Origin of the sequence: Deinococcus aestuarii (assembly GCF_018863415.1) — a bacterium.
Taxonomy (GTDB): Bacteria; Deinococcota; Deinococci; order Deinococcales; family Deinococcaceae; genus Deinococcus; species Deinococcus aestuarii.
The window spans coordinates 111,374-332,046 of sequence record NZ_JAHKSN010000002.1 but is presented as its reverse complement, the minus strand read 5'-3'; the positions used below and the strand labels follow the sequence as shown (position 1 = coordinate 332,046).

General features: G+C 71.2%; 225 protein-coding genes, 3 tRNA genes and 1 other RNA gene (2 of these 229 running past the window's edge). 123 read left to right on the top strand and 106 right to left on the bottom strand.

Annotated elements, in window-relative coordinates; all coding sequences use genetic code 11:
* Positions 1-829, bottom strand: the 5' portion of a protein-coding gene (locus IC605_RS04740; RefSeq protein ID WP_216319683.1) for a LacI family DNA-binding transcriptional regulator. Its footprint begins 200 nt before the window's first position; the window shows 829 of its 1,029 coding nt (coding positions 1-829); the start codon lies at positions 827-829; its stop codon lies beyond the left edge, outside the window.
* A gap of 259 nt (positions 830-1,088) precedes the next feature.
* Between IC605_RS04740 and IC605_RS04735 the strand changes: the two genes are divergently transcribed.
* Positions 1,089-3,182, top strand: coding sequence for an ABC-F family ATP-binding cassette domain-containing protein (locus tag IC605_RS04735; protein WP_216319680.1), 2,094 nt, complete (start codon positions 1,089-1,091; stop codon positions 3,180-3,182).
* Positions 3,183-3,448: 266 nt separating this feature from the next.
* A complete protein-coding gene (locus IC605_RS04730; protein WP_216319677.1) occupies positions 3,449-3,907 on the top strand; it encodes a hypothetical protein in 459 nt (152 codons plus the stop codon).
* Between the two features lie 58 nt (positions 3,908-3,965).
* On the opposite strand, the gene IC605_RS04725 is transcribed toward IC605_RS04730, so the two are convergent.
* On the bottom strand, positions 3,966-5,018 hold the full coding sequence (locus IC605_RS04725; protein WP_216319674.1) for a YkoP family protein: 1,053 nt from the start codon (positions 5,016-5,018) through the stop codon (positions 3,966-3,968).
* 256 nt (positions 5,019-5,274) lie between these two features.
* Here IC605_RS04725 and IC605_RS04720 point away from each other — a divergent pair, with 256 nt between their 5' ends.
* The gene (locus tag IC605_RS04720; RefSeq protein ID WP_216319671.1) at positions 5,275-6,474 is read left to right on the top strand and encodes a glycosyltransferase; all 1,200 of its coding nucleotides are present in this window, start codon (positions 5,275-5,277) and stop codon (positions 6,472-6,474) included.
* On the opposite strand, the gene IC605_RS04715 is transcribed toward IC605_RS04720, so the two are convergent.
* Positions 6,440-7,123, bottom strand: a complete 684-nt coding sequence (locus tag IC605_RS04715; RefSeq protein ID WP_216319669.1) for a glycosyltransferase family 2 protein — start codon at positions 7,121-7,123, stop codon at positions 6,440-6,442. The two genes, IC605_RS04720 and IC605_RS04715, sit on opposite strands and share 35 nt — an antisense overlap.
* Before the next feature lie 59 nt (positions 7,124-7,182).
* Here IC605_RS04715 and IC605_RS04710 point away from each other — a divergent pair, with 59 nt between their 5' ends.
* Positions 7,183-8,382, top strand: coding sequence for an MFS transporter (locus IC605_RS04710; RefSeq protein ID WP_216319667.1), 1,200 nt, complete (start codon positions 7,183-7,185; stop codon positions 8,380-8,382).
* Complete coding sequence (locus IC605_RS04705; protein WP_343216505.1) at positions 8,379-9,083, top strand: polysaccharide deacetylase family protein; 705 nt, start codon at positions 8,379-8,381, stop codon at positions 9,081-9,083. Before IC605_RS04710 ends, IC605_RS04705 begins: the two co-directional genes overlap by 4 nt.
* Here the strand turns inward: IC605_RS04705 and IC605_RS04700 are convergent.
* A complete protein-coding gene (locus IC605_RS04700; protein WP_216319664.1) occupies positions 9,080-10,276 on the bottom strand; it encodes a lipid-A-disaccharide synthase-related protein in 1,197 nt (398 codons plus the stop codon). The genes IC605_RS04705 and IC605_RS04700 overlap by 4 nt on opposite strands.
* 60 nt (positions 10,277-10,336) lie before the next feature.
* On the opposite strand from IC605_RS04700, the gene IC605_RS04695 reads away from it, so the two are divergent.
* Complete coding sequence (locus IC605_RS04695) at positions 10,337-10,774, top strand: hypothetical protein (protein ID WP_216319661.1); 438 nt, start codon at positions 10,337-10,339, stop codon at positions 10,772-10,774.
* A gap of 104 nt (positions 10,775-10,878) precedes the next feature.
* On the opposite strand, the gene IC605_RS04690 is transcribed toward IC605_RS04695, so the two are convergent.
* Positions 10,879-11,076 (bottom strand): hypothetical protein, encoded by a 198-nt coding sequence (locus IC605_RS04690; protein ID WP_216319658.1) that lies wholly within the window; start codon positions 11,074-11,076, stop codon positions 10,879-10,881.
* A 32-nt stretch (positions 11,077-11,108) separates the two neighbouring features.
* Here IC605_RS04690 and IC605_RS04685 point away from each other — a divergent pair, with 32 nt between their 5' ends.
* Positions 11,109-11,252 (top strand): hypothetical protein, encoded by a 144-nt coding sequence (locus tag IC605_RS04685; protein WP_216319656.1) that lies wholly within the window; start codon positions 11,109-11,111, stop codon positions 11,250-11,252.
* Positions 11,253-11,296: 44 nt separating this feature from the next.
* On the opposite strand, the gene IC605_RS04680 is transcribed toward IC605_RS04685, so the two are convergent.
* A complete protein-coding gene (locus tag IC605_RS04680) occupies positions 11,297-11,683 on the bottom strand; it encodes an RlpA-like double-psi beta-barrel domain-containing protein (protein ID WP_216319653.1) in 387 nt (128 codons plus the stop codon).
* Positions 11,684-11,808: 125 nt separating this feature from the next.
* Positions 11,809-14,274: a leucine--tRNA ligase gene (gene leuS / locus IC605_RS04675; protein WP_216319650.1), complete on the bottom strand. Its 2,466-nt coding sequence runs from the start codon at positions 14,272-14,274 to the stop codon at positions 11,809-11,811.
* A gap of 188 nt (positions 14,275-14,462) precedes the next feature.
* Between leuS and IC605_RS04670 the strand changes: the two genes are divergently transcribed.
* On the top strand, positions 14,463-14,906 hold the full coding sequence (locus IC605_RS04670) for an EamA family transporter (protein WP_216319647.1): 444 nt from the start codon (positions 14,463-14,465) through the stop codon (positions 14,904-14,906).
* A 46-nt stretch (positions 14,907-14,952) separates the two neighbouring features.
* On the opposite strand, the gene IC605_RS04665 is transcribed toward IC605_RS04670, so the two are convergent.
* The 4 genes from IC605_RS04665 to proS form a co-directional block, all read right to left on the bottom strand.
* The gene (locus IC605_RS04665; protein WP_216319645.1) at positions 14,953-15,903 is read right to left on the bottom strand and encodes a phosphotransferase enzyme family protein; all 951 of its coding nucleotides are present in this window, start codon (positions 15,901-15,903) and stop codon (positions 14,953-14,955) included.
* 100 nt (positions 15,904-16,003) lie between these two features.
* On the bottom strand, positions 16,004-16,657 hold the full coding sequence (locus IC605_RS04660) for a DUF1345 domain-containing protein (protein WP_216319643.1): 654 nt from the start codon (positions 16,655-16,657) through the stop codon (positions 16,004-16,006).
* Positions 16,658-16,897: 240 nt separating this feature from the next.
* Positions 16,898-17,365 carry a GNAT family N-acetyltransferase gene (locus IC605_RS04655; protein WP_216319640.1) on the bottom strand — a complete coding sequence of 156 codons (468 nt, stop codon included), beginning with the start codon at positions 17,363-17,365 and terminating at the stop codon, positions 16,898-16,900.
* 100 nt (positions 17,366-17,465) lie between these two features.
* Complete coding sequence (gene proS, locus IC605_RS04650) at positions 17,466-18,953, bottom strand: proline--tRNA ligase (protein WP_216320305.1); 1,488 nt, start codon at positions 18,951-18,953, stop codon at positions 17,466-17,468.
* A gap of 82 nt (positions 18,954-19,035) precedes the next feature.
* On the opposite strand from proS, the gene IC605_RS04645 reads away from it, so the two are divergent.
* The 16 genes from IC605_RS04645 (at position 19,036) to IC605_RS04570 (ending at position 30,337) form a co-directional block, all read left to right on the top strand.
* Positions 19,036-19,380, top strand: coding sequence for a VOC family protein (locus IC605_RS04645; protein ID WP_216319636.1), 345 nt, complete (start codon positions 19,036-19,038; stop codon positions 19,378-19,380).
* Between the two features lie 15 nt (positions 19,381-19,395).
* Positions 19,396-20,223 carry a nucleotidyltransferase domain-containing protein gene (locus tag IC605_RS04640; protein WP_216319633.1) on the top strand — a complete coding sequence of 276 codons (828 nt, stop codon included), beginning with the start codon at positions 19,396-19,398 and terminating at the stop codon, positions 20,221-20,223.
* Positions 20,224-20,281: 58 nt separating this feature from the next.
* Positions 20,282-20,566 (top strand): DUF2171 domain-containing protein, encoded by a 285-nt coding sequence (locus tag IC605_RS04635; protein ID WP_216319631.1) that lies wholly within the window; start codon positions 20,282-20,284, stop codon positions 20,564-20,566.
* Between the two features lie 108 nt (positions 20,567-20,674).
* Positions 20,675-21,142 carry a riboflavin biosynthesis intermediates N-glycosidase gene (ybiA, locus tag IC605_RS04630; protein WP_216319628.1) on the top strand — a complete coding sequence of 156 codons (468 nt, stop codon included), beginning with the start codon at positions 20,675-20,677 and terminating at the stop codon, positions 21,140-21,142.
* A 49-nt stretch (positions 21,143-21,191) separates the two neighbouring features.
* Positions 21,192-23,120, top strand: a complete 1,929-nt coding sequence (locus IC605_RS04625; protein ID WP_216319624.1) for an alpha-amylase family protein — start codon at positions 21,192-21,194, stop codon at positions 23,118-23,120.
* The gene (locus IC605_RS04620) at positions 23,117-23,308 is read left to right on the top strand and encodes a hypothetical protein (protein WP_216319620.1); all 192 of its coding nucleotides are present in this window, start codon (positions 23,117-23,119) and stop codon (positions 23,306-23,308) included. Before IC605_RS04625 ends, IC605_RS04620 begins: the two co-directional genes overlap by 4 nt.
* Positions 23,309-23,463: 155 nt before the next feature.
* Complete coding sequence (rpmI, locus tag IC605_RS04615; protein WP_102128131.1) at positions 23,464-23,667, top strand: 50S ribosomal protein L35; 204 nt, start codon at positions 23,464-23,466, stop codon at positions 23,665-23,667.
* Between the two features lie 3 nt (positions 23,668-23,670).
* Entirely contained in the window at positions 23,671-24,030 is a 360-nt protein-coding gene (rplT, locus tag IC605_RS04610; RefSeq protein ID WP_216319618.1) for a 50S ribosomal protein L20, read from the top strand.
* Positions 24,031-24,133: 103 nt separating this feature from the next.
* On the top strand, positions 24,134-24,970 hold the full coding sequence (locus IC605_RS04605) for a GNAT family N-acetyltransferase (protein ID WP_216319617.1): 837 nt from the start codon (positions 24,134-24,136) through the stop codon (positions 24,968-24,970).
* 37 nt (positions 24,971-25,007) lie between these two features.
* Entirely contained in the window at positions 25,008-25,823 is an 816-nt protein-coding gene (gene ppgK, locus IC605_RS04600) for a polyphosphate--glucose phosphotransferase (RefSeq protein WP_216319615.1), read from the top strand.
* 17 nt (positions 25,824-25,840) lie between these two features.
* A complete protein-coding gene (locus IC605_RS04595) occupies positions 25,841-26,575 on the top strand; it encodes a sporulation protein (RefSeq protein ID WP_216319613.1) in 735 nt (244 codons plus the stop codon).
* Positions 26,576-26,642: 67 nt separating this feature from the next.
* Positions 26,643-27,812: an amidohydrolase family protein gene (locus IC605_RS04590; protein ID WP_246580381.1), complete on the top strand. Its 1,170-nt coding sequence runs from the start codon at positions 26,643-26,645 to the stop codon at positions 27,810-27,812.
* Between the two features lie 71 nt (positions 27,813-27,883).
* Positions 27,884-28,102, top strand: a complete 219-nt coding sequence (rpmE, locus tag IC605_RS04585) for a 50S ribosomal protein L31 (RefSeq protein ID WP_216319610.1) — start codon at positions 27,884-27,886, stop codon at positions 28,100-28,102.
* 81 nt (positions 28,103-28,183) lie between these two features.
* On the top strand, positions 28,184-28,564 hold the full coding sequence (locus IC605_RS04580; RefSeq protein ID WP_216319609.1) for a hypothetical protein: 381 nt from the start codon (positions 28,184-28,186) through the stop codon (positions 28,562-28,564).
* Positions 28,565-28,572: 8 nt separating this feature from the next.
* Positions 28,573-29,184: a thymidine kinase gene (locus tag IC605_RS04575; protein ID WP_216319608.1), complete on the top strand. Its 612-nt coding sequence runs from the start codon at positions 28,573-28,575 to the stop codon at positions 29,182-29,184.
* 79 nt (positions 29,185-29,263) lie between these two features.
* The gene (locus IC605_RS04570) at positions 29,264-30,337 is read left to right on the top strand and encodes a GGDEF domain-containing protein (protein ID WP_246580380.1); all 1,074 of its coding nucleotides are present in this window, start codon (positions 29,264-29,266) and stop codon (positions 30,335-30,337) included.
* Between the two features lie 22 nt (positions 30,338-30,359).
* Here IC605_RS04570 and IC605_RS04565 read toward each other — a convergent pair whose 3' ends face one another.
* Entirely contained in the window at positions 30,360-31,352 is a 993-nt protein-coding gene (locus IC605_RS04565; protein WP_216319606.1) for a substrate-binding domain-containing protein, read from the bottom strand.
* Between the two features lie 163 nt (positions 31,353-31,515).
* Here IC605_RS04565 and IC605_RS04560 point away from each other — a divergent pair, with 163 nt between their 5' ends.
* The 3 genes from IC605_RS04560 to IC605_RS04550 are packed head-to-tail and all read left to right on the top strand — an operon-like array spanning position 31,516 to position 33,501.
* Positions 31,516-32,010, top strand: a complete 495-nt coding sequence (locus IC605_RS04560; protein ID WP_216319604.1) for a copper chaperone PCu(A)C — start codon at positions 31,516-31,518, stop codon at positions 32,008-32,010.
* 1 nt (position 32,011) lies between these two features.
* Positions 32,012-32,680 carry an SCO family protein gene (locus tag IC605_RS04555; protein ID WP_216319602.1) on the top strand — a complete coding sequence of 223 codons (669 nt, stop codon included), beginning with the start codon at positions 32,012-32,014 and terminating at the stop codon, positions 32,678-32,680.
* On the top strand, positions 32,677-33,501 hold the full coding sequence (locus IC605_RS04550; RefSeq protein ID WP_216319600.1) for a cytochrome c oxidase assembly protein: 825 nt from the start codon (positions 32,677-32,679) through the stop codon (positions 33,499-33,501). Before IC605_RS04555 ends, IC605_RS04550 begins: the two co-directional genes overlap by 4 nt.
* A 461-nt stretch (positions 33,502-33,962) precedes the next feature.
* Here the strand turns inward: IC605_RS04550 and hisD are convergent, their stop codons facing one another.
* From hisD to IC605_RS04535, 3 genes are all read right to left on the bottom strand, one after another.
* Positions 33,963-35,375, bottom strand: coding sequence for a histidinol dehydrogenase (gene hisD, locus IC605_RS04545; protein ID WP_216319597.1), 1,413 nt, complete (start codon positions 35,373-35,375; stop codon positions 33,963-33,965).
* Between the two features lie 91 nt (positions 35,376-35,466).
* Complete coding sequence (locus IC605_RS04540; protein WP_216320299.1) at positions 35,467-36,039, bottom strand: DUF3108 domain-containing protein; 573 nt, start codon at positions 36,037-36,039, stop codon at positions 35,467-35,469.
* A gap of 92 nt (positions 36,040-36,131) precedes the next feature.
* Positions 36,132-37,310, bottom strand: coding sequence for a phosphopentomutase (locus IC605_RS04535; RefSeq protein ID WP_216319594.1), 1,179 nt, complete (start codon positions 37,308-37,310; stop codon positions 36,132-36,134).
* Between the two features lie 141 nt (positions 37,311-37,451).
* Here IC605_RS04535 and lptB point away from each other — a divergent pair, with 141 nt between their 5' ends.
* From lptB to IC605_RS04520, 3 genes are all read left to right on the top strand, one after another.
* A complete protein-coding gene (lptB, locus tag IC605_RS04530; protein WP_216320296.1) occupies positions 37,452-38,180 on the top strand; it encodes an LPS export ABC transporter ATP-binding protein in 729 nt (242 codons plus the stop codon).
* Between the two features lie 14 nt (positions 38,181-38,194).
* Positions 38,195-39,946 carry a DUF3084 domain-containing protein gene (locus IC605_RS04525; protein WP_216319589.1) on the top strand — a complete coding sequence of 584 codons (1,752 nt, stop codon included), beginning with the start codon at positions 38,195-38,197 and terminating at the stop codon, positions 39,944-39,946.
* A gap of 61 nt (positions 39,947-40,007) precedes the next feature.
* Positions 40,008-41,201 (top strand): ABC transporter substrate-binding protein, encoded by a 1,194-nt coding sequence (locus tag IC605_RS04520; protein WP_216319586.1) that lies wholly within the window; start codon positions 40,008-40,010, stop codon positions 41,199-41,201.
* A gap of 61 nt (positions 41,202-41,262) precedes the next feature.
* On the opposite strand, the gene IC605_RS04515 is transcribed toward IC605_RS04520, so the two are convergent.
* Positions 41,263-42,114 (bottom strand): carbohydrate ABC transporter permease, encoded by an 852-nt coding sequence (locus IC605_RS04515; RefSeq protein WP_216319583.1) that lies wholly within the window; start codon positions 42,112-42,114, stop codon positions 41,263-41,265.
* A 13-nt stretch (positions 42,115-42,127) separates the two neighbouring features.
* A complete protein-coding gene (locus IC605_RS04510) occupies positions 42,128-43,063 on the bottom strand; it encodes a carbohydrate ABC transporter permease (RefSeq protein WP_216319581.1) in 936 nt (311 codons plus the stop codon).
* A 4-nt stretch (positions 43,064-43,067) separates the two neighbouring features.
* On the opposite strand from IC605_RS04510, the gene IC605_RS04505 reads away from it, so the two are divergent.
* Positions 43,068-43,235, top strand: coding sequence for a hypothetical protein (locus IC605_RS04505; protein ID WP_216319578.1), 168 nt, complete (start codon positions 43,068-43,070; stop codon positions 43,233-43,235).
* Positions 43,236-43,390: 155 nt separating this feature from the next.
* Here the strand turns inward: IC605_RS04505 and IC605_RS04500 are convergent, their stop codons facing one another.
* Complete coding sequence (locus IC605_RS04500; protein WP_216319575.1) at positions 43,391-44,653, bottom strand: ABC transporter substrate-binding protein; 1,263 nt, start codon at positions 44,651-44,653, stop codon at positions 43,391-43,393.
* A 219-nt stretch (positions 44,654-44,872) separates the two neighbouring features.
* Between IC605_RS04500 and IC605_RS04495 the strand changes: the two genes are divergently transcribed.
* On the top strand, positions 44,873-46,114 hold the full coding sequence (locus IC605_RS04495; protein WP_216319572.1) for a cytochrome P450: 1,242 nt from the start codon (positions 44,873-44,875) through the stop codon (positions 46,112-46,114).
* 12 nt (positions 46,115-46,126) lie between these two features.
* Here IC605_RS04495 and IC605_RS04490 read toward each other — a convergent pair whose 3' ends face one another.
* A complete protein-coding gene (locus IC605_RS04490; RefSeq protein ID WP_216319569.1) occupies positions 46,127-46,816 on the bottom strand; it encodes a hypothetical protein in 690 nt (229 codons plus the stop codon).
* A gap of 97 nt (positions 46,817-46,913) precedes the next feature.
* Complete coding sequence (locus IC605_RS04485) at positions 46,914-47,117, bottom strand: helix-turn-helix domain-containing protein (RefSeq protein ID WP_102128235.1); 204 nt, start codon at positions 47,115-47,117, stop codon at positions 46,914-46,916.
* 533 nt (positions 47,118-47,650) lie between these two features.
* Here IC605_RS04485 and IC605_RS04480 point away from each other — a divergent pair.
* Positions 47,651-48,598 (top strand): leishmanolysin-related zinc metalloendopeptidase, encoded by a 948-nt coding sequence (locus tag IC605_RS04480; protein ID WP_216319566.1) that lies wholly within the window; start codon positions 47,651-47,653, stop codon positions 48,596-48,598.
* 141 nt (positions 48,599-48,739) lie between these two features.
* A complete protein-coding gene (locus tag IC605_RS04475; RefSeq protein ID WP_216319562.1) occupies positions 48,740-49,513 on the top strand; it encodes a DUF554 domain-containing protein in 774 nt (257 codons plus the stop codon).
* 390 nt (positions 49,514-49,903) lie between these two features.
* On the opposite strand, the gene nspC is transcribed toward IC605_RS04475, so the two are convergent.
* From nspC to rpe, 4 genes are read right to left on the bottom strand one after another with little or no spacing between them, the layout of a single operon-like run.
* Positions 49,904-51,133 carry a carboxynorspermidine decarboxylase gene (nspC, locus tag IC605_RS04470; RefSeq protein WP_216319559.1) on the bottom strand — a complete coding sequence of 410 codons (1,230 nt, stop codon included), beginning with the start codon at positions 51,131-51,133 and terminating at the stop codon, positions 49,904-49,906.
* A gap of 38 nt (positions 51,134-51,171) precedes the next feature.
* The gene (locus tag IC605_RS04465) at positions 51,172-52,881 is read right to left on the bottom strand and encodes a DUF4034 domain-containing protein (RefSeq protein WP_216319555.1); all 1,710 of its coding nucleotides are present in this window, start codon (positions 52,879-52,881) and stop codon (positions 51,172-51,174) included.
* Positions 52,882-52,922: 41 nt separating this feature from the next.
* On the bottom strand, positions 52,923-53,645 hold the full coding sequence (locus IC605_RS04460) for a 2-phosphosulfolactate phosphatase (protein ID WP_216319552.1): 723 nt from the start codon (positions 53,643-53,645) through the stop codon (positions 52,923-52,925).
* Positions 53,642-54,325, bottom strand: coding sequence for a ribulose-phosphate 3-epimerase (gene rpe / locus IC605_RS04455; protein WP_343216503.1), 684 nt, complete (start codon positions 54,323-54,325; stop codon positions 53,642-53,644). Before rpe ends, IC605_RS04460 begins: the two co-directional genes overlap by 4 nt.
* Positions 54,326-54,482: 157 nt before the next feature.
* Here rpe and scpA point away from each other — a divergent pair, with 157 nt between their 5' ends.
* On the top strand, positions 54,483-56,639 hold the full coding sequence (scpA, locus tag IC605_RS04450; RefSeq protein WP_216319550.1) for a methylmalonyl-CoA mutase: 2,157 nt from the start codon (positions 54,483-54,485) through the stop codon (positions 56,637-56,639).
* A gap of 43 nt (positions 56,640-56,682) precedes the next feature.
* On the top strand, positions 56,683-57,198 hold the full coding sequence (locus tag IC605_RS04445; protein WP_216319547.1) for a hypothetical protein: 516 nt from the start codon (positions 56,683-56,685) through the stop codon (positions 57,196-57,198).
* A gap of 10 nt (positions 57,199-57,208) precedes the next feature.
* Here the strand turns inward: IC605_RS04445 and IC605_RS04440 are convergent, their stop codons facing one another.
* Complete coding sequence (locus IC605_RS04440; protein ID WP_216319544.1) at positions 57,209-58,129, bottom strand: carbohydrate kinase family protein; 921 nt, start codon at positions 58,127-58,129, stop codon at positions 57,209-57,211.
* A 143-nt stretch (positions 58,130-58,272) separates the two neighbouring features.
* Between IC605_RS04440 and IC605_RS04435 the strand changes: the two genes are divergently transcribed.
* The 7 genes from IC605_RS04435 to IC605_RS04405 all read left to right on the top strand — a co-directional run bounded on the left by IC605_RS04435 (position 58,273) and on the right by IC605_RS04405 (position 65,334).
* The gene (locus IC605_RS04435; RefSeq protein WP_216319541.1) at positions 58,273-59,190 is read left to right on the top strand and encodes a histone deacetylase family protein; all 918 of its coding nucleotides are present in this window, start codon (positions 58,273-58,275) and stop codon (positions 59,188-59,190) included.
* A 295-nt stretch (positions 59,191-59,485) separates the two neighbouring features.
* Complete coding sequence (locus IC605_RS04430) at positions 59,486-60,109, top strand: Crp/Fnr family transcriptional regulator (RefSeq protein WP_216319538.1); 624 nt, start codon at positions 59,486-59,488, stop codon at positions 60,107-60,109.
* A 127-nt stretch (positions 60,110-60,236) separates the two neighbouring features.
* On the top strand, positions 60,237-61,271 hold the full coding sequence (locus IC605_RS04425) for a DNA double-strand break repair nuclease NurA (RefSeq protein ID WP_216320291.1): 1,035 nt from the start codon (positions 60,237-60,239) through the stop codon (positions 61,269-61,271).
* Positions 61,268-63,097 carry an ATP-binding protein gene (locus IC605_RS04420; RefSeq protein WP_343216502.1) on the top strand — a complete coding sequence of 610 codons (1,830 nt, stop codon included), beginning with the start codon at positions 61,268-61,270 and terminating at the stop codon, positions 63,095-63,097. Before IC605_RS04425 ends, IC605_RS04420 begins: the two co-directional genes overlap by 4 nt.
* 215 nt (positions 63,098-63,312) lie before the next feature.
* The gene (locus IC605_RS04415; RefSeq protein ID WP_216319535.1) at positions 63,313-63,684 is read left to right on the top strand and encodes a hypothetical protein; all 372 of its coding nucleotides are present in this window, start codon (positions 63,313-63,315) and stop codon (positions 63,682-63,684) included.
* 84 nt (positions 63,685-63,768) lie between these two features.
* The gene (locus tag IC605_RS04410) at positions 63,769-63,987 is read left to right on the top strand and encodes a hypothetical protein (protein WP_216319532.1); all 219 of its coding nucleotides are present in this window, start codon (positions 63,769-63,771) and stop codon (positions 63,985-63,987) included.
* Between the two features lie 78 nt (positions 63,988-64,065).
* Positions 64,066-65,334 (top strand): aspartate aminotransferase family protein, encoded by a 1,269-nt coding sequence (locus IC605_RS04405; protein WP_216319529.1) that lies wholly within the window; start codon positions 64,066-64,068, stop codon positions 65,332-65,334.
* An 85-nt stretch (positions 65,335-65,419) separates the two neighbouring features.
* On the opposite strand, the gene IC605_RS04400 is transcribed toward IC605_RS04405, so the two are convergent.
* From IC605_RS04400 to IC605_RS04360, 9 genes are all read right to left on the bottom strand, one after another.
* Positions 65,420-66,163 (bottom strand): ABC transporter ATP-binding protein, encoded by a 744-nt coding sequence (locus IC605_RS04400; RefSeq protein WP_216319526.1) that lies wholly within the window; start codon positions 66,161-66,163, stop codon positions 65,420-65,422.
* A complete protein-coding gene (locus IC605_RS04395) occupies positions 66,160-66,987 on the bottom strand; it encodes an ABC transporter permease (RefSeq protein WP_216319523.1) in 828 nt (275 codons plus the stop codon). The genes IC605_RS04400 and IC605_RS04395 overlap by 4 nt, the downstream gene beginning before the upstream one ends.
* A 4-nt stretch (positions 66,988-66,991) precedes the next feature.
* Positions 66,992-67,957, bottom strand: a complete 966-nt coding sequence (locus IC605_RS04390; protein WP_216319520.1) for an ABC transporter substrate-binding protein — start codon at positions 67,955-67,957, stop codon at positions 66,992-66,994.
* Positions 67,958-68,035: 78 nt separating this feature from the next.
* Positions 68,036-69,208: a sulfate adenylyltransferase gene (gene sat, locus IC605_RS04385; protein WP_216319517.1), complete on the bottom strand. Its 1,173-nt coding sequence runs from the start codon at positions 69,206-69,208 to the stop codon at positions 68,036-68,038.
* A 64-nt stretch (positions 69,209-69,272) separates the two neighbouring features.
* Positions 69,273-70,052 (bottom strand): phosphoadenylyl-sulfate reductase, encoded by a 780-nt coding sequence (locus tag IC605_RS04380; RefSeq protein WP_216319514.1) that lies wholly within the window; start codon positions 70,050-70,052, stop codon positions 69,273-69,275.
* Positions 70,049-70,594 carry an adenylyl-sulfate kinase gene (cysC, locus tag IC605_RS04375; protein WP_216319511.1) on the bottom strand — a complete coding sequence of 182 codons (546 nt, stop codon included), beginning with the start codon at positions 70,592-70,594 and terminating at the stop codon, positions 70,049-70,051. The genes IC605_RS04380 and cysC overlap by 4 nt, the downstream gene beginning before the upstream one ends.
* On the bottom strand, positions 70,591-72,150 hold the full coding sequence (locus tag IC605_RS04370) for a nitrite/sulfite reductase (protein WP_216319508.1): 1,560 nt from the start codon (positions 72,148-72,150) through the stop codon (positions 70,591-70,593). The genes cysC and IC605_RS04370 overlap by 4 nt, the downstream gene beginning before the upstream one ends.
* 161 nt (positions 72,151-72,311) lie before the next feature.
* Positions 72,312-72,779 carry an Rrf2 family transcriptional regulator gene (locus IC605_RS04365; protein WP_216319505.1) on the bottom strand — a complete coding sequence of 156 codons (468 nt, stop codon included), beginning with the start codon at positions 72,777-72,779 and terminating at the stop codon, positions 72,312-72,314.
* An 86-nt stretch (positions 72,780-72,865) separates the two neighbouring features.
* Positions 72,866-73,720: a DUF1028 domain-containing protein gene (locus IC605_RS04360; protein WP_216319503.1), complete on the bottom strand. Its 855-nt coding sequence runs from the start codon at positions 73,718-73,720 to the stop codon at positions 72,866-72,868.
* 41 nt (positions 73,721-73,761) lie between these two features.
* Between IC605_RS04360 and IC605_RS04355 the strand changes: the two genes are divergently transcribed.
* Together IC605_RS04355 and pyrF are read left to right on the top strand one after the other, a co-directional pair.
* Positions 73,762-74,487 (top strand): 3-keto-5-aminohexanoate cleavage protein, encoded by a 726-nt coding sequence (locus IC605_RS04355; RefSeq protein WP_216319499.1) that lies wholly within the window; start codon positions 73,762-73,764, stop codon positions 74,485-74,487.
* Complete coding sequence (gene pyrF / locus IC605_RS04350; RefSeq protein ID WP_216319496.1) at positions 74,484-75,287, top strand: orotidine-5'-phosphate decarboxylase; 804 nt, start codon at positions 74,484-74,486, stop codon at positions 75,285-75,287. Before IC605_RS04355 ends, pyrF begins: the two co-directional genes overlap by 4 nt.
* Position 75,288: 1 nt before the next feature.
* On the opposite strand, the gene IC605_RS04345 is transcribed toward pyrF, so the two are convergent.
* From IC605_RS04345 to IC605_RS04330, 4 genes are all read right to left on the bottom strand, one after another.
* Positions 75,289-76,524 carry a VanW family protein gene (locus IC605_RS04345; RefSeq protein ID WP_343216501.1) on the bottom strand — a complete coding sequence of 412 codons (1,236 nt, stop codon included), beginning with the start codon at positions 76,522-76,524 and terminating at the stop codon, positions 75,289-75,291.
* Between the two features lie 85 nt (positions 76,525-76,609).
* Positions 76,610-76,996: a fasciclin domain-containing protein gene (locus IC605_RS04340; RefSeq protein ID WP_343216500.1), complete on the bottom strand. Its 387-nt coding sequence runs from the start codon at positions 76,994-76,996 to the stop codon at positions 76,610-76,612.
* A 360-nt stretch (positions 76,997-77,356) separates the two neighbouring features.
* A complete protein-coding gene (locus IC605_RS04335; RefSeq protein ID WP_343216499.1) occupies positions 77,357-77,884 on the bottom strand; it encodes a hypothetical protein in 528 nt (175 codons plus the stop codon).
* Positions 77,881-79,164, bottom strand: coding sequence for a replication-associated recombination protein A (locus IC605_RS04330; protein ID WP_216319494.1), 1,284 nt, complete (start codon positions 79,162-79,164; stop codon positions 77,881-77,883). Before IC605_RS04330 ends, IC605_RS04335 begins: the two co-directional genes overlap by 4 nt.
* A 102-nt stretch (positions 79,165-79,266) precedes the next feature.
* Here IC605_RS04330 and IC605_RS04325 point away from each other — a divergent pair, with 102 nt between their 5' ends.
* On the top strand, positions 79,267-80,454 hold the full coding sequence (locus IC605_RS04325) for a DUF885 domain-containing protein (protein ID WP_216319492.1): 1,188 nt from the start codon (positions 79,267-79,269) through the stop codon (positions 80,452-80,454).
* A 4-nt stretch (positions 80,455-80,458) separates the two neighbouring features.
* On the top strand, positions 80,459-80,728 hold the full coding sequence (locus IC605_RS04320) for a hypothetical protein (protein WP_216319490.1): 270 nt from the start codon (positions 80,459-80,461) through the stop codon (positions 80,726-80,728).
* A 37-nt stretch (positions 80,729-80,765) separates the two neighbouring features.
* On the opposite strand, the gene IC605_RS04315 is transcribed toward IC605_RS04320, so the two are convergent.
* Both IC605_RS04315 and IC605_RS04310 read right to left on the bottom strand, forming a co-directional pair.
* Positions 80,766-82,235, bottom strand: coding sequence for a phytoene desaturase family protein (locus IC605_RS04315; protein ID WP_216319489.1), 1,470 nt, complete (start codon positions 82,233-82,235; stop codon positions 80,766-80,768).
* Between the two features lie 80 nt (positions 82,236-82,315).
* Entirely contained in the window at positions 82,316-83,104 is a 789-nt protein-coding gene (locus IC605_RS04310; protein ID WP_216319488.1) for a phosphatase PAP2 family protein, read from the bottom strand.
* Positions 83,105-83,168: 64 nt separating this feature from the next.
* On the opposite strand from IC605_RS04310, the gene IC605_RS04305 reads away from it, so the two are divergent.
* Entirely contained in the window at positions 83,169-84,770 is a 1,602-nt protein-coding gene (locus tag IC605_RS04305) for an ABC transporter ATP-binding protein (protein WP_216319487.1), read from the top strand.
* A 67-nt stretch (positions 84,771-84,837) separates the two neighbouring features.
* Here IC605_RS04305 and IC605_RS04300 read toward each other — a convergent pair whose 3' ends face one another.
* The 6 genes from IC605_RS04300 to IC605_RS04275 all read right to left on the bottom strand — a co-directional run bounded on the left by IC605_RS04300 (position 84,838) and on the right by IC605_RS04275 (position 90,134).
* Entirely contained in the window at positions 84,838-85,410 is a 573-nt protein-coding gene (locus tag IC605_RS04300) for a hypothetical protein (RefSeq protein WP_246580378.1), read from the bottom strand.
* 129 nt (positions 85,411-85,539) lie between these two features.
* Positions 85,540-86,919, bottom strand: coding sequence for a tRNA (N6-isopentenyl adenosine(37)-C2)-methylthiotransferase MiaB (gene miaB / locus IC605_RS04295; RefSeq protein ID WP_216319485.1), 1,380 nt, complete (start codon positions 86,917-86,919; stop codon positions 85,540-85,542).
* Between the two features lie 95 nt (positions 86,920-87,014).
* A complete protein-coding gene (locus tag IC605_RS04290; RefSeq protein WP_246580377.1) occupies positions 87,015-87,512 on the bottom strand; it encodes a hypothetical protein in 498 nt (165 codons plus the stop codon).
* Between the two features lie 52 nt (positions 87,513-87,564).
* On the bottom strand, positions 87,565-88,407 hold the full coding sequence (locus IC605_RS04285; RefSeq protein WP_216319483.1) for a hypothetical protein: 843 nt from the start codon (positions 88,405-88,407) through the stop codon (positions 87,565-87,567).
* Between the two features lie 10 nt (positions 88,408-88,417).
* Positions 88,418-89,584: an amidase gene (locus tag IC605_RS04280; RefSeq protein WP_216319482.1), complete on the bottom strand. Its 1,167-nt coding sequence runs from the start codon at positions 89,582-89,584 to the stop codon at positions 88,418-88,420.
* 58 nt (positions 89,585-89,642) lie between these two features.
* Positions 89,643-90,134 (bottom strand): LEA type 2 family protein, encoded by a 492-nt coding sequence (locus IC605_RS04275; RefSeq protein ID WP_216319480.1) that lies wholly within the window; start codon positions 90,132-90,134, stop codon positions 89,643-89,645.
* 67 nt (positions 90,135-90,201) lie between these two features.
* On the opposite strand from IC605_RS04275, the gene IC605_RS04270 reads away from it, so the two are divergent.
* Positions 90,202-91,206, top strand: coding sequence for a hypothetical protein (locus IC605_RS04270; RefSeq protein ID WP_246580376.1), 1,005 nt, complete (start codon positions 90,202-90,204; stop codon positions 91,204-91,206).
* Between the two features lie 77 nt (positions 91,207-91,283).
* Entirely contained in the window at positions 91,284-91,943 is a 660-nt protein-coding gene (locus IC605_RS04265) for an outer membrane lipoprotein carrier protein LolA (protein WP_216319477.1), read from the top strand.
* A 157-nt stretch (positions 91,944-92,100) separates the two neighbouring features.
* Here the strand turns inward: IC605_RS04265 and IC605_RS04260 are convergent, their stop codons facing one another.
* Complete coding sequence (locus IC605_RS04260; RefSeq protein ID WP_216319474.1) at positions 92,101-92,793, bottom strand: C40 family peptidase; 693 nt, start codon at positions 92,791-92,793, stop codon at positions 92,101-92,103.
* A gap of 350 nt (positions 92,794-93,143) precedes the next feature.
* On the opposite strand from IC605_RS04260, the gene IC605_RS04255 reads away from it, so the two are divergent.
* The 9 genes from IC605_RS04255 (at position 93,144) to aat (ending at position 98,344) form a co-directional block, all read left to right on the top strand.
* Positions 93,144-93,557, top strand: coding sequence for a hypothetical protein (locus IC605_RS04255; protein WP_216319472.1), 414 nt, complete (start codon positions 93,144-93,146; stop codon positions 93,555-93,557).
* Positions 93,558-93,632: 75 nt separating this feature from the next.
* Positions 93,633-94,337 (top strand): uracil-DNA glycosylase, encoded by a 705-nt coding sequence (locus IC605_RS04250; protein ID WP_216319469.1) that lies wholly within the window; start codon positions 93,633-93,635, stop codon positions 94,335-94,337.
* A gap of 33 nt (positions 94,338-94,370) precedes the next feature.
* Positions 94,371-94,631, top strand: a complete 261-nt coding sequence (locus tag IC605_RS04245; protein WP_216319465.1) for a hypothetical protein — start codon at positions 94,371-94,373, stop codon at positions 94,629-94,631.
* A 51-nt stretch (positions 94,632-94,682) separates the two neighbouring features.
* Positions 94,683-95,084 carry a DMP19 family protein gene (locus tag IC605_RS04240; RefSeq protein ID WP_216319463.1) on the top strand — a complete coding sequence of 134 codons (402 nt, stop codon included), beginning with the start codon at positions 94,683-94,685 and terminating at the stop codon, positions 95,082-95,084.
* Positions 95,085-95,133: 49 nt separating this feature from the next.
* Positions 95,134-95,391, top strand: a complete 258-nt coding sequence (locus IC605_RS04235) for a DUF1844 domain-containing protein (RefSeq protein WP_216319460.1) — start codon at positions 95,134-95,136, stop codon at positions 95,389-95,391.
* A gap of 4 nt (positions 95,392-95,395) precedes the next feature.
* Positions 95,396-95,842 (top strand): D-aminoacyl-tRNA deacylase, encoded by a 447-nt coding sequence (dtd, locus tag IC605_RS04230; protein WP_216319457.1) that lies wholly within the window; start codon positions 95,396-95,398, stop codon positions 95,840-95,842.
* A 185-nt stretch (positions 95,843-96,027) separates the two neighbouring features.
* Complete coding sequence (locus IC605_RS04225; RefSeq protein WP_216319453.1) at positions 96,028-97,122, top strand: LysM peptidoglycan-binding domain-containing M23 family metallopeptidase; 1,095 nt, start codon at positions 96,028-96,030, stop codon at positions 97,120-97,122.
* Positions 97,123-97,203: 81 nt separating this feature from the next.
* Complete coding sequence (locus IC605_RS04220; protein WP_216319452.1) at positions 97,204-97,623, top strand: PaaI family thioesterase; 420 nt, start codon at positions 97,204-97,206, stop codon at positions 97,621-97,623.
* Between the two features lie 100 nt (positions 97,624-97,723).
* Positions 97,724-98,344, top strand: a complete 621-nt coding sequence (gene aat / locus IC605_RS04215; protein WP_216319449.1) for a leucyl/phenylalanyl-tRNA--protein transferase — start codon at positions 97,724-97,726, stop codon at positions 98,342-98,344.
* A gap of 180 nt (positions 98,345-98,524) precedes the next feature.
* On the opposite strand, the gene metG is transcribed toward aat, so the two are convergent.
* Positions 98,525-100,522: a methionine--tRNA ligase gene (metG, locus tag IC605_RS04210; protein WP_216319445.1), complete on the bottom strand. Its 1,998-nt coding sequence runs from the start codon at positions 100,520-100,522 to the stop codon at positions 98,525-98,527.
* A gap of 360 nt (positions 100,523-100,882) precedes the next feature.
* Here metG and ruvA point away from each other — a divergent pair, with 360 nt between their 5' ends.
* The 4 genes from ruvA (at position 100,883) to IC605_RS04190 (ending at position 105,091) form a co-directional block, all read left to right on the top strand.
* Positions 100,883-101,482 carry a Holliday junction branch migration protein RuvA gene (ruvA, locus tag IC605_RS04205; RefSeq protein WP_216319442.1) on the top strand — a complete coding sequence of 200 codons (600 nt, stop codon included), beginning with the start codon at positions 100,883-100,885 and terminating at the stop codon, positions 101,480-101,482.
* Positions 101,482-102,750, top strand: a complete 1,269-nt coding sequence (locus tag IC605_RS04200) for a low temperature requirement protein A (protein WP_216319439.1) — start codon at positions 101,482-101,484, stop codon at positions 102,748-102,750. Before ruvA ends, IC605_RS04200 begins: the two co-directional genes overlap by 1 nt.
* A gap of 467 nt (positions 102,751-103,217) precedes the next feature.
* On the top strand, positions 103,218-103,856 hold the full coding sequence (locus IC605_RS04195) for an SDR family NAD(P)-dependent oxidoreductase (protein WP_216319436.1): 639 nt from the start codon (positions 103,218-103,220) through the stop codon (positions 103,854-103,856).
* Positions 103,857-103,909: 53 nt separating this feature from the next.
* Positions 103,910-105,091 (top strand): aminotransferase class V-fold PLP-dependent enzyme, encoded by a 1,182-nt coding sequence (locus IC605_RS04190; protein ID WP_216319433.1) that lies wholly within the window; start codon positions 103,910-103,912, stop codon positions 105,089-105,091.
* A 137-nt stretch (positions 105,092-105,228) separates the two neighbouring features.
* Here IC605_RS04190 and IC605_RS04185 read toward each other — a convergent pair whose 3' ends face one another.
* From IC605_RS04185 to IC605_RS04160, 6 genes are all read right to left on the bottom strand, one after another.
* Positions 105,229-106,152 (bottom strand): hypothetical protein, encoded by a 924-nt coding sequence (locus IC605_RS04185; protein ID WP_246580374.1) that lies wholly within the window; start codon positions 106,150-106,152, stop codon positions 105,229-105,231.
* Positions 106,153-106,198: 46 nt separating this feature from the next.
* Positions 106,199-107,548 (bottom strand): phosphotransferase, encoded by a 1,350-nt coding sequence (locus IC605_RS04180; RefSeq protein WP_216319431.1) that lies wholly within the window; start codon positions 107,546-107,548, stop codon positions 106,199-106,201.
* A 105-nt stretch (positions 107,549-107,653) separates the two neighbouring features.
* A complete protein-coding gene (locus tag IC605_RS04175; RefSeq protein WP_216319429.1) occupies positions 107,654-108,187 on the bottom strand; it encodes a VIT1/CCC1 transporter family protein in 534 nt (177 codons plus the stop codon).
* 193 nt (positions 108,188-108,380) lie between these two features.
* Positions 108,381-109,085 carry a metallophosphoesterase gene (locus IC605_RS04170; protein ID WP_216319428.1) on the bottom strand — a complete coding sequence of 235 codons (705 nt, stop codon included), beginning with the start codon at positions 109,083-109,085 and terminating at the stop codon, positions 108,381-108,383.
* A gap of 83 nt (positions 109,086-109,168) precedes the next feature.
* Positions 109,169-109,245 (bottom strand) — tRNA-Pro (locus IC605_RS04165).
* Between the two features lie 405 nt (positions 109,246-109,650).
* Positions 109,651-110,187 carry a regulatory protein RecX gene (locus tag IC605_RS04160; RefSeq protein WP_343216498.1) on the bottom strand — a complete coding sequence of 179 codons (537 nt, stop codon included), beginning with the start codon at positions 110,185-110,187 and terminating at the stop codon, positions 109,651-109,653.
* 203 nt (positions 110,188-110,390) lie between these two features.
* Between IC605_RS04160 and rpsT the strand changes: the two genes are divergently transcribed.
* Positions 110,391-110,672 carry a 30S ribosomal protein S20 gene (gene rpsT, locus IC605_RS04155; RefSeq protein WP_216319426.1) on the top strand — a complete coding sequence of 94 codons (282 nt, stop codon included), beginning with the start codon at positions 110,391-110,393 and terminating at the stop codon, positions 110,670-110,672.
* 55 nt (positions 110,673-110,727) lie between these two features.
* On the opposite strand, the gene IC605_RS04150 is transcribed toward rpsT, so the two are convergent.
* The 4 genes from IC605_RS04150 to IC605_RS04135 are packed head-to-tail and all read right to left on the bottom strand — an operon-like array spanning position 110,728 to position 113,414.
* Positions 110,728-111,201, bottom strand: a complete 474-nt coding sequence (locus tag IC605_RS04150; RefSeq protein ID WP_216319424.1) for a DinB family protein — start codon at positions 111,199-111,201, stop codon at positions 110,728-110,730.
* 10 nt (positions 111,202-111,211) lie between these two features.
* Positions 111,212-111,577, bottom strand: a complete 366-nt coding sequence (locus IC605_RS04145; RefSeq protein ID WP_216319422.1) for a hypothetical protein — start codon at positions 111,575-111,577, stop codon at positions 111,212-111,214.
* 9 nt (positions 111,578-111,586) lie between these two features.
* Positions 111,587-113,071, bottom strand: coding sequence for a MocR-like pyridoxine biosynthesis transcription factor PdxR (gene pdxR, locus IC605_RS04140; RefSeq protein WP_216319420.1), 1,485 nt, complete (start codon positions 113,069-113,071; stop codon positions 111,587-111,589).
* A gap of 19 nt (positions 113,072-113,090) precedes the next feature.
* A complete protein-coding gene (locus IC605_RS04135) occupies positions 113,091-113,414 on the bottom strand; it encodes a hypothetical protein (RefSeq protein WP_216319417.1) in 324 nt (107 codons plus the stop codon).
* A 105-nt stretch (positions 113,415-113,519) separates the two neighbouring features.
* Here IC605_RS04135 and IC605_RS04130 point away from each other — a divergent pair, with 105 nt between their 5' ends.
* Entirely contained in the window at positions 113,520-114,623 is a 1,104-nt protein-coding gene (locus tag IC605_RS04130) for a GTP pyrophosphokinase (RefSeq protein ID WP_216319414.1), read from the top strand.
* A gap of 51 nt (positions 114,624-114,674) precedes the next feature.
* Here the strand turns inward: IC605_RS04130 and pgi are convergent, their stop codons facing one another.
* Both pgi and IC605_RS04120 read right to left on the bottom strand, forming a co-directional pair.
* The gene (gene pgi, locus IC605_RS04125) at positions 114,675-116,315 is read right to left on the bottom strand and encodes a glucose-6-phosphate isomerase (protein WP_216319411.1); all 1,641 of its coding nucleotides are present in this window, start codon (positions 116,313-116,315) and stop codon (positions 114,675-114,677) included.
* 46 nt (positions 116,316-116,361) lie between these two features.
* Positions 116,362-117,009: a TetR/AcrR family transcriptional regulator gene (locus IC605_RS04120; protein ID WP_216319408.1), complete on the bottom strand. Its 648-nt coding sequence runs from the start codon at positions 117,007-117,009 to the stop codon at positions 116,362-116,364.
* A gap of 231 nt (positions 117,010-117,240) precedes the next feature.
* Here IC605_RS04120 and hpf point away from each other — a divergent pair, with 231 nt between their 5' ends.
* From hpf to IC605_RS04105, 3 genes are all read left to right on the top strand, one after another.
* Positions 117,241-117,804, top strand: coding sequence for a ribosome hibernation-promoting factor, HPF/YfiA family (gene hpf, locus IC605_RS04115; protein WP_216319406.1), 564 nt, complete (start codon positions 117,241-117,243; stop codon positions 117,802-117,804).
* Between the two features lie 115 nt (positions 117,805-117,919).
* Positions 117,920-119,005, top strand: coding sequence for a butyrate kinase (locus tag IC605_RS04110; RefSeq protein ID WP_216319403.1), 1,086 nt, complete (start codon positions 117,920-117,922; stop codon positions 119,003-119,005).
* 1 nt (position 119,006) lies between these two features.
* Positions 119,007-119,381, top strand: coding sequence for a hypothetical protein (locus IC605_RS04105; protein WP_216319400.1), 375 nt, complete (start codon positions 119,007-119,009; stop codon positions 119,379-119,381).
* 261 nt (positions 119,382-119,642) lie between these two features.
* On the opposite strand, the gene IC605_RS04100 is transcribed toward IC605_RS04105, so the two are convergent.
* Positions 119,643-119,719 (bottom strand) — tRNA-Met (locus tag IC605_RS04100).
* Positions 119,720-119,868: 149 nt separating this feature from the next.
* Here IC605_RS04100 and fni point away from each other — a divergent pair.
* Positions 119,869-120,930 (top strand): type 2 isopentenyl-diphosphate Delta-isomerase, encoded by a 1,062-nt coding sequence (gene fni / locus IC605_RS04095; RefSeq protein ID WP_343216497.1) that lies wholly within the window; start codon positions 119,869-119,871, stop codon positions 120,928-120,930.
* Between the two features lie 137 nt (positions 120,931-121,067).
* Here the strand turns inward: fni and alr are convergent, their stop codons facing one another.
* Entirely contained in the window at positions 121,068-122,153 is a 1,086-nt protein-coding gene (gene alr / locus IC605_RS04090) for an alanine racemase (RefSeq protein ID WP_216319398.1), read from the bottom strand.
* A 120-nt stretch (positions 122,154-122,273) separates the two neighbouring features.
* On the opposite strand from alr, the gene IC605_RS04085 reads away from it, so the two are divergent.
* Positions 122,274-124,220, top strand: coding sequence for a hypothetical protein (locus IC605_RS04085; RefSeq protein ID WP_216319395.1), 1,947 nt, complete (start codon positions 122,274-122,276; stop codon positions 124,218-124,220).
* Between the two features lie 64 nt (positions 124,221-124,284).
* Complete coding sequence (locus IC605_RS04080; protein ID WP_216319392.1) at positions 124,285-124,725, top strand: hypothetical protein; 441 nt, start codon at positions 124,285-124,287, stop codon at positions 124,723-124,725.
* Between the two features lie 4 nt (positions 124,726-124,729).
* Here IC605_RS04080 and IC605_RS04075 read toward each other — a convergent pair whose 3' ends face one another.
* Both IC605_RS04075 and IC605_RS04070 read right to left on the bottom strand, forming a co-directional pair.
* Positions 124,730-125,428, bottom strand: a complete 699-nt coding sequence (locus IC605_RS04075) for an ABC transporter ATP-binding protein (protein ID WP_216319389.1) — start codon at positions 125,426-125,428, stop codon at positions 124,730-124,732.
* Positions 125,428-126,588, bottom strand: coding sequence for an ABC transporter permease (locus IC605_RS04070; RefSeq protein ID WP_216319386.1), 1,161 nt, complete (start codon positions 126,586-126,588; stop codon positions 125,428-125,430). Before IC605_RS04070 ends, IC605_RS04075 begins: the two co-directional genes overlap by 1 nt.
* A gap of 103 nt (positions 126,589-126,691) precedes the next feature.
* Between IC605_RS04070 and IC605_RS04065 the strand changes: the two genes are divergently transcribed.
* Both IC605_RS04065 and IC605_RS04060 read left to right on the top strand, forming a co-directional pair.
* Positions 126,692-126,943 carry a hypothetical protein gene (locus tag IC605_RS04065; RefSeq protein WP_216319384.1) on the top strand — a complete coding sequence of 84 codons (252 nt, stop codon included), beginning with the start codon at positions 126,692-126,694 and terminating at the stop codon, positions 126,941-126,943.
* A gap of 11 nt (positions 126,944-126,954) precedes the next feature.
* Positions 126,955-127,929: a hypothetical protein gene (locus IC605_RS04060; RefSeq protein ID WP_216320269.1), complete on the top strand. Its 975-nt coding sequence runs from the start codon at positions 126,955-126,957 to the stop codon at positions 127,927-127,929.
* A gap of 7 nt (positions 127,930-127,936) precedes the next feature.
* Here the strand turns inward: IC605_RS04060 and IC605_RS04055 are convergent, their stop codons facing one another.
* The 5 genes from IC605_RS04055 to abxC all read right to left on the bottom strand — a co-directional run bounded on the left by IC605_RS04055 (position 127,937) and on the right by abxC (position 132,563).
* Positions 127,937-128,656, bottom strand: coding sequence for a YqjF family protein (locus IC605_RS04055; protein WP_246580373.1), 720 nt, complete (start codon positions 128,654-128,656; stop codon positions 127,937-127,939).
* A 92-nt stretch (positions 128,657-128,748) separates the two neighbouring features.
* Positions 128,749-130,308: a HAMP domain-containing protein gene (locus tag IC605_RS04050; RefSeq protein WP_216319381.1), complete on the bottom strand. Its 1,560-nt coding sequence runs from the start codon at positions 130,306-130,308 to the stop codon at positions 128,749-128,751.
* A gap of 172 nt (positions 130,309-130,480) precedes the next feature.
* The gene (locus tag IC605_RS04045) at positions 130,481-130,903 is read right to left on the bottom strand and encodes a hypothetical protein (protein ID WP_343216495.1); all 423 of its coding nucleotides are present in this window, start codon (positions 130,901-130,903) and stop codon (positions 130,481-130,483) included.
* The gene (locus tag IC605_RS04040; protein WP_216319378.1) at positions 130,900-131,718 is read right to left on the bottom strand and encodes a hypothetical protein; all 819 of its coding nucleotides are present in this window, start codon (positions 131,716-131,718) and stop codon (positions 130,900-130,902) included. The genes IC605_RS04045 and IC605_RS04040 overlap by 4 nt, the downstream gene beginning before the upstream one ends.
* Positions 131,719-131,912: 194 nt before the next feature.
* Entirely contained in the window at positions 131,913-132,563 is a 651-nt protein-coding gene (gene abxC, locus IC605_RS04035) for a monothiol bacilliredoxin AbxC (protein ID WP_216319375.1), read from the bottom strand.
* A 72-nt stretch (positions 132,564-132,635) separates the two neighbouring features.
* Between abxC and IC605_RS04030 the strand changes: the two genes are divergently transcribed.
* Positions 132,636-132,896 carry a hypothetical protein gene (locus tag IC605_RS04030; RefSeq protein WP_216319372.1) on the top strand — a complete coding sequence of 87 codons (261 nt, stop codon included), beginning with the start codon at positions 132,636-132,638 and terminating at the stop codon, positions 132,894-132,896.
* Here the strand turns inward: IC605_RS04030 and IC605_RS04025 are convergent.
* From IC605_RS04025 to IC605_RS04015, 3 genes are all read right to left on the bottom strand, one after another.
* Entirely contained in the window at positions 132,868-133,818 is a 951-nt protein-coding gene (locus IC605_RS04025) for a class I SAM-dependent rRNA methyltransferase (RefSeq protein WP_216319369.1), read from the bottom strand. The genes IC605_RS04030 and IC605_RS04025 overlap by 29 nt on opposite strands.
* 82 nt (positions 133,819-133,900) lie before the next feature.
* A complete protein-coding gene (locus IC605_RS04020) occupies positions 133,901-134,818 on the bottom strand; it encodes a phospho-N-acetylmuramoyl-pentapeptide-transferase (protein WP_216319366.1) in 918 nt (305 codons plus the stop codon).
* Between the two features lie 45 nt (positions 134,819-134,863).
* Entirely contained in the window at positions 134,864-135,856 is a 993-nt protein-coding gene (locus IC605_RS04015) for a helix-turn-helix transcriptional regulator (RefSeq protein ID WP_216319364.1), read from the bottom strand.
* Positions 135,857-135,956: 100 nt separating this feature from the next.
* Here IC605_RS04015 and IC605_RS04010 point away from each other — a divergent pair, with 100 nt between their 5' ends.
* Positions 135,957-136,457: a DinB family protein gene (locus IC605_RS04010; RefSeq protein ID WP_216319362.1), complete on the top strand. Its 501-nt coding sequence runs from the start codon at positions 135,957-135,959 to the stop codon at positions 136,455-136,457.
* A gap of 195 nt (positions 136,458-136,652) precedes the next feature.
* On the opposite strand, the gene IC605_RS04005 is transcribed toward IC605_RS04010, so the two are convergent.
* The 5 genes from IC605_RS04005 to IC605_RS03985 all read right to left on the bottom strand — a co-directional run bounded on the left by IC605_RS04005 (position 136,653) and on the right by IC605_RS03985 (position 140,937).
* Positions 136,653-137,654: an isocitrate/isopropylmalate dehydrogenase family protein gene (locus IC605_RS04005; RefSeq protein ID WP_216319360.1), complete on the bottom strand. Its 1,002-nt coding sequence runs from the start codon at positions 137,652-137,654 to the stop codon at positions 136,653-136,655.
* A gap of 33 nt (positions 137,655-137,687) precedes the next feature.
* Positions 137,688-138,662, bottom strand: coding sequence for an FAD-dependent oxidoreductase (locus IC605_RS04000; protein ID WP_343216494.1), 975 nt, complete (start codon positions 138,660-138,662; stop codon positions 137,688-137,690).
* Positions 138,659-139,336, bottom strand: coding sequence for a tRNA (5-methylaminomethyl-2-thiouridine)(34)-methyltransferase MnmC2 (gene mnmC2 / locus IC605_RS03995; RefSeq protein ID WP_216319356.1), 678 nt, complete (start codon positions 139,334-139,336; stop codon positions 138,659-138,661). The genes IC605_RS04000 and mnmC2 overlap by 4 nt, the downstream gene beginning before the upstream one ends.
* A gap of 103 nt (positions 139,337-139,439) precedes the next feature.
* On the bottom strand, positions 139,440-139,979 hold the full coding sequence (locus tag IC605_RS03990; protein ID WP_216319354.1) for a YsnF/AvaK domain-containing protein: 540 nt from the start codon (positions 139,977-139,979) through the stop codon (positions 139,440-139,442).
* An 85-nt stretch (positions 139,980-140,064) separates the two neighbouring features.
* Positions 140,065-140,937 (bottom strand): PRC and DUF2382 domain-containing protein, encoded by an 873-nt coding sequence (locus IC605_RS03985; RefSeq protein ID WP_216319351.1) that lies wholly within the window; start codon positions 140,935-140,937, stop codon positions 140,065-140,067.
* A gap of 320 nt (positions 140,938-141,257) precedes the next feature.
* On the opposite strand from IC605_RS03985, the gene IC605_RS03980 reads away from it, so the two are divergent.
* From IC605_RS03980 to IC605_RS03960, 5 genes are all read left to right on the top strand, one after another.
* Positions 141,258-143,243, top strand: a complete 1,986-nt coding sequence (locus tag IC605_RS03980; RefSeq protein WP_216319348.1) for an elongation factor G — start codon at positions 141,258-141,260, stop codon at positions 143,241-143,243.
* A 106-nt stretch (positions 143,244-143,349) separates the two neighbouring features.
* Entirely contained in the window at positions 143,350-144,387 is a 1,038-nt protein-coding gene (locus IC605_RS03975; RefSeq protein ID WP_216319344.1) for a threonine aldolase family protein, read from the top strand.
* A 194-nt stretch (positions 144,388-144,581) separates the two neighbouring features.
* The gene (locus tag IC605_RS03970) at positions 144,582-145,547 is read left to right on the top strand and encodes a CPBP family intramembrane glutamic endopeptidase (RefSeq protein ID WP_216319341.1); all 966 of its coding nucleotides are present in this window, start codon (positions 144,582-144,584) and stop codon (positions 145,545-145,547) included.
* A gap of 8 nt (positions 145,548-145,555) precedes the next feature.
* Positions 145,556-145,930: a YkvA family protein gene (locus IC605_RS03965; protein WP_216319338.1), complete on the top strand. Its 375-nt coding sequence runs from the start codon at positions 145,556-145,558 to the stop codon at positions 145,928-145,930.
* A 35-nt stretch (positions 145,931-145,965) separates the two neighbouring features.
* Complete coding sequence (locus tag IC605_RS03960; RefSeq protein WP_216319335.1) at positions 145,966-146,643, top strand: hypothetical protein; 678 nt, start codon at positions 145,966-145,968, stop codon at positions 146,641-146,643.
* 14 nt (positions 146,644-146,657) lie between these two features.
* Here IC605_RS03960 and IC605_RS03955 read toward each other — a convergent pair whose 3' ends face one another.
* Positions 146,658-147,158 (bottom strand): DUF456 domain-containing protein, encoded by a 501-nt coding sequence (locus tag IC605_RS03955; protein WP_216319332.1) that lies wholly within the window; start codon positions 147,156-147,158, stop codon positions 146,658-146,660.
* A gap of 493 nt (positions 147,159-147,651) precedes the next feature.
* Positions 147,652-147,999 (bottom strand): hypothetical protein, encoded by a 348-nt coding sequence (locus tag IC605_RS03950; protein WP_216319329.1) that lies wholly within the window; start codon positions 147,997-147,999, stop codon positions 147,652-147,654.
* An 82-nt stretch (positions 148,000-148,081) separates the two neighbouring features.
* On the opposite strand from IC605_RS03950, the gene IC605_RS03945 reads away from it, so the two are divergent.
* Entirely contained in the window at positions 148,082-148,672 is a 591-nt protein-coding gene (locus IC605_RS03945; protein ID WP_216319326.1) for a peroxidase-related enzyme, read from the top strand.
* Positions 148,673-148,724: 52 nt separating this feature from the next.
* Here the strand turns inward: IC605_RS03945 and IC605_RS03940 are convergent, their stop codons facing one another.
* From IC605_RS03940 to IC605_RS03920, 5 genes are all read right to left on the bottom strand, one after another.
* The gene (locus tag IC605_RS03940; RefSeq protein ID WP_216319323.1) at positions 148,725-149,561 is read right to left on the bottom strand and encodes a 3-hydroxyacyl-CoA dehydrogenase family protein; all 837 of its coding nucleotides are present in this window, start codon (positions 149,559-149,561) and stop codon (positions 148,725-148,727) included.
* Positions 149,558-150,031, bottom strand: coding sequence for a WapI family immunity protein (locus IC605_RS03935; RefSeq protein WP_216319320.1), 474 nt, complete (start codon positions 150,029-150,031; stop codon positions 149,558-149,560). The genes IC605_RS03940 and IC605_RS03935 overlap by 4 nt, the downstream gene beginning before the upstream one ends.
* Entirely contained in the window at positions 150,028-150,345 is a 318-nt protein-coding gene (locus IC605_RS03930; protein ID WP_216319317.1) for a YciI family protein, read from the bottom strand. The genes IC605_RS03935 and IC605_RS03930 overlap by 4 nt, the downstream gene beginning before the upstream one ends.
* A gap of 5 nt (positions 150,346-150,350) precedes the next feature.
* Positions 150,351-151,532, bottom strand: coding sequence for a thiolase family protein (locus IC605_RS03925; protein ID WP_216319314.1), 1,182 nt, complete (start codon positions 151,530-151,532; stop codon positions 150,351-150,353).
* Positions 151,533-151,594: 62 nt separating this feature from the next.
* Positions 151,595-152,287: a histidine phosphatase family protein gene (locus tag IC605_RS03920; protein ID WP_216319311.1), complete on the bottom strand. Its 693-nt coding sequence runs from the start codon at positions 152,285-152,287 to the stop codon at positions 151,595-151,597.
* 49 nt (positions 152,288-152,336) lie between these two features.
* On the opposite strand from IC605_RS03920, the gene ffh reads away from it, so the two are divergent.
* The 11 genes from ffh to IC605_RS03875 all read left to right on the top strand — a co-directional run bounded on the left by ffh (position 152,337) and on the right by IC605_RS03875 (position 163,184).
* Positions 152,337-153,689, top strand: a complete 1,353-nt coding sequence (ffh, locus tag IC605_RS03915) for a signal recognition particle protein (RefSeq protein WP_216319308.1) — start codon at positions 152,337-152,339, stop codon at positions 153,687-153,689.
* A 419-nt stretch (positions 153,690-154,108) separates the two neighbouring features.
* Positions 154,109-155,110: an ROK family transcriptional regulator gene (locus IC605_RS03910; protein WP_216319305.1), complete on the top strand. Its 1,002-nt coding sequence runs from the start codon at positions 154,109-154,111 to the stop codon at positions 155,108-155,110.
* Entirely contained in the window at positions 155,100-156,512 is a 1,413-nt protein-coding gene (locus tag IC605_RS03905) for a lyase family protein (RefSeq protein WP_216319302.1), read from the top strand. Before IC605_RS03910 ends, IC605_RS03905 begins: the two co-directional genes overlap by 11 nt.
* Positions 156,506-158,734 (top strand): PIG-L family deacetylase, encoded by a 2,229-nt coding sequence (locus IC605_RS03900; RefSeq protein WP_216319299.1) that lies wholly within the window; start codon positions 156,506-156,508, stop codon positions 158,732-158,734. The genes IC605_RS03905 and IC605_RS03900 overlap by 7 nt, the downstream gene beginning before the upstream one ends.
* Positions 158,735-158,760: 26 nt before the next feature.
* On the top strand, positions 158,761-160,008 hold the full coding sequence (locus IC605_RS03895; protein ID WP_216319296.1) for an extracellular solute-binding protein: 1,248 nt from the start codon (positions 158,761-158,763) through the stop codon (positions 160,006-160,008).
* Complete coding sequence (locus tag IC605_RS03890; protein WP_216319292.1) at positions 159,992-160,936, top strand: carbohydrate ABC transporter permease; 945 nt, start codon at positions 159,992-159,994, stop codon at positions 160,934-160,936. Before IC605_RS03895 ends, IC605_RS03890 begins: the two co-directional genes overlap by 17 nt.
* Positions 160,933-161,793: a carbohydrate ABC transporter permease gene (locus tag IC605_RS03885; protein ID WP_343216493.1), complete on the top strand. Its 861-nt coding sequence runs from the start codon at positions 160,933-160,935 to the stop codon at positions 161,791-161,793. The genes IC605_RS03890 and IC605_RS03885 overlap by 4 nt, the downstream gene beginning before the upstream one ends.
* A 149-nt stretch (positions 161,794-161,942) precedes the next feature.
* The gene (locus IC605_RS24420; RefSeq protein WP_246580372.1) at positions 161,943-162,155 is read left to right on the top strand and encodes a hypothetical protein; all 213 of its coding nucleotides are present in this window, start codon (positions 161,943-161,945) and stop codon (positions 162,153-162,155) included.
* Positions 162,156-162,171: 16 nt separating this feature from the next.
* Positions 162,172-162,417 (top strand): hypothetical protein, encoded by a 246-nt coding sequence (locus tag IC605_RS24415; protein WP_246580371.1) that lies wholly within the window; start codon positions 162,172-162,174, stop codon positions 162,415-162,417.
* A complete protein-coding gene (locus IC605_RS24410; RefSeq protein WP_246580370.1) occupies positions 162,414-162,773 on the top strand; it encodes a carbohydrate kinase family protein in 360 nt (119 codons plus the stop codon). Before IC605_RS24415 ends, IC605_RS24410 begins: the two co-directional genes overlap by 4 nt.
* Positions 162,774-163,108: 335 nt before the next feature.
* Positions 163,109-163,184: transfer RNA gene (locus IC605_RS03875), tRNA-Lys, on the top strand.
* Positions 163,185-163,452: 268 nt separating this feature from the next.
* Here IC605_RS03875 and IC605_RS03870 read toward each other — a convergent pair.
* On the bottom strand, positions 163,453-164,226 hold the full coding sequence (locus IC605_RS03870; RefSeq protein WP_216319289.1) for an IS982 family transposase: 774 nt from the start codon (positions 164,224-164,226) through the stop codon (positions 163,453-163,455).
* 373 nt (positions 164,227-164,599) lie between these two features.
* Between IC605_RS03870 and lexA the strand changes: the two genes are divergently transcribed.
* The 4 genes from lexA (at position 164,600) to IC605_RS03850 (ending at position 166,827) form a co-directional block, all read left to right on the top strand.
* Positions 164,600-165,295, top strand: a complete 696-nt coding sequence (gene lexA / locus IC605_RS03865; protein WP_216319285.1) for a transcriptional repressor LexA — start codon at positions 164,600-164,602, stop codon at positions 165,293-165,295.
* Between the two features lie 145 nt (positions 165,296-165,440).
* Positions 165,441-166,064, top strand: a complete 624-nt coding sequence (locus IC605_RS24405) for a DUF2726 domain-containing protein (RefSeq protein ID WP_216319282.1) — start codon at positions 165,441-165,443, stop codon at positions 166,062-166,064.
* A 58-nt stretch (positions 166,065-166,122) separates the two neighbouring features.
* A complete protein-coding gene (locus IC605_RS03855) occupies positions 166,123-166,425 on the top strand; it encodes a hypothetical protein (RefSeq protein WP_216319279.1) in 303 nt (100 codons plus the stop codon).
* Positions 166,426-166,626: 201 nt separating this feature from the next.
* Positions 166,627-166,827, top strand: a complete 201-nt coding sequence (locus IC605_RS03850; protein ID WP_216319276.1) for a hypothetical protein — start codon at positions 166,627-166,629, stop codon at positions 166,825-166,827.
* A 139-nt stretch (positions 166,828-166,966) separates the two neighbouring features.
* On the opposite strand, the gene IC605_RS24985 is transcribed toward IC605_RS03850, so the two are convergent.
* From IC605_RS24985 to IC605_RS03815, 7 genes are all read right to left on the bottom strand, one after another.
* A complete protein-coding gene (locus tag IC605_RS24985) occupies positions 166,967-168,166 on the bottom strand; it encodes a DNA methyltransferase (protein ID WP_216319274.1) in 1,200 nt (399 codons plus the stop codon).
* Positions 168,163-169,593 carry a DNA double-strand break repair nuclease NurA gene (locus IC605_RS03840; protein ID WP_216319272.1) on the bottom strand — a complete coding sequence of 477 codons (1,431 nt, stop codon included), beginning with the start codon at positions 169,591-169,593 and terminating at the stop codon, positions 168,163-168,165. The genes IC605_RS24985 and IC605_RS03840 overlap by 4 nt, the downstream gene beginning before the upstream one ends.
* Positions 169,593-171,944, bottom strand: a complete 2,352-nt coding sequence (locus tag IC605_RS03835) for a helicase HerA domain-containing protein (protein WP_216319270.1) — start codon at positions 171,942-171,944, stop codon at positions 169,593-169,595. Before IC605_RS03835 ends, IC605_RS03840 begins: the two co-directional genes overlap by 1 nt.
* A 49-nt stretch (positions 171,945-171,993) precedes the next feature.
* Positions 171,994-172,191, bottom strand: coding sequence for a hypothetical protein (locus IC605_RS03830; protein ID WP_216319268.1), 198 nt, complete (start codon positions 172,189-172,191; stop codon positions 171,994-171,996).
* A gap of 378 nt (positions 172,192-172,569) precedes the next feature.
* Positions 172,570-175,416 carry an RNaseH domain-containing protein gene (locus IC605_RS03825; protein WP_216319266.1) on the bottom strand — a complete coding sequence of 949 codons (2,847 nt, stop codon included), beginning with the start codon at positions 175,414-175,416 and terminating at the stop codon, positions 172,570-172,572.
* Positions 175,417-175,457: 41 nt separating this feature from the next.
* The gene (locus IC605_RS03820) at positions 175,458-178,760 is read right to left on the bottom strand and encodes a pPIWI_RE_Z domain-containing protein (protein ID WP_216319264.1); all 3,303 of its coding nucleotides are present in this window, start codon (positions 178,758-178,760) and stop codon (positions 175,458-175,460) included.
* On the bottom strand, positions 178,757-179,881 hold the full coding sequence (locus IC605_RS03815; protein WP_216319262.1) for a restriction endonuclease-related protein: 1,125 nt from the start codon (positions 179,879-179,881) through the stop codon (positions 178,757-178,759). Before IC605_RS03815 ends, IC605_RS03820 begins: the two co-directional genes overlap by 4 nt.
* Positions 179,882-180,053: 172 nt before the next feature.
* Between IC605_RS03815 and IC605_RS03810 the strand changes: the two genes are divergently transcribed.
* A complete protein-coding gene (locus IC605_RS03810) occupies positions 180,054-180,626 on the top strand; it encodes a hypothetical protein (protein ID WP_216319259.1) in 573 nt (190 codons plus the stop codon).
* A 93-nt stretch (positions 180,627-180,719) separates the two neighbouring features.
* Here IC605_RS03810 and IC605_RS03805 read toward each other — a convergent pair whose 3' ends face one another.
* Genes IC605_RS03805 through IC605_RS03790 form a run of 4 tightly spaced genes read right to left on the bottom strand, consistent with a single transcriptional unit; the run spans position 180,720 to position 186,642 of the window.
* Positions 180,720-182,615, bottom strand: a complete 1,896-nt coding sequence (locus IC605_RS03805; RefSeq protein WP_216319257.1) for a TniQ family protein — start codon at positions 182,613-182,615, stop codon at positions 180,720-180,722.
* Positions 182,612-183,736, bottom strand: coding sequence for an AAA family ATPase (locus IC605_RS03800; RefSeq protein WP_216319253.1), 1,125 nt, complete (start codon positions 183,734-183,736; stop codon positions 182,612-182,614). Before IC605_RS03800 ends, IC605_RS03805 begins: the two co-directional genes overlap by 4 nt.
* Before the next feature lie 2 nt (positions 183,737-183,738).
* Positions 183,739-185,919 carry a DDE-type integrase/transposase/recombinase gene (locus IC605_RS03795; RefSeq protein ID WP_216319250.1) on the bottom strand — a complete coding sequence of 727 codons (2,181 nt, stop codon included), beginning with the start codon at positions 185,917-185,919 and terminating at the stop codon, positions 183,739-183,741.
* Positions 185,920-185,922: 3 nt separating this feature from the next.
* On the bottom strand, positions 185,923-186,642 hold the full coding sequence (locus IC605_RS03790) for a TnsA-like heteromeric transposase endonuclease subunit (RefSeq protein ID WP_216319247.1): 720 nt from the start codon (positions 186,640-186,642) through the stop codon (positions 185,923-185,925).
* A gap of 798 nt (positions 186,643-187,440) precedes the next feature.
* Between IC605_RS03790 and IC605_RS03785 the strand changes: the two genes are divergently transcribed.
* The 3 genes from IC605_RS03785 to IC605_RS03775 are packed head-to-tail and all read left to right on the top strand — an operon-like array spanning position 187,441 to position 188,863.
* On the top strand, positions 187,441-188,328 hold the full coding sequence (locus IC605_RS03785; RefSeq protein WP_216319244.1) for a hypothetical protein: 888 nt from the start codon (positions 187,441-187,443) through the stop codon (positions 188,326-188,328).
* Positions 188,313-188,558, top strand: coding sequence for an AbrB/MazE/SpoVT family DNA-binding domain-containing protein (locus IC605_RS03780; RefSeq protein WP_216319241.1), 246 nt, complete (start codon positions 188,313-188,315; stop codon positions 188,556-188,558). Before IC605_RS03785 ends, IC605_RS03780 begins: the two co-directional genes overlap by 16 nt.
* Positions 188,555-188,863 carry a type II toxin-antitoxin system PemK/MazF family toxin gene (locus IC605_RS03775; RefSeq protein WP_216319238.1) on the top strand — a complete coding sequence of 103 codons (309 nt, stop codon included), beginning with the start codon at positions 188,555-188,557 and terminating at the stop codon, positions 188,861-188,863. Before IC605_RS03780 ends, IC605_RS03775 begins: the two co-directional genes overlap by 4 nt.
* Before the next feature lie 404 nt (positions 188,864-189,267).
* Here IC605_RS03775 and pilC read toward each other — a convergent pair whose 3' ends face one another.
* Entirely contained in the window at positions 189,268-190,488 is a 1,221-nt protein-coding gene (gene pilC / locus IC605_RS03770) for a type IV pilus assembly protein PilC (protein WP_216319235.1), read from the bottom strand.
* Positions 190,489-190,560: 72 nt separating this feature from the next.
* Between pilC and IC605_RS03765 the strand changes: the two genes are divergently transcribed.
* The 4 genes from IC605_RS03765 (at position 190,561) to gatA (ending at position 194,136) form a co-directional block, all read left to right on the top strand.
* The gene (locus tag IC605_RS03765) at positions 190,561-191,202 is read left to right on the top strand and encodes an L-threonylcarbamoyladenylate synthase (protein WP_343216492.1); all 642 of its coding nucleotides are present in this window, start codon (positions 190,561-190,563) and stop codon (positions 191,200-191,202) included.
* Entirely contained in the window at positions 191,199-191,741 is a 543-nt protein-coding gene (scpB, locus tag IC605_RS03760; protein WP_216319231.1) for an SMC-Scp complex subunit ScpB, read from the top strand. The genes IC605_RS03765 and scpB overlap by 4 nt, the downstream gene beginning before the upstream one ends.
* Positions 191,742-191,841: 100 nt before the next feature.
* Positions 191,842-192,603, top strand: coding sequence for a DUF4388 domain-containing protein (locus tag IC605_RS03755; protein ID WP_216319228.1), 762 nt, complete (start codon positions 191,842-191,844; stop codon positions 192,601-192,603).
* Positions 192,604-192,675: 72 nt separating this feature from the next.
* A complete protein-coding gene (gatA, locus tag IC605_RS03750) occupies positions 192,676-194,136 on the top strand; it encodes an Asp-tRNA(Asn)/Glu-tRNA(Gln) amidotransferase subunit GatA (protein ID WP_216319225.1) in 1,461 nt (486 codons plus the stop codon).
* A 22-nt stretch (positions 194,137-194,158) separates the two neighbouring features.
* Here gatA and IC605_RS03745 read toward each other — a convergent pair whose 3' ends face one another.
* Positions 194,159-195,031, bottom strand: a complete 873-nt coding sequence (locus IC605_RS03745) for an alpha/beta fold hydrolase (protein WP_216319222.1) — start codon at positions 195,029-195,031, stop codon at positions 194,159-194,161.
* A gap of 19 nt (positions 195,032-195,050) precedes the next feature.
* On the bottom strand, positions 195,051-195,992 hold the full coding sequence (gene truB, locus IC605_RS03740; RefSeq protein ID WP_216319219.1) for a tRNA pseudouridine(55) synthase TruB: 942 nt from the start codon (positions 195,990-195,992) through the stop codon (positions 195,051-195,053).
* Positions 195,993-196,076: 84 nt separating this feature from the next.
* Here truB and IC605_RS03735 point away from each other — a divergent pair, with 84 nt between their 5' ends.
* From IC605_RS03735 to rnpB, 4 genes are all read left to right on the top strand, one after another.
* A complete protein-coding gene (locus IC605_RS03735; protein ID WP_216319214.1) occupies positions 196,077-197,294 on the top strand; it encodes an MFS transporter in 1,218 nt (405 codons plus the stop codon).
* Positions 197,295-197,328: 34 nt separating this feature from the next.
* Positions 197,329-197,700, top strand: a complete 372-nt coding sequence (locus IC605_RS03730) for a hypothetical protein (protein WP_216319211.1) — start codon at positions 197,329-197,331, stop codon at positions 197,698-197,700.
* Positions 197,697-198,458, top strand: coding sequence for a pseudouridine synthase (locus IC605_RS03725; protein ID WP_216319207.1), 762 nt, complete (start codon positions 197,697-197,699; stop codon positions 198,456-198,458). The genes IC605_RS03730 and IC605_RS03725 overlap by 4 nt, the downstream gene beginning before the upstream one ends.
* 47 nt (positions 198,459-198,505) lie before the next feature.
* Positions 198,506-198,940: RNase P RNA component class A (gene rnpB / locus IC605_RS03720), an RNA gene on the top strand.
* A gap of 69 nt (positions 198,941-199,009) precedes the next feature.
* On the opposite strand, the gene IC605_RS03715 is transcribed toward rnpB, so the two are convergent.
* Positions 199,010-199,363: a DUF423 domain-containing protein gene (locus IC605_RS03715; RefSeq protein WP_216319204.1), complete on the bottom strand. Its 354-nt coding sequence runs from the start codon at positions 199,361-199,363 to the stop codon at positions 199,010-199,012.
* A 59-nt stretch (positions 199,364-199,422) separates the two neighbouring features.
* Positions 199,423-200,031, bottom strand: a complete 609-nt coding sequence (locus IC605_RS03710) for an SGNH/GDSL hydrolase family protein (RefSeq protein WP_216319201.1) — start codon at positions 200,029-200,031, stop codon at positions 199,423-199,425.
* 679 nt (positions 200,032-200,710) lie between these two features.
* Between IC605_RS03710 and mraZ the strand changes: the two genes are divergently transcribed.
* From mraZ to IC605_RS03675, 7 genes are all read left to right on the top strand, one after another.
* Positions 200,711-201,139 carry a division/cell wall cluster transcriptional repressor MraZ gene (mraZ, locus tag IC605_RS03705; protein ID WP_216319198.1) on the top strand — a complete coding sequence of 143 codons (429 nt, stop codon included), beginning with the start codon at positions 200,711-200,713 and terminating at the stop codon, positions 201,137-201,139.
* A 5-nt stretch (positions 201,140-201,144) separates the two neighbouring features.
* Complete coding sequence (gene rsmH, locus IC605_RS03700) at positions 201,145-202,044, top strand: 16S rRNA (cytosine(1402)-N(4))-methyltransferase RsmH (RefSeq protein ID WP_216320256.1); 900 nt, start codon at positions 201,145-201,147, stop codon at positions 202,042-202,044.
* Complete coding sequence (locus tag IC605_RS03695) at positions 202,041-202,397, top strand: hypothetical protein (RefSeq protein ID WP_216319195.1); 357 nt, start codon at positions 202,041-202,043, stop codon at positions 202,395-202,397. The genes rsmH and IC605_RS03695 overlap by 4 nt, the downstream gene beginning before the upstream one ends.
* Entirely contained in the window at positions 202,388-203,743 is a 1,356-nt protein-coding gene (locus IC605_RS03690) for a peptidoglycan D,D-transpeptidase FtsI family protein (RefSeq protein WP_216319193.1), read from the top strand. Before IC605_RS03695 ends, IC605_RS03690 begins: the two co-directional genes overlap by 10 nt.
* A 418-nt stretch (positions 203,744-204,161) precedes the next feature.
* The gene (locus IC605_RS03685; RefSeq protein ID WP_216319190.1) at positions 204,162-204,845 is read left to right on the top strand and encodes a 3D domain-containing protein; all 684 of its coding nucleotides are present in this window, start codon (positions 204,162-204,164) and stop codon (positions 204,843-204,845) included.
* Positions 204,846-205,102: 257 nt separating this feature from the next.
* Positions 205,103-206,275, top strand: a complete 1,173-nt coding sequence (locus IC605_RS03680) for an ABC transporter permease (RefSeq protein ID WP_216319187.1) — start codon at positions 205,103-205,105, stop codon at positions 206,273-206,275.
* 315 nt (positions 206,276-206,590) lie between these two features.
* Positions 206,591-207,613 carry a PEGA domain-containing protein gene (locus IC605_RS03675; RefSeq protein WP_216319184.1) on the top strand — a complete coding sequence of 341 codons (1,023 nt, stop codon included), beginning with the start codon at positions 206,591-206,593 and terminating at the stop codon, positions 207,611-207,613.
* A gap of 49 nt (positions 207,614-207,662) precedes the next feature.
* On the opposite strand, the gene IC605_RS03670 is transcribed toward IC605_RS03675, so the two are convergent.
* Positions 207,663-208,271, bottom strand: a complete 609-nt coding sequence (locus IC605_RS03670) for an NUDIX hydrolase (RefSeq protein WP_216319182.1) — start codon at positions 208,269-208,271, stop codon at positions 207,663-207,665.
* Complete coding sequence (locus IC605_RS03665) at positions 208,268-208,921, bottom strand: MazG nucleotide pyrophosphohydrolase domain-containing protein (protein WP_216319180.1); 654 nt, start codon at positions 208,919-208,921, stop codon at positions 208,268-208,270. Before IC605_RS03665 ends, IC605_RS03670 begins: the two co-directional genes overlap by 4 nt.
* Positions 208,922-209,028: 107 nt before the next feature.
* Between IC605_RS03665 and IC605_RS03660 the strand changes: the two genes are divergently transcribed.
* The 3 genes from IC605_RS03660 (at position 209,029) to IC605_RS03650 (ending at position 210,649) form a co-directional block, all read left to right on the top strand.
* On the top strand, positions 209,029-209,520 hold the full coding sequence (locus IC605_RS03660; RefSeq protein WP_246580493.1) for a hypothetical protein: 492 nt from the start codon (positions 209,029-209,031) through the stop codon (positions 209,518-209,520).
* Positions 209,521-209,615: 95 nt separating this feature from the next.
* Entirely contained in the window at positions 209,616-209,852 is a 237-nt protein-coding gene (locus IC605_RS03655) for a hypothetical protein (RefSeq protein ID WP_216319178.1), read from the top strand.
* Between the two features lie 77 nt (positions 209,853-209,929).
* Positions 209,930-210,649, top strand: coding sequence for an SDR family oxidoreductase (locus IC605_RS03650; protein ID WP_216319176.1), 720 nt, complete (start codon positions 209,930-209,932; stop codon positions 210,647-210,649).
* A 65-nt stretch (positions 210,650-210,714) separates the two neighbouring features.
* Here the strand turns inward: IC605_RS03650 and IC605_RS03645 are convergent, their stop codons facing one another.
* The 3 genes from IC605_RS03645 to IC605_RS03635 all read right to left on the bottom strand — a co-directional run bounded on the left by IC605_RS03645 (position 210,715) and on the right by IC605_RS03635 (position 214,314).
* Positions 210,715-212,367, bottom strand: a complete 1,653-nt coding sequence (locus IC605_RS03645) for a VOC family protein (RefSeq protein WP_216319174.1) — start codon at positions 212,365-212,367, stop codon at positions 210,715-210,717.
* Between the two features lie 53 nt (positions 212,368-212,420).
* On the bottom strand, positions 212,421-212,927 hold the full coding sequence (locus IC605_RS03640) for a MarR family winged helix-turn-helix transcriptional regulator (protein WP_216319172.1): 507 nt from the start codon (positions 212,925-212,927) through the stop codon (positions 212,421-212,423).
* A gap of 94 nt (positions 212,928-213,021) precedes the next feature.
* Positions 213,022-214,314 carry an aspartate aminotransferase type Ic gene (locus tag IC605_RS03635; RefSeq protein WP_216319169.1) on the bottom strand — a complete coding sequence of 431 codons (1,293 nt, stop codon included), beginning with the start codon at positions 214,312-214,314 and terminating at the stop codon, positions 213,022-213,024.
* A gap of 167 nt (positions 214,315-214,481) precedes the next feature.
* Between IC605_RS03635 and IC605_RS03630 the strand changes: the two genes are divergently transcribed.
* The 5 genes from IC605_RS03630 to IC605_RS03610 all read left to right on the top strand — a co-directional run.
* Positions 214,482-215,027: a LabA-like NYN domain-containing protein gene (locus IC605_RS03630; protein ID WP_216319165.1), complete on the top strand. Its 546-nt coding sequence runs from the start codon at positions 214,482-214,484 to the stop codon at positions 215,025-215,027.
* Complete coding sequence (gene queA, locus IC605_RS03625; RefSeq protein WP_216319161.1) at positions 215,024-216,094, top strand: tRNA preQ1(34) S-adenosylmethionine ribosyltransferase-isomerase QueA; 1,071 nt, start codon at positions 215,024-215,026, stop codon at positions 216,092-216,094. Before IC605_RS03630 ends, queA begins: the two co-directional genes overlap by 4 nt.
* Before the next feature lie 287 nt (positions 216,095-216,381).
* Positions 216,382-218,442 (top strand): M3 family metallopeptidase, encoded by a 2,061-nt coding sequence (locus IC605_RS03620; RefSeq protein WP_216319158.1) that lies wholly within the window; start codon positions 216,382-216,384, stop codon positions 218,440-218,442.
* Positions 218,443-218,729: 287 nt separating this feature from the next.
* Positions 218,730-219,875: a heparan-alpha-glucosaminide N-acetyltransferase domain-containing protein gene (locus tag IC605_RS03615; RefSeq protein WP_216319155.1), complete on the top strand. Its 1,146-nt coding sequence runs from the start codon at positions 218,730-218,732 to the stop codon at positions 219,873-219,875.
* Positions 219,876-219,917: 42 nt separating this feature from the next.
* Positions 219,918-220,673, top strand: the 5' portion of a protein-coding gene (locus IC605_RS03610; RefSeq protein WP_216319152.1) for a hypothetical protein. It continues 309 nt past the right edge of the window; the window shows 756 of its 1,065 coding nt (coding positions 1-756); it begins with the start codon at positions 219,918-219,920; the stop codon falls past the right edge of the window.

The window sequence follows — 220,673 nt, the reverse complement described above, 5'->3', positions numbered from 1 at the left end:
AGCGCGAGTCGTCGAAGCCCACCAGGGAAAGGTCTCCCGGCAGGCTCAGGCCCAGGTCGCGCAGGGCGAGCACGGCGCCCACCGTCATCTCGTTGTTGCCCACGAAGAGGGCGGTGGGACGTTCCCCGGGCGGCAGGCTCAGGAGCGCGTGGGCCGCCGCCCGCCCGTCTCCTTCGCGGTGGTGTCCGGGGCGCACGAGTTCGGGGCGGTAGGGGATCCCCGCACTCTGAAGCGCCCGGCGGTAGCCCTCGTGCCGCTCGACCGCCGTGGAGATGTCCTGCTGCCCCACCACCATGCCGATGCGGCGGTGCCCCAGCCCCGTCAGGTACGACACCGCCCGGTAGGCCCCCATTTCGTTGTCCACGAGGACCGTGTGCGCGTTCGCGCGCCCGCTCGCCCGGTCGAGTTCGATCACCGGGAGGCCCGGCAGCAGGTCGAGGTTGGTGTGGGTGGCGGGTGTGGGCACCACGATGAGTCCCCGGGGCAGGTGCCCGCGCAGGGTCTCGAAGGCCCGGCGCTCCTTGGCGGACTCCTCGTCCGAGTTGAACATCAGCACCGTGTAGTCCTGCGCCTCGGCCACGTCCTGCACACCCTTGGCGAGCGTCGCGTGGAAGGGGTTGAGGATGTCGGTCACCACCAGCCCCAGCGTGCGGCTCCCGCGCTGGCGCAGGCTGCGGGCCAGCACGTTCGGCCGGTAGCCCAGCGTCCGCGCCGCCGCCTGCACCCGCTCCCGCGTCGTTTCCGCCACGAGTTCGGGTCGGCTCAGCGCCCGCGACGCGGTGGCCGGGGAGACTTGCGCGAGTTTTGCCACGTCCTCTAGACCGATCATGCAAACGGTTTCACTTTCACGAGAAGGTGGAGGGGCGACGGCACGGGAGCGTCCTGGAGGTCGTCCGCCAGGCAGGGGGCCGGGGTCCGGCCCGAGGGGCACCGGGGCGGTGCAAACGATTTCAGTTCTTGATGCCCGTAGTGTGGGGCCTCTCCGGGCGAATGTCAAGTTTTCCTCAAGGCCCCGCTTGGGAAGGCGGAGCCCAACCGGGGGAAGGCTCGCCGTGACGGGCCGGCGCCTGCGCTAGCCTGCCGCGCGGATGCCGACCCTGCTCGCCGCCGCCGACCTCTCGCTGTCCTTCGGGGAGCGGCCCGTGCTGGCGGACGTGTCGGTGTCGGTGGCGACCGGCGAGCGGGTGGCGCTGCTGGGCCGCAACGGGGCGGGGAAGACCACCCTGCTGCGCGTGCTGCTGGGTGACCTGACCCCCGAGGAGGGGACGGTGTGGCGCTCGCCGGGCCTGCGGGTGGGCGTGCTGGAGCAGCACCACGCGCCCCCGCCCGGCCTGACCGTCCGCGCCCTGATCGACGCGGCGCACCCCTACCGCGAGCCCGAGGCCGAGCTGCTGGCGCTGGAGGCGAACCTCGGGGACCCCGAGACGCTGGCCGCCTGGAGCACCCTGCACGCGCGGCTGGAGGATGCGGGCGCCTACACCTGGCCCGCCCGCGCCGCGCGGACGCTCGGCGTCCTCGACCTCACCCGTTTCACCTTCCGCGAGGCGGCGACCCTCTCGGGGGGCGAGCGCACCCGCCTCGCCCTCGCGCTGGCGCTGGCCCGCGAGCCGGAGCTGCTGATCCTCGACGAGCCGACCAACCACCTCGACGTGCGGATGCGCGAGTGGCTCGAAGACCACCTGCGCGCCTTTCCGGGGGGGGTGCTCCTCACCAGCCACGACCGGGATTTCCTCGATGCCGTCGCCTCCCGCAGCCTGTGGCTGGAAGGGGGGGAGGCCAGCGAGTACCCGGGGGGCTACTCCCGCGCGCGCGCCCAGCGCGACCTGGAACGCCGCACCCGGGAACGCGCCGCCCGCCTGAGTGGGCGTGAGGCCTCCCGCCTCTCGGGCAGCGCCGAGCGGCTGGACGAGTGGGGCAGGCGGTCGCGGGCCCTGAGGTCCCGGGTGGACCGCCTGCCCGTCACGGAAGCGCCCCTCCCCGAGCGCCAGATCAGGATGCGCCTGCTCGCGGGCACGGCGCGGGCGCGGCTCGTCGCGTGGGGCGAGCACCTTTCCAGGAGCTACGGGGGCCGGGCCGTGCTGCAAGACGTGGCCTTCAAGTTGCGCCAGGGTGACCGGGTGGCCCTGATGGGGGCGAACGGCACGGGCAAGACGACCCTGATGCGGCTGCTCGCGGGCGAGACGCACCCCGACCCGCCCGCACCCGGCGGCCCCGAACCCGTGCTGCGGGTGGCAAGCGGGGTCAGCGTCGCCAGCCTCGACCAGACGTGGCACGGCCTGACGCCGGGGGAGGGGCTGCGGGCGCAGTTCGAGCGCCGCTTCGGCGAGCGGGCGGGGGCGCTGCTGGGCCGGGCGGGCTTCGTCGCCGCCGACTGGCCGAAGACCCCTTCAGAGCTCAGCGGCGGCGAGCGGGCGCGGGCCGGGCTCGCCCTGGTGAGCGCCCTGCGCGCCGACCTGCTGCTCCTCGACGAGCCGACGAACCACCTCGACGTGGAGGCCCTTCAGGCGCTCGAAGACGCCGTTCACGCCTACGGGGGCGCGGTGGTGATCGTCACCCACGACCGCCGCTTCGCCCGCGAGGTGGCGACCCGGCTGTGGGTGATCGAGGACGCGGGGCTCAGAGAGGTCGCCGGGTGGGGCAGCCGCGAGTACACCGACCCCGCCCGCACGCTGACGGGCGACCCGCCGCCGCCGCCGCCCCCCCCCACCCCCCGTCAACGTCTGGCGGTCATCGAGGCCCAACTCGCGGACGTGCGCCGTGGGCTCGACGCGCCCCCCGGCACCCTCACCGGGCGGGAGGAGGCCCGGCTGCGGGCGCAGGCACATCAGCTTCAGACCCACCTCTATGACCTCTACGGGCAGGCCTTCGCCGCGCCGCAGTTCGACGCCGAGGTGCGCGAGCCGCCGCTGACCGTCCGCGCCCAGCGCCTCGGAGAAGTCGGCGGCATGTTCTGGGCCGCCCGCGACGAGGGGTGCCCGCACCTCGCCTGGGACGGCCACACCCTGCGCTTCAGCACTCCGCCCCCCGCGTGGTACGGCGCGGCCCTCCTCGGCGGGGCGCTGCGGCTTCTCTTCGAGCGCTGGAACGTGGGCCGGGCGCGGCTGGGGGAGGGGGGGCCGGTGCTGACGCGGCGGGACTATTTCGAGCGCATCGGGGTGGCGCCGGGGCGCGGTCAGGCGTGAGCGGGAGCGGGCGGCCCCCACGCCATGTTCGAGGTCGGGAGCGTTCGCCCGAGTCGACTCCTCGGGCAACTCCCCCGGGAGGGGAGCCGAACCCGCTTCCCCGGCCTCCCTGAAGGGGTGGTGGCCCGGAGGAGCGGACTCGCAGAGCTGTTTGCAGGGGGAGTGACTGGGGTCAGGTGGGCCCCCTCCCCTCTTCTGGGCTGGGCCGTCCCTGTCTTTTTTCACGGACCCCTGCCCCCTGACCGGGCCCCGCTATACTCCCCGGCATGGAAGACCTCATCAAGGGCCGTCTGGGCGGCGAGCAGGGCGGGTACGGCGTGCGCTGCGCCATCGACGGGGACCGCATCACGGGCCGGGCGGGCGGCAGGCTCCACGGCAAGGACATCGAGCTGGAGATCACCGAGCGCGGCGTGCAGGGCACCGTCGGTGACGAGCCGGTGCGGATCGAACTCGAAGAAGGCGAGCTGCGCGGCAACGTCGGCGGCCAGCGCCTCGTGCTGCGCGGCGTGGACCGGGTGACGGGCTTTTTCGGCGAGCCCATCGTGGGCTGGAACGTGGTGGCCCAGCAGCAGGGTGAAAAGCTCCAGGGCCAGCTCGGCAGCACGGTGCTGGGCCGCCCCTTCGAGCTGGACCTCGGCACCGCGCCCGGCTGGGTGGGCACCCTCGTCGCCGTGGTCGCCTTCTACGCGCTCGAACCCCGCGCGAGCGTCAGCGTCAGCCGCTAGGTCAGGGCACCAGGCAGGGCCGTCCGCCGGAATGGGGGGGCGGCCCCGCTTCTTTGGCTCAGCCGTGCCGCGCCAGGAACGCCTCCCGCTCCATCCAGGCCAGCCGGGGCTCGGTCTCGGAGGGGGAGACTTTCGTGCCGTACACCAGCCGCATCACCCGGAAGCCCAGCCCGTACAGCCGGGCCTGCGCGGGGGGCAGGCGGACCACCGTGAAGCCGCTCCTTTCCAGCGGCCCGTGAAAGAGGGTGACGGCGAAGACGGCGCGGGCCTGCGCGAACCCGGGCCGTTCCCTGAGTGCCCGGGCCACGTCCCGCAGCGACCGCTGGTAGGCGCGGTAGGCGGTCAGCGAGCCCCGGGCATTGAGGCCCACCAGCCGCGGGCTGTGCAGGTGCAGCTCGGCGGTGAGGCTGCCGGGCGGGAAGGGCAGCGCCCCCGGCATGGGCCGCAGCGCCACCCGCATCACGGCGTCCGCCCGCTCGGTGAGGGGCAGGACGCCGTGCGCGCGGGCGAAGCGGTCGTCCACCACGCGGCGGTACACGTGGATCAGGAGGTCGCGGGGGGTGGCGGCCCGCAATCCGGGCACCTCCCGCACGGGCACGGGACGGTAGCCGAGCGCCCCCAGCCGGGCGAGCGCGTCAGGCAGGTCGGCGGGCGGCACGCGCAGGGTCAGCCCCGGTTCCGGCGTCCCGGAGGGGAGGGGCAGGGGCCGCACGCCCCGCGCGGCCAGAGCGGGAGGCCGGCCCAGGCCCAGGGGTTCGTCGGAGGCCCAGACGGTGACCGGCTGCCCCGCCGCCACGTCGAGTCGGGGGAGCCCGGCGGGGTCGCCCTGCCCGGCGACCTCGTGCCCGGCCCCCGTGGCGAGCCGCAGCGCCCCCGGGTCGAGGGTCGCCAGCCCCACCGGCGCGAGCAGCGTGGCCCGCACCCCGGCCGCCTCCAGGGCGGCGAGCGCCTCCCGCAGTTCGGCGGGTTCGGCGACGGGCACGGTCAGGCCCACGCGCGGGTCGCCGGGGTGGCCGCCGTGGAGGGCGCCGTGGGCTCCGGCGCGGGTCAGGGCCCGCCGAAGGACGGAAAGGGGCGTCCGGAGGCGGACGATTCGGCGAGGAGCGGCCATGCGCCACTCTAGGGCGGTGCCCCGTGGCCGCGTGTCCGGGGCATCCAGGCCTGTGCGCGGCGCCCCCTGTTCGCTTCTCGACGGCCTGGAACCCTGCCCGGGGGCCGCCCCCTTCTCGCGAGCTGCCCCGGGCCGGACCCCGCGCGCGTGAGGATTTCTGAAGGCCCATGAAGGCGCCCGTCAGCCTCGGCGTCGTATGCTCTCGGGCAATGACGCTTCAGCATTCCTTTAACAACCAGGCGGATGCGGGGGGCATGTGAGACCTCTGCGGATCGGCCTGTTCACCGACACCTTCTTGCCCGATCAAAACGGGATCGTCACCAGCGTCGGGCTCCTCAGTGACGAGCTGCGGGCGCGGGGGCACCACGTCGAGGTGGTCGCCCCCTCCTTTCCGGATGGGCACGGCCCGGATGCGGACGACACCCGCCCCGACGTGCGCCGGGCGCCCAGCGTCCGCTACGTCTTCTTGCCGACCTACCGCCTGGCGTGGCCCACCCGCAAGGACTTCGAGCAGAAGTACGACCTCGTTCACACCCACACGCCGCTGACCCTGGGGCTCGCCGGGGCGCGGCTCGCCCGCAAGTGGCGGGTGCCCCACGTCGCCACGTACCACACCCACGTCGAGGCGTACACCCACTACCTCCCCGGCCTGACCCCGATCCAGCGGCATACCCGGATCGTCACCCGGGTCATGGGCCTGTACTACCGCCGCGCCCAGGCCGTGATCACCCCCACCGCCGCCATGCTCGACGTGACCCAGGCGATGGGCGTGAAAAACCCCGTCGTCATCCCCACCGCCGCCCGGCCGGAGGTGCTGCGGCAGGCCCCCCCCATCCAGAACCCCTGGCCCGCCGGAAAGCGCCGCCTCCTCAGCGTGGGAAGGCTCGCCCGCGAGAAGCGCTTTGACCTCGTGCTCGACGCGCTCGCCGGGTTGCCGGACGCCCACCTCGTCGTGCTGGGCGAGGGGCCGGAGCGCGAGCACCTGAGCGCGCACGCCGAGCGGGTGGGCGTGGCGGACCGGGTGACGTTTCTCGGCGTGCGCCCCTGGACCGAGATCGGGGCGTACTACCGCCTCGCCGAACTCTTCCTCTTCGCCAGCGATACCGAGACGCAGGGCCTCGTCCTTCAGGAGGCGCAACTGATGGGCGTGCCCGTCGTGGCGGTCGGGGCGCGCGGCACGCTGAGCGGGGTGGCGCACGGGAAGAGCGGGTATCTCGTCGCTCCCGGGGACGTGGGCGCGCTGCGCGGGCACGCCGCCGAGATTCTGGGGGACCCGGCGCTGTGGGCGCGGCTTTCGGGGGGCGCGCGGACCTTCGGGACGGCCTGGACGCCGGGCGGGGTGGCCGAGCGGGTGCTCGACGTGTACGCGGGGGTGCTGGGGGTGCCGCGCGTGGTCCCGTTCCCGGTGGAGGCCGGGGCCCTCACTCCCCGAAATACCCTCGCGTATGACCGCTGAGGTTTTGCGCGTGGCGCCACAAGAAGGGCAGCCAGCCTCCCTCCAGCCGCCGCGCGCTCGTCTCGACCAGCGCGCCGGGCACGTAGGCGACCTCGCCGAGACGGCCCAGCGCCCGTCCCAGCAGCACGTCCTCGTAGGCCTCCACGTCGGGGTAGCCGCCCGCGAGGTGCGCGGCCCCGCGCGAAAAGGCCATGTTCGCCCCCGCGAGGTTGGGGCGCCCGGCCACCGCGCAGGCGTGCAGGAAGGTGCCGTAGGCGAGTTCGGAGAGGACCGACACGGGCCGCGACACGCCGCAAAAGCGCATCGGGCCGTAGAGGGCCACCCGGTTGCAGTGGCCGGGCCCGGCGGCCGCCTGGTCGAAGCGGGCGAGCCACTCGGGGCAGGGCAACGAGTCGGCGTCGGTGGTGGCGACCCAGCCGGTGCGCGCGGCGTCGAGACCCGCCTGGCGGGTAGGGGCGATGCCGCGCACGTGGCAGGAGACGACCGTGGCTCCCCAGGCCCGCGCGACCGCCGCCGTGTCGTCTTGACTGGCGTTGTCCACGACGATCACGGCCGCGGGGGGATGAAGCTGGCGTTCCAGGGCGCGCAGGGTGAGGGGCAGGTACTTCGCCTCGTTGCGCGCGGGAATCACGACCGTGAAGTCCGGCACGGGCACAGGCTAGCAGGTGGTCGCCGAATTCCGGGCGTACCTCCGGTGGGGGAGGCGCCGTGACCCGCCGCTCACCGCTGCGCCCGGGGACCCTCGGGCCCGTCGCCGCCGCCGCCGTCGCGCTCGCCTGCGCGGAGTTCGTGCGCAGTGGGGTCTACGCGGCCTACCTGCCGCAGGCGGGCCCCTCCGCGCTGGGCTTGCCGCTGACCGCCGTGGGCGCGGCGTGGACCGCCCACTTCGCCGCCGACACGCTGATGCGCGGCCCGGCGGGGGCCTTGATCGCCCGGCGCGGGCTGCGGGTGGTCATGCTGCTGGGCTCGCTCCTGAGCCTGCTGGCCCTGGCGCTGCTGCCGCTGGCGCACTGGCCGTGGCTGATTGTCCTCGTTGCCGCGCTGCACGGGGCGGGCTTCGCGGCGATGTGGCCGGGGGCGATGAACCTCACCGCCGACGCGGCGCGGGAAGGGTACCAGGGCCGCGCGATCACGGGCGTGGCGCTGGGGGTCATGCCGCTCGTAGGCGGGGGCTTTTTGCTCCTCGGCGGGCTCGCGCAGGGGAACGCCAGCCTGCCCCTCCTGATCGCGCTGGGGGTGCAGACCGTGGGGGTGCTCGCCACCCTGGCCCTGCCCACCCGGACGGTGCGGCGCCGGGAGGAGGGCGCGGCACCCGAGCCGGGGCGGGTGCGCCGCGCCGCCCGGGCGCTCGCGCCGCTGCTGCCCGCCGCCTTCGTGCAGAACATGACCATGACCCTGCTCGGGCCGCTGCTCTTTACCATCGGGCCGCAGCTCGGGCTCAACTACTGGGGCATGGTCGCCCTGCTCGCGGCGGGCGGGGTGGTCGCCTACGCCAGCCTGCCCTTCACTGGGCGGGTGGCGGACCGGGGCCGGGCCCGCCTCGCCCTGACGGTGGGCTTCGGGCTGATCGGCCTGGCCCTTGCCGTGATCGCCACCACGCCCCCGACGTGGGCGCTCTACCCCCTCGCGGCCCTTGTGGGGCTGGGCTACGCCTGCATCTCGCCCGGCTGGGCCGCCCTGGTCACCGGCACCCTCCCCGAGAACGAGCGCCCGGCGGCCTGGGGCGCCCTGATGACCGTGGAGAACGCGGGCACCGCCCTGGGGCCCCTCGTCGGCACCCTCGCCTTCGGGCAGCTCGGGCTGCCGGGCCCCTTTCTGGTCGGGGCCATCCTGGCGCTGACGACCGCCGCCGCCTACATCGTCTTCCGCCGCGCGTTCCCGGAGGGCCGGGCGGCGCAGCCCGCGTGAAGCCGGGCGCTGTCCTCGGCCTCGCCGCGCTCGCCGCCTTGCTGGCCGACCTGCTGGGGCGCGCCGCCGGGTGGGGGGCGCTGGGACCGGGAGACCGGACCTCGAACCGCGTCGCCCTCACCTTCGACGACGGGCCGGGCGAGCGGACGGGCGAGCTGCTGGGGGTCCTCGCGCGGCACGGCGCCCCTGCCACCTTCTTCGTGACCGCCCCGGCCTGCGCGCAGCGCCCGGACCTCCTGCGGGCGCTCACCGGGGCAGGTCATGGGGTCGAGGCGCACGGGCGCTGGCACACCCACGCCCTGCGGCTGCCCCCCTGGCGCGAGTGGGCCCAGGTGCGCTGGCACCCCCGCGCCGGGGAGCCGGGCCCCCACCTCTACCGCCCCCCCTACGGCGGCCACAGCCCCCTGACCCGCCTCCTCGCCCGCCTCGCCCGCCGCCGGGTCGCCCTCTGGGACGTGGAGGGGCGCGACTGGACCGCTCTCCCCGCCGCCGATCTCGCCGCGCGGACGCTGGCCCGGGTGCGCCCCGGGAGCGTGATCCTGCTGCACGACGGCCCCCCGGGGACGCCCGAACTGCTCGACCGGCTGCTGGAGGGCTTGAGGGCGCGGGGGCTCACGCCCGCCCTGCTCCGCGACCTGCCCCCGCGCCCCATCGGTTTTCGGGACGGCCTGCGGCGGCTGCGGGCGAGTTACGGTCGCTAGGACGCCGCGAGCAGGCCCCGCACCTCGGCGGCGATGACGGGCAGCGCCCCCGCCGCGCCGACCCGCCCCAGCCCCGCCACCGCCGCCCGCGACCGCCGCGCCGGGTCCCGCAGGAGGGCCAGGACCTCCGCCGCCACCGCCTCCGGGTCGGGGGTGACCACGCTCAGCGCGTCTCCCAGCAGCCGCCCCTGCCGCCGGGCGAAGCCCGCCGTGTACTGCGGCCCGCCCGTGGGAAAGGCCACGACGGGCACCCCCAGCCCCGCCAGTTGCTCGTTCGCCGTGCCCGCCGTCCCGACCGCCACGTCCGCCGCCCGCGCCACCGCCCCGAAGGCGCCCCGCAGCAGGGGAACGCGCGCCCCCTCCCCCCGCGCCCAGGCCGTCCGGTCGTCCTCCACCGTCAGCGCCCAGCCGCCGGGCAGGGTCACGGCGTCCCACCCGTGCGCCCAGGCGACGAGGGCCGTCACGCCGGAGAGACGCGCCGCCGCCCGCAGCATCACGGGCAGGCTCTCCCGGTGGTCCTCCCGCGAGCCGGGCAACAGGGCGAGAGCCGGGCGCCCCCCCGTCAGCGCCGACAGGTCCCGCTCGGGCGGGGGCAGCACGTCCAGCGCGAAGCTGCCCGCCCAGCGCGCCCGCACCCCCCGCGCCCGGTAATGCCGCGCCGTCCCCTCGTCCCGCACGAACACCGCCCGCGCCCCCCTCGCCAGCCGCAGCTCGTAGGGCATCGGGAGGTTGGCGCCCAGGGCGTTGAGTTCGGAGAGGGCCCCGCGCACCCCCAGCCCCTCCAGGTAGTGCGCGCTCAGCAGCGGCTGGACGTGGACGAGGGGCACCCCCGCCCCCCGCGCCGCCAGCGTCCCCACCATCAGCGCGTAGGCGTCCCCCACGACGACGACCGCGCCCGCCCCCCGCGCCGCCCGCCCGGCGTCCCGCCACTGCCGCAGCGACGCGCCGACGAGCCCCGCCCGCAGGTCGGCGAGCAGGTTCGCGGCGCTGCCGAAGGGAAAGCCCCCGCTGGGCAGCCGCAGTTCCTCGCCCAACCGGGTCACGTCCGGCACGCCCGTGTAGGCCCGGCCCGCGCCCACGAGGGGAAGCGCCCGCGCCCCGGTCCCCAGATGCCCCAGCAGCCGCGCCCCGATCAGGTCCTCCGCCGTGCCGTTGGAGACGAGAAAGGCGGGCCGGGAGGGGAAAGGGTTCACGCGGGGCAGGATAGCGGGAGCGGGCGGGGGGTCACTTGTCGGCCCCGGCACATGGTAGGAATGGGGCGCGTGAACGACTTCGACGCCCTGCAAGCCGTGATCCGCCGCGCCGCTGACGCCCGGCAGGCCGAGCAGCGGGCCTGCGAGGCGTTCCTGAACGCCCTCTACCACGCCCTGCGCACCGCGAGCGGCCCGGGATTGCCCCTGAACAACGTCACGCTCGACTTCACGCCCGATCCCCACAACCGCCTGCGGCCCGTGCCCCCCGGCGGCTGGCACGCCGCGTGGCTGAGGCTGGGGCTGTGCGAGGTGCTCGTCCGGGTGCGGCGCGAGGGCGGGGCCTTCGTGGTCGAGTACGCCGGGCGCGGCGCCTTCCACCTGACGGGCACCACGGAAGACGACCTGATCGCCCTCGCCCGCCGCCTCCTGCGCGACGTGGCCGCCGTCTACGCGGGTGAGGAGGTCCAGGGGCCGCCGAGCCCCGGGCGTCTGAACTGAGGGCGTCCGGGAAGATTCCCCCGGCCTCGTGGGCCGAAAGATCGCCGCATGATTCCACACCCCGTCGAGTACAGCCTGGACACCACCCGCCCGCGGTGTGCTCTTCACCCCGGCGCCTCACCCTGCCCGCCCTCGCCCGGGACGACCGGGACGACTTCGTGAGCCTTGAGTGCCGGCCGGAGTTCGCCGTGCGGACCGAGTTCGAGAAGCTGCCGGAGGTGGGTGCCGCCCTGGACGCCTTGCGGGCCGCGCCCCGCCGAGCGGTGGGGGAGGGGGAGCGAACTCACCGCAGATGCGGCCATGTCCGGGCGCCGGGTGTGGCACCCTGGGGCCCATGACCGAAGACGCCCACGCCCAGGCGAATGCCGAGCAGGTACAACTGCTCCGCGAGGCCCTGGAAGTGCCCGAGGAGCCGCAAGACGAGCCCCCCGCCGACCTCCTCCCGGAGGACTCCTCGGAGGGCGGCCTCACGTGGTGAACGCGGGAGCCGGGTGGACGGAGCCGGGAAAGGACCGGCGCGGCTCAGCCCCGGTAGCGGGTGCCCTTGCGGAGCACGGTCAGCGTCCCCTTGGACACGCCGAGCTTGCGCGCGTTGCCCACGCCCCGGACCAGGATGTCGGCCGTGCGGCGGTAGCGGCTGTTCATGGTGTCGTTGACCACGTACACCCGGCTGTGACCGTTCACGGTGACGCGCACACGCGCCCCGCAGCCCACCTGACGCAGCAGGTCGCGGCTCAGGGCGATCTGGCCGCGCCGCGTGGGCCCGCAGGCCGAGATGTGGGGCGTGCGGTCGGTCTGGGCCCGAACCGCGTTGTAATGGCTGACCCGGGCCAGCCGGTAGGTTGCCGCCTCGGCATTGACTCCATCCAGCGCGAGGGCTCCCAGCGCCGCGATCACGTAACGTCTCATAACGCGGCACCCTAGCGTCCACCCCACACCAATTCCGTGACCGTGGTATTTGACAAACAGGCGGTCTTCTGTTGGAGGAAGTGCCCCCGCCCTGCCTCGGTGGATAGGGCGGGGGCATGAGGGCCCTACTTGACGACGAGGTTGATGATCCGCCCCGGCACGTAAATCTCCTTCACCGTCGTCTTGCCCTCGATGAAGCGCGCCACGTCCGGATTCGCGCGAGCGGCGCTCAGGGCCTCCTCCTGAGAAGCGGTCTTGCTGATCTCCACCTGCCCGCGCACCTTGCCGCTCACCTGCACGCCGATGGTCACTGTGTCGCGGGTGGCGGCGGCCTCGTCCACCTCCGGCCAGGACTGGACGTGGACGCTCTCCGACCCCCCGCGCTCCATCCAGATTTCCTCGGCGATGTGGGGCACGACGGGGGCCAGCATCCGGTTGAAGATGTCCAGCGCCTCGTCCCAGGCGGGGGTGCCGAACGCGGGGGAACGCTTGGCCTTCACCAGCGTGTTCGTCAGCTCCATCAGCGAGGCGATGATGGTGTTGAAGCTCAGGCGCTCGAAGTCGCCCGAGACCTTTTTCAGGGTGGAGTGGACGGCGTAGCGCAACTCGCCCTCCGTCACCTTCTCCTCGGGTCCGGGGACCTTCTCGTCGAAGTACAGGGCCCAGACGCGGCTCAGCCACTTCGACGGGCCGTTGATGCCGCTGGGGTCCCAGGGGCCGCCCAGCTCCCACGGCGCGATGAACATCAGGTACGCGCGCACCGTGTCCGTCCCGTACTCGCGCACCAGGTCGTCGGGGTCCACCACGTTGCCGCGCGACTTGCTCATCTTCTCGCCGTCCGGCCCCAGGATGATGCCCTGGTTCCGCAGCGCCCGGAAGGGCTCGCTTTGCGTCGTCAGCCCCATGTCGCGCATCAGCTTCGTCCAGAAGCGCGAGTACAGCAAATGCAGGATGGCGTGCTCGATCCCGCCCGTGTACAGGTCCACCGGCATCAGGTCGGCCTTCGCCGGGTCGTAGGGGTGCGCGTCGTCGTGCGGCGACAGGTAGCGGTACATGTACCAGCTCGAATCCACGAAGGTGTCCATCGTGTCCGTGTCGCGCTCGGCGGGGCCGCCGCAGACGGGGCAGGTCGTGGCGATCCACTCGCGGTCCAGCTTCAGGGGGCTCTGGCCGGTGGGGGTGAACTCCACGTTCTCGGGCAGGCGGACGGGCAACTGGTCGTCGGGGACGGCCTGCGCGCCGTGTTCCGGGCAGTACACGATGGGGATGGGCGTGCCCCAGTACCTCTGGCGCGCGAACAACCAGTCGCGCAGGCGGTAGGTCGTCTTGGGTTGCGCCACGTCCAGCTCGGCCAGCCGGTCGATCACGGCGGTGATGTGCGCCTTGCCGCCCTTCATTCCATGCAGCGGCCCCTCGTTGACGATCATGCCGTCGCCCGCGTACGCCTCGGTGACGGTCGCCGCGTCCATCGGCTCGGCGCCCTCGGGCCGCACCGTCTCGATCACCTCCAGCCCGAACTTGCGGGCGAAGTCCAAGTCGCGCTGGTCGCCGCTTGGCACCGCCATGATCGAGCCCGTGCCGTAGGTCGCCAGCACGTAGTCGGCGATCCAGATAGGGATTTGATGCCCGCTGACCGGATGCGTGGCATAGCTCCCGGTGAACACGCCCGTCTTCTCCCCGCTGTCCTGCTGGCGCTCCACGTCGGTCTTGCGGCCCGCCGCCTCGACGTAGGCGCGCACCTCCTCGGCCTGAGCTTCGGTCGTCAATGCTGCCACCTTGGAGTGCTCGGGGGCCAGCACCAGGAAGGTCGCGCCCATCACGGTGTCGGGGCGGGTGGTAAAGACGGTCTCCGGCCCGGCGGGCGTGTCGAAGGTGATCTCGGCGCCCACCGACTTGCCGATCCAGTTCGTCTGCATCAGCCGCACGCGCTCGGGCATGTCGGTGTCCGAGAAGTCCAGCAGCTCGTCGGCGTAGTCGGTGATCTTCATGTACCACTGGCTCAGGTTGCGGCGCTCGACGGGGGTGCCGCAGCGTTCGCACGCCCCGTCCACGACCTGCTCGTTCGCCAGCACGGTCTGGTCCTTGGGGCACCAGTTCACCGGGCCGTCTTTCTTGTAGACCATGCCCCGCCGGAAGAACTCGGCGAAGAACCACTGGTTCCAGCGGTAATACTCGGGGTCGCAGGTGGCGAACTGGCGCGACCAGTCGATCATGGTGCCCATCCGCCTGAACTGGCCCGTCATGTGCTCGATGTTCGAGTACGTCCACACCGCCGGGTCCAGGTTGTTCCTGATCGCCGCGTTCTCGGCGGGCAGCCCGAAGGCGTCGAAGCCCATCGGGAACAGGACGTTGTACCCGCGCATTCGCATCCAGCGCGCCCGCGCGTCCGGCGCCACGTTCGCGTACCAGTGGCCGATGTGCAGGTTGCCGGAGGGGTACGGAAACATCGTCAGGGCATAGTGCTTGGTTTTGGCCGGGTCCTCGCGGAAGGTGTACAGCCCGTCTTGCTCCCACTTTTCCTGCCACCTGGGCTCGATGGCGTGCGGGTTGTAGCGCTCGGCGCGCGATTCCTGAATCTCGATCTTGGACATAAGGGTCACTCCTTGGCAACAAGAAAACGCCCCGGCCATACGCAGCCGGGGACGGACTCGCTCAGGCCCTTGGGCTAGGCGAGGCGTCCCCGGGTGGTAAGCGCAGAGCGGATCACGCCCCCCAGTGTAAAGGAGTCGGGGGCTGGGGGAAAGGGCCGAATGGCGGAGGCCGGGCGCATCATGCGCACATGAACTCCCCCGGATGGATCGCCCTCGGCCTGCTCGCCGCCCTCGGTGGGGCGGGGGTCACCGTCTTCGGCAAGCTGGGGCTGGAGGGCGTGAACCCGACCCTCGCCACGGCCCTGCGCGCGGTCATCATGGCGCTGGTGATGGTGGCGGTGGCGTTCGGAACCGGGCAACTGGGACCCCTCCTGAGCGGAAAGACGGACCTCAGCGGGCGGGCATGGCTCTTCATCGTCCTGGCGGGGATGAGCGGGGCGGGCTCGTGGCTGGCGTACTTCGCGGCGCTCAAGACCGGGCCGACTGCCGGAGTCGCCGCGCTCGACCGCCTGAGCCTCGCCTTCATCTTCCTGTTCAGCGCCCTGGCCTTCCGGGAGCCGCACGGGTGGCGCGGGTGGGTGGGCGTGCTGGTGCTGCTGGCCGGGGTGTACCTGATGGCGAGTGATCGGTGACGGGCGGTGGCCGGTCACACGTCGAGCGGCCTGGGCACCCTGTGAATCAGGTCGCGGGTCGCTCAGCCGTCAGTCGGGCGATGGCCTCCACGACGGATGGCAAGGCTTTAAGGACGAACTCGTGTTCGTGGGGTTGACGCGCGAGGAACGCCAGATTGTCGAGCGCCGACAGGTCCGTCAGCGCCCTGATGGAGGGTTCGACCCCTCCGGGCAGACCCCTGACGCTCCGGTAGCCCTCCATCAACGCGGCGCGCTCGGCGGGCCCGAAGTCCAGCACGGCGTAGGCGATGTCGTACAGGTACGCTCCCCAGCCCAGTCGCCCGAAGTCGATGATGCGCAGGGTTTTGCCGTCCCACAAGAGGTTGCCGGGGTGCGCGTCGCCGTGGATCAGGCCGAAGCCGCCCGGCACGTTGTGCAGGGGTTCGAGCAGGGCCTCGAAGGTCGGCCAGCTCGCCTCAATGGTCGCGGCCTCCCGATCCGTCACCCGGGCTGGCCCGAGCAACGTCTGCATGTTCTCCCAGTGGCGGCGGAAGGAGGCGAGGTCGTAGGTGGGGCGCTCGAACCCCTCGGGGGGCACGAAGGCTTCGGCGTGGCGGTGCAGTGCGGCAAGGAGCCCGCCCGCCTGTCGCGCCTGCACTACGTTCAATGGCCCACCGATCACGTCGCCCGGGACCCACGTCAACAGGGACGCGAAGGGGGTCCTACCCGGGCCGCCGAGTTCGACCAGCCCTTCGCCCGAGAGGCTGCGGCGGGGTCGCGGGAAGACCCCATCGCCGACCCCGCCGAGCGAGTCGAGCCACACGAGTTCGGACGTGACGGCGCGGGCACCGAGGTCGGGGGCGGTATGCAGCCGCAAGACGAGCGGGTCGCCTGTGGGCGTATCCACGCGGAGGACGGTGTTGTCGCTGACCCCCAGCAGGGTCAGGCGAGCGTCCGGGAGCCCGAAGGTGGTGATCGCCCTGGAGGCGAGCGCTGGATCGAAGGGACTGGGCGTCACAGGGCCAGGTTACGAGAGCCGTGCCGCCCCCCGGTAGGCACGGTGACGGAGGCCAGCGCCCCGCACTCCAGGCACGACGCCCAGTCACGCACGCTGAAGGTCACCCCAACAGATTCGCCACTCCGCCCACCGTCAGCGCGATCACGACCGTCCCGAACACATAGGAGAGGACGGCGTGCTGGAGGAGCAGTCGGCGCATCGGGCGGGAGTTGACGTTCGTGTCGCTGACCTGATAGGTCATGCCGATGGTCAAACCCAGATACAGGAAGTCGCGGTAGTCGGGGTCGGCGGCGGTGCCGTCGCCCTCCAGAAACAGGATGCCGCCGCCGTCTTGGTAGTAGCGCCGGGCGTAGTGCAGGGTGTACTCGGTGTGCAGCAGCAGCCACGACAGCACCGTGGTCACGACCGCCAGCGCCGTCAGGCCGAGCGCCCACCCGGGCCGCTGCCGGGCGAGGGCCAGCGCGAACCCCACGCCGAGCAGGCTGACGAGGGCCGACATGACGGTCAGCAGTAACGCGAGTGCCCGCGTGTCGTCCTCCCGGGTGGCGAGTTCCCGGGTCCGTTCCGGGGTGGAGCGCAGCAGCCTCGGCCAAATCTGGATCAGCACGGCCAGGCAGAGCGTGTTCCAACCCAGCAGAACGCGCACGATCAGGGGCCAGCGGTCGGGAAGCAGCGCGGCCACCGCCACGCCCAGCACCGCTCCGACCAGGAACCGGGTGACCGCAGGCGGAGGCAGGGGGCGGGAAGCAGTCACCGGGCCAGGATAGAGCGTGCCCGTGCTTATCCCAGGCCGTCCCTCCCGCCCGGCGCCGATCAGGGTCACCCGCTTGGGTCCCCGCCCGGAACCGGGAAACCAGCGCCCGCCGCAGGGCCTCCCGGACGCGGCCCCGCTCCCCTTCGGTCAGACGTGGCAGCGCCGGACGGCCGTGCAGGTTGTGGTCGGTGCCGTCCTGGGCGGCCACTTCTGCGGGGGACTTGGCCCTCACGCGTCCGACTACCCGCCCAGTTCCGCCACCAGGTCCACCCGGTCCAGGCCCGGGCCATAGCTGTCCGGCACGCGCCGCACCTCCCGGAAGCCGAAGCGGGCGTAAAAGGGCGCGGTGTGCTGGCTGGTGTCCAGATGAACCTCCCGCGCCCCCAGTTCCCGCAGGCGCCCCAGCCGGAAGTGCAACAGCGCCGACCCGTAGCCCCGACGGTGGGCGTCCCGCGCGACCATGCCCCAACTGAAGCCCGCCGGACGCTCCGGATGCTGCGGGTCGAGCCACACGCCGCCGCACGCCACGACCCTTCCCCCGTCCTCCAGCACGAAATATTCGCCGTACTCGCCGGAATCGAAGGGCTGACCCAGCCACTCCTCGAACTCCGCCCGCTCCTGCGGCACAAAGAACCCGGGCACGTTTGAGTCGAAGAGGACGAGGCAGGCGTCACGGTCGGCGGAGGTGAAGGGGCGGACGGTGCTCATGCGGCCAGCCTAGGTTTTCCTCCGACAACAGCAAAAGAGCCATCCGGCGGATTGGACGGCCCTCCTGCTGACTGCTGAAAGCTGATGGCTGACCGCTCCCTCAGTACTGCCGCCCGAAGATCACCCGCTTGCCGTACGCGGCGGGCCGTCCGGTATGCACGCACACCCCGCCCTCTTCCCGCTCGGCGAAGAATTCCGCATCGTCGAGAGGGATGTTGCGGATGGTCGCCTTGGTGTCCTCCTTGATCTGCCGCTCGCTCTCAGCGTCGCCGCAGTGGAAGGCCAGTACCCACTTCCCGGCCTCGATGGCGGCCCTGAATTCCTCGTAGGTGTCCACCTTGACGGTGTTTTCGAGCATGAAGTCGGTCGCCCGCTTCAGGAGCCAGGCCTGAATGCCGTCCAGGCGCGAGCGCATCCCGCTGACGGCCTCGTCGCGGCGCAGGGTCTCCTTCTCCTCGGCGTTGCGGTTCTTGACGACCACGACGCCCTGCTCCAGATCGCGGGGGCCGAGTTCGACCCGGACGGGCACGCCCTTGAGTTCCCAGTCGTTGTACTTGAAGCCGTTCGTCACGCCGTCGCGCTTATCGACTTTCACGGAGAGGCCCTGGGCGCGGAGTTCGGCCGCCAGCTTTTCCCCCTCCGCCACCATCTCGTCGAAGTTGTCCTTGCGGCCCACGGGAATCACGACGACCTGAATGGGCGCGATGCCCGGGGGCATGATCAATCCCTGGTCGTCCCCGTGCGTCATGATGATCGCGCCGATGATGCGGCTGGAGATCGCCCAGCTCGTCGTGTAGGCGTACTCCTCCCGCTGCTCGCGCGTCTGGAACTTCACGTCGAAGGCTTTGCTGAAGTTCTGCCCCAGGTAATGCGAGGTGCCGCTCTGGAGCGCCTTGCCGTCGCGCATCATCCCCTCGATGGAGTAGGTGGCGACCGCCCCGGCGAAGCGTTCGGAGGCCGTCTTCTCGCCCCGCACGACGGGCAGGGCGAGCACGTCGCGGCAGAACTCGTGGTAGAGGTCGAGCTGCTGGCGGACCTCGGCGCGGGCCTCCTCCTCGCTCGCGTGCGCCGTGTGCCCCTCGTGCCAGTAGAACTCGCTCGTCCGCAGGAACGCCTTCGTCCGCAGCTCGGCGCGGAAGACGCTGCCCCACTGGTAGTGCAGGAAGGGGAGGTCGCGGTAGGAGTTGAGCCACCCGCTCCACATGTGGCCGATGATCGTCTCGGAGGTGGGGCGCATCACGTAGGGCTCGGCGAGTTCCTCCGTGCCGATCTTCGTCACCGTGAAGAGTTCGGGCGCGAAGCCCTCGACGTGTTCGGCCTCCTTCGTCAGGAAGTTCATGGGGATCAGGGTGGGGAAGAGCAGCGACTCGTGCCCGGTCGCCTTGAAGCGCGCGTCCAGCCAGCGCTCGATGTTCTCCCACAGGGCCGAGCCGTAGGGCCGCACGACCATCGTGCCCGCCACGGGGCTGTTGTCGGCGAGGTCGGCCTTCTTGACCACCTCGTTGTACCAGTCGTTGAAATCCACGCTCTGGGGCGTCACCCCGTACTGCTGCGCCTTCTTGTCGCCCGCCTTCGTCATAACGGCCATCATAGCGGGGCGGGGGAGGCGGGCTGAATCCGCCGCCTGGCCCACACGGCAGGCCGAATGGCGGGGCTGTTAAGCTGCGCCCATGCTCAGAATCGGCTCCATCGTCTGGGGCGTGCGCGACGTGCCCAGGGCCATCCTGTTCTGGACGCGGGCGCTGGACTACCGCCTCCGCAACGAACCCGACGAGGACTGGGCCGTTCTGGTGCCCCGGGAGGGACCGGGCGTTCAACTGGCCCTCGACCTCGTGGATTCCGAGAAGGCGCGGCGCCACCACCTCGACCTCTATGCCGAGGATCAGGCGGCGGAGGTCGAGCGCTTACTGGCGCTGGGGGCAACCCGCGTGGACTGGCGCTACGAGCCGGAGGCCGACTACGTGGTGCTGGCCGACCCCGACGGCAACCGCTTTTGCGTGGTGCAGAAGGATTGAGGCGAGAATGAGGGCGTGACCGTTCCCGACCTCGCCCGCACCATCGCCGCCCAGGTCGCGCAGGTTCCCGGCGTGGTCGCCGTCTCCCTCGGCGGCTCGCACGCCCGCGGCAACGCCCGCCCCGACCTCGACCTGGGCCTCGCCTACGACGCCGCGTCCCCCTTCGACCTGACCGCGCTGGGCGCCCTGTGCCGTGATCTGGACGACTCGGGCACGGCCTCAGCCACCCCGCCCGGCGGCTGGGGCCCGTGGGTGGACGGCGGCGCGTGGCTGACGGTGGGGGGGCAGCGGGTGGACTTCATCTACCGGGAACTCGGGCGGGTCGAACAAAGTGTGAAGGGCGCGCTGGCCGGACGGGTCAGCCTGCACGCGCAACCAGGGCACCCCCACGGCATCCACGGGCACCACTACGCGGCGGAACTGGCGACGGGAGTCCTCCTCCACGACCCGGAAGGCAAGTTGGAGCGGCTGAAGGTACGGCTCGGAGGCTACCCGGCGCCCCTCGCTCAAGCCCTCGAAGGGCACTACGGCTGGCAACCCGGCTTCTGGCTGGACGGCGCGGTGGGGGGCCTGAAACGCGGCGACGTGCATGACGCGCAGGGGCGCATGTACCAGGCCGTCATGGCGCTGGTGCAGACCCTCTGCGCGCGGGAGCGGGCCTGGATTCTGAACGAGAAGGGGGCGGTCGCGCTGGCGGGGGCATTGCCGGGGGCTCCACATAACTTCGCAGCTCGGGTCAACCTGGCGCTCGCGGCGCTGGACGTGGAGGCCGTGCGGAATCTGGCCGCCGAGGTGGGCTGGGGTCGGCCGGGGGTACATGGAGATTCCCCCAACGTTGGGTGACCGTCCCCCCTACCTGACTGTCATCTGATTCGCCGCAGGGGCCCCGTAGGCTACGCGCATGACTCAGAACGACGGGCAAAACGACCAGAGCGTCGCCAACCAGATCGACGACCGGATCGACCAGAACCTCCGCGAACGGCTGGAGGCCCAGGGTGAGCACATGCAGGTCAAGGACATGAACGGCGAGCACGTCGGCACGGTGGACCATGTGGAGGGTGACCAGCTCAAGCTGACCCGCACCGACAGCCCCGACGGCCAGCACCACTACGTGCCCCTCTCGCAGGTCGAGAGCATGGACGACGTGGCGGTGTACCTCAACGTCAGCCGCGATCAGGTGCAGTAACACCAGCCATACGGGGAGGGCGGTGGGGGAGACCTCGCCGCCCTCTTCCCGTTGGCCTACCCCGCTTGGCAGATGTGTTTCCCAGCCCGGTCTGGAAGGCTTTCTCCCATGCCGGACACCGTGTACTTCTACCGCACCGCCCACCCCTTCTCGAACTTCCATCTCAGTGTCTTTACAGAGGACGGCGTGACCTACCGCTGGGCCGAGCAGTACCTGATGACCCGTAAGGCCCGGCTCTTCGGCGATGAGGAACGGGTTGCCGCCATCCTCGCCGCCCGCACCCCGGCGGAATGCAAGGCGCTGGGCCGCCGCGTCACCCCCTACGACGACGGCGTGTGGGCGCGTAAGCGGTACGGCGTGGCGCTCGACATGCTTCGGCTGAAGTTCGGGCAGAACGATGGGCTGCGCGCCGTCTTGCTCGACACGGGAGACGCCCTCCTCGTCGAAGCCTCACCCACCGACCGCATCTGGGGGATCGGCTTTTCGGAAGGGGAGGCGGAGGCGCACCGCCGCATCTGGGGCGAGAACCTGCTGGGCCGCGCGCTGATGGAGGTGCGGTCGGAGGTGCGGGGATAGAAGGGGTCCCGCTGGTGGAACCGTTCCCACTTCCGGCTATCCTGGGCAGGTGCTCAAGTCAGACCTGGGGGCGCGGCTGCGGACCGCGTTCGACGACGACCGTGACGCCGATACGTTCCTCCTGCGCCTGGAGCGGTACGGAGACGACCTGCAAGGGAGCCTGCGCGCCGTATACGGGGACCGGGCGGACGCGCTCTTCGACCGCCTGACCGAGGTCATGCTCCACGCCTACCACGCCCGCCCCGCCGACCTGCGCAGGCTCGACGAAGCGCGGCTGCTGCGCCCCGACTGGCTCCAGTCCCCCGACATGATCGGGTACGTCACCTATGCGGACCGCTTCGCTGGGACCCTGAGGGGCGTGGGCGAACACCTCGACTACCTCCAGGGCCTCGGGGTGAAGTACCTCCACCTGATGCCCCTCCTCAAGCCCCGCGCGGGCGAGAACGACGGCGGTTACGCGGTGCAGGACTACCGCGCGGTGCGGGACGACCTGGGCACGATGGACGACCTCTCGGCCCTGGCGCGGGGGTTGCGTGAGCGCGGCGTCAGCCTCGTCCTCGACCTCGTGCTCAACCACGTGGCCCGCGAGCACGAGTGGGCGGAAAAAGCCCGTGCGGGAGACTCCAAGTACCGCGACTACTTCCACATCTTCCCCGACCGCGAGAGGCCCGACGCCTACGAGCGGACCCTCCCCGAGGTCTTCCCCGACTTCGCGCCGGGCAACTTCTCTTACGACGACGCGGCGGGGGGCTGGGTCTGGACCACCTTCAACGCCTACCAGTGGGACCTGAACTGGGCCAACCCGGATGTCTTCCTGGAGTTCGCCGACCTGATCCTGTACCTCGCCAACCGGGGGGTCGAGGTCTTCCGGTTGGACGCCATCGCCTTCATCTGGAAGCGGCTGGGCACGACGAGCCAGAACCAGCCCGAGGTCCACCACCTCACCCGGGCCCTGCGCGCCGCCGCCCGGATCGTGGCGCCCGGGGTGGCCTTCAAGGCCGAGGCCATCGTCGCGCCCGCCGACCTGATCCACTACCTCGGCACGCGGTCACACCACGGCAAGGTCTCGGACATGGCCTACCACAACAGCCTGATGGTGCAGATCTGGTCCACCTTCGCCAGCCGCAACACCCGGCTTTTCGAGGAGGCGCTGCGGGCCTTTCCCCCCAAGCCCACGAACACGACCTGGGGCATGTACGTCCGCTGCCACGACGACATTGGCTGGGCGATCAGCGACGAGGACGCCGCCCGCGCGGGCCTGAATGGTGAGGCGCACCGCCGCTTCCTCAGCGACTTCTACAGCGGCGAGTTCCCGGGCTCCTTCGCGCGCGGCCTCGTCTTCCAGTTCAACCCCGCGACCGGGGACCGCCGCATCAGCGGGTCGGGGGCCAGCCTCGCCGGGCTGGAGGCGGCGCTGGAGGCCGGGGACGGGGGCCGGGTAGACGACGCCGTGCGCCGCCTGCTTCTCGCCCACGCGGTTGTCCTGGGCTTCGGCGGCGTGCCCCTGCTGTATATGGGCGACGAGCTGGCGAGGCTCAACGACTACGGCTTCACCGAGGTCCCCGAACACGCCCCCGACAACCGCTGGGTCCACCGCCCGAGGATGGACTGGGAGTTGGCCGAGAAGGTGGCGACGGAACCCGACTCGCCCGCCGGACGGGTCAACGCGGGCCTGCGTCACCTGATCCGCGTCCGGCAGGAGACCCCGCACCTCCACGCCAGCATCGAGAGCCACGCCCTGCCCAGCCCCGACGGGCGGGTGCTGCTGCTGCGGCGCGACCACCCGCTCGGCGTGATGGTGCAGGTCTACAACTTCAGCGAGGGGGAGGTGGATCTCCCCGCCTATGTGCTGCGCGACCACCTCGGTGAGCACGCGACCGACCTGCTCGGCGGGAGTGCCTTCACCTTCGGGCATTACCCGGTGCATCTGGAACCCTACCGGGCACTGTGGCTGGTGAGCCGGGAGTTCCCGGGATGACCCGTCCCCGCCGCGCCCGTATCCCGGTCGAGACCCTGCTGGGCGCCGCCCGCAACGCCGCCGAACGCCTGACCCAGCTCAGCCGCGACCCCGAGGTCCGGCGCGAGGCGGCGAACGTCGCGCAGGCCGTGACGCGGCTGCTGGCGGCGATTCGCAAGAGCGGGCAGGGGCCGAAGCCGCCGGGGTAAGGGGCCACGTCACCCTTGCCCCCTCCCGCCCCCTTCGCGTATAGTTTCCCCTTGGCCTAAGTGGGACGGGGCGGCCAACGGTCTCCGGCGAGAGACGGCCCCAGCCCCCAGACGGAACCCTCCTGACGGAGTGGGACCGGGCTAAGGAGCAAGCAATGCCGAAGATGAAGACCAAAAAGAGCATGACCCGCCGGGTGAAGGTCACGGCCACCGGCAAGGTCATGGCGTTCAAGAGTGGCAAGCGCCACCAGAACACCGGCAAGAGCGGCGACGAGATTCGCGGCAAGGGCAAAGGCTTCGTGCTCGCCAAGAGCGAGTGGGCCCGCATGAAGCTCGGGCTCGTCGTCGGGAGGAAGTGAGCCATGCCACGCGTCAAGACCGGGATCGTCCGCCGCCGCCGCCACAAGAAGGTGCTCAAGCGCGCCAAGGGCTTCTGGGGCAGCCGCTCCAAGCAGTACCGCAACGCCTTCCAGACGCTGCTCAACGCCGCGACCTACGAGTACCGCGACCGCCGCAACAAGAAGCGCGACTTCCGCCGCCTGTGGATTCAGCGCATCAACGCCGGTGCCCGCCTGCACGGCATGAACTACTCCACCTTCATGGGCGGCCTCAAGCGCGCCGGGGTGGACCTCAACCGCAAGGTCCTCGCCGACATCGCCGCCCGCGAGCCCGAGGCCTTCCGCGCGCTCGTGGACGCCGCGAAGGGTGCGCGGAGCCAGTAAGCGAGCTGTTTTCAGAGGGGCCGCCTCCCACCGTGGGGGCGGTTTTTTTGTGGCAGAAATTGATGGAAGTCGCTGAAGTCTTCGATGGTCGAAGATGAGCGGCATGATCCGAGCGCGTCCCTGGACCCGCGCTGACCTCCGCGTGCTGGAGCCGCTGCTGGCCGCGTCGTTCGGGCGGTCGGACTTCGATCTGGCCGACGAGCTGGACTACTTCCCCGATCCGGTGCCGCCGGGGTGGCTCACGGCCTGGGGCGGGAACGCCGAACCGTTGGGCTTGCTGCGCTTCTTTCCGGCGGGGAACGGCGTGCGGGTCGCGGAACTGTACGCGGTGCCCGGGCCGTTGCGGGAGGGCGTGTGGGAGGCCCTGCTGCGCGGGCTGGTGAGCGCCGTTCCCCTGGTCCCCGGAGAACGCCTGCGCTTCGACCTGGCCCGGGACAACATCGCCCTGCGGACATTGCTGGGCCGAGTCCTCGAAGTGGTCGCGGTGCACGAATACCTGCGCCTCGAACGTGAGGTGGAGGGCCAGGGTCAACCCCCGCGCCCTCCGCTGGCCCCTGAAGACGCCCAGGCCGCCGCCGAGGTCCTCTCCGCCCTCAAGCCCTCTTCGCCGGACACACTGCGGGCGCTGTTCGCGCAAGGGGACCTCACCCTGTCCCGTCGGGACGGGAGGGTCGTCGGTGCCGCCCACGTGGAGGGCCGGGGAGAGGGGGAACGGGAGGTGGTGACCTTCGCCGTGCGGCCCGGTGCACGCGGAACGGGGGAGGGCGCCCGGCTCCTGCACGCCCTCCTCGCGGGTCAACCTGCGGGGACGAGGCGCCTCACGTTGCAGGTGAGGGAGGACAATCACGCCGCGTGCCGCCTGTACGTCCGGGAAGGGTTCCGGGAACGCCCGAGGGGGCGCGAGGTCTGGCTCTTGACCCGTCTTCCACAGCCCGGCTGATGGCCCCAGGCACCCTCCGTCGCTTACGCTATTCCCCATGAGCGTGATCCTGGGCATCGACATCGGCGGCAGCGGCATCAAGGGGGCACCCGTGGACACGGACACCGGGCGGCTGCTCGCCGAGCGCCACCGCATCCCCACCCCGCCGGGGGCTCAGCCCGACGCGGTGAGGGATGTGGTGGCCGAACTCGTGCGGCACTTCGGGCATCAGGGACCCGTGGGCGTCACCTTTCCCGGCATCGTCCAGAACGGGCGCACGCTGAGTGCCGCCAATGTGGACAAGGCCTGGATCGGCCTCGACGCCGACGCCCTCTTTACCGAGGCGACCGGGCGCGACGTTCACCTCATCAACGACGCGGACGCGGCGGGGCTCGCCGAGGCGCGTTTCGGGGCGGGGGCGGGCGTGAGCGGCCTGGTGATGGTGCTGACCTTCGGCACCGGGATCGGCAGCGCCCTGATCTACAATGGCGTGCTGGTGCCCAACACCGAGCTGGGGCACCTGTGGCTCAAAGGCGACCGGGAGGCCGAGCCGTGGGCCTCCGACCGCGCCCGCGAGCGCGACGATCTCAACTGGAAGCAGTGGGCCAAGCGCGCCAGCACCTACCTCCAGCACGTCGAGGCGCTGTTCTCCCCCGACCTCTTCATCATCGGGGGCGGCATCAGCAAGAAGGTGGACAAGTGGGGCGAGCACATCCAGCTCACCCGGGGCAGGTTCGTGCCCGCCACCCTCCAGAACGAGGCCGGAATCGTCGGCGCCGCGATGGTCGCGGGGGGACGGCAGGTCAAGGAGCCCACCCTTCCGGTGGAGGGCAGGGTCAAGGGCCTCACGCCCGGAAACCCCACCGATGCCTGAACCGTAAGGGGAGAGGTATGGGCTTCCTGAAAAAGATGATGGCGGCGGTCGGTGTGGGCGGGGCGCGGGTGGACGCGCGGGTGCAGAACCCGGCGGTCCGGGTCGGCGAGGCGCTCACGGGCACGGTCCTCGTGCAGGGCGGGGCCGCGGCGCAGCGCGTCGAGCGGGTGAACCTCGGCCTCGCCACCCGCTACAAGCACGACGACGGCTACGTCACCCACGGGCTGTTCAGCCAGCCGGTGACGCCCGGTTTCGACCTGCGACCCGGCGAGACGCGCGAGTTTCCCTTCTCGCTCACCGTGCCGTCCGGTACCCCGCTCAGCCTGCCGGGCACGGCGGTCTGGCTGGCGACCGACGCCGACATCGCGGGGGCGGTGGACCCCGGCGACACCGACCCCCTCCAGATCCTCCCCAGCCGCGAGATGGAGGTGCTGATCACGGCGGCGGAGCGCCTGGGCTTCCGGCTCGCCGCGAGCGAGGTCGAGCACCACCACGGGCGCGTCGTGCAGGAACTCAGCTTCCGGCCCCCGCACGGGCAACACCACCTCACCGAACTGGAGATGATGATGTTCCCGGCCTCGGGCGGCCTCGACGTGGTTCTGGAGGTGGACCGCCGCGCCACCGGCCTGAGCAGCCTCTTCACCTCCGAGTTCGGGCAGCGGGGGCGCTGGCATGCGCCCGCCTCCCTCCTCAATCAGGGACCGGACGCGGTGGCGCGCGAGTTGCAGGGCAGAATTCAGCGGCTGAGCTGAAGGCCGTCGGGGCGGGCCGGGGAGAGGGGCACGCCGAGCTTCCCGGCCCGCCCTCAGAATGGGCCGCATGACTGCCTCCAACCCGTCCGGTCTCCACCTCCCCGAACTCCTCACCTGCGACGTGCTCTTCACGGGCGTTGGCGGCGGGCAGTCGCCGGGCGGGGTGGTCGTGGCGAACGGGGTGATCGCGGCGACCGGGGACCCGGAGACCCTGCGCGCGAGTTACCCCCACGCGCGGGAGCGGCGGGCCGGGGCCATCATCGCCCCGCCCCCCGTGAACGCCCACACCCACCTCGACATGAGCGCCTACGACTTTCGCGCCCTGCCCTACTTCCGCTGGATTCCCGAGGTCGTCGTCGCCCAGAGTGCGAAACGGGGGCTGGCGGGAACCCAGGCCGGGGCCGACACCCTCGCGCGGCTGGGCACCGGCGGGGTGGGCGACATCGTGTGGGCGCCGGACGCCATGCCCGCCCTCCTCGCCCGCGAGGACCTGCGCGGCGTGGCGTACTTCGAGGTGCTGGGGCCTTTCCCTGAGGCGGCGGACGAGACCTTCCGGCAGACCCGCGAGCGCGTCGAGGGCTGGCGCCGCCTGGAGCGTCCCGGCGGGCTGCGCGTCGGTCTCTCGCCCCACACGCCCTTCACGGTGGGCCACCGCCTGATGCGCCTCCTGACCGAGTACGCGGCGGGCGAGGGCTTGCCGGTGCAGATTCACGTCGCGGAGCACCCCTCAGAAACGGAGCTGTTCCGCACGGGCGCCGGGCCGCTGTGGGACGCCATGCGCCGCCTGCGTTACCCCGCCGCCTTCTCGGAGGTCATCGGGCGCGACCCGGCCCCCGACCTCACCCCGGTGCGCTACTTGGACGAGCTGGGGGTGCTGGCGGGGCGCCCCACCCTCGTCCACATGGTGAACGTGACCCCGGACGATATGGCCCGCGTGGGCCGCGCCGGGTGCCCGGTCGTCACCTGCCCGCGCTCGAACGCTCACCTGGAGTGCGGCACCTTTCCCTGGTCGGCCTTCGCGGCGGCGGGGGTGGAGGTCGCCCTGGGCACCGACTCCGTGGCGAGCGGCGAGAGCCTCGACGTGCGGGGGGAGGTCGCCTTCGCCCGCCGCCTCTATCCGGACCTCGACCCCAGGGTGCTGGTGCGGGCCGCCGTGAAGGGAGGCCACCGGGTGACGGGCCTGCCCACGCCGACCCTGCGCCGGGGCGAGGCGTGGGATGCCCGGTACGTCTGGTAAAGTTCCCGGCCCCCTGATATACTCCCGAGGTTGCCCGACACGCACCCCAGACGTGCCGGAGGAGGCTCAAGATGAAGAAAGACATCCACCCCAAGGCCGTGCCCACCAAGATCATGTACCAGGGCAAGGTCGTCATGGAAACCCTCTCGACCCGCCCCGAGATCCACGTGGACGTGTGGAGCGGCGTGCATCCCTTCTGGACCGGCGAGGAGCGCTTCGTGGACACCGAGGGCCGCGTCGACAAGTTCAACAAGCGCTTCGGCGACTCGTACCGCACCAAGAAGAAGTAAGGCCGTCAGGCTTCGCCGCCCCGCCCGCGTTGGTGGGGCGGTTTTCGTTTTGCGGAGCGAGGAGGCGCGATACCATCCCTCGTGGCCCTGACAAAGAAGCGTCGTAACTTTCGGTCCATCGTTGTCGCAGACCAGCCCTACCGCTGGAGGTTTACCAGCAAGAACACCGGATTCCTGACGGTCGTGCAGGAGTCGGGCGGAGGGCAGCGTCTGGTGGTCGCCCTGCCGGAATGGCAGGACCCGTGGCTCCATGTGGGAAACGAACTTCGCCCCAACGACCCGGCCCGGATCACCCCCGTCTTCGCTGAGCAGGCCATTCGGCGGGCCCTTGAACTCGGCTGGCAACCTGCTGCTGCGGGCTCGACGTTCGAGCTGGAATTCGTGAACGGGCGTTTCCGGGTCAGCGGAAGCCGAACGGAGGCGAACCCGAGCGAACGTGCTGCCGCCCCCTGGCTTCTATAATCCGGCGCGTGCTCAAGTCCCCCTATCACGGCGGTCACCTGGAGGTGATCGTCGGGCCGATGTTCAGCGGCAAGAGCGAGGAACTCATCCGCCGCCTGACCCGCGCCGTGATCGCCCGGCAGCGGGTGGCCGTGTTCAAGCCCGCCCTCGACCGCCGCTACCACGCCGCGCACGTTGCCAGCCACGCGGGCCGCTCCATCGAGGCCGTCGCCGTGCGGGACGCCTGCGCCGTCCGCGCGCACCTCGCGGGGGAGGGGGTGCTGCTCGCGGCACCCGACCACACCCTGCCCGAGGTGGTCGGCATCGACGAGGCGCAGTTTTTCGGGCCGGACCTCGGGCCGCTGGTGCTGGAACTCGCCCAGGCGGGGGTGCGGGTGATCCTGGCGGGGCTGGACCTCGACTTCCGCGCCGAACCCTTCGGGTGCATCCCCGACCTGCTCGCGCGGGCGGAGAGCGTCGAGAAGCTCACGGCGATCTGCACGGTCTGCGGGGCGCCCGCCACCCGCTCACAGCGGCTGATCGGCGGCGAGCCCGCCCGCTACGACGATCCGGTCGTGCTCGTGGGGGCGCAGGAGAGCTACGAGGCCCGCTGCCGCGTTCACCACCACGTCGTGCGCTGAGGGCCGTGCGCCCCGCCCGCTTTCCGGAGCCGGGGTAGGGTAGGATGAGAACCTAAACGCCCTCCCCGGAGTGTGTCCGATGAAGCCCACCGCCCACCGCGCACTCCACCCCCGCGACGACGAGCCCTGGCAGGACTCGCAGCGGCGGATGTTCCTGCGGCTGGCGTGGCTGGGGACCGTGGCGTGCGGGGTGGCGCTGTGGATCCAGCGCCCGGCCTTCGATCCGCTCGACCGGGTGGCGCTGCCCCTGCTGGCGCTGACCCTGCTCGTCCTCCAGGCGGCGGTGGCGGCCCGCCGGGTGAGGGTCCGCACGGCGGTGACGGTGACGTACGCGGCGACCACGGTGTATTTCCTGCTCGCGCTGGAGCAGCAGTTCCGGACCTTCGCGCCGCAGGTGCACATGCTCAGCGAGAGCACGTACTGGTTCGCGCTGCTGTACGCCGCCCCCTTCCTGATCGCCCCGCCCCGGCAGGCCCTGGGGTGGGCGGGGGGGACCTACGCGGTCGCGCTGGCGCTGTGCCTGTATCACCTCGGGCGGGGGGTGGGGGGCGGTGACCTGCGGCTCACCGGGGCGGTGCTCCAGTTCCTGCTCTCCGGGGCCGTCATCATCGTGGTGCAGGGGACCTTCGGGGTGCAGCGGATGCACCTGCTCGCCGCGCGCGAGGCCGCCTACAAAGACGCCCTGACGGGGCTCGCCAACCGCCGCGCCGCCGAGGAGAGGCTCGCGGCCCTCGCCGGGGAGGGCGAGCCCTTCACCGTGGCGATGTTCGACCTCGACCACTTCAAGCGCCTCAACGACGAGCACGGCCACGGGGCGGGCGACCGGGTGCTGCGCGGCGTGGCGGGGGCGGCGCGCACCGTCTTGCCCCCCGGCGGTCTGGCCGCGCGCTGGGGCGGCGAGGAGTTCTTGCTGATCCTGCCGCCCCTGGAGGGACCCGACGTGCGCCCGCTCCTCGACACCCTGCGCGGGCACCTGCGCGACCTGCGGCACGGCGAGGTCTCGGGTGTCACCGCCTGTTTCGGGGTCGCCACCACCCGGCCCGGCGAGCACCCTGACGATGTGGTCGCCCGCGCCGACGCCGCCATGTACGCCGCCAAACGCCAGGGCCGCAACGACGTGAGGCTGGACGAGACCCACCGGGTGCGCGGCTGAGGAGCCGGGCGGTGTTGCCGGTCTACGCCGTCTCGCGCACGATCAGCCGGGGCTCGAAGCGGCGGGCGCGGGGTGGTCCCCGGAAGCCGCCGAGGCGCCCCAGCAGGAGCTGCGCGGCCTCATAGCCCATTCCCTCGACGGGCTGGTGCAGGGTGGTCAGGCCCCGCGCCGCCGCCCACGGCTGGTCGTCGAAGCCGATGACGCGCAGGTCGCGGCCCACCCCCAGGCCGCGCACCTGCGCCTCGTCGAGCAGGGCCCCCGCGAGGAGGTCGGCGGAGGCGAAGACCGTGCAGGGAAACTCGGCCCCGTCGAGCAGGGCGCACGCCACGTTGCGCGCGGCGAGGGGATCGAAGCTGGAGGTGAACTCGCCCGCGGCCCGGCGCCCCGCCGCCGTGAGCGCCTCGTGAAACCCGGCGCGGCGTTCCTCGAAGACGCGGGTGGTGAAGAGCTGGTCGAGTTCGGTCTCGACCCAGACCGCGTACAGCTCGCCCGGCAGGGTGGCGGCGTACTCGCCCGCCATCCGCCCGCCCGTCACGTTGTCGAGGTAAGCGCAGTCCACCCCCTCGGCGTGGGCGTCCACGAGCACCGTGGGCTGCTGGGGGCGCAGCCGCCGTTCCTGAAAGAGCCCCGAGAGGTTGTAGGTCGCCATCACCAGTCCGTCGGCCTGATAGGCGAGGGTGTGCGAGCCCAGGTACCGCTCCAGCCGCGAGCGGTCGAGCAGCGGGAAGATCGCCACGTCGTAGCGGGCCTCCTGAAAGGCCGTCTCCAGCCCGTCGAGCAGCCGGACGTAGAATTCGGTCGTCACGACGGGCAGCAAGACGCTGATGGTGTAGCTCTTGCCGCCCGCGATGCGCCGGGCGTGCGGGTTGGGCGTGTAGTCGAGGTCATGAATGGCCCGCAGGACCGTCTCGCGGGTCGCGCCCTTGACGGCGGCGTGGCTGTTGAGCACCCGCGAAACGGTGCCGACCCCCACGCCCGCCCGCTTGGCGACATCCTGAATCGTGGGCTTGCGCATCACCGTGCCCCCACCATACCCCGAAGAAGGCCGCGCGTGGAACCTGTTCCACAATGGAATAGGCCACAACAGAGAGGGCGGGCGGGGGACAAAGCGGCCCCGCCCCGCGCCTAGACTGGGGGCACCGAGCCCGGACCGCTCTCAAGGAGGCTCCCCCTTTCCCATGTCCACCCCCACCCCCCTCTTCGTGGCCCTCGCGCTCGCCGCCGTCGTGATTCCCGCCGCCGGACAGCAGGCCGGGCACCACCTGACCGGGCAGACCCGGCCGGGCGCCCCGGCCCAGGCTGCTGCCCTGCCCCTGACGGCGCAGGAAGCGACCGTGGTCGCCGTGCCCCCCGGCGCCACCGAGACGAGCGTGTTCATGACCCTGCGCAACGCGGGGAATACCCCCGTCACCCTGACGGGCGCCCGCAGCCCCCTTGCTGGACACACCATGCTGATGAAGACGCAGCGGGACGCCCGGGGCCGCACGGGCATGACCGCCGTGAAGACCCTGACCGTTCCCGCACGCGGCACCCTGACGCTCTCCCCGACCGGCGACCACCTCATGCTGATGGACCTGACCCGGCCCCTCAAGGTCGGCGAGACCGTGCGCCTGACCCTCGGCGCGGGGCCGGGGCGCAGCCTGAACGTGGACGCCGTGGTCCGCAAACCCTGACATGACCGAGACCTCCCTGCCCTCCACCGGCTCCCCGCCCGCCGCGCGGCCCTGGTACGTGTCGGCCCTCCTCGCCGTGTGCGCCGTCGCGCTGGTGCTGGGGGCGGCCTGGGGGTATGCCCGGCTCAGGAGCCCCTTCCCCTTCTACGGCACCGCCGTGGGCAGCCCGACCGCCGCTCAGGATTTCTCCGGCACCGACCAGAACGGCCGGGCCTGGACCTTCCGGCCGGGCGGGAGCGGGCGCACCACCGCCCTCTTTTTCGGCTTCACCCACTGCCCGAACATCTGCCCCCTCAGCCTCGCCTACCTCGACAAGGCGCGTCAGGCCCTGCCCGCCGCCGAGCGTGAGCGCTTCGACATCGTGCTCGTCAGCGTCGATCCGGCGCGCGACACGCCCGCCCGCCTCAAGGAATACGTCGAGTTCTTCGGCAAGGCGACGGGCGTGCGGGTGCCCGAGCCCGCCCTGTCCGGGGTCGCCCGCGCCTACGGGGTCGCCTACCAGCAGGCCGACGTGAAGGGCCCGCAGGACTACCAGATCAACCACACGACGGGCACGTACCTGATCGACGCCTCGGGCAAGCTGCGTGTGCTGTGGGACTACACCCAGCTTCCGCAGGTGGACCGGGTGGTGCGTGACATCGAGTACGTCATGGAGAACCCCGCCTCGTGAGCATTCCCACCGATCTGAGCCCCGGCCTGGGCAGCCTGCTCGCCCTGCGGTTCGATCCCCTGGTGTGGCTGCCGGTCCTCGCGGCGGCGGGGTGGTACGGGTGGCGCTTCGCCCAGTCCCGGCGCACCCCCGAGGGCCGCGCCCGCTGGCCCGCCTGGAAGGCCGTGCTGTTCGGCCTCGGCGTGGCTCTCCTGATCCTCGCCACCCAGTCCGCCGCGACGAACCTCACGCTGAACAGCATGGCGCTGTACATGGGGCGGCTGATGGTCCTCGCGGAGGTCGTGCCGCCGCTGCTGATCCTGGGCCTGCCGCGCGGTGTCCAGATCGACCCCCGCCGTCCCCTTGGGCGGATGCTCGGCGTGCTGCTCGACCCGTGGGTGGCGCTCGCGGTGTGGTCCGCCGTCATCATCTTCTGGAATATTCCGGCGGGGTTCAATGCCAGCGTCGTCACGAATACCGCCGGGGCGCTGCTGCCCAGCCTCTACCTGCTGAGCAGCCTGCTCGTGTGGGGGGTCGTGCTGCGGCCGCTGCCGAGCGTGCAGCCTGCGGGGATCGGCTCTCGGGGATGGTTCGGGCTGCTCGCCGCGCTGCCGATGATGGCGGTGGCGGCGGTGTGGCTGTACTCGCGGCAGGTGCTGTACACGCCTTACGTCGGGGCGCTGTGTCTGTGGAACCTGACGCCGCTGGAAAACCAGCAGATCAGCGGGTGGATCATGATGGTGGCGGGGGTGCCCGCGCTGGGGCTGGCCTTCATCCAACTGATGGCGTGGCTGATCGAGTTGACGGACGGGGACGCTCGTCCTCCCGCGGCGAAAGGGTGAAGGGGTAGGCCCGGCCTTCAAGGGTGGAAGGCGGGGTTGGTGTTGGGGGGCGGGGCAACTTGCCATGGTTTACCCCCACCCCCCAGCCCCCTACCCCCAAAGGGGGCAGGGGGAGCGGCGCTGCGCTGAGCAAGGGCACACGGGCGGCGCGGGTGGACGGGTCTTTCCGCACGCAATGTTTGATCTTGTCGCGTCCCATCTGCGTGCCCACCGTCTCGCTGTGCGAGCCGACGTGGCCGTGGGCCAGGAGCGTTCAGTCATGAGCACTCATGGGGCGTCCGGATAGACGTTTTGGACAGAACGAAAGCTCCAGCGTCTTTTCTCCCTCTCCCCCTGCGGGTGACTCGGAGAGCTGCGGAGCAGAGGGCCGGGGTGAGGGGGCGTGTGACCACCTCCACTCCCCTTCACCGCTCACCACCTTTTTTGCCCCTCCCCGCCCAACTTCTCCCATTCCCTCCTCTCTACAGCGGCCCCAGCCGGTCCGTCTCCCTCACCCCCCGTCCCGACTCCACCTCTTCCTCCAGCACCGCCAGGGTGGCCTCCGGGTGCGCGTCGGGCACCTCCGGGGTCAGGCGGCTCTCGATGGCGCGGGCGTGGGCCTCCAGCCCCTCGGCGCGGGCGAGGACGGCGGCGGCGGGGCCGATGCGGCGCAGGGTGGATTCGTTGACGCCGACGACGCTGATGATGGTCTGGAAGTCGCGGACGTTGACGGGGCTCATGAAGCGGGCCGTGCCCCCGGTGGGCATGACGTGGCTGGGCCCGGCGACGTAATCGCCCAGCGCCTCCATGCTCGCCTCGCCGAGGAAGACGCCGCCCGCCCGCCGCACCCGCCCGAGCAGGCTCCACGGATCGCGGGTGAGCAGGCACAGATGCTCCGGCGCGTACAGGTTGGCGAGGTCGAGCGCCTCGTCGAGGTCGGCGGCGAGAACGATCTTCATGCGGCTCAGCACACTGTCGCGTGCCCAGGTGCGGTTGGGTTCGGGCAGGGCTTCGAGCTGGCCGTTCAGTTGGTTTTGCACCTCCACGAGGAGGTCTCGGCTGGTGGAGACGAGGACGGGCTCGGCCCCCAGGTGCTCGGCCTGCGCGAGGAGGTCGGCGGCCACATAGCGGGGGTCGGCGCTGTCGTCGGCGACCACCAGCGTCTCGGTCGGGCCGGGGAGGCTCTCGATGCCGGTCTGCCCGTACACCAGCCGCTTGGCGATCACCACGAAGAGGTTGCCCGGCCCGGCGATCTTGTCCACGGCGGGGACGCTGGCGGTGCCGTAGGCCAGCGCGGCGATCCCCTGCGCGCCGCCGACCCGGAAGACGCGGCTCACCCCGACCTCCCGCGCCGCGACGAGGATGGCGGGGTGGACCGTGCCGTCCCGCGCGGGGGGCGTGGTCACCACGATCTCGGGAACGCCCGCCACCCGCGCCGGGACCGCCGTGTGGATCAGGGAGCTGACCAGGGGCGCGAGGCCGCCCGGCACGTACACCCCCACCCGCCCGAGCGGGCGCACGAGCTGGCCCAGCGCCCCGTCCGGTCCATGTTCCAGGAAGCCGTGGGCGGGCTGCCCTTCGTAAAAGGACCGGACGCGTTCTACCGCGAGCCGGATGGCGTCGTGGAGGTCGGGCTCGACCGTCGCCGCCCCGATCTCCTCGCGGGTCACCTCCAGCGCGTCGGGGCGGAAGCCGTCCACCTTCTCGGTCCAGTCGCGCAGGGCGTCGTCACCGCGTTCCCGGACGTCGGCGAGGATGCGCTGGGCGACCTGGGTGGGGGAGAGGCGTTCGCCGTAGAGCTGCTCGTTGCGGTCGAGGACGCTCTCGGGCACGGGCAGGTCGGAAAAACTTCGGGTCAGGGCCGCGCGGGCGGCGTCACCTTGCAGGACTTGCATGGGGGCTCCGGGGAAGCTGTCAGCTTTCAGCGATCAGCTATCAGGGGAAAGAAGGGCGGAAGCGAGGGCAGGTCTGCTGATCGCTGACGGCTCAAGACGCCCGGCGACGGCGCCGCTCCGGTTGCCCCTTGCGGGCGGGTTGCAGCAGCGCCTCGACCGGGCCGAAGTCGGTGGGCTGGATCAGGCGCAGGAGGCGGTGGGGGGAGTCGCGTTCGACATACACGTAGGCGCCGCCGGGGCGCAGGAAGTAGGCCCGGGCGGGGACATCGTTCACCTCCGCGTCGGGCAGCCGCTGCACGAGGACCTGCCCCCCTGTGAGCCGGGTGGTCGCCCGGTCCTCCTCGCCCAGGCCGCGCAGCCACAGCAGCAGCGAGACGGGATCGTGGTACTCGGTCGTCAGGGGCACGGTCGCCTCCTCCTTGCCCTGGCGCAGGGTGATCAGGCCCGTCTTGCGGTCAAAGGTGGTCTCGAAGGTGGCCCGGCCCCCCCGCCCGTCGCCCTCCGCGTAGCTCAGGCTGGTGAGGTGTCTCGGGTGGAGGCGGCTCGTCTGCACCCGGCGCAACTCCGGCAACACCCCCGCGAAGTCGGTCTGCACCCGCGCCACGAGGGCGCTGCGCTCGGGCTGGAGGGCCCAGCTCTGCTCGCCCGCGTACCGCCCGCCCAGCGAGAGGGTGAGGGTGAACGCCTCGGGTCCGACGCGGAAGGTGGAGCCGTCGGTCTCGGCGGGGGGGTACGCCTCGGGGGCGCCCGGTGGGGTCAGCTCAGCGCCTTCCAGAAGCTCTCACCCGGCCCCTCCCACGCGGCGCCCAGCGCCCCGGCGGCGGTCGCGCCCACGTCCGCGAAGGTGGCCCGCTCGCCGAGGTCCACCGGCCCCGTCATCCCCGGCCGGTAGGCCAGCAGCAGCCCGTACTCGCGGGTGTGGTCCGTCCCGTGCCACGTCGGGTCGTTCCCGTGGTCGCTGAGGATGAGCAGGGCCCCGCCCTCCGGCACCGCCGCCAGCAGGTCGGGGAGGGCCGCGTCGAACTCCGCCAGACACGCGCTGTACCCCTGCGGGTCGCGGCGGTGCCCGAACTTGGCGTCGAAGTCCACGAGGTTGGTGAAGATCAGCCCGTCCGTGCCCTCCCGCGCCGCCCGCCGCATCCGGTCGAGCGTTTTGGCGATCCCGTCCGCGTTGTTGTCGGTGTGAATCTTCTCGGAAAAGCCCCGGTGCGCGTAGATGTCGGGAATCTTGCCGATGCCGACGACCTCCCGTCCCGCCTCCCTCAGCGCGTCGAGCACGGTGCGCGGCGGCTCCAGCGAGAAGTCCCGGCGGTGCTCGTTCGCCCGCTCGAAGGGGAACTCTCCACGGAAAGGCCGGGCGATCACCCGCGCGACCGCGACCTCGCCCTGGAGGAGGTCGCGGGCCGCCTGACACCACCCATACAGCGTCTCCAGCGGCACCACGTCCTCGTGCGCGGCGATCTGAAACACGCTGTCGGCGCTGGTGTACACGATGGGCCAGCCCGTGCGCAGATGCTCCTCCCCGTAGTCGCGGATCACGTCCGTGCCGCTGTAAGGCCGGTTACACAGGTGGCCGCGCCCGGTCGCCGCGTCGAAGGCGTCCATCACGGCGGGGGGGAAGCCGTCCGGGAAGACCCGGAAGGGGTGCTGGAGCTGCACGCCCATGAACTCCCAGTGGCCGGTGCTGGTGTCCTTGCCGGGGCTGACCTCGCGCATCCGCCCAAAGGCGCCGTGGACCTCAGCCTCCGGAATAGTCTCCGGTCCGGTCTGCACGGTGGGCACCCGGCCCAGCCCCAGCCGCGCGAGGTTGGGCAGGGGCACCGGGGCCGCCGTGAGGGTGTGATTGAGGGTGTGCGCGCCCGCGTCCCCGAACCGCTCCGCGTCGGGCAGCTCGCCGACTCCCACGGAGTCGAGCACGATGATCGTCAGCAGCATGGCCCCAGTGTAGGCCCCCGAATGGGGGGAGGAGACCCGCCCGCCCCCTTCGTCGCACCCGTCACGGGCGGCGCGGGGGGCCCATGCTACCCTCGGAAGGTGACCGCCCCCGCCGTCTTGCCCACCGTCACACCCCTGACCATGAGACCCGAACTCACCGCCCAGGGGCTCAGCAAGACGTATGGTCGGCGGGCCGTCGTGCGCGGGGTGGACTTCACGGTGCGGCCCGGCGAGATCGTGGCGCTCTTCGGGCCGAACGGGGCGGGGAAGACCACGACCTTCTACATGCTCGTGGGCTTCATCCGCCCCGGCGGCGGGCGCATCACCCTCGGCGACCGCGACGTGACCCGGCTGCCCATGCACGAGCGGGCGCGGCTGGGGCTGGGCTACCTCCCGCAGGAGCCCAGCGCCTTTCGCAAGCTCACCGCGCGGGATAACCTCCTCGCCATCCTCGAATACCAGCGCCTCTCCCGCGCCGAGCAGGAGGGCCGGGCAGACTCGCTGCTCGCCGAGTTCGGGTTGACGCATTTGAGCAACTCCTACGCCTACCAGCTCTCGGGCGGCGAGCGGCGGCGGCTCGAACTGGCGCGGGCGCTGACCACCGATCCCGACTACCTCCTCCTCGACGAGCCCTTCACGGGGGTAGACCCCAAGAGCATCCGCGAGATTCAGCGGTTGATCCGGGAACTGCGCGACCGACGGGGAATCGGGGTCTTCATCACCGACCACAACGTGCGCGAGACCATCGCCCTGACCGACCGGGTGTACCTGATGTTCGACGGCGAGGTGAAGTTCGAGGGCACCCCGGCGCAGTTCGCGGCGGACGAGGACGCCCGGCGCCACTACCTCGGCGACGACTTCGAGCTGTAAGGGGGCGCGGGCACGTGCTGTGGCTCTTCTTGCCCTTCGTGGTCATCCTCTCGGGGGTGGTCGCCTACGCCGCCGACACCATCGCCAAGAAGGTGGGCCGCAAGCACCTGCGCTGGTTCGGGCTGCGGCCCAAGAGCACGGCGCTGCTGGTGGCGGTGCTCTCGGGCATGGGCATCAGCGCGGCGAGCCTCGCGGCCTTTTTGCTCCTGAACCGCAACGCGGTGAACACCATCGCGCAGGCCGACCAGCTCCGGCCCCAGGTCACCGCGCTGCGGGAGGAGCTGGAGGACGTGCAGGGTGACCTCTCGGCGGTGCAGCGCGAGCGCGACGCCGCCGAGCGTGAGGCCGAGCGGCTGCGCTCGGAGCGGGCGCGGGCGCAGGCCAGCCTGGAGGAGGCCGCCGCCGAGCTGAAAGCGGCGCAGGCCCGGCTTCAGACCGCGCAGACCCAGCGGCGCACGGCCCAGACGCAGGCGGCGGGGTTGCAAGCGCGCGTGACCGGACTCACCGCCCTGCGGGAGACGCTGGAGCGGCGGGCCGAGGAAAGCCGCACCCGCCTCGCCGCGTCGGAGGCGGCCCTGGCGTCGAGCCGGGAGCGGGCGCTGGCGCAGGGCGCGCGGGTGGCAGCGCTGGGCAGGCAGGTCGCCGACCTCGACGCCCGCGCCGCGCAGGCCGAGACGGCGGCGACCCAGGCCCAGACCCGCGCGCAGACGGCCCAGGAACGGGTGGCGGTGCTGGACCGGCAGGTCGCCGACCTGGAGGCCTCACGCCAGAGGGTCGAGACCCAGCGCAACAGGCTTGCCGGGGAGCGGGACGCCGCCCGGCAGGCCCGCGACGCCGCCGTGGCCGCCAGCGCCCAGGCGGAGGCGCAGCGCGTGGCCGCCCAGGAGGAGCGCGACCGGCTGGCCGCCGAGCGCACCGGCCTGCTCGCCGCCCGCGAGCGGTTGAGGACCGAGCGCGACAACGCCGCCCGCGCCCGCGACGCGGCGGTGCAGGGCCGCGGGGCCGCGGCCCTGGAGCGTGACGCCGCCCTGCGCGAGCGTGACCGGGTGCGCGCCGACCTCGCCTCGCTGCGGGCCCAGCAATCGGACCTGCGCGCGGCGAACGAGACGCTGGCCCGCGACCTGGCGAGCACCCGCGCGAGCCTGGGCAAGTTGCAAGACGAATACTCCAGCGCCCGCACCGAACTCAGCGCCAGCCGCAACGCCGACCTCGCCTTTCCCAAGAACGACCTCGTGTACGCGGGTGTGGTGCCGGGTGTCCGCAACCTCGACACGTTCCTGGTGAGCGCCGCCGCCGCCGCCACCTCGCGGGGAGCACGGGGCACGCCCGCCGCCCGTCTCTCCGCCCCCACCCGCGCCGCCCTGGAGGCGAGGCTGCGCGGCCTGAACGCCAGCACCTTCGTGCAGTGCCGCGCGGCGAGCAACACGGCGGTGGGCTTCCCGGTCGACCTCGCCTGCGAGGCCCGGCCCAACAGCACCCTCTACCGGGGCGGCCAGCTCATCCGCCGGATGGACGTGGCCCTGGGGGCTGACCCCCGCCGCGTCCAGGCCCAGATTCAGGGCCTCGTGCAGGACACGGTGTCCGACCTCACCACCCGGGGCGTGCCCAGCGAGTACATCGCCAACGGGGGCCTCGACGTGAACGAGTTCGTCGACCTCCTTACCCGCCTGGGGGGCCGCAGCGGGCCCAGCGTCTCGGTGGGCATCGCCGCCCGCGAGGACGTGCGGCCCGGCAGCCAGGTGGACCTCTACCCGGTGTTGCCCTAACCCTGACGTCAGAGAGGGCCGGGTCAGGCTAAGGCAAGACGCGCCCGCTATCCTCCGTCCTATGCGCCGCCTCTCCCTGCCCCTCTCTCTTCTCCTGGCCGCGTCCGCGCAGGCCGCTCCCCTGCGCATCGAGTTCTGGCACGCGATGGACCAGGGGGCCGTCACCGCCTCCACCCAGGCCTTCAACCGCTCGCAGTCCGCTTTTGAGATCGTGCCCGTGGCGGGCGGCAACTACCGCGAACTCAACGACAAGCTCCAAGCCGCGCTGGGAGCCGGGAAGGCCCCGCCCCTCGCGCAGGTCGAGTTCACCCGCTTCGCGCGGCTGGCGGCAGACGGGCGGCTCACCGACCTCTCCCGGCTGACGGGCGCCCTGCCGGGGGACCTGACCCGCGACCTCTACGCCCCGGTCTGGCGCGCGGGCGAGGTCGGCGGCAAGCGCTTCGGCCTGCCCTGGAACGTCAGCGTGCCCGTCCTGATGTACAACGCGGGCTCGCTGCGCCGGTCGGGGGCGGCGGTCCCCGGGACGTGGGCGGAGGTCGAGGCCGTGAGCCGACAGCTCGCCACCCGGGGCCGGCGTCCTCTCGTCGCCGCCGCCGATGCCTGGACCTTCGAGGCGAACGTGACCTCGCGGGGCGGCTCGCTCGTCGTGAATGGTCGGCCCAACCTCAACGGCCCGGAGGCGGTCGAGGCCCTCACCCAGCTCGCCCGCATGAGCGCGGCCGGGCTCGCCCAGCCCCGGCGGCTCTCGGAAGCGACCCGCGGCGCCTTTGACTTCGCGCGCGGGCAAAACGTCTTCGTCCTCGCCAGCGTCGCCAACTGGACCGACGCGCGCAAGCTGCCCTTCTTCCAGCTCGGCATCGCGCCCTTTCCCTGTGGTGGGGCGGGCGGCTGCACGCTTCCCCTCGGCGGCGCCCACCTCGTCGTGCCGCAGGGGGCCTCTCCGCAGGAGCAGGCCGGGGCGCTGGCCTTCTGGCAGTTCCTGATGGAGCCCGCCCGCCTCGCCGAGTGGGTCAAGGCGACCGCCTACGCCCCCACCCGCCGCAGCGTCACCCCCCTTCTCAACGACTGGTACGCGAAGAACCCGCAGATCAGGGCCGCCCACGCCCAGCTCGACCGGGCCCAGCCGCGTCCCACCGCCCCCGCCTTCGAGCAGTGGACCTTTTCCCTCGAAGACGCCATCTCACAGGCCACGACCGGCAAGCTGAGCGCGAAGGCGGCGCTGGACGAGGCGCAGCGCAGGGCCGAAGGGAGGTAAACGCAAAGGAGAAGAGCCACCTCGCGCGGGGTGGCCCTTCTCTTTGTCGGCGTCCTGGGTCTCAGCCCTTCACCGCGCCCGCCGTCAGTCCAGAGACGATATTGCGCTGGAACACCAGTACCAGGATGATCAGCGGCACCGTCACCACGATGCTCGCGGCCATGATCGGCCCCCACGGCTGGTCGAACTGCGAGGCGCCCGAGTAGTTGGCGATCACCACAGGCACCGTGCGGTTGGAACTCGTGAAGGTCAGCGCGAAGAGGTACTCGTTCCAGCAGTTGATAAAGGCGAGCAGCCCGGTCGTCACGAGCGCGGGCATCATCACCGGGAAGAGCACCCGGAACAGGGTCTGGAGCGGCGAGGCGCCGTCCACGAGCGCGGCCTCCTCCAGTTCGCCCGGGATGTCACGCACGAAGGAGGTCAGCACCCACACCGTAAAGGGGATCGTGAAGATCAGGTAGCTGAAGATCAGCGAGACGGGGTTGTTGAAAAGCCCCGTCGCCTGCACCAGCGTGAAGAGCCCGCCGAGCACCGCGATCTGCGGAAAAACGCTCACCGCGAGGATGATGTACAGGATCAGGGCCTTGCCCCTGAACTTGAAGCGGCCCAGGGCGTAGGCGGCAAAAGAGCCCAGCAGCAGGCTGATCAGCACCGACGCGACCGCCACGATCACGCTGATCAGCAACCCGCGCTGGAAGTTGGGGTTGGCGAAGACCTGGGTGTAGTTGCTGACGGTGGCGGGCGCGGTGATGAATTGCAGCGGCGGCAGGAAGAGGTCCCCCGCCCGCCGGAAACTCGTGAGGACCGCCCAGAGGAAGGGAAAGAGCAGGTAGACGGCGATGACGAGGACGAGGACGTAAAAGAGGACGCGCTGGAGGTAGAACAGGAACGGGTTGGTGCGTTTCAGGTACATGGGTCACCCCTCCTCAGTCGAACTTCACCCGGAACGCGGTGACGTACATGACCACGATCACCATGATGATCAGGAAGATCGCCATCGCCACGGCGCTGCCCAGCCCGAGCTGCGAGTTGTCGATCATGGAGAGGCGGGCGTACCCCGTCATGGAGGTGCTGGAGGCGTTCACCGGGCCCAGCATCACGTACATGATGTCGAACACGCGCAGGGCGTCGAGGCTGCGGAACACGAGGGCCACCAGCAGCGCGGGTCTCAGGAGGGGCAGGGTCAGCCGCCAGAACTGGGTCCACCTGCTCGCGCCGTCCATGTCGGCGGCCTCGTACATGTCGCCGGGCAGGCTCTGGAGCCCGGCGAGGATCAGCAGCGCCATGAAGGAGGTCGTCTTCCACACGTCCACGGCGATCAAGGCCCAGATCGCGGAGTCGGTATTGGCGAGCAGCGCCTGACCGCCGAGCAGCCCGCGCCCGACCAGCCCGAAGGAGTCGTTGTACATGTACGCCCACATCTGCGCGCTGACGACCGTGGGAATCGCCCACGGCACCAGCATCGCGGTGCGCAGGAACGCCCGGCCCTTGAAGGCGCTGTTCACCACGAGCGCGATGATCATGCCGAGGACCGTCTCCAGGAACACGCTGACGACCGTGAAGAGCAGCGTGTTCTTGACGGCCGTCCACCACTTGGGGTCTTGCAGAAAGCCCAGGGCCACGCCCTCGTCGGTGGTGAACCAGAAATTGCCCAGGCCCAGGAAGGTGCGCTCGCCTGGGGTCGTCAGGTTGGCCTCGAACAGCGAGAAGAAAAAGGTCCGGTAGAGCGGATAGCCCGCCACGACCGCGATGGCGATCAGGGTGGGCAGCAGCAGCCAGATCGCCTGCCGGGCGCGCGCCGTCTCGATGCCGCGCCTGCGGGTGGGGGCTACGGCGGAGGGTGGAGTGGCCTTGGTGGTCATAAGGATGCCCCCTGTCTCGCCCGGTGACCCCGGCGGGGCCGGGGCGGCGGGTGTGGTGCGCCGGGGCGCGGTCGGCCACGGCCAAGAAGCGGCGAGGAAAACGGCGGCGAGAAAAGGCGGGGGCCGTCAGCCTGCGGTCGGGCGGGTGCTCAGGAGCAGCGTGAACCTCTGACCATGCGGCTGGATGAGGGGCGCGCGGGGGGAAAGGTGAATGGAAAGGTTGCTGGTCCCCGGCCCCGGGAAATGAAGGAGGGGGACGCCCAGGCTGTGAGCGTCCCCCGGGGGGCGGTCAGGTGCGGCGAAATCTCACCCGCTCGCCCGGCGGGCTTAGAAGCCGCGCCCCTTGATGCGGGCGAGTTCGGTCGAAAGCTGCGCGACCGCCGCCTGGCCCTTCGCCTTGCCGTTGAGCACGTTGCTCACGGAGGTGCTGAAGGCCTGCGAGACCTGGTTGTACTTGCCCTTGGTGGCGGCCGAGGGGCGCGGCACCGCGTTCGTGAACACGCTGAGCAGGCTGCCGAAGAAGGGGTTGGCCTTCAGGATCGCCTGATCCTTGTACAGCGCCGAGATGGTCGGGTTGTAGGCGCCCTCGATGGCGCGGATCTTCTGCTCCTCGGGGCCCGTCAGGTAGCGCACCAGCTCGATGGCGGCGGCCTGGTTCTTGGAGTAGGAGCTCACGCCGAGGTTCCAGCCGCCCAGCGTCGCGGCGGGCTTGCCGCCCGGACCGGCGGGCAGGGGCGCCACACCGATCTTGCCCTTCACCCGCGAGTCCTCGCTCTGGCCGAGCGCGTAGGCGTAGGGCCAGTTGCGCATGAAGGCCGCGTTCCCCGACTGGAAGATGCCGCGCGCCTCCTCCTCGCCGTAGGTCGTCACGCCCGCCGGGCTGATGCTGCGAATCCAGCTCGCGGCCGCGTCGAGCGCCTGCGCGGCCCGGGGGTTGTTGATCGTGATCTTGCCCGTGTTGTCCACGATGGTGCCGCCGTTAAACGAGCTGATCCACTCCAGCGCGTCACAGGTCAGGCCCTCGTAGTTCTTGCCCTGGAAGACGAAGCCCGCGAAGGTGCTGTTCGACGGGCGCTCGCCGTCCTGAATCTTTTTCGCCATCGTGGCGAGTTCGGCCCAGGTCTTCGGCGCGGCCGAGTAGCCGTACTTCTTCATCAGGTCGGTGCGGTAGTACAGCAGCCCCGCGTCCGTGAACCACGGCAGCGCCACGAGCTTGCCGTTCACCGTGTTCGCCTCGACGATGCGCGGGAAGTGGCGGCTCAGTTCGGCGGCGGGCACCTTGCCCTTCATGTCCACGAAGTGCTGCGAGAGCAGGCCCGGCCAGATGATGTCGAGCTGGTACACGTCGATGTCGCTGCTGCGCGCGGCGAGCTGCTGCTGGTACAGGCCCAGGCGGTCGTTCGTGAGATTCGGGCTCTCGAAGATGCGGACCGTGTTCCCGGTCTTCTTCGCCCAGCGGTCGGCTCCCGCCTTACACAGTTCGAGTTCCTGGCCCACGGCCCCGCACGCCAGGGTGAGCGTCACGGCCCCCGCCTGGCTGGCGGCACCGAACGCGGCGACAAGGCTGACAACGGCAAGCGCTTTTTTCATGCATCCTCCGGGGTGGACCCATCCAGGCCACAGGCCCGCCGCCCCACTTCGGAAGCGGTTCCACCCTTAACTCGACTTTGGTCAGTGAAGGCTACACCGCTCACGCTTTCCCGTCAACGTGAGGAAAGCAACACAAAGGGGGCGGGAACACGGGCCGGGGCCGCGCCCGGTCCGCCAAAGGTGCGGCCCCCCTCACCGCGCCTGCCGTAGGCTGGGCGCATGGCCCTGCCTGAGTTCGCCCTGCCCCTGGCCGACCCGGCCTTTGTGCGGGACCCCTACCCCTGGCTGGGGCGGGTGCGGGAGGAGACGCCCGCCTTTCGCGACCCCCGGCTGGGCCGCGTCTTCCTGACCCGGCACGCCGACATCGCCGCGTTGCTGCGTGACCGCCGCTTCGGGCGCAGCGCCCTGCACCGCTACTCGCGCGACGAGCTGGGCTGGCCGCCGCCCGACCCCGCCCAGGCCAGCTTCGACGCCTTCAACGGCAACCACCTCCTCGACTCCGAGCCGCCGAAGCACACCCGGCTGCGCTCGCTCGTCAGCCTCGCCTTCACCCCCCGGCGGGTGGAGGGGCTCTCGGGTCGGATCGAGGCGCTGCTGGCCCGGCAACTGGCGAACCTGGAACCGGGCGGCTTCGATCTCGTCGCGGCTTACGCCGAGCCCCTCCCGGTGACGGTGATCGCCGAACTGCTCGGGGTGCCGCAGGAGGAGCGCCGTCACCTGCGGCCCTGGTCGGCGGCCATCGTGCGGCTGTACGAGCCGACCTACACCCATGAGGATCAGGCGGCGGCGGAGCGGGCCGTGCTGGAGTTCGGCGCCCTGCTGCGTAAGCTCTCCCACCTGCGGCGGCGGGCTCCCCGGGACGACCTGATCACCGCCCTGGTGCAGGCGGAGGAGGGGGGCGACCGCCTGACCGAGCGCGAACTCGTCGACACCTGCATCCTGCTCCTGAACGCCGGGCACGAGGCGTCGGTCAACGGCCTCTCGGCGGGCGTGCTCGCCCTGCTGCGGCGTCCTGAACACTGGCGGACGCTCGCCCAGGCATCTTCCCACCCGGTCAGCCTGCCCCTCTTCCGCACGGCTATCGAGGAACTGCTGCGTTTCGACACGCCGCTGCCCCTCTTCGAGCGGTATGTGCTGGAGGAGGTCACCCTGCACGGCGAGCGGCTCCGTCCCGGCGAGAAGGTGGGGCTGCTGTACGCGAGCGGCAACCGCGACCCGCGCCGCTTCGGGCGACCCGAGGAGCTGGACCTGACGCGTGACCCCAACCCGCACCTCACCTTCGGGCTGGGCATCCACTACTGCCTGGGGGCACCGCTGGCGCGACTCGAACTCTCCCTCAGCCTGCGCGCCCTGACCCGGACGTTTCCCACCCTGCGTCTCGCCGACCCGGGCGCCGAGCCCGAGTACGTGGGCGGCTTCGTCATCCGGGGCCTGCGGCGGCTGGACGTGGTGGAGGGGTGAGGGCGGCGGGCCTCATGGCCCGGTGGGGAGGAGGCCCGGCCCCCAGACCTCGCCGAGTTCCCCCGCCTCCGCCTCCGCCCGCGCCTCCTCCCCCCGCCCGAGCGCGAGCAGGGCGACCACCCGCGCGGGGCTGCGGGGCACGCTGCGGGCGAGGGCCTTCGCGGCGGTGCGCCCCGCCTTCTCCCGGCTGCCGACGGCGGCCTGCGCGTGGGCGAGCACCGCGAGCAGGTGCGCGTCGGCCTCGGTCCCGGTGAGTTCGGCCACCCGGAGCCCCTCGGCGAGGGCGCGCAGGGCGGCGCGCGGGTCGGCCTGAAGGACGACCTCGCCGAGCAGGGTGGCGGCGGCGGTCAGGGCCCCGGCGTCCCCCTCGGCGCGGGCGAGGCGGCGGGCACGTTCGGCGAGGTCGGCGGCGTCCGGCGCCCTGAGCTGCCACGCGGCCCGGGCACGCAGGAGGGCCGGGCGGGCGGTGTCGGGCAGGTCCTCTACCGCGTGGAGTACGGCCTGCGGGTCGCCTCGCCGGAGGTGGGCGGCGGCCAGCGTCAGGGGATCGCCCGCCCAGCGGACGGCGAGAGACGGTCTGCCCAGGTGCAGCGCGAGCGGGGCGGCCTCAGCGCGGTCACCGGGGCCGACGTGATCCAGGGCCGCGAGGGCGGCGAAATCATCACCCCGGTCGAGGGCCGCCCGCAGGACGACGAGATTCACCCCTCCCTCCTGCCCGGAAGAATCACGCGGACGAGAGAAGACCGGGCCACCGACATAAGGTCAGCGGAAGGGCGGGTGGAGACCCGCACAACGGGGTTCAGGCGCTCAGGCCCAGATCCAGACCCAGGAAGCGCCACAGCGAGCGCCGGGGCACGCGCAGGCCGCTGGGGTGTTCGACCGCGCCGAGGCGGCCGTCCCTGATCCAGCGGCGGACGGTGCGTTCGTGGGTGCCCGTGAAGTCGGCGACCTCGCTGACTTTCAGGAGCTTCGGGAGCGTCTGGAACTGTTCGGTGAGCGTCAAGGGAAACCTCCGAAAAGCACGCGGGGCCACCTCAAGGGCAGCCCCGTCCACGTTCTGCATTGTCCGTGCCCCGCCCAAGGCCGTCACCCGGCCCGCCCGCGCCGTGGGGCGGTGGGCAGATCGGGGACGGAGCGAGGCAGGTCAACTTGCCCGGAGGGTAGCACGCCCCGTGGCCCCCGTGCGTCAAGCCTAAAGGGGGGTCAGCGGGGGACCGGCGTCTCATGAAGCCCGCGCCCGTGTCGCTGGCCGAGAGTGGGCCGCGGCCAGCGGGCGTCGAGCCTGACTGTTCCACCCGGAGTGTGAAACTCATCGCGCGCCCCCTTGTCACGGGGCCTTTTCACGGGGCACCTCCCAACCCTCTGTGGGCATCTTCACAGCCCGCACACCCTCCTCACACCCGCCGCTCTAGGCTCCGCCTGCTCCTTCAACGGTTCGTCCGCACGAACGTCCGGCGGGGCCTCCTCCCGGCGGCTCTCGTCCTGGCGGGGCCGTTTTGCCCGCAGCGCTCGCTCTTGTCTCCCCGGAGGTCTACCATGTCCCGACTCACCCTGAGTACCGCCGCCCTGACGCTGACCGCCCTGCTCGCCTCGTGCGGAAGCCAGCCCTCGGGGGCGGACGTCCAGGCCCCGACCGCCGCGCAGGAGGGCACGGTCCTTCCCGGTGTCGCCGCCCTGCCCCTCGATCCCTACCTCAGCGCCGGGCCGCTGGGCGAGCAGGCGACCGAGGCGTACAACATCACCCTGCGCTTCGCTGCCGGAAGCGACGCGAGCGTGGTCAGCGCGATGCAGGCCGCCGCGAGCCGCTGGCAGGGCGTGATCACCCAGGGCCTGCCGAGCGTGACGGCGAACATCCCGGCGAACGCCTGCGGCAGCAACGCGGCCTTTTCGGGCACCATCGACGACCTCCTGGTCTTCACGGGCAACAAGAGCATCGACGGCCCCGGCGGCATCCTCGCCCAGAGTGGCCCGTGCTCCATCCGGTCGTCGAGCGGCCTGACGACCTACTCGACCCTGGTCTTCGACACCGCCGACCTCGGGCAGTTCAGCTCGCAGCTCGCCGACATCGCCGTGCACGAACTCGGGCACTCGCTGGGCATCGGGACCCTGTGGCAGCAGTTCGGGCTCGTGAGCGGCATCGGGACCACGAACCCGGTGTACCGGGGCACGAACGGGGTGCGCGAGTACCGCGCCTTCGGCGGGACGCTGAGCACCGTGCCCGTCGAGAACCAGGGCGGCTCGGGCACGGCGGGCGGCCACTGGCGCGAGACGACCTTCAAGACCGAACTCATGACCGGCTACCTCAACGGCGGCGTGAAAAACCCCCTCTCGCGCCTGAGCGTCGGCACCTTGCAGGACATGGGGTACGCGGTGACCTACGCGACGGCGGACGCCTACAGCCTGACGACCGCCCAGGCCGTGTCCGAGCAGCTCGACCTCGGCTCGCGCGAGGCACTGATCACGCCGAAGTACCGCAGCCGGTAACCTCTCGCCCCCTGCGCACACCGCTCCGCCAGGTAGGCCGGGGCGGTGTTTTCCGTGGCGCGGCGCGGCGCCACTCCGCCCTGGAGGGTCGCCAGACAGCGGCGGCCTCTGGGCAAGCGGGTTGCCCTAGGCTGGGCGCCGATGAGCCTCCTCACGCAACTCTCGGGCACCCTGATCAACGTCGCCGCCGTCTTGCTGGGCACCGTGCTGGGCCTCCTGCTGGGCGGGCGGCTTCCCGAGCGCACCCAGCGCACCCTGCTGCAAACGCTCAGCCTCGTCACCCTCTTCATCGGGCTCGACATGGCGGGGAGCCTCAACCGGGTGACGGGCGGGAACATTCCCGGCGTGATCCTCGCGCTCGTCAGCCTCGCGTTGGGAGCGGTGATCGGCGAGGCGCTGGGCATCGAGGAGGGGCTGACCCGGTTGGGCGAGCGGCTGAGGCGGCGTTTTCAGGGAGGCGGGCGTTTCACGGAAGGGTTCGTCGCCGCCAGCCTCCTGTTCTGCGTGGGCCCGATGACGGTGGTGGGCGGGCTCCAGAACGGCCTGACGGGGGACAGCGGCACCTACGTCCTCAAGAGCACGCTCGACGGCATCGCCTCGCTGGCGCTGGCGGGGGCGTACGGGATCGGGGTGGGCTTCAGCGTGATCACGGTGTTCCTGCTTCAGGGGGGGCTGAGCCTCGCGGCGGGGGCCTTCGCCTCCGGGCTCCTCGGCGGGGCGGACCCGAGTGTCCTGAAGACGAACCCCTACGTCCTGATGATCACCGGGGCGGGCGGGCTGATCATCTCCGGGATCAGTTGGAATCTGATGCTCGCTGGGCTGGGCTGGGAAGACCGCCGGGTGCGGGTGGGGAGTATGCTCCCGGCCCTCGCCGTGGCGCCGCTCGCGCTGTGGGTGGCGGGACGGCTGGGGTAGGGGAGGGGCCGAGCGGCGGTCGCTCACCGTGAGGGATGAGGGCTTCCACGCCCCGCTGTCAGAGCGTCGTCAGCCAGGGTGCGTAGCCTGACCCCCATCACCAGAAAACCCCCCGCCTCCCAGAGCCTTCTCTCCCTCGATCCTCCGCGTCCGGCGTGACTGGCAGGGGACCCTCCCCGTCCCACGCCGGGCCTGAATCCTCCCGCGCCCCCACCTTTCACGTTTCGCATTCCGCTCCGGGCCGGGTCACAATTTCGGCGCGCGGGGAGGCGGTGAGCCCCGCCTCCAGCGCACAGGTCCAAGCCCTCAGGCCCGGTGAACACGACCAGCCAGAAAAGCGGCGCCCCCGCCGGGAGTGGTGGGGGCGCCTGCCTCGGTGGGTCGTGACCCTCAGCTCAGCTTGGCCTTGAACTCCTCGTAGCCGAAGGTCTTGACCCGCTCGTAGCTCCCGTCCGTGTGCAGGATGCCGATGTCGGGGTGCTTGACCCCGTTGAAAAAGGTCGTCTTCACCATCGTGTAGTGGATCATGTCGTCGAAGACCACCCGGTCGCCGACCCGCAGCTCGTGGTCGAAGACGTACTCGCCCACCACGTCGCCCGCCAGGCAGGTCGTCCCGCCGATGATGGAGGGGTGGTCGCCGCTCACGTAGTCGTTCGCCTCCCGGTGGGTGACCTCCCCGTCGCCGGGGTCGCGCGCACCCAGGATGCGCGGGCGGTAGGGCATCTCCAGCACGTCGGGCATGTGGGCGCTGACCGACACGTCGAGGATGGCGATGTCCTTGACGTTGTGCACCACGTCAAGCACGCTGCTCACCAGCCACCCCGTCTGCCACGCGAAGGCGCTGCCGGGTTCGAGGAGGACGTGGACGCCCCACTTCTGCCGGAAGGCCCGGATCACCCGGATCAGCCGGTCGATGTCGTACCCCTGGCGCGTCATCAGGTGCCCGCCGCCGAAGTTGACCCACCCCATGCGGGGCAGGAACTCGCCGAAGTTGCGCTCCACCACCTCCAGCGTGCGCTCCAGCGTGTCGGAGTCCTTCTCGCAGAGGGTGTGGAAGTGCAGCCCGTCGATGCCGTCGAGCAGCTCGGCCCGGAACTCGCGCCGGGTCACGCCCAGGCGGGAGAAGGGCCCGGCGGGGTTGTAGAGGTCCGTCTCGACCTCCGCGTACTCGGGGTTGACGCGCAGGCCGATATGCACTTCCTTCCCGGCGGCGCGGGCGGCCTCGACCTGGGGCTTGAACCGCTCCCACTGCGAAAAGGAGTTGAAGACGAGGTGATCGGCAAGTTCGAGGATTCGCCCGAAGTCCTCGTCGCTGTAGGCGGGGGCGTAGACGTGGACCTCGCCCCCCATCTCCTCGCGGGCGAGGATGGCCTCGTTCAGGCTGCTCGCGGTCGCCCCGGTGATGCCGTACTCGCGCAGGAGGGGGAAGGTGCTCCACATGGCGAAGCCCTTGAAGGCGAGGATGATCTGGGCGCCGCTCTCGCGCTGCACGTGCGAGATCAGGGCGAGGTTGCGCCGCAGCCGCGACTCGTCGAGGACGAAGGCCGGGCTGGGGATGGCCCGCCAGTCGATGGCCTCGACGGGCGTGACGGCAGGCAGGGAGAGGTCGGTCGCGGTCATGGGGGACAGGGTAACGGGTGGGGGGCGCCGAGATTGGGTCAGCGGGAGGAACCCGGGTCGGCGAGGGTGGCCTCGGCCTCGGCGCCGAGTGCAGGGGAGGTCAGGCCCTGGGGCACGGCGGGTGAGTCGTCGCTGGCAAAGGTCGCACACGCCCGCAGCACCCCGACGATCAGGCTCCCTATCAGCCACCACTGCCACCAGGGGCGACCGCCGCGCGCCGCCTCCCGCTCATGCTCAACGGACGGTGCGCGCACCCGCCGGGCGGTTTTGGCGTCCCAGTCGCCTGCCTTCGCCGCCTTCAGGGCCTTGTGTGCGCCCTTATGGTCCTCGGCGGCGGCGCGTTCGAGCAGGTGCTTGGCATAGTCCAGGCTCTCCTGAAGCGGTGGCGTGTCCACGGGTCGTAGCACGCCGTCGTCCCCCACTTCCACCAGCCCGGCGCGGAGTTGCTGGGCCAGGGCGAAGCGGGCGTCGTTGTTCCCAGCGTCGGCGGCCTTGAGGAGGTAGCGGTACTTCGCCCGGTCGTCGAGTCCGAACTGCTTCCGGAAGGCATCGAACCCCTGGTACACCCGCCAGCTCATCTCGGGGCTGCCCAGGTCGGCGGCGGCGAGCATGGCCTCCCGTTTGGCCGGGGTGTCACGCAGGGCCGCGCCCAGGTTGCCCTCCTGAAGCCGCACCAGCATCTCGGCGGCCTGGCGGTCGCCCTCGTCGCGGGCCCGCGTCAGGAGGGGGGTGGGGTCGGGCAGGGTCCACGGGTTGTTCAACAGCCGCAGGTAGCCCAGCGCCACCGCCGCCTCGTGGTCGCCCGCCTCGGCCCAGCGGGTCAGCAGGGCAGTCACCCTCGGCAACAGCGCTTCCAGCCAGTCCTTGCTCTGGAGCAGGGCCCAGAGGAGGTTGCCCGGCAGGGTGGCGGCGGGGTCCTGTTCGGCGGCAGTCAGAAACCGTTCTAAAGCGGCGCGCCGCTCCGCCGGGGGCTTCTTGGCGTGGGTCAGGGCAACGAACAACTGGGCCGCCTTGAGTTCACGCAGGTCGGCGGCGAGGCGAGCCCGCTCCACGGCCTTGTCCGCGTCGTTGAGAAAGAACTGGGCGTGGTGCGCGGCGCAGGCGTGGAACTCGGCCCAGAGCCGCTGCATGTCCCCCGGCCCCAGCAGGCCCGAGTCCTGCTGCCCGCGCACAAAGGCCAGCATGTGTTCCTCGCTTCCGCCCCACTCCGCCCGGAGGTGGTACAGCATGGCGAGGCGGACTTCCAGGCTGCGGGGGTTGTCCTCCAGCGGACGCTGGAACCAGTCGGGATACCGGCCCTCTTGCACGTCCTCCAGGCTCAGCCCGCAGCCCCGGGTGTTGTGGACGTAGGCGACCACCAGCCACGCCGTCAGCGGATTGGCGGAGAGGGTCGTGGCGTGCCGGGCACAGCCCTCGGCCTGTTCCAGGTGGTGATGGAGGCCCCGCCACCCCTGGTCGCTGACGAGGTTCGCCGTCTGCTGCCCTCGGTACGCCCAGGCGCGGGCCAGCAGCCATTCGGCCAGCGCGGCGTGGGCGACATACGAGCCGGGGTGGGCCTCCATCCACCCGTTGAACCGCTCGCTCAGGGCCGGGTCGGGCTTTTGAAAGACGCCGAAGGCCCGCTTCAGCTCCGTCTCGCCCGCCTCACCCCGCTCGAACTGACGTTGCAGGGGGCCCAGGGACGTTTCGAGGTCGGCGTACCGGGCATCGCGGAGGTGACCGAGGAGGTCTGGCGCGGAAAGGTTCATCTGAGGGCCATGCTAAGGAGAGGCCCTTACAAATCACCTTCTCACCCCACCACGAATCTCAGCGTCCCGGAGGGCGTCTGCACCCCCTGTGCCAGCGCCGGGACCAGCGTGCTCGTGCTGACCTGCGCGGCGTGGCGCACGTCGTCTCCCAGCCCCAGCGCCGCGAGAGCCTGGCCGTGCCCGCTGCTCGACAGGGCCTCGATGGGGTTGCCCGCGTTCCGGCGCACCGTCAGGGCGATGCGGGTGCCGTCGTCGATGGCAAAGCCGCTCATCGCCAGCAGGTACTCGGCCATGACCCCAGCGGCGTACACGTCCTCCAGGCCCACCCGCCCGTCCGTCCCCGCGCAGACGACGGCGATCTCCTCGGTGGCGAGTGCCCGGGCGCGGCGGGCGGCGGCGTGCGCGTTCGTCAGCGCGGCGAGCAGGACGTGTTTGCCCGTCCCGGCGGCGACGTGGGCGGCCCCGGTGCCGTTCGTCGTGTTCATCACGACCGTCTTGCCCGTGAAGTTCTGCGCCCCGGCCTCGACCGGGCTGTTGCCGAAGTCGAAGCCGGGAATGGGGAGCCCGCCCCGCTCCCCGCCGAGGAGGATGCCGGGAACACTCTCCCGCAGGGCGAAGGCGACCTCCGGCGTGGCGGTCAGGAGCAGCGCGTCTGCCCCACGTTCGAGGTACTGCACGGCGGTCGTCGTCGCCCGCAGCACGTCCACCACCAGCACGACGTCCGGGTAACTCCCGTGCGGAAGCAGATCCACCCGCAGCCTCACGCCAGCGCCTTCCGCAGCCGTTGCAGCCCCGCCGCCGCCCCGTCCGGGCCGAAGACGCTGCTGCCCGCGACGAGGACGGTCGCCCCCGCGTCGGCGAGCGGGCGGGCATTCTCGGGGGTGACCCCCCCGTCCACCTCCAGCTCGGCCTCGCTGCCGATCTCGTCCAGCCAGCGGCGCAGGGTCCGAATGCGCTCGACGCTCGCCGGGATGAACTTCTGCCCCCCGAAGCCCGGATTCACGCTCATCACCAGCACGAGGTCCACGTCCCCGAGGACGGGGCGCACCGCCTCCAGCGGGGTGCCGGGGTTCAGCGTCACGCCCGCCCGTTTCCCGAGTTCGCGGATGGTCTGCACGGCGCGGTGCAGATGCGGGGTGGCCTCGACGTGGACCGTCATGCCGTCCGCGCCCGCCTCGGCGAAGTCGCGCAGGAAGCGTTCGGGCCGCTCGATCATCAGGTGAACGTCGAGGAAGAGACTCGTCGCCCGCCGCGCCGCCGCCAGGATCGGCAGCCCGAAGGAGATGTTGGGCACGAACAGGCCGTCCATCACGTCTACATGCGCGTAGTCGGCGCTGGCGATGGTCGCCAATTCCTCGCCGAGGCGTGTGAAATCGCAGGCGAGGAGGCTGGGGGCGAGCTTGACGCCTCCCGCGCGTGCCGAAAATTGGGAGGAGGCTGTCACGCCCCACATTCTAAAGGACGCGGGCATGGATGAGAAGTTTATGTGTTGTGGCCGCGGGTGCGCCCTCTCCGGGGGCCCGGTGTCCCACATCCTCAGCCACCAAACGCCCGTTTGCCCCACGCGTGGCATCATGACCCCATACCCCTACGGAGGCCGCATGACCGCACCGCACGACCTGTCCGCCTGGAAGGCCCTCGCCCGCAAGGACCTGCGCGGCGCGGACCCCGAGACGCTGAATCGCCCCACCCCCGAGGGCCTCACCCTCAAGGCCCTCTACACCGCCGCCGACGTGGAGGGCCTCGACCCCGGCCTGCCCGGCCTGCCGCCCTTTACCCGTGGCCCGCGCGCCACCATGTACGCCGCCCGCCCCTGGACCATCCGCCAGTACGCGGGCTTCTCCACCGCCGAGGAGAGCAACGCCTTCTACCGCCGCAACCTCGCCGCCGGGCAAAAGGGTCTGTCCGTCGCCTTCGACCTCGCCACCCACCGCGGCTACGACTCCGACCACCCACGCGTCGTCGGGGACGTGGGCAAGGCGGGTGTGGCGATTGATTCCGTCGAGGACATGAAAGTGCTGTTCGACGGCATCCCCCTGTCCGAGATGTCCGTCTCCATGACGATGAACGGGGCGGTGCTGCCGATCCTGGCCGGGTACGTCGTGGCGGGGCAGGAGCAGGGGGCGACGCTCGATCAGCTCTCGGGCACCATCCAGAACGACATCCTCAAAGAGTTCATGGTGCGGAACACGTACATCTACCCGCCCGGGCCGAGTATGCGCGTCGTCGCCGACATCATCGAGTTCACGGCGCGGGAGATGCCGCGCTTCAACTCCATCTCGATCAGCGGCTATCACCTTCAGGAGGCGGGGGCGAATGCGGCGCTCGAACTCGCCTACACCCTCGCGGACGGGCTGGAGTACGTGCGGGCGGCGCTCGCCAAGGGGCTCGACATCGACGAGTTCGCCCCCCGGCTGAGCTTTTTCTTCGCCATCGGGATGAACTTCTACACCGAGGTCGCCAAGCTGCGGGCGGCCCGGTTGCTGTGGTCGGAGCTGATGGGGCAGTTCAATCCCAAAAATCCGATGAGCCGCGCCCTGCGGACCCACTGCCAGACCTCGGGCTGGTCGCTCACCGAGCAGGACCCGTACAACAACGTCGTCCGCACGGCCATCGAGGCGATGGCGGCGGTCTTCGGCGGCACCCAGAGCCTGCACACCAACGCCTTCGACGAGGCAATTGGCCTGCCCACCGACTTCTCGGCCCGCATCGCGCGCAACACGCAGCTCGTGATTCAGGAGGAGACGGGCATCCCCCACGTCATCGACCCCTGGGGCGGCAGTTACATGATGGAGCGCCTGACCGCCGACCTCGCGGAGGAGGCCCGCAAGCTGATCGCGGAGGTCGAGGGGCTGGGCGGCATGGCGAAGGCCGTCGAGTCGGGCACGCCCAAGCTGCGGATCGAGGAGTCGGCGGCGCGCAAACAGGCCCGCATCGACCGGGGCGAGGACGTGATCGTGGGGGTCAACAAGTATCGCCCCGAGGTCGAGACGCACGTGGACGTGCTGAACATCGACAACGCCTCCGTGCGCGAGGGCCAGATTCGCCGCCTGGAGGCGCTGCGGGCGAGCCGCGATCAGGGCGCCGTGGACCGGACGCTGGCCGCCCTGACCGAGTGCGCCCAAACCGGAGAGGGCAACCTCCTCGCCCTGAGCATCGAGGCGATGCGTGCCCGGGCTACCGTGGGCGAGGTCAGCGCCGCGCTGGAGAGCGTGTGGGGCCGCCACCGGGCCGAGGTGCGGACCTTGAGCGGCGTGTACGCCCAGGGCTACGCGGGGGACGAGGGCTTTTCCGCCCTGCAAACGGAAATCGAAGAGTTCGCCGCCGCCGAGGGCCGCCGTCCCCGGATGCTCGTCGTGAAGATGGGGCAAGACGGCCACGACCGGGGCGCGAAGGTGATCGCCACGGGCTTCGCGGACCTCGGCTTCGACGTGGACGTGGGCCCCCTCTTCCAGACGCCCGAGGAGGCCGCGCGGCAGGCGGTCGAGAACGACGTGCACGTCATCGGCGTGAGCAGCCAGGCGGCGGGGCACGGGACGCTGATCCCGGCCCTGATCGGGGCGCTGCGGGCGCAGGGGGCGGACGACATCCTCGTGATCGCGGGCGGGGTGATTCCTCAACAGGATTACGCGGCCTTGAGGGCGGCGGGGGTGGCGGGCATCTTCGGGCCGGGCACGCCGATCCTGACCTCGGCGCGGGAGGTCTTGCGGCTGCTGCGGGAACGGCACCATGAGATGCCGTTGCCGTTGACGCCGTGACTTGAAAGCAGGCCGCACCGCCCCACTCAGGGAAAGGAGAGCCATGACTTCCAGCCGCCTAGCCGCGATCCTCGCTCCCTTGCTGCTCGCCACCACACTCCCCCTCGCCTCGGCCCAGGCGCTTCCCCGACAGTCGACAGCCCTCCAGCAGGCCCGCGTCCAGGCCGCCCGCGAGACGGCGCAGGTGCGGCTGCTGGAGCGCACGGGCCTGCTCCATCCCCTGCGGGTCTCGCGGCGGTGCAGCGACCGCGCGGGCCGGGTGCGCCTGACGGTGCTCGCCGACGTGCGGAACACGCCGCGCCTCGTGCGGTATCGCCGTGCCTTGCCGGGCAACCACGTGCAGTTCACGGGGTATTACGACGCCGCCGGAAGGCTGCGCTACGCGACGGCCCGCGCCTCGGGACCCTCGGGCGTGCGGTACAACCTCGTCGCCGAGTACGACGCGCGGGGTCGCCTGCTGCGCGAGACGGGCATCCGCCGCCCCGGCTACGTCACCGAGTTGCGGCGGCAGCCGAACCTCCGCGTGGAGGCCCTGCACCGGGGCCTTTGCCCGGGCTGAGACGCCTTCGTCACCCCGGCAGCGGCACCGCCTCCAGGTCCCCGCGCGTGGGGGCGTAGGCGCCGGGGCGGGTACAGGCGGCGGCGGCGGCCCGTAGGCCCGTCCGCAGGTGGTCGGTCCACAGGGCTTCGGGGCGTTCGGTGGCGCTCACGAGGAGCCCCGCGCACAGGGCGTCCCCGGCCCCCACCGTGTCGGCCACCCGAACGGGCGCGGCGGGCAGGTCGGCGCGTCCGGCGGAGTGGTAGAGGGTCGCCCCCTGCGCCCCGCGCGTGATCACGATGGGGCAGCGGGCATTCATGCCGCGTAACTCGCGCAGGGCGTCGTCTTCTGCGCGGCCCGGGAAGAAGAAGGCGAGGTCCTCGTCGCTGAGCTTCATCAGGTCGGACAGCCCCGCCACGCGCCGGAAGACCGCCGGGTAGTCCGGGTGGCGGTGGGTGATCCGCGCGTTGGGGTCGAAGCTGACCCTCACCCCCGCCGCCTTCGCCCCCTGGATGACGCCGAGCAGGGTATCGGCGAGGGGCCAGCGGCTCAGGCTGATCCCGCCCACGTGCAGCCAGCGGGCCGAGTCCAGCCAACCCTGGGGCAACTGCGCCGGATCGAAGTGCAGGTCGGCGCTGTTCTCGCCCAGAAAGCGGTAGGCGGGCGGGGTGAGCTGGTACACCACCGCGAGCAGGGTGGGCGCGGGCACCCGCTGGAGAAAGCGCAGGTCGAGCCCCGCCTCCCCGCTCGCCGACGTGAGGTCGTCCCCGAAGTTGTCCTGCCCGACCGCCCCCGCGAAGGCACTGAAGATGCCCAGCCGCGCGCAGGCCCGCGCGACGTTCCACCCGGCCCCGCCGGGATGGGCCACCCAGCGGTTGTCTCCGGCGGTCACGAGGTCGGTCAGCGCCTCCCCGGCGCTCACGATCAGGGGCAGTTGGGCAGGGCTCGTCATCGGGTTCAGAGTAAACCAGCCGGTCCGGGCAGGTTGGCCTGGCCTCCGCCCAAGCGCGACCTTGGACAAAGGTAGGACAACGCAGGTCCGACAAAGTGGCGGGAGGCCCTGCTTTGCCCCCTCCCGTGTCCGAGACTGCCGGGGTGACCGCCCCCGTTCCCGCCTTCTCCCACCCCTTCCGGGCCTACACCCCCGCCTCGTACACCTTCCCGCTGCCGGAAGGCCACCGCTTCCCGGCCTACAAGTACGCGGGCGTTCGCGACCGGCTGGCGGGACTGCTCCCGGTGCTGGAGACGCCCGCCCTGCGCTGGGCCGACGCCGCCCGCGTCCACGACCCCGAGTGGCTGCGGCGCTGGCGGCGGGGGGAGGTGAGCCCGGCCGAGCAGCGCGCCTTCGGGCTGCCCTGGAGCCCCGGGGTGGTCGAGCGGGCGCGGCGGGCGGCGGGGGGCAGCCTCGCGGCCCTGCACGACGCGCTGGGGTGCGGCTGGGGCGCCAACCTCGCGGGCGGCACCCACCACGCCTTCGCCGACCGCGCCGAGGGGTTTTGCCTCGTCAATGACGCGGCGATCCTCACCCGCCTCGCGCTGGGCGAGGGGTGGGCCCAGCGGGTCGCTGTGCTCGACCTCGACGTGCATCAGGGCAACGGCACGGCGGCCCTCCTGGCCGGCGAGGAACGGGCCTTCACGCTCAGCGTTCACGGCGAGCGCAACTACCCCTTCCGCAAGGAAAAGAGCAGCCTCGACCTCGGCCTGCCCGACGGGGTGACCGACGCCGAGTATCTGCGGGTGCTGCGGGAGTCGGCCCTCCCCGCCCTGGACGCCTTTCGCCCCGACCTGCTGCTCTACCTCGCGGGGGCGGACGTGCTCGCCGGGGACCGCTTCGGACGCTTCGCCCTGACCCTGGACGGCGTGCGCGAGCGCAACCAGAGCGTCCTGACCTGGGCGCGCGGGGCGGACGTGCCCGTCGTGACCATGATGGCGGGCGGCTACAACCGCGACCACGCCCTCACCGTCGAGGCCCACGCCAGCGTCGTGCTTGACGGCCTGGAGGTGTTCGGCTGAGTGAGGAGGCCGCGCCCCTTTTCCTCGCGCCCCAATCGTTTGTGCGTGAAGAAAAGGTGAGAGCAGCGTTTCCCGGCAGGAGCTGAAGCGGGGTACCTTTAGGCGAAACGGCCGGTGGGGATCGTTTCCAACGTCCTCGTCCAGCCCACCCCCGGGCCTCCGTCTGATCGCAGCCTTATCTGGGACTTCACAATGTTCAGCCGAACGTTCAAAGGTTGGACAAACCTTGTACAGTCGGGACGTTTCGGAATCCGGTGGTTCGCCGCTCTGTCCAGCCCTGTCTCAAGGAGTCGTCATGACGTTGTACAGCACCCCCCCGGCCAGTTCAGACCTTCGCAGCAGGCCCCTGCGCCGTGGCGACACGCTGTACTACGCGGGTGACCCGGCCCCCACCCTCTACCGCCTCGACAGCGGCTTGCTCCGCGCCGTGCGTCTGACGCCCCAGGGCCGCAACCTGACCGTGCGCCACGTGCTGCCGGGCGACATCTTCGGTGAGGAGACGCTGCATGGCCTGGCCCGCAGCCACCAGATGATCGCCCTGACCGACGCCAGCCTCACGCCCATCCACATCCAGCACCTCAGCGCCGCCGAGCTGTGGGAGGTCACCCGCAGCCTCAGCGCCCAGCTCCAGCGGGTGATGAACGACGGCGTGCACATTCAGGACGGCGAACTGCGCGAGCGCATCGCCCGCTACCTGCTGAGCCTCGCCGACTCCAGCCTGGGCGGCGCCCACGAGGGCGGCCTGCGCTACGTCCGGGCCACCCACGAGCTGATCGCCGAGGGCACCGGCGCCACCCGCGAGAGCGTCTCCAAACTCATCGGCGAGATGCGCGACGACGGGTTGCTGACCCCCGCCTACCGCTGCCTGACCCTGACCGACGAGGCGCGGCTGCGCGAACTGAGCGGGTATCACGGCTGAGGAGGGGAGAGGGGCGGGCGTCCGGTGCGAAAGGCCGGGCGCTTTTTTTGGAGCGTGGGAGGTGGACTGTGGAGGGGTGGCCTTTTTCCACGATCTACGCTCCACGGTCCACGACCCCGACCGTAGAATGCCCCCCATGCGGATTCGCCTTGACCCCTGGCCGGTGGACATCGAGGGCGGGCAACTCGGCCTGCAACACTTCGAGGGGGACCTCATCGACATCGAGACGCCGCGCTGGGCGGCGGTGGCCGCCAAACCCATTCCCGGGCGGCTGCACACGGTCCACGTCGTGGACGGCAAACGCCGGATGGAGTCGCGCGTCTTCATCGAGGACGAGTCAGGAGAGGCGGGCATGGGCGGCTTCGGGGCCTACGTGGTCGGCGCGGTGCGGATGTGCCCGCACGGGTCGCGGCCCGCCGAGCTGACGGACGTGCGGGCCCGGCGCCTCCTGGCCCACGCGCCGGGGCTGCGGGTGGACCCCTACCGCCTCTCGCCGCGCGACCCGCACACGGGGACGCTGCAATACACCCCCATCGTCACCGAGAGCGCCGATCCCCTCGCGCCCCTGCACAAGTTGCAACAGGTCATGCTGGCCGAGGAGCAGAACCTCTCCCACGGCCTCGCCTCCCAGGTGCCCTTCTCCGAGGAGGATGACCGGGAGGCCCTGACCTCGCTGACGATTCAGGACGGCACCCTGCGCTCCAAGAACCTCGGCGGCGCCGTCGTCGGCTGCGTGAAGACGATGCAGACCCAGTACCTGCCCGCCGACCGGGCCTCCCTGCTCTCAGAACTGCGGCCCGGCGAGCGGACCCCCATCCTGCACATGAAGTACGCCAACAGCCCCTATACCCGTTTCATCTGGTACGTCCGGCTGTGCGAGGCGGCCTTCTACCAGCACCCCATGTCCGGCGTGATGCGGCTGGAGATGTACGCGCCCGACGAGCCCGACTTCCTGCCCCCCATCGTGCGCGAGGTGGCGAATGTCAGCGGGAATCTCCTGTGCCGCCTCGCCAGCCGGGCGCACAAGGACCCCCGCGCCCCCCAGAACCTGATCCCGACCGCCGCCCTGGAAAGTGCCATGACCCGCGCGATGGGCAGCGCCGACCTCGTGACCCGCCGCCTGCGGGCGCACATCGCCCGGGAACTCGGGGTGGTCGCGTGACATTGGATGGCGAGCGCCTGGGCCGCGTCCTGGGCACCGAGGACGTGACGCCCACCGTCTTCTGGTTCGCCGTGGCGCCGGGGGCGAGCGTGGGGCTGGACGATCTCGTGGTGGTGCGGACCCTCAAACCGGACGGGCGGGAGGTGCGCTTCTATGGCCTCGTCGATAACGTCCGCAAGCGGCACGAGGGCGTCACCTTCGAGTCGGACGTGGAGGACGTGGTGGCGGGGGTGCTGCCCGCCTCGGTGAGCTACGCGGCGCGGGTGCTCGTCACGCGGGTGGACCCCGAGCACTTCATCCCGCCCCAGCCTGGCGACGAGGTGCGGCACGCGCACGGCTCGGACCTCGACATGGCCCTCAGCGCCGACAAGATGAAGGAAGCGGCCTTCCCGGCGGGCCTCCTCGCGGATGGGCAGCCCCTGCCGCTGAACTTCCGCTTCGTGAACGGCGAGAGCGGCGGCCACATCAACATCAGCGGCATCTCGGGCGTGGCAACGAAGACGAGTTACGCCCTCTTCCTGCTGCACTCGATCTTCCGCAGCGGCGTGATGGATCGGGTGGCGCGGGCGGGCGGCGGACACACGGCGGGGACGGCGGGCGGCAAGGCGATCATCTTCAACGTGAAGGGCGAGGATCTCCTCTTCCTCGACCAGCCCAACGGCAAGGTGCAGGAACGCGAGGCCGAGGCCCAGGTCGCCAAAGGTCTGGACGCCGACCGTTACACGTTGCTGGGGCTGCCCATGTCCCCCTTCCGGGACACACAGTTCCTCGCGCCGCCACGCCCCGGTGCCTCAGGCAATGCCATCGTGCCCCACACCGACCAGCGGGCGCAGGGCGTGACCCCCTTCGTCTTCACCCTGCGCGAGTTCTGCGAGCGGCGGATGCTGCCCTACGTCTTCTCCGACGCGGGCGCGAGCCTGAACCTGAGCTTCGTGATCGGCAACATCGAGGAAAAACTCGCCCGCCTCGCCGCCGAGGGGGAGGGGGCCGCCCTGCTCGTCGCCGACTGGGACCCCGAGGGAGACGGGGAACTGCCCGACGGCATCACCTTCGACGCGCTGGGCAAGACGCGGCTGGAGACCTTCGACCAGCTCCTCTCCTACGTCGAATACAAGCTGCTGGAGGAGGGGGACGGCGAGGGCGATCCCAAGTGGGTGCTCAAGCAGTCGCCCGGCACTCTCCGCGCCTTCATCCGTCGGCTGCGTGGCGTGCAAAAACACCTCTCGCCCCTGGTGCGCGGCGACCTCAGCGAGGCGCAGGCGCGGCAGTACCGCCCCAACCTCCTCGGCGGGGCGCAACTGAGCGTGGTGGACATCCACAACCTCTCCGGCCCGGCGCAGATGTTCGTGGTGGGCGTGCTGCTGCGCGAGGTGTTTGAGCACAAGGAGAAGTACGGGCGGCAGAACACCGTCTTCGTGGTGCTGGACGAGCTGAACAAGTATGCCCCGCGCGATGAGGGTAGCCCCATCAAGGACGTGCTCTTGGAGATCGCCGAGCGGGGCCGTTCCCTGGGCATCATCCTGATCGGCGCCCAGCAGACGGCCTCGGAGGTCGAGCGGCGCATCGTGTCGAACGCGGCGATCCGGGTGGTGGGGCGCCTCGATCTCGCGGAGGCCGAGCGGCCCGAGTACCGCTTCCTGCCGCAGAGCTTCCGGGCGCGGGCGGGCATCCTCCAGCCGGGGACCATGCTCGTCTCGCAGCCCGACGTGCCCAACCCGGTCCTCGTGAGTTACCCCTTCCCCGCCTGGGCCACCCGCCGCGACGAGGTGGCCGAGGAGGTGGGGCAGAGCGTGGAGGAGGTGGGCGAGGACTGGCTGGGCCTGTAGTGGATGACGACAGGAATTTGCCGTCTATTTCCTGAGGACGCCCGGCCCGTTCACCCCCTCTGCAAGCAGCTCTACGAGTCAAGGGGAGGAGGAAAAGAAGCAACCCCCATCATGCCTTTGGTCATCTACCAGCCTTTAAAAACTGGTGGGGAGGGCACCCCCAGCAGGCCTCATGTGCGCCGGGGGGCAGCCTGCCCGCCCCCTACAGTCGCCCCATGCTTGGAAAAAGCCTCTTCCCGCTTGCCCTCTCGCTGCTGCTTACGCCCGCCCACGCCCAGGGCCTCGACCGCTCGGCGCGGCAGGGCATCGACGCCCACGCCTTCAGCTTCTCGGGCCGTCATTGCAGCGGTGGCATCGAGGCCAAACCCGGTGCGGAAGCCACGCCGGGCCAGTTCAAGATCGGGGCCCTGATCATGGACGAGGCGATGAAGGAAACCGCCGCCAAGGACAGGGCGGTGCAGTACCGCTCCAGCTTCAACGACAAGGACCTCTACCGCGCCACCGTGAGCACTCCCAAGGGCTCGATGTTCGTCATGATGTACCTGAGCGGCGGCAAGACGTTCGTGTACAGGTGCGACCTGAAGTGATCCACCCGCAGCGATGAAGCTTTTCCGGGTGAGTTCATGCCCTGCTCTTGCCCAGCCGTCCCCGCCTTGAGGTCGAATACGCCTATGACGGACAAGAGAGAGCAGGGACGGGACGAGCAGGCGCAGGACGGGGAGACGATGACCCGTCACGGCAAGTGGACCCCCGAGGTCTCCGAGGCCGCCGACCGCGAGTTGCGCGAGCTGGCGCGGAAATCGCCCGAAGCGGGGTTGGAGCCTGCGACGGAGAGCGTCGACAAGTCCGACCTCAGCCTGCCGAGGGAGCGGCATGGGGGAGACCACTGATCGACGACCCGCCCGGCTGGACACGCGCCCCTTTTTCCCGGGCCCGACCCCCTAGACTGGGCCCAACAGGAGGTCAGCGTGACCGTACAGGGTGAACTCAAGCAGGCGAACGCGAGCAAGTGGCTCCAGGCCGAGCTGCAATACGACTCCGGCGTCTACAACAAGCATCAGGTCGTGATGGTGCGCGGGCAGGGCGCGACCGTCTGGGACGAGCAGGGGCGCTCGTACATCGACTGCGTGGCCGGGTACGGGGTGGCGAACATCGGCCACAGCCACCCGGACGTGGTGCGGGCGATCAAGGAGCAGGCCGAGAGGCTCATCGTGATGCCCCAGACCCTCCCCAACGACAAACGCGCCGAGTTCCTGAGTGAACTCGTGAGCGTCCTGCCGCAGGGCCTGGAGCGCGTCTTCCTGTGCAACTCCGGCACCGAGGCGATGGAGGCCGCCAAGAAGTTCGCCATCACCGCGACCGGTCGCCAGCGCTTCGTGAGCATGCGCCGCGGCTTCTCGGGCCGCACGCTGGGCGCCCTCGCCTTCACCTGGGAGCCCAAGTACCGTGAGCCCTTCGGCGACGCGGTGGACAACCGCAACGTCGACTTCATCACCTACGGGAACGTCGAGGAACTGCGCGCGGCGGTGACGGACCAGACGGCCGCCGTCATCCTCGAACCCGTGCAGGGCGAGGGCGGCGTGCGGCCCGCGTCCCCCGAGTTCATCCAGGAGGCCCGGCGCCTCACCCGCGAGAAGGGCGCCCTCCTGATCCTCGACGAGATTCAGACCGGGTTTTGCCGCACGGGCAAGATGTTCGCCTGCGAGCACTCGGGCGTGATTCCCGACGGCATGACCCTGGCGAAGGCGATGGCGGGCGGCGTGCCGGTGGGGGCTTTCGCCATGACCGCCGAGGTGGCCGACCGGATGCCCAAGGGCGGCCACGGCACGACCTTCGGCGGCAACCCGCTGGCGATGGCCGCCGGGGTCGCCGCCCTGCGCGCGATGAAGCGCGAGGGCATGGCCGAGCAGGCCCGTGAGAAAGGCGCGTACTTCATGGAAAAACTCCGCGCCATCCGCTCCCCCAAGATCCGCGAGGTGCGCGGCCTGGGCCTGATGATCGGCGTGGAACTCAAGGAGAAGAGTGCCCCCTACATCACCGCCCTCGAACACGAGGAGGGCGTGCTGACCCTCGCCGCCACGCCCCTGGTCGTGCGCTTCCTGCCGCCCGTGACGATCAGCAAGGAGCAGATCGATGGGGTTGTCGCCGCCTTCGAGCGGGTGCTGAACGGTGTCAATCCGCGTGAGGGTCGCCAGGCCGAGCTCGCCGGGGTACGCGAGGAGAAGCAGACGGAATAGGGAGCGTGGGAGGGCGGCGCCACGACCGAAAGGAAGGAAGAGCCGGGGCGGCAAGCCTCGGCTCTTCCTCGTCATCCGGGGCCGCTTACCCCTCCAGCATCTCCCGCAGCCGCCCCACGTTCAGCTCCCGCGCCGGGGCGTCCAGCGCCACCTCGCCCCCACGCAGGGCCACCACCCGCTGCCCGAGCGCCAGCGCCTCTTCCAGGTTGTGCGTGACGAAGACGACGGTGACTTTCCTCGCCCACCAGATACTCAGCAACTCGTCGGCGAGGACCGTGCGGGTGCGGTCGTCGAGGGCGCTGAAGGGCTCGTCGAGGAGCAGCAGGCTCGGCTGCACGGCCAGCGCCCGGGCCAGGGAGACCCGCTGGCGCTGCCCGCCGGAAAGCTGGTGGACGCGGCGGGGGCCGTACCCGGCCAGCCCCACGAGGCGCAGCGTCTCCTGCACCCGGGCGTCCCGCTGGGCGCGGGGAAAGCGCCGCCGCTCCAGCCCGAAGGCGACGTTGCCCGCCACCGTGCGCCACGGAAAGAGGGCGGGTTCCTGCTGCACCAGCGTCAGGCGCGGGTCGGGCCCGGTAACGGGCGTGTCGCCCAGCAGAATCCGTCCGGCCTGGGGCCGCAGGAAACCCGCCAGCAGCGAGAGCAGGGTGCTCTTGCCGCTGCCCGAGGGACCGACCACGCACAGGAATTCGCCGGGCTGGACGTGCAGGCTCAGGGGGCCGAGTCCCGCGCGGCCCCGCCCGTAGCGGTAGGTCACCCCATCCAGAGTCAGGCTGACCCCCTGGGTGGGGGGGCTGACCGTCTCGGCGGGGGGGGGCATCGTGGCGGTCATTGTGGCACCTCCAGCCCGTAGTCGCGGCGCACACGGGTCTCCAGCACGCGCAGCAGGGCGTCGAACACCCCGCCGATCACGCCGATGGTCAGGATGGTGGCGATCACGAGCGCGATGTTCGCCGTGTTGCGCCCGATCTCCAGTTGCGCGCCCAGGCTCGCGCTCGCGCTGACGAGCAGCTCCGCTCCCACCAGCGCCCGCCACGCGAAGCTCCAGGCGGTCCTCAGCCCCGTCAGGATGCTGGGCACCGCGCTCGGCAGCAGCACGCCCGTCGTGAGGTCCAGTCCCCGTGCTCCCAGCGTCCGGCCCGCGATCCGCAGCGCCGGGGGCACGTTCATCAGCGCGCCCGAGACGGCGAGCGCGACCGGGATGAAGCCCTCCAGAATGACCACGAACAGCACCGCCCGCTCGTTCAACCCGAAAAAGAGGATGGCAAAGGGCACGAACGCGATGGAGGGCACGCTCTGGATGCCGGTCAGGTAAGCGCCGAGGGTATCGCGCAGGGGCCGCCACGCGCCCATCAACAGGCCGACCACCCCGCCGAGGAGCACGGCAATCGCGTAGCCGACGAGCACCCGCCGCAGGCTGTTGCCGATTCCCGCGAGCAGCTTGCCGTCCTGCGGCCCGGTGCCCCACAGGCCGTAGCTGATCTCGGTCCCCACGGCGCGCGGGCTGGGGAAGACGTAGGGCGGGTAGAGCCGGAGCACGTCCGTGACGAGCCACCACAGGGCGAGGAGCAGCGCGAGGCCGAGGAGCTGCCAGCCGAGCACGCGCCAGCGCGAAGGGCGGCGCACCGGAGTGGGGGTGTCGAGCGTGGTCGTCACGGCCTCACCGCTTGAACCCCGGGTTGAGGAAGGGGGCGAGGTTGACGGTGCCCCGCGCGTACCCGGCCTCCACGTTGAGGGCCGCGTATTCGTTCAGGGCGCCCGCATCGAGCGCCGTCGTGAAGCGGGTGCGGTTCATCGCCCGCTGGAGGACGCGCGGGTCGAGCTTCTGCCCGGTCAGCTTCTCCAGCTCCCTGTTGACGGCGGCGGCGGCGGCAGCGGGCTTGCCTGTCAGAAACGCCACCGCCTCCCCGTGCGCCTTGAGAAAGGCCGTGACGACGGCCGGGTTGGCCTGCGCGAACTTCGTGTTCACGATCACCACCGTGGAAGGGTACGCGCCCCCGCGCCACACCGTCTTCTCGGTGCCCACGAGGATGTTCCCCTGCGCTTCCAGCGCCGCGCCCCACGGCTCGGGCACCAGCGTGGCGTCCACCCGCCTGCCCGCGAAGGCCGCCAGCACGTCGGCGGGCGGGATGGGCGTGATGTTCACGGTGCCGCCGTCCGTCTGCGCCTTGAGCCCCTGTTCCTTGAGAATGTGCCGCAGGCTGATGTCCTGCGTGTTCCCCAGGCTGGGCACCGCCACCCGCTTCCCGGCGAGGTCCTTGTACGTCCTGATCCCGCTGTCCTTGCGCGCGATGAGCACCGCCCCCGCCTCGCTCGCCCCCGCGACGATCTGGAGGGGCATTCCCCGCACCGCCGCGTTGATCGCCGGACCTGGGCCGACGTAGGCGATGTCGATCTGTCCCGCCGCAAAGGCTTCGGTGAGGGTGGTCCCCGAGACGAATTCCTTGGGTTCCAGTTTCACATTCCCGAGCGCCTTCTGGAAGGTGCCGCGCTCTAACCCCACCAGGGCGGGCGCGTGGGTCAGGTTGGGAAAATAGCCGAGCCGCAGGGTGGTCGCGCCCTGGGCGGCGGCGCTGGGGATGAGGAGGGCGAGGCTCAGGGCCAGCAGCGTCGGTCTCGGGGTCATTTGTCCCTCCTGTGGAGTGGGTTTTCGCCGTGAACACGCTCCCGGTGAGGGGCGCGCGCCGGTCAGGGGGAGGCCGGATCAAAGTTGTTGGGTGTAGGCCTCACGCAGCACCTCGGCCACCTCGGGGCGGGTGAACTCGGGGGGCAACTTCTCGCCCGCGCGCAGCTTCTCGCGCACCTTGGTGCCGCTCAGGACGAGGTGATGCTCACTGCCGTGGGGGCAGGTGCGGGGGCTGACGAGCTGGCCGCACGTCTTGCAGTAGAAGGTGTGCTCGAACTTGAGAATCTGGATGCCCAGCTCCTCGCGGGTGAAGTTCCCGAAGATGTCCTGCGCGTCGTAGGTCCCGTAGTAGTTCCCTACCCCCGCGTGGTCGCGCCCCACGATGAAGTGGGTCACCCCGTAGTTGCGGCGCGAGAGGGCGTGCAAGATCGCCTCGCGCGGCCCGGCGTAGCGCATGGCGGCCGGATACACGCTCAGCAGCGTGCGGGCCTGCGGGTAGTAGCGGTCGAGCAGCACCTCGTACGCCTGCACGCGGGTGGAGGCGGGCACGTCGTCGCCCTTCGTCGTGCCGACGAGCGGGTGCAGCAGCAGCCCGTCCACGAGTTCCAGCGTGACCTTGTGCAGGTACTCGTGCGCGCGGTGGATCGGGTTGCGGGTCTGGAAGGCGACCGACGTGCGCCAGCCGCGCGCCTCGATCACCTCGCGCACCTCGGCGGGCGTGCGGTGATGCAGGGGGAAGGCGCCGCGCGGCACCTCGAAGAGGGTCACCGGCCCGGCCAGGTTCACGTCCCCCTGCGCGTACAGCGCCGCCACGCCGGGGTGCGCGGAGTCCTCCGTTCGGTAGACCTCCCGCGCCTCAAACGACTTGCGCGCCTCGTACCGCTCCTCCACGTCCAGCGTGCCGACCGCCTCGCCGCCGCGCGTCAGCACCACGCGGCCCGTGTACCGCCCCGCCTCCTCACGAGCGACCGGTAGCGTGATCGGGATGCTCCAGGGCGTGCCGTCCGAGAGGCGCATGTGCTCGATCACGCTCAGGTAGTCGGCCTCGCCCAGGAAGCCCGTCAGCGGCGAGTACGCGCCCGTCGCCAGCATCTCCAGGTCCGAATACGAGCGGTCGGAGAGTTCCAGCCGGGGCAGGCCCCCCAGCTCGGCGGGGTCGAAGTCGTGCCCGGCCCGCCGCACGCGGTTGACGAGGGTGCCGCCCAGGGGAGCAGGCAGAAGGATGGGGGAAGGGTTGGGGAGGGTCGTCATGCTTCGGCCTTTCAAACGATCAGTGGATGAAGTTGGTCAACTTTTGGGCGAAAAGGGTGGGGTGCTAGAGTTTGCTCTCCCCGACCCACAGCCCGCATTCGGTCTTGCCCCGGCCCGCCCAGCGTCCGGCGCGGGCGTCCTCGCCGGGGCGCACGGCCCGGGTGCAGGTCCAGCAGCCGATGCTCAGGAAGCCGTCGAAGTACAACGGGTTGACCGGGAGGCAGTGCTCGGTCGCGTACGCCTCCAGCCGCTCGCGCGTCCAGTGGGCGAGGGGGTTGACCTTCACGCGCGCCCCGCCCGTCTCGACAAAGGGGATGTCGGCGCGGGTACTCGCCTGGTCGCGGCTGCGGGCGTTCAGCAGGGCCGACGGCCCCTTCTCGCGCAGGTAAGCCTGGAGGGGCGCCACCTTGCGCACCGCGCAGCACCCGTCGGGATCCGAGGCGTACAGGTCGGGCGGCGTCTGCCCGTCCTCGGGATGCGAGCCCGCGTTCAGGGTCACGAAGGTCGTCTCGGGATAACGCGCGGCCAGGCGGTCCCGTGTTTGCAGCGTCTCGGGGAAGTGGTAGCCCGTGTCCACGAACACGACCTCGCCCCGGTAGCCCGCCCGCGCCGCGAGGTCGAGCAGCACGACGCCGTTGAGGTTGAAAGCACTCGGCATCAGCAGGTCGGGGTGGGCTTCGAGCGCCCAGCGGATCACGTCGAGCGGGTCCGTGTCGGGCGTGAAGTCGGGGGCGGTGGGGTCAGCGTGTCCGGCAGCTTCACGGGGAGCGCGCGGCTCGGTGGTGAGAGGCACGCCCCCCTGCTCGGGAGTGCGCACCTCGGGCCGGTCGTTCAGCGCGGTCACGCCCCATATCCCAGGTGTTGGAGGAGTCGGCCCAGGCCCTCCTCCACGCTGATGTGGTCGGTCCGCAGGTGGAGGTCGGGCGCCGCAGGAGCCTCGTAGGGGTCGGACACGCCCGTGAAGTGCGGGATTTCCCCGGCCAGTGCCCTGAGGTACAGGCCCTTCACGTCGCGCTCGGTCACGACTTCCAGCGGCGCGTCCACGAACACCTCGGTCGGGTTGGGCAGCGTGGACAGCACTTCGCGCCGGGTGTCCGCGTAGGGGCTGATCGCGCTCACGAGCACCGTGACTCCGTGCCTGGCGAGCAGCCCCGCCACGAAGGCAATGCGGCGGACATTGGTGTCCCGGTCCTGCTTGGAAAAACCCAGCCCCTTGCTCAGGTTCTCGCGCACCGCGTCGCCGTCGAGGAGTTCGACGGGAACACCGCGTGCCTTGAGTTCGTCGTACAGCGCCGAGGCCAACGTGCTCTTGCCCGCCCCGGACAGACCGGTGAACCACACCACCCGGCCTGTGCCGACCTCGGGACGGTTCAGCGTCGCGGTCATGCGGTCACGACCTCACGGTCCGGCTTGAGGATCGCGTCGGGGGCGAAGCGTTCGTGGCCCACCCGGTCGGCGTACTCCACGAAGCTTTCATTGGGGAGCTTACCATTCTGGAAGTCGCTGAGCACCGCCTCCGTGTACTCGTTCAGCCGCACGGCGGGCACGATGCCCTTGAGCTTGTCGCCCGTGCGCTGCGCCTGCCCGATGCTGCCCGCGAGGTGAACGTTGTACACCTCTTCCTCGCCGCGCAGAGCGCCCATGAAGCCGAGGTCGGCGACCTGATAGCGCGTGCAGGCGTTCGAGCACCCCGTCAGGTTGATCGTGAAGGGCACGTCAAGCCCCGCGAACTTCGCCTCGATATGGTCCACGAGGTTCGCGGTCCGCGCCTTCGTCTCGGTCAAGGCCAGGCGGCAGAACTGGGTGCCCGTGCAGGCGATGGTCGTGCCGCGCAGGGTGGTCTTCGGTGCGAGGTCGATGGTCTCGAGCTCGGCGGTCAGCGCCGCGATGTCCTCGCTGCGGACGTGCGGAATCATCATGTTCTGGAAGGCGGTGGTGCGCAGCACGCCCTTGCCGTAGCGGTCGGCGAGGTCGGCGAGCTTGCGCGCCTTGTACGGGTCGATCCGGCCCACGGTGGTCGCCACGACGACGTAGTTCAGGCCGTCAGCTTGCGGGTTCACGCCCAGCACGTCGTTGCCGCCGAAGCGGGCGACGGGCGCGGCGGGGCCGTCCGTGAGCTTGCGGCCCAGATATTCCGTCTCTACGATCTCGCGGAACTTCTCGACGCCGATGTCCTTGATCAGGAACTTCAGGCGGCTCTTCTTGCGGTTGACCCGGTAACCGTGGTCGCGGTAGGCCCCGGCGATGGCCCGCCCGACCTCCACCACTTCCTCGGGTTTGATGAACACGCCCAGCCGTTTGGCGAGGTGCGCCACCGCGCCCAGGCCGCCGCCCACCCACACGTCGAAGCCGACCTCGCCGTTCACCCGGTGCGCCAGGAAGCCCACGTCGTTGATCATGTGGATGCCTTCGAGCTCGGGGGTGGCGGTCAGGCTCATCTTGAACTTGCGGGGCAGGTCCTGAAAGTCGTCGCTGCCGGTCAGCGTGCCCTCCATCGCGTGGGCGATGGGCCGCACGTCGATTACTTCGCGGGCGTCGAGCCCGGCGAGCGGCGAGGCGATCACGGCGCGCACCGTGTCGCCGCACGCGCCCCGGGGATGCAGCCCCAGCGGCTCCAGGCGGTCGAAAATCTCGGGAATCTTGTCGATGGTCAGCCAGTGAAACTGGAAGGCCTGACGGTCGGTCACGTCCAGAAAGCCGCGCCCGTACTCCTCGGCGATGTTGGCGACCTCGCGCAGGGTCGAGGTGGCGAACTCGGCGCTGGGCACGCGCACGCGCATCATCAGGAAGCCGTCCTCCTGGGGCCGCTGCGGGTACACGCCCGCCCACTTCAGCAGGTCGATCCGCTCGGGGTCGATAAAGCCCTGCCGCGCGTACTGCGGGATCAGGTCAAAGATCTGGAAGGGCGGGACTTCTTTTTTGAGAGCTTCGATGTCGCTCATGGGATCTCCGGAAAGGGGAAACGAGAGGTCAGGGTCGGAGCGGGGGTGAACAATACCGGACGCCGGGCTCCAGAAAACTCATGCCCCCCAGGATACCCGAAAGATGACAACTTCGATCAACTTGTCTCGACCGAGGAGACAGACGAGGTGTTGAGCCGGGCTTAAGCGTTCGGCTTGAGCAGGTGGCCCAGGCAGTGCCCGTAGCTCACGCCCTGGCGCGCGTCGGTCACGAGGTCCTGCACGCTGAATTCTTGAAGCACGGCGAGCATCGCGTCGCGCATCCGCTTGTAGACGGTGGCGCGGGCGTGGCAGCGGTCTTCTTCGACGCAGGGCTCGTGCCAGTTGAGGCTGATGCAGGATAAGGGCGCGACCGGGCCGTCGATGGCGCGCACGACCTCGCACAGGCTGATCAGGTGGGGCTTGCGGGCCAGCGCGTAGCCGCCGCCGATGCCCTTTTTGCTCTTGACGATGCCCTTGGCCGTGAGTGCCGCCAGAATCCGCACGAGGTAGGGGCGGTGAACCCCGGTCGCGTCGCTGATCTCCTCGCTGGCGACCCAGCGCGTGGGCTCCTGCATTCCCAGGAAGCCCAGCGCCTGGAAGGCGTACACGTCGGTGGCCGAAAGCCGCATGGGGAAAAGCTATCAGCTCTCAGCGTTCAGCCGTCAGCAAAAGCCCCGCTTCCTGATGGCTGACTGCTGACGGCTGAGAGCTTCCCTCACTCCCCGAACCGCTCCCGCAGGTAGCCCAGCGCCACCGGGTCGAACCTCCCGCCCGGCACCCAGCGTTCCTCCAGGTTCTCGGTGCCGAAAAGGGCCCAGGCGGCGGCCTCGGTCTCCGGGTCCCACTCGCCGCCGGGGAGGGAACTCGCGTAGTCCTCGCGGATCAGCAGCGCCCGCAGCCAGCGCCGCCCGTCCTCGTCGAGTTCGGTAGTCGTCTCGGGCCGCCCGAACAGGAGGTCGGAGATGCCGAGCAGGCGCTCCAGCTCCGCACAGGGGTCGGGGTGGTCGTCGGCGCGCAGGTTCACCCAGTCGTCGGTGAGGCCGCCGTAGCCGCGCCCCGGCCCGACGCACAGCAGGGCTGCCGACTGTCTGCCCCTGCGGTCCCCGCCCGCCGCGTCCCCGGCCCTCAGTGCCCCCAGCAGGCGGCGGGGGAGAGGGTGCCCGTCGCCCGCCTCCCACGCCGCAGCCATCGCGTCCACGACCTCCAGCCCGGTCAGGATGTTGCCCTGGATCGCCACGTCCGGCCCGGTGAAGCCGCCCGCCCAGGCATGGCAGCCCGCGCCGCTGTAGGTGACGCTCCGCCCGTCCGCCCCCACGATCCCGAATTGCCGTTGATGGATGGTGGCGTCCTCTGCCTGGAAGCGTGCGGATACCTCCTCCGGGCTTAGACCCTCGGCGAGGAGCCGCAGCCCGTCCGGCCCGAAGTTGGGGTTGACGTAACTCTGGGTTGCCACCGCGCCCACGCCCGAGCGCGCGAAGGGGACGAGGGCGCCCACCGCCAGGAACTTGCTCGCCACCGCCACGCCGAGGTCTCCGGTGGCGGCGTCGCGGCCCACGATGGAAAAGGTCATGGGGCGAGGGTAACAGGCGCGGGCCCCGGTACGCTGAGCCCATGCTCCTGAAAGCCTGTTTGAACGGGGGCCGTCCCGTGGGAAGTCACCCGGCCCTGCCCGTCACCCCGGCCCAACTTGCAGAGGCGGCGCGGGGGGCGGTGGCGGCGGGCGCCGGGGCCCTCCATCTGCACCCGCGCGCCCAGGGGGGCCGCGAGTCGCTGGAGGCGGAGGTTGTGGCCGCCGCGCTGACCGCCGTGCGCGCCGCCTGCCCCGGCATCCCGGTCGGCATCTCCAGCGGCTTCTGGATTCTGCCGGACGTGGAGAGGCAACTCGCCGCCGCCCGCGCCTGGACCGTGCGCCCCGACTTCGTATCCGTGAATTGGCACGAGCCGCACGCCGTCCCCTTCGCGGAGACGTTGCTGGAATTAGGCGTGGGGGTGGAAGCCGGGCTCTGGACGGTGGAGGCGGCGCGGTCCTTCCTGAGCTGGCCCTCCCGCGACCGGGCGCTGCGGATTCTCGTGGAGGTGATGGACCGGGAGCCGTGGGAGGCGCTGACGGAGGCCGCCGCCATCCTCGCCCTGCTCGACGAGGCCGGGGTCACGCCGCCCCGTCTCCTGCACGGTGCGGGCGTGAGTGCCTGGTCTCTCCTCCACGAGGCCGCCCACCGGGGACTGGACACCCGCATCGGCCTGGAAGATACCCTCACCCTGCCGGACGGCCCTCCCGCCGCCGACAACGCCGACCTCGTGAGGGCCGCGCGGCGCGTGTTAGCCTCGCCCCGATGACTTTTGCCGCCGCCGTCACCGAGCGCACCCGCCACCTGAAGACCCGGCTGTGTGTGGGCCTCGACCCCCGGTTGGGCGCGTACCGGGACGTGGATCACCTGCGTGGGCATACGCTCGACGTGCTGGAGGTGACGGCCCCCCTCGCCGCCTGCGTCAAGCCGCAGCTCGCCTTTTTCGAGGCGCTGGGCCTGTCCGGCTTCGCGCTGCTGGAGGAGGTCTGCGCGGCGGCCCGGCTGCTCGGCCTGCCCGTGATCCTCGACGGCAAGCGCGGGGACATCGGCTCGACGGCGGAAGCCTACGCGCGGGGGTGGCTGAGCGGGGCCCACGCGGGGGACGCGTTGACGGTCAACCCCTTCCTGGGCTTCGGAACCCTAAGCCCATTCGTGGAGACGGCCCGCGGAAACGGCGGCGCGATCTTCGTCCTCGTCAAGACGAGCAATCCCGATCAGGCGGACCTCCAGGGGCAGGGCGTCAGCGAGCGCGTGGCGGTGGAGGTCGCCCGCCTGGGGGAGCAGGACGAAGAAGGTGAATACGCGGGCGTCGGGGCGGTGGTCGGCGCCACCCACCCACAGGACCTCGCCCTCTTCCGCGCGCTGATGCCCCGCGCCCTCTTGCTGCTGCCTGGTCTGGGGGCGCAGGGGGGGACCGCCGCCGAACTCGCCCCGGCCTTCCACCCGGGGGGAACGGGGGCGCTGGCGAGCGCGAGCCGGGCCGTGGGGTACGCGGACGGGCTGGACGTGGCGGCGAGCCGGGAGGCGGCGCGGCGGCTGCGCGACGAGCTGAACGCGGCGCTGGGGTGACCTACCGCAATCGGTCGTCCTCCGGGTGGACGGCGAAGACGCCACCCCACGGCCGGTAGCGGCTGAGCAGGCGGTCGGTCCTGACCTCGCCGCCCCTCATCTGCACGCGGCGGGTGATCTCCACCCTCATCCCGGAGGCGGGCATGTCGACCCGCCGCGTCTCGCCGGGCGCGAGGCCGGGATCGGCCAGGAAGGTCGGCGGGAGGGCCGCCCGGCGGTCGCTGACACGGGGTTCCGAAACCTGGACCTGCCGGTCGGGGGGGCCGCCGAACAGGTCCACGCGCAGGGTCTCTCTCTTCAGGTCCCACGAAACCTGCATCAGCAGCGGCCCGCCCGTGTCGTTGCGAAAGCGCAGGTTCTTGCTCGGCGCGTACACGGTGGCCTCGAAGCCCACGGGGTCGTAGTAGGCGACCTGATGGGAGTGCGCGTGCCGCTCGACGACCTGGAGCCCGGCCAGGTACGCCGCGCGGAAGACGGTCGTGCTGACCTGGCAGAGGCCGCCGCCGTCCTCCAGGGCCAGGGTGCCGCCCGCGATCACGTAGCCGGGCACGAAGCCGCGCGCCCGGGTGATCGCGCCCGTTCGGGCATTGAAGTCGTAGACGGCGCCCGGCTCCACCCACCCCCCGTGCAACCTGCCGCCTCCGACGCGGACGTTGTGTACCCGGAAGTCCGGGCTGCCCGCGAAGCTCGACTCGCCCGCCGCGAGGTGATGGGTCACCCCCCGTTCCCGCAGCGTACGCACGCTCCGTGCGGGAGGGGTGAGGCCGACCTCGACTTCCACCGTCCGCCCTCCTTCCCGCAGGGCGCCGAGCAGCGCGCGCTCCGTCACGTCCCTCCGGACCTTCCACCCGGTCTGGGCCCGCGCGGTCCAGACGCCGCCCACGTTGCGAAACACCGCGTCGCGCGGCTCCCGAGCGTCGATCCGGGCATACACCGCCTCCAACGCGGCCCCCAGAGGCGCCGACGACCCCCGCTCCCGCACCTGCCTGACCTGCTCCGGGGTGAGGGTCAGGACATAGCTTTTCTGAATGAGGGGCCGCTCGACTTTCCCGCCCCGCAGGACGGGCTCGGGGGCGCTGACCTGAAGGGTGAGCGGCAGGGGAGGGGCCGGGCGCGGCGGTCGGCCCGTCGCCGGGGCCAGGCCCGTCGAGCCCACGGCACCCGCCACCCCACTCAGCAGCAGGAGCCGCAGCGTGAGTCCGAAGGGGAACGGGTCCCGGCGGGCAGGGCTGGTCACGGATTCGGCCTCCTGTTCATCTTCCTAGACGAAAGGGGAAACAGGCAAGGCGCACCTGCTTCCCCCCGCCTGACCTCCCCTGGCCCTAACTGGGCGGCAGCAGCACCGTGTCGATCACGTGGATCACGCCGTTGCTCGCGGGCACGTCGGCCTGGGTCACGGTCGCGTCGTTGATCCGCACCGTGCCGCCGCTCGCGCTGACCGTGAGCGTGCCGCCCTGCGCGGTCGTCGCGCTGCTCAGCCCGGCCACCTGCGCCGAGGTCACCCGCCCCGGCACGACGTGATAGAGCAGCACGGCCCGGAGCTGCGCGGGATTGTTCAGCAGGGCCTGAAGCTGATCGGCGGGCACCTTGGCGAACGCCGCGTTCGTCGGCGCGAAAACCGTAAACGGCCCGGGCCCCGCCAGGGTCTGCGTCAGCCCCGCCGCCTGCACCGCCGAGAGCAGCGTGCTGAAGTTGGGATCGTTCGACACCACCGCCGCGATGGTATTTCCGGCTGGCACATTGGCGCCGCCGCCCGCTGTGGCGGTCCCTGAAAGAAGAAGGGCGGCGCTCATTGCTACGAGACGCGTTCTCATGGGTTCCTCCCCGAACACGAGAGAAGGGGGTCGCCGTCATGAAGGCCCACACCTTCATTTCCTAGAACGGCCCGTCAGACACCCGAGTTTCGCCCCTCTTTCGTTGCTGATCAGCGTAAGAAGAAAGGTGACCAGAATAGGTATCTGTCCGTACAGTTGCGCTTGAGCGGAAAGCCCGCTTCCTTTCATGGACATCATGGGTGGGTGATGAGTCGTGAGGTGGCTGGGGAAGGGGGCGTGTGGAGGATCAGGCGTTCAGCCGCCGTCCAGCGCCAGATCGCCCGTGTTCCCCTCGATGATGGGAGGGACTTCGAACCTTACCGCGAAGGGTTGGCCGATGTTTCCAAGGAGGTTCGTTCCCCGCTCGAAAGCGCATTCCCTGATCTCGACAAGACCGTGAAACCAGTTGTCGAAGAAGTTGACGAAGCCCCGGAAAGTGCAGCCCGCCAACCGGAAACGGACGGAAGGTTCGTTGTGGCCGCCGCACTCGAAAGAGACCTCGGTGAGGAAGGTGCAATTGATGAACTCCGCCCCTCGCAAGAAGTAGGCGGCGTAAAAGTTGGCGGTTCGAAACGTGCAGTCCTCGAACACCACGGGGGCAGAGAACTGGAGCAGGAGGGCGCTCAGCCCCTCCAGATGGCAGCGCCTGAGGAGAACAGGGACGCTGGTCTTGTCCTCACTGAGCTGACGCAGCCGCACTTCGTCCGCAATGGTCGCGTCCTCGATGGGGCGTCCCTCCCCGAGCTGGGCGAGCGCGTCCTCAGCGGTCAACACGCGCCTCACGCCCTGTCCTCCCCCTCCCCGTGCGCCTCCCGCAGCTTGCGCCACCGCTCGGCCACCCGCGCCTCCCAGCCCTCGCCCGTGGGTTCGTAGAGGTCGAGCCGCACGCCGTCGGGGAGGTAGTTCTGCCGGAAGCTGCCCTCGGGGTTGTCGAAGTAGTAGGCGTAGCCGGTGCCGTACCCCTGTTGCCGCATCAGGGCGGTGGGCGCGTTGCGCAGGTGCAGCGGCACGGGCAGTGTCTCGCTCTCCCGCACGGCGTCCAGAGCCTTTTTCCAGGCCACGTACACGGAGTTGCTCTTGGGGGCCAGGGCGAGGTACACGACCGCCTGCGCGAGCGCGAGGTCCCCCTCCGGGCTGCCCAGGAATTCCGCCGTGTCGCGGGCGGCGACGGCCAGCCTGAGCGCCTGCGGGTCGGCCAGCCCGATGTCCTCGGCGGCCATGCGGACGATGCGGCGGGCGACGTACAGGGTGTCCGCGCCGCCCTCGATCATCCGGGCGAGCCAGTAGAGCGAAGCGTCCACGTGGTTGCCCCGCACGCTCTTGTGCAGCGCCGAGATCAGGTTGTAGAAGTCCTCCCCGTTCTTGTCCATCGCCGGGAGGTGGCGCCCGAACGCCTCGCGCGCCGCCGCCTCGGTGACGGGCTCGGCGAGGGTGGAGGCGACCTCCAGCGTGCTCAGCGCCCGCCGCGCGTCCCCGTCGGCCAGCCGGGCGATCAGGTCGAGGGCCCCCGGCTCGGCGCTCACCCCCGGCAGCCCGCGCGGGTCCGAGAGCGCCCGCCCCAGCAGGCCGCGCAGGTCCTCTTGCGTCAGGGCTTCGAGCACCAGCGTCCGCGCCCGGGAGCGCAGGGCCGGGTTGACCTCGAAGCTCGGGTTCTCGGTCGTCGCGCCGATCAGGGTGAGCAGGCCGGATTCGACGTGGGGAAGCAGGGCGTCTTGCTGCGCCTTGTTGAAGCGGTGGATTTCGTCGAGGAAGAGGATGGTCCGCTGGCCCCGGCCCCGCACCCGCTCGGCCTCCGTCACCGCCTCGCGCACGTCCTTCACGCCCGCCGTCACTGCGGAAAGGGGGATGAAGTGGGCGCCCACTTCCCCGGCGATCAGCCGCGCCAGCGTCGTCTTGCCCACGCCCGGCGGCCCCCAGAGGATCAGCGAGCCCAGCCGCCCGGAGTCCAGCACCCGGGTCAGCGGTTTGCCCGGCCCGAGCAGGTGCGTCTGCCCCACGACCTCCGCCACGGAGCGCGGGCGCAGGCGTTCGGCCAGGGGAGCGGGCGGGTCGAAGAGGGTCACGGGGGGAGGATAGCGGGGGTGGGGAGGGGCAAGGGGGAAGGCCGCCAGCTTCGGACCCCCGGCTGCCGCGCCGCCCACGGCCGCGGGCCTTATCCTCCCCTTATGGACATCGCCGAGCGCTATATCCGCCTCGCCCACGCCATCGACGCGCACCGGGAGGGCTTCGTGGACGGGTACGGCGGGCCGCAGGACTGGGCCGACCGTACCCGGCGCGACCCCGCCGAACTGCGCGCCTGGGCCGGGGCCCTGTTGGAAGGGGTGGAGGGCGTGGAGGACGATGCGCGCCGGGCCTTCCTGACCGTGCAGGCGCGGGCGCTGGACACCATGACGCGGCTGATCGCAGGAGAGGTGCTGCCCTACGCGGACGAGGTGCGGGGGCTGTTCGACATCGAGCCCAGGCGGGCGGAGGTGGAGAACCTGGAGCGGGCGCTATCGGCACTCGACGCTGCCCTGCCCGGCTCAGGCTCCCTGATCGAGCGAGAGGAGGCGCTGCGTTCGCGGGTGGCAATTCCTAGAGACGACATCCTGAGGGTGGCCGGGCCCATCCTCTCGCAGCTCCGCGAGCGCACGCGGGAACGTTTCGGCCTCCCCGGCGGCGAGAACTTCACCATCGGCCTCGTCCAGGACAAGCCGTGGTCGGGGTACAACTGGCCGCTCGGCAATCTCCAGAGCCGCATCGACCTCAACACCGACCTCCCCGTGCTGCTGCCGAACCTGCCCGACCTCCTCGCCCACGAGGGCTACCCCGGCCACCACACCGAACACGCGACGAAGGAGGCGCGGCTGGTCAGGGAACGCGGCTGGCTCGAACACTCCATCCAACTCCTGAACGCCCCCGAGTGCGTGGTCAGCGAGGGCATCGCCACGAACGCCCTTCGCGCCCTGATGGACCGGGGAGAGGTGGAGGCGTGGCTGACGGGCGAACTGGCGGGGGTGGCGGGCCTGGACCCGGACGACGTGACCGCCTTCCTGGACGCCAGCCGCGCCCGTGAGGGACTGAAGGGCGTGAGCGGCACGGCGGCGCTGATGCTGTACGAGGACGGGGCGACCGAGGCCGAGGTGCTCGACTTCCTGCGGCGCTACGGCCCCGCGAACGAGGGGAGGGCCCGCCAGAGCCTGCGCTTCATCTCGCAGCCCACCTTCCGGGCGTACATCTTCACCTACAGCGTGGGCGGCGACCTCGTGAAAGGGGTGCTGGACCGCGAGGGCACGCCGGGCTTTGCGCGATTGCTGAGGGAACCCGTCACGCCGGGACAACTGCGGGAAGGGACGCCGGACGCGGCACAATGACGGAATGGACCTTCAGGCGCAGATCGAACACGCGGACTTCCCCGAGGGCGCCCAGGTTCACACCTTCACCGAGGGGCCGGGGCGTGTCTTCCGAGTCACCGATTCGGGCGAACGCGGCTTTGAAATCCTCCTGACCGACGACGCCGTGAGGATGTACGGCGAGGGCCCGACGGTGGCGCTGGTCCTGGGGCGCCTGCGCGAGCGGGCCGGGGAGGGGCTGCCCCCCGCCCGCGCTCCCGGCGAGTACGAGCGGCAGGTCTTCGTGGGGGACTGAAGGGGGCGGTACGCAGTGCGCGGGACGCGGGAACGGCTCACTTCTCCTGCGTCCCGCGCACCGCTTCCCGCGAACCTCCCCCGAACACGTCCGCGAGGGCCGCCCGCGCCGCCCAGTATCCGGGCATTCCGTGAATGCCGCCGCCGGGGGGCGTGGAACTGCTGCACAGGTACATCCCGGGCACGGGCGTGCGGTAGGGGGTCGGGGTGGGCACGGGCCGGGCGAGCAGTCCCCACAGGTCGCCCCGCCCGCCGTTCACGTCGCCTCCCCGATACACCGGGCTGAACGCCTCCAGTTGCCGTGCGTTGGTGAGCTTGCGCGCGAGGATCAGGTCCCGAAAGCCGGGGGCCGCCCGCTCGATCTGCGCCTCGACCGCCTCCGCGTAACTGTCCGACGTGCCGGGCGGCGTGTGGGCGTAGGCCCAGAAGGTGTGTCCGTCCGTCGGCGCCCGCGTGCGGTCGAAGAGAGTGTGCTGCGCGGCGAGGATGTAGGGTCGTTCCGGTGCCCGGCCCCGCGCCACGCTCGCCTCGGCTGAAACGATGTCCTCCAACGTGCCGCCCAGATGCACGGTTCCCGCCCGCGCCAGCGCCGGGTCACGCCAGGGGACGGGCCCGCCCAGCGCGTAGTCGAGTTTGAGGATGCCCGGGCCGTAACGGTAACGCCGCACCCAGGCGCGGTAGGCGGGCGTGGCCCGGTCCCCCAGCAGGCCCAGCAGCATGCCGGGGCTGGAGTCCACGAGGACGGCGCGGGCGGGCGGCACATCCCGCATGGAGCGCACCTCCACCCCCGTCTCGATCTCGCCGCCCAGAAATTTCAGGTAGGCGGCGAGGGCGTCCGCGAGGCTCTGCGCCCCCCCACGTGGAAAGGGCCACCCCACCGCGTGCGCCAGCGTGCCGAGCAGGAGGGCCGCCGCCCCCGTCCCCGGCGTGGAGAGGGGCAGGTTGACGTGGGCCGCCAGCCCTGCCCAGGCCGCCCGGGCTTCGGGGGTTCGCAGGAGCCGCGCCGTCAGGGTCGAGGGGGGCACGCCCCGCAGCCCGAAGCGGGCGAGCGTGAAGGGGTGCTTGGGAAGCCGGGGCAGGGGCCTGAGCACATCCTCCAGTACCCCCTCCCAATTCGCCACCAAGGGCCCGAACAGCGCCCGCCATGCCCCCTCGTCCTTCCCGAAACTGGCCGCCGCCCTCTCCAACTCGCGCTCCACGACTACGCCCGTCCCGTCCGGCATGACGTGGGCGTAGGGGGCGTCCGGCCACACCCACTCCAGCCCGAAGGCGTGCAGGGGCCAGTCCCGGAAGGCGGGCGAGGCGTAGCCCAGCGGGTGAATCGCGCTGCCCACGTCGTGGATGAAGCCCGGCAGGGTGAGGGGGGCGCTGCTCAGCCCGCCGCCCACCCCCGCGTGCCGCTCCAGCACCCTGACCCGCAGCCCCGCCCGCGCGAGCGTGACCGCCGCCGCCAGCCCGTTCGGCCCCGCCCCCACGACCACCGCGTCCAGCCTCCCGGAAGGCGTCATGGAGTCAGGGTAAGGGGAGGAAGTGGGCAGAGAAAGCGGCGGACGGGCCGTTCTCCGTCCACCGCGCACTGCCTGAAGGCCTACCGCTCCGGCAGCCAGCGCCGCAGCAGCCGGGGCACCCCCTCCGCCGCGACGACCACCAGCAGCGCGTACCGCAGCCCCCGCACGAGGCCGATGTCCCGGATGCCCTGCGGCAGCAGCGCCAGCCCGAAGAACACGGCGAAGACGATCAGCAGCCCGACCACGCCGACGATCACCCGTCCCGCCACGTCACGCGGGGGGGCGAAGGTGGGGCGCACGAACCAGAATCCGGCCAGGAGCCCCAGCGCCGTGCCGTATTCGCGCGGCGTTCCGGCGGGCAGGAGGGCGGTGAGGGCGAGGAAGATCAGGGGAATCAGCCACCGCAGCGCCCCCTCCTGCGGGAAGAAGCCCCGCACGGCGAGCGCCGCGAAGATCACGCCCAGCAGCAGGCCGACGATCACGTCGATGGCATAGTGGACGTTGAGCGCGAGCCGCGAGCCGGAGATCAGCGCGATCAGCACGAGGGCGAGAATCCACACCCCTCTGCGCCCCACCTGCGCCGCGATTCCGCCCCACAGGGTCGCCGCCATCTGCGCATGCCCGCTGGGCAGGCCGGGCCCCCCCGCCGTCCTCCGCGCCGCTTCGCTCGCCAGGCCGGGATCGTTCGTGAAGGGGCGTCCCAGGTCGAAGCCGAACTTCAGCGCCGTGTTCACGAGGTAGGAGAGGGCGAAGGCAACGCCCAGGTCGCGGCCCCCGCGCGGGTTGACCAGCCAGGTGTACAGGGCGAGCGCCACGATGAACACCTCGTCGCGCCCCAGGTTCGTGACGGCCAGCCAGAAGGGTTCCATGACGGATATTGTGACGCTTCCCCCGTTTGATGGTGCGGGCGGGGGTGCGGTCTACACTGGGGGCATGACCGTCCAGACCCACGGCGTGCCCCACGCGGCGCGGCACAACTCCGAGTACGCGCTGGAGTTGCGCGGCATCACCAAACGCTTTCCGCTGGTGCTCGCCAACGACAACATCAGCATGGCGGTGCGCTGGGGTTCGGTGCACGCCCTGTGCGGCGAGAACGGCGCGGGCAAGAGCACCCTGATGAAGATCGTCTACGGCGCCCAGCCGCCCACCTCCGGCGAGATCGTCGTGGACGGCGAGGTCGTGAACTTCACCGACCCCGCCCAGGCCATCTCGCGCGGCATCGGCATGGTCTTTCAGCACTTCATGCTCGTGGATACCCTCAGCGTCACCGAGAACGTGATTCTGGGCGCCGAGCCCCGCGCCGGCACCTCCATCGACTACGCGGGGGCGCGGCGGCGGGTGGCCGAACTCATCAAGCAGTTCAACTTCGACCTGCGGCCCGACGCGCTCGTGGGAGACCTTCCCGTCGGCCTCCAGCAGAAGGTCGAGATTCTCAAGACGCTCTACCGCGGCGCCCGCATCCTGATCCTCGACGAGCCCACCGCCGTCCTCACGCCGAGCGAGACGGACGAGCTGTTCGATTTCCTCAAAAACCAGTACGCGGCGAGCGGCAATGCGGTGATCTTTATCAGCCACAAGCTCCACGAGGTGCTGCACATCAGCGACACCATCAGCGTGATCCGCGACGGCAAGATGATCGGCACCATCCCCGCCCAGGGCGCCACCACCGAGACCCTCGCCCGGATGATGGTGGGCCGCGATGTGAGCCTCAAGGTGCAGAAAGCCCCCGCCCAGCCGGGCCCGGTCGCCCTCGACGTGCGGAACGTGACCGTGAAGGGCGCGCACGGCAACGCGGTCGATGGCGTCTCCTTCCAGGTGCGGGCGGGCGAGATCGTCGGCATCGCGGGGGTGGAGGGCAACGGCCAGAGCGAACTCGTGGAGGCGATCACGGGGCTCACACCGGTGGGCTCGGGCGAGATCACCTATCTGGGCAAACACGCGCGGGGCGTGCGCGAGGTCGAGGAGAGCGGCCTGTCGCACATCCCGGAAGACCGCAACGAGCGCGGGCTGGTGCTCGACATGACGACCGCCGAGAATTACATCCTGGGCGAGCACGACCGTCCCCCCTTCGCCGGGCCGCTGGGGTTTCTCAACCTCGACAAGATCAACGAGACGGCCCGCGAACTCAGCGAGCGGTATGACGTGCGCCCGCGCAGCGCCAGCCTCCAGGCGGGGCGCTACAGCGGCGGCAACGCGCAAAAGATCATCGTCGCCCGCGAGATGCGCAAGGGGCCCAAGATTCTGGTCGCCTCGCAGCCCACGCGTGGGGTGGACATCGGCGCCATCGAGTTCATCCACGGCCGCATCGTGGAGGCGCGCGACCAGGGCCTCGCGGTGCTGCTGATCAGCGCCGATCTCGGGGAGGTCATGAACCTCGCCGACCGCATCCTCGTGATGTACGAGGGCCGCGTCGTGGGCGAGGTGGACGCCGCGACCGCCACGGAGACGCAACTCGGGCTGCTGATGACGGGCAGCGGGAACACGAGCGGGCGCAGCGGTGAGGTCAGCGAGACGCAGCAGACGGGCGAACGCTGAACGGGGGAGGAAAAAGGACGGAGGCCGCCTCGCTGTGGGGCGGCCTCGTTGCCTGGGGAGGGGCGGTTTAGACGTCCTCGTTGGTGGTGCGGACAACCGTGCAGCTCGGGTAGACCTCGACGTTGCCGTTGGCGATCAGGCGGCTGTTGAAGCTGTACGTGGCGCTCCCGGTGTTGACGCTCAGGGCCGCGTGGAAGCTGCCCGCCTGCTGGCTGGTGGCGGAGACGACCTTCACCTTGTCCCGCACAGGGCTCACGATGATGGACTGGGGCAGGAAGCCGCCCGTTGCGGGGTTGGCGTCGAAGGTCAGGCGGTAGCTGCCGTTGCCGACGGCGGCGAGTTGCTGGCCGGTGGCCTGGGCATTGTAGTTGCCGTCGTACTGGCTGGTGCTGTTGCCACGCAGCCCGACATCGACCGTCTGCACGTTGCCGGACACGTTGAAATAGACCGAGACCTGGGTGCTCGCCACCACGTTGTTCACGTTGTCGCAGGCGACGAAGGGGCCCGTCTCGCTGTTCAGGCGGTATTCCGTCTGAACCGCCGTCACGCGGCCCGACCCGCTTCCGTCCGGCGCGGTCCCACTCCCGCAACTCGCCAGCAACGCGCTCAGGCCGACTGCTCCCAACAGCATCTTTTTCATAGGCCTCACTGTGGCGGCCCAAACTGATTCCGGCGTGATGTGCTCCTTGAAGATTCGTGAGGCGATTACAAATGAGGCGGAGCCCGGGGCGGTCACGCTGCCTCAGGCTCTGCCCCTTGCGGACACGATTTACGCCATCTGCAAGGGACTGCTCAGCCCCGCTGCCTCGGGACTCAGGCGCGGCAGCTCGGGCAACTCGCGGCCCTGCGCGTCCACCACCTTGCCGTAGAGCATGTGTGGGGTGGCGTGTTCGATGCGGACGAGGTGAATGCCCGCGCCCGTCACGCCGATGGCCTTGGGCACCACGGTCGGGTGGTTGCCGCGCGTGTGGCCTTCGAGGAAGCCGGAGTCGTGGGCGTCGCCGCGCAGCAAAACTTCCTGGAGGGTGCCCACCTTCGCCGCGTTCTTGCGCGCACTCCACTCCTTCTGCCTCACGATCAGGCGTTGCAGGCGTTCGGTCTTGACCTCGCGCGGCAGGTCCTGAAAGTGCCGGTAGCTCGGGGTGCCGGGGCGCGGCGAGTAGATGAACATGTACGCGCTGTCGTACCCCACCTCGTCGTAGAGGCTCAGCGTCTCCCCAAAGTCCTCCTCGGTCTCGCCGGGGAAGCCCACGATGAGGTCGGTCGCCAGCACCACGTCCGGCAGATGCTTCTTGATCTCGGCGATGTGCCCGAGGTACTTCTCGCGGGTGTACTCGCGGGCCATGCGGCGCAGCACCCGGTCGGAGCCGCTTTGCACGGGCAGGTGCACGAACTCGCACACGGCGGGCGTCTCGGCCATCGCGGCGGCCACGTCCTCGGTGAAGTTCATGGGGTGGCTCGTCGTGAACTTGACCCGGCGCACGCCGCTTCGCCCCACCATCCGCAGCAGGTCGGCGAAGGAGGGATACCCGGCCAGCCGGGCGCCCTGGTCCACCCCGTAGGCGTTCACGTTCTGCCCGAGCAGCGTGACCTCCTGCACCCCCGCCTGGAGCTGCATGTCCAGCTCGCGCAGGATGGAATCGGGATGGCGGCTCACCTGCGGCCCGCGCGTGGTGGGCACGATGCAGTAGGTGCAGTGGTGGTCGCAGCCGCGCATGATCGTGAGGTGCGCTTGCAGCCTCCCGGCGGGCGGCGGGGGGATGTGGTCGTGCAGCTCGTCCTTGAACTGGAGCCCCCAGAACCGCTCGCTCCCCTCCAAAGCCTTGCCGATATCCAGCAGGCTCCCCGGCCCGAGCAGCACGTCCACCTCGAACTTGCGGGCGATCTGCTGGCCCTCTTCGAGCTGGGCGAGGCAGCCCATCATGCCGACGACGAGGGGCCGCTGGGCCTTCTGCTTGCGCAGGTCGCCGAGGAGGCTCCTCACCTTGTCCACGGGTTTGCCGCGCACCGCGCAGGTGTTGATCAGGACGAAATCCGCCTCGTCCACGCTGCCGACCAGATCGGCGCCAAAGCTCACGAGCTGCGACTCGACGAGGTGCGTGTCGTATTCGTTCATCTGACACCCGTAGGTGATCAGGTGTGCCTTCATGCTGTGCCTCCCGGGCCTGACGGAGGGATTCCGGGGCCCTTGCGACGTGACCGGAGGGACCGGACCACGAACGGGAGGAAGTCTAGCGCCCCGGCTCAGGGCACGGTGGGAACGGGCGTCACGGGCGCAGGGGTGACGGGCGCCTGGGCAGGCATAGCCTCCCCGGTCTGCTTGTCCAGCGTCACGTTGTACCCGAGCAGCTCGCGCCCCAGCAGCACGGTCCTCAGCACGCCGCTGAACTTGTTCCCCTGAATCTGGCCGCGCAGGGTGCCGCGGTACTTGTTGCCCTCCTCGAAAAGACCCACGTCGAGGCCGCCGCCGCCCTGCACCCGCTGGAACTTGCCGCTCACCGCGTAGGCCTTGCGGCTTTCCAGGTTCGTCATCACGCCGCTCGCCTTGCCCTCGCGCTCCTGCACGCTCAGCACGAGGCGGTAGGGCACCCGGCCCGTGCCCCCCACGCCGATGCCCTCGTAGGTACCGTTCACCGCGCGTTCCAGCGGTGTGGTCGGGCTGATGAATGCTCCGAGGGCGCAGCCGGTCAGGGCAGGGAGGAGAACGGCGGGCAGGAGGCGGACCGGGACGTTCGAGACCATGCCGGAGATTATGCGTCGCCTCTGAAGCGGGTCTGACAGGAGAGCTCTCGCCTCACGGGCTGCCCGGTTCCTTCAGCGGGTACGTCGTGCTGTTCACCGCCTGCACGCGCCCCTCCGGCTGGCCGTACGTCGCGTTGATCAATCCCGTGCGGTGCTCGCGAAACCAGTCACGCAGAGGGGCGGAATTGGGGAAGACCTGCGAAGTCAGCACGGCCTCCGCCCGCGTGCTCTGCCCGGCCAGGATCATGTTCGTGTAGTAGCCGCCCAGCCTGGATTTCAGGAGGGTCAGGTCGCGGGCCTCGGGTGAGGGGAGGCCCTGTAGACCGTCTTGCAACTCGCGCAGGAGGCGCGCCGCCTCCTGCGCGGGCACGTAGGCGTAGGCGCGGGTGCGGTCGGCGAGACGCACGCCGTCCCAGCCCAGGACGGTCAGGAGGGCCGGGGTCGCGGCGAAGGGCCAGTCGTAGTAGGCGAGGGTGTTGCTGTAGAGCAGCACCTCTTTCGTGCCGTCGCGGTTCAGGTCGGAAAAGAGGGTCCCGAAGTCGCCCCCGTCGATGATGGCGAGGTTCTCGACCCGGCCCGTGTCCTGGGTGAAGACGTAATTCGTGAAGCAGCAGTGCGCGCCGCCCGAGAAAGCGGTCAGCACGAGTTCGGGGCTCCCGCCGGGGCGCAGGGGTTGCAACTCGGCCCTCACGTCCCACCCGCTGACCGTGAGCACGGTGCGGGCGCCGTTCCTGACCACCGCCCGCGCCTGCGCGTCGGCGTCGAGGGTTCCAGCCGGGCGGGGCGTGACCGTCACCGTCATCGGCCCCCACGTCAGCGTCCGGGGTCCCTCTTGCGCGCCCGCGAGGGGAAGGAGGGAGAGCACCACCGTCAGGAACGCTCGCGCCCGGGTCATGCCGTCCATCCTAGTCCTCCAGGGTCAGCGCCAATCCCAGCAGGCGGTCGTCCTCCCCGTGCCTGCCCACGAGCTGCACGCCGACGAAGGGCGCGGAGGTAGGCAGCGCGACGGTCGGGGCGCCGAGCAGGCTGAAGGGCGCGGTGAGGCGCAACACGGCGCGGCGCAGGGGGGTGCGGCCCTCGCGGAGGTCCACGTCCTCCTGCCCGATGAGGGGGGGCGGGGTGGGCACGGCGGGCGCGAGGAGCACGTCATAGCGGGCGAGGAGGGTGTCCAACTGAGCGCGGTAGGCTGCCCGTCGGTCAAAGGCCGTCTCCACCTCCGCCGGAGTCAACGCCTGCCCCTGCCGCAAGAGTCCGAGCGTGAAGGGGGTGAAGCCGGGGTCGCTCTGTTCGAGGGCCTGAGCGTGGACCCGCGCGGCCTCGCTGAGCACGATGGGCGAGTAGGCGTCGAGAACCTCGGGGAATTGCACGTCTTCCAGTCTCGCGCCCAGGCTCTCCAACTGTGCCGCGAAACCCTGTACCGCCTCCCTCACCATGTCGTCCACCCAGCCGTCCGGGAGCCACAGGCCGACCCGCACGCCCGCCCACCCCCGCCGCACGACCTCCCGCCCCGTCAGCGCCCCGTGAACCCGCGCGAGGGTCCGCACGTCCCGGGCGAGCGGTCCCGCGTGGTCGCACGTCCAGCTCAGGGGCAACACGCCCCCCGTGCTCCACGCCGGGTGGTCCTTCGTCGGCTTGTACCCGACAGCGCCACACCACGCCGCCGGAACGCGGATGGAGCCGCCCGTGTCCGTGCCAAGGGCAAAATCGACCTGCCCCAGCGCCACACTCACCGCCGCGCCGCTGCTGCTGCCCCCCGGCACCCGCTCCGGGTCGAAGGGGTGCGTGGTGCCCCCGAAGCCGTTCATGCCCGTGATCCCGAGGGCGATCTCGTGCAGGTGCGTCTTGCCGACCGCCGAGGCGCCCAATTCGAGCAGCCGCCGCACGAGGACGCTTTCGCCCGGATCGGGCACGGGAGCGCGCGTGCTCGCCGTGAGCGGCCACCCCGGCATCCCGTACAGGTCCTTGACGCTGAAGGTGAGCCCCGCGAGCGGCCCGTCCACGGCACCGGCCAGGGGAGAGGCCGGGCGGTACGCCCACGCACGCTGAGGGTCGGAAAAGTCGGGGAGGGTCACACGACCCAGGGTAAAGGGTTCCTGCTGACGGCTGAAAGCTGACCGCTGACTGCTCCCCTCAGAAGGGCAGGATCGCCGCCTGCTGCCATACCCCCTGCGCCAGCGTGAACGGCCCGAAGCTCGGGCGCCCCAGCACGCCGAGGTCGGCGGTGAAGGTGCCGTCCACCCGGTAGGCGACCTGGGTGCCGCGCGCCACCTTCAGGAACGACCCGGCGGTCTGGAGGGTGACGGGAATGCCGAGGTTGGCGTCCTGCACCGTGCTTCCCCGCGCGGGAAGGTTCACGTTCGGCAGGTCCACCCGCCCCACGTCCGCCCCGTCGATGAAGAGCCGGGCGTTGAAGTTGGCGAGGCGCACGGGCACGGGGTTGGGGTTCCCCACCCGCACCCGCAGGGCGAGGTTCGCCTGGGCCGGGCTGCCCCCGCCCGGCAGCGCGAGGCTGGTCAGCCGGACCTGCTCGACCTCGAAGGTGGGCACCTGGATCACCCGCTGGGTCGGGGCGCACGCCCCCAGCAGCGGGACGAGGAGGGGGGTGAGCAAAAGCCGTTTCATGCGCGTCACCTTACCCGCTTCCGCCCCGCCGTGCCTGACGCCCCGCAAACGGGCTACGCTGCCCCCCATGACCAGGATGATGACGGCCCTCGCCCTCGCCGCGCTGTCGGGCGGGGCGGGTGCCCTGAACCTCGACTTCGGTGTGACGTACCGCAGCGGCGGCGCCTCCGTGTGGGACGGCGGGCTCGTGCGCTTCGGCGTGAGCGACATCGCCCTGGGACGGGGCACCCTCGCGGCGGGCGTGTCGAACCGGGCGCTGGAGGTCGGTGTCACGCAGGGCCTCAGCGTCCCCCTGCTCGGGGCCGTGGCGGCGACCGCCGACGCCGCCGTGACCTGGGGCGGAGGCGTGCGGCTGGCCTCGCGGGTGAACGTGACCCTGGGCCCGGTCGCCCTGAATGCGGGCGGCGCCTTTTTCACGGCGGGGGCGACGGCGGTGGACCCCCTCGCCGCGTGGACCCAGGCCCCCACCGACCTCAGGGAACGCGGCGCGAACGCGGACGTGACGGCCCGCTACCGGGTCAGCCGCACCCTGATCGCCGTGGCGGGGGGCGAGTTCGGCGCACAGCCCCAGGCGCTGGCGGGCGTGGAGTGGCGGCGCGACCTCACCCGCCCCCTGCCCCCCGCCGAGGGGGATGACCCGGAGGCCGGGCCCGCGACCGAGCGCACGGGCAGCGTCACCCTGCGGCTGGGTGCGCGAGCAGGCCGGGACGTGCTGGGCCTGGCGGGCGGCGTGAGCTACAGCGCGGAGTCGGGTGTCACGCTCGCCCTCGATGCCCTCGCGGGGACGGGCGCGGGCGGGGCGGCGACCTGGGGTGTGACGGGCAGCCTGAGTGCCCCGGACCTGCTCGGCGAGGGCAGCCTCGCGCAGGTGTACGTCGCCTACGAGCCGTGGCGGACGGCGAGCGCGCCGCTGCGGGTGGGGACGGAGGTGCGGGTGCCCACCGGCAGCGGCACCCTCAGCGTGGACGTGCGGGGGGGGCGGCTTCCCGGTGGCCCGGCGGGGTTCGGGGCGCGGGTGGGCTACACCTTCCCGCTGGGCGGCCCTCCCGAGGAGCCGGGGGAGGAGCCCTGAGCGTGCCCGCGCGGGCGGTAAACCCCCCGTCAGCGTCCGCGCGCCCTTCTCATCGGGGGGGGTGGAAGACTTCCAGGGTGAAGAAAGCCCTCTCCCTGCTGACCCTCGCCGCGCTCGTGTCGGGCGCGGGTGCCCAGACCGCCCAGGACATCCTGAACCGCGTGGACGCCGCCCAGAAGGCCGCCAGGGACGTCACCTTCCGCCTGAGCGGAACGGCCACCCTCGAGACGGCCCCCCAGAAGATCGACCTCACCGTCAAGAGCATCCCCGCCCAGGGGGTCGCCCGGCTGCAATTCACGGCCCCCGACGCCTTCGCCGACAACGTGGTCGTGGCGGACAAGAACGAGATCCGCCAGTACCTCTTCCTGACCAATCAGATCACGGTGACGCCCACGAAAGCCGCCGCCGCGAACTCGGGCCTGGGCGGGCTGGACTTCACCGGCCTTACCAACGCGGCCACGCTGCTGAATACCTACAACGTGCGCCTTCTCGGCACGTCCACCGTGGCGGGCAAGAAGGTCTACCAGCTCGAGGCGACCCCCAAGGGCACCGAGAGCACCGACCGCGCCCGCGTGTGGATCACCGAGGCGGGCTGGCGCCCCACCCGCGTGCAGCTCGTCGGGAGCGGCAACAAGGTTCTCGCCGACCTGAACGTCACGAATTACCGCGTGAACAGCGGCCTGACCGTCTCCGGGCTCAAGACCCTGCCCAAAGACGCCCAGATCATCCGGCAGTAGCAAGAAGGGCGCGGGATGGCAAGGGGGAAGCGGGGACCCGCCTGCTTCCCCCGCTCCCTTTGTCCCCGGTCCCACACGAGGGTCCAGGTCAGACCGGGCAAACACCCCCGCCCAGGTGGCAGGGGTGGTTGGTCGGTGCGCCTGGTGGGGCCGCGGGTCAGCTCAGGACGCGGCGGGCGCCGATGTAGCGGCTGGCCCAGTAGGCGTTGGTGAACAGGGGCTCGATGACGGTGCGGCCCTTGAAGCTGTTCGCGTTCGCCATCAGACCGTCGCCGATGTAGATGCCCACATGGCTGGCGGCGCGCCCGGTGGTGTTGAAAAACACCAGGTCCCCGGCCCGCAGGTTGCGGCGACTCACGCTGGCCCCCATCCGCCACTGGGCGGCGGCGGTGCGCGGCAGCCGGATCCCGAGCTGGGAAAAGACCCGCATCGTGAAACCCGAGCAGTCCAGGCCCCGCCCGCCCGTTCCCCCCAGCGCGTAGCGGATGCCCAGGAAGCGGGTGGCCGCCGTGCGGACGAACGCGTTGCCCCCTCCGGGGGCGGGCTGCTGGACACGGGGCGCCGCAGGAGTGGGCACGGCCGCGACCTTCGGTTGCGCGGGCGCGGCGGGCCGGGCCGGGCGCGCGGTCAGCGGGGCGGCCCCCTCCTCCGCGCCGCCGACCTCCAGCGTCTGGCCGACCTGGAGGGTGGGGCTGGGCAGCCCGTTGAGCTGCATCACCTGCACGGGCTCCATGCCGTACTTCTCGGCGACGCTGTACAGCGTGTCACCGGCCTTGACCGTGTAGGTGGCGGCGAGGGAGGCCCCGCTCGTCAGGGCACCGGCAATCAGGAGGGTTCGGAGCGCATTCATCGACGGGGAGAGTTTAACCCGGCTTTATTTTATTTGCCCTTCATTCTTGGACGAAGGGGCTCTCTTTATGCGCCTATACGGCTTTTATACTCTCTGATCCCTTCATCAGAAACGCGAAAAGATCGGCTCCGGCTCAGTTTTCTCAGGAGTGGGCTCATCGCCCCTCCCCGTGCGGGACTGGCGTCGTAGACGGGCTCGACTGTGTTCCGATTCGGGTTACGAATCTCATGTTCCTCATGATTGGGCCCCGGGCCCCCGGTGGGGTGGGGTAAGGCGGCCCTCACCGATCCCCGGCCTATACTCAGCGCCAGCAGTGCGGCCCCAGCCGACCCTTTCCCGCCGGAGGAGTCATGAAAGAACAGATGACCACCGACCAGCTCTTGCAGGGCCTGAAACATTACCGCCGCATCGCCCGCCAGGACATGCTGCGCGCGCCCGAGACGCCCTATCCGCAGGCCTTTCTCACCCACGCGGAGAGCCGCCGCGAGGTGTACGTCGACCTCAGCACCTATGCCGGGGAGCACGCGCCCGACGAGGTGACCCTCTACGCCCTCGACCTGTACCGGCGCCTGCCCTTCGTGACGGGCACGCCCGAGCCCGAATATCCCGAGATCAAGGGCCGCGAGAATGCCCTGGAAAACTACTTCCTGCTCGTCGGCCTCGACCCCAAGACCCGGCGCGAGGCCCGCAGCAAGCGGCCCAAACTCGGCACCGTCCAGGGCGTTCCCGCCGAGACGAGCGAGACCCCGGCGGCGGGCGGCTGAGACGCCCCACCGCCCCACCCCCAACCGTGCCCCCGTCGCCGCCGCGCCTGCCCGGGCGGCGGTACGCTGTGGCCCATGCTTTCTCGGACTTCGCTGGCGGCAGGCGTGACGGGCGCGGACGTGGCGGCCCTCGGGGCGCTCGAAGCCCGTGCCAAGGGCTGTACCGCCTGCAAGCTGCGCCCCGGCTGCACCCAGGTCGTCGTCGCGGACGGCACCCCGGCGGCGCCCCTCCTGATCGTGGGCGAGGGCCCCGGCGGCGACGAGGACCGGGTGGGCCTGCCCTTTGTGGGCCGCGCCGGGCAACTCCTCGACAAGATTCTGGGGGCCGTGGGGCTCACCCGGCAGGACGCCTACATCACCAACGTCGTGAAGTGCCGCCCGCCCGGCAACCGCACCCCCGAGCCCGACGAGATCGCCGCCTGCACTGGGCTGTGGCTCGGACCGCAACTTTCGCTGCTGCGCCCGCGCGTGATCCTCACCCTGGGGAACACGCCGACCCAGTTCCTGCTGGGCACCCGGCTGGGCATCACCAAGACGCGCGGCATGTGGCACCCCTACCGCCACGACGACGGGGCGGGCGGCGCATACGAGGCCCTCCTCATGCCGATGTTCCACCCCGCCTACCTCCTGCGCCAGGACACCCGTGCCCCCGGTGGTCCCAAGAGCCTGACCTGGCGCGACATCCGCGAGGCCGCCGCCGTGCTGCGCGGCGAGAAGGAGCCGGAGGGGCTGGCGACGGCCCAGCCGAAGCCTGAGAACAGCCAACCTACGTTGTTCTGAGCGGGCTCACCTCCGGGTCGGGTACGCTGGGGCATGGATCAAGGGCGGACGGAAGACGACCGGGCGGCGGCCGTCCTCACGGCGGAGCTGCTGCTGGAGATTCGTGATCTGCTCCGGGACATCCGGTCGAGGCTGGCGGGGGAAGGAGCGGCGGACCTCCCGGGGGTTGACCTCTCCGGGGAATTGCGGCGGGTGCGGGCACGGCTGGAGGAGGCGGACCCACCCGAGTCCCTGCCGGGCGATGTGGTGGCTGCCGAGCCGGAGTCCGACCGCTCGGTGATCTCCGAGAGCTAGTCTAGGGAGCTTGCATTTCTGCCGCTAGACGAGCAAGCTTTCTTTTAGCATATGTCTCCTCTTGAAGAAGCAGAAATTTTGAATTCTGTTGATGAAAAACGACATCGTATTGGTCTTTCTGCCCTTAGTATTCCCGAGCAGGTGCTGACCCTACTAAGTCAAGCACGTTTTAAGTTTGAATTATCAGGATTTAATGAATTTTTCGTGTCGCCACTGACTGCTAATTTAGTTAACGAGACGATCTGGGTCTTCGAGCAGATTGGTGCGTATGAACTTGCACAGAAGCTCCAGTGTCTTGCTAATTTCTATGTGGATGAAGATAGTGACAAAAAGACGCACCACAGCGTAGAATATGAGATTCAGGGCAACCAATTCCTCGACGGGTTAAATAGCCTAGATTTCTATCTATCACGTTACATGGAAACCCATAAGGCCGAGCTTGCGTACAATTGAACGGGAGCCAACATTACGCAAGTTGACCACCAGGCTCTACACTGCCCCCATGCCCAACCTCGAATTCGTTGGACTCGTCAACTCCCTGCAAGCGACCGCCGAGGCCGCCCTCGGGGACCTCAACGCCGCCACTGCCAGCGCCGCCCGCGACGGCCTGCTGGATGAAAGCCGGGCCCGGCAGACCGCCGAACGCTCCCTGCGCCTCCTGACCATGCTCGCCGACAAGACGCGCGGCAACCTCGACTTCACGGAAGCCGAGCTGCTGACGGACGCCATCGGCAGCCTGCGCGCCCGGCTGGGGAACTGAGGGGGTGCGTGCCGTCCTCCAGCGGGTCACGCGGGCCCGCTGCACCGTAGAGGGGCAGGTCACGGGCGAGACCGGCCCCGGTTTGCTGATCCTGCTCGGGGTCGCGCCCGGGGACACGTCCGACACCGCCCGCACCCTCGCCGCCAGGATCGTCAAACTGCGCGTCTTCGGCGACGAGGCCGGGAAGATGAACCGCAGCCTGCTCGACGTGGGGGGCGGGGTGCTCAGCGTCAGCCAGTTCACCCTCTACGCCGACACCCGCCGGGGCACCCGACCGGGCTTCTCCGGGGCCGCCCTACCCGAGCAGGCCCGCGCCCTGTACGCCGAGTTCAACGCCGCCCTGCGGGGGCACGGCGTCCCGGTGGGGGAGGGGGTCTTCGGCGCCCACATGAGCCTCGACCTGACGAACGACGGCCCGGTGACGCTGGTGCTGGACACGGCGGAGGGATAAGTCGTCTTCCCCGAGCCTCCCGGGTGTCGGGTTGAGAGCCCCCGGCCATCCCTGTTTTTCCCGGCGATTGGAAGCTGGCGACCGCGCCCTGCCCATCCCGCCCCCCGCTTTTCCCCGTGTGGGAGCGCACTCCCCGCCCCCACCACGGTAGACCTTGTGCCCCGGGTGCGGCTATTCTGCCCCCCATGACCCGCCCCCTCCTGCTCGCCGCCGCCCTCCTGCTGGGCGTGGCGGGCGCGTACACCGTCAAACCCGGCGACACCCTCTACAGCATCGCGCGGGCGCACGGCACGACCGTCGCCGAGATCACGCGCCTCAACGGGCTGAAAAACACCTCCCTGGAGGTCGGGCAGACCCTCAGGCTGCCGGGCGAGACGGCCCCGCAGACCCCGGCGCCCGCGGCCCCGCCCCCTTCGACGGCGGCGCCCGCGCCCACGCCCCTCCCCGAGCCCGTGCCCGTGGGGACGGCCCAGGTCGCGGGTCTGACGGTGACGGCCCCGACCAGCCTGCGGATGGGAGACGCCTTTGTGCTGCGGCTGAGCGGCCCACGCGCGGGGCAGGCGACGGTACGCTTTCCCAGCGAGGTCGGCGAGGACGTGCGCCGCCCGGACGAGTGGCTGACCCCCACGGGCGCGGCGGGCGAGTACGTGGTGCTGGGGCGTGTGGTGCTCGGCAAGACCACCCCGGTCGTGTACGAGATCAAGGTCGGCGGCGATCAGGTCCGCGGCAGCATCCCGGTCACCGGGCTCACCCAGACGATCCAGTACCTCAACCTGCCGCCCTCCATCAGCGGCAAGCTTCAGGACCCGGGGCGCAAGGCGGAAGAGGCCATCGTCGAACGGGCGTACACCCGCCGCACTCCCCAGGCGTGGGCACGGCCCTTCCAGCCCGCCGTGAACGTCCGCGCCCAGAGCAGCGCCTTCGGGCAGCCGCGCACCTACGTGGCGGGTGGGCCCGTCCAGTACCACTACGGCACCGACTACCCCGCCCCCACCGGCACCGCCGTGACCGCCGTGAACGACGGCACGGTCGTCGTGGCGGGCAAGTACCCTGTGCGCGGCGGCCTCGTGATCATCGACCACGGGGCGGGCCTGACGAGCCTGTACTTCCACCAGAGCCGGGTGACCGCCAGGGTGGGGCAGAAGGTCCGGCGCGGCGACAAGATCGGCGAGGTGGGCTCGACCGGCCTGAGCGACGGCGCACACCTGCACCTCGAGATGCGTGTACGCGGCGAGGCCACCAATCCCGCCGGTTGGGTCAACCGCATCTGGCCGAGGTGAGGGGAAGAGCCGTCAGCGGTCAGCCGTCAGCTTTTTGTTCTGGCTGATCGCTGACGGCTGATTGCTGATAGCTTCTTCCCCATGCCCGACCTGTCCACCCTGGAGCAACTGAACACGCTGGGCGAGGGGCTGCTGCCCGGATTGATCGGCATCCGCTTCACCCACGCGGAAAGGGGCCTGCTGCGCAGCGAGTTCACCGTGCGCCCCGAACTCCTCGCGCCCAACACCTTCCTGCACGCGGCCTCCATTGTGGCCCTCGCCGACACGACCTGCGGCTACGGCACGCGGATGCTGCTTCCCGAGGGCGCGAACGGCTTCACCACCATCGAACTCAAGAGCAACCACCTCTCCACCGCCCGCGAGGGGCTCGTCACCTGCGAGGCCCGCGCCGTCCACGCCGGGCGCACCACCCAGGTCTGGGACGCGGAGGTGAGGAGCGATCAGGGCAAGGTGATGGCCCTCTTCCGGTGTACGCAGGCAGTGCTGTATCCGAAGGGGTAAGGGATTCGGTGAGATGTGAAGAGTGGGTGAAGTGCCCCTCCCGCCCCGCCCCCGGCTTCCTGCTTTCGTCTTTCTCCACTGACCACTCCCGACTCACCCTATGCCCTCCGCCCGCCCCTTCCTCCACCACCCCGATCCCCTGACCCGTGAGGTCGCGCGGGGGTACGCGGGGGGCGCCTTCCTGATGGACAACGGGAGCGGCGTGGCGTGGTACGCCGTCGAGCGGCGCGCACTCGTGCCCCTCACGGAGGCCGAGGGCCTGCACGTCGCGCGGCGGCTGCGGCGGGAACTGGACCGCTTCGAGGTGCGGGTGGACACCGCCTTTCCCGACGTGGTGGAGGGGTGCCGGGGCCACCTGCCGGGCGCTCCCGAGCGCGACGGCGAGTGGATCAGCCCGCCCCTCGCCCACATGTACACCCACCTGCACGGCACCGGGCTGGCGCACTCCTTCGAGGTGTGGCGGGACGGTGAACTGGCGGGCGGCGTGCTCGGTCTCGCGCTCGGCGGCGCCTTCATCGCGGAGAGCAAGTTCCACCGCGTCACGAACGCGAGCAAGGCGGCGCTCGTCCACCTCGCCGCGCACCTGCACGCGCGGGGCTTTTCGCTCCTCGACGCGCAGATTCAGAACCCACACCTCGCCCGGCTGGGCGTGTCCGAGGTCAGCGGGGGGGTGTACCGGGAAAAGCTCTTCCGGGCGCTGGGACAGGACGTGAGCCTGTAGAGCCTTCGACGCCAAAGCGGTGTCATGCTGAGGGGGAGCGAAGCGTCTCCAACCGGCTGGGTGAGACCCTTCGCTCTGCTCAGGGTGACAAGTTCAATTCTGTCGGCTGCTCTCAAATCCTGAGATGACGGCAAAGCGGCCCACCCTTCCTTCCCGGTGGGCCGCTCCCCTCGTGCGCGCTTACCGCACCTTCGTCCCGGTCGGCAGGTCGAGCCGCGTGCCCACCAGATCGAGGTTCCCGTGCTCGTCCTCGGCGGCGAGGATCATGCCCTGGCTCTCGATGCCGCGCAACTTGGCGGGCTTGAGGTTGGCGACGAGGACGACCCGGCGGCCCACGAGGTCTTCGGGCGCGAACCACTTGCGGATGCCGCTGACCACCGTGCGCGTCTCCTCTCCCATCCGCACGGTGAGCTTGAGGAGCTTGTCGGCCTTCTCGACCGCCTCGGCATGGACCACCTCGGCGATGCGGAGGTCCACCCGCGCGAAGTCGTCAATGGAGATCAGGGGCTCGGGGGCGGCGGGGGTGGGGCTGGGCGTGGGGGCGGGCTGGGGCCTGTCATTCGGCTGGGTCACGGTCTTCTTCTCCTTCTTGGGGGCGGGTGGGGGAGGGGCGGCCTCCTCTGTCTCCCGCGCCTCGGGCTTGGGGAAAAGGACCCTGCCACCGATGACGCGGGTTCCGGCGGGGGTCAGACCCCAGGCACCCGTGAGCGCGTACGACTGTCCGCCGAGGCCGAGTTGTTGGCGCAGCTCTCTGGCCTTGCCGGGGATGACCGCCTCCAGCGCCACGCTCGCCACCCGCAACCCCTCGGCGGCGGTGTAGAGCACGGTATCCAGGCGCCGGGCCGTCTCCTCCGACTTGGCGAGGTTCCACGGGGCACTCTCGGCGATGTAGCGGTTGAGGTCACGCACGAAGTTCATGGCCGCCTCAATCGCCATGTTCACCTTCAGCCCCTGCACCAGCCCCATCACCTCGCCGGGGAGGGCCAGCGCCGCCGCCTCGATCCCGTGCTCGCGCCCACCCGGCTCGTGCGCCTGCGGGATCACGCCGCCCCTGTACTTCTGAATCATGCTGACCGTGCGCGAGAGCAGGTTGCCCAGGTCGTTCGCCAGGTCGGAATTCAGCCGCGAGACGAGGATGCCCTCGCCGTACGGGCTGTCCGCGCTGAGGGTCGCTTCCCGCAGCAGGGTGTAGCGGATCGCGTCCACCGGGTACTCGGCGACGAGCTGTTCGGGATCAATCGCGTTCCCCAGCGACTTGCCCATCTTGCGCCCGTCCTCCGCGAGGATGTGGCTGTGGACGACGAGCTTGCGGTAGATCGGGAGCCCCGCCGCCCGCAGCATCGTGGGCCAGAAGACCGCGTGCGGCTTGAGGATATCCTTGCCGATCACGTGCCACGCGAGGCCGATGGTCTCCTCGCCCATCCCGCGGCTGACGGGGCCGGAGACGTAGTTGAGCAGCGCGTCGAACCACACGTAGGTCACGTGGTCGGGGTCCCAGGGCAACTCGATGCCCCACGGCACGCGCGACTTCGGGCGGCTGATGCTCAGGTCGCCGATGGGCTCGCGCAGCATCTCCAGCACCTCGTTGCGGTATCCGGCGGGCTGGATGAACTCGGGGTGCTGCTGGATGTGCCCCAGCAGCCACGCCTGGTACTTCTCCATCCGGAAGAAGTAGTTCGCCTCACGCCGCAGCTCGGGCGGGTCCTTGTCGCCGGGGTAACGGCGCACGCCGTCCGGCCCCTCCACGAGTTCCTTTTCGGTCACGTACCGCTCGGCGCCCACCGAGTACAGGCCCTCGTACTCGGCAAAGTAGATGTCGCCCGCGTCGTACACGCGCTGGAGGATGTCCTGCACGTACCGCTTGTGGCGGCCCTCCGTCGTGCGGATGAAGTCGTCGTAGCTGATCTCCAGCCGGTCCCACAGGCCCTTGAAGGCGCGCAAGCTCAGGTCGTCCACAAACGCCTGCGGGGTCTGCCCGGCCTTGGCGGCGGCCTTGGCGATCTTCTCGCCGTGCTCGTCGGTGCCGGTCAGGAAGGTCACCTCGAACCCGGCGAGACGGTGGTAACGCGCGATGGCGTCGGCCAGGATCTTCTCGTAGACGTGCCCGATGTGGGGGGCGCCGTTCGCGTAGTCGATGGCGGTCGTGATGTAGAACTCTCGCTCGGGCTGTCTCGTCATGTGCCGCTTCTCCTCGCCCGGCACGCCTTCCTGATGGGAGAAGGGGCCAGGCAACCGTTCCAAGATACGCAAAACTCTTCCGCCGATTCAGGATGGGGGTTGCGCCTGGGCGAAGGGAAGGGGCGGGGCGCTCTCCTTGCCGCACCCCGCCCCTCCCGATCCACGTCAGGCGCGCGGGGGCATTCGCATGGGCATGGTCCACTCGCGGGTGACGGGCATGGAGGCAGTCTACCCACTCGGCGGGGGCGTGTCATCGGCCTCTTTGCCCAGGGAAGGCGGCCTCCGCGTGTCTTCACATGAGGGATGGGTGGGTCACCTTTCCCCCGTTCTCGCCTCCCACGGCCCCCTACAATCGCGGGCGTGATTGCTTACCTGAGTGGCGTGGTGCGCGAGGTGCGCGACTCCAGCGCCGTGATCGTCGCCGGGGGGGTGGGGTACGAGGTCTTCTGCCCCGCCTCGACCCTGGGAAAACTGGCGGTGGAGGCCCCGGCGGAACTGAACATCCGGCACGTCATCCGCGAGGACGCCCAGCTCCTCTTCGGCTTTTCTGACGCCGACAGCCTGCGCCTCTTCGACCTGCTGACCGGCGTGAGCGGCGTGGGCCCCAAGCTCGGGCTCGCCCTGCTCTCCGCCATGCCCGTGAGCGCCGTCGCCCAGGGGCTCCTGACCGGAGACGTGAAGCTGCTTTCCAGCGTCTCGGGGGTGGGGAAGAAGACCGCCGAGCGCCTCGTCCTCGAACTCCAGAACAAGGTGCCCGACCACCTCGCGGCGCCCGTCACGCCGGGCGGGGTGAAGGTGGCCCCGGTCACGGGCACGGCGGGCCGCGACGCCATCGAGGCGCTGCTCGCGCTGGGCTTCCGGGAGGGGCAGGTGCGGAGCGTGGTGGCCGAACTCCTCGCCGCCGACCCCGCGCAGTCGGCCGACGCCCTGATCCGCAAGGGCCTGGGGCGGCTGCGCTGATGCCGGGGTTGCAGGATGGTCCGCAGGGTCATCCCGACAGCCTGCAACTCGACGCCCGCTCACCCGACGGTGCTCCTGAGGGGGGCGCCCCGGAAGCCGGGGACAGCTCGGGCGAGCAGCGCGTCACCTGGCTGGAGCTGTTTTTCGACCTGATCTTCGTCACGGCCTTCGACCAGCTCGCCAAACGGCTGGGGGACGCGCCCACCGGGTACAACCTGCTCGTGTTCGTGCTGATGTTCGCGGCGGTGTGGTGGGCCTGGGCGGGCAACACGACCTTCGCGGCCCGCTACGGCAACGACAGCCGGGCCTACCGCCTGGGCACGCTGGTGCAGCTCCTGACCCTGGGCACGCTCTGCCTGACCCTGCGCGGCGACCTCAGCGACACCGGGATGGCCTTCGGGCTCGCCTACACGGCCAACCGCCTCGTGCTGGTGGCGATGTACCTCCTGACCCTCCGCAGCCACCCGGAGGGGGCCGCCTTCGCGCGCGGGCAGGCGCTGGGCTTCGGCGCAGCGGCGGTGTTCTGGTTCGCCAGCGCCTTTTTGCAGGGCACGGCGGAACTGCTGGCCTGGGGGGTGGCGCTCGCCATCGACGTGCTCACGCCCATCCTGGGCCGGGACCGCCAGCGCCGCGCCATGCCGCACCAGGAGCACCTGCCCGAACGGGTGGGCCTCCTCCAGATCATCGCGCTCGGCGGCATCGTGACCGAGGTCGTGGCGGGCAGCCGACAACAGGAACTGCGCTGGGCCGACCAGGCCCCCGCCTTTCTCGCTCTGTTGACCGCCGTGGCGCTGTGGCGGCTGTATTTCGAGCAGGCCCGCGCCCTGCCCGTGCTCGCCGCGCACCGCGCCGGGCGGGTGGGGTCGCTCCTCGCGTGGCTCTATGGTCACCTGCCTTTCACCCTCAGCATCGTGATGCTCGCGGTGGGCTTCGGCCACGGCATCGCCGACGAGGAAAGTGCCCGCGACGCCATCGACCGCCAGTTCGTCGCCTGGCCCCTCGTCCTGGTGAGCCTCACCCTGCTTTTCCTGCGCTGGAACGCCGCGCGCGTCACCGGCCACCGCTTCCCCGACCTCAGCGCCGTCACCATCGGGCTGATCGCCCCGGTGGGCGTCGCCATCGCCTTCCTGCCGCTCGGCACCCTCGCCACCCACGCCGTCGCCTGCGCGGTGATCCTCCTGGCCGCCGTCGTCACCGCCCTCGACCCCTCGACCCGCCGTCTGGGCAAGATCGAGGAGGCGCTGGGAGCGAGCGGCACGCCGGTCTGAGGTGAGGCGGGGAAGGGGTGGCGGTGCCGTCACCCCAGAAGTCCGCGGGTTGCCCGCCGGGGAAAGGGAGAGTTCATCCTCCTGGCGGGAGAGTCGCTCGCCTGCCCCCTCACCCCGGCCCTCTCCCGCAAGGGGAGAGGGAGAAAAGAAGCTGAAGCTGTTGCTCTTTAAAACCGTCAATCGGGACGCCCGATGAGTACCCGGGACTGAACGCCCCTGGCCCACCACCACGTCGGCTCGCGCAGCGAGACGGTGGGCGAGCCGATGGGACGCGACAAGATCAGACCTTGCGTTCAGAAGAACCCGACCACCCGCGCCGTCCGTATGCCCTTGCCCAGCGCAGCGCCGCTCCCCCTGCCCCCCTGGGGGGAGGGGGCTGGGGGGTGGGGGTAAACCGTCGCAAGTTGCCCGGCCCCTCTGCATCCCTCCCTACAGCCCCGCCTCACGCCCCGTGTTGCACTGACCCCATGACCACCCAGGGCGGCACGCTGATCATCGGAGCGACGGGCGGAATCGGAGCGGCAACCGCACGGGCTTTCGCGGTCTCCTCACCCCTCACCCTGGCCGGGCGAAACGGCGAGAAACTCCAGCCCCTCGCCACAGAGCTGGGAGCGACCGCGCTCCCCCTGGACGTGGGCTTCGAGAGCCACGTCCGCACCCTGTTCGAGAGCCTGGACGGCCTGGAGACGGTCGTCTATGCGGCGGGCGCCGCCCTGCCCCATCCCCTCGCCGAGGCGGACGCGGCGAAGGTGCGGGCGGTGTGGAACGCCAACTATTTCGGGGTGCTGTGGACGCTGAAATACGGCCTGCCCCGTCTCGCGCCGGGAGGGCGGCTTTACGTGATCGGCGCCCGCCCCGAACTCGTCACCGCCCGCGGCTTTTCCCAGTACGCCGCGAGCAAGGCCGCCGTCGCCCGCGCCCTGGACATCGCCCGGCTGGAAACCCGGGGCAAGACCCTGACCCTGGTGCTGCCGCCCGCCGTGGACACGCCCCTCTGGACGCAGGTGGGAAGGGCGCCGCGCGGAGCCCTCGCCCCCGAGGCCGTCGCCGCCGCCCTGCTCGCCGACCGGGCGGGGCTGGGGGTGGACGAGTTGCGGGTGGGGTGAGGGTTCCAGACGAGCCCCCTTTCCGCCTCCCGCGCGAGGCTACGATGCTGGGCATGACCGACATCGCGCCCGCCCGCCCCACCACGGTGGACCCCGACGCCCACCTCCCCCTCAACCGCCACCGATTGATCGCCCCCGGCCCGGTCGAGGTCGAGCCGCGCGTCCTCCTCGAACTCGCCCGGCCGCAGATGCACCACCGCGCGCCCGAGGGAGTCGAGAAGTTGCAGGAGGCCCGCGCCAAGCTCGCCCGCCTCCTCGGCGCCCCCTACGACGCCGTGATCACCACGAGCAGCGGCACCGGGGCCTTCGAGGGGGCGCTCGTCAGCCTCACCCCCGTGGGTGCGAAGGTCGTCAACGCCCAGGCGGGCAAATTCTCCGAACGCTGGGGCGAGATGGCGCGGCGGCTCGGCTACGACACGACCGTCGTGGCCCGGCCCTGGGGCGACGTGCTCGACCCCGGCGAGGTCGCCGACGCCGCGAAGGGCGCCCACACCCTCCTGATCACCCACTCCGAGACGAGCACGGGCGCCCTGCACGACCTGGAGGCGATCACGCGCGCCGCCAAAGCGCAGAACCCCGACCTCATCGTCATCGCCGACTGCGTGACGAGCTACGGGGTGGCCGAACTCCGGCCCGCCGAGTGGGGGGTGGACGCCATCGTGAGCGGGAGCCAGAAGGGCACCGCCACACCCCCCGGCCTGGGCTTCGTCCTCTTCAGCCCCGAGGTGCAGGGGCGGATGATTCAGGACACGCCCAGGGGCTTCTACCTCGACCTCACCCGCGAGCTCAAGGGGCAGAAGGCCGGGAACACGCCCCAGACCCCCGCCATCAACCTGATCTACGCCCTGTCCCTGTCCCTCGACCGCCTGCTCGCCGTGCCCCTGGACGTGTTGTGGGCCGAGAAGCGCAGGCAGGCGGACGCCCTGACCGCCGCCGGGACGGCCCTCGGCGCCCCCGCTTGGGCTCCGCGCACCACGCCCGCCGTCGCCGTGCTGCGGCCTCCCCAGGGCCTCACCGGGTGGCAGGTCAGCGCCCGCCTCGCCGAGATGGGCCAGCGCGCCCTGCCCGGCCAGGCCCCGCACGAGGACACGGTGTTCCGCGTCTCCACCCTGGGCTACGCCGACCGCTACGACGCGCTGGGCATCGCGGGCATGTTGGAGGACTGCTTTGCCAGCCTGGGGCTGCGCTTCGAGCGGGGAGTGGCGGTGCGGGCGGCTTGGGGAGCGCTGGCATAGGGAAAAAGCCTTTGTTTTGAGCTCCTCCCCTTGAGGGGGAAGGTCGGGACTCGGAGAGCTGCACCGCAGAGGGGGTGACCGGGCAGGGCATCCAAGAACTCTCGCCGACCTCCTGAAGCTCCTCCAATCAACAACCCCTACCGCCCCTCCCGCGCGTCCGCCAGCAACTCGCCCGCGATGGCGAGCGCGGCGGGCCCGAGCGGGCTGCGGGTCACGCCGAGGAGGATGCCCAGCTTGTCCCGCCGGGCGCTGGAGAGGTACGTCCAGCGTTCCAGATCGGCGCGGTGGGTCCGGGCGGTCTCGTCGCGCAGGTAGCGCACGGCCCCGTCGTAGTACCCGACCTGGAAGGCGGCGCGGGCGCGTTTTTCCTGCTCCAGCAGCCCCAGGCCACGCGTGGCGAGCAGCACCCGCCGGGCCTCGTCCTCGCCGCCGAAGCCGTAGAGGTTCTCCAGGCGGTAGACGGCCTTGGGAAAACGCAGCCCGGCGGCGGCCCGCCACGCGTGCGGCAGGCGAATCTCGAACTCGGGCCAGGCGTGCGTGTGGGTCAGCAGCGCCGGGTACAGCAGCGAGAGGGCCACGTCGCGCGCCTCGGCGAGGGCGAGCAGTTGCTCCTGTGGGCCGTGGCCGGGCCCGGTGTACTGGCGGCGGGCGGTGTCCAGCCGGGCGGCGGCGCGGCCCAGCAAGTCCTCGCGGTGCGCGGCGAGCTGGGCGGGATTGAGGGTCCAGAGGGTGCGCTGAATGCGCCCGTAGTGGCCCGTCGGGTCGTACACGACGCGGCTGGTGGCGAGCAGGGCGAGGGGCGCTTCCTCGCGCGCCACGTCCCACTCGCGCCACCCCTCCAGCTTCTCGAAGGGGAATCGCTCGACCGTCACCCCGGCGCGCGTCTCGGTCTGGGGCGAGAGCAGGCCGCGCTCGAAGGTCACCAGGGTCGGCAGGCTGCCCACCCACGCGACCTCCGTGCCGTGGCTCCCCGCCTGGGCGACCGCCCTGACCTTGCGGTCGGCGACGAGTCGGCTCTGTACTTTGTCGGGGTCCTGCACGCGCGCCTCCGCCCCCAGCATAACGGCCCACCCCACGGGTCCACGGGGGCGCGGGGCCGGGTGAAGGTCAGGGCAAGGGAGACGGCGACGCCCGCCCGTGCGTGGGGACGGGCGGAACCGGCGCCTCCGCCCGTTCGAGCACCCGCCGCAGGTGTTCGAGGTGTGCGGTCCGCGACTCGCCTTTGTCCTCGATGTGGGGCTGGATGCCGTGCGTGTACCCCAGCGCCCGGTAGACCTCACCGACCAGCCGGGCGTCTTGCATGAGAAGCCGCCCCTCGGGCAGGGGCAGGAGGTCGGCCCACTCCGCCAGGTACGCGGTCTGTACCGCCTCCCGCACTCCGGGGGAGGCGCCCTCCGGGGCGAGGTAGAGGGGGTCCGCGTCGAGGAAGGGGTGGGTCACGCTCACGTCCGACCAGTCGATCAGGGTCCAGCGCCCCCCGGCATTCCGCACGGCGTTGTCCCGGTGCAGGTCCCCGTGCCCGACCACCTCCGGCAGCGGCGAGGCGAGCAGGCGCACGCAGGCCTCCTGCAAGCGGCCCTCCAGCACCCACAGCCGGGCGGCCTCGGCGGGACTCAGGCCGCCTTCCTCGCCGAGCAGCAGCACGTCTTCGCGCAGCAGTTCGGGAAGCAGCGCCGCCACCCACGCCGGGCCGTGGTCGGGCATTCCGCGTGAGCGCAGTTCGGGCAAGGCCGTCACGCTCGCCCGCTGCACCCGCGCGAGGTGGGCGGCGAGGCCGGTGCCGTCGTCCCTCTCACCCGGCACGTCTCCCGCGTGCCCCAGCAGCAGCAGCCCCCGCCCCTCGTCGGCGGCGAGGACGGGTGGGGCCGCTCCCGGAATCTCGCCCGAGAGCACGCAGGTCGCCGTGACCTCCCGCGCGAAGAAGGCGGGCACGGCCTTGAGGTACACGGGGTCCCCGCCCCCCTCCAGCCCCACCCGCCACAGGGCGCTGATGCCCCAGTGTTTGACCGGCTCGGGCATCCGGGCGCGGGTCAGGCCCTGCTCCCCCAATTCCTCGTCAAGCCACGCCAGCGCGCCCGCCGCCCAGCCGACCCGGGCGAAGGGAGGCCTGTGCGGCGGGGCGGGGGAGAGGGCGGCCTCGGCCCAGCCCCGCTCGGCGTCCGGCAACTCGCCCGGCAAAACCCAGGCCGCGCCCCTCAGCCCGCACGGCGCGTCGAGGTGCCACACCGCCTCGCGCACGAGGGTGCCGTCCGGGTCCTCCCCCAGCCGGGCGAAATGCAGCCGCCGCAACGGGGCCAGCCAGGGGGAGAGCGCCGGGAAGGCGTTCGTCAGGCCGCGCCCCACGAAGGTGTTCTCCGCCACCACCGCCGCGGGCAGGGCGCCGCCCACCGCCGCGACCCGCCGCCCGTCCGGGTGTGTGACCACCGCGCGGAGGGTGGCCCGAATGCTTCGCGTCATGTCCGCAGTGTGCGACGCGGGACCGCTCGTGCGCCTGCGCCGGGTGGCTTAGCGCGGCGAAAAGGGAGGAGGCCCGCCCGCGCCCCCTCCCCCAGCTCTCCCGTCTTACCCGCCCGCCCCGAGCCGTCCCAGCCACACGCCCACGCCGAACACGACCGCGCCGCCCACCACGACCTGAAAGACCGTCTGCCCGAGCGGGCTGCGCATGTACCGCCAGCGGATCAGGGCGATGGCGAGCAGCTCGGCGATCACGACCACGTACGCCAGCGTCAGCGCCGCGCGCAGGTCGGGCAGCAGGAAGGGGAAGGTGTGCAGCATCCCGCCCAGGATGGTGGCGAGCCCCGTGATCAGCCCGCGCCCCAGCGGCGTGCCCCGGCCGCTCACCTTCCCGTCGTCGGAAAGCGCCTCGGCCAGCCCCATGCTGATGCCCGCCCCGATGCTGGCCGCCAGCCCGACGAAAAAGGCGTCGATGGGTTTGCCCGTCAGCCCCGCCGTCGCAAAGATCGGCGCCAGGGTGCTCACGCTGCCGTCCATCAACCCCAGGAGCGCAGGCTGGACCTTTTGCAGCACGAAGGCGTGTTCCTGATGCGTGGGCGTGAGCGTGGCGGCGGCGGGGGCAGAGGGCTGGACGGGCGACATGGGGACATTCTACCCTTAATAGGAATAATTCTCAATAAGCCCCATTCGGATGGGAGAACTCGGGATGAGGCCGGGAGAGACTGGTCCCCGGACCGTCAACTCGGCCGGTCAGCCCAGGACGCCGGAAAACCGGGTATGTCCTGGGCGGGAGGGCAGACTTCTGGGGGAGAAGGTGAGGGCCGGGACGCCCCGGTTACCCCTTCGTTTCCAGCAACAGTTTGGGGCGGAACTTCAGCCCGTCCGCCGCGACGAGGTGGGCGGGAACGGCGCCGACATGACGCAGGGACCGCTCCGGGTTCACCCCGTGCAGATGCCCGTAGACGACCAGATTGGGCCGGGCCGCCTCGATCACAGCGGTAAGGGGATTGGGGGGATAGGGCGGGCTGGCGGGCGGGTAGTGCAGCATCAGGATGAGGGCGTCGCCAGGGTGCCGGAGCCGTGCGGCGGCCTGGGTGCTGAGCCGCAGCCGCTCGGCCTCGCGGTTGAGCAGCCGCTCGTCATCCTCGCCCAGGGGCTCGTAGCCGGGGGTGAGCCAGCCGCGCGAGCCGCACACGACCACCTTGCCCACCCGCACGGCGTCGTTCTGCACGGCGAGCATCCCGGGGGGCAGGGCGGCGCGCAGCTTGGCGGCGCTCGTCCACCAGTAGTCGTGATTTCCCCGCAGCAAGACCTTGGTGCCCGGCAGCTCCGCGACCCGGTCGAGGTCCACCAGGGCGTCGGGAAGCCGCATCGCCCAGGAGAGGTCGCCCGGCAGCAGCACGAGGTCCTCCCCTCGCACGACCTCGCGCCACTCCCGGAAGATCGCGTCGGGGTGCCCCGCCCAGTTCGGCCCGAAGACCGTCATCGGCTTGGGCGTGACGGTGGCGAGGTGCAGGTCGGCGATGGCGTAGACGCGCATGGGTCAGGCTCCGGGCGGGGAAGGGGGCGGCGAGGTCTGGGGAAGCCAAGGCGAAAGCCTCCCGCAGGGGGAGGCTTCCAGCGTGGTCGGGGCGAGAGGATTCGAACCTCCGACCCCGTCGTCCCGAACGACGTGCGCTACCAGGCTGCGCTACGCCCCGCCCTACCACGGCTCCAGTCAGCCGGGCACAGAAGGCCCGCTTTTGGTGCGTCGGGTAGTCTACGCGGCGCCCCTGGGGGTGTCAAGCGAGGCTCCGCCGTTTTCGGGTGGGCGTGGACGCCGGGCGGGGAAGAGGATGCAGACGGGATTCGCCCTGACAGCGCCGAGGGTAAGACTCACCGTTGCACTCAGGGTGACAGGGCTCGGCCACTCGCCCTTACACAACATCTGAGTGCGTGTTTGAAAAGCGCGGCAGCGTTTCTCACGCTCAGAACGAGAACTGTCTTTTAGCCCCTCCCCCCTTGCGGGGGAGGCTGGGAGGGGGGTGGACGGCAACGCCGTCCCAAACAGCACTCAACCCGGAGGGTGTGTCTCGGTGGCACTCTTCTGGAACACGCTCTGAGGGTCAATCCAGCTCCTCGAATTCCACCTCGGGCTCGTCCTCGCCGCTCCCCTCCTCCGGGTGCGCCGCCGACACCTCCCGGATCGCCGCCCAGATCACCGCTCCCGGAAAGCCGCGCCGGGCCAGGAAGGCGTAGGCTGTCGCCCTCGGGTCACGCCTGCGGGCGAAGCTGGGCCAGCGGCGCTCCAGGATCGCCCGCGCGTCGGCCTGTTCCTCCTCCGGGTCGCGGGTGGCGAGCGTCTCCTCGATCAGGCCTTCCCCCACCCCCCGGCGCTTGAGGGTCTGCCGGACACGGAAACCGCCCACCCCCCGGCGGTGACCCTCCGCGCGGGCGACGCCCTCGTCGCTCTGGTAGCCCAGCTCCTGCACGCGGGCGAGGACCTCGGCGGCCAGCGTCTCGTCGTCGGTGCGCCGCAGGAGGCGGGCGCGCAGTTCCGTCTCGGTGAGCGCCCGGCCCGACAGCGCCCGGAAGGCGTAGGCGAGGAGGTCGTCACGCGCCTTCTGCCGGTCCCCTGCCCCCCTGTTCTCGCCCGCCGTCACGCGTCCAGTATGCCGCTTGCGCCCACTCCCCGCACCCGCTAAGATGCCCAGGTTGCCTTCCTGTCGGTGGGTGACCTCTGCCCGGTCAAAGGCCGGGCGGAAGGCGCCGAGGCCTCCCCACGGGGAGACGGGCGCGTCGCGTTCCTCCCTGACACAGGAGTGGGAACCGCCCCGCGGGACGCGGGAGAACAAGGAGAACTCACATGGCCCTTCGTCACAAGTCCGCCCAGAAGCGTCACCGCCAGAGCCTCAAGCGCCGGTTGATCAACCGCAGCCGCAAGAGCACGATCAAGACTTTCACCAAGAAGGCCGTCGCCGCCGCGCAGACGGGCGCCGAGAACGCCGGAGAACTCCAGCGCAAGGCCGAGAGCCTGCTCGACAAGGCCGCCAAGGGCAGCACCCTCCACAAGAACACCGCCGCCCGCAAGAAGAGCCGCCTTGCCCGCGCCATCAACAAGGCCAACGCCGCCAAGCAGCAGGCGTAAGCGAGCGTCACCGGGCAAAGGGGCCATCTCCGCGTGAGGTGGCCCCTTTGCCCGTTCAGCCCGGCGTGGTCTCCCGCACGAACGTGATGAGGTCGGTGTTCACGGGCTCCAGCCCCGCCTGCCGCATGGTCAGCGCGATCTGCCCCCGGTGGTACGCCCCGTGCGCGAACACGTGGTGCAGGATGTCGCCCACCGACGTGTGGAAGACCCGCCCCGTGCTGTTGGGGTAGGTCACCACCTCGTCCAGGCGCGCGTCGGTCAGGGTTTCGAGAAGGTCACGGTACGCCTGCCCGTTCAGCGTCAGGCGTTCCCCGCACGCCTCCAAATCTGCGTCCGGCCAGATCGGCGTGCCCCCGGCGTCCTCGCCGCGCAGCCGCCGCAACCAGACGTGTTCGGCGGCGAGGACGTGGGCGAGCAGCCGCACGGCTTCAGGGGGAGGGGTGGGGGCCTGCCGCAACGCCTCCAGCACCCGGCGGTCGCCCCAGTCCGTGTGCGCCAGCGAGCGGGAGAGGAACCCGAGGGCGGTCATCTTCGGCCGCCTACTGCCGGGCTTCCTTGAGGTCCAGGGTGCCCGAGTAGCGGTCGAACTCCACGGTGAGGCGGTAGACGCCCATCTCGCCGCTGCCGAGGAGGTTCAGGGACCACTCGCCCTTGGGGCAGGTCTGCCCGGCGACCTGGGTGCCGCTGGGGTCGAGGAGGCGCAAGACGGCCTTGCCGCTGCGGACCGAGCAGGTGCCGCGCACGCCCACGCTCTTGTCGGCCTCGTACAGGTCGAAGGCGTACCTGTTCTCGCCGTGCGCGTTGAGGAGGTGGGTGGGCGTCAGCGTCACGTAGCCGAAACGCAGCCCCACGGTGAAGTACAGCAGCGCGACGGCGACCGCCAGGGCGACGAACAGGAAGCGCACCCCCGTACTTTACTCCTTCTTCACGAAGCCTGCCTCAGCCCGCCCGTTGGGGGGGAGAGCGGGAAAAAAGACACGGGTGAGGCGGGCCACCCCCTCCCGCAGCCGCTCGGGCGGCAGGTGCGCGAAGGCGAGCAGCACGGCGGGGGGCCGGGCGTGGTGCGCGAGCGGTGCGGCGGGAGAGAGGGCCACCCCGGCCGAGGCCGCCCGCCGAATCGCCTCCTCCTCCGAGAGGGGCGCGGGCAGGGTGACGTGGACGTGCAGCCCGGCGCGGGCGGGCGTGACCTCCCACCCCGGGAGCCCGGAGGCCAGGGCCGCGAGCAGGACCTCGTGGCGGCGGCGGATGGCCGACCGCGCCCCCCGCAGGTGCCGCGCGTACGCCCCCGAGGCGAGCACGTCCGCGAGCGCCAGGGCGTCGAGCGTGGCGGGGGCGCGGTCGGTCAGGGGCCGGGTGCCCGCCAGCACGCGCGTGACGGGCTCGGGCGCGACGAGGTAACCGCTGCGGGTGACGGGGGCGAGGCTCTTGCTGAAGCTGCCGAGCAAGATCACCCGGTCGGGGGCGAGCCCCTGCATCGCCGCCGGGGACCGCCCGCCGTGGTGGAGGTCGGCGGCGTAATCGTCCTCCAGGATGAAGGCCCCCGCCCGCCGCGCCCAGGCCACCACCTCCGATTGCCGCCCGGCGGGCAGCGTGACCGTCGTGGGGTACTGGGCCCCCGGGGTCAGGTAGAGCAGGGTGGCCTGCCGGGGCAGCGCCGCCGGGTCAAGGCCCGCCGCGTCCACCGGCACCGGGCAGAGAGTCGCCCCCGTCGCCCCGAGCGCCGCCCGCGCGCCCGGGTAGGTGGGGTCCTCGACGGCGGCCACCCGCCCCTCCTCCAGAAAGACCCGCGCCAGCGCGTCGAGCGAGGCCTGGGTGCCCCCCGTCAGCATCACCATGTCGGGGGTGACGCGGGCGCCGCGCTCGGCGTTCAGGTAGGCGGCCAGGGCCCGGCGCGTCTCGGGGGGGCCGAGGAGGGTGCCGAGGTCGTCGGTCGGGCCGCCCTCCCCGCGTTCCCCGGCGGCGCGGGCCTGGCGGGTCAGGGCCTGCGCCCACGCGCCCGCCGGGTAGAGGTCGGGGACGGGCTGCCCGACCCGGAAGTCCACCGCGTACCCGCCGCCCGCGTCCGGCACCCGCCCGGCGAGGGCCCGCGCCGCCCACGCGCTGAGGGGCAGGGGGGCGGCGGAGGGGTCCTCCCGGAGGGGCGCGGCACCCGGCACGGCGACCCGGGTGCCGCTGCGGGCGCTGCTGTGCACGTACCCCTCCACGGCAAGCTGCGCGAGGGCGTCCACCACCGTGTTGCGCGAGACGCCCAGCCGAGCGGCGAGGGCGCGGTGTCCCGGCAACCGCGTGCCCTGAGCCAGGGTTCCTTCCAGCATCGCCTCGCGCAGCGTCCGGGCCACCCGCGCGTGCAGCGCCTCGCCCGGAAGCGCGGGCCGCAATGCGGGGACGGTCCGCGTCAACGGCGTGTCCCCGGGGTCCTCAACGCCCGAACTCCCGGGCAAGCCACGCCGGGTCGCCGCCCTCGGCGGAGAGGGCCTGCCCGGCCAGATCGAGGAAGCGGCCCCGCGCCGCCTCCGCCTCCTCGCGGGTCAGGCCGTGCGCGGCGGGGTCGCGCAGGAGGTCGCGCAGCAGGGGAAAGACGGGCGTGTCCGGGTGGACTGCACCCCGCACGGTCACGTCCGCCCGCCACTTCAGCAGGTAGTCGAGCGCGTAGGGACCGGGTTCGAGGACGCAGCCGCCGGGGTAGGGAATGCGCCTGGGCGCGGGAAAGGTCACGGCGGGGCTCCGGGTGGGGGTCGTCATGCGGACAGGATGCACCCGCCCGGCGGGGGGAGCCAGGGGGGCGGCCTCTCCCGACTTCGCTCATGTGCGGCTCATGGCCCGGGCCTGCACTATCATGGCCCCACCATGAGCGAGGCGTTGGTGCAGGCGTATCGGGACGCCCTGCCGGAATACGAGCGGCTGAGGGACGCGGCGGTCGCCCACACCACCCGGCTGCTCGCGGGGGCGGGGCTGAACATCCACCACGTGACGGGCCGGGTCAAGCGCCCCGCGAGCCTCGCCGACAAGCTGCGGCGCAAGGCGGGGCGCTACCCCTCGCTCGCCGACGTGACCGACCTCGTGGCCGTGCGCGTGATCACCTACTTCGAAAGCGACGTGAACGTGGTCGCCCGCCTCGTCGAGGAGCACCACGCGGTGGACTGGGACCACTCCATCGACAAGTCGAAGATGCACGACCCCGACCGCTTCGGGTACATGGGCGTGCACTACGTCGTGAGTCCGCCGCCCGACGTGCCCGAGTTCGCGGGCCTGCCGGTGGTGGGGTCGGGGGCGAGGTTCGAGGTGCAGATCCGCTCGATCCTCCAGCACGCCTGGGCGGAGATCGAACACGACCTCGGCTACAAGAACCGCGAGGCCGTCCCGCGTGAGGTCCGGCGCCGCTTTTACCGCCTCGCGGGCCTCTTGGAGATGGCCGACGAGGAATTCATGGCCCTGCACCGCTTATCGCGCGACTATGCCGCCACGCTGCAGGGGCGCATCGCCGAGGGCCCCGACGGCGTGTACATCGACGCGCAGAGCATGACCTATCTCCTCGGCACCTCCCCGGTGCGCGACCTCGACCTCGCCGTCGCCGCCGCCCTGCGGGTGCCTCTGCTCGAAAACTGGCCCGACCCCGAGCGGCCCCAGCGCCTCGCCAGCCTGCTGCATTACGTGGGCGTGCGCTCGGTCGGCCAACTCCTCAAGGAACTGCGGCGGCACGAGGGAGAGGTGGAGCGTTTCGCCGCCGCCCTGATGCCCCGCCTGCAAGAGGCCTGGACCCCGGCGGGGGGCGCGCGCCCCGGCACGAGCGTCGTCCACTACGCCCTGCTGCGGGCCTGCGCGAACACGGCCCTCGATCCCCAGGAGGTCGTCAGCCTCCTCGACCTCAGCGGCTCGCGCAACGTCGGCGAGATGGTCCAGACCGTACGGGAGGTCTACGAGCGGGAGATCCTGAACCACGCGGCGGATTAGGGGGAGGGTCGCAAGGTGTTGGCCCAGCCGTGGGCAAAAGGCCAACCCCTCCTACCCCCGCCGCTCCCTGTACCGCCGAATCAGCGTATTCGTGCTGGAGTCGTGCGAGAGCTGCGGCTCACCCTGCGCCTGCAACTCGGGCACGATCTTCCCGGCGAGCACCTTGCCGAGCTCGACGCCCCACTGGTCGAAGGAATTGATGTCCCAGACCGCCCCCTGCACGAAAACCTTGTGCTCGTACAGGGCGACCAGGGCGCCCAGCGTGCGCGGGGTCAGTCGGTCGGCAAGGATCGTGTTCGTGGGCCGGTTCCCCTCGAAGACGCGGTGCGGCGCGAGGTCAGGCGAGACGCCCTCGGCCTCCACCTCCGCCTGCGTCTTGCCGAAGGCGAGGGCCTCGGTCTGCGCGAAGACGTTCGCCATCAGCAGGTCGTGGTGCGGGGGCAGCGGGTTGAGGGTCTGGCACAAGCCGATGAAGTCGCAGGGAATCAGGCTGGTGCCCTGGTGGATGAGCTGGTAGAAGGCGTGCTGCCCGTTCGTGCCCGGCTGGCCCCAGACGACGGGGCCGGTCTGGTAGTCCACGGTGCGCCCGTCGAGCGTGACGTGCTTGCCGTTGCTCTCCATGTCGAGCTGCTGGAGGTACGCCGGGAAGTACATCAGGTATTGGTCGTAGGGCAAGACGGCGTGTGTCTGAGCATCGAAGAAGTCGCGGTACCACAGCCCGATCAACCCCGTCAGCATGGGCAGATTCCGCTCGGGCGGCGCGGTGCGGAAGTGCTCGTCCATGTCGTGCAGCCCGGCCAGGAACTCGCGGAAGCCGTCGGGGCCGACCGCGATCATCAGGCTTAGGCCGATGGCGCTGCCGACGCTGTAGCGGCCCCCCACCCAGTCCCAGAAGCCGAACATGTTCTCGGTGTCGATGCCGAACCCCGACACCCCCTCCGCGTTCGTGCTCACCGCGACGAAGTGCCGGGCGACCGCCGCGTCGTCCCCGAGCGCGTCCAGCAGCCATGCCCGCGCGCTCGTCGCGTTCGCCATCGTCTCCTGGGTGGTGAAGGTCTTGCTGGAGACGACGAACAGCGTCTCGGCGGGATCGAGGTCGCGCGTCTTCTCGGTCAGGTCGGTGCCGTCCACGTTGGAGACGAAACGCAGGGTGAGGTCGCGCCGCGCGTAGAACTTCAGCGCCTCGTAGGCCATCACGGGCCCCAGGTCCGAGCCGCCGATGCCGATGTTCACGACGTTGCGGATGGGCCGCCCGGTGAAGCCCAGCCACCCGCCCGAACGCACCGAGTCGGCGAAGGCGGCCATGCGGTCCAGCACCTCGTGAATCTCGGGGACGACGTTGTGGCCGTCCACCAGCACCTCTGAACCCCGGGGAGCGCGCAGGGCCGTGTGCAGGACCGCCCGGTTCTCGGTCACGTTGATGCGCTCGCCCGCGAACATGGCGTCCCGCCGCGCCTCCACCCCCGCCGCCCGCGCGAGGTCGAAGAGCAGGCGCAGGGTCTCGTCGGTGACCCGGTTCTTGGAATAGTCGAGGTAGAGACCCGCCCCCTCGGCACTCAGTCGCTCGCCGCGCGCGGGGTCGCTGGCGAAGAGGTCGCGCAGATGCAGGCCCGCGACCTCGCGGAAGTGGTCTTGCAGCGCCTTCCAGGCCGGGAGCTGCGTCAGGGAACCGGCGGCGGCAGGGGAGGTCATGCGCCGAGCATACCAATGGGCCCGGCGTGGGCGGCTTGAGGGTTTCTCAGCCCTTGGGGTCCGGCAGGGCGTCCGCCACGTCCCCCAGACTCACGCCGGGGGCGAGGGCGCCGTGGATCAGCAGGCTGAAGCGGTCTTGCCAGTCGCGCAGCACCTCGCGCTGGTCGCGGTAGCCGCCGTGCAGCAGGGCGAGGAGGCAGGCGTCCACGAGCAGGGCGCTGAGCAGGTGGGTGTTCACCTCGCCCCGCAGCGCCCCCCGGTCTCGCATGGCGATGAGGACGGGCTCGACGAGGGCGACGAGGGTGAGGGCCGTGCGGACGCCCTCGCCGGGCTCCTGCTCGCGCCGCCCGCCCAGGACGGCGTGCCCGACCGCTCCGACGAGGTGCCCGTACCGCACGCCGAGGTCGGCCATCCGGGTGGTGACGTGGGCCCACACCGCCTGGGGGGCTGCGCCCGCGTGCAGCCGCCGCACCGCCTCGTCGCGGGTGTCGTGCACGGTGCGCTCGAAGTGGGCGAGCAGCATGTGGACCTTGCTGGGGTAGTAACGGTAGAGGTTCGTGCGGCTCACGTAGGCCGCGCGGGCGATGTCCTGCGCGCTCGTGGCGTCCAGACCGCTGCGGGCGAACAGCTCGAAGGCGGCCCGGGCGATCCGTTCGCGCCGCGCCTCGTCCTGCTCGGTCCGGTCTACCTTCACGCCCCCCAGGGTAGCGCCCGGGCCGCCCCCCACGCAGCCCCCACCCTTACGGTTGCATTGGGGGTTGTCGGGAGAAGTCCGCTGTCTGGGCCGGGGCGGCGCCTCCAACCTCCTCACGATACCGGCCCTCATGAACTCTCGCTGTGCGCCATTCGTCTGACAGGCCACCCGGAAGGCGCTTAGAGTGAATTCCCGGAAGCTGCCTACCCTCCGGGAAAAGGACGTGAAGCCGTGCATATCTACCAGCTCTCTGGCCGGAACATGGACGTGACCGACGCGCTGCGCGATTACGTCGAGGAAAAGCTCACGCGCCTGGACCGCTTCAGCGACCAGATCACCGAGGCGCGCGTGACCCTCACCGTGCGGGACGTGCGCGACGCCGCCCGGCGCAACCGCGTCGAGGTGCAGCTCAACGTCCCCAACGGCGTCATCCGCGCCGAGGAGCACCACGCCGACATGTACGCCGCCATCGACCGGGCGTCGGACGTGCTCGAGCGCCAGCTTCGCAAGTTCAAGACCCGCTACATGAAGCGGCGCCAAGACGCCCTGCCCGAACCCGCTCCCGCCCCCGCCGAGGGGGAAGCTCAGGTGTCCGACGACGACGTGGAGGATTTCCGGCCCGAGATCGTGCGGCAGAAGAGGTTCGACATGCGCCCCATGAGCCCCGAAGACGCCGTGACCCAGATGGAGGCCCTGAGCCACGACTTCTACGTCTTCAAGAACATGGACACGGGCGGCTGTGCGGTCGTCTACCGCCGCCGTGACGGCAACTACGGGTTGATCGAGCCGAGCTGAGCGCCGCTCGGGACGGGTGGGGAGGGTGGGGCGCGGGCCCCGTCCCCCCACCCCCTCACGTTTCCCTCACACGCCGGGGCGCGGGGGGCCCGCCATCTGCTAGGCTGGGGCGTTCATGATCGCGCACGTGGTCAATCCCGGTTCCAGCAGCGTGAAACTCGCGTGCGCGACCCTCCTGCCCAGCGACAACCCGGCCCTGCCCGGCCAGCTCCGGGTCAGCCTCACCCGCGCGGAGGTGCCGCTGCCCGGTCCACCCGGCGAGGAAGACCTGGCGGCGCTGGTGCGGGCGGTCTTGGAGGCCACCGAAGGGTGGCCCGCCCCCGACGCGCTCGTCGCCCGGGGGGGCTGGCTGGGGCAGGTGCGGGCGGGCACGTACCGGGTCACGCCCGAGCTGGCCTCTTTTGCCGCCTCGGCGGGCCGGGACGCGGCGGGGCTCGGGGGCGCCCTCGCGCTCGCCGTCGCGGGGGTGCGGGGGGTGCCCGCCTTCGTGGTGGACCCGCAGAGCGTGAACGAGCTGCTGCCCGAAGCCCGCGTGACCGGGGTGGCGGGCGTGACCCGGGAGGCCCGCTTCCACGCCCTCAACGCCCGGGTGGTCGCCCGCCGCGCCGCGCACGAGGTCGGCAAGCGGCTGCAAGACGCCCGCGTGGTCGTCGCGCACCTGGGGGCCACGACCAGCGTGACGGCCTTCGACGGCGGGCGGGCGGTCGACACGACGGGCACCGGCCCCGACGGCGGCCCGCTGGGGGCGCTCCAGGCCGGGCCGCTGCCCACGGGCGCCCTGCTCGACCTCGCCCGGGAGCGGACGGGCGCCGAGGTGCGCCGTCTCCTCGCCGCCGAGAGCGGCTTCCTGGCGCTGACGGGCACGGCGGACCTGCGGGAGCTGGAGGCGCGCGAGGCGACCGACCCCGAGGTGCAGGCCGCCACCGCCGCCTTCGTGCACGGGGCGTGCAAGGCCGTCGGCGAGCAGTGCGGGGCGCTTCCGGCCCGCCCGGACGCGATTGCCCTGACGGGGGGAATCGCCCGCTGGGACAGCCTGGTGGACCGTATCGAGCGGCGGCTCGCCTGGATCGCCCCGGTGATCGTGATTCCCGGCGAACTCGAACTCGAAGCCCTTGCCGAGGGCGCGGGCCGCGTGCTCCTCGGGCTGGAGCCGCCGCGCGAGTGGACGCCGCCCGCCGTGCCCGCTGCCGGGAGCGGCTGACATGGCCCGCCGCCGCATTCCCCGCGCCGCCCCCGAGCCCATCCGCGCCACGAGCATGTGGCGGGTGGATCAGGTCTTCCTCGCCCGGCGGGGCGTGCGGGTGGAAGTCATCTGCTCCCTGGTGAACGACCGGGGCGGCCTGCGCAACCTCAGCGTGGTCGCCCCCACCGACGACCCCCGCGAGGCCGTGCGGCACGCGGCCCGTTTCGTCGCGGGCAAGGGCAACGTCAGCTCCGCCCGGCAGGCCCGCGTCCGCTGGGCGCGCGAGCAGACCACCACCCTGCAAGACGAACTCATCCGCGACGTGGCCCTGGAGGACGACTTTCAGGACGCCTTCGAGGACACGCTGGCCGAGGTGCGCGACCGGATGCGCTGAGGCACGGCGCAGGCCCGACCTTCCCCGGCCTCACGGCAGAGGGGGCGCCCTGCCACGCAGGGTGAGGGCCTCGTGCTCGCCTTCCGAGGTGTTTGACACAGGAGCACGGTCAGACCGGGCGCGGCGAGAGGTCCCGTCTTCACTGCACCGGACCCTTCGCGGAGGGACAAGTCAGGACGCGCCCTCTTCTTTCGGCCAACGCTTCAGGGCGGGCCCACCGGCCGAAACGAAAAAGCCCCACCTCCCGGTGGGGTCTCTCTTTGGTTGCAGGGACAGGATTTGAACCTGTGACCTCCGGGTTATGAGCCCGACGAGCTACCAGACTGCTCTACCCTGCGTCGCCCTTCGCATCCGGCGTCTCCTCCGGCGCTCAAAGATAGTAGCGTGAGGTCCCGATTCTGTCAACGCCTGCCGCGGATGGGGGGACGGGCCGTCTCCGTACCCCAGCCCACCGCCCGGGAAGGCGCGGGCGCGTAGGCTGGGCCGTGTGACGGCGGGCGACGTGGTTCCGGAGGAGGCCAGCGGGATTCAGGCCCGCAAGCTGCGGCACATCGAGGCCTGCCTGCGGCCCGAGAGCCAGTACGCGGGAGTGACGACCGGGCTGGAGCGGGTGCCCTGGCCGTACCGGGCGCTGCCCGAACTCGACCTCGAGGCGGTGCGGCTGGAGACGACCTTCCTGGGCAAGAGCCTGCGGGCGCCCGTGTTGATCGGCGCGATGACGGGCGGGGCCGAGCGGGCGGCCCTGATCAACCGCCGCCTCGCCACCGCGGCCGCCCGGCTGGGGGTCGGCATGATGCTCGGGTCGCAACGGGTGATGCTCGAACGTCCCGAGGCGGCGGTCAGCTTCCGGGTGCGCGAGGTGGCGCCGGACATCCTCCTCGTCGGCAACCTCGGCGCGGCGCAGTTCGGGCTGGGGTACGGGGCGCGCGAGGCCACGCGGGCGGTGCGCGAGGTCGGGGCCGACGCCCTCGCCATCCACGTCAATCCGCTTCAGGAGGCCCTGCAACCGGGCGGCGATACGCGCTGGGCGGGGTTGACGGCACGGCTCGCGGAGGTCGTGCCCGCGCTGCCCTTCCCGGTGATCCTCAAGGAGGTCGGGCACGGGCTGGACGCGCGGACGGTTCGCGCGGCGGCGGGCCTGGGCTTCGCGGCCCTCGACGTGGCGGGCGCGGGCGGCACGAGCTGGGCGCGGGTCGAGCAGCTCGTCCACTTTGGAAGCGTCCTGAGCCCCGACCTGTGCGAGGTGGGCGTTCCGACCGCACGGGCCCTGCAAGACGCCCGCCAGTCCGCCCCCGACCTGCCGCTGATCGCCTCGGGCGGCATCCGCACGGGCCTCGACGCCGCCCGGGCCCTCGCCCTGGGAGCCCGGGTCGTCGCGGTGGCCCGCCCGCTCCTCGAACCCGCGCTGGAGAGCGCCGAGGCGGTGGAGGCGTGGCTGGCGCGCTTCATCCACGAGCTGCGGGTCGCCCTCTTCGTCGGGGGGTACGCGGGTGTGGAGGAGGTGCGGGGGACGGCGGAACTGGAGACCGCTCCCGGCTCACTGTCCTGAGGGCGTTGTTGCGAAGCTTCCGCACGGGGAGTGGAGGGCGTCGGGATGGCGTTGGCGTTCCCCCTCCCGACCTGCCCACAAGGGGGGAGGGGCAGAAAACAGGCCCATCTTGTCCGTGAGGAACGCCGCCCGGCGGTTCAGAGAGGCTCCGAGGCCGCCGTCTGGCCGGACTGCACCAGCCGCGCGACCCGGGCGCCCACCCCCGTCAGCACCTCGTACTCGACCGTGCCTCCCCAGGCGGCCACGTCGCTGACGGTGATGTCTCCGGCCCCCCAGACCTCCACCCAGTCGCCCGTCTGGACGTCCAGCCCGGTCACGTCCACCATGAACTGGTCCATGCAGATGCGGCCCAGCACGGGGCGGCGCTCGCCTCCGGCGAGGACGTGGGCCTGTCCGGTCGCATTGCGGGGGTAGCCGTCCGCGTAGCCGAAGCCCACCGTGGCGACCGTCGTCTCCCGCGTCGCCCGCCACAGCCCGCCGTAGCTGACGGTCTCGCCGGGGTGGACCGGGTGGACGTGGGTGACGCGGGCGCGCAGGGTCATCACCGGGGTGAGGGGTGCCCGGTCGCGCAGGTGCGCGGGCGCGAAGCCGTAGGCGGCGAGACCGGGGCGCGCGAGCGTGAGGCCGGGCAGCGGCCCGAAGCTCAGCACGCCGCCGCCGTTCGCCGCGTGGGCGAGGACGGGCGGCAACGCCTCCAGCACCCGCCGGAAGCGGGCGAGTTGCTCGTGGGCGAACGACAGGTCGGGCTCGTCGGCGGTGGCGAAGTGGGTGTAGGCCCCCTCCAGCAGGCCGCGCTCGGCGAGGCGGCGGCCCACCGCCACGGCCTCCCCGGGGCGGGCGCCGAGGCGGTTCATGCCGGTGTCGACCTTGAGGTGCGCGCGGGCGTGGGGGGGCAGGGCGTCCGCCTCGGCGAGGGAGGCGACGGGCAGCCGCACGCCGAGGTCGGCGAGAGGGGAGACCTCCTCCGGGGCGGGCGGGGTCAGCAGCAAGGCGGGTTTGCCGAGCCCCAGCGCGGCGAGGGCCACCGCCTCCTGCGGCACCGCCACCCCGAAGCCCCACACGTCGGGGTGGCGGGCGGCGGTCCGGGCCACGGCCTCCAGCCCGTGCCCGTAGGCGCCCGCCTTCACCGGCAGCAGCAGCCGGGCGCCCCCCCGCCGGGCGAGCGCGGTGAGGTTGCCGTTCAGGGCGGCTTCGGAGATCAGGGCCTGGGCGCGGGGCAGCACCCCCCCATGCTAGGCGCCCCGGTGCCTGGGCGAGCGGGCGAGGGCCACGCTGTCTGGACCCCTTCCCCCGGCAGGGGAAAGCCCGCGCGCCCGGCGGGGGCCCGTGTATCCTGGCCGCACGTGACCCTGCGCCGAGCCCTCTCCTGCACCACGTTCGTGACCCTGGCCGCCCTGGCGGGCCCCCTCGCCCCGGCCCAGACCGCCGCGCCCGGCGGCACCCTGCCCCTGGTGTCGGTGGGCCAGGGGTGGCCGCAGGCGCAGGAGACGTACGTGATCCGTGTTCCCGCCGGGGACGCCGGGAAGCCCCTCGGGCTGGAGGTCTACAGCCCGTCTCTCAACCTCGCGGACGCGGAGGGGCGGCGCGGGCCGGGCTACCTCGGGGACGAGGCGGGGCGCCGGGGCGAGCCCTTCGAGACGACCTTCGCCCTCTCGGGGCCCGGCGGCGTGATCGCCGAGCGGCGCTTCACGCCCACCCGCGAGCATACCTGGGAGGGCCTCTTCGCGGGCGGGCTCCCGGCGGGCACCTACACCCTGCGGGTGGGCAGCCGGGGTGACGGCAAGAACGCCTTCGCCCTGCGGGTCGCGGCCCCCTTCGCGCTGGAGGCGACCGCCTTCTCGGCGGGTGCCCGGGGCAACGACCCCTCTCCCGTCCTCGTCGCGCGGCTCAACGTGACCTCGGCGTGGGTGGGGAGGCCCCTCGACCTCTCGAACTACGACCTCGACGGGGGGCGCGAGGTCGAGACCTGGGCCGTGCTGCCCGGCGGGCGGCGGGTCAACCTCACCCCCAGCACGAACGGGAGGACGGCGACCGACCGCTTTACCGTCGCGGCAGATCAACTGGGGGAGTGGCAGGTCTTCCTGCGGGTCTTGCCCACGACCCGCCAGCCCTCCAACGCGCTGCGCTACGCCTTCCGCCTCGGGGGCACGCTCGTCCGGGCGCGGGTGGGCGGCTTCACCCCGCCGAGGGGCGCGCGGCTGACGAACCGCCTCCTCGTGGATGTGGTCGATCCGCAGGGGCGCCCGGTTCCCGGGGCGAGCTACACGGTGGCGGGGGACAATCTCGTGCGGCCCAGCCTCCCCGCCGGGTACGTGCCCGTGGGGAGCACCCTGCTGGAGGGCACGGGCAACGTGGTTTCCCCCACCGAGGTGCGTTACCGCCCCGGCTTCACGCGGGTGCGCTTCGTGGCCCGCTCGCCCCAGGGCTTCCTCACGGTGGAGACGGTCGCCGTGTTCGGCCGCGAGCGGTTGCCCCTCAGCGGCATCTCCTTCCAGGTGGCGGGGAGAACGTTCACCACGCCCGTGAATGTCCCCCTCACGCCCGGCGACTACCCGGTCACGCCGACCCCGCTGCCGGGGAGCACGGTCGTCCCGCCGCCCCCCGCCCAGGTCACCGACAACGGCACGGGCCGGGTCACCATCGAGTACCGGGTGCGCCCCGAGGTCTCGCTCGTCACCTTTCCCGACGTGGTGGACCCCTGCGGGGTGACCCAGCTCACCGCGACCGCCCGCACCGAGTTTCCCTACCGCCTGCCCGTCCGGCTGCGGCTGACCCTCCCGGCGGGCTGGGTGAGCGACAGCCGCCCCGAGCTCTCCGGCAGCCTCAGCGCCGTCTCTCCGCTGCGGGTGCAGGTGCCCGTCCGGGTGTGCCGCACCGACACCGCCGAGGTGACCCTCGACCCCTTCGACCTGCGCAGCACCGGGCAGGCGCGGGTGCACAACCCCGGCGGCGCGAACGTCACCCGCACCGTGCAGGGCGGGGGCCGCGCCAACCTCAGCAAGACCGCCGAGCCCGGCGCGCGCGGCTTCACGGTCACCCTGACCCTCAACGTGGACACCCCCCTCGAAAACCTCCGCGTGATCGACCCCCTGCCCGCCGGGGGAGGCGCGCCCGCCGTGCGCGGCCCCGTCTCCGTGCGGGGCCCCGGCCTCGCCAGCGTCGCTCCCCGGGTCGAGGGCGAGGCCATCGTCCTCGCGCGGGTCGTCCCCGGCACCTACACCCTGACCTACCCCCTCTTCACCGACCTCCCCGCCGACCGGGTGGTCACCGCGCCCGACCTGAGCTGGTAGGGAAGCCTCCCCGCCGGGTGAAGGGGGCCTCCTCATGAGAGGCGGTTTCTGTTATCCTGTCCTCATGATGCGTCTCTGGCCCGTGCCCGTGGTCGCCGCCCTGCTGGGCGCGTGCGGCACGCTGGGAACGCCCGAGCCGACCGCCGGGGACCTGCTCACCGCACCGACCACCTTGCAGGTCGGCGGCCGCAGCCTGCGCGCCGAGGCGACCCCCTCCCTGACGGAGGACACCTTCCGGGTGCGGGTGCGGGTGCAGACCAAACGCGCCCCGATCCCCGACCTCAAGGTCACGGGCGTGTACGTGGTGACGGAAGACGGGGTGTGGAACGCCCCCGTCGCCGCCCGCGACCGCCGCGACTGCGGTCAGGACCGCTGCCTCCAGGGCACCGGGCGCGGCGCCGCTGACGGCCTGCACTCCGGCGAGGGTGTGCAGGTCGTCGTCAGCCTCAAGGACGAGAAGGGCCGGGTGCTGTGGCTGCGCGACGCGCGGGCGAGCATCCAGTGAGCGGTCAGTCCTGAGGCGCGACCACCCCGTCCCGCACCCGCAGCGTGTGGTCGGCTAAGCCCGCCACGTCCCGGTCGTGGGTGATCAGGACGACGGTGCGGCCTGCCCGCGCGGGGGCGAGGAGGAGGTCGAGCACCCGCTCCCCGGTACGGCTGTCGAGGTTGCCGGTGGGCTCGTCCGCGAGGATCACCCGTGGGTCGCGGGCCAGGGCGCGGGCGACCGCCACCCGCTGCGCCTCCCCGCCCGAGAGCTGCGAGGGAAGGTGCCCGCCGCGTGCGCCCAGCCCCACCTCGTCCAGCAGGGCCCGCGCCCGCTCGCGCCGTTCCCGGGGGGGCACGCCCGCCAGCGCCAGGGGAAACTCCACGTTCTCCAGGGCGGTCAGGATGGTCACGAGGTTGTGGCTCTGGAACACGAAGCCGTAGTGCGCTAGCCGGAAGTCCGCCCGCGCGGCTTCCGAGAGCGCGTGCAGGTCGGTGCCGTCCACCGTCACCCGGCCCGTGGTGGGGGTGTCGAAGCCTGCGAGGAGGTTGAGCAGCGTACTTTTCCCGCTGCCGCTGGGCCCGACGACCGCCGTGAGTCCCGGGGGGAAGGCGTGGGTGAAGGGGGCGAGCGCCGTCACCGTGCCCTCACCGCTGGGGTAGACGCGCGACAGGTCCAGGGCCGAGAGGACGGACACGGCGGGGGGGGAGGAGGTCACCGTCATCACACCCGCCCCAGCGCCTCGGTGATGCTCAGGCGGCTCGCGCTGCGGGCGGGGAGCAGACCGGAGACGAGCCCCAGCAGCAGGCTGATCCCGAGTGCCAGCGCGGTGAGCCGGGGCGTGAGGGCCGCCGCGTCGATCCCGGCGAGGCTCTGGGTATAGAGGTTCACCGCCCAGATGCCGCCGAGGCCGAGCAGCAGGCCGCCCACCCCGCCCGCGAGCGCGAGGAGCAGCGACTCGGTGAGGACGAGGGCCCGCACGAAGGTGGGCCGCGCCCCGATGGCGCGCAGGGTGCCGAACTCGCGGGTGCGCTCGAAGACGCCCATCATGACCGTGTTCGCCACCGCCAGCCCGCCCACGATCAGGGCGATGAGGGAGATGCCGAAGCGCACCGCGTCGCTGATCCGCAGCGCCCGCTCCACAAAGGAGAGGAAGTCCGATTGCGTCTGCGCCTCGACGTTCAGCCGCTTCCCCAGGGTGGTCGCCACCGTGCGGGCGCCCCGCGGGTTCGCCAGCTTCAGCGCCACCAGCGACACCCGCCCCTGCGCGCCCTCCGCCCGTTGCAGGGTCGAGAGCGGCAGGAAGATGAAGCTGTCCACCAGCCCCGACTCGGGCGCCAGGACGCCCACCACCCGCACCCGGTTGCGGCGGTTGAGGTTGAGGACCGACCCCGGCTTCAACCGGAGGTTCTGCGCCGCCTTCGCCCCGACGACCGCCACGCCCTGTCCCTCGTCCGCCGGGGTGAGCGCCCGCCCCGCCGCCGGGGTGACCTTGGGAAAGACCGCCTGCACGCCCTGCGCCGCCGGGAGGCCGTAGAGCACCACGCTCTGCGACACGTCGAGGCTGCTGCGCACCGTCATCACGACGGGCGTGACGGTGGTAATGCCCAGCTCCCCGGCGAGGTTCCGGATGTCCCCGACAACCGACTGCGGGAGGTTGGGCTGCGGCGCGAAGCCCTGCGAAAAGCCGCTGAGGCTGACCTGCACGTCGGGGCCGATGCCGCCGAGTTCCGCCGTGAAGACCTTGCGGACGCCCTCGCCGAGGGAGAGGAAGACCACCATGCTCGCCACCGCCACCGTGATGCCGAGCGCGGTGAGGAGCGTGCGCACCGGGCGGCGGGAAAGGCCCCGCCACGCGAGCGCCCAGAGATCGGACCAGTTCACGTGCCCAAGCTACGCTGTCCGGCCCGGGACGAGGGCGGGAAGGGTTGCGGTTGAAGGGGCGAGCCAGGGCGGGGCGCCCGCCGCCCCCGCTAGACTGCCTCCCATGAGCGCTGCCCCCACAAGCGAAGGTGTGCCGGTCGCGCGGCCGGAGGCGCCGTCCGCCCGGTGGTGGTGGGCGCGGGACGTGCCGGGGGGCGGCGGCCAGGAGCACCGTCACCAGCGGCCCGCCCCGCGCTGCCGCTCGTCCTCGCTGGAGGCAGAGGCGGCGGTGGTCATCCGCCTGACGGGACGGACCCTCTCGCCCTTCACCGACATCACGGCGAGTCAGGCGCGGGGCGGGCGGGTGGGCGCGTGACGGCCGAAGGCCTGCCCCTCACCCTGTTGCCCGACCTGGGCGACCTCTTCCGGCTCCACCCGGCCTTCAACGCGGGCACGGTCGCCGAGGTGTTGCGTTTCCTGGGTGCGTCCGAAGTGGGCTGGGCGAGCGGCCCCGACCCCGACCACCCCCTGCGGGACGCCCTGCCCGCCGCCCGCTTTCGCCTCCGGGAGCTGGGGGGAGACGACGGGGCCGCGCAGGCGGAGGCCGACCATGAGCAGTTCGTCTCCTTCCTGAGCCAGTACCCCCAGGGCCGCGAGCGGTTGCGGGCGGCCTCCGCGGCGGAGCGCGAGTTCGCGGCGGTGCTGATGGCCTCCCTGACTCCTCGGCGGGCCCTGAGCGCCGAGGTGCTGGGGGCGGCCCGCACCTACCACGCCGCCGTTCGCGCCGCCCTCGACGAGGGGCCGGGCACGCGCTGGCGGGAGCGGCGGTTGACGGCGCTCGCCACCGCCCTGGAAGGCGAGCGGGGCGTGGTTCTCGTCCCCCTTGACGACCTGCCGGGGCTGCTCGAACGGCTGCCCGCCGCCCAACTTCCCGACCTGCGCGCCTTTGTGCCCGGAGAGACGGGCCGCCTGCGTGCCCTCGCCGACCGGGCCTGGCAACTGCGCGAGGACGACGACCTCGGCGCGCTGCTGGAGGCCCTGGACCGCGAGACGGGCGACCCGGTGACCCCGAAGGCCGAGCTGGACGCCGCCGCCGCGAGTATCCACCTCGCCGTGGGGGACCTGCCCGCCGCCCGCGCCCGGCTCGAACGGGCCGCCCACGCCCTCACGGACGACGGGCCGCGCAGCCTGCCGGGGCTGGTCCTCGCGCGGCTGGGGCAGGTGCGCGACGCGCAGGGGGAGCGGGAGTTGGCCGTGCGGACCTACCGGGCGGTGCTGGCCCTCTCGTACGTGCCCGCCGTCGCGCGGGAGACGGCCCAGGCGGGGGTGCGGGAGGCGTTCCGGCTGGAGGGGGTCGAATAGGCGGGACTCAGCGCACCCGCTCCAGCGGCCATGCCCGCACCTCCAGCCGCTCGGCGTGCAGGAGGTGCGGTTCCCCCTCCAGGGTCACCCCCAGCCCGTCCGCGAGGGTGTTCCCGGTGACCACGGCCTCGGCGCGGCGCAGCGGCCACGCGACGTGATCGACCCGGCCCCGGTAGAGTCGGCCCCGCCCGTCCGTGCTGTAGAGCACCAGGCGGTCGGTGAGCCAGGCGTCGAGGCTCCCCGGTGCCGGGTCCAGGGCCGGGCCCACCGGGCGGTACGCGGCGGCGAAGCGGGCCGGAGCTGTGCCCCGGTGGGTGCGCAGGCTCGCGTAACGGGTGACCCCCTCCCGCGTGTCCGCCCACATCCGCGCGTCGAAATACGGCAGGTGGAAGAGGCGGCGCGCGAGACGCACGGCGAGGGGCTGGGCGGCGTCGAGGCTGTAAAACCACACGCCGGGCACGCCGTCCACGCGGACGTAGGTGCGCAGGTTGAGCTCCGGAAAGGCGCTCACCCCCGGCACGTCGGGGAGGAGGCGGGGCGAGACGCCCGTCATGCGGAAGGGCACGGCGCCCAGCCACGCCCGGCCCTCCCGGGTCTCCACCTCGGCCCCGGCGGGCAGCGTGCGGGCGATGGCCTCCGGGGCCACCGGCCAGTGCAGGAAGCACAGGTCCCGCCACGTCATCCGCAGGACCCAGGGAGCGCGGGTCGGGGGGAGGGCGGGGCGCATGGGCCAGAGCATACGGCCCGGAGGCCCCAGGGGGGCGCCCCGGCAGCAGCGGGCCGGGGCACGTCGGAGGTCGGGCCGTGCAGGTGGGGAGGTCAGCGCTTGCGGCGGCGCAGGCGGTCCATCGCGGCCTCCAGGCTCAGGCGCATCCGCTCCAGGGCCTGCGAGAGGTCGCCGATCTCGTCGTTGCGCCCCACCTGCACCGGGCGGGTGAGGTCGCCCATGCTGATCGCGTCGGCGACCTTCACGAGGCGTTCGATAGGCTGAACGACCCGGCGGGCGCTGCGCACGGCGAAGGAGGCGGCCAGCCCCAGGGCGAGGAGCGACACGGCGAGCACGAGGAGCAGCGTGTTGCGCAGGTTGGCGGCGGCCTGCGTGTTGCCCACGCCCACGGAGATGCGGTAGAGCAGGTTGGGGGAGGTTTCGGTGGCGGCGGCGGTCGTGCGTCCGCCGTCTTGCGTTTCCATCACGCCGAGGCGGCTCACCACATAGCTTGTGCGCGACGACTGCTGGTTTTCCTTGGCGTCGGCGAGGCGGCGCAGCCGCTGGGCCTGGGCCGAGTTCCCCGCGCCGACCTCGCTGAGCTGGGCGAGCTGCTCGCGGTAGGCGTCGGCGGGGCTGCCGCTTGCCACGAAGGTGCCCGTCTCGGGATTTTCTCCCAGGAAGCGGGCGACCCGGCCCTGCAACACGCCGTCGAGCTCGGGGGTCGCGCTGCGGAAGTAGGTCGTGCCGTCCGGAAGTTCCACCCGCACGAAACCCACCTCGGAACGGCGCAGCAGCGTGTCGAGCTGGGCGTTCACGGTCTCCTGGTCGCGGGTGTCGAGGCTGGTGCCGACCGCCACCGCCACCGCCTGCGCGTTTTGCGCCACCAACTGACGCTGGAGCCCCGGCAGGATCGTGGTGAGCAGCCCGAGCGTCACGGCGGTGGAGAGGATGAGCGGCGCGAGCGCCCCGAAGGTGAGCTGCCGGGCGAGGCTGCGCCGGGGCCCCAGGTTCACGCGGGGCTCGTCGGAGATCGCCGTGAGGTACGTCTCCGCCGCGCCCGCCGCCGCCTGGGGCCCCGGCGCCGTGTCGGCCACGGTCAGGGCGCCCGTGAAGTCCGACCAGATGTCGGGGCTCGCCGGGGGCGCGCTCGCCTGCACCTCCCCGGTGGGCGCGGCGGCCGCCGTCGGCACCGGGGCGAACAGGTCGGGCCCCCCGAGGACAGGCGGCGCGAAAGGGTCGGGCGCGAAGGGGTCCGCCGGGACCCGGGCCGAGGCGGCGAGGTCGGCCCAGCTCTCCCCGGCCGGGGGGGCGAGCCCGTCCAGCGCGGAAGCGGTGACGGGCTCCGGCGCGAGGGCCACGCTGCCCTCGGGTTCGGGCGCCGGGCGCCTGGGCAGGGCGGGCGCGGCGGCGAGGTCCTGAAAGGGCCCGGCCAGGACCGCCGTCTCCTCGCGTACCTCCTCCAGGATGGCCGAAACGCCCGCCTCCTGAAAGACGCGCAGCAGCAGCTCGGCGCGGGCGCGCCCGGTGGGCTTCATCAGGCGGCCCGCGCGCCGGGCGGCGAGGCGGCCCGCCTGCTCGGGCGAGAGCCCAAAGCGCGTCACGAGCTGCTCTTCGAGCCCGGCCCGCACCTCCTCGGGCACCGGTTGACGAATCACGACCGTGTACTTCATGGGTTGCCTTTCCTGACCGTCTCGCTGGTCTGCCGCTCCGCCGGGGCGCGGTCGCGGGATGAGACGGGCGCGGGCCTTTCGGGCCGTCCGCAGAGATGAATGGCTTGCCGCCGAACGGGGGACGGGCGGCCAAGAGGGGGAGGCGGGGGTCGCCGCCCGGCGGGGGGGCCCCTCACGCGAGCCCCCGTTCGCGCAGCCCGCGCACGAACGCCTGCACCTGCGCCTCGCCGAGCTGCGCGGCGACCGCCGAGAGCAGGGCCCCCAGGGTCGCCCCGTTCCCCAGGTCGTCGAGGGCGTCCTCAACGAGGAAAGTCCCCATCGGCCCCAGGACCGCCGTGACGCACGCCGTCACCACCCGGGCGGAGGCCTCCGTGACGGGCTGCCCCCGCTGCGAGGCCCGCCCGGCCCAGCGCGCCGCCTGCGCGACCGCCTCCGCGACCTCGGGCGGGGTGACGCGGGCCAGCCGGGCGACCTCGGCCAGCGGGCGCACGCCGTCCACGTGGTGCAGCACCCGCCACACTGCGAAGGGCAGCGGCGTCTCGTCGCCCAGGCCCGGCGGCCAGCTCGGCGTCCCGGCGCCCGCCTCCAGCGTCACGGGGTCTCCAGTCCGGCGGCCGTCCACGCGGGCCGCCCGCGCAGCTCGGCGAGCGGCAGGTCGGCCAGCCGCACCCCCAGCCGCGCGAGCGTGCCCTGGTAGGCGGCGAGCAGGGCGGGCCGCCACTCCCCGGCGGGGAGGTCCAGCTCGACGTGCAGCCGACCGCCCTGCACGGTGACCTCCTGCGCAAAGGGGTCGAGGCAGGGATGCTCGGCGCACAGCCGCACGCACACGGTCCGCCACGCCTCGTCGAGGGGGGTGGTGCGGTGGGTCAGGGCGATCACCTCGGCCCAGAAGTCCGCCAGGATCGCCCCGCCGTTGCCGGGTGGGCTCAGGCGGTGGCACACGGCGCCGGTGGGGGGCAGGGTGCCCCCCACCGGCCGCCCCGCCTGCCAGTGGCTGCACGCCGAGGCGCCCAGCAGCAGGCCGGAAAAGCCCGAGCGTTCCAGCGTGTCCCGCGCGTCCGGCCACGCGCCCGCGAGCGGCTCGGGCGCCTCCTCCCGGCAACTCCAGAACAGGTCGGCGGCGGCGGGGTCCAGCTCCGCCAGGGTCACCCTTGCGCGGGGCAGGGCCGCCGTCACGGCGGTCCAGGCGGTGTCGCCCGCCGCCGTGAAGCCGCCGCGCAGGGTGCCCGCCACCCACACGAAGCGGGCCCACCCCGCCTCCTGCCGCGCCTCGAACACGCCGCTCAGGCCCCCCGCCTGGCGCGCGGCGAGGTCCACGGTCACCTCCGTCCAGGGGTAGTGATCGGTGTGAAGCCGCGTGTACACGGCGCGGTCGAGGGGCAGGGCGGGTGGGGTCGGGGCTGGGTGCATGTCAGGGTCCGTGGGGCAAAAGGCCGGTTGAAACTGGGGACGAGGCGGCGGGCCGTGGTCCGTCACCGAAACTTCACGGCGTGGGGCGAACTTGCCCCCTCATCAGACCTCGCCCGCTCTTACGGCCCGCTTACAGGCCAGCAAAAGCCCCGCCACGGCACGCGGCCGGGCGGGGGAAAGGGTGGTCCGTGAAGTCAGCCGAGTTCGGCGAGCAGGTCCTGAACGCGGGCGCGGAGGTCGCCGCGCGCCTGGGGGGCGCCGAGCTGGTGCAGCCCGCCGTGGTAGGCGTCGGGGTCGCCGAAGAGGCGCGAGAGGGCCTCGAACTCGCGCTGGCTGCGCAGCGAGGCGTCGTCGCGAAAGAAGGTCACGTACTGGTCCTGGAAGGCCCACTCGCTGAGCTGGCCGTCGAGGAACGCCCGCATCAGGCGGCGGTAGGGCTCCACGTTGTCCTCGGTCGCCACCGCGCCCGCGCCCTGGCGGCGGGGCACCTGCGCCTCGAAGACAGGAGAAAGCGTCTGGGCCGTGATGTCCCAGTTGTTGGCCTCGAACTGCGGCTCGCCCTCCCTGAAGAGGATGAACTGCGGGCTGTGGTGCACAATCCCGGTGCGCTCGGCGACGTGGTTGCTCGCCGGGCGCCAGTCCACCACCCGGATAAAGCCTACCGGCAGGTCGTGGCGCGTCAGGAAGGTCTCCAGGACCCCGAAGCCCTGCATCGTCTTGTGGCAGGTGCCCGCCTTGAAGACCGCCGCCAGCGGATACTCCCGCAAGAAGGTGTCCACCTCCTCGGGCGTCGTCAGGGGCACGAGCACCTGCTTCTGTTCGGGTTGCGTCGTGGCTTGCGTCATGCCCCCAGGATACCCCCCGCTTTGAAAAACGAAGTGAGGCGGAACACATGGGGCCGCAGGCTAGACTGAAGCATGTCCGGCGCGAGCGAGTTCGTCAGCTTCCTCCTCGGCGGGGTGACTGTGGGCGCCTTCGTGACCCCCGGGGAGTTGGCCCTGATCGAGTCGGGCGCGGTGGTGGACGTGACCCTGCGCGGGGTGGTCGCCGTCCACGCCGACGTGGGCGAGGCCGTTCCCCTCGGCGACGTGCCCTGCACCTTCATCGGTGGCGAGCCCTCGCCCTTCGTTCCGGCGCGGGAGGAGCCGCTCAACCCAGCGTCCACACCTGCGCCTTGAGGTGGGTGGCGCCGGGGTAGTCCTCGCCGGGGTGGAGGTGAGTGTCCAGATGCGCTCGCCGTCCAGCCTTCGTCAACCCTGACGCCACGAGGCGCTCGAAGGCCGATTCCGACAGCCCCGCGTGGTTGGTCATGGCGAGCAGGCGCCCGCCGGGTGCCGTCACGTCCGCCGCAGAGGCGACGAGGGCCCCGTAGTCAGATTCGGCCCGCCACACGCCGCCCCGGCCCCGCGCGAAGCTCGGCGGGTCGAGGATCACAAGGTCGAAGGTGTCGCCGCGCCGACGCAGCCGGGCAAGCCACTCGAACACGTCCCCGTAGAGGAAATCGGTGGCGGGTGCCGCGAGGCCGCTCAGCGCGTAGTTCTCCTGCCCCCAGGCGAGCACCTTGCGCGAGAGGTCCACGTTCTTGACGACCTCGGCCCTACCCAGCGCGGCATTCAGGCCGAAGCCGCAGGTGTAGGCGAAGGTGTTCAGCACCCGGCCCCCCGGCGGCGCGTGCTCCCGCACCCAGGCGCGCATAGGGCGGGCGTCGGTGAAGAGCCCGATGCTGAGGTCGTCCCCGGGCCGGATCAGGAAGGGCACGCCGTTTTCCAGCGCCACCACGTCGGTCCGTTCTTCCCCCCAGACGGGTTCGGGCGGGGAGAGCCATTCCCGCGCCACGTTCGCCGCGTGCCGGGCCTCCACCGGGCGCCGCTTGAGGTACACGCCCGCCAGCCCAGCCGCGTCGCCGCACGCCGCCGCCAGCCGCGTTTCCTCACCGGGGGTGAGGTCGGCGTAGAGGCTCAGCACGCCCGTGTCCCCCGCCACGTCGAGCGCGAAGAGGCCGTCCGTCTCGGTCGTGTGCGCCGCCCGGTACACGGTCGTCCCCTCGCCGGGCAACTTCGCGCGGCGGGCGAGGAGGGTGGGGAGGTGGGGGAGGGGCACGGGGGGAGTGTAGAGGGTGGAAAAGAGGAGCGGGGGCGCTCGCCCCCGCTCCCACTCACCACGACCCACGGACCACTGACCCCTACGGCCTGCCCCCCAGCACCCACCACACCGCCGCCGTCGCCACCGCCGTGACCACCCAGAAGCGCACGGTGACGTGGGTCTCGGGCCAGCCGCTCAGCTCGAAGTGGTGCTGGATGGGGCTCATCTTGAAGATGCGTTTGCCGCGCAGCCGGAAGGACGCGACCTGCAAGACGACGCTCAGGACGGCGACCACCGGAATGATCGCCGCCAGGGGCAGGAGCCACACGTCCGCGTACAGGACGTAGGCCCCCGCCGCGACGGCCCCGATGGCGTGCGAGCCCATGTCCCCCATGAAGACACGCGCCGGGTGGGCGTTGAACCACAGGAAGCCGAGCAAGACGGCGACGAGCAGCGCACTCACCGGGGAGAGGGCGAGAAGGGGCAGCAGCACGATCATGGCGACGCCCGCGAGCAGGCCGTCGAGCCCGTCGGTGAAGTTAAAGGCGTTCACCGAGCCCACCATGACCAGCGTCAGCAGGATGATGTCGAGCACCCGCCCGAGCGAGGGCAGGACCTCGTGGCTGGCGAGCGGCGCGGCGAAAAAGGCGAAGGCGAGGGCGACGAGGATTTGCAGCGGGAACTTCTCGCGGGCGAGCAGCTCCTTCTTGCCGCCCCCCCGCATCCGCGAGCGAATCTTGAGCAGGTCGTCGATCCCGCCGATCACGCCCATCGCCAGTGCGGTCAGGATCAGCAGGAGTTCGCGCTCGCCACCCCCCCGGCCCGCCAGGGAGAGGGGGAAGAAGACGAGCGCCAGCGCCAGCACGAAGGCGACGCCGCCCGCCGTGGGGGTGCCCTCCTTTTTCAGGTGGGTCTGCGGGCCGTCACGGCGCACAGGCTGGCCCCAGCCGCGCGCCCGGCTCGCCCGGATGAAGAGGCCCACCAAAAACCACGAGAGCAGGGCCGCGACGACCATCACGCGCGACCCCCGAAGACGATCAGGACTGTGAAGAAGGCCAGCATCTCAAACGGGGAGCGTAGCACGTGCGTCCGGAACAGGTGGGGTCAGGCAGGCGGCCCGCGCCCGGCCAGCCAGCACGGCGAAGGCCTCCCGCAATTCGGGCGGCTCACGCACGGAGAGCGCGCACCCCAGCCGCAGCAGCATGGCGGCGAAGGATTCCAGGTGCTCCCGCGTGCAGCGCAGCCGCGTTCCCCCGCAGGCGGGGTCGGGTTCGAGGGCCACCCGCCCGGGGGCGAAGTGCAAGGCCGCCTCCTCGCGGGGCAGGTCCAGCCAGACCTCGATCTCGTAGGGGGCGTGCGCGAAGGGCAGGGTGGCGCGCAGGTAGGCCCGGGCGTCGAAGTCGGGCGGGCGGGTGAAGGCCCCCTCCCCCCCCACGGGCTCCGAGATGCGGTCGAGCCGGAAGCAGCGCAGCGCGTCCCGCCACCGGCAGCGCCCCACCGCGTACCAGCGCCCGTCCAGATGAACGACCCCGTAGACCTCGACCTCCCGCCGGGTCCGCACCCCCTCGTGCGAGCGGTACGCGAAGGTCACGGCCCGCTGGGCCTGAACGGCGCCGAGCAGGCACGACAGCACGGCGGCGTCGGTGGGCACCGTCCAGGGAAAGGCGTCGAGCTGCACCGCGTCCTCCAGCGCCCCCACGCGTTCGCGCAGCGGGCGAGGCAGGGTGCGGCTGAGCTTCGCGCTCGCGCCCGCGACGGCCGGGGCCAGCGCCGTCAGCCCGAGGTGGTGCAGGGCGTGCAGGCCCAGCGCCAGCGCCAGCGCCTCCTCCCCGCTGAACATCAGGGGCGGCAGGCGGAAACCGGGCTTCAGGCGGTACGCGCCGCCCACGCCCCGCGTGGACTCCACCGGGATGCCCAGATCCTGCAAGCGGGCGACATACCGCTGCACCGTGCGCGGGCTGACCTCCAGCCGTCGGCTCAATTCCGCCCCCGTCACCCGCTCGTGGGCCTGGAGGAGTTCGAGCACGGTGAGCACCCGCATCGAGGGGTCGTACATAGGGCCAGTGTGCCACGGCAAGGCGACAGGTCCTGACGGGAATCGGCGTTACGCTGATGACAGAAAGCAGCCCTTCCGGTCGGCTTTCGATGGAGGAACCATGACGCAGCAAGGCACCGTTCCCGCCGTCACCACGCCCTCCCTGATGACGCCCGAGTTCCTGCTCGCCGACTGGCAGGGGCACCGCCGCCTGACCCGCCGGGTGATCGAGGCGTTCCCGGACGATCAGCTCTTCACCTTCACCGCGGCCCCGCCCATGCGCTCTTTTGGCGAGTTGGCGTGGGAGATGCACGGGGTGGCGGCCTACACCCTGGACGGCCTCGTCACCGACGACTGGCGCGAGCCCGACTGGTCGGCCAGGCCCCCGCAGGAGAAGGCGGCGCTGCTCGCCGAGTGGGACGACCTGACGGCGAGGCTGGACGTGGAGCTTCCCACCGTCCCGCCCTCCCGGTACGGCGAGGACAAGGCCCTCTTCTGGGGCACCATGTCCGCGCTCGTCACCGCCCTCTATGCCATCGACAACGAGATTCATCACCGGGGGCAGGGGTACGTGTACCTCCGCGCCCTCGGCATCGAGCCGCCGCCCTTCTACGAGCGCTGAGGGGTGAGGGGGCCAGGGGCTTCGGGACCGGCGCGGGACGGTCGGTGGACCTGGGCCGCCCACTCCCCCCGCGCTCCCCCGACATGGGCGCGGAGGTCAATGGGAGGCGGCCGGACGGGCGAGAGGGAAGCTGGGCAGGAGAGGCGGAGGGCCGGGGAAGTCACGCCCCGGCCCTCGGCGTTTCGCGGTTCGGGCTCAGCCCAGCCGGGCGATCACCGCGTCGGTAAATTCCCGCGTGCCCGCCGTGCCGCCGAGGTCGCGGGTGCGCGGGCCCTCGGTGAGGACGGTGTTCACGGCATGGTCGATCCGCTGCGCCACGTCGTGCGCGCCGAGGTGGTCGAGCATCAAGACGGCGGCGAGGATGGTCGCGGTGGGATTGCTGATCCCCTGCCCGGCGATGTCGGGGGCGCTGCCGTGGACGCTCTCGAAGATGCCGAAGTTGTCGCCGATGTTGCCGCTCGCCGCGATGCCGAGTCCGCCCACCAACCCGGCGGCGAGGTCGGAGAGGATGTCGCCGAACATGTTCGTCATGACCATCACGTCGAACTGGGTGGGGTTGCGCACGAGCTGCATCGCCGCGTTGTCCACGATCATCGTGTTCGTGTTCAGGCCCTCCACGGTCTTCGTGTGGTCGAGGATCGTGTTCAGGAACAGGCCCTGCGTGACGGGCAGCACGTTGGCCTTGTGGACGACCGTGAGCTTCTGGCGCCGCCGCAGGGCGAGGTCGGCGGCGAATTTGCCGATCCGCTCGCTGGCGTCTTTGGTGATCACCGTGTCGGCGATGGCGGTGTCGCCGTAGCGGCGCTCCTGCTCGACGTAGAGGCCCTGGGTGTTCTCGCGCACGATCACGAGGTCCACGTTCTCGTAGGCGCCGGGCACCGGGCGGGTCTTGGTGGGGCGGACGTTCGCGTAGAGGCTGTACTTCTGGCGCAGGTGCCGGATCGCGCCGGAAAAGCCCTTGGGCTTCTCGCCGCTGGGGCTCGTCGCCGCGCCAAAGAGGGTCGCGTGGGTGTTCTCGACGGCGTGGTAGGTGGCCTCCGGGACGCTGGTGCCGTGGTCGAGAAAGTATTCGTACCCGGCCTCGGCGGTCACGTACTCGGCGTCCAGGCCCGCCGCCTCCAGCACGCGCCGGGCGGCAGGAATGACCTCGTGCCCGATGCCGTCGCCCTCGATGAGACAAATGCGGTAAGTCGCCATAGGGAGCAGTCTAGTCGAGCTTTCCCTCACCCATCACACGGAGACGGCCCGCACCACGTCACCCGCCACGTGACGCGCGAGCAGGGGACCGAGGAGGAAGCCCTTGCTCCCCAGCCCGGAGAGCCGCCACGCCCCGTCCGGTGTCCGCCCGGCGGCGAGTCCGGAGAGCCGGGTCCCGCTCCAGCTCCCCGTCACCCGCACGCCGCCGAGGGCGGTGAGCGCCTCCGCCCTGCCGAGGAGCCAGCCCAGCGAGCGCAGGGGGAGGGTGGGCTCCCGCCAGCTCACCGCGGGCGCCTCGAAGGTCGCGCCGAGCACGCCTCCCACGGCGGCAGGGGCGAGGTACGCCCCGAAGCTCATGGGCACGTCCGTCACCGGGCGGTCGAGGGTGAGCAGCGTCCCGGCCCGGTGGGTGGCTGCCTCACCCGCCCAGCCCGCCCCGACGCTGCCGCCGCACCAGACCACGGCGTCGCCAAGGAGGGTCTGACCGTCCTCCAGCGTGACGGAGCGGGCCTCCCACCCCACCGCCCGCCCGCGCACGACCGGGGCTCCCGACAGGGCGAGCAGCCCCCTCGTGAAGGCCGCCCCGTCGAGCCAACCTCCCTCCGGCAGCCACAGGGCGTGCTCCCACCCCGGGGCGAGGGCCACGGGTGCCGCCTGCGGGGAGAGCCAGGCGTGGAGCAGCTCCGGGGGGAGGTGACGCTCGAACTTCCGCCGCGCCCGCGCGTCCGGCACGGGGCGCAGCACGCCCACCCGCCCGTGCGCAACGGGGTGCCCGGCCCCCGTCAACTCGTCCACGAGCGCCCACGTCAGGCGCAGGCCCTCCACCGCGCGTTCGTCCACGGCCCCCGACTGACCGCGCACGGGGTTGAGGAGGGCGGAGGGAACCGTGCTCGCGGCGTGCCGTCCCACGTCCACGACGGTCACCCGCACGCCGAGCCGCGACGCGAAATAGGCGACGGACGCCCCCGCCACTCCTCCCCCGACCACAAGAACGTGGGGCGGGTTCACGGCTTTAAGCCCCGCAGGCACTCGCGTTTGCCGGGAGGACCGGGCCGCCTCTCGACCGTCAGCCCCGCCGCCTCCAGGGATCGCCGCACGTGTCCGGCAGCGCTGTAGGTGGCGAGCACCCCACCCGGGGCGAGGGCCCGGGCCAGCCGTGTCACGAAGGCCGGGGTCCACACCTCCGGATGGCGGGCGGGGGAAAAGCCGTCGAGGTAGAGGGCGGTCGCCCAGTTCTCGGGCAACGGGGCGGTCAGCACGTCCGCGAACTGCACCGTGAGGGTCACGGACTCCACCTGAACGGTCAGCGGGGACTCGTGCCCCCAGCCTTCGAGGAGCGAGAGCCACGCCGGATGGTGACCCGCCTCACCCCCCACCGCCACCTCGCGCAGCACGTCCGCGGGGGCGGGGTCGAACTCGTAGGCGAGGTAGTCGAGCGCCGCGCCGCGTCCTGCCACCCGTGCCAGCGTCGCCCGGACGTTGACGCCCAGCCCGAACCCGACCTCCAGCACGCGGGGGGCCGGGTGCTCGTGCGTCCCCGTCCCCTCCACGAAGACGTGCCGGGCCTGCGCCGCCGCCCCGTGCCGCGAGCCGTACGCCTCCCCGAAGCGGGCGCTGACGGCGGTGCGCGAGCCGTCGGGAGTCAGGATGATCTCGCCTGCGGGGCTGCCTGGGCCGTTCATCGCCGGGACAGGATACGGGCCGGGACCCCATCCGGTCCGGGTGGGCGGCACACAGAAGAGCCGGAGGAGGACGACCGTCCCTCCGGCTCCCGGCCGAGATGAATTAGCGCCCGGAATCGAGGGGGTCGGGCATCAGGCGGTCGCGCGCCAGGCCCTGCGGGTCCTCCACCTCCAGCTCCTCGCGGCGGAGGGTGACGCGCTCGACCTGCTCGTAGGTCTCGCGCTGCTTGGCGATCACCACGTCGCTGAGGGGGAAGGTCTGCCGGTCGATCACGGCGCGTTCCTCGTAGACCGGGATCTCGTAGGTGCGCCCGACCTCCAGCGCCTCGCCGTTCATCAGGACGCGGCCCCCCTGACCCTCCTTGACCGTGATCTCCAGATGTTCGCGCCCCAGCGCGATGGACACCACTTCCTCGCGCTGGGTCAGCACCCGGCGAATCGTCACGGCCGCGAGCGCCTCGGGGACGACCTCGACCACCGCGCGCTCCTCGTGCAGCCGCAGAATCCCCTCGACCCGGCGCAGGTCACGCACCTGCTCGGTGGTGACGGTCCGCTCCGTCGCCTGCCCCTCCGTGCTCTGCGACGAGGACGTGACCTGGGTCCCCTCGTCCGTCAGACGCCCCTCCCGGTTGTGTTCGTCCATACTCGTTCCCGTCCTCCCGTCTGCTCTGAAGTAAGCCTGGAGATGGAAAAAGGCGGGGTTGCCCCCGCCCGCGCCCGAGGCGCCCTCAGCTCCTGCGGTTGTTGCGGTCGGTCTCGGTGGTGGTCGTGGTCGTCGTGGTGCCGCTGTTCATCTCCACGTCGCCCGTCTTGTTGACCTCCAGCACCTCGCGGCCCACGGTCTCGGTGACCTGCTGGGTCTCGGTGACCGTGCGCTTGCCGATCTCGACTTCCTCGACCACGTAGGCCTGCTTGGCGACCTGGGCGCGCTCGGCCTCCAGGTCCACCCGCATCGTCTCGGTGGCCGCACCCAGCACCGCGCCCTCGACCGGGCGGGCGTCCGAGACGGCGTGACGCTCGATCACGACCTCCTCGCGCTGGAGCCCGACGTTGACGGTCTCCTGGTGGGTCTCGACGCGCTTGCCGATCTCGACGCTGCCCGCCTGGAAGCGCTCCTTGTTCACCATCAGGCGCTCTTCGAGGAGTTGCAGGCGGTCGGGCGTGCGGAAGGCCTGGTCGCGGTAGGCGGTCTGGTCCATCCCGGTGGTCTGGGTGGTCGTGCTCGCCGTGCCCATCCCGCGCAGCACGCGCTCGTCACTCTCAAAGGACTGATCGGAGTAGGTCTCGCCGTAGCGGTACTCGCCCATCTCGCGGACCTGATCCTTGGTGAGGTTGTCGAAGTACACGCCGTCGTTGTCGAAGCGGGCGTGGCCCACGGGCACGAGGACTTCCTTGGAGGAAAACCAGCCACCCACGTCCACGATCAGGTAGCGGATGCGGCCCGTGCCGGGGTCCACCAGCGCGTCGCGAACGGTGCCGATCTTGTCGCCGCCCTGGCCGTAGGCCGTGTTGCCGCTGGGGTTGTACACACCTTCGCCGGACAGGCCGTAGCTCTGGTCGCTGGACAGGTCGGACAGACGAATCAGGTTGCCTTGCGTCATGTTGAAGCCTCCACTGTGGGGTCTCGCGGTGCGTGATCCGGGATTCCCGGGACCCACGCAGTCTGCAACCCCCCCTTCCCGCCTTGCTGAGTTCAAACCCAACCCATTCCTGACCGCTGTTTAGGAGGAACTTCACTCGGTAGCCCGGGTTACAAAAGCGGGCCAGCCCCAGGTCCATCGACTCCGGGTTGTCCCCTTGCCGGAGGACGTGCCCGGGCTGGGGGGCGGGTGTATGCTCCGCTCACCTCAACCTCGTTCCCGCCTCCCGGTGGCCGTTCGTCCGTCTTTGTTCTGGCCTGAGAAAGGATTGGGTGGTAGCTGTGCCTGTTCGGATCGTGAGTCTCGCCGCACACAGCGGCGCGGGAAAAACGACGCTCTGCGAGGCCCTGCTGTGCCGAGGCGGGGCCTTGCCACGGATGGGCCGGGTGGAGGACGGCACCACCCAGAGTGACCACACCGAGGCCGAGCGCGCCCACGGTTTTTCGATCACGACGGGCGTGCTGCGCCTCGCGCACCGGGGCACCGACCTCACCCTGCTCGACACGCCCGGCTACGCCGACTTCGTGCGCGAGATTCGCGGCGGCATCCGCGCGGCCGACTCGGCCCTGATCCTGGTGAGCGCCGTGAGCGGCGTCGAGGTCGGCACCGAGCGGGTGTGGGCCACCGCCGACCGCTTCGCCATGCCGAGAGTCGTCGTGATCTCGCAGATGGACCGCGAGCGGGCGAACTTCCACGCGGTCCTCGCCGACCTCCGCGCCAGCCTGCGGGGCCCGGTGGCGGCGGCCTTCCTGCCGGTAGGCGAGGGGCCGCACTTCCGGGCCGTGGCGGACCTGCTGACCGCGAGCGAGGACGACGTGCCCGGCGAGACGAGAGCGGCCCTGCGCGAGGCCAGAGAGGCGCTCGTGGACGCCATCGTGGAGACCGACGACGACCTGATGAACCGCTACCTGGAGGGCGAGGAGCTGGGCGCGGACGAGCTGCGCGGGGCCTTTTTGCGGGCCGTCCACGCGGGCACCCTCTTCCCGGTGATCCCGGTGAGCGCCGTGTCCGGCGTCGGCATCCCCGAACTCCTCGACCTGATGGTGGACGGGCTGCGGAGCGCTTTCGAGCGTGGGCCGCTCACGGGTGTGGACGGGCAGACGCGCGAGCCGACGCCGGACGCTCCCGCGAGCGCGCGGGTGTGGCGGGTCAGCGTGGACCCCTTCGTGGGCAAGCTCGCGTACCTCCGGGTCTGGAGCGGCACGATCCGACCGGGCGACACCCTGAGGAACACCACGCGCGGGGTGGACGTGAAGCCCGCCCACCTCTACGTCGTGAGCGGCAAGGACCTGACCGAGGTGCCCGAACTCTCGGCGGGGATGATCGGCGTGCTGACCAAACTGCCCGACCTGCACACGGGAGATACCCTCGCCGACCCCGCAAATCCCATCGAGTACGATCCCCTCGTCCTCCCCGACCCGGCGCACACGGTCGCCCTCTTCCCGCGGACCCGGCAGGACGAGGACCGCCTGAGCACCGCCGTCGCCCGGCTGCTGGACGAGGACCCCACCCTGGGCTTCGCGCGCGAGGGGCAGACGGGCGAACTCCTGCTCTCCGGCATGGGGGACATGCACACGACCATCGCGGTGGAAAAGCTCACCGCCCTCGGCGTGAACGTGGACACCCGCCCGCCGCAGATTCCCTACCGCGAGACGATCCGCGCGGCCTCCCAGGCGCAGGGCAAGCACAAGAAGCAGTCGGGCGGGCACGGCCAGTACGGCGACTGCCACATCCGGCTGGAGCCCGGCGAGGGCTTCGCCTTCCGCAGCGCGGTGGTGGGCGGCGCGATTCCCGGCAAATACCTCCCCAGCATCGAGAAGGGCGTCGGCGACGCGATGCTCAGGGGGCCGCTGGCGGGCTACCCCATGCAAGACGTTCACGTCGCCGTCACCCACGGCAGCTACCACGACGTCGACTCCAGTGACCTCGCCTTCCGCACCGCCGGGTCGCTCGCCTTCCGCAACGCGGTGGAGGCGGCCAGACCCACCCTCCTCGAACCCGTCATGCTGCTGCGGGTCCGCGCCCCTGCCGGGTTCACGGGCGACCTCCAGACCCGCCGCGCCCGCGTGCAGGGCATGGAGCCCGAGGGCACCGTGATCACCGTGACGGCGGTGGTGCCGCAGTCGGAGTTGCAGACCTACAGCGCCGACCTGCGGAGCCTGACCGGGGACCGGGGGGCCTTCAGCGTCAAGTTCCACGGTTACCAGGACCTCCCCGAGCATCTGGCGAAGAAGGTGATCGAGGCGCGCAAGGCGGCGGCGGGGTAGGGGAGAGGCTTTGAGCCGATTCCTCGTTCTGAAAAGAACCGGCTCGCCCTTCGCCGGGTGATCCTGACGGTGTTTCGCCCTGCTCCCGGCGGGTAGCATCCTCCCCATGACCGCTACCCTTCCCGAAACCGCACGGCCCCGCGTGATCGCCGACCTGCGTTCCGACACCGTGACTACCCCCACCCCCGAGATGCGGGAGGCGATGGCACAGGCCCCCGTCGGGGACGACGTGTACGGGGAGGACCCGACCGTCAATCGGCTTCAGGCGGAGGTCGCCCGCCTGACCGGCTTCGAGGCGGGCCTCTTCATGCCCAGCGGCACGATGACGAATCAGGTCGCCATCGCCCTGCACACCCGCCGGGGCGAGGAGGTCATCTGCGCCGAGGGCTCGCACATCTACGAGTGGGAACTCGGCATGATGGCGACCTTTTCCGGGGTGGTGCCCCGTTTTGTGCCCGCGCCGCTGGGCGTGCCCGACCCGGAGGGGGTGCGCCTCGCCGTGCGGCACTCCGTCCACCAGTCCCCGACCGGGCTGATCAGCCTGGAGAACACCCACAACAAGGCGGGCGGCACCGTGATCCCGCCCGAGACGCTCGCCGCCGTCCGCGCGGTCGCCGACGAGGAGGGCCTGCCCCTGCACCTCGACGGGGCGCGGGTCTTCAACGCCGCCGCCGCGCTCGGCGTCCCCGTCTCGGAGATCACCCGCCACTTCGACACGGTGAGCGTGTGCCTCTCCAAGGGGCTCGGCGCTCCGGTGGGCAGCGTCCTCCTCGGGAGTGCGGCCCAGATGCGGCAGGCCCACCGCTACCGCAAGATGATGGGCGGCGGGATGCGGCAGGCCGGGGTGCTCGCCGCCGCCGCGCTCGTCGCCGTGCAGGGCGGCCCGGCCCGGCTGGCGGAGGACCACCGCCGCACCCGCGTCCTCGCGGAGGCCCTGGTGAACGCGGGATACAGCGTCAACCTCGCCGCCGTGCAGACGAACATCATCTACGTGACCCTCCCGGACGCCGCCGCCCACGCCGCGCGCTGGGCCGGGGCGGGGGTGCTGGCGAGCGCCCTCGGGCCCGACTCGGTGCGCTTCGTGCTGCACCATCAGGTCGGCGACGAGGCGCTGGAGGAGGCGATCCGGGTGCTGACGGCGTGAGGGAGGAGCGCTCAGCGATCAGCCGTCAGCAGGGCGAGGGCGAGCGCGGTGAGGGACAACCGTTGAAAGGGTACCGGGTCACCAACGAGGCTCCGGCCCCTGGCTGACGGCTCAAGACGGACCGTCCCCATCTCACCCTCCTTCCTCCTTCCGAATGAGGTCCCTCCCCTTCGCCCCGCGCTAGGCTGACCGCCATGACGGCCCCGGACGTGCCCACCTCTCCCAGCCCCGACCCGGTTCCCGTCGCGCCCGTGCGGGGCGTGCGCGCCGTGGACGGCAACCGCGCGGCGCTGACGCTTTTGATCGTCCAGAATGTCGTCTCCGCGCTGCTCATCGCGGCCCGGGTGCCCCTGGGGACGGCGCTGCTGGGGGCCTTCGTGGCGACGGCGCTGGTGGGGCTGGTCGCCTTCCGGCCCGCCCTGGGGGCCCTGGTGCGCGACCCGCGCTGGCGCACGCCGCCCTCGTGGGGGCTCGCCGTCGCCGTCTTCGTGGTGGCGTTTTTGGCCTCGCGGGCCTTCGCGCTGGTGTTCGTGGCGCTGTGGCCGCAGGGGGCCGACGCCATTCCGCAGTTCCTGAGCCAGGGCGCGGACCTGTGGGCGCTGCTCCTCGCGGCGGGGCTGCTCGTCCCCTTCGCGGAGGAGGTCGCCTTCCGGGGCCTGATGATGCGCGGGCACGAGCGGGCGGCGGGCTTCACGGTCGCGGCGCTGGCGAGTTCCTTCGCCTTCGCGGTGGCGCACGGGGTCCCGGCGAGCGTGGCGGGCATCCTGCCCCTCGCCTACGCGCTGGCCCGCGTGACCCAGCACACCGGCAGCCTGTGGAACGCGGTGATCGTCCACGCGCTGAACAACACCGTGGCGGTCGTGGCGGGGGCGCTGCTGGCGGGCCGTGACCTCGGCGACACCGGGCAGGCCTCGGAGATGCTGAGGAACCCGGGCGTCGCCGTGCCGCTGGCCGCCCTCGCGGGGCTGTTCGGCCTCGCCGTGCTCGCCGTGCTGCACCTGTGGCTCACGCCGAGGCCCGACCCCCGGGAACGCTCTGCCCCCGGCCCCTGGCTGAGCGGCGCCTACGTCGCCGTCGTGCTCTTCGGCGTGGTCGCGGCGTCCCTCACCCTGCCCGCCGTACAGCAGGCGCTCACGGACGTGCGCGGCATCCTGCGGTAGCGTCGTCCATGCTCGCCCGCCTGCGTGCCCTCGCCCGTCGCCTCGGGGCCGACCTCCTCGCCCTGAGCCTCGCCGCCCGCGACCCCCGCACCCCCTGGCCCGCCCGCGCGCTCGCCCTGCTCGTGCTCGCCTACGCCCTGAGCCCCATCGACCTGATCCCCGACCCCATCCCGGTTCTCGGGCAACTCGACGACCTGATCATCGTGCCCGCCGGGCTGTGGCTGGCCCTGCGGCTGATCCCGACAGAGGTCCTCGCGGATGCCCGCGCGAGGGCCGCCGCGCAGCCCGCCCGGCTGGCCCGCAGCGGGTGGGGCCTGGTCCTCATGCTCGGCCTCTACGCCCTGGCCGCGTGGCTGGTGTGGCGGGGGTGGGCGGGGCACTAACCGCGCGCCGCCCCATCCGGCTACAGTGACCCGGTATGGCCCGCCGTGACCGTCCTCCCCCCCCACCCCCGCCGACCGAAGCGCCGCTCCCCGCCGAGCTGCTGGCCGGACCGGGCGCCTTTTTTCGGAGGCTGGCCGCGAGCGAGCCCCGGGCGTGGCGGTACGTCGCCCCGGTGGGGCTGGCCGCCGTGCTGGCGGGGGGGGTGTACGCGCTGCTCGTGCGGTCCACGGTCGGCCTCGGGGGGAGCGGCGGGGGCCTTCTCGTCCATGCCACGAACGTCTTCGGCAACCTCTTCCTCACGGTCTTCGGGTACGGGCTGCTGGCGGGCCTGGGGTTCCTGGGCGCCGGACGGGAGGGCCGCGCGGCGGAGGTGTACGGCGCCACCTTCGCCCTGTTGCCGCCCCTGTACCTGCTGCTGATCGTCTTGTCGCTCGTGCTGCCCGGTCCGGAGTTGCCCGCCCCCGCTGCCGGGGCCGACGCCCTCGACGTGCAGCGGGCGGCCCTGCGAGCTGTCGGCCAGTCGGGGCTTTCCCGCGTGGCCGTCGTGCTGACCCTGCTCGCCACGCTGGCGCAGTTCGTCCTCGCCTACCGCGGCTTCCGGGAGCTGACGGGCAGCCCACGCCGCGCGCTCCTCGGCACGCTGACCCCGCTCGTGCCCGTGCTGATCCTCACGCTGATCGGCTTCGGGCCGCTCGTCGCGGGCCTGTTCTAGAACCGGCCTCCCCCTCACCCGAAGAGGCTCCGGCCCGGGTCCCACAACCGCCACAGTTCGTAGAGGCCGATCAGCAGGTGCAGCGCGAGCTTGGCGACCAGGCCCGTCATCAGGCCGATCAACGTGCCCCAGGCGGCGCGGATCGCCTCCAGAACGGGTTTGCGGACCACGAACAGCTCGGCGATCAGCGCCCCCGCGAGCGGCCCGACGATCAGCCCGAACGGCAAGAAGATGCCCACCACGCCGCCGATCAGCGCCCCCCACCCCGCCTGCTTGCTTCCCCCGTAGCGCCGCGCTCCCCACGCGCTCGCCACGTTGTCGATCATGCTGATCAGGAAGGTGATCACCGCGAAGGTGAGCAAGAAGGGCAGGTCGGGCCACACCTGAAACCCGTCGATGAAGGTCGCCGCGACCGTTCCGGCAAAGATGATGACCGTGGCGGGCACGGCGGGCACGAAGGTCCCGATCATGCCGATGATCCAGGCGAGCAGGAAGACGAGGAAGGCGAGACTCATACCGAGCAGATACGGGCCCGGCCCGCGGGAGGTTCCGGCGCACCGGCCTGCCCGGGTCAAATCTCCTCCCCTCCCCACCCAAGGAAAGCTGAGGCTGTGTGCCTAAAATTAGAAAGGGGTAAAGCTCGGGTGAAGCTGCGGGAGCAGAGTTGCGGTCCTAGCCCCGCCGGGTCCCCGGCAAAATGCCAACTATCTAACACCTGGGGAGGTGAACGATGAAAAAGTTCCTGTTTATGCTCTGCGCAGTGCTGATTCTGGGTGGGGCGACGGCCCAGGGGGTCGAGAAGAAGACCAGCGAGGCGGACGGCGCCCGCAGCATGTGGGCGGGTTGAGTCCCGTGGCCTGAACGTGTCTCCACGGTGGGGGAGAGCCTCGAAGCCCCTGCCTGTCCGAACCGGACGGAGTTCTCCTGCCCGATCAGCCGAGCAAGAAGGAAAAGGCGCCTGAGCTTTTGCCCGGGCGCCTTTTCCTTCTGTTTCGCTCGCAGCCCGGCCTACTCTCCCGAGACGAACAGGTACACGTCCACCGACGCGGGGAGAAGGTGGCGCAGGAGGACGCGCTCGCCGCGCTCGTCGGTGCCGTCGAGGCTCACCCGGCCGTGCCGCACGCTCAGCCCCTGCGGTCCCTCCCGGCGGGGTGGCCCCGCAAAGTAGACCGTACGGCCCTCCGCCGTCATCGCGTAGGCGCTCAGCGCCTCCAGACCCACGCCCTGGGACAGCAGGAGGTTCCAGGTGTAGAGCACCACGTTCGGGGGCAGCGGGCCGACGACCCGGTCGGGGCGGCGCGGTGGCGTCCACCCGCGCGGCGTCGCCAGACTCCTGTTCGGTCGCGGGTCGTCCATACCTGAATCTACCCGTTCGCCCTGCTTCCTGTGCACGCACTTGCGCCGCCCGCGTGGGGCAAGTGCGAAGTAAGCTGCCCCCATGACCCGGACGAGCGACCCGAAGACGGCCCCACGCCTCTCCTTCCTCCCCATTCCCGACGAGTCACAGGTCCCCGAGGCGGTGGGCAGGCTCTGGGCCAAGGCCGAGGCCAACATCGGCTTCGTGCCCAACGTGTTCCGGGCGCAGGCGGTGAACGGCGAGCAGTTCCTGGCGTGGTGGAACTACTTCAATCTCCTCCTCAACAAGGAGGGTTTTCTCAGCAATGTCGAGCGCGAACTCGTGGCCGTCGTGGTCAGCGCGGCCAACCGCTGCCTCTACTGCGAGGTCTCCCACAGGGCGGCCCTGCGCGAGTTCAGCGGGGATGCCCAGAAGGCCGACGCCGTGGCCGTGAACTGGCGCCAGGCCGAGCTGACCGAGCGCGAGCGGACGCTGGCCGAGTACGCCGAGAACCTGACCCTGCGCCCCGCCGAGGTGACGGAAGCCGACCTGACGCCGTTGCGTGCCGTCGGCCTGGACGACCACCAGATCATGGAACTCGTGCAGGTGATCGGCATGTTCAACCTGACCAACCGGGTGAGCAGCGCCCTGGGGTTCATGCCCAACGCGGAGTATTTCTCGCGGGGCCGGTGAATAGGGACGAGGCGGGCCGTGAATAGCGCCCGCCCCGCTCCTTCCCTGGGGGTCAATACGTGTAAAAGCCCCGCCCGCTCTTGCGCCCGAGCAGCCCCGCCTGCACCATCTTCCTGAGCAGGGGAGAGGGCCGGTACTTGTCGTCCCCCAGCCCCTGATGCAGCACCTCCATGATGGCGAGGCAAGTGTCGAGCCCGATGAAGTCGGCCAGCGTCAGCGGCCCCATCGGGTGGTTCATGCCGAGTTTCATGATCTGGTCGATGGCTTCCGGCTCGGCCACGCCCTCCATCACGCACTGGATGGCCTCGTTCAGCATGGGCATCAGGATGCGGTTGGAGACGAAGCCGGGGTAGTCATTGCACTCCACGGGCGTCTTGCCCATCTGCCGCGCCGCCTCGGTCACCTTCTGCGCCGTCTCGTCGCTGGTGGAGTAACCGCGAATGACCTCCACAAGCCCCATCAGTGGCACCGGGTTCATGAAGTGCATCCCGATAAACCGCTCGGGCCGCCCGCTCGCCGTGGCGAGGCTGGTGATCGGGATGGAGGACGTGTTGCTCGCCAGGATGCCCTCCGGCTGGACGATCTCGCCCAGTTGCCGGAAAAGCTGCGCCTTGACCGCCTCGTTCTCCACGATGGCTTCCACCACGAGGTCGCAGTCCGCGAAGTCCTGAAGGTTCGTGGTGAAGGTGAGGCGGCCCAGCACCTCCTGGGGCGTGCCCGTCAGCCTGCCCTTCTCGTGCAGCTTGGCGAGGCTCTTCTCGATGGTCGCCCGCCCGCGTGCCAGAAACTCGTCCTTCACGTCCTGCACGACCACGCTAAAGCCACTCTGCGCGGCGACCTGCGCGATGCCGCCGCCCATCTGACCTGCTCCGATGACTCCGAAGTTCACAGTTGTTCTCCTTGCATTTCTTCAGGAATGGCTCTGACCGGATAACGCTCAACTAGAACATGTAGTTGAGCCTTGAAATCCTGCCACTCGGTTTCCGACACGTTCAAACAAGCGCGATGCAGCTCATGTGTAGGGTTGGCAGTCAATGTGAGAATAGCTCGTAAGCCCGCGTCTGTCCTGGCGAATGCACAGGCCACTTCTGGCTCCAAAGGGTTTTCCAGAGTCAATTCCCAGCGTGACGGGCCGCCGTCCTTATCCTCTTGGTCAACTCTATTGAGAAAGTGGGCAAGGTCGGCAGTCATTAAGCAGGCCGAACGCTCCACCCATGCCCGACCATGCCCAGAGTGCAATTCAGCAGAAATGACCAACCAATTACCCGTCCAGTAATCCTGTGCGTCTGGGAACTCACGGCCATGAACCCACAGCCGGAACCCCTTCAAACGTAGGTCCGGCGTTCCTTTCGCCTTCACTCCACCAGCGGCACGCCCTCAAGCGTCAGCGCGCGGCCTCGCTTGACGGGCGTGAAAGGCGTGTAGGTGTACTCCGAGCAGCCCTCGAGCACGAAGGGGTCGTCCCGGAAGACCTCCTCCAACCGCGCCTGGCTCTCAGCCTGAGCGAGCAGCACGCCGCCCGTGCCGTCCACCTTGCGGCCCGACACGAGGAAGAGACCCGAGCGGTAGTGCTGGTCCAGCCACTCCCGGTGCCGGGGCGTGACGGCGGCGAGGTCGTCCCCGCTCTTGAGGTAACGGCTCTGGATGACCCACAGGGTCGGCGTCTGCGTCATGGGCCTCAGCTTAGCCGCTTGACGCTGAGGGCCAACCCGTTGCCGCCGCCCATGCACAGGGTCGCCACGCCCGTCTCCTTGTCCTGCTGTCGGAGGGCGTGGAGCAGGGTGACGAGGATGCGCGCGCCGCTCGCGCCGATGGGATGCCCCAGCGCCACTGCGCCGCCGTTCACGTTCACCCGCTCGGGGTCCAGCCCCAGCTCACGCTGCACGGCGAGGCTCTGGACGCTGAAGGCCTCGTTCAGCTCCCAGAGGTCCACGTCGTCCACGCCCATGCCGCTCTTTTCCAGCAGCTTCTTCGTGGCGGGAACGGGCGTCATCATCACCCACTCGGGGGCGAGGCCGCCCGTCGCGTAGGAGGTGATCTCGGCCATCGGCGTGAGCCCGTGCGCCTGCGCCGCTTCCTCGGACATCAGGAGCAGGCTGGAGGCGCCGTCGTTCAGGCCCGGTGCGTTGCCTGCCGTGACCGTGCCGTCTTTCTTGAAGGCGGGCTTGAGCCTGCCCAAGGTCTCTGGGCTGGTGTCGGCACGCGGCCCCTCGTCGGTGTCCACGATCACGTCACCCTTGCGGCCCTTGACCGTCACGGGCGCGATCTCGTCCCGGAAGCGTCCGCCCTCGGTCGCGGCGACGGCCCGCTGGTGGCTCTGGGTCGCGTAGGCGTCTTGCGCCTCCCGCCCGATCTCGTATTTTTCGGCCACCCGCTCGCCGGTCAGCCCCATGCCCTCGTCGTTGATGGAGCACCACAGGCCGTCGTGCGTGTTGGCGTCGAGGACCTGCGCGTGCCCCAGCCGGTAGCCCTTCCTCGCCTGCGGGAGGAGGTGTGGGGCGTTGCTCATGCTCTCCATGCCGCCCGCCAGCACGACGGTCTGGTCCCCTGCCCGGATCGCCTGCGCCGCCAGGATGACGGCCTTCAGCCCCGAGCCGCACACCTTGTTCACCGTCAGGGCGCCGACCTCGTTGGACAGGCCCGCCCTCAGCCCCGCCTGCCGCGCCGGGTTCTGCCCGCTCCCCGCCTGCACGACCTGCCCCAGGATGACTTCCTCGACGAGTTCGGCGGGAATCCCCGAGCGGCGCAGGGTCTCCCGCAGGGTGGTCGTGCCGAGTTCGACGGCGGTCACGTCGGCCAGAGCCCCCAGAAACTTCCCCGTCGGCGTGCGCGACGCCGAGACGATCACGGCTTTGTTCATGCGGGGAGTCTAGCGCGGGGAGGCTAACGGGCGTTAGGTGGCAGCGGGGCGGAGGGGCAGGGTCAAAGCGTCAGATGATCCGGCGTCAGGTGACAGGTGCGGTTGATCCAGTGCACCACTCGGGCGCCTGAATCAGCGTTCAGTTCGAGATATGCCGTCGCGGTGTTGTTCAGCCGGAACGTCAGCGCCTTGCCAGGCAGCGCAGGGAGGCCCAGCAGCTCCGCGATCAGGTGCTGCGCGAAATCGTGATGGGTGATCAGGGCGACTACATCGGCTTCATCGGCAGCCTTACGCAGGTGACGACCCACGCTCGCCGCCCTTTTGGCGAAGCCCGCATGGTCCCAGGGTTCGCATCCACCCCCCCAGGCCTGACCGTGAATCTCCTCCGGCCACAGGAGGACCGGGCAGTCCGTCAGGAGCGAGCCGTGATCGCGGCCCGTAACGGGTGTGAAGCCTCCGTCCGGGCCGCTGCTCAGCCCACCGCACTCGTAGGCCTCGACGAGGCCGTGAACGTTTAATCCGAGCGCCTGGGCGAGCGGCGCAGCCGTCTGCACGGCACGGGTCATGAGGCTCGTGTAAAGATGCGTGATGCGTTGGGAGAAGGGGTCGGTGGTGGCCCAACTCGCCAGCCGTGAAGCCTGCCGTTGCCCCAGCTCCGTCAGTGGTGGGTCTGCCTGCCGCCTTGCCGCATAATCCAGGGCTCCCGTCAGGTGATTATTCAAGGATTGGGCGTGGCGGATCAGGAGCAAATCCATCCGTGCAAGCTATACCAAGCCCATCAAGCCCCCGTGCTAGCCTCCCCCTATGTTTGAGGCGCTCGGGAACAAGTTGCAGGACATCCTCGACCGCGTAGGACGGGAGAGCAAACTCACCGGCGAACAGGTCAAGGCCGCCATGCGCGAGATTCGCATGGCCCTGCTTGAGGCGGACGTGAACTTCAACGTCGCCAAAGAATTCGTCGGCAAGGTGAGCGAAAAGGCCGTCGGGCAGGAGGTCACCGGGTCTCTCACCGCCGGGCAGACGGTCGTGAAGCTCGTCCACGACGAACTGATCGAGACGCTCGGCGGGCAGGCGGCCCAGCCCACCCTCAAGACCGACGGCAACGTCTGGTTCATGGTGGGCCTTCAGGGCGCGGGCAAGACGACCAGCGCGGGCAAGCTCGCCGCCTTCTACAAGGGCAAGGGCCGCCGCGTCCTCCTCGTCGCCGCCGACACCCAGCGCCCCGCCGCCCGCGACCAGCTCGAGGTGCTCTCCAAGCAGGTCGGCGTGCCGGTCCTCAAGGTGCAAGACGGCGAGACGCCGCAGGAGACGCGGCGCCGCCTCGACGAGTTCCTGCGAACCGACTACCGCGACCTCGTGATCGTGGACACGGCGGGCCGCCTCCAGATCGACGAGGCGCTGATGGACCAGCTCGCCGCCCTCCAGTCCGAGTTGGCGCCCACCGAGACGCTGCTCGTGGTGGACGCGATGACCGGGCAGGAGGCGCTGAACGTGGCCCGCACCTTCGACGAGCGGGTGCACCTCTCGGGCCTGATCATGACGAAGATGGACGGCGACGCGCGCGGCGGGGCGGCCCTGTCTGCCCGCAGCGTGACGGGCAAGCCGATCTACTTCGCGGGCACGAGCGAGAAGCTGACGGGGCTGGAGCCTTTCTACCCCGACCGGGTGGCGGGGCGCATCCTGGGCATGGGCGACGTGCTGGGGCTGATCGAGCGCGCCCAGCAGGCCGACCTCAAGGCGATGGAGGTCAAGAAGCCGGGCGACTTCGACCTCGAAGACCTCCTCACGCAGCTTCGCCAGATTCGCAAGATGGGGCCGCTGGGCGACCTGATCAAGCTGATCCCCGGCATGAGCCGCGCGCTGCCCGAAGGCTTCAACGTGGACGAGGGGCAGATTCAGCGCATCGACGCGATGATCTCCTCGATGACGGCCAAGGAGCGCCGCAACCCCAAGATCATCGACGGGCGCCGCCGCAAGCGCATCGCGGCGGGGAGCGGCCACACGGTGCAGGACATCAACCGCCTCCTGAAGATGCACGAGCAGATGAAGGACATGATGAAGATGTTCCAGCGCCTCGGCGGGCAGGGCGGCAAGGGCCTGCCCGGGGGCATGAAGCCGCCCAAGCTGCCCCCCATGCCGCCGAACCGGGGACGCTGAGGCGGGCGCGTTGACGACGGCGCCGGAAACTCCCTGTCCGCGGGCCCGCTGACCACGGAGAGTCGGGAACGGCGCCGTACGCGACGTCCACGGCGACTTGGAGCGGCGCCACATCAGCCGGGTCGGCGGGCGACCTGCTGACGCCGGTCCGCTCCTCTTGGCCCCCGAAAGACCTCCCTCGCCGGCCTCCATCCCCACACGGCCTCGGCCTTCTGTGCCCTTGCCCGCCCCTCTATCCGCCGACCAAGCGGCGGGGTCTCCGAACACCACTGGCGAACTGCGGGGCCGCTCGGCCGAAATGGGGCACCTGGGCACGTGCCGTTCCTCTCCTCGCGGGGGGATGGGCAGGAGTTGCAGGGGCGCGCCCTGAGCGCTAGGCTGCCTCCAATTCGTAAGGAAAGTTTCCGAATGGGGTGAGGATGGGGCAACCACAGACCCTTCGACGGCTCAACCGGCAGCAGGTGTTGCGGGCGCTGCTCGACACCCAGGGACTGACGCGGCCGCAACTGGCCGGGCAACTCGGGCTCTCCAAGGTCACGGTCAACGCCGTCGTCCGGGAACTGCTCGAAGGCGGGTTGGTGCAGTTGTGGGCCCAGCCGGCCGGCGGCAGCGGGCGTGTTCCCCAGGGCGTCCGCCTCAGCCCGGCGGTGGGCACGGCGCTGGGCCTGGACCTGCAACCCCACGGCTTGCAGGGACACGCGGTGCCCCTGGCGGGCGGGCACGAGCAGGCCTACCGGCGGGCCAGCGCTCCAGGCGGCGTGGTGGAAGCCGCCGCCGCCCTGCTGCGCGAGGTGCACGCGCGGGCGCCCTTCGGGCCGCTGGGCACGGTCGTGCTGGGTGTCCCGGCGCCGGTAGACGCCCGGGGTCGCGTGGGCGAACCCAATGCGCTGGAGTCCTTTGACGCCTCGCCCGTGCTCGCCGCCGCCCGGGAGCTGAGGCTCGAGCTCCGCTTCGAGAACGACGCGAACCTGGTGGCGCTGGCCCTGGCCGCGCATGGCTCGACGCTGGCGACGGTGATCGAGCGGCCCAGCGGGCTGGGGGTCGGGCTGCTGTTGCAGGGCCAGCTCTACCGCGGACCGCAGGGCCGGGCCGGCGAGCTGGGTCAGGCCCCCTGGCCCACCGCGCAGGGCGCGAGGTGCATCGAGCGGCTGCCGGTGGCCGAGCGCACCGAGGCCGCCGCCTACGCCCTGGCGGGGCTGTCCACCGCCCTGGACCTGGAGCGCCTGATCCTGATCGGTGACCAGGCCCCGACCCTCGCCGCGCGGCTGCGGGAACTGCTCCCGGGCGTGGCGCTGTCCCTGCCGCAGGACGCGGCCGGTATGCCGCTGCGGGGCGCGGCGCTGCTGGCCCGGCAGTGGGGCCGACAGCGCCTGCTGGAAGACGCCCTGCACGGGAAGGAAGCCCGCTCCCATGTGGCATGACACCTACCTCCGCACCGTCTTGCAGCCCGACTACGCCTACGCCCGCGAGCACCTGCTGCCCCACCTCTTCGACGCCCTCACGGCCCACGCCCTGATGCTGGACACCCGGGGCGTGCCCCACGCGGGCCGGGCCGCGGCCTTACTGCGGGCCGTGCGCCGCGAGCCCTTCCCGCCCTACGACCCGCAGGTCGAGGACGTGTTCTTCATGGTGGACCGCCGCCTGGCGGGCGAGGACCCGGAGGCGGCGGGCGCGGTGCGCACCGCGCTCTCCCGCAACGACCTCGACATGACGGTCTACCGTCTCAGCGCCCGCGAGCGCCTGTTGCGGGCCACCCGGCGCCTGCTGGCCCTGCGCCGCACCCTGCTCGACCTCGCCGGGCGCGAGGTGGACACGGTGATGGTCGCCTACACCCACCACCAGCCCGCCCAGCCCACCACCCTGGCGCATTACCTGGCCGGTTTGGAAAACGTCTTGTCGCGCGACACCCGGCGGATGTTCGCGGCGCTCGGGCACGTGAACCTCAGCCCGATGGGGGCGGTCGCCCTGGCCGGGACCAGCTTTCCCATCGACCGCGGGCGGACGGCGGAGCTGCTCGCCTTCGACCGCCCGGTCGAGAACACCTACGACGCCGTGAGCGCCAGCGACTGGCAGGTGGACCTGGCGACCACGGTCACGGTGGCGGCGACCACCCTCTCCCGCGCCGTGCACGACCTGCTGCTGTGGGCCTCGCGGGGCCTGCTCACGCTCGAAGACGGCCTGGTGCAGGGCAGCAGCGTCATGCCGCAAAAGCGCAACCCGGTCGCGCTGGAGCACGCCCGCACGAAGTTCAGCAAGGCGATCGGCATGACCCAGAGCGTCATTCTCAGCGCACACAACGTGCCCTTCGGGGACATCAACGACCCCGGGCCCGACATGCAGCCCTCCTTGCACAGCATGTGGCAGGAGTTCCGGGAGGGCGTGGAGCTGCTCACGGTCGCCCTGACCAACCCGCGGATTGGCCGCGAGGCCTGGCGCCGGGAGGCCGAGTGCGGCGAGTCGGTCGTCACCGAGCTGGCCGACGCCATCGTGCGCCACCAGGGCTGCGGCTTCCGGGAGGCGCACGGATCGGTCCGGGCACTGCTCAAGGAGCTCCACGCCGAAGGCCGCACGCTCGCCTCTCTCACCCGGCACGACCTGGAAGGCCTGGGCGTGGCCCTGCCCGCCGGTGACCTCACCGCCGCGCTCGACCCCGCCGCCTTTATCGCCCGCCGCACCACCTTCGGGGGGCCCGCGCCCGCCGTCATGCGTGAGGCGCTCGCCGCCGCCCGCGCGCGGCTGGAGGCAGACACCCTCGACCACGGGCACGCCCGGCAACGCTTCGCAGACGCCCGGACGCGTCTGGAGGGAGGAACAGCATGGTAAAACGCCTGGGAGCCATCCTTCTCGCCGCGCTCGCCTGCGGGGCCGCCGCCCAGGTGGGGCCGGGCAGCTACGGCGGCACGGTGAGCGGCCTCGACCTGATGGACGTGGACCTGATGTTCATCGGCGCCCACCCGGACGACGACGGCGGCGTGACGGCCACGCTGGCCCGCTACGTGCTCGACGGCGGCCACCGGGCCACGGTCGTCACCCTCACGGGCGGGGAGGGGGGCGGCAACGCCACCGGGCGCGAGACGGGCCGGGCGCTCGGCCTGATCCGCGAGGAGGAGGAGCGCCGCTCTCTGGGCATGGTGGGCGTCACCTCCCCGCACTTCCTGGGGCTGCGGGACTTCTACTTCACCCTCTCCGCCGAGGAGACCGAGCGGATGTGGGGCGGTCAGGCCTTCGTGTGCGACGTGGTGCGCCTGGTGCGGGTGCGCCGCCCCGAGGTGATCGTCACCATGTGGCCGGGGCCGGGCACCCACGGGCAGCACCAGATGGCCGCGCGCGCCGCCACCCTCGCCTACACCCGTGCGGGGGACGCCGCGTCCTGCCCCGAGCAGCTCAGGGAAGGCCTGCAACCCTTCACCCCCCTGAAGCTGTACTACTACCCGAACAGCGCCGAGGACGCCACGGTGAAGATCCCCACCGACGAGGTGTCCCGCACCGCCCGCGTCCGCTACGCCGACCTGAGGAGCGTCGCGCAGTTCAACTACCGCTCGCAGGGCTGGGACGCCACGAACACCCTGCCCGCGAAGGCCGCGAACCCCGAGAGCTTCATGCTGGTGGGTTCCCGCGTGCCGGTCCCCGAGCAGGAAACCTCCCTGCTGACCGGAGCCCTGACCCCCGGCGTGGGCGCGCCCCTGGGCGTGCGGCTCCAGGCCCGGCCCGCGAGCTACGACATCGGCCTGGGCCAGGCGGCACCCGTCCAGGTCACGCTGACGAACGCCACCGCCCAGCCCATGACCGGCGTCCGGCTGGCCCTGGACGCGCCGGGGGGCTGGCGCGTCACCGGCGTGCCGGGCGCGCGCACCCTCGCCCCCGGGGAGAGCGCGGCCTTCACCCTGCGCGTCACGGCCCCCGAGGACGCCAGGGCCGAGCGGACCCGCCTCACCGTCCGGTACACGGCCACCCAGGCGGGGCAGGCCGTCTCCGGGCGGAACGTCACCTTCGTGCGGCCCGTCCCGCCCGTCGTGGCGACCTTCGCCCCCACCTTCGACGTGGCGGGCTACCAGGCTTTCGCGCGCCAGACCGGCACCGACTGGGTGATCGGCACCCTCCCCACCCGCCTGCCCCTGGTGCTGGGCCAGCCCACCGCCGTGACCGTGAACGTGACGAACCGCGGCGCGGCGGTCGCCAGCGGCACGCTCGACCTGAAGTTGCCGGACGGCGTGACCCTGGTCGGCCAGCCCGAGTACCGGGTGAACCCGGGGGAGACCGCCGCCGTCACCGTTCAGCTTCAGGCGACCCCGGCCGCCCTGCCCGCTGGACGGCAGAGCGCCCAACTGCCCGTCAGCGTCACGGCGGGCGGCTTCACCGACACCGCGAACGCGTTCGTGCTGCCCAGCCTGACCATTCCCCGCCTCGCCACGCCGCCCCGCATCGACGGGGACCTGGGGGACCTCGCCGCCGGGGCGGAGGGCAGCTTCGGCCCCGCCGACCTGTGGTGGCGCGCCAAACCCGACTCGGACGCCGACGCGAGCGCCGCCTTCCGGCTCGGCTACGACGACGGGTACCTGTACGTCGGCCTGAACGTCAAAGACGAGCTCGTCGCCTGCAACATCGCCCCCGACGACGTGAAGGCGCAACTGCGCTCGGACGCCATCGGGATCACCGTCGACCCGGGCGGGCAGAGCCGCGACACCTCCACCACCTTGCAGGCCGCCGCGTTCCCCTGCACCACGGCGGGCTTCGGCGCGCGGGGCTTCCGGGACGCGGACGCCAACCAGGGCGTGATGGAGGAGACGGCCCCCGGTATGCAGGTGGCGTCCCGGAAGACGGAGGGCGGCTACAGCATCGAGTTTCGGATTCCCTGGGCCACCATGCCTTCCAAGCCGCAGCCGGGCGTTCCCCTGGGCCTGAACCTCGTCCTGTACGACGGCGACCAGGCGGACGCCCGGGTCGGCGCCAACATCAGCCAGAGCGGGCTGGCCTGGGCGGCGTTCTCCTGGGGCGGCAAGCAGGCCCTGCCCTACCTGTGGCCCCGCGTGACCCTCGGCAAGTAAGCCTTTTTTCCCCCAAGGAGCCCCCCATGCGCAAGTTCCTGACCCTGGCCCTCACCCTCGCCGCCGTCCCCACCGCCGCCGCCGCGCCCGTCACCCTCACCTACTGGCAGTACGACTTCGCCAGCAAGGTGGACACGATGAACAAACTCATCGCGAAGTTCGAGGCGCAGAACCCGGACATCAAGATCCGGCAGGAGACCTTCCCCTACGACGCCTACAACCAGAAGGTCGCCTCCAGCGTGCCCGCCGGTCAGGGTCCCGACGTGGTGAACCTCTTCTACGGGTGGCTGCCCCAGTACGTGGACAGCGGGTACCTCCAGCCGCTGCCCGCGCGGGACTTCCCGGTGGCCCAGGTGGACAAGACCTTTGTGCCGATGGTGCAGACGAGCAAGATCGGCGGGCAGTATTACGCCCTGCCCACGTCGGTGCGCACCCTGGCGGTGTTCTACAACAAGGACCTGCTGAGGCAGTCCGGGGTCCTGACGCCCCCCCGCACCTGGGAGGACTTCATCGCCGCCGCGCAGAAGGTGGTCAAGGGGGCGCCGCCCCGCTTCACCACGTTGGGCTTCGGCATCCAGCCCGACGGGCAGGATTACCACGTGGTCCGCGAGGTCCTCGTGCGGCAGTTCGGCGGCTCGCCCTTCAGCAAGGACGGCAGGCAGGTCGCCTACGACAGCGACGCGGGCCAGAAGGCCATGAGCTTTTACACCGACCTCTTCACGAAGTACAAGCTCGGCACGCCCAACTTCTTCCCGGGCAACAACTCGTACCGCGACGCCTTCATCGCCGGAAAGGTGGGCATGATCATAGACGGCTCCTTCGCGGTGAGCACCATCCAGAAGGGGGCCAAGTTCAACTGGGGGGTCGTGCCGCTGCCGGTCCTCAAGGGGAACAACGTCCGCAGCAACTTCGGCTCCTACTGGGTGAACGGCATCACCAAGAACGCCCGGGGCGACAAGCTGGCGGCCTCGGTCAAGTTCCTGAAGTTCCTCACCAGCGAGGACACCCAGCGCACCTGGCTCCAGTCGGTCGGGGAGATTCCCGCGAGCCGGAAGCTGTCGAACGACCAGCAGCTCCGGCGCGATCCCGTCTACGGCCCCTTCGTGCAGGCCCTGCCCTTCGCGCACTCGACCCTCTTCGTGGACGAGGCCGGGCAGCGCAAGGCCTGGGTGGACGCGATCAATACGGTGATCTTGCAGGGCGCGACCCCCGCCAGCGCCGTGAAGCGGGCGGCGGCGGACGAGCAGAAGATCCTGAATGGCTACTACAAGTAAGTTGCGGGGGGGGCGGACGGCGGCCCGTTCCCCCTCCCGCACGGGCAGCCTGCGCCGCCACCAGATCCGCACCGCCTACACCTTCCTGCTGGTGCCGCTGCTGTTCTTCCTAGTGGTGCGCTTCATCCCGACCCTGATGTCCCTGCGCCTGAGCCTCTTCGACTGGAACATCCTCCGGGAGCAGCAGCCCTTCGTGGGCCTGGAGAACTACCGCACCCTGCTGGAGGACGGGCGGTTCGGCCAGGCCCTGCGCAACACCGCGCTCTACACCCTGATCGGCGTGCCCGTGCAGGTCGCCCTGGGCCTGGGCATCGCCCTGCTGCTGGGGCGGGTGCGGGCGCTGCGGGGCCTGTACCGGGCGCTGTACTTCGCGCCGTACGTCACGCCCATCGTCGCGGCGGCCTGGGTGTGGCAGTGGGTGTTCAGCCCGCAGTTTGGGCCGGTGAACACCTTCCTCACCTGGCTGCACCTGCCCGCACAGCCCTTCCTGACCTCGCCGGGGCAGGCGCTGCCCACCACCGCCGCGCTGGTCGTGTGGCAGAACCTGGGCTTTCAGGTCGTGCTGTTCCTCGCGGGGCTCGCCGCCATTCCCCGCGTGTATTACGAGGCGGCGGAGATCGACGGGGCCAGCGGGGGGCAGGCGTTCCGGAAGATCACCCTGCCCCTGCTGAACCCCACCATCGTCTTCAGCGTGGTGACGGGGACCATCGCCTACCTGCAACTGTTCACCCAGGTGGTGAACCTCAACTTCACCGACCAGGGCGGGCCGCTGGGCAGCACGATGACGGTCGCCCTGTACATCTACCAGCTCGCCTTCGGGCGTTACCAGATGGGCTACGCCTCGGCGGTGACGGTGGTGCTCTTCCTGATCATCCTCCTGATCACCCTGTTGCAGTTGCGCTTCCTGACCCGGAGGTACGACGCGTGACGGTCACCGCGCCCCTGCCCGCCGGGCGCAGGCGGACGGATGCCCGCACCCTGCTCGCCTACCTGATCCTCACCGTGGGGGTAATCCTCACCCTCTTCCCCTTCGCCTGGATGCTGCTCACCAGCCTCAAAAGCTTTCAGGAGCTGTTCAACCTGGCCTTCCTCCCCGCCGACCCCACCCTGGACAACTACCGGCAGGTGCTCACCGAGACGAGGTTTCTCCAGTGGTTCGGCAACAGCCTGCTCGTCGCCACGGTGACGACCCTCAGCGTGCTGTTCTTCGACTCGCTGGTCGGGTACACGCTCGCCAAGTTCGACTTTCCCGGCAAGAGTCTGATCTTCATCCTGATCCTCTCCACGCTGATGATCCCCACCGAGATGCTCGTCATCCCCTGGTTCGTGGGGGTCAGCGACCTGGGGCTCACGCGGTCGGTGCCCGGCGCGTACTTCTCGATCATGTTCCCAGGGCTGATCAGCGCCTTCGGGGTCTTTCTGATGCGGCAGTTTTTCGAGAGCCTCCCCGACGACCTGCTGGAGGCGGCCCGCATCGACGGGATGCACGAGTTCGGCATCTTCTGGCGGGTGGCCCTGCCCCTGGTGCGCCCGGCGCTGGCGAGCCTCGCCATCTTCACGTTCCTGGGCAACTGGAACGCCTTCCTGTGGCCGCTGATCGTCATTCAGCAGCCCCAGTTTCGCACCCTGCCGGTCGGCACGGCGCTCTTCAACGGGGAGGCGGGCACCCAGTGGGGGCTGATCATGGCGGCGAGCAGCCTGGCGGTGATCCCGGTGCTGCTGGTGTTTGCCTTCTTCCAGCGGCAGATCATCGAGGGAATCGTGCTCACGGGGATGAAGGGCTAGGGTGCGGCCCTCCCCCCTAGCCGACGAGACCCAGTGTCCACCCCTGCGGGAAGCCGGGACCTTCAGCCCGGTCAGCGCGCGCACGCCCAGTCCCACCGCCCCCCGGAGGGACCTGGTTAGGAGCTGCCCCTCCCCGCCGGGGTCCTGTTGTGAGAGAACTCGTCGTCCTGGGCAATGTCAACGTCGACCTGATCCTGGGACCGCTGGGCGCCTGGCCGTCGGAGGGCACCGAGCGGGGTGTCTGGCGGGTGGGCGGCAACGCGGGCAATGCCGCCGTCGCTCTCGCGGCCCTGGGGGTCCTGGGCCTGCCTGATCAGCACGGTCGGCGGGGACCTGACCGGCGTGTGGCATCCGGTTCCTGAACCGACTTCCGTCACGGTGGCCGTCACCCACCCGGGCGGCGAGCGCTCCTTCATCACCCACCTGGGGCACCTCGGCTGGTCGGACCTGCGGGCGTCGGTGCCGTCCGCGTCCCCGGTCCTGCTCGCCGGGGGGTTCCTGACCCCAGGCCTGCGCCGGGACTACCCGGCTCTCCTGCGTGAGCTGACCGGGCATGGCAGCGAGGTCGCGCTCGATCCCGGCTGGCCGGAGGGGGGTTTACGGAGGAGGTCCGGGCCGAGATGATCTCCTGGCTGCCCCACGTGACGCACCTGCTGATCAATGAGCTGGAAGCCCGCAGCCTCGCCGGCGAGCCCGACCCCCGGCGGGCGGTTCGCGCACTGGTCGGTCTCCTGCCCCCCGGGGGCACCGCCGTGGTGAAGCTGGGGGCCTGCGGGAACAAGGAGTGCCACGTTCCCGCGCCGACGGTGCGCGTGATCGATACGGTCGGCGCGGACGACACCTTCAACGCTGCCTACCTTCAGCCGCGCCTGGCGGGCCAGAACCTGTGCACAGCGCTGCAACACGGGGTCCAGGTCGCCTCGCGGGCCATCTCGACCTCTCCCCGCAGTTTCGTCCCCGCCGGACGGGTGGCCCGGTGACGTCTCCTGGCCGCTGCTGGAGGCGCCGCGGAGGGTGATCCGCCGTCCTGCGCGTGGGACACCCGCCCCACGCCGTGACGGTGACGCACGGCAGCGGCGACCTCGCCGACGCCGTTTTGAAGGACGCTCCGAAAACGGGGCCCGCCCTGCCCGTGAGTACGGGGTGAGCGTGGCGACGATCAACCTCATCCTGCACGGGAAGACCTGGCGGACCTGAGGATCAGCCGCCCTCGGCCCCCCGCCTTGACGCTGGTGGGGGCCCGCCCTATGATTCAGCCCTGCGGCAGAGCGCCCGTGCACGCCGCAGGAGCCAGAAAGCAGGCAACTGCAAGTCAGGGTCGTTAGCTCAATCGGTAGAGCAGCTGACTTTTAATCAGCGGGTTCCGGGTTCGAGTCCCGGGCGACCCACCAAGGAAACCTCGTCTGAGACGAGGTTTCTTCTTTGGTGCTGTGAGCTGCTGACCCTCTCAAGGCCTCGCGTGTCCAAAACGTGTCCATAACGATTTAAGGGCTCCCAAGGGTCACGCGAAGCAGGTCGGACTGGACTGCGGACGTCTGGTCCTCTCCTGTACCGAGGAAAGAGTGGGAAAGGTGGGATGCGTGGGATAAAGCAGGGTTGGAGCACGTCCAGAACGGTATCCCACGCGTTGTCTGCGTTTGGGGCTATGAAACACGCCGTTTAGGGCCTGGTGAGGTGATGGGCAAGAACGGCCAGGACGACGCGGAGCCGCAACCCTGCGAGCGTTTTGGCTTGAACGGAGCGAATCTGCCCCGCAACCAGTTGGGAGAAGACCGTCTCGATGCGTTTGCGGAGTTTGGGGTGGCGGGAGTCCCGCCACCCCGTGTCATAGCGGGTGTTCTTTTTGGGCGGGAACACGAAGCCCAGAGCGGCATAGCCCTTGTCCCCGATGACCTTGGGGCCGCCGAACTCCGGCCATCTTTGATTCAGCTCAAAGCCGACGGTCAGGTCGTGAAGGTTGGCGGGCCGCAGGGCGTAGTGGACAATCTTACCGCTCGCAGTCACCCACGCGTGCAACTTGTAGCCGTAGAAGTCGCCCTGAGTTCCGTACCCCCACCGTGCGCCCGGAAACGCGCAGCGTTTCGTGCGTTTGGGACGACAAATCGGGAGCGGCATGGAGTCGATAATGACCTCGGCCAACTGTTCAGCCGTCGTCACCAGAGCTTCGAGACGGGTAAGGAGTCGCACGCTCCGCGTGTACGCCTGGGTGTAGGAGGGAAGACCCTTGCGGTCTTCCCGGAGCAAGCTCCACCAGATTGAAGCGTGTGGCACCTTGAACACGAAGCGGCTCAGCAGCAACGCGATCAGCCAGGCGTCTGTGATCTTCTGGTGTACGCAGGTGGACCGTGTGCTGAAGTGCCTCCGGGTCCAGCGATAGAAGTGGCGGATGGCCGCACGACGGCCTAGACTGTGACGGGGACGATATCTAGCCATATCGTTCCCCTTTTTATGCGCTTAGCACGCTGTTTTTGCCCCGCAACCCCAGGCCCTAAACGGCGTAGACTGTTCAAATACAAGGCAAGATTGTTTAGTTAAACCGTCAACCTACACCATGTCTGTAGGAATGCTTTGTAAATTGCCACCTCGGCGCGATAAGCACGAGGTGGATCTTCTGGTGGCAAAGATGAATACAGGCCCAGATGTGCAGGGTAGTTTGCCACTTTCAGAACTTGCATAGGCTTCCTCTTCGTTATGCACTGGCCGACTTTGGGTGACGACCGCCTTCCTTCTCGAAGCGGCGTTTGTCTACTTCAGGCACCTCTTGCTTTATCGCCGCGCCCCTGGCACACTCTTGCCAGGTGACAAGATGACTGAGCCCTCGCAGGAGCCCCTGACCGCCCGGCAACGGGACGTCCTCGAACAGGTTGCCCAATTGGAGGCGCAGGGCGTGGCGATCACGACGCTGCGGCTGGCACAGGTGCTGGGGCACTCGCGCCAGAACACCCGCAACCACCTGCTCGCGCTGCGCGACCAGGGCATGGTGCGTTACCAGGCTGGGGAACGCTTTACCGCCGTGGTTCAGCTCACCGAAGCTGGCCGAGCGCTGCTGGGCCTTTCCGAGGACTCTGGGCTGCTCTCCTTTCCCATCGTGGGCGAGGTGGCGGCGGGCGAGCCGGGGCTGGCCGAGGAGCGCATCGAGGGCTACGCGGCGCGGCTGCAGGACGTGCTCGACCTGCACGAGGGCGACTTCCTGCTCAAGGTGCGCGGCGACTCCATGATCGGCGTGGGCATCTACCCCGGGGACCTGGTGGCGATCCGGCCCCAGGCCGAGGAACCCCACAGCGGCGAGATCGCCCTGGTGTTCGTCCCCGGCGAGGGCACCGCCACCCTCAAGCGTTGGGGACGCGACAACGGCACGGTCACCCTGCTCAGCGAGAACCCCGCCTACGCGCCCATGACCTTTCCAGCCGAGGAGGTCAAGGTCCAGGGCTGCCTGGTCGGGCACATCGGCACCGGACGCTCGCGCCGCAGCGCCCCCGAGGGGAACCAGGAGGGGGCATGACGGCGCTGCCCCGGTCGGACGTCCCGCCCGCGGTTCACCCCGCGGTGCGTTACGGGGAACTCCCCCCGCCGAGCGGCGTCTCCTGCTCGTCCTGGAAGCCCAGGATGGGGCCGCGGACGAGGCGACCCTGGCGGGGGCCCTGGGCGTGACGCCGGAGGCTCTCCGGGGGCAGCTCCGGGGCCTGGCGGCCCTGGGGCTGGTGCGGCCCGTCTCCACGGGGTGGGCGCTGCCGGAGGACCTTCGCGAGCGGGTCCGGCGGGACCTGCGCGGCGTGGTGGGCGCGCGGCTACTCGTGGCCTCCCCGCAGCGGCTGCGGACCCCCGCGCTTTCCGTGGGGGAGCGCGTGCTCGCCCGGCTGTGTCGGGAGGCGTTCTTTCCGCACCCGGTGGCGGCGCGGGTGCCGCTGCGCCGGGTGCTGGACGTGCAGGTGATGAACTCGCTGCTCGACGAGGCGGACCAGTCCTTTCTCGCGCACGGCAGCGCGCACCTCGACCTGCTCGTCGAGGACCACCTGACCGCCGCGCCGCTGCTCGCCCTGGAACTGGACGGCCCGCAGCACCGGGAAAGCCCGCAGCGCGAGCGGGACGCCCGCAAAAATCGCATCCTGCGCGTGGCCGGATTGCCGCTGCTGCGCCTGTGGACCGACGAGCGCGAGCCGCCCGCCGAGGGCCTGCTGCGGGCGCTGCTGGGCTGGCGGCTGCGGGAGGCGCAGCGCGACCCGGGCTTCCGGTGGATCTGCCCCGGGCCGCTGGGGGAAGGTGGCGGATGACCGATTTACGCGGCCTGGGGCGCGGCGTCCTGCCCGCCAGGGGGGAGGAGCAACCGGGATGAACGAGTGGGTGATCTACACCCTGCACCTGGATCATTACGCGACCGGCGAGGGCCGGCTGATTCAGGTGCTGGTCACGGTGGCCGTCAGCGAGGCCGAGGCGCGGCAACGCTTCTGGACGACGTTCTGGCCGGGGGACAAGGGCGCCGAGGACTACTTCGGGCCGGTGTTGGTCCTCACGCGCGGCCTGGACCGCGAACGGCTGGGCCACTGGCTGACCGGAGCCTTCATCGACAGCCTCGAGCGCACGCTGCCCTACAACGGCGTGTTCACGCTCTCGTGGCAGTTCAACAGGAGCTGAGGAGTACGCCCCGGGCCCGCGGGTGCCGCCGCCTGGCGCGCGTGTGCCTCGACGAGCGGATGAGCGAGGGGATGCTGGGGCACCGGCTGGGGCGGGGCCTGCATGGGGCGGCGCGCAGCCTGCTGGTGGGGCCGCAGGCTGGCCGGGGCGCTGAGCCAGCTGGCGTGGGGCCCGGGGAGCGCGCTATCTAGGAGGTCTGCCATGGCCGAGACCCGAACGAACACCAACCTCGTCCTCGACCCCACCGTCGCCGTGCCGGTGCATCGCCTGCCCGCGGAGCCAGCGGCGCGCGAGAACCGGGTGCTGACCCGCGCCCTGGTCAACGGGGAAACGTGGGTCATCAAAGGAAAAGCCAGCGACCTACCCACGACGCTGGAGTGGCTGGGGGAGCTGGGCTGCTGAAAGGGATGCGTCTTGAACGACGTGCTCATCACCCTTGCGAAGCTGGATAGCCCTCGCTTCTTCGTCGAGCAGAAGGTCTCGGGGCTGTACGTCTACCTGGGCGAGGCCGCCGTCGTAAACGTGAGTAGGTCGCAGCCGTTCACGGTGCCACTGGCGCTGCCCGACGAGGTGCAGCGGCGGCTGGGGCTCGGGACGAGGCCAGGCGGGAGCGCGTGAAGATCAGGTCGGTCTCCCCCGGCTTGCCGGTGTTGTCGCCGAACAGGTGGGTCTGGGTGCGCACGCCGAAGGGCTGAGCGCACTCCTGCAACGTCCACTCCGGGTAGACCGACTGCAACACCTCGCGGGTGGTCTGCAGGGTGAAGGGGCGGGCGTCGGTGCGGACCACAATGGTCGCGTCGTCAGTGAGCAGCCGGCGCGACACCGTGAAGATGTCGGTCAGCAGCTGACGGTAGTCGTCCGCATTGGCGAAGTCGCGTTCATGCTTGTGCGAGCCGCGGGTGGAGTTCGACCACGGCCCGCCGAGCAGCCAGCGGCGGATCCACTGGTCACGGTTGTAGTTGACCAGCCCGAAGTAAGGCGGTGAGGTGAGCAGCAGGCGATAGCGCGGCGTGGTTACGCGCGGGCGAAGCTGCTTGAGGGTCTGGGTGGAGTCGCCCAGTAGCGTGCGGATCGGCTGGGGTGGCATCACACCGTATCTGTAACGCCGCTCGATCTTGCCGCGCAGCATCGTTTGGATGTCCTTGGGTTGGGGGCGCAGGCCGCGCTCCTTCCACCACGCGACGGCGTAGTCAGGTCCCATGCTCTTGGTCTGACGCATCTGGTTGGACAGCGAGACCTCGGCGTTGCCGTGCAGATCGACGAGCAGCAGCGCCATCAGGGTGCGATCGACGACGTTGGCCCGCCAGTCGAGCTCGCGGCGCGCCACGGTGAGGAAGCGGAGCACGTCGTGGTGAAAGGCCCACTCGAAAAACTCGGGCAGCGGGTCCGGGGCGTCTGGCAGCGTTCCGGCGGGCAGCGCGGCGCTGATGTTGAACAAGGCTTGGAGGCGCTGCAGCACAGCCTGCTTCGGTGCCGGGTGCAGCTTGGTCGCGGCGTAGACCCACGCGACCGGGTTGATCTCGCTCCCCAGTCCACCGCGGCCCAGCGCCTGAGCGGCCGCGAGGGTGGTGCCGCGGCCCATAAACGGATCGAGGACGCCGTCACCGGGGTCGGTGTAGCGCTGGATCATCTCGTAGGCAAACTCCAGCGGGAACATGGCGTACCACGGTCCCAGGCGCATCCAGCTTGATGCAGCGGAGGCGGTGTTGGCCTTGGGGGCAGGTTCGTACATCGTGTTCATCGTTCCACGCCTGCAGGTTCTTCGCCACGCAGAAACCGCCGCAGTACCCCGGCGTTGGCGTGGGCCGGGATGGCGGCCTCGGCGTGGGCGACCACCAGAGGGATGGTCGCGTTGGGGTAGCGGTCGGAGACCAAGGCGTCGAGCAGCGACAGGATCACCGGCAGGTTGGGGAACTGCTCCACCCGGGCCTCGCTGAGCGTCGCGTCGTCGCCAGGGCGCAAGAAGGCTGGCATCAGGGTGATCAGCGCGCCGCCGGTGGTGTGGTACAGCGCCTTGCGGCCGTAATGGCTGGTTGAGCCGTAGGGCTTGAAAGGCCCCGGCCCCACCTCGTGTTTAAAGATGATGTTCTTCTTGACGTACGCGTCGTTGACGAGCAGCACCTCGCCGGGGTTGATCAGGCTGGTGCGCCGCACGGTGCGGGGATCGGGCATCTCCCCCGGTGTGCCGGCCTCAGGAACCGGGTGCGCCAGGCGGAGCAGGTGATCCTGGAACATGCCGGTCTTCTCGATGCCGAAGACCGTCGGAACGGTTCCGGTGCGTTCCTGGCACAGCTCCGCGAGGCGCGCGAGCTCGCTCTTGATGCTGATCGCCAGCCACGCCGGGTGGCCGCTGACCGCCAGCGGGCCGTCCATCACCACGGCCACGGTGCGCATCGAGCTCCACAGGGCGTGGCGTTCGAAGTAGCGCATGATGTTCACGAGCACGAGGTGTTCGATGGCGCTGCGCGTCTCGGTGACGGCGGTCTGGTTGGTGGCAACGTCTGTGAAGGCTTCGTAGATGCGCAGGGCATCGGTCGAGTAGGTGGGGTGCTCGCCGCACTGGCACGCGCCGATGGCGGCGTGGGAGTGGTAGCGGGCCTCCTCGTGGGGGCACAGATCCATCAGCGGGCAGCCGGGGAGTTTGTCGCTACGCCCCTCTCGCAGCGACAGCAGCGTCTCGTACGTCTCGAGCAGGGTCTCGCCGTCGTCGAACACGCGCCGCGATCCAAGAACTTCGTAGACCTTGCGGCGGAAGCTGCTGCGGGCGTCGGGGTCGTCGCCCAGGACGAGGTTGGTCGACGGCAGCAGCAATTCGATGCCTTCGGTGCCGTGCAGGTCCTTGAAGCGCCGGGGATCGGGAATGCCCCGGTCCTCGACGTCGCGGAGCTTGCGCAGGTCGATGAACACCGCGGCGATGGTCACGACCGCCGCCTCGGCGCCGGGAAAGCCGCCCTCAAGCGGGATGTGGCCCTCGGAGCCGTCGATGGCGATGACCAGGTGCGGCAGCGCCTCGGGGTCGGGCCGGGGCACGCGCAGGGTCGGAGGCGGCGCGCCGGTCGCGGTGGGGGTCTCGATGTGCATCTCGGCGCGCATCGCATGGGCCTCAGGGCTGTCCAGCAGCCGGCGCAGGCTCCCGGTGACGCCGCCGCGTTCACCCTCGTGGGGCATCAGTCGTTGCCTCCGTGGACGGGCACGGTGCTGGCCGGCAGGGCGCTGGTCGAGAGGTCGAACTTGCGCACCTGCACCGGGATGGTGAACACGTTGGTGCGGGTGCGCATGCGGATAAAGCCGCGGTTGGGCGCACGCTGGATCGACTCGGCGAAATCCTCGAAGTCGTAGTACTTGCTCACCTCTCGCACTTCCTCGGTGTTGTTGAGGTGCGCGATGAACCAGTTGGAGGTGTTTTTCAGGATGTTGCTCTGCAGCGCGCTGACCTCCTGGGTGGCGTACACCAGGCCGAGGTTGAGCTTGGCCCCTTCCTTGGCGAGCCGGGCCCAGATGTTGACCTCGCCGTCGGCGGAGCGCTTGGGCAGCAGGTTGTGCGCCTCCTCGACGTAGACGAGGATCGGGTGGGGGCTTTCCCCCATGCCGAAGACCTCGACGTGGCGCTGGAGGATCTTCTCGATGATCTTGTTGGCAACCACTTGGTTCGGGCCAGCGCCACCGAGCGACTGGTCGATGATCACCATCTTGCCGTTGAGCAGGTCCTGGTAGATCGTCTCGGCGTAGTCCTCGGTGAGCCCGGCCTCGTGGTTCTCCCGAACCCGCGCCGCGAGCTTGGGGCCGTTGGACCACGCGAACATGCCGATCAGATTTCTGAAGGTGGCGTCGGCCCACGAGCGGCCGTTGTGTCCTCGGCGGTACGCGGCGTCGAATGCGTCGAACTCAGGGCGGCCAATCAGCTTGGCCAGGGCCTTGCAGATGGTGATGACGTCGTCCCAGCTGACCTGCGCCTGCTCCAACAGGTCCGCGGCAGTGGAGAACTCGTTTTGCAGGCTGGCGTCGCGGTCGCTGCGGGCGTTTCTGCGCGTCCCAGTTCCCTCGGCGGGGGGCGTGCGTAGGGTCTCCCGCAGCTGCGCGTTGAAGAGGTTGGTGATGTCCGGCGCGAATGGTGCTCGCAGCCCACCCCCGTGCAGCAGCGCCCGGTAGACCAGCAGGTTGCGGTTGTAGCGCACGGCCTGCCCGTAGGCCTCCTGATCCGGGAAGGTGCTGAAGTCCGGGAGGCTCAAGTCGGCCGCGAGGAAGTTGCGGATGTACTGTGAGTCCGAGCCAGCCAGCGCCTCGTCGAACAGCTGCTTGCCGAGCAGCAGCGTGTGGATGTTGGTGAGGAAGGCGGCGGTGGCCGCGTCGAGATTGGCTTCACCGTGACCCTGGCTGGCGCTTTCGAGTTGTCTCAATTGCGCCGCATGCAGCGGTTCACCGTAGAAATTGATCTTCAGGAGCTCGCGGTGCGGATCGCGCGGGTGCGGCTTCAAACCGTAGGTCGCGAGCTCGCTCTCGCGGGTCAGGTTCGGGAAGTGGGTGTAGATGTTCTTCAGCGCGTTGGGGTTGTCGGTGCCGCCGTCCTGAACGTTCTCGTTGGCGTACTCGCCCTGTGGATCGAAGATCAGCTGCCCGATGCGGTTGCTGCGCGCGCGCCGCTCGGCTTGCTCAGGCGTGTCGCTGGGGTTGAGCGGCACCGCGTCGCGCCGCAGCTCGTAGATCGCCTGGGCGATCACCTTGGTGGTGTTGGACTTGCCGCTGCGGGTCATGCCGAACAGCGCGGTCTTCTGGCCGATCAGGTCGGCGGGGGTGATGGTGACGTCGACCGCGTCGCTGCTCTGCGAGCGCCGAGTGCTGGCGTAGCGGATCGCCGCGATGTTGACCAGTCGGCCGCCCAGCGGGTGGTCACTCTTGACGTCGGGGTCGGAGTAGTTCACCAGGGCCGCGAGCGCCGCGCCTGAAGGCTTGTAGACCTTCATGCCGCGGCCCGAATAGAAGTTGTCGATGTCGGTGCCCAGGCGCTTGCGCAGCTGTTCCGGGTGGTCGGGGTCCGGCTCAAGGTAGACGGTGCCGAGCACCCGGCAGGTCAGGCCGCTGTACGACAGCTTGTTACGGGTGTACTTGTCGACCTGGTCTTCCCACGGGCGCTCGTCGCGCATGGCGCGCTCGATTGCCTCGGTGCGCTGGTCCTCGCGTTCGCCCTCACGCGGCAGGGTGCGCGGCTCGATCACCCGCAGCAGGACGATCTCGGTCCCCTCCCCGTCGGGGTCGAGTTCGCTGCACCCGGGGTCGATGCAGGTGGCGATCAGGAAGGCCCCCTGGGGGATGCCCTGCACCTCGCGGCGGAAGTGGTCGTGCACCTGCACCGTGAACGCGCTAAAGCCGACGGTGAAGACCTCGCCCACGTAGCGCTCCGGCTGGATCAGCGCGCCCATCAGCTGCGCCGCCGAGCGGCGGCGGGCGAGTTCACGTGCTTCCTGCTCCTGACGAGCGGCTTCTTCATGGTTCTCGCGGAGAATCTGGCTGCCTCGGGTCATGCGTTACCTCGGTGGGGGGAGCGGGGCGGAGCGCGGTGTGGGGTGGGGATCAGGAGCGCCCCTTGGGGAGCCTGCTGACGTCCTGGCGGAACTTGTCGTGCATCCGGACGGTGAAGTCGCTGGAGCTGACGCTGAAGACCTCGCCGACATAGCGCTCGGCCTCCTGGCGTTCCTGCTGGCGGTGCGCTTCTGTTTTCTGACGGTGCTGCTGGATGATCTGCTCGGGGTTCGTCACACGCGTCTCCATGAGGGGGAAGTGTGAATAGCCTAGCATTCCTACTTTTCAGATCGGGCCGCACATGCGCGCCTTCTGTGGCGCTCCCAGGGCAGCCGAGAAGCAGGTCTGCTGGCAGAGGACGCCCGCCTGGTGATTCGCACCGGCGCTCGCTCCTGCCCCCTTGTAACGGCCGTGAACGCCCCGCGGACCGTTTCTCCCGAAAAGCGCCTATTGCGCCACGCATGGCTGTCTGAGAGGAAGATGCAGACGCACCTGGTTGCGGACAAGACGGACCGACTCGGAGGGGTTGACTTGATCATGACCCTCCGCTGAGGTCTGACCGTGACCCCCAGCGCCGCCAGGTCCCGCGCGCCGAGATCCATGTGAAGGGATGTGAGAACTGCTCCCTCAGTCGGTGCCCAGCTCGGTCACCTCGTCCTCCTCGTCCCCGAGCTCGTAATCGGGGACGTAGTCCTTCACCAGGTGGCTGAAGAACAGCGGCGCGGGCAGCTTGGTCCATCCGTCGTAGTGGGCGTAGCGCCGGCGCAGCTTCGACACCAGGTGCACCGCCCCCTCGAGGCTGAGGCTCCCCGGCGCGATGACCGAGACCTCCAGCGCCTCCGGGGTGGCGTACCCCTTCACGTGGGGCTTCAGGAGGCGGCGCCCCTTCCCGCTCACCTTGACGACCTCCAGATGCCCCGACATGCCGCGGGTCACCTGGTGGGTGTGTGAGCCGAAGCTCAGGAAGGTCGTACCTGCCAGCTCCCCGGCCGCGCCGCCGCGCGCGACCAGGTAGGACTGGCTCTCCGCCCAGCGCGGGGTGGGCAGGCGCTGCCCCAGCACCTCGATCTCCTGCTGCCCCAGGCGCAGCACCTTGCCCACCTTGTCCTGGGCGCGCAGGCGCATGAGCGTCAGCGCTGCCCAGCTGCGCTGCATGCGGCGGCGACTGCTGTCCCCCGGCTCGAAGCACAGCTCGTGAACATCCAGGTGCTTGTCGTAGAGCCCCGGCCAGAAGCCGCTCACCGTGTCGCCGTCGATGAACACGACCTCGGGGATGCCCGGCTGCGCGCGCGCCTGGGTCTCGTCCAGCACCGTCTGGAAAAAGGTCTGCACCGCCAGGCGGTCGGCCGCCTCGCCCGGGCTCATCTTGCGCGTCCCGCCCAGCAGCCGCACCGTCGCCTCCCGCAGGGACAGCCAGCCGGTCGCACCGCCCGGCAGCAGCAGCTGGGCCTGGGTCTGCTGGGTCTGCAGGTCGAGGCGCAGCGCCACCGGCACCGTGGTCGCCGCGTTCCGGCGCGACCGCGTGCTGTTCACGGTGACCACCGTCAGCGCGGTGACCGCGGCGTGGATCGCGTCCCCCTCCCCGGCGAGCTCCCCGGTGTCGTCCTCCACCGGGTCGAGCATGCCCAGCGGCTCCCAGGCGAGATCCTGCATCGCGCGAATGGTGCGCCGGATGAAGTCTGTCGCCTCGTCGCTCGCCTCGGGGTCGATCGGCCGCAGGTACTGGGCGTGGACCCGCAGCCCGCGCAGCAGCGCGATCTTCGAGGCCCGCTTGTTCACCGGGTCGTTGGCGCTGTCGCCCTCGCCGCGGGGCACGACCAGCAGCACCCCATCGAAGGTGCCCTCCAGGTGGTCGAGGTACTTCTTCCAGGCCGCCAGGCGCTCCTCGGCGCGCTCCGCGGGCGGCAGGCCCTTGCCGGGCAGGCTGTCGACCGGCCCCGAGGTGTGGGGCGGCATGGCAAGGCGGGTGATGACCACGCGGTTTTCCAGCACGCGCTCCAGGATCCCCGCGGCCCTCGCCGCGCTCGGGTCCTGGTTCGGGGCGTGCAGCAGCAGCAGGCGGTAGGGGTGTCCGTAGTGCTGGTCGATGCGGCCGCGCTCACGTGTTGCCCACTGCCGGGCTGCTTCCCGGCGCTTCTCGATTTCGGCGTCCGCCTTGCCCGCCGCCACCTGGGCCTCGGTGGGCTGATACTCCGCGAACAGCTGCTGGAAGGGTTCGCTGGGAGACCCGTTCTCCCTGGCCCCCTCCTCGTGCAGCGCGCGCAGCCCGGTCCAGGGGCGCAGGCCGCGGGTGGCGAGGGGCAGGCTCGCCGCCGCGAACGCGATCAGGCGGTCGACCTCCAGCGCGCCCGTCGCCCCACCCCGCGCCCCGCGGCCCTGCCGCGCCACCGCGAGAACCTGGCAGGCCGGGTGGGCGAGCAGCTCGGGGTGCAGGCGCCCCTCCTGCAGCGGGACCTCGGGCAGGCTGGGAAAGCGCTGGCGCAGCGCCTGGTAGTCCAAGCCTGCCTCCCCGCTGAGGTGCTGCCGGTACTCCACCCGCAGGGTGACGACGCTGGGGTTCGGGTCCGCGGCGGTGCGCGCCGGCAGGGCGTAGAGGGTCACCTTGCCGTGGAAGGTGCTCGCGTTGTCAGTCCACTGCCGCCGCGACAGCTCCATCACCAGCAGCGGCTCGGAATTCCCCAGGTGGGTCTTGGTCTTGAGCCGCACCACGTAGGAGGTGGGGAGCTCGCCGCGCGTCGTCCCCGCCCGGTAGGGGTCGGTCATCAGCTCGACCACGCCACCCCCCATCTCCCTGGAGACGATGCGGCGCAGCCCCCCGCGCCCCGGAAACAGCTCGGCGCCCTCCAGCGCCCGGGCGGCCATGTCCGCCAGGTCCCGGTGCCCCCAGGGGCCACCCTGCCAGTGCCGGGGGTCGAAGCGCACCTCCTGGGCGCGCACCGCCGTGGGCAGGCGCTCGGCGACCGAGAGGCGCGTGGCCTCGTCGAGGTCCGGCATCTTCAGCAGCCAGGTGGCGAGGGCCGCCCGGGCGCGGGTCAGCGCCTCCGGGGCGGGCGTCGTCGTCACCAGCAGCGGGCTGCGCACGGGGGCGCGCGTCAGGCGCCAGAGGTTGACCTCCGTCCGCAGCGTGCCCGGGTCCTGCAACTCGAGCAGCAGGCGCAGCATCGTGGTGGGCAGGCGTCCGGGCTCCTTGCCCAGGCGGGCCTGGCGCTGCTGCTCCACGGTGGACAGGAGCCGCCCGAAGCCCTCGTCCAGCTGAAGGGCGAGGGCCACGTGGGGCTCTACCGGCACCGCCCGCGTCTCGCCGAGCTCGAAGACCATCGGGAGGCCCTCCGTGAGCCGCCCGGCGAGCTCGAGGAGCCGCTCTTTCAGCTCGGGGGGGAGGGTGGGCTCGGGGTCGCGCTCGCGCAACGCGAAGACGGGCGGGGGGCGACGGGTCGCCTTGCGGGCGGGGGCCAGCGTGCCGGGTCGGGTCATGGGGCTCCTTGGGGGGAAAAGGGGCGAAAGGGTGAAGGGGGTCAGGCGTCGTCCGGCCAGTCCCAGTCCCCATCGTCGGGGCCGGTGACGTCATCCGGTGACGTGAAGGCGTTCGCGAGCAGGTCGGTGGGCTGGGTGAGCAGCCCCTGCATGCCGCACAGCGCCCTGGCGAACGAGCCGTAGAGGGCCTGCAACACCTCGCGGTTGTGCGGGTCCGGGTCGGCGCCCCCCTCCGCCAGCAGGCGCTGCATGCCCGCCAGCACACTCGTGGTGGGGCGGTCCAGCCCGCCCGCCGCGCTCTCGGGGGCCCAGGCCGCGTCCACGAAGTGAATCTCCGCGTCGGCCCCGCCGCGGATGGCGCGGCCGATGGTCTGCCAGACCGGCACGATCAGGTTGGCGGTGAAGGCGCGCAGCGCCTCCTTGGGCAGCTGGCTCATCTGCTGGGGGCGTTCCAGCAGCCGCCGGATGGTGCGGTAGAGCTTCGCCCGCTCCAGCCGGTGGCGGCGCGCGAGGTCCGCCAGGGTGCCGCCGTCCAGTTGCAGGCTGTCGAACTCCTCGGTCGCTCGGTTCACCAGCGAGTGCAGCAGGGTGGTGTCGCCCACGGTGGGGTGGGGCCGCACCAGGAAGTACATCACGCCGATGGCGGCAAGGTCGCGGGTCTCGCCCTCCCCGCCCAGCACCATGTTCACGCCGCGGCCGAGCGCTCCCATCGGGAAGACGAGCACCGAGAGGTCGTCGCGGCGGGCCGCGCCCTCGATCTCGGCGCGCAGCACCAGGTCCTGCCGCCCCGGGACGCGCGCGCGGGTCAGGCCGACGCTGCGGCTATGCAGCGCCGGGTTGACCTGCCGCAGGGCGTCCATGACCTGCTCGACCTGCTCGTAGCTGTTCACCACCAGCGCGGCCTTGCGGGGGCGCCCGGGGGGGCTGAGCTCCTCGGCCACGTGGGCGAGGTCGCGCTCCAGCTGCGAGGACAGGGCGCCCGCCGCGCTGCTGCGCCCGGCCAGCCCGCGCACCAGCTCGCGCAGGTGGTCGTCGCGGTCCGCCCCGGCGCCGCTGACCCGGATGGGGCGCCCGGAGGCGTCCTTTTGCGAGCTGAAGCGCAGGGTGACCTTCCCCTCGCGCCCCTCGCGGATGGGCAGCAGCAGGTAGTCGGGGGGCGTGGTGCTGTGGTAGCTGGTGCTCTCGGGGAGAAAGGAGGTCGCGCTGGTGATCAGCACGCCCAGCCCGGCGCGGCTGAGCCGCTCGGGGAGCAGGCGCGAGACGCGGTCCTGGACGATCATCTCCACCTGGTTGTCGTCGGACTCACCGCGCAGGAAGCTGATCGCCGCGAAGTTGCCCAGCAGGCTGGTCGTCGAGTAGCGCCCCAGCCCCTGGCTGCCCTGGTCGGGCAGGTAGGTGTGCTTGAACGCCAGGTCCACGCCGGCAGCGAGGGCGCGCAGGCGCCGGACCCCGGTGACGAGCAGCGAGACCAGCAGCAGCAGGTTCAGCGCCCAGCGCCCGCGGGCATCGACCTCGATCCCCATCAGCAGCCGGGTGGCCTGCTCCAGCGAGGCCAGCGCCGCTTCCTCGTCGCCCTCGCTGCGCTGGTACTGGTCGAAGGCCTCGCGCAGGGCCTGCTGCCCCCCCAGCAGGGCTGCCTCGGGGATGCCCAGGTTGCGGGCGAGGTGGGCGGTGGGCAGCGCGGCGTTCTCCCGGCCGAACAGCACGTCGTAGACGGCGGTGTCCCACAACTGGGCGAGGGCGGCGCGCGCCTCGCTGGTGAGCGTCCGCCCATGCTGGCGGGCCAGCACGTCGAAGATCGCCCGGCTGGTGAGCAGCTGGCCGGAAAACTCGGCGGCGCGCGGGTCGCGAATGACCTCGGAGAATTCGCGCAGGTGGGCGTCCAGCCGGTGGGCCGCCTGCAGGTAGCGGTAGGTGGCCTTGTGGCCGCGCGAGCGGGCGTAGTAGGCGCTGGCGAGCTCGCTGTTCGCCTTGTGCAGGCCGTCCTTGCCCAGGAAGGGGGTGCGCACCAGCGACTGGGCGTCGAGGTTCGCCTGGGCCTCGTCGGCCTCGTCGACGATCACCAGGTCCATGACCTCGGGCAGCAGCTCCGCGTAGCTGAGCTTGCGGTCCGTGAGGTGGGCGGGCACCCGGGCGGTCGTGCTGAGCACGTGGCCCAGCCAGACCTTGGCCTCGACGAGCTGGGCATGGTTGTGCACCCGGCCGCAGCGGGAGAAGAGCGGGCAGAGGTGGCGCTGCTCCCGGACGGTGCCGTCCTCCTGGGGCACGCGGCGCAGCACCTGCTCGCAGGGGGGGCGCTGCTCGGGGCCCCACCCCTCCCACACGACGTCCTCCTCGGTGGTGGCGTAGGCGCGCAGCGCGCAGCCGCGGGCGAAGCGGTCCATGCCGGGGATGGTGCGCCCGAAGCCGCCCAGGGAGGGGTCCCCGGCCGCCACGACCCCGGCGATGCGGTCGGCGTGGCTCTCGTGGGTGTCGTGGCCGCGCCCGACGAGCAGGGCGACCTCGGCGGGGTCGAGGTAGCGGGTGAGAATCTCCAGCCCCTGGCGGGCGACCTCGATGGCGGTGGTGAAGACCGCCACCCGCTGCCCCCGGCGCGCCATGTGGACGCACAGCACGTTGATGAGGGTCGTCTTGCCCGCCCCGGGAAGGCCGATCAGGTGGTGCAGACCCTCCAGGTCGAGGGTGCGGCCGTCCTCGAAGCCCTTCTCCCCGCGCACCCGCAGCTTGAGCCCGTCGATGGTGCGGCCCCAGCCGCGGTCGGGCCGTTCGGCGGCGGCATCGCGCCGGTCCATGTCCGCCGCGGTGGCCGCCAGGTCGTCGAGGGTGAAGGTCAGGGCCCCGGTCCGCTCCCGACGGGTGTGGGGGGTGGGGGCGGGCGGCAGCTCGGCGGCGGGGAGGCGCACCCGGATCTCGCCCTGCTGGCCCTGCCGGACCACCAGCGAGGTGTCGGCGGGGGCCAGGGTCAGCCGGTGCGGGGGCTCGTCCTGGGGCCGCTGCAGCTCCTGCAGCTGCAGGGCGAGCAGGGGGGCGTGGGTCTCGCGGCGCCGGAAGGTGAGGTCGGCCGGGTGAAGCTCGTAGGCGAGCTCCAGCTCCTGACGCTCCTCGGCCTGGCGGGCGTTCTGCATGGCGGCGCGCACCGACTCGGGGCTGAGCATGCGCGGCAGCAGGTCCAGCCCGCGCAGCCGGCGCAGCTCCGCCTCGTGCCCGCGCAGCGCGGGCAGGGTGTCCACCGAGCGGAAGCCGCTGAGCAGCAGCGGCAGGCCCGCCAGGCTGCCCTCGCCCAGCTGTTCCATCAGCAGACAGGCCCACTGGATCTCGCCCGCGCCGGTCCAATCGGCGGTCATGCTGGCCTCCCGAAGGTGCTCAACACGTCGTGGACCGTCATGACCTCGAGCGGGATCCGCAGCTCCGCGAACTTCTCCCGGAGCTGATCCCGGCGGGCCTCCCCGCGCACCCGGGTGCCGCGGTCGGTCACCACGACGATGCCGCGGCGGTAGAAGGCCAGGTCGCCCAGCTCGCGCTGGAAGCGCCGCGCCAGGGTGGGCATGGAGGCGTAGTCCTTGAGGTCGAGGCCGATCTCGCGCTCCCCGCCCAGGCCGAGGTCCACCTCGTCCTGGTTGGGGTAGAGCGTGACGTCGTCGCGGTGCTCTTTCAGCGCCTGATAGAGCCGCAGCTCGTCGCGCCCGGGATTCACCCAGTACAGCACCAGCTCGCCGCGCAGCACCCGCAGTTGGGCGGGGTCGACCCAGTCGCGCAGGTGCACGTCGGGGTGCTCCTCGCGGCAGCGCGCCGAGGTGCAGTGCGGGGGATCGCCCGTCTCGACCAGGCTGCCGCAGTGGCCGCAGCGGGCCACGGGTCCCTCCGAGCCGCCAGCCAGCGGGGGGTACATCTCATGGACGAGCGGCCCCAGCAGCGGCAGCAGGGTGAGGGCGTCCAGCTCGCGGATCAGGCTGTCGAGTTCGGCCTGGGTGGCAGCCGGATGGGCGACGATGAAGCGCCGCAGCCGGGTGTAGGCGTCGGCGCGGCTCTGGGCGAGGGGCACGGCGCGCAGCGTCTCCCTGAGCTTGTCGAACCAGAGGTTTTCCTTGAGATCCGCGAGGTTCTGCCCCTCCTGACCGAGGCTCACGCACTCCGGGGTGGGGCTGCGGACCCCGGGGTCGATCAGCACCAGCTCGGCCAGGTCCTCGTGGCCGTCCAGGAGCGCGTCCGGGGCCCAGTCCCCCAGCGGCCGGGTGCAGTCCACGACCAGCTGATGCAGGCTGTCGGCGCGGGCGAGGTTCCCCGACGCGATCTGCAGCCGTGAGAGCCGGGCCTGGGCCCGCAGCAGCAGTTTCGGCGTAAGAGTGCGCCCGCGGTCGTCGCGGGCGTCCAGAATCGCGCCGCGCGCGCAGGCCTGGTGCTGGAGAACCAGTCCCGCCGCCAGCAGGCGCAGAGTGTCCATGGGGTCGGCGGGCTCAGCAGACATGACGGTAACATACACTACGTTGGTAGCAGATCAAGACCAGGGCCTTATGCAGATATAAGCCAAGAGTTTATGTGAGAACACCTGGGGCCACGATGGGACCCACACAAGGGGTATCTGGCCCGGAGCGAGGGCCGGGTTGGGTCGCGGCGACGCCGTCGCTGGTGAGCACCCCTTGACCTCAACGCTCACCGGCAGAGAGTCGGCGCGCAAAACCACCGACTGCCATGCTGGAGCCATGAAAAAACGAACGATGCTCGCCCTCTTGGCTTGCCTGCCTCAGGCGGGGGCGGCGAAAGTCGACATGGCCTCCCTGCCGGCATATGTCCGTCCCCTGAATGGAGTATCCCTGTGTATGGAACCCATGGTCTTCTTCTCGGAAGATGACGTCATAGCCTATCCAGACCGAGATCTGATCACCAAGAAGATCGAGGAGAAGTTTGCTGCCTATCGACTCAGTCCCGTCTGTGACCCTTTTCCTTCAGGTCAAATCGGCTGGACAAAGGTTATCATCGACATTGGAAAAGGGGTTGACAACATGAGACCCTTCGTCGTTCGGATCGAAGTTCAGTCGCTCGACTTAAGGCGCAGCGACAATAAGCAATTGACCTACTTCACTGTGTACAGCAACTTTAACTATGGGGTCGTGCGAGCCTTCACCACGGAGTTCTGGAAAGAACGGATTCTGGGGGCGGCCGACGATGTCATCACCACCTTCGCGGCGGACTTCGCCAAGGCAAACCCCTGAGACAGCTGGGCCTGAGAGCCTCTGGCAAGGGCAAAAGGGTGGGGCGACGCGCTGACCGGCGCGTCGCCCTCTTTTTCCTTGGCTCCCGGCGGCTCAGCTCTCAAGTCCCCTCGTCAGCCGCGGGTGGCCCGGGTCGACCCCGGCGGCCAGCGCCGCCGCCTGCTCGAGCAGGAACGGGCGCAGCGCGGGGAGCTTCTCGTCCAGGAACCGCCCGTACAGCTCACCAGCGGACGCTGTGCGCTTTTCCCGCTCCCGCATCGCCGGCGCGCCGCGCCAGTCCCCGCCGGTGATCTGCTCCCAGACGAAGGCCGCCGAGTGCTGGTGCCGCGCGGCCGCCTTTCCGGGGTTGACGAAGCTGCCCGCGAGGCTGAGCTCCCGGGCGGTGACGGCAACCGCCCGCAGGTCCCGCAGGGCTTCCCGGCGCGCGCGGTAGTTGGCCCGGGCAGGCTGGGCCTCCAGGCGCGCGGCGAGCCCATGCAGCGCCCGCGCGAACGCCTCCTCGGTCTGGGCGCTGCTCAGGACCCCCATCGCCTTGTTGCAGGCCCCGCAGGCGTAGGTGGCAGGCAGCTCGAGCGCCGCGCAGGCCGCCTCCCAGGGCAGCAGCGCCGACAGCCGCACCAGGGCGAGGCTGCAGACCGCCCGGCTCGTCCTCTCCCCCAGGTCGGAGTCCTCGAAGAGCGGCGCGAAGTGCGCCCGGAACTCGTCCTCCCACAGCAGCGCCGGGACGTCGTCGACCGTGAAGTCGTACGCGCGGCGCGCGGGCGCGTAGGGGGACAGCAGGCCCAGCCGGTGGTCAAAGCCCGCGCGCCCCGACAGCACCGCGTGAAAGGCGTCCAGCAGCGGGCCCTGAAAGTTGAAGTCTTTGGCGACCATCCGCAGGTGGCCCTGCCCGCGGGCGCGCAACCGCTCCACCAGGGGGCGCAGCCGCTCGGCGAGTTCGGGGACGTTCAGGGTGCCCGGCTGCGCCGGCGTGAGCGCCTCGGCGGCCCAGGGCAGCAGCGCCGCCATCAGCGCCGCGCTGGTCGGGGTCGCCCCGTAGAAGCGCATCAGGGGGCCGCTGCGCCCCCCCTGCGGGCGGCGCTCGCTCTGGCGCTGCGCGAGCCGGTGCTGCCGCTCCTCGACGTGGCGACCGAAGGCGTCGAGGACCTTGGGCGGCAGCGGCCCGAGGTCCCCGGGTTCGGCCACGTACAGCAGCAACGCGCAGAGGCTGCGCAGCGCCTGGAAGAAGGCCAGCGCGGGCAACCCGGAGACCGGGTCGTGCCGGGCCTCCAGCGCCGCGTCGAGCCGCGCCTGGGTCTTCAGCAGCCGCGGCGCGCGCCGCAGGCTGAGCCCGGGCACCGCCGTGAGGTCCTGGCCGCAGAAGCGGGCGCCGCGGCCGACGCCCGCCTCCCCGGTGGCGGGCGGGTTCATGCAGAAGCCCGGCTGGCGCTTCTGCGTGGCGTAGGCTGGCCCACCCCCGTACTCCTCGCGCAGGTTTCCCGCGCGCCGCCCGCAGCGCGGGCAGGTGTCCCGCAGCAGCGCCCCGTGGCGCACGCAGGCGAAGGAGAAGGGCAGCCGCCAAGCCAGCCGCCAGGCCTGGTCCTCGGCGAGGCAGGCCGGGCAGTAGTGCGAGCCCACCAGGTACGCCCACTCCCGCAGCCCGACGCGCCGCGCGCTGTCGGGATCGTCCGGGTCGAGTCCGCGGAAGTCCACCGCGACCCCGTCGAAGTGGGTAAGAAGCATCGCCCGCAGGCGCTCCTCGGGCAGCCGCAGCGTGAACGCCGCATTTCGGAGCTGCTGCGCGCTGAGCGAAACGCCGGTGTGGGCGCGGGCCTCCGCGCCCCGCTCGCTCTCCTGCAGCCCGAGGCGGTAGAGCAGGACCGTGAGCGCGACCGGCAGGGGCAGTTGGGCGACGATGCGGTCGAGGTAGCTCGGGAAACCTTCGCCCTCGATGGGCGGGAGGCGCAGCGGCAGGGGAATCAGGGGCAGCGAGAGCAGCGGGCCGGTCATCGTGTCCTCCCGGACGTTCTGGACTTCCTGGGCTTTTTGGCGGGCTCGGGCTGATCAGGGATTTCCGAGGCGCGGTCGAGCCGGATGCCCGCCAGCAGGGGCTCGGTGAGGGTCTCCAGCCCGGTGTCCACGCTCACCCGGGTGGCCTTGCGGGCCAGGTTCATCAGGGGGCCGATGTACCCCTTTGTCCTGTCATACAGGTAGTCGCTCAGCCCGTCCGTCAGGGTGCCGGGGTGCAGGCCAGCGAGCACCAGGGTCCGCTCGAGGTCGGCCAGAACGCCCGTCCAGGCGGCACCGTCCCGGGTCATCGGGGTGATCGCCTTGTAGATGAGGCGGCCGCCGAGCTGGCTCTTGCGGGCCCCATCGGGTCCCCGGCCCTCGGCCAGCAGGCCGGAGCCCTCACAGTCGATGCCGGTGAAGATGAGCGTGCAGCGGCTTTTCTCCGTGATCTCCTTGAGATGGTCGTTCGCGAGCCGTCCGGCATCGGTGTACATGTTGATGAAATGCGCGTCGTCCACGCACAGCAGTTGCGTTTGATGGAGGGCGATCGCCTCGAGTACCGCCGCCGTGATGTCCCCGCGGGTGATGCCCTTGGTGTTGGTGGGCAGGGGAAAGTTGAAAAAGCGCGCGAGGCCCAGGCTGAGATCTTTGGGTGTGGCCCCGGCGCTCATGCCGAGGTAGGCCACCGGGATCACCAGGTGCTGCTGCGCGGGATCCTCGGCGGGGTACCGCTCGGTGAATTCCAACTCGAACCGCCTGGCCAGCCACTTGAGGATGGTCGTTTTGCCGAGCGTCCTCGGGCCGTCCAGCAGGCCGCCGGGCGGGGTGCCGTCGTCCCCGTCGATGTTTTTCCAGAGCTGCAGCAGCATCTGGTTGTGAAAATCCTGCAGGTCGGGGGTGGCGATGGGCGGGAAGTTCGCGTGGTAGAGGTGCCGGGCCCGGTTGAACTCCTGCCGCTGGGCCTCACTCCAGCCACGCCAGGTCTCCCGGTTCGGCATCACGGGGCGCGGGGGGACCGGGCGGTTCACAAACCGCCGCCAGCCCTGGACGTCGAGGATGCGGTCCCGGTCGCGGTAGCCCCGCAGGGCGACGGGGCCGGTGGGCCGTTCGAGCTGGGGCATGATCACTCCTCCTGGTCCCAGTAGGACGTGGTTCCCCGGGCAAACACGTTGGCGACGTTCGGCTCGAGGTCATCGACGGTGCCGAAGCCCTCCTCGTCGACCTGCACCGCCAGCGGCCGCTCGGGGAGCCTGGGCGTGGGGGTCAGCACTTCCATGCCGCGGGTCGCGGCGTCGCTGGCGTCCAGCCGCAGCTGGTCCTCGTAGGCCTGCTCCCTCGCGTGCAGGGCCCGAACCTCCTGGCGGCGCTGCTCGGCGTTCTCGGCGACGCTGGCGCGCCCCTCGGAGAGCAGCTCGTCGAGGGCCTGGGACATCTCCTCGCGTTTGTGGGGGTTGCCCCCCGTCCGGATGAGGGTGCGGCGCGCGACCTCGAGGTGAACGTTGCTGAAGGGAGCGTCGGCGTGGCGGGCGTCGCGCCGGGTGAGCCGGATCCAGCCTTTGTCCGGGTGCTGGAAGTGCAGGTAGCGCAGGTCCCGCTTGTCGACTTGGAAGGGCCAGCGGCCGCCCTTCACGCTGTAGGGGCAGTCCTGGTTGCGCAGCGCCACGAGTTCCGGGGCGTCGTAGAGGATGCCGTAGTAGTCGACGCCGTAGGCGTGGATCTTGCGCCACTGGGTCTCGAGCAACCCCTGGTACAGGTTGGGGTCGGTGGGCACGTACAGGTAGCCCGAGGCGCTGATCCCCGCCCGGAAGGTTTCCAGCGGGGTCGCGTGCGCGCCGGGCACGTCGTGGGCCTGAAGTTCGGAATGGGCGCGGACGTGGTAGACCCGCGCGAGCCAGAGGTGGAACTCGTTTTCCAGCTCATGGCGAAAGTAGTAGGCCTCCTCCTCGGGGTTGCGCCCCTTGTTGAGGGCGTTGTTGCCGGTGTAGCCCGGCAGGTAGACGCAGAAGCCGTCGCGGGCGGTCTCGAAAAACCTTTCGACATGGGCTTTGTCGTTGCCGGTGTACGGGCGGGCGATGATCAGGCTGATCCCGAGGCGCTCGCAGGCACTCGCGAACACCTTGCTGATGAAAATCCTGCCATTGTCGATGACCAGATTGTCGGGCTGCGCGAAGGGGATCGCCTTGAGGCGCGTGCCCTCCGGCAAGTCGTGAATCACGACGATGAGCTCTTCAGGGAGGCCGATGTAGGGCAACAGCGCCGTCTCGGGCCACTCCGGCGGGGCGGGCTTGGGGGCGATCAGGTCGTAGAGCAGGAAGGTGATGTCGATGCCCTTGGGGTCGTTCTCGAAAAACCGCGCGGCGAGGATGCAGCGGGAATAAACATCGATGGCGACGACCAGCCTGTGGCGGATGCGGCGGCCGGTGATGCTGTCGAACCCCCGCACGTCGTAGGTGCTCGCGTCGATAACGACGTACTCGCCGACGCGGGTGGGCGTCAGCATCTGGTACATCCGCTGCGGCCGCCCCGCGATCGACCGCCGCAACTTGGCGGACTTGTAGGTGTACTGGTTGCGGCTCAGCGCGTCGAGGAGCCGCGCCAGGCTGGAGTAGGACGGCAGTTCGCCCTGGAAGAGCAGGTTCCCCTCAGCGAGGAGCGCCTTCACTTCATCGCGAACGTCCTCGATGTGCTTCTTCTTCGTCACCGTGGAAGCGTCCCCGGCTTTTCCGACGACCTTGCGGGCCGCCTCGACCACGGGCGTGGGGTTCCGGCCGAACGGCAGGGTGCCGCGCAGCTTGCGGGCGTCGACCAGCGCCATCAGGCCGCGGCGCCCGTACTCGTCGCGCTGGAAGCGCAGGGTCCTTGGGGTCACCTTGACCCCCGCGGAGGTGAGTTCCTTCGCCTTGGCCTCGAAGCGCTGGGTCTGTGTGGTGGTCGCGGGGTCGTACTCGGGGCGCGGCTCGTGGGGTTCCGCCTGGTCGGGGAAGCCACTGCGGTATCCGGTCACCGCCTCACGCAGGTGGGCCAGGCGCCGCAGGGCCTCGTCCTGCAACTTCTGATCGAGGGAGGTGAAGACGATGTCCAGGGGGTGCTCGGGGGCGCGCGGCGCGTTCTCCTTGCGGGCCTCGACGAGACGCCGCACCAAGGGCAGGTCCACGAACTGGTGGAAGGCCATTGTCTCGGTCTGCCCGGAGACGTGCTGGAGGCGGACCTCCACGCCGTCGAGGTGGGTGACCTGCCAGGCGACGCCGCGGTGCTCCACGCGCATGCCGATGGAGAGCCGGGTGGCGGCGGGGGTGCCGGCCATGGTTCAGCTCTCCCTGGCCGGGTGGACCAGCGTCGCGTTGCTCAGCGGCCGGGTGAGGTCGGCCTGCAGGTCCTGCCGCCACAGCAGGTGAAACACGACCGGCCGCGCGAGCGCCTCGGGGCTCACCCGCCCGCAGAGGTCCCCCAGCCGGGTGGGGCCGTCGCAGGCGCGCAGCAGGCGCGGGGCGAGGTCGTCGAAGGCGTAAGGGGGGAACCGGTAGCCGCCCAGGAACCTGAGGTTGAGGTTCTGGGCGGTGGGAGCCTCCGACCAGGTCTGGTAGGCCCACCCGAGGGCATCCGCCAGGGCGCGCGCCGCGCTGAAGGCCCGGTGCGCCTTCAGGGTGTTCAGATAGGCGGTGGTGCGCACGTTGAGCAGCAGGTGGCGCTCGGGGCGGCGGTCGACGAGAAAGTCGGGGTAGTGGCCAAACTTTTTCCCCTCGACGCGGAACTTGAGCAGCAGCGGCTGGGCGGCGACGTGGGTGGCGGCGCGCCCGTGGTCGAGGAAGCGCAGCGCGTCCTGCTCCAGGCGGCTCTCGAACAGCACGTGCTCCCCGGTGCCGGCGAACAGGTAGCGCCCCCCGAGGTGCGGCTGCCCCTTGTAGCTGCGCGGCACCCGCACGGGGGCCAGCGCGTCCACCGGGACGCTGTGCAGGTCGGTGATGGGTGCGTCTTCCACCAGGACGCCCGTGTGGGTGAGGTAGGTGACGCCCAGCAGGTCAACCATGTTCACCCCTCCTGGGCGCCGCGCGGGGCGAGTCGGGGGTGACGCGGGAGCGCTCCGGGCCACCCGCCCTCAGCAGGAAGGGCGACGGGCCGGTGCCGGCGCGCCGCGGGGGGCGCTTCCGGCAACACCGGCCCGTCGCTGCACCGGGGTGCAACGCGGTAGATTGGCATTCGGTTTCCCCTTTCGGAGGCCGAGGGAGTGCCGAGTCTGCGCCGCAAACGAGCCTCGGCACTCTGTATTGCCACCTGACAAGTGGCAGCCTCCGAAACGAGAGTACGTCCGCGCCGCTCCGGGCACAAGAGGGGAAAGGAGAGCCCCCGCGGGAGGGCGGGATTACCTCAAACATTGAAAGGGTGAGAGGCACCTGGCCCGGTCGCCTCAGGGCGTTGCTGGGCCGCAGCCTGGCAAACGCCGCCCAACCTGCCCTCAGCTGGGCCGCGATGTTTAAACATCGTGGCCCAGCGGGTTGTTCCGGATGTCCTAAGAAAACATGAAGACCGGCGGGTTCCCGCCTTTGGCCTGGGGCGTACGCTCACCACAAGCCAGGACGGGACCCCACCACTCCGACAGGTGGACGGTACACGGCCCTGGGGCTGGGAGGCAAGGCAGCAGGTGTGGCAGCGCCTCCGCAGTTCCCGCGGCCCCGCTTCCCGGGTCCGGTGCCCTGGCCGGGAGGTGGGCCATGGCGCTGCCGGATACCGGGTAAAGGGCGCTCTCACTCAGGCCGCCCCGCTCTGGCGGGGCGGAGAGCTCTCGTTTCGCGTCCTGCTGCGGCAGGACCGGGAGAGGAGCACCCGGGTGAAGAGCCGGTTGGAGATTGGGCAGGTGCCCCTGAACTTCGGGATGAGCCTGGGGTCGGGGCAGGGGGACCCGGCGCAGTTCCTGGTGGAACTGGCCGAGCTGTGGCGGTGGCTGGGCGAGGGCCGGGTCACGACGGGCGCGCCGGGCGTCGGCGCGCAGGACACCGCGCGGCTGATGGTCGAGGTCTGGGAGGGGATGCTGGCGAAGTGGCGGCGCGACTTCGGGCTGAGCCCGGAAGCGGCGCGGCAGCTGCTGGCTGGGCTGCAGGGTGCCGCGCGCGCCGAAGAGGAGTGGCCGCGGGCGGCGCCGCCGGAGCAGGGCAGCGGGCTGGCGGATAAGCCACAGCGCCTGGACTTCGGGTGGGCTGAGGTGGTGGCGGCCGCGACGCTGGACGCGGTTCGGTACAGCGCCCGGGAGCAGGGCGAGCCCAGGCCTCACACGCACGAGACGCTGGCGTACCTCTGGCTGGTGGGATGCCGCGATCTGGGCCTGCAGTTCGTGGGGACGCGGGACCTGCGGCTGCGGGAGACATACTTCGGGCCGGCGTGCGCGGAGGGGCTGATGTCCGAGGCGCGCTGGCTAAAAGCACGAGGGTCGGTGAACAAGCCGTTCAAGAACCTGGTCGACCGTCACCCCGACAGGGTGGTGAAGATCGAGGTTCCCGGGGTGACCGTTCCGGGCGAGATCGGTGCGTTCGGGCTGACGCGGGGCGGTTACGAGGCCGCGCGGCGCGAGTTGCAGCAAGTCGGCCTTCAGGAGCGGGCGCTGCAGCGCATGAGCGACACGCTGCGGGCCGCCCCGCTGCCCCTCCGCTGCCCGGAAGCGTGGCAGCGCGACCCTGATGAAGTGCTGGCAAGGAGGGCAGGCACATGGACGTCCACCTGAGGCTGAGGAAGTGGGGCGGCGGGCGCGGCACCCTGTGGCCCAAGGCGGTGCTGGATCAACTGGGGATGCAGCCCGGCGACGCGCTGGGGGGTGAGCTGCAGGAAGGGCAGGTGGTGCTCCGGCGAATTCCCCGCTACCAGCTGAAGGACCTGGTGAAGGGGCTGGAGCCGGAAAAGCAGCACGACGTGGCGGCAGTGGTACCTGAACCCGAAGACGGGGAGGAGGAATGAAGCGCGCGGCGCTCGCCCGGGGGGACCTGGTGGAAGTCGGGGGCGCGGCTGGGGGGCCGGGCGCTCGGGCGCTGGTGCTCACGCCGGAGCCCTACAACGCCCGCAGCGGTCATGTGCTGGTGGCTCCTGTCAGCGGCGAGCCCCGTGGGAACCACTTTGAGGTGGCCCTGGGGGCCCAGGAGGTGGCGCTGGCCGACTGCGTGTACCCCGTGAGGGTGGACCGGCTGCGTGGGGTGGGCCGCGTGCCAGCGATGGCGTTGCAGGAGGTGCTCGCGAAGCTGGAAGCGCTGCTGCTGCATCGTTAGGGGCTGGGGAAGGGGCGCGGCCGGATCAGCCGCGCCCCTGCATGTTCCTGAGGCTCAGGCAGCGGCTGGGAGGCAAGGCGGTGGTGCTGAATGCGGAAAGGCTCGCCTCCTGGGCGAGCCTTTCTCGTTCTCGAGGTGGATATACAGCGGCGCGCGAAAAGGTCAGGTTCGAGAAGAAGACTGGCAATATGCAGTGCACATTGGCAAACTTGCTGGAACCGCGCTGAAACGCTAGTTTCAAGAGAAGACGAATCAAGATAGTTTGCCAGTTTTTGAAACCTTTTCTTGAGGGTCGGTGCTTTCTGGCGGCTGACACGCAAAAAGGAAAAGGAGCGCCATTTGGCGCTCCTTTTCCTGCTGGCAATGAATGCTGATTTTTGGCAATCTATCTCGTATTCCTAATGTCATTTGCTGAGCTGGCCGATGATGCTGAACATCGGGAGGAACATGCCCGCCACGATGGTTCCCACGATGCCGCCCAGGAAGACGATCATCAGGGGCTCGATGGCGGCGGTGAGGCTGTCGACCGCCTCGTCCACCTCGCGGTCGTAGAAATCGCCGACCTTGGCGAGCATGTCGTCGAGCGAGCCGGTCTCCTCGCCGATGGCGACCATGCTGACGACCATCGGCGGAAAGACCTTGCTCGTCGCCAGGCTCGCGCTCATCGGGTCGCCGACCATCACGACGTTCTTGGCATTCTCGATGGTGTCTTCCACGATGGCGTTGCCCGCCGTGCCCTTGGTGATCTCCAGGCTCTCGATGATGTTCACGCCGGAGCTGATCAGCAGCCCGAAGGTGCGCGCGAAGGAGCTGATCGCGCTCTTTTGCAGCAGGCCGCCGAAGACGGGCAGCCGCAGCTTGAGGCGGTCGATCACCACCCGGCCCCCCGGCGTCTTGTAATACCAGCGGTAGGCGAACACGAAGACGGCGATGAAGACGAAGATCAGCAGCCCGGAGTTTTTCAGGAAGTCCGAGACCGCCATCAGCACCTTGGTGATCAGCGGCAGCGGCGCGTTGAGCTGCGCGAGAATGCCCGCGAACTGCGGCACGATGGTGGTCAGCAAGAAATACGTGATCCCGATGGCGAAGACGAGCACGACCACCGGGTACGTCAGCGCGCTCTTGAGCTTGCCGCGCAGGGCGAGTTCCTTTTCCTGAAAAGCCGCGATGCGCTCCAGGATGCTGTCGAGCGTCCCGCTCGTCTCGCCCGCGCGCACGAGGTTGATGTACAGCCGGTTGAAGACCTTGGGATGCTTGACGAGCGCCTCGCTCAGCGGCGTGCCGCTCTCCACGTCGGCGCGCAGGCTCTTGATGATGTTCTGGAGGGCCTTGCTCTCGATCTGGCGTTGCAGGATGGCGAGCGACTGCACGAGCGGCACGCCCGCGTTGATCAGGGTGGCGAGCTGCTTGCTGAAGACGGCCACCTGCTTGAGGTTGGGTGGGCGGTCGCCCAGACCGGGAATCTTGAGGTCGGCGTTCAGGCCGGTCTTGGGCGCCTTGATCTCGACGATCAGGAGGTTTTTCGCCCGCAGGGCGTCGCGGACCTGTGCCTGGGTCTCGGCCTCCATCTGGGACTTCAGGACCTTCCCGGAACGGTCCCGGACGCGGTATTCGTAGACCGGCATGGGCGCGAGTATAGTCAGGGCCGTCTTGCGCCCGCCTTACAGCACGGGCGGGCCGGGAAAGGTTGAGGCAGCGTGACGGAGGACTCGGTGATGGGCGGCTCGGTGACGGCGGACTGGACCCCCGAGGTCGAACGGGCCGCGCGGGTCATCCTGGCGGGCGGGGTGGTGGGCTACCCCACCGAGACCGTCTGGGGGCTGGCCGTGCATCCCGGCCAGGTGGAGCGCCTGTATGCCCTCAAGGATCGAGACGCCGCCAAACCCGTGCAGGTCTCATGTGTGGATGCCCGGACGGCGCGTCCCCTGACCCTCGGCGGCGCGGCCTTCGGTGCCCTGGCGGCCCTCTGGCCCGGCCCCCTCACGCTGGTGCTTCCCGCGAGTCCTGCCTGCCCGCCTGACCTCGCGCCGGGGGGCTGGGTGGGGGTGCGGGTGCCCGACCACCCGGTGGCCCTCGCCCTGCTGCGGGCGTGCGGGGGCACCCTCGCCACGACCAGCCTCAACCCCAGCGGAGGGGAGGCCGCGCGGACTTTCGGGCAGGCCCAGGAGTATGGGCTGGCGGACCTCTTGTTGCCGGAGGGGGGTGTCCCCGCCTCGGGCCGGGCGAGCAGCGTCGTCCGGGTGTGGCCGGGGGGCGGGGAGGTCGAGGTGCTGCGCGAGGGGGCCGTGCCCGCCTCCCTGATCCGGGAGCGGCTCAGGGCCTGCGGGGTGGGCGCTTGACGTCTGCCGAGCCCCCCGCCGCCCACGCCCTGATCGGCGCCGCGCTGCTCGCCGCCGGGCGGCCCGTCACCCGCCGCGAGGTCGCCGAGCTGCTCGGCCTGCCCGAGGAGGCCGCCGAGCGGGCGGTGCGGGCCTTCGGGGAGGCGGTGGAGCGGGCGGGCCTGGGCTTCCTGGTGGAGGCGGTCGCGGGGGGTTACCGGCTGGTTGTGCCGCCGGGGCTGGCGGGAAGGCTCGCGCCCATCCTCGCGCCGCCGCCGCTGCCCCCTCTCAGCCCCGCCGCGCTGGAGGTGCTCGCGGTGATCGCCTACCGCCAGCCCATCACGCGGGCTGAGATCGAGGCGATGCGCGGCGGCAGCGCGGGCACGGTCCTCACCCTCCAGGAGCGCGAACTCGTGAAGGTCGTGGGCCGCAGCCCCGCCGTGGGCCAGCCGCTGCTGTACGGCACGACCGAGAAGTTCCTGCTGGAGTTCGGCCTCGGCAGCCTGCACGACCTCCCGCCGCTCGACGGGGCCGACTTCTCCCACCTCCTGCGCGGGTGAGGGCCCGGCGACCCCCCCCCCATCAGGCCGATTGTGTGTTCCCGGCTACCGTGAGAGAACAGGGCGATTCTGGAAGGGGCACGGGCCCTTCCACCCGCCCATGACCCAGCCCTCGGCCAACCTCGAAACCTTCGACTTTCTGGGACTGCTCGCGCTCCTCGCCGGGCAGGGGCGCACGGGCGCGCTGCGGGTGGAGCGCCCCGACGGGACCTTCCAGGCGTGGCTGGAGGAGGGGAGGTTGCGCCACCTGAGTTTCGGGGGGCAGCAGGGCGCCGCCGCGCTCGTGCGGCTGCTGCGCGATCCTCGGGGCCGCTTCGGGTTCGACGAGGGATTGCGCCACCCCGCCCCCGGCCCCGGCCTGAGCGTGGATGAGGTCGCGCTGGAGGCCCTGCGCGAGCTGCCCCCCCCCGAGCTGCCCTTCGGCGGCCCCGCCCGCGTGACCTCGCCCGGGCGCCTGGCGGGCCTGCGCTGGACGCTTCAGGAGCAGCGGCTGTTGGGACAGATCGAGCAGGGCCGTCCCCTGTCGGAGGTCGCGGTGGACCCGGCCGCCCGGGGCCTGGTCGCCTCTCTCGTGCGGCTGGGGCTGCTCGCCCGCCGGGAGGTGCGGGTCGCGCGGCTGACCGTCACCGTGACGCGGGAGGTGACGGGTGTGGCCGTGCTCGACGGCGTGATCTGGGAGCGCTGGCGCGACGATCTGGGGCGCCACTTCGCCCAGGTGGCGGTGCGGGGGCCCGGGGGCGCGGTCGCCACCCTGCCCGTGCGCGGGGGGGTGAGTCTCGGCGCCCAACTGCTCGTGCCGCCCGAACTGCTCCTGCGAGCCGGGTGGCGGGCGGGGGAGAGCGTGCTCGTGCGGCCCGTGTAAGGGCGGTGAGGCCCCCGGTCATCTGACGTGCGCCCGCCTGCGTCCTCCGGCCTCGCGGCTAGACTAGGCCCCATGCCCGACGCCCCCCCCACCGCCGCCGACCTCGCCCGCGCCGTGCAGGCGCGCGAAACCACCCCGCAGGCCCTCCTCGAGGCCGCCCGCGCCCGCGCCGAGGCGGCCCGCGATCTCAACGCCCTGATCAGCCTGAACGACCGGGCGGATGAGCAGGCCGGGCGGGTCCAGGCCCGGCTGGAGGCGGGGGAGACCCTGCCCCTGGCGGGCGTCCCGGTCGTCGTGAAGGACAACCTCAACGTGACGGGCACCCGCACGACCTGCGGCAGCCGCATCCTGGCGACCTACGTCTCGCCCTACGACGCGACCGCCGTGGAGCGCCTGAGCAATGCTGGGGCCGTGATCGTCGGCAAGGCGAACATGGACGAGTTCGCGATGGGGTCGAGCAACGAGAGCAGCGCGTGGGGACCCGTCCTCAACCCCTGGGACCCGGCGCGGGTGCCCGGCGGCAGCAGCGGGGGGAGCGCGGTGGCCGTCGCCGCGAACGTTACGCCCGTCAGCCTCGGCAGCGATACCGGGGGCAGCGTGCGCCAGCCCGCCGCCTTCACGGGGGTGTACGGCCTCAAGCCCACCTACGGGCGGGTGAGCCGCTACGGCCTCGTCGCCTTCGCCAGCAGCCTCGACCAGATCGGCCCCTTCGCGCGCACGGCCCAGGACCTTGCCCTGATCATGAACGTCATCGCCGGGCACGACCCGCGCGACGCGACGAGCCTCGACGCGCCCCCCGCCTTCCGCGCGGGCACCCCGGACGAGTTGCGGGGGCTGCGGGTCGGCGTCGTCCGCGAGAGCCTGAACGGCAACACGCCGGGGGTGGAGGCGGTGCTGGCGGAGACGCTGGCCGCCCTGCGGGATGCAGGCGCGACCGTCACCGAGGTGAGCGTCCCCTCCGTCCGGCACGCCATCGCCGCCTACTACCTGATCGCCACCCCCGAGGCCAGCTCCAACCTCGCCCGCTACGACGGCATGGTGTACGGCGAGCGCGTCCCGGCTCCCGACGTGGTGACCAGCATGACCCGGGCGCGCGAGCAGGGCTTCGGGCGCGAGGTCAAACGCCGCATCCTGCTGGGCACCTACGCGCTTTCCAGCGGGTACTACGACGCCTACTACTCCAAGGCGATGAAGGTCCGGCGCCTGATCGCGCAGGACTTCGCCCAGGCGCTGGCGGACGTGGACGTGCTCGTGACCCCGACCAGCCCCTTCCCCGCCTTCCGCCGCGGCGCGAGGACGAGCGACCCCCTTGCCATGTACGCCGCCGACGTGGACACGGTGGCGGTCAACCTCGCGGGACTCCCGGCCCTGAGCGTGCCCGCCGGGTTCGAGACGGTGGACGGGGTGCGGCTGCCGGTCGGCATCCAGTTCATCGCGCCCGCGCTCAGGGACGAACGGCTCATCACGCTGGCGGGCGGGCTGGAGGGCGTGGGGGCGGTACGGGCGGAGGTGGCGCCGGGGTACGGGGGCTGAGGCCGGGTCGGGAGCCGGGCGCTCAGGCCAGGCTGCCCCGCAAGAAGCCCCGCACCACACCCAGGAACGCCTCCGGTTCTTCCACGAAGGGCATGTGGCCGCTTCCCTCGAAGATGTGGAGTCCCGCCCCGGGGACGCGGGTGGCGATCAGCTCGCTCGCCCCCGGCGGGCAGGTGCGGTCATGCCGCCCGGCGAGGACGAGCAGCGGCCCGGTCACCCGCTCCAGGCGGTCCTCCACCTCGATCCCGCCGTACCCGGCCACGCTGAACTGGCGCAGGACGTCCGGGGCGTAGCGGGGCCCGGCGGCCTCTACCCGCACCTCGTAGTCCGCGATGCGGGGGTCGCGCGGGTCGGCGAAATGCCAGGGCATCTGTTCGTGCATCAGGCGGGCGAGGTCGGCCTCCGTCCGCACGTCCGCCTCGTTCGCCCACGAGGTCTGCACCTGCTCCCGCAGCTCGGGGGGCTCGAAGCTCTGGAGCCGTTCCGGGATGTCGTCCAGCCAGCGGCTCGATCCCACCCCGCAGCAGACGACCGTGGCCGCGGCGGCACCGGGGTGCTCCACCGCGTGTTGCAGCGCCACGAAGGCGCCGTACGAGTGCCCGAACACGGCGTAACGCGGCGCACCCAGCGCGCGGGCGACGGCGCTCACGTCGGCGGCCATCTGCCCCAGGGTCCAGGTCTCGGCGGGCGCCTCCCGGTCGCTGCGGCCCTGCGCCCGCTCGTCGAGGAGCACCAGCCGCACGGTGTCCGTCAGGGGGTCGAGGTAGTCCGCGAATTCGGTGTGGTCCAGCCCCGGCCCGCCGTGCAGCACGATCAGGGGAGGGAAAGTCTCGGGTCCCCGCAAGACGGCGTGCAGCCGGGTGTCGCCCACATCGAGCTGCCGAAAGTCATCCATGCCGCCAGTGTAAGGGGAGCTAGGCCCACGCCCGCACCACCCGCAGCGCCCCCCCGTCTCCGTCCACGACCGCGACGAGCGAGCCGTCCAGGGTGACGACGTGGCGCCCCAGCGCCGCGCTCTTCGGCCGCTTGCCCTGCCGCAGCTCACGGGCCAGCCGTTCGTTCGCCTCGATGTGGGGGAAGTCGAGCGCGGCGAGGTCGGGCAGGCCCTCGGCGTCGGCCAGGTGCTCGACGCTCACCGCCTCCGCGAGGTCGTAACGGCCGACGCGCGTGCGGACCAGCCCGGCGAGGTGCGCCGGAACGCCGAGCGCCGCCCCCACGTCCCGGGCGAGCGAGCGCAGGTACGTCCCGCTGCCGACGCTCGCCCGCACGAGCAGGGTAGGAAAGCGGCCCAGCGGCGGCGGCAGGGTGAAGCTGCGCCCGTCCGAGTCCGGCGTCCACCCCCCGTCACCGCGCGAGAAGGCATGGGGCGCCTCTTCCACGCTGGGGTACACCCCCAGCAGGTCCAGCGAGTGAATCACGACATTGCGGGCCGGAAGATCGAGTTCACCCCCCGAGCGCGCGACCGCGTAGGCCCGCCTGCCTCCGACCTGCACGGCGCTGTACTGGGGCGGCACCTGCGCCTGAGGGCCAATGAAGGTGTAGAGCGTTTCACGGAGGTCGTCCAAGGCTTCGTCCGTCGGCATGGCGACGTGTTGTTGCTCCGTCACCGGCCCCTCCGCGTCCAGCGTCGGCGTTCCGGCCCCCAGGCTGATCCAGGCGAGGTAAGCCTTGGTGTCCGCCTCCATGAACTGCACGAGCTTGGTGGAGGCGTCCACGCACAGGACGAGGACGCCGGTCGCGAGGGGATCGAGGGTGCCCGTGTGGCCCACCCGCCGGGTGCCCCGCGCCCGCCGCGCCCGGTTCACCACGTCGTGCGAGGTCAGGCCCAGGGGTTTGTCCACGGCGATCACCGGCATGGGAGGCAGCCTAGCAGGGGCAGGGGCGACCCGGTGCCGCCGCCCCTGTCCGACGTGGCCGCGCCCCCCGCATACTGGGCTCTCATGCCGCGCGTCTCCCTCCTGTCCGTCCTGCGAACCCGGCCCACCTTCGCGCGGCTGTGGCTGGGGGCGCTCGTGTCGGGGCTGGGGGACACCCTGAGCTGGCTCGCCCTGACGTGGTTCGTGCTGGAGCGCACGGGCGGCGGGGCGGCGGTGGGGGCGCTGCTGCTGTGCTTCGCCCTTCCCGCCGTCGTCACCGGGCCGCTGTGGGGCCGGTCCCTCGACCGCTCCCAGCCCGCGCCCCTGATGCGGCTCGACAACCTCGCCCGGGCGGGGCTGATCGTCCTGATCCCGCTGCTCGATGCCCTGGGGACGCTGGAGCTGTGGACGGTCTTCGTGATCTCGGCCCTGATGGGGGCCCTCGCCCCCGCCACGCAGGTGGGCGCCCGGCTCTTCGTCCCCGCTCTCCTCCCCGACGAGGAGCTGGAGCAGGGCAACGCCGCCTACAGCCTGACCACCCAGGTGCCCACCGTCCTGGGCCCGGCGCTCGCGGGGCTGCTCGTCGCCGCGTGGGGGGCGCCGCGGGCCCTGTTGGTGGACGCCCTGAGTTTCCTGTTCATGGCCTGGGCCCTGGGCAGTCTGCCGCGCCTGCCCCGGGGCGGGCGGGCCGTGGGCCGGACGGAGACCGCCCGCGGGCGGCGCTGGACCCCCGCCGTGCTGGCGACCCTGGGCCTGACCACGCTCTTTTACTTCGTCTACGGGCCGCTGGAGGCCGCGCTGCCCGTCTTCGCCCGGGAGAGCCTGGGCACCGGGGCGCAGGGGTACGGGGCGCTGTGGTCGGCGCTGGGGGTGGGCAGCCTCTTCGGGACCCTGCTCGTCGGCCCCCTGAGCCGGGCCTTCCCGGTCAGCCTGACGCTCGCGGCGATCATGGCGCTGTGGGGGGTGGCGGTGACGGGGCTCGCCTTCGCGCCGGGGGTGGGCCCCGCCCTGGCGGTGATGTTCGCGGGCGGGCTGATCTGGGGGCCGTACACGGCGCTCGAAACCACCCTGCTCCAGCGCAGGGTGCCCTCCGGGGAACACGGGCGCCTCTTCGGCGTGCGGGCGATGCTGCTCGGCCCGGCGGCGCCCCTCGGGACCGCGCTCGGAGGAGTGCTGCTCATCGGGCTGCGGGCGGAGTGGGTGATCGCCCTGTCGGGGCTGGGGTGCGTGCTCGGTGCCCTGGCGGCCCTGCCGTGGCTGCGGCGACGGGGCGGGGCAGGGGCGGACCCGGCGACGGGCTGAAGTCCGGGGCCCCGCCCCGCGTACACTGACGGGCGTGTTGCGGGCCGCGTTCTGGTTGACGGCGCTGGTATTCTTGCCAGTCGGGCTGTTTCTCTATTTCCTTCCCCCCACGGCGGCGACCCTGCTGGGCGTGTCCCCGCTGTGGCTCGCGCGGGTGACGGGCGGATTGATCACCGCCTGGGGCGCTTTCCTGCTCGTGTCGAGCCTGCGCCCCGACGAGGGCCCGGTCTTCTTCCTCGCCGCCGGGAACCTCCTCACCGTCGCCGCACTCGTGGCGCCCGCGCTGCGGCTGCAAGACACCCTGCCCGCCCCCGTCCGCACCGCGATGCTCGCCCTGTCGCTCGCCCTGACCCTGCTCGCGGTGGTGGGGCTGCTCGCCGTGCCGTCCCGCCGGGGTCGCCTGTGACGGGCGAGCGGCTCCAGAAACGCCTCGCGCGGGCCGGGGTCGCCTCGCGCCGCGCCGCCGAGGACCTCATCACGGCCGGGCGCGTCACCGTGAACGGCGAGGTCGCCGCGCTCGGACGCACCGTCACCCCCGCCGACGAGGTGCGGGTGGACGGCCGTCTCATCGAGACCGCCGCCCCGGAAAAGGTCACCTTCGTGCTGCACAAGCCCGCCGGGTACGTCACGACCGCCCGCGACGAGTACGGGCGGCGCGACGTGCTCGCCGCCATGCCCCCGGTTCCCGGCCTGCACCCGGTCGGGCGCCTCGACAAGGACTCCGAGGGCCTGCTGCTCCTGACCACCGACGGCGACCTCACCCTCACCCTCACCCACCCCCGCTACGGCCACGAGAAGGTCTACCGCGCCTGGACGCTGGGGGAGGGCGACCCCACCGACGCCGAACTCGGGCTCCTGGTGGACGGCACCGAGCTGGAGGACGGTCCCGCCCGCGCCCTCGCCGCCCGGCCCGCCCCGGGGGGCGCCCTCGTCACCCTCGGCGAGGGCCGCAACCGTCAGGTGCGCCGGATGCTCGAAGCCCTCGGGCACCCCGTCGCCCGGCTGCTGCGCCTGCGGGTGGGCGGGCTGTGGCTCGGCGACCTCGGCCCCGGCGAGTACCGCCCGCTCTCGGAGCGCGACCTGCACGACCTCCTCCACCCCGCCGAGGTGCCCCGCCGCCTGTGGGAGCGTGCCGAGCGGGAGACGCTGGGGCGGTGGGGGTAGGCGGGTTTGTAGAGAAAAGAGGGCTGCCTCCCTGCTACACTTTCCGTGCGGGGGGGTCCACGGTCGCGCCTCTGGAGACAGGGGTGAGGAAAGTCCGGGCACCGCAGGGCAGGATGCCAGCTAACGGCTGGTCGGCGAGCCACAGCGCCCGCGTGAAGCGCCCCTTCACACGGGAGGCGGCGAAGCCGAAGGACAGTGCCACAGAAACGAGACCGCCACCTCCGGCGTGCAGAACGCAGAGCCCGGGCGCGGGTGGGGGTGGTCAGGGTGAAACGGTGCGGTAAGAGCGCACCAGGCTCCCGGGAGACCGGGCGGCGCTGGTAAACCCCATCTGGTGCAAGACCCGACAGCGCGGTAGGGACGGCCCGTCCCCGTGACCGCCAGGATGGTCGCTCGAGGCGCGCGGCGACGTGCGTCCCAGAGAGATGACCGTGCCCCACGAACGTGGGAGACAGAACCCGGCTTACCGCCCCCCCGCACCAGCCAAGCCCGCCGTCCTGTCGCAAGGGGACGGCGGGTTCGAAGTGTGGGAGGTCGGTGCGGCTCCCCGTCTACTTCCCCCGGGCGTCCAGCGCCGCCACCAGAAAGCCCGCGATCAGGAGCGCTCCCCCCACGGGCGTGACCGCGCCCAGCCAGCGTTGCCCGGTGAGCGAGAGGACGTACAGGGTGCCGCTGAAGATCACGGCGCCCGCGAGCAGCAGGCCCGTCGCGCGCCGCCCCCCGGGCCGGGTGCCCAGGGCGAGGAGGGCCAGGGCCGCGTACATCTGGTAGCGCACCCCGGTCTCGAAGTTGACGAGGGCGCCGGGGTCAAGCCGTTCCCGCAGGGCGTGGGCGCCGAAAGCCCCCAGGGCCACGCCGATGGCCGCGAGCAGGGCGCCGAGGGCGGTGGGGTTGAGGCTTCGCATGGGCCGAGGCTACGTGGCGGGTGGGTGGGAGATTGTCCCGCGCCCGCTCGCCCCGCCGCTCAGGGAGTGAGCGCCCCCGGGGTGCCCGTCAGGGCGCCGTACCAGGCGTCGGCGAGCTTGCTGTACCCACCCGCGTTCGGGTGAACCCCGTCGGCGAGGTCGCCCGTCGTCAGCGCTGCGCCCGCATTCACGAAGGTGATCTTCCGGCCCTGGTCCGCCCGGGTCTCGACCAGCGCGGGCAGGGCGGCGTTCAACCGCTCGACCCAGACGTTTTGCGCCGTGTCCGCCAGCGGCGGCAGCGAGGCGACCAGAATCTGCGTGTCCGGGCGCCGGGTGCTCATCTGGTCGAGCAGGGCCCCCAGCCGCGCCGGAGCGTTCGCCGGATCGCGGTTCTGGAGGATGTCGTTCGTGCCGATCATCAGCAGCACCGTCTTGGGCTGGTACGTGTCGAGCCAGCCGTTCACCTGCGCGGCGAGTTCGTCGATGCGCCACCCGCTGCGGCCCTCGTGGTCACGGTCTTGCAACTGGGCGGGACCGTTGCTGAGCGAGCCCACGAAGTCGATCCCAGGCCCCCGCGCCGCGAGTTTCTGGAAGAGGTTGACGCGGTACCCACCCGGAACGTTGTACCCGTCGGTGATGGAGTCGCCCAACGGCATGAGCTGCAACACACTCGAAGGGGAGGCAGCGGGAGGGCTGACCGCCTCGCCCGGACCCGTACAACCGCTGACAAGGAGACCGAACGCCAGCAGAACGGGACCGACGAGACTCCGGGGGGCCTGCTCTCTGAAAGAAATTGGCATGAATACGCTCCTGTGCAATGAGTCCAGCCCGTCCGAGAGACGACCCGACGTTCCAAAAACTGAAATACGTTGAACCACTCAACGTGCGGACCTTAACCGCACCTCCTCTGAAATGCAAGATTCTTTATGGCTGACCGTGTTCCCAATTCGTCGCGCCATCTGCTCCGCCCTTGGGAAGGCGTGCGAAAGACGACCTCTGGCAGGGCACTTTCCTTTCCACAGCCTGAAAAATCAGAAGTCTAGACAGCATTGGGGTGAGTCTATCTTCCCGGACTACCGGGCCTGACAAGAGGGGGTTGGCTCAGGGCACGACGCCCCTATGGAGAGCCCGGATGCAAGCCGTTACCTGAACCGGCCTCGTGGTGGGACACCGGGCCGGTAGCGAGGGGGAGGTGGGAGGAATTGTGGGAATTGGTGGTAATTCGTGGGTGAGACTGTTACACTCCCCGCACAGCCCGGAAATTGCGTCCACAGCGCGGGAATGGGCTGTCACACCTGTGAAGTTTCCGGCCTTGCCGGTGGGTCACGGGTGGGAACCGAGGAGACTTTGCCGTTTGGAGAGTATCCCTACACCATCGACGACAAGGGGCGCGTGGTCATGCCGCCGCCCTTTCGGGAGTTCGTTGAGGACGGGATGGTGCTCACGCGCGGCATGGAGGGCTGTCTGTACGTCTTTCCGCTGGCGAGCTGGCGGCGGGTGGAAGAACAGCTCGAGGGTCTTCCGCTCACGGACGCGGCGTCGCGGGCGTTCGTGCGCTTTTTCTACTCCGGCGCGAGCAAGGCGCGGCTCGACAACCAAAGCCGCGTGTCGGTGCCGCAGACGCTGCGCGCCTTTGCCGCGCTGGAGAGCGACGTGATCGTGGCGGGCGCCCCCGGACGCCTGGAACTGTGGAACCCGGCCCGCTGGGAGGCCGCCATCCTGGCCGTCCAGAGCGACCCGCCCCAACCTGACCTTCTCGCCAACTTCGTGGCGTGACCAACATGAATATTGCCCCCGGCGTCCCCACCCCAGGCCCCCTCTCCCACACCCCCGTCCTCGCCGCCGAAATTCTGGAAGCCCTCGCCCCCGCCCCCGGCCGCTTGATCGTGGACGGCACCCTCGGCGGCGCCGGGCATACCCGCCTGCTGCTGGAGGCGGGCGCCCGCGTCGTCGGCATCGACCAGGACCCCTACGCCCTGGAGCGCGCCCGCGCGTCCGACCTCCCCGGCCTCACCGTCGTGGAGGGCAACTACCGCGACATGCAGGCCCTCCTCGCCCCCCTCGGCGTGACGCGGGTGGACGGCGTGCTCCTCGACATCGGCGTGAGCAGCTTCCAGCTCGACGACGCTGGGCGCGGGTTTTCCTACCACACGGAAGCGCCCCTCGACATGCGGATGGCTCAGGCCGGTGAGAGTGCCGCCGACGTGGTGAACACTTCTCCAGAAGAGGACCTCGCCGCGATCATCTACGAGTACGGCGAGGAGCGCCACTCGCGCCGCATCGCCCGCGCCATCGTGCAGGCGAGGGAGCAAGCCCCCATCGAGACCACCATGCGCCTCGCGGAGATCGTCAAGCGGGCGTACCCGGGCTTCTCGAAGGGCATCCACCCCGCGCGGCGGACCTTCCAGGCCCTGCGGATTCACGTCAACGACGAACTCGGTGCCCTGCGGGGCGGGCTTCAGGCCGCCGAGACCCTGCTCGCGCCGGGGGGGCGGCTCGCCGTGATCTCCTTCCACTCTCTGGAAGACCGGATTGTCAAGCGGTTCCTGCGGGGCAGCTCCACCCTGACCCCGCTCACCAAGCGGCCCGTGGAGGCCTCCGAGGAGGAGCAGGCCCGCAATCCCCGCTCCCGCAGCGCCAAGCTCCGCGCCGCCGAGAAGCGGGCGGAGGTGGCCGCGTGAGCACCAGGCTCGACCTCAGCGCCGCGACGTGGCGGGCCCGCGCGATCCGCTACGTGGCGATCTACCTGCTGCTCGCCCTCGCCCTGGTCACCGCGCGCTCCCTCACCCAGGAGGTGCGGCCCACCCTGCGCGCCGCCCAGGAACGGGAGGCGGCCCTGACCACCGAGCGCGACGAACTCGAACTGCGGGTGCAGGCCCTCGGCAATCCCCAGCGGGTGCGTGACTGGGCCTTTGCCAACGGGATGCGCCGCTTCGCCGAGGCGCCCAAGAAGACCGCCGAGCTGACGGGGGTCCCCGCCCCCGCCCCCCTTCCCGCCAGAACGACCGTGGAGGTGACGACCGCATGGAGGTAAAGATTCGCCACCGCTCCCGCCTGATGCAGCTCATCGCGCTGGCGATGTTTCTGACCCTGGTGTGGGCCTACGCCCAGCTCGAATGGGGGGTGCCGCAGGGGGTGAAGAAAACGGCCGTGCAGTCGCGCGGGGAGATCACCGCCTCCGACGGCTCCGTCCTCGCCCGCAGCGTGAACGGCAAGCGCGTCTACCCGCAGGGCAAGCTCGCCGGGCAGGTCGTCGGGATGCTGGGCAGCACCGAAGGCCTGGAGGGGCTGGAGTACGCCTACGACCGCAGGCTGGCGGCAGGCGAGAATCTGCGGCTCACCCTCGATCCCGGCGTGCAGGCCGCCGCCGAGACGGCCCTGGCGACCGCCATTCCCAAGCACCAGGCCGAGTACGGTTCGGTGGTCGTGCTCGAAACCCGCACGGGCCGGGTGCTCGCCGCCGCGAGTTACCCGCCCTTCGACCCCAACCGCTGGCGCGAGTACAGCGGCGACGACCGCCGCAACCGCCCCTTCCTCGACGTGTTCGAGCCGGGCTCGACGATCAAGGGGCTGATCGTGGCGGCGGCCCTGAACGAGGGGCTCACCACTCCAAACACGAAGTACGAGACCCCTATGCACCGCTTCGTGGGGGGCCGCTGGGGCAGCACCATCCGTGACGCGGTGGCTCACCCCAAGGAGCTGACCACCCGGCAGGTCCTGCGCTACAGCAGCAACGTGGGCATGAGCCACATCGTCGAGCACTTTCCCGCCGGGGACATGCGCGAGTACCTGGGCCGCTACGGCTTCGGGAAGGACGTGACGATGCCCACCGTCATGACGAGCACGGGCAGGCTCCAGCCCCTGCGCAAGTGGGACGACCTCGTGCGCGCCACCAACGCCTTCGGCCAGGGCATGAGCAGCACCACCCTGCAACTCGCCGCCGCCTACAACGCGGTCGCCAACGACGGCCTCTACGTCTCGCCCCGCTTGGTCGAGGGCGAACCCGCGGGCGAGCGCCGCGAGGTCCTGCGCCCCGCGACCGCCCGCACCACCCGCGCGATGCTCCAGGCCGTCATCGAGGAGGGGATTCCCCACCAGGCGGGCCTCAAGGGCTACGCGCTCGCGGGCAAGACGGGCACCGCTCAGGTCTCGGAGGGTGCCAAGGGGTACGCCAGCGACATCTACGACAGCGTGTTCGCCGGCTTCTTCCCCGCCGACGCCCCCCGCGTCACCGTCGCCGTCATGGTCCACGGCGCCCGCCTCGACTACCACGGCTCCCAGCTCGCCGCGCCCATCTACCGCGACATCGCCTCCGAAGTCCTCTCGCGCTGGGCCACCGCACCCCTGCTCACCCCGAAGGAAACTGAAAATCAGAAATAAGAGAGAAATGAGAAACGCCGGAGGCTAAGGCAGCGTCACTGAGGACGAGACACTCTTTCACCAGAAGGTTAAGGAAAGAAGTGTCATCCCGCTTACACCCTCTGCCACTCCCTCTCGTTCCCTGTGGCATATCAGGGCTTTCACCCATGTTCCGACCACCTTGATTGGTGAGAAGATGGGTAAGAGGATTAGAGAGGGGCTCATCTTCAAATCAACGCGTCAGAAGCCGTAAATAGGCGTCTTCAACCGTATCAATCTGTCTAACCTAAGGCCGGGTTATGAGAGCGCGAAGCCAGCTCTCAAATTTTTGGCTTAGGTTCTCCTCTTAATCTTGGGCGGAGAAAAGCGGCCCGAAGGGCCAGGATTCAACCCAATTGATTGCAGAGGACGTGCCCAGAGCAACGTTCGGAGGAGTTCCATGCTTCATCACTTCAAACGCTGGATGCCCGTCCTCGTTCTTGGGGCGTTCGGCGTCGCCGGCGCTGCCCCGGCCCTCCCTGCCGCCGCCTTCGCCGAGGCGGCGGTGCGGGATGCCCTGACGCCCACCGCTCCTGCGGCCCCATCCAAGGTGCAGGCGCCGGTGGTGCAGGCCGCCCCCGCCCCGACGCGGAATGTCCGACCCCAGACGGCACAGACGCAGCTCAGGCCCACGCCCACCCAGGTTCGGGAGGCGGCGGTGACCCGCACGCAGACCCAGGCGGCCCAGGCCGCGCAGGCCCGCGCGCGGGCGATCCAGGCGGCCGAGGCCGGAGTCGCCCAGACCACGAGACGCACGGGCCGCAGCGTGATCGCGCGGGCCACGGCCTACAGCAGCACCCCCGGCCAGACGGACAGCACGCCCTTCATCACCGCGACGGGCACCCGCGTTCGCAGCGGCGTGGTGGCCCTCAGCCGCGACCTGCTGCGGGTGTTTCCCTACGGGAGCAGGGTCACCGTGGAAGACCTCAGCGGGAGAACGGGCAGCCTGCTGCGCGGCCAGGTCTTTACCGTCGAGGACACCATGGCCGCCCGGAAGACGAACAGCATCGACATCTGGATGGCGAGCCGCGGCCAGGCGATCCGCTTCGGTGCCCGTCAGGTGCGCATCACCGCCGTGCGCTGAGCCCGGGGCACAACGCTGAACGCAGGAGTGTGGGCGGCCCGGGTGGCTCGGCCCACGCCCCATTTTGAGGGGGTGAAGCCCGGGCGGTCGAAGCCGGATTTCGCTGGTCCCGTCAAGCCAGGGAAACCCGGGTCCACGCCAACCCCTCTGAGACGGCTCGCCGCGCCCAGCCTGACGGCATTCCTGCGGGGGGTGGTCCGGGGGTTGCCGTGGCGTTCCCGGGCCGCGCGGGCGCCCTCTGTTATCCTCCCCGGGACGTGGCCCGCACATCCCCCGACTTCGCCTGGACCCTCGCCCGCGCTCACCTTGCCCGGCGGCGCACCCAGAACGTGCTGACCGTGCTGGGCATCGCGGTGGGGGTGATGGTCCTGATCGCCGCGCTCAGCCTGACGAACGGCTTTACCCGGGCCCTGGTGGACGCGACCCTGCGGGCGAGCCCCCACCTCAGCGTGACGGCGTTCACGCCCGTTCCGCGTGATCCGGCGCTGGAGGCCGCGATGCGTGCCGATCCCCGGGTGGAAGCGTTCGTGCCCTTCCTGGGGGACAAGGGCCTGCTGACCCGCCCGGCGAGCGCGGGCCGGGGCGCCGGGGTCGACTTCACCACCCTCTTCGGCGTGACGCCCGAGGCGGCGCGGGTGCTGCAACTCAACCCGGAGGAGGGTGCTCTCCTGCGCGGCCTGGGCGACGGCGAGGTGCTCCTCGGCTCGGCCCTCGCCCGCAGCGTGGGAGCCTTCACGGGGGACGAGGTGCGGCTCCTGAACAGCCTCCAGCGCCGCGCGACCCTGCGGGTCAAGGGCGTGTTCTCCACCGGGAACTACCTGATCGACTCCGGGTACGCCTTCACCAGCCTGGGCACCCTCCAGCGCCTGCAAGGGACGCAGAACATCACCGGCTACCAGCTCCGGCTGCACGACCCGGCCCTCGCCCCGGCGGTCGGCAACGACCTCACGCGCACCCGGCCCTACGCCCCGGTGCCCTGGCAAAGCCTGTACGGCACGCTGCTCGACCAGCTCGCCCTCCAGAAGCGGGTGATCGGCTTCGTGGTGTTCCTGATCGTGATCGTCGCGGCCTTCGGGATCGCCAACGTGCTGACCCTCGCCGTGTTCGAGAAGACGCAGGAGATCGCCATCCTCCGCGCCATCGGGGCCACGCGGGGGGTGATCACCCGGACCTTCTTGCTGGAGGGGGCGGCCCTCGGGCTGGGCGGCCTCATCCTCGGCAACCTGCTCGGGCTCGGCATCAGCGCGTACTTCAGCGTGCGGCCCTTCCAGCTTCCGGGCGACCTCTACTTCATCACCGCGCTGCCCGTCGAGGTGCGGCTGACCGACCTGCTGTGGGTGAACGCGGTCGGCCTGGGCACCACCCTGCTCGCCGCCCTGATCCCGGCGCGGCGGGCGGCGAACGTGGAACCGGCGCGGATCATCCGCTGACGCGACGGACGCAAGGAAAAGAGGGGAGGCTGTCCGCCTGATGGCGAACGCTCCGGGCGGGGGCCAGACCCGCCGGGCGAGGTGGGGAGGCCTGCCCTCCGCTCGGGGAGCCTCTTCCCACGTCCTCCGTGCCCTCAGACGTGCTCAGCTCGGCCTTCATCTTGGCCGCTTCCCCCTGCCCTGGCCGATGTGAAAAATGTCGTGTCAGACGGTCATCAACTTCCTGACGGTGGGCTGAATCCCTATTAACGTTCCGCGCGGGCCCGCTCATGGCGCGTCAAGTTGCTCCCCGTAGGCTTCTTCTCGGAGGTACCCATGAAGAAGCTTCTGATGATCCCCGCCGCGATGCTGCTCGGCACCGCCGCCGCGGCTCCCCGAATCAGCGCCCAGAGCATCATCGTGAATCCCGTGCAGCCTGACCTCGCGGTGAGCGTGCGGGTGGACAAGGACCAGACCGGCAACGCCAACCCCACCTACCGCGCGGGCGAGAACATCCGCCTCAGCACCAGCGTGAACCGTGACGCCTACGTCTACCTCTTCAACGTGGACGCGAACGGCGAGGTCACCCAGATCCTCCCCAACCGCCTGAGCGACGGCAACTTCGTCAAGGCGAACACCACCACCGTCTTCCCGGCGCAGGGCGCGAACTTCACCTTCACGGTCGGTGAGGACGTGGGCCTGAACAAGGTGCTCGCGCTCGCCAGCCTGACGCCGCTGAACCTCGATCAGCTCAGCTCCTTCAAGACGGGCCAGGACCAGTTCGCCACCGTCACGGCGCGCGGCCAGCAGCAGCTCGCCCAGGCCTTGAGCATCGTGGTCAACCCCATCCCGCAAAATAGCTGGATCAGCGACACCGCCTTCTTCACCGTGGTCGCGCAAAACCCCGTGCAGACCGGCAGCCTCTTCGTGGGCACGAACGTCCCCAACGCCACCGTGATCCTCAACGGCCAGCGGCTCGGCGGCGCGAACGTCACCTACACGAACATCGCCCCCGGCACCTACCCCGTGCGCGTGCAGGCCCCCGGCTTCCGCGACTACACCACGACCATCTCGGTGCGCGCGGGCAGCACCACCAACCTGAACGTCGAGTTCGCCCAGGCCGTGACGCCCGCGCCCGTGGTGAGCGGCCAGTTCACCCTCTCGATCCGCAGCCGCATCGAGGGCGCCCGGGTCTTCGTGGACGGCCAGGAGGTCGGCACCATTCGCGGCGGCGTCCTGAGCGTCACCGTGCCCCGGGGGGGCCGCGAGGTCGTCCTGATCGCCCCCGGCTACCGCACCTTCATCGGCAACTACAACGTCAACCGCGACGCCCAGATCACCATCGCCCCCGCCCGCTGAGCCCCGGCTCGGCCGCCGCCCCCGCCCGCTGTGGTGGGGGCTTTTGCCGCTAGCCGTCCCGCCTCTCCGTCCCCGCCGGTCCCTGGGTCAGGAGGTCGTGGAGGACGCGCGCCGTCATGCCCCAGATGTCGTGGCCGCGCCAGGGGTAGCGGTAGAGGGGGACGCGCTCCCCGGACGGCAGGGTGCGCCACTCGGTGCCCAGGGGCAGGGCCCGCAGCTCGCCCAGGGTGGGCAGGATGATCTGCGCGACCTCGGCGGTGAGGGTCAGGCGTGGCTCGGCGGGAATCCGCGCGAGCACGGGCGTGACGTGGAAGCCGATGGGGGTGAACACGTCGTCGAGTTCGCCGAGAACGCCCACCGAGGCAGGGTCGAGGCCCACCTCCTCCTGGGCCTCGCGCAGGGCGCCCTGCACGGGCCTTTCCCCCGGCTCCAGGCTGCCGCCCGGAAAGCTGATCTGCCCCCGGTGGGTCGGCAGGTCCGCCGAGCGCACGGTGAGCAGCACCCGCGGGTCGGCCTCGCGGGTCAGCGCCACGAGGACGGCGGCGCGGCGGTACTCGGGCAGGTCGAGCGGGACCCGGGTGCGGCCCCCCACCCACACGGCCCAGGGGTCGGCCTGCGCGGTGTCCAGCGGATCGGTCGCCTCGCCGGGCAGGGTCACGCGCCCGCCTGCGGGGCCTGCTGGGCGGTCTCCGGGTCGGGCAGCGACGTGAGCGCCGCGTGCGTCCGCTCACGCAGGGCGACCTCCGCGTCCACGCCCAGCCCGCGCGCCCAGGCGACCACCGCCGCGAGCACGTCCGAGACGCCCTCGGCGGTGTCGGGGGCCGCGTCGAGGGCCTCCCGCACCCCGCCGGGGCCCCCCTTCGCGCGTCCGGCGAGCTTCTGGGCCCGGGTCTCGCGGGCGAGGGCGCCCAGCGCGGCGGGCACCCGCTCGGCGGCGCTGCGGGGCCTGCCCCCGCGCTCGGCGGCCTTGATCGCCTGCCAGTTCGTGACCACCTCGTCCGCGCCGGAGACCTCCACCGTCCCGAAGACGTGCGGGTGGCGCCGCACGAGCTTTTCCACGATCAGGCGCTCCACGTCCGCGGGGGTGAAGCTCCCCGCCTCCTCGGCGATCACCGAGTGGAAGGCCACCTGGAGAAGCACATCCCCGAGTTCCCCGGCGAGCGCCTCGCCGCCCTCCGGCACGGCGTCCACCGCCTCGGCGGCTTCCTCCAGCAGGTAGGGGCGCAGGGACTCGTGGGTCTGTTCGCGGTCCCACGGGCAACCGTCGGGAGCCCGGAGTCGGCGCAGGATCAGCAGCAGTTCTTGCATGGCCCATGCTAGGGCGAACCTCGCCGGGCAGGGGCCGGAGGCCCGCCGCCGTGTGCGCTCACGCCGGATTCATGGTGCGTCAGCCAGGGTGTGCTGCACTGTTCGGCATGACTTCGACCGCCCGCCACAGAGCCCGGACCGCCCTCGCCCTCGTCGCCCTGACGGGGCTGGGCGCCGCCCCCGCCGGGGCCACCCCGCCCCAGCCCGCCCCGGCCTGGAGTGCGCGCACCCTCAGCACCGCCACCTACGTGATTCTTGACCCGCGCCTCGAGGGCAACCCCAACGTCCTCGACGCCGGGCAGCGGGCCGGGGTCCTGGGCGCGATGCGGCGCGACGCCGCGAGCGCGATCAAGCGGCGCTACCCGGGGGCCACCGTCGCCGCCGATCCCGGCACGCCGGGGGCCATCCGGGTCACCCCCGTGCTCGTCGCACCGGGCGCCCTGGTGCCCTGGGCCAAGCTCAGCGCCCGCCTCGTCTTCGATCTGCCGGGCGGTGAGCGCGTCAGCCTCGACGACTCCTTCGGGCTGCTCACCCTCTGGCAGCAGCAGGCGGAGGCCGCGAATTACATCTACGGCGAGCTCATCAAGCGCCTGCCCTGAGCCCCCGCCCGGCCCACCCACCCGTCCGCCGGAGAGGATGACGAATTTCTCACACATTCCCCCCACAATTAAGAAACGATGTGGAGGGAACACGAATGAACAGAGCGGCCCACCTTCGGTACTGCGCCTTCGTCAGCGTCCGCAAGCGCCTCGCCTGGATCGTGCCGCTGGCCCTGCTGCTGGGGCTGGTGGTCTTCCTGCTCGGCGGCGGGCTGGAGTTGAGCCTCGTCACGGCCGGGCTGGTGACCGGGGTCTGCGTTCTGGCGGTGGCGCTCGACTCGGTTCGTCGTCACTCGGACGACCCGGAGGCCCAGACCTTCCTCGGCTCCTGACGACGGGGGCGGGCGCGGGGGTTGAGGGCCCCTTCACCTGCCCCCGTTTCCGGAGTGGGCCGTGTTAGCGTTCCCGGATGACGCAGAGCGAGACGGGTGCGGGCACGAGAAGCGCCTTCGTGACCGGGGCGAGCAAGGGGATCGGGTTCGCGGTCGCGCGGGCCCTGGCAGAGGCGGGCTACGGGGTGACCTTGACCAGCCGCAACCCGGACGAGGTGGAGGCCGCCGCCCGGAACATCGGGAGGGACGCGAGGGGCGTGGTGTGCGACGTGCGTGACCCGCAGGCCCTCGTGCGCGAGGTGGACGCCCACGTCGCGGCCTTCGGCGGGCTCGACGTGCTGTTCGTGAACGCGGGCGTCGGCCACTTCGCCAACGTCGCTGACCTGAGCATCGAGCAGTGGCAGGACGTGATCGACACCAACCTCAGCGGCGCCTTCTACACGGTCAAGGCGGCGATCCCGGCCCTCAAGCGGCGCGGCGGGTACATCTTCACGCTCTCCAGCCTCGCGGGTCGGAATCCCTTCGCGGGCGGCGGCGCGTACAACGCGAGCAAATTCGGCCTCAACGGCCTGTCCGAGGTCCTGACCCTCGACCTGCGGGGGCACGACATCAAGGTGACCCAGATCATGCCGGGAAGCGTCGCCACCCACTTCGCCGGGCACACCCCCAGCGGGGCGGACGCCTGGAAAATCCAGCCCGAGGACATCGCCCAGCTCACCCTCGACCTGCTGGAGATGCCCGCCCGGACGCTCCCCAGCCGCGTCGAGGTGCGCCCGAGCAGGCCGCCGCAGAAGTAGGCCTCCCGGCGGGAACGGAGCCGGCGCGCCCCCAGGTCCGAGGAGGCGCGCCCTTTTTCATGCCCCTAGACGCTCCCGGCGACCACCCTCTGCATGATCTCCCGCACCGCGTCAAGTTCGTCCTTGTTGATCGCGTGCCCCAGGCCGGGGTAGACGCGGGCGTCCACCTCGGCTCCCTGCTCCCGCAAATGTGCGGCGCTCTCCTCGAAGCGCGCGAGGGGGATGTGCGCGTCGTCGGGCGCGACGCCCATGAAGACGGGCGTGCCGCCGAGGTCCCCGGCCTGGTCGAGCGTGATCAGCCCGCCGCTGAGGGCCACCACGCCGCCGAGCTGCGTGCCCGCCCGGCTGGCATACTCCAGCGCGAGGCACGCCCCCTGCGAGAAGCCGCCCAGCACGACGTTCTGCGGCGGGATACCGCGCGCCTCCAGCTCGCCCAGCACCCCGTCCACCGTGGCGAGCGCCCGGTCGAGGAAGGGCTGGTTGCGCTCCACGGGGGCGAGGAAGGAGAGGGGATACCACGTGTTCCCCTCTGCCTGCGGGGCGAGGTAGGCGAAGGCGCTGAGGTTGAACTCGTCCGCGAGCCCCAGGATGTCGGGCGCGGTCCCGCCCCGCCCGTGGAGCAGGACCATCGCCACCCGCGCCTCGCCCAGGGGACGGCCCGCCGTGTGGACCTGAACGCCGTTCACGTCGGGCGCCGGTCGGGGGGCGGCGTCCAGTTCCCGCGTTCCGATGGTGACCCCGTACTCGAGGCTCACGATCTTCGGGACGTGAGCCTCGATGGTCGCGCGCCGGGGCTCGAACCACGCGGGGAGTTTGAGGTGCCTGCCGAGTTCCTCCACGGGCTCGTCGTCCGGGAAGCCGGGGGCGTCGGTGGCGATCTCGAAGAGGACCCCGTTCGGTTCGCGGAAGTAGATCGAGTGGAAATACTGGCGGTCCTGCACGGGCGTCGGGCGGTATCCGGCCCCGGTCAGCCCCGCGAGGTACGCCTCCTGCTCGGCGTCGTCCCGGGTCCGCAGGGCGACGTGGTGGATACTGCCCGCGCCGAAGTTCCCCCGCCCCTTCCCGGGCCGTTCCACCACGTCCACGAAGAGGCCCACGCCCTCCCCGCTGCCCCGGAAGCGGGTCCGCCTTCCCTCCGCGTCGGGCTCGCTCCCAGCTTCCGCGAAGCCGAGCTGCCCCACGAGGAGGTCACGTACCCCTCCCGTGTCCCGCACCCAGGCGGTGACCGAGTGGAAGCCGCGCAGGGCGTGTTCCCCGGGCACCGGGCTCGCGGGCCAGGGCTGCACGGGCTGGCCGTCCTCGAAGATCAATTCCACCCAGGTGCCGTCCGGGTCCTCGAAGGTGAGCACCGTCTCGCCGAAGCGGGTGCCCTCGCGGGGCTCGAAGCCGTGCTCGCGCAGGCGGTCCCGCCAGTAGTCCAGGCTCGCTCGGGGGGCGCTGTAGGCCGTCGCCACGACCTCGCCGTTGCCCCGGGTTCCCCTCTTCGCGTCCGGCCAGGGGAAGTGGGTCATGATCGTGCCCGGCTGCCCGGTGAGGTCGCCGTAATAGAAGTGGTACGTGCCCGGATCGTCGAAGTTGACGGTCACCTTCACGAGCCGCTGCCCCAGCGTCCGGGAGTAGAAGTCGATGTTGCGCTGCGGGCCTTGCGCCATCACCGTGACGTGGTGCAGGCCCTGGACGGGTGTCGTGCCGGGAAGACGGGGAGGAGAGGAGGTCATATCGCCAGGGTATCTCAACGTTAAACGATCTGGTGTGAGCCCGGCCCAGGCGGCTAGCTGCCCACGCGGGCGCGGCCCCGGAAGGCGACCCGCTCCTCCTCGCGCTCACGCTCACCGACGCCCAGGCCGAGCTTGCGGGTGAGGGCGGCGAGCTGGGCCATCTCGGCGGGGTCGAGGACGCCGAAGGCGTCGCGGATGCCGCGCACGTGGGCGGGGAGCACGCGCGTGACCAGGGCCTCGCCCGCGTCGGTGAGAAAGACGTTCATCACCCGGCGGTCCTGGGCGTCGCGCTCCCGGCGCACCAGGCCGTCACGCTCCAGGTTGTCGATCACCATCGTGAGGTTGCCGCTGGAGCGCAAAATCTTGTCGGCGAGCTGGCGCTGGCTCAGCGGCCCGAGATGGTAGAGCGCCTCGATCACCCCGAACTGGCTGATCGTCAGCCCGTGGTCGCCCAGGTGGCGGTTGGCGGCGACCTCGACGGCGTGCGCCGCGCGCCAGAGCTTGATGTACGCGTCCAGCGCGGCGCGCTCTTCGACCGAGCCGGAGTAACGGGTGGGCATGAGAATATGGTCGGTGCCCCGGGGGGGGAAAATCAAGCGTCCGGGGGCGGGCTTTCGCTTATCGTCCAGTGGAGCCGCGCGCGGCGCTCCCCGCTCAGCCCCGTCTGCCCGCCCGGTACTCCTCGGTCGCCAGCCGGATGCACGCCGCGACCCCCTGCATCGCCGTGGAGACCTCCTCCACGGGCGGGCGGGTCGGCGCGAGGCGGATGTTGCGTTCCGTCGGGTCCTCCCCATTCGGATACGTCGCCCCGGCGGGCGTGAGGCTGACCCCCGCCTCCCCCGCGAGCTGCACCACCCGCGCCGCCACCGGCTCCGCCGTGTCCAGGCTGATGAAGTACCCGCCCCTCGGCGAGGCCCACGTCGCGTACTCGCCGCTTCCCCCCAGTTCGGCCCGCAGCGTCTCGTCCACGGCGCGAACCTTGGGGGCGATCAGCCGGGCGTGCTCGCCCATCAGCCCCTCCAGGCCGCCCGGATACGCCTCCAGGAAGCGGACGTGCCGCGCCTGCTCCAGCTTGTTCGGGCCGATGCTCTGGGCGCCGAGGTACTTGGTCAGCCACTTCACGTTGTCCTCGCTGCTCGCCACGAAGCCCAGCCCCGCCCCCGCGAACGTCACCTTGCTCGTGCTGGCGAAGACGAAGGCCCGGTCGGGGTACCCCGCGTCCCGGGCGAGCACGACGAAGTTCACGGGCTCGTCGCGGTCCTCCCCGAGGTGGTGGACCCGGTAGGCGTCGTCCGCAAAGATCGTGAAGTCGGGGGCCGCCGCCTTCAGCCCCGCCAGCCGCCGCGCCTTTTGCGCGCTGATCGACTCGCCGCCCGGGTTGGAGTAGGTCGGCACGAACAGCACGCCCTTGACCGAAGGGTCCGCCGCCAGCCGCTCGATGGCCTCCACATCGGGGCCGTCGGGCTGCATGGGGACGGTGAGCAGCGTAAAGCCCAGCGTTTGCAGCAGCAGGAAGTGGCGGTCGTAGCCGGGGACGGTGACGATCATCTTGGGGTTCTGGGTGAACCACGGCCCGCCGCTGTTCCGAACCCCGTGGAGCTGGGCGAAGGTCAGCACCAGCCCCTGCAATTCCAGGCTGGAGTTGTTCCAGACGACGACGTTTTCCGCCTTCACGTCGAGAAAGTGCGCGAACATCGCCCGCGCGGAGGGCAGGCCCGCCGTGCCGCCCGCGCTGTAATTCCGCAGGTCCTGGCCGTCCATCTTCAGGTCGTTCTCGCCCAGGACGGTCAGCAGGCCGCTGCTGAGGTCGAAGTCCGCGTCACTCGGCTGGCCGCGCTGCATGTTGAGGTTCAGGCCGCGTGCCTTGAAGGCGTCGTAGGCCGCTCGCGCCGCCGTCAGGGCGTCACCCGGTTGCCCGGGGCTGGGTTGCACCGTGTCCGTCGTCATGCCTCCCACGTTACCCGCGCCGCCCCCGGCGGGGAGGGGGGCTGCTTAGTGGGGCGAGGCGAGGGGGGGGCGCTGCTACACTGCCTGCGGTCGGCTCCGCGCCGTCCTTTCAGAACCTCGCCTTTGAGCTCGTCCCTTTCCCGCCCCCCACAACAGGAGAACTCCCCATGCAATACGTCGTTTCCCGCCCCCGTGTCGGCGTCTTTATCGACACCCAGAACCTCTACCACTCGGCCCGCGACCTCGTGGAGCGCACGGTCAACTTCGAGACGATCCTCAGAGCCGCCACCCGTGAGCGCGAACTCGTCCACGCCATCGCCTACACGGTCGAGCGCGAGGGCGAGGCGACCGCGCGGCCCTTCATCTACAAGCTCAGCGCGCTGGGGTACAAGGTGCGGCGCATGAACCTGACCCTGCACCACGTCACGCAGGAGGGCAAGGCGATCTACGAGGGCAACTGGGACATGGGCATCGTGGCCGACATGGTGCGCCTGCTCGACCACCTCGACGTGGCCGTGCTCGGCAGCGGCGACGGCGACTTCACCGACATCGTGGAGGTGCTTCAGGAGCGCGGCAAGCGGGTGGAGGTCATCGCCTTCCGCGAACACACCGCCCAGAAGCTGATCGACGCCGCCGACCGCTTCACCCACCTCCCCGACCTGGAAGACGCCCTGATGCCCGCCCGCCAGAAGGTCGCCCGCCCCGAGGAATGACCCGGCCCGAGAACAACGACGCGGACGCCGTGCTCGCCCGCCTCGCCTTCGACCTGCCGCAGGAGCGCATCGCCCAGACCGGCGCCGAGCCCCGCGACGCCTCCCGCCTGATGGTGGTGGGGGAGAGCATCGAGCACCGCGTCTTCCGCGACCTGCCGGACCTCCTGCGCCCCGGCGACGTGCTCGTCTTCAACGAGAGCCGGGTGATTCCGGCCCGTGTCATGGCCCGCAAGCCTGTGCTGAACGGCTTCGGCGGCGGTCAGGTCGAGGTCCTGCTCCTGCGGGAAGAGAAGGCGAACGTCTGGTCGGCCTACCTCAAACCCGCCAAGAGGGCGGGGAAAGAATTGTGGCTCGGCGAGCACCGCGCCGAGATCGTCGGCGTGCTGGAGGACGGCGCACGCCTGCTGCGCTTCGACCACGACCTGGGGCCCCACCTGGACGAGATCGGACGGCTGCCGTTGCCTCCCTACATCCATGCGGGCGACAGTGACGAGCGGTGGCGCGAGCGATACCAGACGGTGTACGCCCGCGAACCCGGCAGCGTCGCCGCGCCGACGGCGGGATTGCACTTCACCCCGGAGCTGCTCGCCCGGCTGGACGAGATGGGCGTCGAGCGTCATACCCTCACCCTGCATGTCGGTGCGGGCACCTTCCGCCCCATCACGGGCAGCGTGGCCGACCACGTGATGCACGCCGAACGCTACGCCATCGGCGAGGGGACGGCGCGGGCGATCAACCGGGCCAGGGCGGAGGGCCGCCGCGTCGTCGCCGTCGGCACCACCACCGTCCGGGCCCTGGAGAGCAGCGCGCGAAGCCGAACGGGAGGGGTGGACGGCACGGTCAACCCCGGCGAGGGCGACACCCGCATCTTCATCACGCCCGGCACCCCTGTGCGTGTCCCGGACCTCCTCATCACCAACCTGCACCTGCCCGGCTCCACCCTGCTCCTCCTCGTGGCGGCCTTCGCGGGCGAGGCGCGCATCAAAGCCGCCTACGACGCCGCGCTCGCGGGGGGCTACAGGTTCTATTCGCTGGGGGACGCGATGTTGCTGGAAAAGGGCCTGTAGCCTGTCGCCTGTGGCTTGTGGAGGGGGCTGCCCTCTTTTTGCACACGCCACGAGCTCCACGCCCGACGCGTCAGCGCCGCCGCCTTCCGCACGAAGGCCAGCCGCGGGTTGACCGCCGGGCGTCGCGGGGCACGGCGTCACGCCAGGGGGAGGAAGGGACGCGCTGCAACCGCCTGGGAGACGTCCATGTGGAAGTTCGGCACACCCGCCCCGCGTGGCGCCATCCGCCCTCCGGCTGGGGGCGAAGGTTCGCACGCACGTTCGCCTCCCTCTCTATACTCCCGCCTATGACCACCCTTCAGGATTCGCCCGTTCAGAGCGACAATCCGCTCCTGAACGTCGGCTTCCGCATTCCCTTCGACCGCATCCGGCCCGAACACGCCGAGCCCGCCGTGGACGCCCTGCTCGCGGCGACCCGGGAACGGCTGGAGACGCTCGCGCAGGCAGGCGAGCGCGACTACGCCGACTTCATGGTCGACCTCGACACCCTCACCGAGCAGCTCGACACGGTGCGGGTCGTCGTCGCTCACCTCGACAGCGTGGTGAGCAGCCCCGAGTGGCAGGCGGCCAAACGCGCGATCCTGCCCAAGGTTACCGAGTTCTACACCGGCCTGAGCCTCCACCCGGGGCTGTGGGCGGCGCTGAAGGGCTTCGCGGAGACGGAGGCGGCCCGCGCCCTCGACCCCGTGCGTGCCCGGCACCTCAAGCTCACCATCGACGACTTCCGGCGTGAGGGCGCCGATCTCCCCGAGGAGCAGAAGGCTCGACTGCTGGAGGTGAATACCCGGCTCGCGCAGGTCACGAACGACTTTTCCAGGAACGTCCTCGAATCGACCGCCGCTTATGAGCTGTACGTGGACGGGTCGCGGCTGGCGGGCGTGCCCGAACGGGTGAGGGAGGCCACCCGCCGCGACGCCGAGGCGCACGGCAGGGAGGGCCACCGCCTCACCCTGCACCAGCCCGTCGCCGAGCCGATCCTGACCTACGCCGACGACCGCGAACTGCGCCGCGAGGTGTGGCTCGCCCAGAACTCGGTGGGCACGCAGGAGGGCCGAGACAACCGCCCGCTCGTCCAGGGCATCCTGAAACTCCGGCGCGAGCAGGCCCGCCTCCTGGGCTTCCGCGACTTCGCCGACTACGTGCTCGAAGACCGCATGGCGGGCGGCGGCGAGCGGGCCCTGACCTTCGAGCGCGACCTCGAAACCCGCGTCCGCCCCTTCTTCGAGCGCGAGAACGCCGAGCTGGAGGCCTTCTACCGCGAGCAGGCGGGAGGGGAGGCGCCCCCCCTCGAAGCCTGGGACGTGGGCTACTGGGCCGAGAAGCAGCGGCAGGCGAAATACGACCTCGACGAGGAGGCGCTGCGCCCCTACTTCGAGCTCGACCGGGTGCTCGCGGGCCTGTTCGAGATCGTCAGCCGCGTCTTCGGGATCACGGTGCGCGAGAGCCAGGCCCCCGGCTGGCACCCCGAGGTGCGGTACTACGACATCCACGACGAGGGGGGAACGCACGTCGCCTCCTTCTATACCGACTGGTTCCCGCGGGATACCAAGCGCAGCGGCGCGTGGATGAACGGCTTCGTGACGGGCGGCCCGCGCGAGCACGGGGTGGACCCTCACCTCGGCCTGATGTGCGGGAACATGACGCCCCCCAGCGGCGACACGCCCGCCCTGCTCTCCCTGCGCGAGGTGGAGACGGTTTTCCACGAGTTCGGCCACCTGCTCCACCACGCCCTCTCCAGGGTCCCGGTCCGCAGCCTCAGCGGCACGCGCGTCGCCTGGGACTTCGTGGAGCTGCCCTCGCAGATCATGGAGAACTGGGTGACCGAGCGGGAGGCGCTCGACCTCTTTGCGCGGCACTATCAGACGGGGGAGCGGCTGCCGGGCGACCTCTTCGCCCGATTGATCGCCGCCCGCAACTACCGCGCCGCGAACGCCACCATGCGCCAGCTCTCCTTCGGGACGGCGGACCTCGTGCTGCACGTCGAGTTCGACCCGGACTCACCCGGCGCCGACCCCATCCGGGTGGCCCGCGAGGTGATGGGACGTTTCTACCCCTACCGCTTCCCGGAGGACTACGCCCGCATCGCCCAATTCACCCACCTGTTCTCCAGCCCGGTGGGGTACGGGGCCGGGTACTACTCCTACAAGTGGGCCGAGGTCCTCGACGCCGACGCCTTCTCCCGTTTCGCCACGGAGGGCATCTTCAACCGCGAGACGGGCCGCGCCTATGTGGACGCCATCCTCAGCCGGGGCAACAGCGCCGACGCCGCCGGGCTCTACCGCGAGTTCATGGGCCGCGACCCCGACGCGGAGGCCCTGTTGAGGCGCAGCGGGCTCGTGGAGGCGTAGGCGGGGCAAGGAAGCAGAGGGGGTGACCGGCTTTCCCACGGGGAGGCCGGTTTTCCCTGTTCTCCTCCCGTTCAGTCAAGCGGGACGTAAAAGGGAGGACGCCGCGCGGGAGCTGTCCGCTTCTCCCTCCGTTGATGGCGTCGGGGACGCGCTTTTTCGGGCCTGAACTCCGGGTCTGGGAGCGCCGCGCTGCTCCTGTTCCCCGCCTGTGTTCCCCGTGAGGGCAGGGCCAGGGCAGCGTTTCACGGCCTCACGCACCCGTCACGGAGGGGGAGGACCATCGGGGCATGACCGGCGTTCCTGCGACCGCCTCCCCCGCCGCCACCGTCGCGGACGCCCCCGTCGCCGCCCGGCGCACGGCCCGGCTGACCGCGCTCGATGCCTGGCGGGGGCTCACCGTCCTCCTCATGCTGCTCGTTAACAACGTGGCGCTGGGGGGACGCACCCCGGCCCAGCTCACGCACGCCCCTTTCGGCGGGCTGACGCTGACCGACCTCGTGTTCCCGTGGTTTCTCTTCTGCGCGGGGGCGGCGCTGCCCTTCTCGCTCGCGGCGATGACCCGGGCCGGGGTGACGGGCTGGGCGCGGGTGAGGAGGTTGCTCGAACGCGCGGGGCTCCTCTACCTCGTGGGCGCCTTCGTCACCAGCGTGACGCTGGGGGCCTTTTACCTGGGGCTGGGCGTGCTGCAACTCATCGCGCTCGCCACCCTGGGCGGGGCGCTGCTGGGTGGGCTGCGCGGACGGTGGCAGGCGCTGATCGCCGCCGGGCTGCTTGTCGGGTACGGGGCCTTCCTGGCCTACACGCCGCACGCGGGGGGGACCGGCGTGGTCTCGGAGACGGCCAACCCGGTGCAGGCCGTGAACGACACGCTGCTCACGCCCTTCGGGCTGCGCGGGCTGGTGTCCGTCATTCCCACGACCGCGCTCGTGCTGCTGGGGAGCCTCGCCGCCCGGCCCCTGCAAGCCCGTGACCCGAAGGCGCCGCTGCGGCTGCTGACGATGGGCGCCGTGCTGGCCGTCCTGGGATACGGCTGGGCCTTCAGCGGGCACCTGCCCTTCGCCAAGGCGATCTGGACGCCGCCCTACATCCTCTACAGCGCGGGGCTCGCCACCCTCGGCGTCCTGGCCTTCTACCTCCTCGCCGACGCGGGGAGAGTCCCCCAGGGCCCCCGCCTGCTCGCGCCGCTGACCATCCCGGGCCGCAACGCCCTCGCCGGGTACGTCTTCCCCATCCTGTTCAAGGTGTGGATCTTGCAGGGCCTCACGGTGACCTGGGCGGGCACGCCGCAGCCGATGGGCGCCGCCCTCCTCGGCCTCGCGCGCACCCACCTCGGGGCGCTGGCGGGGGGCTGGACCTACACCCTCGGGTACGTGCTCGCCGTGTGGCTGGCCCTGGCGTGGATGGCGCGGCGGGGGCTGATCTGGAAGCTGTGACGGCCTGAGCGTGCTCTTCTCCCTCTCCCCCCGAGGTGTCCCATGCGCCGACCCCTGATCCTGACCTCCCTGACCCTCCTCCTGGCCGCGTCCCCCGCCGGGGCCACCCCCGCCCCTGCCTCCCTGACTTACGGTGGGGCCAACTTCCGGGCGCTCGCCGACGAGTCGTATCGGCTGGCGGGGTTGAAGGGGTCCTTCGAGCCCTGGTTGCCGGACGCCTACACCCGCGCGGGCGTGCCGCTGGGCGGTGAGAAACGCTCGCTGACGGCGGCCCTCGACGCCCGAAGGGCCGCCCTTACGGCGGCGCGGGGACCGGAGCGCGACCGCCTCGCGCGTGACACCGCCGCCTGGGCGCACCGCTTCGTCAAGAAGGCCGTGCCGAGGTTCAGCCTGGAGCGCGGCTTCGAGTTCGCCGGCATGGCGGGGGCGGGCGAGCGGCAGTGCCTCTTGCAGAGCGTGGTGATCGCGGGCCTGCTCCAGCGGGTGGGCCTGGACGCCGGGCTGGTGATGGTCTGGAAAAGCCAGAGCGGGCGGGAGAGCAACCTCGGCCACGTGACGAGCGTGCTGCGGCTGCCCTCGGGCGCGGGGGACGTGCAGGTCGACGCGAGCGAGCCCGAGCCCTTCGCCCGGCACCAGGGGGTCCTCGCCTGGGCGGACGGGGGCTACCGCTTCCTGACCCCGCGCTTTGACGGCGACGTGATGACCGCCTACGTTCGCGCGGACGGGAAGGGAAGCGTGGCAGCAAAGACCCTCACCTTCCTCGACCTGCCCTACGTGCGTTCGCAGTTCAACTATTAC

Excerpts from the sequence above, each read along its gene's own strand:
- IC605_RS04080 (WP_216319392.1), top strand. The coding sequence starts at position 124,285 with ATGATGCGTCTCTGGCCCGTGCCCGTGGTCGCCGCCCTGCTGGGCGCG.
- IC605_RS04595 (WP_216319613.1), top strand. The coding sequence starts at position 25,841 with ATGGGCTTCCTGAAAAAGATGATGGCGGCGGTCGGTGTGGGCGGGGCG.
- IC605_RS03925 (WP_216319314.1), bottom strand. The coding sequence starts at position 151,532 with ATGAACAAAGCCGTGATCGTCTCGGCGTCGCGCACGCCGACGGGGAAG.
- IC605_RS04645 (WP_216319636.1), top strand. The coding sequence starts at position 19,036 with ATGCTCAGAATCGGCTCCATCGTCTGGGGCGTGCGCGACGTGCCCAGG.
- IC605_RS03635 (WP_216319169.1), bottom strand. The coding sequence starts at position 214,314 with ATGACGACGGACACGGTGCAACCCAGCCCCGGGCAACCGGGTGACGCC.
- IC605_RS04180 (WP_216319431.1), bottom strand. The coding sequence starts at position 107,548 with ATGACGCGAAGCATTCGGGCCACCCTCCGCGCGGTGGTCACACACCCG.
- IC605_RS03855 (WP_216319279.1), top strand. The coding sequence starts at position 166,123 with ATGAACGAGTGGGTGATCTACACCCTGCACCTGGATCATTACGCGACC.
- nspC (WP_216319559.1), bottom strand. The coding sequence starts at position 51,133 with ATGACCGCGACCGACCTCTCCCTGCCTGCCGTCACGCCCGTCGAGGCC.
- hisD (WP_216319597.1), bottom strand. The coding sequence starts at position 35,375 with ATGCAAGTCCTGCAAGGTGACGCCGCCCGCGCGGCCCTGACCCGAAGT.
- IC605_RS03960 (WP_216319335.1), top strand. The coding sequence starts at position 145,966 with ATGGCCCGCCGTGACCGTCCTCCCCCCCCACCCCCGCCGACCGAAGCG.
- IC605_RS03970 (WP_216319341.1), top strand. The coding sequence starts at position 144,582 with ATGACGGCCCCGGACGTGCCCACCTCTCCCAGCCCCGACCCGGTTCCC.
- abxC (WP_216319375.1), bottom strand. The coding sequence starts at position 132,563 with ATGACGCAAGCCACGACGCAACCCGAACAGAAGCAGGTGCTCGTGCCC.
- IC605_RS03650 (WP_216319176.1), top strand. The coding sequence starts at position 209,930 with ATGACGCAGAGCGAGACGGGTGCGGGCACGAGAAGCGCCTTCGTGACC.
- miaB (WP_216319485.1), bottom strand. The coding sequence starts at position 86,919 with ATGAAGGCACACCTGATCACCTACGGGTGTCAGATGAACGAATACGAC.
- IC605_RS04050 (WP_216319381.1), bottom strand. The coding sequence starts at position 130,308 with ATGAAGTACACGGTCGTGATTCGTCAACCGGTGCCCGAGGAGGTGCGG.
- IC605_RS04605 (WP_216319617.1), top strand. The coding sequence starts at position 24,134 with ATGATCCGAGCGCGTCCCTGGACCCGCGCTGACCTCCGCGTGCTGGAG.
- aat (WP_216319449.1), top strand. The coding sequence starts at position 97,724 with ATGCCCTCCGCCCGCCCCTTCCTCCACCACCCCGATCCCCTGACCCGT.
- IC605_RS03835 (WP_216319270.1), bottom strand. The coding sequence starts at position 171,944 with ATGACCCGAGGCAGCCAGATTCTCCGCGAGAACCATGAAGAAGCCGCT.
- IC605_RS04410 (WP_216319532.1), top strand. The coding sequence starts at position 63,769 with ATGACGGACAAGAGAGAGCAGGGACGGGACGAGCAGGCGCAGGACGGG.
- IC605_RS04260 (WP_216319474.1), bottom strand. The coding sequence starts at position 92,793 with ATGAATGCGCTCCGAACCCTCCTGATTGCCGGTGCCCTGACGAGCGGG.
- IC605_RS04555 (WP_216319602.1), top strand. The coding sequence starts at position 32,012 with ATGACCGAGACCTCCCTGCCCTCCACCGGCTCCCCGCCCGCCGCGCGG.
- IC605_RS04620 (WP_216319620.1), top strand. The coding sequence starts at position 23,117 with ATGACCCGTCCCCGCCGCGCCCGTATCCCGGTCGAGACCCTGCTGGGC.
- IC605_RS03665 (WP_216319180.1), bottom strand. The coding sequence starts at position 208,921 with ATGCAAGAACTGCTGCTGATCCTGCGCCGACTCCGGGCTCCCGACGGT.
- IC605_RS04725 (WP_216319674.1), bottom strand. The coding sequence starts at position 5,018 with ATGGCCGCTCCTCGCCGAATCGTCCGCCTCCGGACGCCCCTTTCCGTC.
- IC605_RS04390 (WP_216319520.1), bottom strand. The coding sequence starts at position 67,957 with ATGACCCCGAGACCGACGCTGCTGGCCCTGAGCCTCGCCCTCCTCATC.
- IC605_RS04365 (WP_216319505.1), bottom strand. The coding sequence starts at position 72,779 with ATGCGGCTTTCGGCCACCGACGTGTACGCCTTCCAGGCGCTGGGCTTC.
- IC605_RS04300 (WP_246580378.1), bottom strand. The coding sequence starts at position 85,410 with ATGAAAAAGATGCTGTTGGGAGCAGTCGGCCTGAGCGCGTTGCTGGCG.
- pyrF (WP_216319496.1), top strand. The coding sequence starts at position 74,484 with ATGACTTTTGCCGCCGCCGTCACCGAGCGCACCCGCCACCTGAAGACC.
- IC605_RS04695 (WP_216319661.1), top strand. The coding sequence starts at position 10,337 with ATGGGGCGCGTGAACGACTTCGACGCCCTGCAAGCCGTGATCCGCCGC.
- IC605_RS04535 (WP_216319594.1), bottom strand. The coding sequence starts at position 37,310 with ATGCTGCTGACGATCATCGTGCTCGACTCCGTGGGAGTCGGCGAGCTG.
- IC605_RS04370 (WP_216319508.1), bottom strand. The coding sequence starts at position 72,150 with ATGAGCGACATCGAAGCTCTCAAAAAAGAAGTCCCGCCCTTCCAGATC.
- IC605_RS04005 (WP_216319360.1), bottom strand. The coding sequence starts at position 137,654 with ATGGCGACTTACCGCATTTGTCTCATCGAGGGCGACGGCATCGGGCAC.
- IC605_RS04010 (WP_216319362.1), top strand. The coding sequence starts at position 135,957 with ATGACGCAGCAAGGCACCGTTCCCGCCGTCACCACGCCCTCCCTGATG.
- IC605_RS04400 (WP_216319526.1), bottom strand. The coding sequence starts at position 66,163 with ATGACCGCCACGATGCCCCCCCCCGCCGAGACGGTCAGCCCCCCCACC.
- IC605_RS03800 (WP_216319253.1), bottom strand. The coding sequence starts at position 183,736 with ATGCCCCAGCTCGAACGGCCCACCGGCCCCGTCGCCCTGCGGGGCTAC.
- IC605_RS04480 (WP_216319566.1), top strand. The coding sequence starts at position 47,651 with ATGTCCCGACTCACCCTGAGTACCGCCGCCCTGACGCTGACCGCCCTG.
- IC605_RS24985 (WP_216319274.1), bottom strand. The coding sequence starts at position 168,166 with ATGAACACGATGTACGAACCTGCCCCCAAGGCCAACACCGCCTCCGCT.
- IC605_RS04325 (WP_216319492.1), top strand. The coding sequence starts at position 79,267 with ATGGACATCGCCGAGCGCTATATCCGCCTCGCCCACGCCATCGACGCG.
- IC605_RS04415 (WP_216319535.1), top strand. The coding sequence starts at position 63,313 with ATGCTTGGAAAAAGCCTCTTCCCGCTTGCCCTCTCGCTGCTGCTTACG.
- IC605_RS03905 (WP_216319302.1), top strand. The coding sequence starts at position 155,100 with ATGTGGCATGACACCTACCTCCGCACCGTCTTGCAGCCCGACTACGCC.
- IC605_RS04495 (WP_216319572.1), top strand. The coding sequence starts at position 44,873 with ATGGCCCTGCCTGAGTTCGCCCTGCCCCTGGCCGACCCGGCCTTTGTG.
- IC605_RS04275 (WP_216319480.1), bottom strand. The coding sequence starts at position 90,134 with ATGAAACGGCTTTTGCTCACCCCCCTCCTCGTCCCGCTGCTGGGGGCG.
- IC605_RS03685 (WP_216319190.1), top strand. The coding sequence starts at position 204,162 with ATGCTTCATCACTTCAAACGCTGGATGCCCGTCCTCGTTCTTGGGGCG.
- IC605_RS04680 (WP_216319653.1), bottom strand. The coding sequence starts at position 11,683 with ATGAGACGTTACGTGATCGCGGCGCTGGGAGCCCTCGCGCTGGATGGA.
- IC605_RS03615 (WP_216319155.1), top strand. The coding sequence starts at position 218,730 with ATGACCGGCGTTCCTGCGACCGCCTCCCCCGCCGCCACCGTCGCGGAC.
- IC605_RS04190 (WP_216319433.1), top strand. The coding sequence starts at position 103,910 with ATGACCGACATCGCGCCCGCCCGCCCCACCACGGTGGACCCCGACGCC.
- IC605_RS03690 (WP_216319193.1), top strand. The coding sequence starts at position 202,388 with ATGGAGGTAAAGATTCGCCACCGCTCCCGCCTGATGCAGCTCATCGCG.
- IC605_RS03790 (WP_216319247.1), bottom strand. The coding sequence starts at position 186,642 with ATGGTTGACCTGCTGGGCGTCACCTACCTCACCCACACGGGCGTCCTG.
- IC605_RS03990 (WP_216319354.1), bottom strand. The coding sequence starts at position 139,979 with ATGGACGAACACAACCGGGAGGGGCGTCTGACGGACGAGGGGACCCAG.
- IC605_RS03950 (WP_216319329.1), bottom strand. The coding sequence starts at position 147,999 with ATGGACGACCCGCGACCGAACAGGAGTCTGGCGACGCCGCGCGGGTGG.
- IC605_RS03745 (WP_216319222.1), bottom strand. The coding sequence starts at position 195,031 with ATGGATGACTTTCGGCAGCTCGATGTGGGCGACACCCGGCTGCACGCC.
- IC605_RS04040 (WP_216319378.1), bottom strand. The coding sequence starts at position 131,718 with ATGCACCCAGCCCCGACCCCACCCGCCCTGCCCCTCGACCGCGCCGTG.
- IC605_RS04285 (WP_216319483.1), bottom strand. The coding sequence starts at position 88,407 with ATGACCCGGGCGCGAGCGTTCCTGACGGTGGTGCTCTCCCTCCTTCCC.
- IC605_RS03830 (WP_216319268.1), bottom strand. The coding sequence starts at position 172,191 with ATGGAGACGCGTGTGACGAACCCCGAGCAGATCATCCAGCAGCACCGT.
- IC605_RS04430 (WP_216319538.1), top strand. The coding sequence starts at position 59,486 with ATGACGTTGTACAGCACCCCCCCGGCCAGTTCAGACCTTCGCAGCAGG.
- IC605_RS04240 (WP_216319463.1), top strand. The coding sequence starts at position 94,683 with ATGTCTCCTCTTGAAGAAGCAGAAATTTTGAATTCTGTTGATGAAAAA.
- IC605_RS04505 (WP_216319578.1), top strand. The coding sequence starts at position 43,068 with ATGCCCCCTGTCTCGCCCGGTGACCCCGGCGGGGCCGGGGCGGCGGGT.
- IC605_RS04200 (WP_216319439.1), top strand. The coding sequence starts at position 101,482 with ATGCCGGGGTTGCAGGATGGTCCGCAGGGTCATCCCGACAGCCTGCAA.
- rpmE (WP_216319610.1), top strand. The coding sequence starts at position 27,884 with ATGAAGAAAGACATCCACCCCAAGGCCGTGCCCACCAAGATCATGTAC.
- IC605_RS04250 (WP_216319469.1), top strand. The coding sequence starts at position 93,633 with ATGCTTTCTCGGACTTCGCTGGCGGCAGGCGTGACGGGCGCGGACGTG.
- IC605_RS04520 (WP_216319586.1), top strand. The coding sequence starts at position 40,008 with ATGCGCCGCCTCTCCCTGCCCCTCTCTCTTCTCCTGGCCGCGTCCGCG.
- IC605_RS03965 (WP_216319338.1), top strand. The coding sequence starts at position 145,556 with ATGCTCGCCCGCCTGCGTGCCCTCGCCCGTCGCCTCGGGGCCGACCTC.
- IC605_RS04135 (WP_216319417.1), bottom strand. The coding sequence starts at position 113,414 with ATGACGACCCCCACCCGGAGCCCCGCCGTGACCTTTCCCGCGCCCAGG.
- IC605_RS04655 (WP_216319640.1), bottom strand. The coding sequence starts at position 17,365 with ATGAGCACCGTCCGCCCCTTCACCTCCGCCGACCGTGACGCCTGCCTC.
- IC605_RS04170 (WP_216319428.1), bottom strand. The coding sequence starts at position 109,085 with ATGCGCGTCTACGCCATCGCCGACCTGCACCTCGCCACCGTCACGCCC.
- IC605_RS03890 (WP_216319292.1), top strand. The coding sequence starts at position 159,992 with ATGGCTACTACAAGTAAGTTGCGGGGGGGGCGGACGGCGGCCCGTTCC.
- lptB (WP_216320296.1), top strand. The coding sequence starts at position 37,452 with ATGAGACCCGAACTCACCGCCCAGGGGCTCAGCAAGACGTATGGTCGG.
- IC605_RS03660 (WP_246580493.1), top strand. The coding sequence starts at position 209,029 with ATGACTTCGACCGCCCGCCACAGAGCCCGGACCGCCCTCGCCCTCGTC.
- IC605_RS04110 (WP_216319403.1), top strand. The coding sequence starts at position 117,920 with ATGATCGCGCACGTGGTCAATCCCGGTTCCAGCAGCGTGAAACTCGCG.
- IC605_RS04670 (WP_216319647.1), top strand. The coding sequence starts at position 14,463 with ATGAACTCCCCCGGATGGATCGCCCTCGGCCTGCTCGCCGCCCTCGGT.
- IC605_RS04220 (WP_216319452.1), top strand. The coding sequence starts at position 97,204 with ATGCCCGACCTGTCCACCCTGGAGCAACTGAACACGCTGGGCGAGGGG.
- queA (WP_216319161.1), top strand. The coding sequence starts at position 215,024 with ATGACCCGGCCCGAGAACAACGACGCGGACGCCGTGCTCGCCCGCCTC.
- IC605_RS03910 (WP_216319305.1), top strand. The coding sequence starts at position 154,109 with ATGGGGCAACCACAGACCCTTCGACGGCTCAACCGGCAGCAGGTGTTG.
- IC605_RS04445 (WP_216319547.1), top strand. The coding sequence starts at position 56,683 with ATGACTTCCAGCCGCCTAGCCGCGATCCTCGCTCCCTTGCTGCTCGCC.
- IC605_RS03640 (WP_216319172.1), bottom strand. The coding sequence starts at position 212,927 with ATGCCCACCCGTTACTCCGGCTCGGTCGAAGAGCGCGCCGCGCTGGAC.
- IC605_RS04305 (WP_216319487.1), top strand. The coding sequence starts at position 83,169 with ATGACCGTCCAGACCCACGGCGTGCCCCACGCGGCGCGGCACAACTCC.
- IC605_RS03620 (WP_216319158.1), top strand. The coding sequence starts at position 216,382 with ATGACCACCCTTCAGGATTCGCCCGTTCAGAGCGACAATCCGCTCCTG.
- cysC (WP_216319511.1), bottom strand. The coding sequence starts at position 70,594 with ATGACCGCGACGCTGAACCGTCCCGAGGTCGGCACAGGCCGGGTGGTG.
- sat (WP_216319517.1), bottom strand. The coding sequence starts at position 69,208 with ATGACGACCCTCCCCAACCCTTCCCCCATCCTTCTGCCTGCTCCCCTG.
- IC605_RS03955 (WP_216319332.1), bottom strand. The coding sequence starts at position 147,158 with ATGAGTCTCGCCTTCCTCGTCTTCCTGCTCGCCTGGATCATCGGCATG.
- rpmI (WP_102128131.1), top strand. The coding sequence starts at position 23,464 with ATGCCGAAGATGAAGACCAAAAAGAGCATGACCCGCCGGGTGAAGGTC.
- gatA (WP_216319225.1), top strand. The coding sequence starts at position 192,676 with ATGCCCGACGCCCCCCCCACCGCCGCCGACCTCGCCCGCGCCGTGCAG.
- IC605_RS04735 (WP_216319680.1), top strand. The coding sequence starts at position 1,089 with ATGCCGACCCTGCTCGCCGCCGCCGACCTCTCGCTGTCCTTCGGGGAG.
- ppgK (WP_216319615.1), top strand. The coding sequence starts at position 25,008 with ATGAGCGTGATCCTGGGCATCGACATCGGCGGCAGCGGCATCAAGGGG.
- proS (WP_216320305.1), bottom strand. The coding sequence starts at position 18,953 with ATGGCCGTTATGACGAAGGCGGGCGACAAGAAGGCGCAGCAGTACGGG.
- IC605_RS04500 (WP_216319575.1), bottom strand. The coding sequence starts at position 44,653 with ATGAAAAAAGCGCTTGCCGTTGTCAGCCTTGTCGCCGCGTTCGGTGCC.
- IC605_RS03985 (WP_216319351.1), bottom strand. The coding sequence starts at position 140,937 with ATGACGCAAGGCAACCTGATTCGTCTGTCCGACCTGTCCAGCGACCAG.
- IC605_RS03795 (WP_216319250.1), bottom strand. The coding sequence starts at position 185,919 with ATGGCCGGCACCCCCGCCGCCACCCGGCTCTCCATCGGCATGCGCGTG.
- IC605_RS04560 (WP_216319604.1), top strand. The coding sequence starts at position 31,516 with ATGTCCACCCCCACCCCCCTCTTCGTGGCCCTCGCGCTCGCCGCCGTC.
- IC605_RS04565 (WP_216319606.1), bottom strand. The coding sequence starts at position 31,352 with ATGCGCAAGCCCACGATTCAGGATGTCGCCAAGCGGGCGGGCGTGGGG.
- IC605_RS04225 (WP_216319453.1), top strand. The coding sequence starts at position 96,028 with ATGACCCGCCCCCTCCTGCTCGCCGCCGCCCTCCTGCTGGGCGTGGCG.
- rpsT (WP_216319426.1), top strand. The coding sequence starts at position 110,391 with ATGGCCCTTCGTCACAAGTCCGCCCAGAAGCGTCACCGCCAGAGCCTC.
- IC605_RS03895 (WP_216319296.1), top strand. The coding sequence starts at position 158,761 with ATGCGCAAGTTCCTGACCCTGGCCCTCACCCTCGCCGCCGTCCCCACC.
- ybiA (WP_216319628.1), top strand. The coding sequence starts at position 20,675 with ATGCCGGACACCGTGTACTTCTACCGCACCGCCCACCCCTTCTCGAAC.
- IC605_RS03825 (WP_216319266.1), bottom strand. The coding sequence starts at position 175,416 with ATGACCCGACCCGGCACGCTGGCCCCCGCCCGCAAGGCGACCCGTCGC.
- IC605_RS04065 (WP_216319384.1), top strand. The coding sequence starts at position 126,692 with ATGAGCGCTGCCCCCACAAGCGAAGGTGTGCCGGTCGCGCGGCCGGAG.
- lexA (WP_216319285.1), top strand. The coding sequence starts at position 164,600 with ATGACTGAGCCCTCGCAGGAGCCCCTGACCGCCCGGCAACGGGACGTC.
- IC605_RS04270 (WP_246580376.1), top strand. The coding sequence starts at position 90,202 with ATGACCAGGATGATGACGGCCCTCGCCCTCGCCGCGCTGTCGGGCGGG.
- IC605_RS04425 (WP_216320291.1), top strand. The coding sequence starts at position 60,237 with ATGCCCCCCATGCGGATTCGCCTTGACCCCTGGCCGGTGGACATCGAG.
- IC605_RS03975 (WP_216319344.1), top strand. The coding sequence starts at position 143,350 with ATGACCGCTACCCTTCCCGAAACCGCACGGCCCCGCGTGATCGCCGAC.
- IC605_RS04465 (WP_216319555.1), bottom strand. The coding sequence starts at position 52,881 with ATGAACCTTTCCGCGCCAGACCTCCTCGGTCACCTCCGCGATGCCCGG.
- IC605_RS04150 (WP_216319424.1), bottom strand. The coding sequence starts at position 111,201 with ATGACCGCCCTCGGGTTCCTCTCCCGCTCGCTGGCGCACACGGACTGG.
- IC605_RS03735 (WP_216319214.1), top strand. The coding sequence starts at position 196,077 with ATGCCGCGCGTCTCCCTCCTGTCCGTCCTGCGAACCCGGCCCACCTTC.
- IC605_RS04690 (WP_216319658.1), bottom strand. The coding sequence starts at position 11,076 with ATGGCCGCATCTGCGGTGAGTTCGCTCCCCCTCCCCCACCGCTCGGCG.
- IC605_RS04030 (WP_216319372.1), top strand. The coding sequence starts at position 132,636 with ATGTCCGGCGCGAGCGAGTTCGTCAGCTTCCTCCTCGGCGGGGTGACT.
- IC605_RS03775 (WP_216319238.1), top strand. The coding sequence starts at position 188,555 with ATGAAGCGCGCGGCGCTCGCCCGGGGGGACCTGGTGGAAGTCGGGGGC.
- ffh (WP_216319308.1), top strand. The coding sequence starts at position 152,337 with ATGTTTGAGGCGCTCGGGAACAAGTTGCAGGACATCCTCGACCGCGTA.
- IC605_RS04570 (WP_246580380.1), top strand. The coding sequence starts at position 29,264 with ATGAAGCCCACCGCCCACCGCGCACTCCACCCCCGCGACGACGAGCCC.
- IC605_RS04255 (WP_216319472.1), top strand. The coding sequence starts at position 93,144 with ATGAAAGAACAGATGACCACCGACCAGCTCTTGCAGGGCCTGAAACAT.
- IC605_RS03815 (WP_216319262.1), bottom strand. The coding sequence starts at position 179,881 with ATGTCTGCTGAGCCCGCCGACCCCATGGACACTCTGCGCCTGCTGGCG.
- metG (WP_216319445.1), bottom strand. The coding sequence starts at position 100,522 with ATGACGAGACAGCCCGAGCGAGAGTTCTACATCACGACCGCCATCGAC.
- IC605_RS04195 (WP_216319436.1), top strand. The coding sequence starts at position 103,218 with ATGACCACCCAGGGCGGCACGCTGATCATCGGAGCGACGGGCGGAATC.
- IC605_RS03840 (WP_216319272.1), bottom strand. The coding sequence starts at position 169,593 with ATGCCCCACGAGGGTGAACGCGGCGGCGTCACCGGGAGCCTGCGCCGG.
- IC605_RS04175 (WP_216319429.1), bottom strand. The coding sequence starts at position 108,187 with ATGTCGCCCGTCCAGCCCTCTGCCCCCGCCGCCGCCACGCTCACGCCC.
- IC605_RS03715 (WP_216319204.1), bottom strand. The coding sequence starts at position 199,363 with ATGCGAAGCCTCAACCCCACCGCCCTCGGCGCCCTGCTCGCGGCCATC.
- IC605_RS04105 (WP_216319400.1), top strand. The coding sequence starts at position 119,007 with ATGGCCCGCCGCCGCATTCCCCGCGCCGCCCCCGAGCCCATCCGCGCC.
- IC605_RS03900 (WP_216319299.1), top strand. The coding sequence starts at position 156,506 with ATGGTAAAACGCCTGGGAGCCATCCTTCTCGCCGCGCTCGCCTGCGGG.
- IC605_RS04320 (WP_216319490.1), top strand. The coding sequence starts at position 80,459 with ATGGACCTTCAGGCGCAGATCGAACACGCGGACTTCCCCGAGGGCGCC.
- mnmC2 (WP_216319356.1), bottom strand. The coding sequence starts at position 139,336 with ATGAACGGCCCAGGCAGCCCCGCAGGCGAGATCATCCTGACTCCCGAC.
- IC605_RS03850 (WP_216319276.1), top strand. The coding sequence starts at position 166,627 with ATGGCCGAGACCCGAACGAACACCAACCTCGTCCTCGACCCCACCGTC.
- IC605_RS03675 (WP_216319184.1), top strand. The coding sequence starts at position 206,591 with ATGAAGAAGCTTCTGATGATCCCCGCCGCGATGCTGCTCGGCACCGCC.
- IC605_RS03780 (WP_216319241.1), top strand. The coding sequence starts at position 188,313 with ATGGACGTCCACCTGAGGCTGAGGAAGTGGGGCGGCGGGCGCGGCACC.
- pilC (WP_216319235.1), bottom strand. The coding sequence starts at position 190,488 with ATGCCGGTCTACGAATACCGCGTCCGGGACCGTTCCGGGAAGGTCCTG.
- rsmH (WP_216320256.1), top strand. The coding sequence starts at position 201,145 with ATGAATATTGCCCCCGGCGTCCCCACCCCAGGCCCCCTCTCCCACACC.
- truB (WP_216319219.1), bottom strand. The coding sequence starts at position 195,992 with ATGCCGGTGATCGCCGTGGACAAACCCCTGGGCCTGACCTCGCACGAC.
- IC605_RS04075 (WP_216319389.1), bottom strand. The coding sequence starts at position 125,428 with ATGACGGTGACCTCCTCCCCCCCCGCCGTGTCCGTCCTCTCGGCCCTG.
- IC605_RS04245 (WP_216319465.1), top strand. The coding sequence starts at position 94,371 with ATGGATCAAGGGCGGACGGAAGACGACCGGGCGGCGGCCGTCCTCACG.
- IC605_RS04730 (WP_216319677.1), top strand. The coding sequence starts at position 3,449 with ATGGAAGACCTCATCAAGGGCCGTCTGGGCGGCGAGCAGGGCGGGTAC.
- IC605_RS04185 (WP_246580374.1), bottom strand. The coding sequence starts at position 106,152 with ATGCTGGGGGCGGAGGCGCGCGTGCAGGACCCCGACAAAGTACAGAGC.
- pgi (WP_216319411.1), bottom strand. The coding sequence starts at position 116,315 with ATGACCTCCCCTGCCGCCGCCGGTTCCCTGACGCAGCTCCCGGCCTGG.
- rplT (WP_216319618.1), top strand. The coding sequence starts at position 23,671 with ATGCCACGCGTCAAGACCGGGATCGTCCGCCGCCGCCGCCACAAGAAG.
- IC605_RS03920 (WP_216319311.1), bottom strand. The coding sequence starts at position 152,287 with ATGGATTTGCTCCTGATCCGCCACGCCCAATCCTTGAATAATCACCTG.
- IC605_RS04510 (WP_216319581.1), bottom strand. The coding sequence starts at position 43,063 with ATGACCACCAAGGCCACTCCACCCTCCGCCGTAGCCCCCACCCGCAGG.
- IC605_RS04315 (WP_216319489.1), bottom strand. The coding sequence starts at position 82,235 with ATGACGCCTTCCGGGAGGCTGGACGCGGTGGTCGTGGGGGCGGGGCCG.
- IC605_RS03820 (WP_216319264.1), bottom strand. The coding sequence starts at position 178,760 with ATGACCGCCGATTGGACCGGCGCGGGCGAGATCCAGTGGGCCTGTCTG.
- IC605_RS24410 (WP_246580370.1), top strand. The coding sequence starts at position 162,414 with ATGATCTCCTGGCTGCCCCACGTGACGCACCTGCTGATCAATGAGCTG.
- IC605_RS03945 (WP_216319326.1), top strand. The coding sequence starts at position 148,082 with ATGACCCGGACGAGCGACCCGAAGACGGCCCCACGCCTCTCCTTCCTC.
- IC605_RS04685 (WP_216319656.1), top strand. The coding sequence starts at position 11,109 with ATGACCGAAGACGCCCACGCCCAGGCGAATGCCGAGCAGGTACAACTG.
- IC605_RS03870 (WP_216319289.1), bottom strand. The coding sequence starts at position 164,226 with ATGGCTAGATATCGTCCCCGTCACAGTCTAGGCCGTCGTGCGGCCATC.
- IC605_RS03655 (WP_216319178.1), top strand. The coding sequence starts at position 209,616 with ATGAACAGAGCGGCCCACCTTCGGTACTGCGCCTTCGTCAGCGTCCGC.
- IC605_RS04635 (WP_216319631.1), top strand. The coding sequence starts at position 20,282 with ATGACTCAGAACGACGGGCAAAACGACCAGAGCGTCGCCAACCAGATC.
- IC605_RS03805 (WP_216319257.1), bottom strand. The coding sequence starts at position 182,615 with ATGACCGGCCCGCTGCTCTCGCTGCCCCTGATTCCCCTGCCGCTGCGC.
- IC605_RS04360 (WP_216319503.1), bottom strand. The coding sequence starts at position 73,720 with ATGACCTTTTCCATCGTGGGCCGCGACGCCGCCACCGGAGACCTCGGC.
- IC605_RS04015 (WP_216319364.1), bottom strand. The coding sequence starts at position 135,856 with ATGTACGACCCCTCGATGCGGGTGCTCACCGTGCTCGAACTCCTCCAG.
- IC605_RS04355 (WP_216319499.1), top strand. The coding sequence starts at position 73,762 with ATGCTCCTGAAAGCCTGTTTGAACGGGGGCCGTCCCGTGGGAAGTCAC.
- IC605_RS04440 (WP_216319544.1), bottom strand. The coding sequence starts at position 58,129 with ATGACGAGCCCTGCCCAACTGCCCCTGATCGTGAGCGCCGGGGAGGCG.
- IC605_RS03755 (WP_216319228.1), top strand. The coding sequence starts at position 191,842 with ATGACCCAGCCCTCGGCCAACCTCGAAACCTTCGACTTTCTGGGACTG.
- scpA (WP_216319550.1), top strand. The coding sequence starts at position 54,483 with ATGACCGCACCGCACGACCTGTCCGCCTGGAAGGCCCTCGCCCGCAAG.
- leuS (WP_216319650.1), bottom strand. The coding sequence starts at position 14,274 with ATGTCCAAGATCGAGATTCAGGAATCGCGCGCCGAGCGCTACAACCCG.
- IC605_RS04130 (WP_216319414.1), top strand. The coding sequence starts at position 113,520 with ATGAGCGAGGCGTTGGTGCAGGCGTATCGGGACGCCCTGCCGGAATAC.
- IC605_RS03645 (WP_216319174.1), bottom strand. The coding sequence starts at position 212,367 with ATGACCTCCTCTCCTCCCCGTCTTCCCGGCACGACACCCGTCCAGGGC.
- IC605_RS04055 (WP_246580373.1), bottom strand. The coding sequence starts at position 128,656 with ATGCGCCCCGCCCTCCCCCCGACCCGCGCTCCCTGGGTCCTGCGGATG.
- IC605_RS04310 (WP_216319488.1), bottom strand. The coding sequence starts at position 83,104 with ATGGAACCCTTCTGGCTGGCCGTCACGAACCTGGGGCGCGACGAGGTG.
- IC605_RS04290 (WP_246580377.1), bottom strand. The coding sequence starts at position 87,512 with ATGGTCTCGAACGTCCCGGTCCGCCTCCTGCCCGCCGTTCTCCTCCCT.
- IC605_RS04235 (WP_216319460.1), top strand. The coding sequence starts at position 95,134 with ATGCCCAACCTCGAATTCGTTGGACTCGTCAACTCCCTGCAAGCGACC.
- IC605_RS03930 (WP_216319317.1), bottom strand. The coding sequence starts at position 150,345 with ATGACGCAGACGCCGACCCTGTGGGTCATCCAGAGCCGTTACCTCAAG.
- IC605_RS04590 (WP_246580381.1), top strand. The coding sequence starts at position 26,643 with ATGACTGCCTCCAACCCGTCCGGTCTCCACCTCCCCGAACTCCTCACC.
- IC605_RS03630 (WP_216319165.1), top strand. The coding sequence starts at position 214,482 with ATGCAATACGTCGTTTCCCGCCCCCGTGTCGGCGTCTTTATCGACACC.
- IC605_RS04515 (WP_216319583.1), bottom strand. The coding sequence starts at position 42,114 with ATGTACCTGAAACGCACCAACCCGTTCCTGTTCTACCTCCAGCGCGTC.
- IC605_RS04475 (WP_216319562.1), top strand. The coding sequence starts at position 48,740 with ATGAGCCTCCTCACGCAACTCTCGGGCACCCTGATCAACGTCGCCGCC.